Origin of the sequence: Sphingobium agrisoli (assembly GCF_041877245.1) — a bacterium.
Taxonomy (GTDB): domain Bacteria; phylum Pseudomonadota; class Alphaproteobacteria; order Sphingomonadales; family Sphingomonadaceae; genus Sphingobium.
Genome location: NZ_JBHDJI010000007.1, coordinates 57672 through 252638, shown reverse-complemented (window position 1 = coordinate 252638; position 194967 = coordinate 57672). Strand labels below are relative to the sequence as shown.

Sequence of the window (194967 nt, the reverse complement as noted above, 5' to 3'; positions counted from 1 at the left end):
GATACCTTCAGTCCCGCCGAATGCCGCAATTATCTCACCAACTCGGGGTACGGATCAATCTAATGTCATCCGACTCTAGCCCGGAAACAGCCCCACCAGCCTTGCCAGCGCGGTGCGCACCGCGCGGCGCTGGTCCTTGCCCGGCGACATGCCGATCCGCACCACGGTCAGCCGCTGCGATGGGGAAACAAGGATATATTGCCCGTTATGCCCGACGCAGCCGAACAGGCTGGCGGGCGCCTGCCCCGGCATCAGCGCGCTCTCGCTGCTCTCTCGGTTGAGCCACAGGTGCAGCCCATAGGCCGGGTTGCGGGCCGACGGCGTGGTCATGAGGTCGATCCACTTTTCCGGCAATATCTGGTGCCCGCCGGGGCCCTTGCCGCGCCGGCGCAGCAGCTCGCCAAAGCGGCCATAATCGCGCGCGGTCATGTGCAGGATGCTGCCGCCGATCATCGTGCCGGCGGCGTCATATTCCGGCGTCAGGCTGGGGAGCCGGCCGGGCGCTTTCAGCCTGCCGTCGATGAACATCTGCATCGCCCGCCGCCGCGCATCGGGATCGGCGCTGTTGGTCAGCATGCGGGTCATGAGATCGGTCAGGATCAGCGTGCTGCCGGTCGAATAGGAAAAGCGGTCGCCCGGCGGGTGCGCCAGCGGCTTGGCCTCGGCAAAGCCTGCCATGTCCCGCGCGCCATCCAGGAACAGCATCCGCACCGTGTCGCCATCGGTCACCGGCTCGCCATCCTCGACATGGCCGAGCCCCGAACTCATCGTCAGCAATTGCCGCAGCGTGATCCGACCGCGCGGGTCGCCCGGCTGGCTCCACGCCGGCACCGGCAGCGGCGAATCGAGCGCCAGCCGCCCGTCTGCGACCATCAGCCCGACCAGCACCGCCGTCACGCTCTTCGCCATCGACCAGGACAGCAATTTCGTGTCCGGCCCGAAGCCCGGCGCATAGCGCTCGGCCACGATCCTGCCGTCGCGCATTACCAGCAGCGCGCGGGTCTGGCCCATCAAATCGTCGTCGAACAAAGGGTCGATCGCGCCGCGCAGCGCGCTCTCCCCCACCGCCGCATCGGCCGCCACCTGATAGAGCGGTGCGGGCTGCTGCTCCGCCCGCACCGCCAGCCCTGCGACGGCGAGAAGCGCGACGATCCCGGCGCCTGCGCCAAGGCGCTTTACGATTCGGCTGTCGATCTGCATAAGCCGGCGCCCTTAGCGAAAGGGATCGAAAAGGACCATGGGTGTTCGCCGGAGATGGTGGATCATAGCCGCGCTGTTCGTTCTGGCGCTGCTTGGCCTGATCGCGTGGCAAGGCGCGACCCTCGCCGCCCGCGCGCGGCTCGGCGCGGCCTATGGCGCGCGGCTCGGCTGCTCCTGCCGCTATGTCGAAGGACGCGCCATGGGCAGCTGCGCCGACGACAAGGAACCTGGCATGGCGCTGGTCCGGCTGGAGGATGTGCCCGACGAAAAGGCGGTGAGGGCGCGCGTCCCCCTGCTCGCCACCCGCACCGCCCGGTTCAAGCCGGGTTGGGGCTGCCTGCTCGACCCGGCGGGTTGATAAAGGGACATTCGGTTTCGACGAACAGGCGGTGAGCAGAACGCGGGCCGACTACGACCCGCCGGGGGCGACATCGGGCGGGCGCGTCGCCGGGCGGCACCATGGCGGCCCCGCGCTCCCGGATATGGCGGCTTCTCAAGGCCCTGGAAAGAGCATAGCATCTCCGCGATCATCCCGGATGGCCGATCATCTGTCGGGCCGGGACAGCTCACAAGGGAGCGCCTGCCATGGTGAACCGGTACGGCACCGACAACAACGACACGCTCGTCGGCACGAGCCGCAGCGATCGGCTGGAGGGGCGCGGCGGGGCGGACGTTCTTTTCGGGCGAGGCGGCCGCGATATATTGCTGGGCGGCGCGGGCGACGATTATCTCCATTTGGGCATCGACGGACAATATTCTGACATATCGGGCAGCCAGCTCGATGGCGGCGACGGTTTCGACTGGGCCTATATCTCCCTGTTCGGCGTGACCCAGAATATACGGATCGGTTCGGATCTCGGCCGGATCACCGCGAATGACGGCGACGGCTCGGTCACGCGAACCTTGGTGACGATGGATGGAATAGAACGGCTCACCGCCTATCTCGGATCGGGCGACGACTATGTCCATGTGCAAAGCAATGCAGCCTCCATCTGGGCAGCGGATGGTCGGGACCGGCTGGTAGGCGGCGACCTGATCGACCTTTTCCATGGCGAGGGCGATGACGATGTCCTTTTCGGCAATGGCGGGGACGACACGCTGAACGGCGGCGCGGGCGACGATCGCATCTATGGCGGCGCGGGCATCGACGCTGTCGATGGCGGAGAGGGCCAGGACTATCTCTACGGCGGCGATGGTAACGACAGCATATCCGGCGGGCTTGGTCAGGATCGCATCCACGGCGATGCGGGTGACGATATGCTGTCCGGCTGGGTGGATGACGACGTCATCTTCGGGGATGCAGGCAATGATGTCATAACCGGCGAGTGGGGCGCAGACAGGCTTTACGGCGGCGTCGGCGATGATCGGCTGGACGGCGGGGACGACCGCGACATGCTCGACGGCGGCGATGGCAGCGATATAGTGCGGGGCGGCAACGGCAACGACCGGATTTACGGCGGGTTGGGCGCGGACCAGCTCTATGGCGGCGCCGGCAGGGACCGGTTCGTGTGGCGCAGCCTGGCCGAAGGCGGGGACACCGTGCAGGATTTCGATCGAGGGCAGGATCGGCTCGTCATCGCTGGCGATGCGGTCGGCGGCATCGCCAGCGTGGACGCGACCAACTTCGTGAGCAACGCCAATGGCGTGGCAGAGGATGCCGGCGACCGTTTCCTCTTTGCGCGCGGCACCCATCAGCTGTTTTTCGATCCCGACGGCACCGGCTCTGCCGCACCCAGCCTGATCGCGACCATCGTCTTCAACAGCGGTACGCAGATAACGGCAAGCGACATATTGATCGGGTGACAGGCGGCGGATCGGCGCAACAGGTGCGCGTCCCCTCTGCCCTGATCGATGCCCTCTATTCGTCCTTCGGTGGCGACATCTTCTCCACCGTCACAGGCGAATCCGGCGCTGGGGCGACCGCGCCCTTGACCAGCGCATCCAGACTCGAGCCGTCGAGGCCGAGTTCCTTCATCAGGCCATCGATTACCGGAGCCTGGGCGCGGTAGCGCAGGGCCGCGGAGACGGCGGCGTTGGCGAGGTTCTGGTCGCTGCCCGCGCTCGCCACGCCGTCGCTGCCCGCGCCGCCAGCCGTAAGGCCGTCGACCTGCACGATCCTGATCGAATCGATCGCTTCCATGGGTTTCGCGGCTTCGCGCACCAGGTCGGGCAGCACCTTGAGCAACGCCAGCTTGGTCTGGAGCGACACCTGATCCGACGAGAGCAGGTTGGCCGCCCCGTTGACGGCGCGCTGGCCGGCGGCCTCCACCTCGAAGCGGACGCGGTCGGCTTCGGCGCGCAGCTTGGCGGCTTCGGCCTCACCCTCGGCGGCGAGGCGCATGGCTTCGGCGCGGTCGGCCGCCGCCTGCTTCTCGGCCTCCGCCTCGACCCGGACCTGGATCGCGGCGCGCTCCGCCTCGCGCGCGGCGTCGATCAGCTCGATCCGCTTGGCGCGCTCGGCTACCTCGGTCGCGCGGCTGGTCTGCACTTGTTCCTCGGCCGCGACCGCCTTGGCGCGCGCCTCGTCGGCCTGCGCCTTGGCCTGGCTTTCCTCGCGGCTCTTGTTCTGCACCGCGATCTGCTGTTCCTGCCGCGCGAGTTCGAGCGCCTGCTCCTGCTCGATGCGCGCCTGCTTGACGGCGCGGTCGGCCTCGATCTGCTGGCTGTCGACCAGCTTCTTCGCCTCGATCTTGGCCTGTTCGGCCTCCTGGCTGCGCAGCGACTGTTCGCGCGCGACTTCGGCCATCTGCGCGGCGCATCTCCACCTCGCGCTGCTGCTCCAGCCGGGCGAATTCGGCGTCGCGCTGGATCAGCAGCGACTGGCGGTCGGCCTCCAGATTCTTGGTTTCGATCTGGACGCGGGTTTCCTGCTCGATGTCGTTGCGGCTCTTCTTGCGCAGTTCGATCTGCTCGGTCAGCTTGGTCAAACCCTCGGCGTCGAAGGCGTTGTTGGCATTGAAATGCTCGATCGAGGTCTGGTCGAGCCCGGTCAGCGAGACGCTTTCCAGTTCCAGCCCGTTCATTGCGAGATCGACCGAAGAAACCTGCTGCACCTTCTGCACGAAGTCGCTGCGCTGTTCGTGCAACTGGTTCATCGTCATGCCGGCCGCGACCGATCGGAGCGCGTCGACGAACTTGCCCTCGACCAGTTCCTTCAGCGCTTCGGGGTTCATGGTCCGCATGCCCAGCGTCTGCGCGGCGGTCGCGATCGACTGGGCGTCGGGCTTCACGCGGACGTAGAATTCGGCCTTCACGTCGATCCGCAGCCGGTCGAGCGTGATCAGCGCGTCGCTATTCTTGCGCTCGACCGCGAGGCGCACGGTGTTCATGTTGACCGGCATCGTTTCGTGGAAGATCGGCAGCACCAGCGCGCCGCCGTTCATCACGACCTTTTCGCCGCCAAAGCCCGTGCGAACGAAGCCGATCTCCTTGGACGCGCGCTTGTAAAGCCGGGCAATGACGATGCCGAGCACGATCAGGACCAGCAGGCCGCTACCGGCGATCATCGCATAGGGCAGGATGGAAAAGCTCTCCTGCACGGCGGGAAGGTTCATGTCTCTCTCCTAAAGGCGCGGCAGATAATGGTCGCCATGCGATATGGCGCGAAAGCCGTGATTGTCCTGACGAACGAGCAGGATCGTCTCGCCCTCCTCCAGAACGGCGCCGTCATTGTCGGGTTCGACCATGACATAATGGACCTGGCCGTGATGATCCTGCACCTGCGCGCGGGCGGGCGATCCGGTGGACGCGCGCCCGGTGACGATCCGGGCCTGACTGCCGACGAGATGGGCAAGCGGGATGGCGGTCGTATGATCCTGCGGCAGGAGCGGGCCGACAATCCGCGCGGCAAGGCCGGTCAAGGGCAGGGCGGCCACCGCAGCGGCCGGGACGGCGATCCACGGCGAGAGCATCGCACCGATCAGGTCGTGCGCGAGTTGCTGCCCCAGCAGGCCGATGATGGCGAAGAGAGTCAGAAACAGCGCCAGCAGCGCGAGCAAGGGCATCCGCCCAAAGCCGAGCCAGCCGAGCAGATCGCTGTCCACGTCGAGATCGGCATCGCCGGCAAAGCCCAGCGCCTGCACCCCGCCGATCAGCAGCATCAGCAGCAGCGCCGAGACGAAAACGATGTTTTCCGGCGCGAAAAGAAAGGCCGACACCCCATAACCCCCTGATTCGGGGGCGATGCTAACTCAGCTTCACATTCCCGGACAGCAAAACCGGATGCGTCGTTCAGCGACTCACCAGATCGCGGCTCATATAGATGTCGGCAAGGCTGCCGTCGGCCTTCATCGCGCAGGTGAAGCGGCGCGTCGCCCCGGTCGCGCGATAGGAAGGGCGCGCTTCGACCTGCCCGTCGATATTATAGCCGTTGTTGGTGGCGACGGGCGCGTCCATCTGCCGCACTTCGGCATAGCCGCCCTCGCGCTGCGCTTCGTCACGGGCGGCGAGCGCGCAGGCGTCCGCCATGGCGTCCTCGCGCGCGGCGATGTCGGAAAAGTCGGCGCCGTCGCGGGGCGGCGCGTCCTGGCGCACATCCTCGCCATAGTCGGTGCCGGTGCGGGGCGGCGGCGCGTCGGCGTCGCGATCGTCGCGGCCGGCTTGCGCCTTCCGGTCCTTGGACATGGAGGACGCGACGATAGCGACCGCGCCGACCAGCGCCGCGACGCCGATCGCGTCGCCCACGCCAAAGCCGTTGCCGCGATGATGGCGATGCCAGCCGCGGTCGTAGCCGCGGTCCCAGCGGGGGCGCGCTTCCGCCGGGCTGATGCTGCCGACCAGCAATCCGGCGCTGACCAGCGCGCCCGTCATCCAGCCTGTCTTGGTTCCGATCATGCCCATGCGCCTCCTGCGATGGAAAGAGCCATAGAAGCGGCCGGCTGTCGAGGGGATGAACGGCGCATCATCGCGGCTTCGCGCTGATGGGAAGGCCGGTGAAGCGGGCGGCGAAGCTGTAGCTGTCGGCAAATTCGTCGATCAGCTTGTCGATCGGCTTGCCCGATCCATGGCCGGCGCGGCTTTCGACGCGGAGCAAGCGGGGGCGCTCGCCCAGGTCCGCCGCCTGGAGCGCGGCGGCATATTTGAAGCTGTGCGCCGGCACCACCCGGTCGTCGGTGTCGGCGGTCGTAACGAGGATGGCGGGATAGGCGCGCCCGCCGATGATATTGTGATAGGGCGAATAGCCGTAGAGCAGCGGAAAATCCTTCGCCTTGTCGGGCGACCCATAATCGTCCACCCAGTATCGCCCTGCGGTGAAGCGGTCGAAGCGCAGCATGTCCATGACCCCCACGGCGGGCAGAGCGGCGGCGAACAGGTCGGGCCGCTGGTTCACCACCGCGCCGACCAGCAGCCCGCCATTGGAGCGCCCCTCGATTGCCAGGCCATCGGCGGGGGTGAAGCCGTTGGCCTTCAGCCACTCGGCCGCCGCGATGAAATCGTCGAACACATTCTGCTTGTTCGCGCCGCGTCCGGCCTCGTGCCATGCCTTGCCGAATTCGCCGCCGCCGCGCAGATTGGCGATCGCATAGACGCCGCCCTGCTCCAGCCAGGCCATGCGAACCGCCGAATAGCCGGGCGTCAGCGATATGTTGAAGCCGCCATAGCCATAGAGGATGGTCGGCGCGGCGATCGCGCGATCGGCCAGCGCCTTCTTGCGGATGATGGTGAGCGGGATCAGCGTGCCGTCCTTGGACGGATAGGTCCGCTGCTCGACACCATAGTCAGCGGGGTCGAAGGGGAGATCGGGCTTGGCGAAGGGCTGATATTGCAGCGTTGTCGTGTCGAAGCGGTAGATGCTGGCCGGCGTCACGAAGCCCGAAAAGCTGAAGAAGGTTTCCGGGTCGCCATCGCGCCCGCTGAAGCCAGCAGCCGTGCCGATGCCGGGAAGCGGCACGTCGGCGACCTTGCGCCCGTCCAGCTCGACCAGCTCGGCGACCGACTGGGCGTCGCTCGAATAGGCGAGGATCAGCCGATTGCCGATGAGCGATCCGCCCACCAGAATCTCGCGCCGCTCCTTCACCAGTTCCTTCGCCCGGCGTCGGGGATGGTCGGCGTCGAGCGTGACGAGGCGCAGATGCGGGGCGCCATCGTCGGTGACGAAATAAAGCGTCGGCCCCCGGCTGCCGATCAGTCGCCAGTCGTTGGTCGGGCCGCGCACCAGCAGGCGCGGCTTGATCGGCCCGCCGGTCAGCGCCGCGACATGGATTTCGCGGCGCGGATCGATCCCTTCGAACGAGCTGATGACCAGCCAGCTGCCATCGCTCGTCACCTGCGCCTGATGGCTGAGCGCCGGCCGGTCGGGCGTGGCGTAGATCAGCTGGTCCTGATCCTGGCTCGTGCCGATGCGGTGATAGTAAAGCTGCTGGTCGCGATTGGCGGATCGGAACGCCTCGCTCGCCTCCGGCGCGGCGAAACGCGAGTAGAAGAAGCCCTCGCCCCGGCCGTCCCAGGCGATCTGCGAGAATTTGACCCATTCGACCCGGTCGGGCAGCGGCTTGCCCGTCGCGACATCGATCAGATTGAGCGTGCGCCAGTCGCTGCCGGCCTCCTGCGTGGCGTAGGCGAGATAGCGGCCGTCGGGGGAGGGCGCCCATTCGGCGAGCGCGGTGGCGCCGTCCTTCGCCCAGTCATTGGGGTCGAGCAGCAGCCGCTGCGCGCCGGTCAACCCGTCGCGGACATAAAGCGGCGTCTGGTTCTGGAGCCCCTTGTTAAACCCGTAAAAATAGCGCCCGCCCGCCTTGCGCGGCACGGTGTAGCGGCCATGGGCGAAGAGCGCCTGCATCCGGCTTTTCAGCGCCTCGCGGCCCGGCAGAGCGTCGATATAGGACCGCGTGAAGGCGTTTTCCCGCGCCACCCAGTCGGCGACGGCGGGGTCGGCGCGCAGGTCGTTTTCCAGCCAGCGATAGGGATCGGGCACCTTTACGCCGAAATGCTCCTCGACCAGATCCTGGCGCGGCGCGATCGGATAGCGCAGGCCCGCGGCCTCGCGCGCGCTGCTGACCGAGATCGCCGCCTCGTCGAGCGGCGCGGGGGCAGGCTCGGAGGCCGCCGCCAGCAGCGGCAGCAGGATCAGGGCAGCGACGCGCATCCTCTCAGGGCTTTTTCTTGTCCAAAAGCAACAGGCCGCGACTCTATTGAGTCGCGGCCTGCGGGTAAAGTGCCAGTCCTGCAGGACAGGCCGTAAAAGGGATCAGGCCGCTTCCAGCTCGTCCGCATCCTCGCCCTGGACCGGGCCGCTGTCTTGGCCCTTGGCGTCCACGTCGCGGTCGACCAGCTCGATGATCGCGATCGGCGCGGCGTCCGACGCGCGGAAACCGGCCTTGATGATGCGGGTGTAGCCGCCGTTGCGGTCCTTGTAGCGCTCGGCCAGAACCTCGAACAGCTTGGTCAGCTGCGTATCGTCCTGAAGCCGCGAATGGGCCAGGCGACGGTTCGACAGGCCGCCCTTCTTGGCGAGGGTGATGAGCTTCTCGACATAGGGGCGAAGCTCCTTCGCCTTGGCCGACCCGGTCAGGATCTGCTCATGCTTGATGAGCGAGGCCGCGAGGTTGCGGAGCAGGGCGGTGCGGTGCCCCGCGCTGCGCTGAAGCTTACGATGACCAACCTTGTGACGCATGTTCGTTTCCTTCGTTCGTTAAGGGCCCGTATGAGGTAGCCCAGACCAGGCGACTGTTAGAGGTCATCGCCCATTCACCTTTTTCCCGTCACCCCAGCGAAAGCTGGGATTTCGTGCCCCAAGGTCGCCCGTGGCGGCCTGAGACCCCAGCTTTCGCTGGGGTGACGGGGGATGGATCAGCCCAGCAGCTCCTGTTCGAGCTTCTTGGCCATTTCCTCGATATTCTCCGGCGGCCAGCCGGGGATGTCCATGCCCAGGCGCAGGCCCATGGACGACAACACTTCCTTGATCTCGTTCAAGGACTTGCGGCCGAAATTCGGGGTCCGCAGCATCTCGGCCTCGGTCTTCTGGACCAGATCGCCGATATAGATGATGTTGTCGTTCTTGAGGCAGTTGGCCGACCGCACCGACAGTTCCAGCTCGTCCACCTTCTTGAGCAGGTAGCGGTTGATCGTGTTGGTGTCGCTCTCGCCTTCCGACGCGGTCGCGGCGGCGGCGTGGCTGGTCGACGGGCCGGCGGTCGGCAGCGCGTCCTCGAAATGGACGAACAGCTGGAGCTGGTCCTGGAGGATGCGGGCGGCATAGGCCACCGCGTCTTCCGGGGTCACCGTGCCGTCGGTCTCGACCGTCAGCGACAGCTTGTCATAGTCCAGTTCCTGGCCGACGCGGGTATTGTCCACCTTGTAGGCGACCTGACGGACCGGCGAATAGAGCGCGTCGATCGGGATGAGGCCGATCGGCGCGTCGGCCGGGCGGTTGGCGACGGCGGGAACATAGCCCTTGCCGATGTCGGCGGTCAGTTCCATGTTGAGCGTCGCGCCCTGATCCAGGTGGCAGATCACCAGATCGGGGTTCATCACCTCGATATCGCCCACGACGCTGATGTCGCCGGCCTTCACCACGGCGGGGCCGGTGGCGGACAGCTGGAGCCGCTTGGGGCCTTCGCCTTCCATCTTCAGCGCGACCTGCTTGATGTTGAGGACGATGTCGGTCACGTCCTCGCGCACGCCGGCGAGCGACGAGAATTCATGCAGGACATTCTCGATCTTGATCGAGGTGACCGCCGCGCCCTGGAGCGAGGAGAGAAGAACCCGGCGCAGCGCGTTGCCGAGCGTCAGGCCAAAGCCGCGCTCCAGCGGTTCGGCGACGAAGGTCGCCTTGCGCTTGCCGTCGCCCGAAGCCTTGATCTCAAGGCCGTTGGGCTTCTTCAATTCCTGCCAGTTCTTCATGTTGACAGTCATGTATTTCCCCTGGGGATGAGCCGGAACGCATAAAATCCTGAACCCGACAGGACGTTACCGGCGATGCAAACGGGCAAAGGGGCGACGCGTCCGCCGCCCCCCATGAACGCAGGGCCGGTGGTCAGACGCGGCGGCGCTTGGACGGACGGACGCCGTTGTGCGGGATCGGCGTCACGTCGCGGATCGAGGTGATGTGGAAGCCGACCGCCTGAAGCGCGCGCAGCGCGCTCTCGCGGCCCGAGCCGGGGCCCTTCACTTCGACTTCCAGCGTCCGCACGCCATGTTCGGCGGCCTTGCGACCCGCGTCCTCCGCGCACACCTGCGCGGCATAGGGGGTCGACTTGCGGCTGCCCTTGAAGCCCATCATGCCGGCCGAGGACCAGCTGATCGCATTGCCCTGGGCGTCGGTGATGGTCACCATGGTGTTGTTGAAGCTGGCGTTCACATGCGCGACGCCGGCCGAGATATTCTTGCGCTCGCGCCGCTTGATGCGCTGGGGTTCGCGTGCCATTTTGCTCTATCCTACTGAAATCGTTTGATCCGGGAGGCGTCTCGCGTGGGGAGAGCTGCCTCCGGCGGAGTAATCCGTCCCCCGGACGGATTACTTCTTCTTGCCAGCGATCGGCTTCGCCTTGCCCTTGCGGGTGCGCGCATTGGTGTGCGTGCGCTGGCCGCGGACCGGCAGGCCCTTGCGGTGGCGCAGGCCGCGATAGCAGGCAAGGTCCATCAGACGCTTGATGTTCATCGCGGTCTCGCGGCGCAGGTCGCCCTCGACCGTCAGGTCGGCGTCGATCGTCTCGCGGATCTGGAGCACTTCGGCGTCCGAAAGATCCTGGACGCGGCGGCTGTGGTCGATGCCCAGCTTGTCGGCGATGTCGACGGCGGTCTTGCGGCCGATGCCGTGGATGTAGGTGAGCGCGATGATCACGCGCTTGTTGGTCGGGATGTTGACACCCGCAATACGTGCCATGGTAAGTAAGTCTCCTGCTCCACAGGGCAGCCGGGGCGGCCCTATCTCAAAGCGTCCGGCCGACGATCCCTGGCGAGGAAAATCGGCCCATTACAAAGCCCCGCGACGCAAAAAAGACGGCCAGTGCAGGTTTGCACCGCCGCTCTCCAGCCTGTTGGGGAGGATGGCCCTTACCGATTCGGGGGCAGGCTGTCAATTGCCGCGCGGCCGGGCGCGCAAGCCCGGCGGCCTGCCCCTTTTCGGGTTGAGCGGCGCGGAACGCTTGGGCATGAGGGGGCAATGCGCCCGTCCCTGTCCCTTGCCGCCACCGCAACCCTGCTGATGCTGGGGTCATGCGTCGGGCCGCCCGCGCCGCGCGCCGTGGCCCCCGCGCCAGCGCGCCCGGTTCCGGCGGCCGCGCGGCCCGCGCCAGCGCCGGTTCAGCCGGTCGCGCCGCCCGCGCCGATCGAGTGGCAGCATCGGCCGCTCAGCCCCGGCAACTGGAGCTATCGCGCGGAAGCCGGGGGATCGGTGGCGCAGTTCGGCAGCGACGGCGCGTCGGCCACGCTGCGCTGCGACCGGGCGAGCCGACGGATCAGCCTGGCGCGTGCCGGGGCGGGGCAGGGCGACATGATCGTCCGCACCAGCTATGGCGCGACGACATGGCCCGCGACCGCTTCGGCGGGCGCTGCCCCGCAACTGGTCGCCCTGCGCGCCGCGTCCGATACGGCGTTCGACCAGATCGCCTATAGCCGGGGCAAATGGGCGGTCGAGACGACGGGGCAGCTGCCGCTGATCCTCCCCGCCTGGGCGGAGGTGGCGCGGGTGATCGAGGATTGCCGGGGGTGATGCTGCGGTCGCGCCGGATCGGCGCGGACGGAGAAGTATGATTCCAAAAAAGAATAATACAAGCCTTGAAGATTGACCGGCGTTGATTCACATTCATTCCGTGGCCCGACAAAGGCTTGCAAAGCCGGCGCGGTCCACGCGGGCTTCAACATAGCGAAAGGAGGTGATCCGATGTCTCATGGTTCAGCAATGGGGTCGGTTCAGTCCATTCGGGAAACGCGCCGCTGAGCGACGCCTTTTAGCGTCGATCACCCCTCATCAGAGCATTTGAGCGCCGACACACAGGCCATGTCTCTGGACGGGCGATAGCGCGACCAACCGTTTTCCACTGGGCGGCACTTCCGGCCGCTGACCATGTCAATGATGGGCCGTCGGGGCGTTCACGCGCACCCGGCGGCCCCTCTCATTTTTCAGGAACGCGCGACCCTGTCGCTATGCCCGGTCGCCGGAGTGGCTCGACGCTTGCAGCCGCAGCGCCATCTTCACCGTCGGCTCGGTGATCGGCAGCTCGAAATGGACGCCGAACCGCTTGCCGCGCATCCACACCACCCGGCCCGACACGGTCAGCAACTCCCCCACGATCGTCACATGCGCGCCGGCCGCCGGGGGGCGTTCGGCATGGAGCAACGCGCCCGAGACCGACAGGTCGAGCATATGGGCGCGCAGCGGTACGCCGTCCTGCCGCAGCAGGACAGGCTCGAACAGCTTGTGCCGCGCCGCTGCGCGCGGCCTCATGCCGCCGCCATATGCTCGATCGGTCAACGTGACAGCCTCCGCGGGCCGGAGGCATAGGCCGCGTCTGCTGCCACCGTCTCAACAAGCAGGGTCAGGCGCTCGTTAACCGTCCGGTGATTGATAGGCGCAGGGGCGGATGGCGGCTGGGTCCGGGCGCGCGGCGATGCGGCGGAACCGCGCGAGATAGCCGCCAGCGGTCGGCTTGGGGATCAGCTCCTCCAGCCGGAAGCCCATCGCCGCCAGCTCGCACGCCAGCAGGCGCGGCGGCGTGCCGTGCTGCTGCGTCGGGCGGTCGGCATCGACGACGATCAGGTCGCCATCCTTCTTGAGCGCGGGGCCCAGGTTCCAGAGAAAGGCATAGGGCTCGGCAATCTCATGATACATGTGGATCATGAGGATGCGGTCGAAGCTGTTTTCGGGCAGCTTGGGGTCTTCGGGCGCGCCGAGCTTCAGGCCGACATTGTCCCATTTCTCGCGCGTGATGCGGCGTGAGAGCGCTTCGATCACCTCGGGCATGATATCCTCGGCCAGCACCTTGCCGGTCGGGCCGACGCGTTTGGCGAGGCGAACGGTATAATAGCCCTCGCCCGCGCCAATGTCCGCGACGGTCATGCCGGGGCGGATGCCGGCGCGGTCCATGATGTCCTCCGCCTCATTGACCCGGTCGCGCGCTTCCTCGCTCGACCAGCGGGTGGAAACAATCGGCGCGACGGGGCGGTCGGCGCGGGGAAAGTCGCGCGCGGCGGCGGCGCGGTTCGCCTCGGCGCTGCCGGTCAGCGAATCGCAGGCGGCGAGCAGGACGATCGCGCCCGCCAGTGCCGCCGCGACGCGCATCAGTCGACATCCTCCACATCGACCTTCTCGCCCGTCACCTTCTGCGACAGGGCGGCGGCCATGAAGGGATCGAGCGCACCGTCCAGCACGTCGTCGGGCGAGGTGGAGGTGACGCCGGTGCGCAAATCCTTCACCAGCTGATAGGGTTGCAGCACATAGGATCGAATCTGGTGCCCCCAGCCGATTTCGGTCTTGGCCTGATAGTCGCTCGACGCCGCTTCCTCGCGCTTGCGCAGTTCCGCTTCGTAGAGCCGGGCTTTCAGCATATTCATCGCCGTCGCGCGATTCTTGTGCTGGGAGCGGTCGTTCTGCGACGCCACGATGATGCCGCTGGGCACGTGCGTGATACGGACAGCGGAGTCGGTCGTATTGACGTGCTGCCCGCCCGCGCCCGACGCGCGATAGGTGTCGATCTTGAGGTCGCTTTCCTTGATCTCGATGTCGATATCGTCGTCGATCACCGGATAGACCCAGACCGACGAGAAGCTGGTGTGCCGCCGCGCGCTGCTGTCATAGGGGCTGATGCGAACGAGGCGATGCACGCCGCTCTCGGTCTTGGCATAGCCATAGGCATTCTCGCCCTTGAACAGGAAGGTCGCGGACTTGATCCCCGCCTGATCGCCGGCCTGATAATCGACCAGTTCGACCTTGTAGCCGCGTCGTTCCGCCCAGCGCCGATACATGCGGCTCAGCATCTCGGCCCAGTCCTGGCTTTCGGTGCCGCCCGCGCCCGCATGGATTTCGAGGTACGTGTCGTAGCTGTCCGCCTCGCCCGCCAGCAGCGCCTTGATCTTGTCCTCGTCGGCGCGCTCGGCCAGCGCTTTGAGCGCCGCGACCGCCTCGTCCACCATGGCTTCATCGCCCTCGGCCTCGGCCATTTCGATGAGTTCGGCGGTGTCGGTCTTCTCCGCGTCGATCGCCCTGGTCGCGCCGATCGCGCTGTCCAGTCGGGTGCGCTCGCGCATCACCTCCTGCGCGGCCTTCGCATTGTCCCACAGCGTCGGGTCTTCGACGCGCGCGTTCAGCTCGTCCAGCCGCCGCAGCGCCCGGTCCCAGTCGAGCGACTGGCGCAGCAGCGCCAGCGCGGCGTCGATACGGTCGATATATTGCTGCGCTTCGGCGCGCATCTCTTGTCTCCGAAAAACTGCTCTGCGCGTCTCAACGCCTCAAGCGCCCGCCCCTATCCCGGATCGGGGGGATTGGAAAGGGGCAGGGGCGGGGAGGGGGGATACACTTTCCGCCCGATATCGCTATGAGGCGCGACGAACCGATTGTCCGCCCAGGGGTTTGACGCCATGACCACCATCCCGCCCGGCCTGCTGCCCGAAGGGCTGTCCGACCGGCTGCCGCCGCAGGCCGAAGCCTCCGCGCGCCTCACCCGCCGCGTGCTCGATACGGTGGCGAGCCATGGTTACGAGCGCGTCATGCCCCCGCTCGCGGAGTTTGAGGATACGCTGACCCAGCGCCTGAAATCCATGCGCGCGCAGGATCTGGTCCGCGCCGTCGATCCGGTGTCGCAACGCAGCCTGGCCTTCCGCCCGGACATGACGGCGCAGGTCGGCCGCATCGCCGCCACGCGCCTCAGCGCCGCGCCGCGCCCGCTGCGCCTCTCCTATGCCGGCCCGGTGATCCGGCAGAAGGCAAGCCAACTCCGCCCCGAGCGCGAGAAGCTGCAATTGGGCGCCGAGCTGATCGGCAGCGACAGCGCCGCCGCGGCGGTCGAGATCGTCAATGTCGCGATCGAGGCGTTGCAGGCCGCCGGCGTCACCGGCATCACCATCGACTTCACCCTGCCCGACCTCATCGACATGCTCGCCGCCGGGCCTTTGCCGCTTGGGCCGAGCCAGATCGAGGCGGTGCGCGCCGAACTGGACGCGAAGGACGCCGGCGCGCTGGTGGCGATCGGGCCGCAAGCGGCCGCCTATCTGCCGCTGATCGAAGCGACCGGGCCGTTCCACGCGGCGATGACCCGGCTGGAGGCGTTCAGCGCGCGGCTGGGCGGCGCGATCGACAGCCGCATCGCCGGCCTGCGCGCCATCGCTAAGCCGATCGGCTGGGACATCACCCTGACGCTCGACCCCACCGAACGCCACGGCTTCGAGTTCCAGAACTGGTTCGGCTTCTCGATCTTCGCGGAGGGCTTCATCGGAGAAATCGGCCGCGGCGGCAGCTACGCCATCGCCCGCGCGGACGGGGCGGACGAGCCGGCGATGGGCTTCTCCCTCTACCCCGACCCGCTGATCGATGCCGGCTTCGGTGGCGAAAGCCCCAAGCGGCTTTTCCTGCCGCTAGGGGCCGACGCGGCGCGCGCGGCGGAATTGCGGGCGGAGGGATGGCACACGGTCGCGGCGCTCAGCGAGGGCGAGGACGGCGCGGCGCAGCGCTGCTCGCATTGGCTGGATGGGGCGGACGTGCGGGCGTATTAATCGGAGAAGCCACGCTCCGGGCCACGCCACCAGAGGTTTGACGGCGGAGATTGGGTGGGAAGCGGACTGTCAGCTATCGATAGGGAAGTGAAGAAAGCAGGCATCGCCTCACCCTGCCTCACAATACATGCCTTATCAGGATGAAGCAGAGCGCTGCATTCAATGCCAGCAGCAACAGGCACCCCGGCGCGAACCAATTGCGCGGACCTGTCCATGGGAAACCAATGTAGGCTATTAGCCCTTCAACAGTCGTCGGTATCAAACCAGCTTCTTCATAAGTGCTTAGGACGACCCGGCCTTTTTGCGCAACCCGGACCCGCGCATCAACTATGCTCTGGGCGAGAAAGGTAAGCCATTTCAAAACGATTTTAGAGCCATCTGGGCATCCTTCCCGACGAGCTATGATGACCTGCCCTGCCTCGCTAACACCTAAAACGAGCCTTTTTCCAGCCGCATTAAAAGCGAAAATGTGCGAATGCTCGACCGCCCATGGCTCCAATTCGCGAAGCGCATCACCTTCGCTTCGGTATATTGAAACATCCCCCGGAATGCTCTCGTCTATGTCGCTACCATTGCTGTCATTAAGGATGACGACTTCTTCAAGCCAGTTTGGGGGCGCAGACATGATCCTTTTCTAGCATTGCATTGCATGTCTGCAATCGGGAATGAAATGAAGGGTTTGGATCGTCCCAAAATGGTCGTTTAGAGATATTCCCCTCCCGCCTGCGGGAGGGGGAGCGAGACTTGCGCGCGTAGCGCGTTAGTCGCAGCGGGGTGGGCTGTTGCAACGCTGCGCCGGCCCACCCCCTAGCCCCCTCCCGCTTGCGGGAGGGGGAACAAGCTGGCTCATAGTCGCCCCCAAGCCTCCCCGCCGTCATGCCGGGCTTGACCCGGCATCCCGCTTCTCTTCGACCCACGCCTGCCATCACGTCGCCCGCCTACTCGCCATCCCTTCCAAAGTAGGATTTTCTCTGATCTACCCCGCGAGATGAAGCCATCGCCGTCCCACCCCGCCACCCCCGCGCGCCGGCCCTCGGCACTAACATGCAACCGGCGCGTCACCGTGACCCTGATGTAAGGGGACAGAAGGATTTAGAATGACTTGGCGCTGCCCAAAAATGGGTTTTGCGTGGGATTATCCTTCAAAATCGGAGCCTATGTGGGACAGAAGTGGCGGGAAACCGCGCTTGCTTGGGGGTGCTGCAAAAAATCGGGCGATCGGGAAGCGCGGGGCGCTGTGTCTAGAGTGGCCCCCGAAATATACAGCGCCGGGACCAGAGCGTTTGGAGTGGGCGTTTTCTGAGAGGGTTTGAGAGGCGGCGCGAGAGAGGGCGCTTAAATGGCTCTCACCCGCCACTTTGGGGCTTCTCAGAGACGCGAAAGAGGGTCTCGGGCGGGCGCTGTGCCATGAATGGGGCAAAAAGAACTGGGACCATGGAGGTCCCAGTTCGCGCGGACGGTCCCACTTCCAAAAATCGGCGAAAATGCGCGGCTTGTCAGGCCCGTCGCGCCGGACCGCGGCCGAAGTGGGCTAATTGAACTGGGCCGAATTTTCCGGCGCTCAATCGCCCACTAGCGGAAGGGCCAGGCCGACAATGAAGGCGGCGATCGCGAGGCCGACGAACGCGACCAGCATGACGCGGCAACCAGGCCGGCCGGGCGGGTCGGGTTCGCGGTCGGACCATTCGTTTAGCATCGTCAGACTTCTGCCAGCAGCGTGGGATCGGGCAGCGAGGCTATGACATCGGCGGGCTGGACGCCACATGCGGCGGCGAGGCCGTCGAGCTCGGCACGGGTAATGGCAGCGCCGCGCCGCAGCGCCTCTGCGCGATCGGGGGCGATCCCCGCCATCTTCCTCAAACGTGCGCCATAGAGCGCATATTGGAACGCCCAGGCGTCGAACCAGTGCGTGCCACTCGCCATCGCGCGCGCGACCCCATGGCGGGGGCCATAGGGTTCATAGAGAAAGTCGCGCGGTATGTGCGGGCGGTTCCTCCGCTGGATCATCGGCGGCGTCCTTCGCGGCGGGCGATGATGCGATCGATGCGGCTGAGACCGGCATAGGCGTCATCTTCCCGCTGCTTGGGCCGGGCGGGCGGGCTGACCTCGCGCGGAAGCGCCGGCACCAGGTCATGCGTCGTCCAGATTTCCGCCAGCGGATCGAGGTAAATCTTGCCGACCTTGCCGGCCGGCACCGGATGCTCGCACCACCAGCCATAGCCGGCATCGACCGCGTCGGCCTCCGCCTGCAACAGTGTCGGCCGCCAGGGGGCCTTGGCTATGCCGAGGATACCGAAGCAATAGGCCGCGTCCCTGCGCCGCTGGATCATAGCGCCAGCCAGTCGGTTTCCGCCTCCTCCAGCGCGGCATGCATCTCGGGCGGCGCGGATACGGCGTTGAGCCGCTTGGACACGGCCTTGAAATCGCCCTCGATCGGAAATGCGGGATCGCGAAAGGCGTCCTTCGCGAGCTGTCCGATATCATCGTCCCGCTTGCGCTGGGCGAGCAGCCAGGTGCCGAAGGGTTGCCGCCGCGTGGTGAACTCCGATGCGTCGATCTGCTTCATGATGTTCCTCCTTCCGCCGACTCGGGCCGGCGAACTAATGAGAACATAATAGGAACAAAGGAGTCAATCAGGACGACGGCAGGAGCCTGTTCATCTGCTCGACCGACGTGATGATGGTGGCTTCGCAGCTCTTGTGATCGACGGCGGCTGCGACCTCTTCAATGTTCATGCCGCCGAAGCCATTTTCCGCGCGGTATTTCATTCGGATAGGATGATAGCCAGTGCTGGTCGCCGGGCCGATCAGAGTGTCGGCATGTTCAAAGGAACTGGGGTTGCGCAGGTTTTCCTTCATCTGCTCGACCAGCGATCGATTGGAACCGTCCCAAGTGCTAAGGCAATGAAAGCCCTTCGCTTCGCTATCTGCCGTCTCCGGTGCAGCCGTTTGACCAGCCTCCGTATCGTCCGCGCTATTCAAGCTGGCCGCTGTGGCTTCTGTCGGTGAATCGCGCGTGGTCGAAGCTTGGTCGGCTTGGCCGCCACCGTTTGCGATAGCGATGATTAATAGGACTGCCAACACAGCCACCACTCCATAGAATTGACGGTCGGTCAGCTTCATCGTGCCCCTCACACCCTCTGGATATATTTGCCATAAATACGGCAGATTGGTACGAACTGATCCTCGCCTACATCTTCTGGCGCAATGACATCTTCCTCCACCCGTTCGCGCGGACGCAGCGAATAGCGGGCGACTTTTAAACCGCCCTCTCGCCTCCAAATGACGACGTGGCCATCCTGCAGCTCCACCGGAGTGATTTCCCGCACAAAGACGAGGTCATCTTCGGCGAGATCGCGATCGCCGCGTCGGCTTGCATAATCGCCGGGCAGCTTCACCAGGTAGAGGTCAAACGAAGTCCCAAGCGCCCGATTGAGCCAGTCTTTTCGGAAGGGCGTCCAAGACAGTGGCTCGCCCTTCCCCGTGTCCGTCACATTGCGCAGATCGAAGAAGGGTATCTCTTCCCACTCCGCATCCTCGATCGACACCAACGACCTGGGCGTTTCGGCTCCACTAACCAGCCATCGAGCATCGCATTTGAGATAGTCCGATAGCGGGAACAAATGTTCCGCTTTCGGGACACCTTCGCCCTTGCGATAACGGGAGAGCGATGACGTAGGAATGCCCGTACCTCTAGACACTTGGGCATCAGTCAGCCCCAACGCCTCCATACGCGCAACATAGCGGGCGGCAAAGCCGCCAATCCCACTTTGCCCTTGCAAATCCCGTTTTCGGGAATTATCGTCCCATTTTGAAGCGAAGTCACCGAGGGATTGGGACATGTCAGTTGAAGCTCCTCATCGAGAGGACATCAAGTCGGAGCTGAGGAAGCGCCACCGCTCCATGGCGGCGTTCGAGGCGGCGAAGGGCCTTCCGGCGCAATCGACGCGCGACGTGCTGCGAGGACGCGCCGTGGCGCGCACCGCGCAGGCCATTGCGGAGGAACTCAACACGACGGTCGAGCAGCTGTTTCCAGGCCGGTTCAAATCCCATATTCGGGACAATATATCTGAAACTGCGGAAACGCACCGTATAAATGCTGGAGGCCGATAAACATGGCTTCCGCCCCCAAAGTCGACCCGGTCGCGGTCGTCCTGCAGATCAGCCCTAACGACATCCTAGTCGGCGATCGCATCGGCATCATCTGGCCCGATAAGGCTGCCGCGCTCGGCAAGCTGATGGTCGCTAACGGCCAGCGCACCCCCATCAACGTCCGGCGTAGCGGCCCGAACGCGGCCAAGCCGTGGACGCTGGTGTCCGGTTGGCACCGGCTGGAGGGCGCGAAGCTGGAGCAGCTGCGCGCGATCGACGCGATCGAGGTCTATGGCGAATATCGCGAGATCGAGGCGGAGGAGAACCTTCACCGGCGCAGCCTGGCCCCGATTGAGCGCGCATGCTTCGTTCGCGCCATCGCTGATGCGGCAGAGGCGCGGCTCGCTGGCCAGCATGAGGGTTTGAGCCAGCAGCAGATCGCGGTCCGCGCCCGCTGGGACGCGTTGAAAGCCAAGGCTCCAGGCGTCGAGCGCGACGACAATCTTAACGATGCCGAAGCTGAACATACGGCGGCAAACTTTGCCACCGTATATGGATGGCAAGATGCAACTGCCGAAGCTCTGGGCTTGTCCAAGCGCACGGTGCGCGATGACCTCGCCCTCCACCGCGCCATCATCGCGCCGTTTCCCGACCTCTACGAAGCGCTCGCCCGGCATCCGATCGTTGGCGAAAACGCCTCGGCGCTGCGCGAGATCGCGTCGTTCGGGCTGGAGAGCCGCCGCGACCTGATCGAGGCGCTGATCGACGCGCCGGACATGACGCTGGCGCAGGCGAAGGAAGGGCTCGGCCTTTCTACTCCATCGGCGCCGGCCGCGACGGGCGCGACCAAATATATGAACAACGCCGCCAGCAACATCGCACGGCTGTCGGCCTCTCAGCAACGCGACTTCGTGCCGGCGCTGCTCCAGGCGCTCAAGCCGTCCGTGCTGGACACCATCGTCGCCGAGATCGCCGCGATGAAGGCGAAAGGCGGTGCGGAATGAGCGGTGCGCGGCATCATACCGTCTGCTCGGCCGAGGGCTGCACTGCGACCATCTCGCGCGGCTGGTTCTGCGAGGGCCATTGGTTTGCCATCCCAGAGGATCTGCGCCGGGCGGTGCTTGCTGCCTTCAAGGCCGCGACCGCCGCGCATTGCCGCGCTCCGCGCGACGAGCAGGAGGCGCTCAACCGCGCCTACGGGAGCGCCTTCCGCGACTGCCAGGACCATCTGCGCCGGGTCGGCCGCACCACGACGGCCGAGGCCATGACCACCGTGGCGATCGCCGCCGATGGGCAGCGCGTCACCTATGCCAATGGGAGGATGCTGTGACGCGCACCGAACGAGCGCTTTCCATGCACGCCGAGGGCCGCAGCAATCGCGAGATCGCGCAGGCTTTGGGTGTCTCCGTCAGCTGCGCCAGCGCGCTCCTTTCGAGCGGTCACCGGGCGAAGAAGCGGGGCGGGAATGGGACACCCACTGGTCGCGGGCGCTACGGCATTTCCACGTCCGAGCTCGAAACGACCATCATGGACCTCTATGAGGCCGACGTCAGCCGCTCCGCGATCGCTGAGCAGCTGGGCATCCGCCGCGAAACCGTCGACAAGATCATCGGCTACATGCAGGTGGGCCATTCCGAGCTGGTCAACGGCCCCTCGGCGATCGCCCGCGCGTCGGCAATGCTTCTCGATGCGATCCGCCGCCACCATCCCGAAAGGTGCGGGGCATGAGCGATCTCGCCGAACTGCGTGCCTTGGTCGCCGACATCCGCATGAGCCTCGACAGCGGGGAGTCGCCGCGAAAGATCGTGGATGCTCTAGTCCGCGACCGCGGTGCGCGCCGACGCTACAATTGCGGTGCCGATCATCTGCGGCTTGCCGGCGTCGCGGCCAGCTGCACCAGCGAAAATCACCTGTTGGGTGCTTGGGTTCGAGCGGCCGAACGCCGCATCGGGAAGGAGGCGGCGCAATGACCGCCAACCGCTCCACCGCAGTTATGCAGCGTCGCCGCGTCGCGCCGGAAGCGCTCGACTATTTTCCAACGCCGCCCTTTGCCACCCGCGCCCTGTGCGAGTTCCTGGAGGCGAATGTCACCGGATGTCTGAAGCGCCGCAGTGTGTGGGAGCCGGCTTGCGGCGAGTTGCACATGGCCCGTCCTCTCGCCGAATATTTTGGCACGGTGCGCGCCAGCGACGTACATCCGTATGGCGGCCACGAAGTAACGGATTTTCTGTTTTTTGGTCATGGTGAACCGCAGACCGATTGGGTCATCACAAATCCGCCATTCCGCTTAGCGGAAGCATTTGTCGACACTGCGCGCAAGGTCGCGCGCGGGGGTGTCGCCATGCTGCTGCGGAGCGCCTGGCTGGAAGGCGAGGAACGTCTTGCCAACCTATTCAGCAAGACGCCCCCCGATTATGTTCTTCAATTCGCGGAGCGTGTCGTCATGCTCGAAGGGCGGCTGATCCGTAAGGGCGCTGCCGATCCTTTCGCCGAAAAGCCAGGCACACGGGCATCTTCGGCAACAAGCTACGTCTGGGTCATATGGCTTGCCGAGGGCGGCCGAGCCGACACCCGCCTTCGGTGGATCGCTCCATGTTTCGAGCGGCTCGAGCGCGTTGGGGACTACCCCAGCTATGGCGTCGCTACCGTCGACGGCCCTGATAGCGATCTCTTTGATGGAGGGTCCGCGCAATGACCGAGCCATCCGCCCAGGCTGAGCGCTTCCACCGCGCGCGCACCGAGTTCGAGGAGGCAATGGCGGCCGGCTGCTCCATCCTGGAGCTGCGCCGCCGCAAGCTCGCGATCCGCGCCGCCTTGCGCGAACGCGCCTGCGCGCAAGTCGCCGAGCGCACCGCCGACATGATGGACGATGGCGCAGCCATCCGGGGCGATTTCCGCGCCTGGGACTGCCGCCACATGATGAGGGACTGAGGATGTCGAACCTCAAGCCAGCCCCGATCGAATTCACCCCCGAGCGGGTCGAGCAGCTGCTCGACTGGGCCGATGGGCAGGCAGCACGCCATTCGCGTCGCAACATTCTCCACATGGGGATGGACCTTTCTGACGGGCCGGATGTCAGTTGCGAAATCGAGATGATCGATGGGCGGATCGCGTCGATCCGGGACGGCCTCTAATGGTCGCCTACTCATTCAAGGCGCAGTTCGCCGGCCCGATCGTGGCGCTTGAGAAAAGGCAGACGGTGCGCGGCAATCGCGTCCGGCATGCGCGGCCCGGCGAACCGATCCAGCTCTACGTCGCGATGCGCACCAAGCATTGCCGCAAGCTGCTCGACCGCGATCCTGTTTGTCGTGACGTGCGGCCCATCCAGATTGTCGTAGATCGGAGCTGGCCTTTCCTCATTAGCTCGATCGAGATTGCGGGGGTATCGCTTCGCCTTGGCGAAATGGAGGCGTTCGCCCATCAGGACGGGTTTCGAGGCGCGAGCGAAGGCGAGTGCGCGTTGGACGCGATGGGGGCCTTCTGGCTGGCGGAGCATGGCGAGGGCCGCTTTGACGGCGTCGTCATACGGTGGGAGCCGATCGTTGGCTAAGACGCGCGCCTCCGCCGATCAGATCGCCTTCGTCTTCGATGCGCCGCAGCCGGCGACGTCGCCGGCCGCGCTGGCGGGGTCGGACGTGCAGACGGCGCGGATGGTGGCGGAGGCGCTCAAGGGGGAGGATCGCGTCAAGATCGCCGCGAAGATGACGCTGCTGATGGACGAGGACATCAGCAAGGGGATGCTGGACGCCTATGCCAGCCCCGCGCGGGACGGCCACAATATCAGCTTTCACCGGATGCTGGCGCTGATCGCGGTGACCAACCGCTTCGACCTGCTGGACAATGCGCTGCGCGCGATCGGCGCGGCGGTCCTGGTCGGCGACGAAATCTACACCGCCGAAATCGGCCACATCGACAGCGAAATTTCCAAGCTTCAGCAGCGCCGCAAGGATCTGTCGCGGCTCCACCCAACCATAACGAGGAATCGCCGCAAATGATCGCAACGGGGGGGAAGAGCTGGTTCACGGCGGCGGAGATCGCGGACCTCGCGCTGCCGGGCCTACCAAGGACGAAGCGCAAGGTGAACGAACGGGCCGACAGCGAGAATTGGGCGCTCAGCGTCGATAGCGCCGGCATGGCGCGCGCCCGCCCGCGCAAGGGCCGCGGCGGCGGGCTGGAATATCATCTGACCTGCCTGCCCGCCGCCGCCCAGGCCGCGCTGGTCAAGCGCGGAATCGCATGGCTGCCCGCCAATGACGAGGACGCGGTCTCGATCGCGCGGCAGGCGCATGGCTGGGCCTGGTTCGAACTGCAATCGGACAAGGTGAAGGCCGAGGCGCTGCGCAGGGCCGGCATCATCGACATGGTTGAGACTTTCGTCGCGGCCGGCATGAAGAAGACGGCGGCGGTCGACGCGGCGGCGCGGTCGGTGAAGGACAGCGCCGGCACCATCTACAACTATCTCGCCCTGGTGAAGGGCGTCGCGCCGGCCGACCGGCTGCCCGCGCTGGCCCCGCGCCGCAAGGGCGGCGGCAAGGAGGCCGAGGTCGATGCCGGCGCATGGGAGCAGCTGCTCGGCGACTATCTGCGGCCGGAAGAGCCGACCTTCAGCAGCTGCTATTGGCGCACGCTGCACCTCTACGCGATCCCGCGCGGCATCACACTGCCCATCGAGAAGACGCTGTATCGGAAGCTGGTGCGGGACGTTGACCCTCGCCTGATCATTGCCCGTCGCAAGGGCAAGGATGCGGTAAAGGCGATGGTCCCTGCGCAGCAGCGCAGCGTCGCGCATCTGCACGCGATGCACAGCGTCAATGTCGACGGCCACAAGTTCGATGTGTTCGTGCGATTCCCCGACGGGCGGATCGAGCGGCCGATCCTGGTCGGCATACAGGATCTTTACAGCCGCATGATGCTGGCATGGCGGCTGGGCGATACCGAAAGCGCGCTGCTGACCCGGCTGGCCTTCGCCGACCTGTTCCGCCGCCACGGCATTCCCGGCCACTGCTACATGGACAATGGCCGCGCCTTCGCGTCCAAATGGATCAGCGGCGGCATATCGAACCGCTTCCGCTTCCGCGTCCGCGAGGAAGAACCGCTCGGCCTGCTGCCCGCACTCGGCATCACGGTTCACTGGACGCTGCCCTATTCGGGCCAGTCCAAGCCGATCGAGCGCGCCTGGCGCGATGTCGCTGACATGATCGCCAAAGACCCGCGCTGCGCGGGAGCCTGGTCGGGCAATCATGTCGACAACAAGCCGGAAAATTATCGCGAGACGGCGGTGCCGCTCGACCATTTCCTGACCATCGTCGAAAAGGGGATGCACATCCACAATGAGCGCATCGGCCGGCGCACCGAGACCGCCAACCGGCGCAGCTTCGCGCAGACCTTCGCCGAGAGCTACGCCCAGTCGCCCGTCGGCCGCGCGACCGAGGAGCATTTGCGCCTGGCGCTGCTGACCGGCGAGCAGATCAAGGGCGACCGCAAAAACGGGTCGGTCATGCTGACATCGGGCGATCGCTACTGGACGCCGGAATTGAGCTTGCATGCCGGCCAGCTGCTGACCGTGCGCTTCGATCCCGACGATCTCAGCCTGCCGGTCCATGTCTATGACAATGGCGGGCGCTTCCTCTGCACCGCCGATCGCTGGGACGCCTCGCGCTTCGACGACATGGGCGCGGCCAAGCGCCACGCCAAGCTGCGCGGCGACATGCGCAAGGCGGTGCGGAGAGCCGGCGAGATCGAGCGCGTCATCGGAGCCGAGGAAGTCGCGGCGCGGATGCGGGTGGAGACGGTGGAAACGCCCCTGCCGCAGCCCGCCGTGCTGCGCCCGACCCGCCATCGCGGCCAGTCAGCCGCCGCTCTCAAGCCCGTATCAGAAGGCGCTCAACAGCCTCTTATCGATGATTTCATGGGCCAGTTCGGGACCGCCCTGGGGCGGTTGCGGCTGGTCGATTGAATGACCGTGGCGGGCGCGTTGGGAGCCTCCCGCCACGGTCCAAACGCCGCGAAGCGAAAGGACGATTACCATGAATAACGTGAACGAAATAGAGGAGACGGACGACTTCATCGCCGACCAGCGCGCATGGCTGCTGGAGCATAAGTCGGTCACCGGCCAGAGCTGGACGCAGATCGCACAGCCGATCGGGCGCAAGAGCGGCACGCTGTCGGTCTTTGCGGGCGGCAAATATAATGGCGGCCCCTATGCGGGCGGCAACGGCGAGATTGCCAAGCTGATCTATCGCTACCGCCAGACGCTCAACCGCCAGAGCGAGCTGTCGATGGAAGCGCCGGACATTCCCGGCTTTTTCGAGACCCGCACGGCGCTCGACATCATGAACCTGCTCAGCTGGGCGCAGACGCGCGGGCGCATCTGTGTGTGGGCGGGCGGCGCTGGCACGGGCAAGACGGAAGCTTCCAAGGAATATGCCGCCCGCGCCAGCAACGTCTGGCACGTCGAATTCGACAAGTCGGTCAATTCCATTTCGGCGCTGTGCATCGCGGTGCTGATGGCGATGCGCGATTTCACCCCGCCGATCGGCGCGCAGAAGCTGTCCGCCTATGTCGCGAACAAGCTGCGCGACAGCCAGGGCCTGCTGATCCTGGACGAGGCCCAGCATCTCGACATCGAGCAGATCGAGGTGGTGCGCAGCTGGTATGACCGCACTGGCGTCGGCATCGCGCTGCTCGGCAACGAGAGCGTCATTTCCCGCATGAACGGCGGCGTGCGCAAGGCCGAGTTCGCCCAGCTGTCGAGCCGCGTGGGCCTGAGCGACTATCGCGCACAGCCGCTGCGCGACGATGTCGAGGCGTTCGCCGCCGCCTGGAACGTCCAGTCGGAGGACATCCTCAAATTCCTGCACCAGATCGCGCTTAAGCCAGGCGCGCTCCGCAGCGCCACCTACACGATGGAAATCGCGGTGATGCTGGCGCGGGGCGAGAATAGCGAACTGATGCTGAAGCATGTCCAGGCCGCGCATATGCAGCGCGCGAAAGGCGCGGTGGCGGCATGATCCCCTCGGCCGAGATCGACGCGCTGAAGGCGCAAATGGGTGTGCGGACGGACGTAGGGCTTGCCGAGGCGCTGAAGGTCAACAAAAGCGCCATCCAGAACTGGCGGCGGCGCGGGCGGGTGTCAGACTATGGCCGCCACCGCGCGCAGATGCTGATTGAGCATGGCCTGATCGGCAAGGCCGACAGCATGGAAAAGCTGGCCGCCGAGCTCAATGCGCTCAACCAGCGGCTTGCCAACTTTCTTTATGGTCCCGATCGGCTCGCCGCCGACCTGGATAAGCTCGCCGCCCGCGCACGGGCGATCGGCGGTGCGGCATGACCCGCCCGATCGAAAAGGCGCTGCGCGCGCTGCTGACCGATCCGGTGACCGGCGCTCGGCTCTCGGCCGTGGAATGCATGTCGCTGGCCTATGGCCTGGTCGTAGCGATCGCCGTCGTCCTGGCGATGATCGCCCTGGCGCTCGGGCTGGGAGGCGGGCAGTGAGCGCGCTCGATCCCGCCACCCGCACCGCGCTCAACCTGATGGTCGCGCAGCTCGTCATTCCCCCGGTGCCGCAGGGCCAGGCGATCGCCAATGTGGTCGACCTGGTCGGATGGTATATGGGGGTATCTCCCCGCGACATTTGCGGGCCTGGCCGCGCACGCGCTTTCTTCCGCCCCCGCGCCGCCGTCTGCTGGCTGGCGATCGAACTGAAGCTCGGCAGCACCACGGTCATCGGCCAGGTTCTCGGCCGACGCGATCATTCGACCATCATCAACGCACGCCGCCAGGCCGAGCAGTTCCGCGCGACCGATCCCGCCTTCAGGCGGCTGACCGACCGGCTGCGCGACCATTTCCGCGACCTTCAGGAGGATTGATCCGATGAACGCCCTCGCCAAACCCGCAACCTTCGCGCCCGACGCCCGCCGCCGCAGGCTGATCGCGCTGGCGCATGTCGCCAAAAAGGATCTGTTCGGCGATGATGACGACAGCTATCGCGCCGTGCTGCGGCGCGCGACCGGGCGTCTGTCGACGAAGGATTGCACAGCGCAGGAGCTGGAGCGGCTGGCGGCGGAGTTTCGCCGCCTGGGCTTTTCCAGCCAGGCCAAGCCCCGCAAGCCCGGCACGCCCGTCCGCGCGGATCATGCCGTCGCGCGCAAGGCGCGGGTGCTGTGGATCAGCCTCGCCCATCTCTGCGCGATCGACATCGATCCGCAGGCGGCGATTCGCGACGACAAGGCGCTGGAGCATTTCGCCACGCGCCAGCTCAAGTGCCAGCGTCTGCAATGGGCCAGGCAGAGCGAGGCCGACAAGCTGATCGAGGCGCTGAAGGCGATGGCCGAACGCCATGGCTGGAGCCAGTCGGACAGCCTGACCCCCGGCCGGAAGATGAGCAAGGATCAATATGTCCACGCGCTGAAGGTCGGGCTGTGCCAAGCGATCCTGGTCAAGCTGAAGCGGGCGGGAATCGCCGCTGAAGGCTGGTCGCTGGCGGAGGCCGCGTTCCGGCTTTGCGGGATCGAAGCCGATGACCTGCGCTTCACGACGCAGGAATATGAGCATGTCGCCGCCGCGCTGGGACGGCATCTGCGCGCCCATGGCGGGCGCGGCGCTTTCGATCCCGTCAATGCGCCGGTGAAGCCATGACCAGTCGCGTTCATTGCCGTTCCGTCGCTCGCCAGCATCTGGCTTGGGAATCGCAGCCTCTGGTCGCGCCCGCGCCGCGCCCGCGCCGCTATGGACGGCGCGCCCTGATCCTCGCCTTCGTCGCCGGTGTGGTGCTGGGGCTGCTATTCTGAGCCATGGCGAAGCCGCGCGTCACCGATCCCCGCAACGGACGGCAGTTCGCCGATGTCGCCGAGGTCATCGGCGAGGCGGCGACGATGACGCTGTGCGAGCATTTCGGCGGCGTGCGCTTCTACGTTCCGCGCCATATCGCGTCGAACAACCGAATAGCGCTGGCGATTGGACGCGCCGCCGCCGACCGGCTCGCGGAGTTCTTCCACGGCACTGAAATCGACCTGCCCAAAGCCTATCTTGGCCGGCAGCGCGTGATCGACATGAAGAGCGAGGGCTATAACGCCCGCGAAATAGCCCTTGCCACCGGCTACACCGATCGGCACGTTCGCCACATCCTGGCCGACGCCCGCGAGGATGACGACCAGCTTTCGCTCCCCGGCTTCTGAGAGGGTAACATCAGCGGAGATATCTCCGCTGATGAGATATCTCCGCCTAACCCATAGCTTCGATTATGATCGGGGCGGACTCCAACATCGTCGTCGAGGGCTGGTCGCCCCGTTATGCCGCCGCCGTTGCGCGTTTGCGCCGGGTCGAGGGCGGCTATGTCAATGATCCCGTCGATCGCGGCGGCGAGACGAGCTTCGGCATTTCGCTGCGCTTCCTGGTCGCCGAGGGCAGGATGGACCTCGACGGCAATGGCTTCTTCGATTTCGACCTGGACATGGACGGCGACATCGACGGCGCGGACATCCGCCGCCTGACCTGGGGCGATGCCCGCTACCTCTATCATCGCTGTTTCTGGCTGCGGCTAGACGCCGACAGTTTCGCGCGGCCGGTCGGGGAGATGCTGTTCGACCAGGCGGTCAATGGCGGCCTCATGGCCGCGCGCAAGCTGCTGCAGCGCGCGATCAACACCTGCCTCGCCCGCTATCCGATCGAGATGAAGCCGCTGAAGGTCGATGGCGACCTGGGCGAGAAGAGCCGCGCCGCGCTGGACGCCGTCATCCGCCTGCCCGCCGCCCGTATGCCGGCGATCATCATCGCCTATCGCGCCGCCGCCAAGGATCGCTACCGCGCGATCGCCGCCGCCAACCCGTCGCAGAAGCGCTTCCTCGGGGGCTGGCTCAAGCGCGCCGACGAACTGGGCCGGGACTGATGGGCTGGCTGGTCGCCCTCCTTGCCCGCTCGGGCCTCCCCCAACGGCACGCGCGCGTCATCGCAATCGGCGTGCTGGTGGCGACGCTGATGCTGGCGCTTTGGCTCGCCCTGGCGATCCGCGACCGCCGCGTCATCGCCCGCCACGAAGCCGGCGCTGCGGTCGCCCAGGCGCGCGCCGATCGCGCGGCCGACGCCCAGGCCGCGACCCGCCGCCGATCCGACGATGCCCGGCTGGAGGCCGAGGCCGACGCCCTAGAAAAGGTCACCGACAATGCGATTGACGATCCGCGTGGCGCTCGCCGCGCTTATTATGAGTGCCTCCGCGTGCAGCAGCAGGCCCGCCGCGCCGGCCATCTCACACCCGCCTGCTGAGGACCTGACCTGCCTGGCCGAGCCTGACGCCCCCGCGCTGATCGCCGGGCCGGTCGGAGAAATCGACTGGAGCGCCTTCGACGCCGCCGGCCTCGCCTTCGATCGCGCCGTGCTGATCGCGGGGCGCAGCTGCCGCGACGCGCTGGCACGCGTCTGCGCCTGGCACAGGTCTCGCGGGATGGAGGGCGGCTGCTGATGTTCGCCGAGCCAGCCCAGGATGGCAGCGTTCCGGGGCGCGTCGCCCAGCTGGAAGAGCAGGTTTCCGATCTGCTGATCCTGATCACCGCCCAACGGTCCGACCTTGACGCGGCGATCGCCTCGATCGGCGACGAGCGCGCGCTGGGCGACAACGCGATGGCGGAGGCGCTGGGCAACGAAAGCGACGGGCGGGCGCGTGCGGTTCGCGCGTTGCAGGACCTGGTCGGGGCCGAGCTGATCCGCCGTTCCACCGTCGCCGAACAGGCGGAGGCGAAGGCCAGCGCCGCCGCGACGCAGGCGGGCCTGCTGCTCGCCGCGACCCAGGCGCTGGCGCTGGGCCTCTTCACCTCGACGGCGGCGGGTTTGGCGGCGGTGCAGGACGGCGCGCCGTTCTTCGTGCAGGGGTCGGGGACGACACTCGCCACCCTCTATCGCCGCCAGGGCACGGTGGCTGTCGCGCAGGGCCTTTCCATCCCCTCGACCGCGCTGCTCGATACCATCACCACGATGGTCAACACCGACGATCGCTTCGACGGGCATCGCCTGGTCACCGAGAGCGGGTCGGTGCTGGCCGAGTTCGGCACCGATGGCGTATTCAAGATCGCGGCCGGGCGGCTGATCCGCACCGAGGCCGGCCAGGAATGGCGATCGGCCAAGGGCTCGGTCATCATCGGCCACCAGGATGCCAGCGAGGCGATCGATCTGGGCGGGCTCAGCATCCTGCCGACCAACCGATATCTGTTCGCGCTGACCACCGAACATGGCGGGGTGGCGTTCGGCATCCGCCCCGACCTGTCGATCGTCGGCAATTTCAGCGTCGATGTCGAGCAACCCGAACCCGATCCGCCGATCGATGCGGGGCTGCTGCATGGCGGCTTCCTGTTCCAGCACGCCGGCTATCCCGCCGCCCTCTACCCGCGCCAGATCGCGGCGAAGCGGACCGACGCGGCCGCGCTGCTGGTCAGCGTCAGCGCCGATCGCGGCGACGGCCTGCCGCCCGTGCTCGCCATCGGGCGCGAGCAGATCGACCTGCCGACCCTGCCGGCTTCGGCCACCCTGATGGCGCGCCCGGCCGACGCGCCGGGCGTCCGCACGTCGATCGGCCTGACGGTGGTCGGGCCGCGCGCCTCGGCGCGGGGCGCGGTGCGGCTTTACATGGAGGGGGACAGCATCAGCAACCGCCAGCTGATCCCCTTCGTCGGGCAGGCGATGACCGCGATGGGCTGGACGCCGACCCACATCGGCACGATCGCCAGCACCCTGTCCGGTTCGCCCTCAAGCCCTACCGGGCCACTGGGCGAAGCGCGCGAGACGCGCAGCTACGCCGATTTCGCCGGCTTCGATACCGACGGGCAGATGGCTCCGCTCGCGGCCGGGCAGGAGGCCGCCTATCTCGCTTCGACCAAGGACCAGCAGGTACAGACGAACCCGTTCCTGCGCTTGGCGGTGGCGCAGGACTATATCGACCGGCCGACCCACATCGTCACCATCGGCGGCCAGGACTGGATTTACGACTTTGCCTGGTATCTGACCCGTTTCGGGCTGCAGACGCCACAGCTCATCATCCGGGGCCTCGGCCGCAACGACCAGCGGCAGGCAGGCAGCGCCAGCGCCGCCGCCGACCGGGTCGAGCGCGCGCTGCGCATCATGCACGCATCGCAGCGCGCCGCGATCGGGCCGAGCGCGCCCGTCATCCTCTGGTATCCGCCCGAGGCGCGCAGCGTGGACGGGGACACCGCCTGGGCGAGCGACCAGGTCATCATCGCGCGCAAGATCGCGGTGGTGAACGAACTGCGCCAGGCGGACCCCAAGCTCTATCTGGTTTCGACCTGGGCGGGCCTCTCGATCGAGGCGGGATTCCCGATCGCCAACAACGCCGTGTCCGACGCCATCCACCCTGCGACCGTCGGCCGCCGCCAGCTGGCGGCGATGCTGGCGGTCGCCGCCGACTGCACCTTGTGAGGACCTGATGGGCAGCATCTACACCGCCGCCGGAACGCCCGGCTTCTACCCCGAGCTGGATGAGATCGTCCTGCCCGGCAGTCTCAACGACGGGCTTGTCGCCCTGCATATCGGCTTTGCCGGCGCGACGGCGGCGGCGAAGAACCGCGCCGATCCGTCGAAGCCGGCGACGATCATCGGTACGCCGGTCACCGGGCCGGGCTATCTCGATCTCAAGTCCGCGACCAACTATCTGACCCTCGGCATCGGCTGCCCCCTCAATGCCACGCTGGCGGTCGTAGGCGCTGGGACCGACACAGGCGTCGACATCACGCACAGGGCGCTGCTGCTCAGCAACTATAATGGCAGCGGCGCGCAGGTCGGCGCGAGCATCCAGATGAGCAGTCCCGACGATCTGCGCGCGATCGGCGGTTATGGCAACGGCGCGGGAAGCTACACATTCGTTAGTTCCGGCTTCGATCCGACCGGGGAGACGGCGAAGCTGCGCAGCCTGATCGCGACCTTCAACAATGCGGCGACGGCGCTGTTCAACATGACCGACCAGCAGCAGGCGAGCGTGGCGCCTTCGGCCGGCTATAGCCGATCCGACAACGGACAGCTGCTGCGCTGGGGCAGCGGGGCCGCGCCCAATTATCAGGGCACGTCCCGCCAGGCGATGGCGCTGGTGTGGACCCGCGTGCTGGACGCTGACGAACGGGCGCTGCTCTATCTGTGGCAGAAGGCGTTCTGCGCGACGGTCGGGGTGCTGATCTGATGCGCCTGGCTATCCCGCCCTCCATCTTCCTTCCGGGCTGGTCCGGCGCGGCGCTCGCTGCAGGGGTTGGCGATACGCATGCGCCGGCCCAGGCGATCGTACGGCTCGCCTGGCTCGGCCTCGACGTGCCGATCGCCTCGGCGCTGTTCGTGGTGCTGGGCGTCGTGCTGGCGCGGCCGATCGCGCCCAAGGGGCCAGCGCCGCTCAGCCTCTGGCAGACGCTGTGCGTCTATGCGCTGACCGCGCTGCTCTTGCTCGCCTGGGTCATCGAGAGCCGGCCCGGCATCCTCTTCGCCTTCGTGATGTCGATCGGCCTCAGCTTCTCGATCCTCTCCGTCCTGGAGGCGATCGGAGACCAGGCGCGGGACTTCTTCACGCGCCTGGGCGGCGCTGTCTTCAAATCCAAGGGAGGCAGCGATGCCTAGCATGTTCGAGTGGATCATCATCGCCACGATCATCTGCGGAATAGCCTATGTCGGCGTCGTGCAGGCGCGGCGGTCAGGCCAGGCCAACCCGGTTTCGACCGGCAAGCTCGAAAAGCAGGTGCAGGCGCTGTCGACCAAGGTCACCGCGATCGGCGGCGACGTCGCCGACCTCAAGGGCGAGATGCGGGCGCTGGGCGCGAAGGTCGATCAGGTGGAGCGCGAGAGCGTGACGGCGGCCGACATCGCGGCGCTCAAGGAGCTGATCGAGGCAAAGCATGATGCGCGATTCGCGATGATGCAAAGCGTCTCGACCGACATCGACATCATCAAGCGCTACTTGCTTGAGAAGGGTCTGGGAGGCCGCTGATGACCGCATTTGGAGCCTTTTACGACGAACATATTCGCATCGCCATCCTGCGCCTGCTGGACAGCCAGGCGGGCTATTGCGCCAATGACAGTGTGCTGACCACCGCCGTCCAGGCGCTGGGCCTCAGCTGCACCCGCGACCAGATGCGCGCGCAGCTGTCCTGGCTGAAGGATGTCGGCACGGTGACGCTGCTGCACCCCATGGACGGGGTCATCGTCGCGACGCTGACCGAGCGCGGCGGGGACATCGCGCATGGTCGCTCGACCATTCCGGGCATTCAGCGCCCCGCCCCGAAGGGGTAAGCCATGGGCACCCAGCGCAACCGCCCGTCGACCGTCGACAAGCTGCCGCCCGAAGTAAGGGAGGAGATCAACCGTCTCCGCCTGGAGCGCGGCTGGTCCATAGACGAGCTGATCGCGCGGCTGCGCGAGATCGGTCATGACGACATCTCGCGCTCGGCGATGGGCCGGCATGTGCGCGCGCTCTCCGAAGTCGCGGACAAGATGCGACGCAGCCGGGAAATCACCGAGGCGCTGGCCCGAATGAGCGACCGCGCGGACAACAAGATGCTGCGCGGCACGATCGAGCTGGTGAACTCGATCCTGCTGGAGGTCAGCCTCGCTGAAGAGGAGGGCGAGGACGGCTCCATCAACCGGGTCAGCTTCAATCCATTGGAGGTCAAGGCGCTGGCGCAAACGGTGGAGTCGCTGGCCCGCGCCGAGAAGGTGGACCAGGACCGGCTTGAAAAGGCCGAGAAGAGGGCGGCGGCCAAGGCGACAGCCGAGGCAGCCAAGAATGCGGCAGCGGCGGCTCGCGCGCAGGGATTGTCCAAGGATGGCGTCGCGGCGATTCGCCACGCGGTGCTGGGCGCATGAAACTGACGCCCGACGAGATCGCCCGACGCGAGCGCGCCTCCGATCGCGCGGCGGCCGAGGCGGCGATCGTTCGCCTGCCCAAGGGCGACCTTCTGCTGGGCTACCAGGCGCGCACGGTCGACCTGCTCTATACCGGCACGGCGCTTGTCGTCATCGAGAAGAGCCGGCGTATCGGCCTGACCTGGGGACTGGCGTCCTATGCGACGCTGCGCGCCGCCGCTTCGATGTCGGCGGGCGGCCAGAATGTCTGGTACATGGGTTATGACAAGGACATGACCCTGGAATTTATCGAGGTGTGCGCCATGTGGGCCCGCGCCTTCGATTGCGCGGTCGAGGAAATGGGCGAGATCATCCTGGATGACGGCCCGAACGAAGGCATTAAGGCATTCTCGATCCGCTTTGCCAGCGGCTTCCGCGTCACCGCGCTGGCGAGCGTCCCGCGCGCGCTGCGCGGCAAGCAGGGCATCGTCATCATCGACGAAGCGGCGTTCCACAAGAATGTGGACGAGGTGCTCAAGTCCGCGATGGCGCTGCTGATCTGGGGCGGCCAGGTCATTGTCGTCAGCACCCATGACGGCGTCGGCAATGCGTTCAACAAGTTGATAGGCGACGTCCAGGCGGGCACTCGGCGCGGCAAGGTGGTGACCATCACCTTCGCCCAGGCGATGGCGGACGGCCTCTACGAGCGCGTCGCCCTGGTCGCCAAGACCAAGGGCAGCGAGATCGAGCCGAAGGAAGAATGGGAGGCCAATATCCGGGCTTCCTATGGCGACGACGCGGCCGAGGAGCTGGACTGCATTCCCAAGGTCGGATCGGGGTCACTGATCTCGATCGAGGACATCATCCGCGCCGAACATGCCGAGGCAGGCGACGGCCAATTCTACATGGGCGGCCTCTACGGCATCGGCCGGGACGTTGCGCGGCGGCGCGACGGGCAAATCCAGTGGGGCGGCGAGCTGGTCGGCGACGTCGCCTGGGTGCGCGATGTCTATGACGAGGTCGGCCAGACCTTCGCCCATCAGGACGCCTGGTTCAACGCCCGCTTCCTCGATCGCCGCGTCCTGCGTGCCTGTATCGACCAGACCGGCATGGGCGAGAAGGTGGTCGAAGACTTGCAGCTGACGCACGGGGAGTACCGGATCGAAGGCGTGCTGCTAACCGGCCCCAACCGGCTGGACCTAGCGCTGGGCCTCGCCACCGCTTTCCAGATCGGCCGCATTCGCATCCCTGCCGGCGATCCCCGGCTGCGGGCCGACCTCATGGCGATCAAAAAGGTCGGCAGCGAGCAGTCCGGTTCGGTTCGCATCGTCAACGACGGGACGATCCACGCCGACCGCTTCTGGGCGGCGGCGCTGATGTGGCGCGCGCTCGGCGTCGAAGCGCAGATGATCGCCTATCGCAGCGTGCCAAAGATAGGCTGGGACGATGCGCGCGGCGATGGCGATACGCCGCGCGGCATGGCCGAGCGCGCGCGCGCGGCGACGCGTGGACGGTTCGGCGTTGGCGCATGGTGATGATTGCGGAGATCCATTGATGGCAAATGACCTTGTCCCCTTTCAGGCGCCGCCGCCGCCCGTGCTGATCGACAGCAGCGGCCGGCCGCTGCGCCAGGCGGTCGCGACACTGACCAGCGAGATCGCGCGGCCGACGCTGTCGGGTGTGCGCAACATCTGGTCGGACCATCCGGCTCAGGGTCTCAACCCCGCCAAACTTGGCCGCATCATGCGCGATGCGGAACAGGGCAACGCCATCGCCTATTTCGAGCTGGCCGAAGAGATGGAGGAGAAATATCCCCATTATAACGGGCTGCTGGGCGTGCGGAAGCGCGCCGTGGCGCAGCTGCCGATCCGCGTCGAGGCGGCGGGCGACAGCGAGGAAGAGCAAGGCGACGCCGCGACCCTGCGCGACTGGATCAAGCGCCCGACGCTTCAGTCCGAGCTGATCGAGATACAGGACGCGCTGGGCAAGGGCGTCAGCGCCACCGAAATCGTCTGGGAAATGTCCGACGGCTGGTTTCCCTGCGCGCTCAAGCGCCGCGACCCCCGCTTCTTCGAATATGACCGGGTCACGGGCGAGACGCTGCTGCTGCGCGGCGGGGAAGACGGCCATAGCGCGGTCGCGACCGAACTGCCGCCCTACAAGTTCATCGTGCATGAGGCGAAGGCGAAGTCGGGCCTGCCGATCCGGGGCGGCCTCGCCCGCATCGTCGCCTGGTATTATCTGTTCGCGAATTTTACGCTCAAGGACTGGATGACCTTCCTGGAGGTTTACGGCCTGCCGCTGCGCGTCGGCAGATATCAGAACGGAACCAGCGAGGACGATATCCGCCTGCTCGCCCAGGCGGTCGCGCAGATCGGTTCGGACGCCGGCTGCGTCATCCCCCAGTCAATGATGATGGAGTTCATCACGACACAGGGCGGCGCGGCCAACCCCGAGATGTTCCACAATTTGCTGACCTATGTCGATGACGCGGTGAGCAAGGTGGTCCTAGGCCAGACAAGCTCGTCCGACGCGAAGGCCGGCGGGCTGGGATCGGGCCAGGCAAACCTGCATGCCGAAGTGCGCGACGATATCGCCGACGCCGATGCGGCAGAGCTGTCCGCGACCCTGACCCGCGACCTCGGCATTCCGATGATCCTGTTCAACCGGGGACCGCGCAAGCGATACCCCCGGATCATCGTCGGCCGGCCCGATAGCGTCGACGTGAAGGAATTTCTCGACGCGGCCGATCGCGGCGTGAAACTGGGCGTTCCGATCGCGCGATCGACCTTCTACGAACGCACCGGCATTCCCGAGCCAAAGGCCGGAGAGGAACTGCTTTACGCGTCGGCCGCGCAGGGGCCGCAGGAGGGCCAGGAAGGGCAAGATGGCCCACTGGGTCGCAAAAGTCCCCCGACCGACCTCTCAGTGCCGCTAAAATCGCCCCTGAGCGGTCGTCAGGGCGACAGGGTCGCGGCAGCGGCGCAGGATGGGACGCCCGATGCGATCGACATGCTGGTCGACGACATGCTGGGCGGATGGGAGAAGATGGTCGATCCCATGATCGCGCCGATCGAGGACCTGATCGCGGCGGCCGCATCGCTGGAGGAAGTGCGCGAGCTGCTCGCCGTCCGTGCGGGCGACACCATCATGGACATGGACGACGCCGCGATCGTGGAGTTGGGCGAGCGCGCCGGCTTCGCCGCCAAGATCGCCGGCCTGATCGAGAAGCCGGGCCGGTGAGCGCGGAGATACTTCCGGTCAGTGAAGGTGAATGGCGGCGCTACCTCGAAGGTCGCCACGATTGGCAGGACGACGAATGGCAGGATCATTGCGGGATGGCAGATTGCCCATATTGCGACGGGCTGATCCCGGATCGCAACGAGCGTCTGGCGCGCGAGCGCGCCGAAGCTCTACTCGCCCAAAGTAGCACTTTGGGCGAAGCCCGTTGACCGGCCCCGAGGAACTCCCCGCCGCCGGCTTGCCGCCCGAGGAGGCAATCGCCTTCTTCCGCGCCAAGGGCTTCCGCATCGGCTTCAACTGGCAGGACGTGTTCAAGATCGAGCATGTCCGCTGGTTCACCGTGGCGAAGGCGATGCACCGCGACCTGCTGGAGGATATTCGCGCGGCGGTCGACGCGGCGATCGCCGAGGGATCGACGCTGGAGACCTTCAAGAAGCAGCTGCGCCCGATCCTGGAAGCCAAGGGTTGGTGGGGCAAAAAGCAGATGCTCGATCCCGCCACCGGCCAGCATGAGCTGGTCCAGCTCGGGTCGCCGCGCCGGCTCAAGACGATCTTCGACACCAATGTCCGCACCGCCTACCAGGCGGGCAAATGGGAACGGATCGAGCGAACCAAGGCTGCGTTCCCTTTCCTTGAATATTCGAGCGTCATGGACGGTCGCGAGCGGCCCGAGCATCATGACTGGGACGGCGTCATCCTGCCCGCCGACCATCCCTGGTGGGACACCCATTATGGCCCGTGCGACTGGAACTGCCGGTGCACCGCGATCCAGCGGTCGCAGCGGATGCTCGATCGGCAGGGCAAGACGGTCGATGCCGCCCCGCCGCCGTCCAACGAGTTGGTGCCGTGGACGAACACCCGCACAGGCGAGACCGGCCTGATCGAGAAGGGCGTGGGCAAGGGCTGGGATTACAACGTTGGCAAGGAATATCTGCGCGGCCTCGCGCCGACGCCTTTGCCCGAAAGTTTTGCCAAGGACTTCGGGGGTGATGAAGTCGGCGCGGCGGCCCAGCTCACCGGCGCTCAGAAGGCTTTGATCGACCGCTTCCTCAAGCATTTCGACATTGCGCCAGGCGGCGAGGCGATCTGGACGGACAAGGATGGCTGGCCGCTTTCGATCGGGCGCGGTTGGTTCGTAGCACCGGGCGGCGCGGTACGCTTGCCCAGGGGCGCGGCCGGCGTCGCTATCGACCGGATTGGGGAGGCCATAACTCGGCCGGAGCGAACGGCGTGGGTGTGGATCGGCGCGAATGACGGACGCGCGCTGCTGATGCGCCGCTATGTTCGCGTGGACGCGGGCCGGATGACGATCGTCGATGTCGGCCGGGAAGGCTGGCGCTGGACGATGCGACGCGGCGGTGACCTGGACGAGGTCGCCGCCGCCTATGACCCGCGCCAGGCGCGCGACCGCAACGGGCGCTGGTCCCGGTCGCGCGGGCTCAGTTCACCCGTGACCGAGCTGGTCGCGCCGCTGTCCGGCGGCGAGGAACACGCCGTCCAGCGATATACGGGATCGGGGTATCAGGCGATCAATGGCAGCCTGCGCGGTGTCGATTTCGACGACGACGGCGAGGACGACGACATTGACCAGCTCGTCCATGATCTGGACCGTGCGATCGCCAAGGGGCGGCTGAAGCACGATATCCGATTGTACCGGGGCATCGGCGGTGACGGGGTGGATGACATCGATGCGTTGGGGCTGCGCAGGGGAACTGTTTTCGCCGACGCCGGGTTCACCAGCACCAGCAAGGATTGGATCACAGCCGACCGCTTTGCCCAGCGCCCGGCGGATCGAGGGGTGCTTTTGATTGTTCATGCAAAAGCTGGTATGACGGCGTTGGACGTCACGCGCGCCAGCTCTGTAGGCACCGGCGAATATGAAGTGCTTTTTCCGCGCGACCGTCTTTGGAAGGTGAGACATATTGACCAAGAACGTGGCCTTATCGAAGTCGAAGCGGAAGACGGCAGCTGATGCCGGCTTCAACCCGCGCGTCTTTGAGAGCCATGCGAAGGGCATGCGCGTCGTTGATCGATCCGGCGAAGCTGGGCCTGCCTTCACCTCTTTCGACAAGAATTGATTTCCTCCACCGGGTCGCTTAGCCCGGTGGCTAGACCCTTGCCGAGACTAGGCGGAGATATCTCCGCCTAGGGCATGCTCCGGCCCGTGCCATCAGCATGGCCATGAAGCGGGGCATTTCCAAACATGACCTGGTCGCGGCGGCTGCGACCGAAATCACGCTGGTCGATGGCGAAGCGCCGCGCCGCGTGATGCTGCTGCCGATCGGGCCGATCGCGCTGCGCGACGGTCGCGGCCCCTATCGCATCCGTGACCGCGCCCACGCCGAAGAGGTCGTCGCCGCGACCCGCGCTTATCTAGGCACCGTCGATTTCAATTTCGACTATGGTCACGGGCAGCAGCACGACCAGGCCGCGATCGCGTCGGGTTGGACCAAGCTGGACAATCTTCAGGTCGAGGATGACGGCATCTATGCCGATGTCGACTGGACGCCCGCCGCCGCGCAGCGCATCCGCGACCGCGAATATCGCTACATCTCGCCCTTTTTCTTCGCCGACAAGCCGGCGAAGGGCGGCGACGTGCTTGGGCTGAAGAACGCCGCCCTGGTGAACATTCCCGCCATCAACATGCCGGCGATCGCTGCCGGAACCTCGGAGGAAGAAGACGATATGAGTTTGACCGCCATCGCGGTGGCGTGCGGCCTTGCGGCCAACGCCACCGAAGACGCGATCCTTGCGAAGGTCGGCGAGATGGTCGCCGCATCCTCGAAGATCGCGATCGCCGCCGGCCTCGCCGGCACTGCGGGCGTCGACGAGGTGACCGCCGCCGTCACCTCGTTCCGCAAGGACTATGTGCCCAGCTCGATCGTGGAGCCGATGCGTGTCGAGCTGGCGCGTATCAAGGGCGAGCGCCTCGACAAGATCGTCGATGACCTGGTCGCCGCCGGCGTCGTGATCCCGTCCAAAAAGAAGGACACGCGCGACTGGTTCGAGAAGGACGAAGTCGCCGCCGCAGCCTTCTTCAAGGACCTGCCGCCCACGCTCAAGCCCGGCGAGCTGCCGGCCGAGCAGCGCGCCACCAACGACGACGGCCTGACCGCCGACGAGGTCGCCGCCTGCACCGCGCTCGGCGTCACGCCCGAAGCCTTCCTCGCCGTCCGCAAGAGCCAGGAGAAAGCCGCATGACCGCGATCGCCACCGACCGCCCGACCAAGCGTCGCGCCAAGGGCCAGCCTGTCCGCAAGATGGCGGCGGTCAAGGTCTATGCGGGCACGATCGTCGCCCTCAACGCCTCTGGCTATCTGACCAATGGCGTGGTCGCCACGACGCTGGTCGATCCCTGCGTCGCGCAGGAAACGGTCGACAATAGCGGCGGCGCGGCCGGCGACCTGAGCTGTCGAACCGAAAAGGGCGTCTGGCAGTTCGCCAACAGCAGCTCCACCGACACGATCGGCATCACCGAGATCGGCAAGAGCTGCTACATCGTCGACAACCAGACGGTCGCCAAGACCGATGGCGGCGGCACCCGATCCATCGCCGGCAAGGTCTATGACGTGGACGCCCAGGGCGTCTGGGTCGACTTCGGCTGATCCCCCCAAGCTGACATCCGACAAAGGACGCACCGCACATGCTTGTGAACAAGACCAATCTGCAGACGCTGGGGACCGGCTTCCAGGCGCGCTTCCAGGGCGCGCTGGGGCAGGCGCCGGGCCAGCACATGGAAGTGGCGACCGTCGTCACCTCTACCACCGGCAAGGAAGAATATGGCTGGCTGGGCAAGGTCCCCGGCATGCGCGAGTGGCTTGGCGACCGCGTCGTCAACTCGATCGGCCAGGGCAGCTATGCGATCAAGAACAAGGACTGGGAAAACACCGTCGAGGTCGACCGCAACGACATCGAAGACGACAATCTCGGCATCTATGGTCCGCTGTTCGACGAAATGGGCCGCGCCACCGCCGCGCACCCGAGCGAGCTGGTTTTCGCGCTGCTCAAGGCCGGCTTCAGCACCAACTGCTATGATGGGCAGTATTTCTTCGACACTGACCATCCGGTCCTCGACGCCAACGGCGTGGCCCAGTCGGTCGCGAACACCGATGGGGGCGCCGGCGCACCCTGGTTCCTGATCGACACCAGCCGCGCGCTCAAGCCGATCATCTTCCAGGAACGGAAGAAGCCGCAATTCGTCCCCAAGGACAATGTGAACGACGACAGCGTCTTCTGGCGCAAGAAGTTCACCTACGGCGTCGATGCCCGCTACAATGTCGGCTACGGCTTTTGGCAGTTTGCCTGGGGCAGCAAGCAGACGTTGAACCGCGATAATTACGCCGCTGCGCGCGCCGCGCTGATGGGCATGAAGGGCGACTATGGCCGCCCGCTCGGCCTGCTCACCGGGGCCAAGCCGCTGCTGCTGGTGCCACCCAGCCTGGAAAGCGCCGCCAACAAGATCGTCAACAGCGAATATGCGACCGGCGGCGAGACCAACGAGTGGAAGGACACCGCGCGCGTGCTCGCGTCGGCGTGGCTCGCCTGATGCGCGGCGCTGTCTCGCTCCAGTCCGCCCGCGCGCCCTATCGGCGCGGGGGCGTGGCCTTCACCGGCACCACCGCCGTCATCCTCGCCATCGCGGCGCTGGACGGGGCCGGCCTGCTCCGGTTGCTCGACGATCCGGTCATCACCGTATTGTTCGGGCAGGACGACGGCAGCTTCGCAGCTCACCCGGAACTGGGCGAGCTCTCGATCGAAGAGCTGCAGGCATTCATCGACATGGCCCCGCTGGTCGATGTGAGCGCCGTCGGCGAGATCGCCGAGGTGGACATCGACGCCACCCTGCGCGGGCTTGTGCTGGCGCAGCCGCAGCTGGTCGACCGGCTCGACCGCCTGTTCGCGACGCAGGATGCCTGGGAAGACGCCCAGCGCCAGATCGCCGACCAGGGCTTCCCGTCGCTCGACGCGCTGACCAGCGCCTGGGCGGAAGATCGCAAGGTGCTGACCCAACTGCAGGCCGACGGGATCGAGCAGGGCAAGGCACTGGCCGATGCACAGGCGCGAATCGCCGAGCTGGAGAAAGCCGCCGAACCGGCCGCAAAGACCAAAGCCAAGGCCAAGCCGGCCGACAGCGCGGGCGACTGACCCGTCTCGCCGCCCCTGCACGGGCGGCGGACACCGGGCGGGGCCGAATATCGGGGGGACGCGATCGGCGGCCCCGCCAGGACCATTTCAGGAGTTTCTTGTGTTCGCCACCGCCGAGGACATGCGCGCCCGCTTCACCGACCTGGTCGAACTGACCGACCAGGCCGAGTGGAACGCGCAGGCGATCGCGGCGGTCGACATGAAGCTGCGCCTGGCGACCTCGATCGCCGAGGGCTATGTCGCCAAATATCATGACCCGGCCCCCTGCCGCGCCATCCCGCCGCTGCTGACCGACATCGTCTGCGACATCGCCTATGCGCGGCTGCATCGCTCCCCGTCCGACAGCGTGAAGGACCGCGAGGCCGCCGCGATGCGGCTGCTGCGCGACATTTCCAACGGCCTCGTGAAGATCGACCAGGGGAAGCAGGACATTCCCGCCCGGTCGGGTGCGCTGATCGTGCCGGACGTGCCGCGCACCTTCAGCCGCGACACGCTGGGGGGCTTCTGATGTCCGACAGCTTCACGCTTCGGGTCGAGGGGCAGGACCAGGTCGAGCGCGCGCTGTTCGCGCTGATTGGCAAGGTCGCGGACATGACCCCGCTGATGGACATCATCGGCACCTATCTCGAAAGCGACGTGGCCGACAATTTCACCGGCGAGCATAGCCCGGCCGGCGTCCCCTGGCCGAAGTCCCGCCGCGCGAAGGAAACCGGCGGCAAGACGCTTCAGGATACGCGCCGCCTCTTCCAGTCCATCACGCATCGGGCCGATGCCCGGTCGGTCGAGATCGGGACCAATGTCGTCTATGCGCGCCGCCATAATCAGGGGTGGAACGGCACCGAGCAGGTGAAAGCGCATAATCGCGTGCTGCGGCAGGTGTTCGGCGTGAAGCTGAAGGAAGCGCGCACGGTCACGGTGAAGGCGCACAGCCGGAAGGCGAACACGCCCAAGCGCGAGTTTCTCGGCATGTCGCCGGGCGTCCAGCAGGACATCCTCGGCGAGATCGCCGACTATCTGGGCGCGGCGCAATGATCGGCCTCGGCATCATCCTGCTTGTCTGGTTCGTCGGCAGCGCCCTGCTCTGGCTGCTCCAGTCCGACGCGCGGCGCAGCGGGATCATTGATGTCGGCCCGCGCGACCGATTGATCGCACTGTTCTGGCTGCCGCTCGGTCTGTGCTTCGCCATCTGGTCGGCGCTGTCCTGGGCGCATGACGCATCGCCCTGGAAGCCCGTGCCATGATCGCCGCCATCGAGCTTGCCGTGCTGGCGCGGCTGAAGGCACTGGAGGAGCCGCTCGGCTTCGCTTGGCGCAGGCTGCTGACCCTGCCCGACGACTGGGAGAGCTATCTCACCGAGAAGAAGGGCGAGATCGTCGGCCCGATCGCCTGGATCGCCTTCACCGGCTGGAGCGACGCCGAGCGCGTCGATACCGCCGATGGGGCGCAGCTGGAGGTGACCGGCACCTTCGCCTTGCTGGTCGGCAATACCAGCAAGCGGCCAGACGAGGCGGCGAATCGCCATGGCGGTCCCAACCCCGCTATCGAGCCGGGCAGCTATCGCCTGGCGCTGGGCGCGGCGGCGGCGTTGTCCGGCCAGATGCTGGGGCTGGACCTCGTCTCGCCGATCGAGGTCGGCAATTGCCAGCCGCTTCCCCGGTCGAAGGCGATGGCCGACCTGTTCCTGTCTATCCACGGCCTGGTCCTGTCCTGCCGCTTCCCCATCGCGATCGTCGGCGAGGGCGATCCCGAGCAGCTGCTCGCGCTGCACGCCAACTGGGACATCCCGCTGCTGGGCGCGCCCGTGCCGATCGACGCCGACCCCGTCGCGCCGGGCGTGCAGCTGCCCGACGACGACCATGCCGACGCAACCGACCATCTCGACCTGGAGACGCAAGAATGACCGACAGCCTATTCGTGAAGCCCGCGCCGGGCCTCACCGTCCGCGATCCCGCCTCGCCCGGCGCAGCACCGCTGCCGCCCGAAGGCAAGGCGGTGCCGCGCGACAGCTTCTGGCTGCGCCGGCTCGACCAGGGCGATGTCGAGGAAACGACGGCGCAGGCGATCGCCGCCGCCGCGAAGAAGGCTGACGCAGCCGCCAAGAAGGAAGGAACGGACAAGTGAACAGCTTCACCTTCGACGCGATCCCGTCGAACAGCCGCCTGCCGAGCGCGCGCGCGGAAATCTCCAACGCCAATGCGCTGCAGGGCCTGCCGCCCGCGCCGAACAAGGTGCTGCTGATCGGGCAGCGGCTCAACACCGGCAGCGTCGCCTCCGCCCAACTGCGCCGCGTGCTGGAGCCGGGCCAGGGCGTCGCCTGGTTCGGGCGCGGGTCGCAGCTTGCGCGCATGATCGCCGCCGCCTTCGCAGTCGATCCGCTGGTCGAGCTCTGGGCCATCGCGATCGACAATCATGGTTCCGGGGTGGCGGCGACTGGCACGATCACCATCACCGGGCCGGCCACCGCCAATGGCACGCTCGCCTACATGATCGCGGGAACGCACATCCAGGTGGGTGTCGCCAGCGGAGACACAGCCACCGCCGTCGCCACCGCGATCGCGGCCGCGGTCACCGCGCGCCCGGACCTGCCAGTGGTCGCCGCCAGTGCGGCCGGCGTCGTCACCCTGACGGCAGTCAACCGGGGGACCGTCGGCAACGACATCGACGTCCGCCAGAACCACTATGACGGCGAGGTCATACCGGCCGGTCTGACCAGCACGATCGTCGGCATGGCGAGCGGGGCGACCAACGGTGACATCCAGGGGCTGATCGCCAGTCTGGGCGACGAACAGTTCCAGCACTTCGTCCTGGGCCTCAACGACGCGACCAACCTCACCCTGCTGGGCAATGAACTGGCGAACCGATGGAGCCCGACGCGCCAGATCGAGGGGCGCGGATGGGCCGGCCAGTCGGGCAGCTTTTCGACGCTGGCGACCTTTGGGGCGACCCGCAACGACCCGCATGTGACGCTGGTCGGCGGCTACAGGGTGCCAACGCCGCCGGCCGAACTGGCGACCGCCTTTGCGGTCATCGCAGCGCAGGAACTGGCCAAGGACCCGGCCCGGCCGCTGACAGGGGTTGTGGTGCCCGGCGTCGTCGCCCCGCGCATCGAGCATCGCTTCACCGCGACCGAGCGCGAGCTGCTGCTGCGCGACGGCATCTCCACCTTCACCGTCACGCCGTCGAGCGAGGTGGCGATGGAGCGGATGATCTCCACCTATCAGGTCAATGCCTATGGCTTGGACGATCCCAGCTATCTCGACATCACGACGATGGCGACGCTGGCCTATTACCGCTTCAGCTGGCGCGCGCGCATGCTGCAGAAATTCCCGCGCGCCAAGCTGACCGAGGACACCATCACCGCCGTCCGCGCCGAGACGATCGCGCTGGCGCGCGAGTGGGAGGAAGCGGGCCTCATGGAAGATGTCGACGGCTTCATCGCCGGCCTCATCATCGAGCGCGACGCGACCAACCGCACCCAGCTCAACTTCAAGCTCACCCCCGATGTCACCAACGGCCTGCTCCAGTTCGCCGCGCGCATCGAATTCAAGCTCTGAGCCGCATCTCAGCGGCCAATCAGAAGGACCTAAAGCATGGCGAACAAGAACCAGGTCATCGGGCGGGCGAAGATCCGGGTCGATGGGCAGCTGATGGAAACGGCGGGTGACACGACGCTCGATATCGGCGGCGTCACGCGCGAGCCGGTGCCGGGCGATTATGAGGCAGGGGCGTTTCGCGAGTCGAGCGTACGGCCATCAAAGCTGGAGATCAGCGTGCTCGCCAAGGGGAGCTTCAGCGCTTCCGCCTGGGCGGCAATGGTCGATGCGACCATCTCGGTCGAGTTCGACAATGGCCGTACCTATGTGATGCGGAGCGCCTATAGCGAAGGCGCGCCGCCGCTCACGACGAGCGACGGCAAGGCCAAGGCGGTCGCCTATGCCAAGCCGGCCGAGGAGGTGCGCTGATGGACGCGCCCTACAGGCTGAGCAAGCCGGTCACCATCACCTATGACGGCGCGGACGGCCCGACGACGCGCACGATCGAAGTGGTCGAGATGCGCGACCCGACCGGCGAGGACATGCTGCTGGTGGATGAATTCACCGGGATGCGCCTGGTTCTGGAAATGATCGCCGCGCTGAGCGGGCTGACGCTGGCCGAGGTCAAGAAGCTGCCGGCAAGGGATATCGGCCCTTTGGGCGATCGGGCCTTCGCGCATTTGCCCGGTGGCCCGAAAACTGGCGGCGGTGCCTGACCGAGCTTGAGGCCGGCTTCGGCTGGCCTCGCCACCAGCTAATGCGCTTCACTTGGCCCGAGATCGCCCGGTGGCTGCGCGAGCTTGATCGTATCGCCGAGCAGGCGGGGGACGAAGAGTGAAGCTATCGCTGATCCTGGAAGCGGTCGATCGCATGACCCGTCCCGCCCGACAAGCGGCGGCGGGTGTCAAGGAGCTGACCGACAAGGCCAAGCCCGCTGCCAAGGCGGTCGAGGCGACGGCGCGCGCCGTGGACAAGATGACCCGCCCCGCGCGCCAGGCCGCAGCCGGTGTCAAGGACCTGACCGACAGAGCGAAGCAGGCGACCCGTAGCGTCGGCGATGTCGATCGGCAGGTGACGCGCGTCAGCGCCGACTTCATCAAATGGACCCGCGCGGCGCTCCGCACCGCCGACGCGCTCGACCGCGTCGCGGACCGGGGTCGCGCGCTCGGGCGCGCGGGGCTGCTGAGCGCCAAATGGGTGGGCCTGAAGTCGATCGAGATAGGTGCGATCGGCGCGGGCAAGGGGCTGCGATTCGCGGCAACCAAGGCGAAGGAGCTGGCTTTGTGGTCGGTCCGATGGGGGGCCGCTGGCATTGCCGCCGGCAGCGCCGCGGCGCTGGCGTGGCTTGTAACCGGCACCATTCGCACCGGCTCGCAATTTGAACAATTTCAGGCGCAGTTAGAAGGCACTGAGGGGTCCGTCGAAAAGGCGAAGAAGGCGCTTGCTTGGGTAGCCAAATTTGCGCGGGACACCCCCTATGAACTGGAGGAAGTGACCGACGCCTTTGCTCGGGCGCGCGGGGTGGGCATCGACCCGATGAGCGGCGCGATGAAGAATATGGGTGACGCAGCGTCGGGCGCTCGAAAAGACCTAATGTCCGCGATTGAGGCTGTGGCGGATGCTCAGACCGGCGAATTCGAGCGGCTGAAAGAGTTCAACATCACCACGTCAGTCAAGGGGGACAAAGTCACCTTCGCCTACATCAACAAGGCAGGGAAGGACGCAGAGCGAACCGTTGGCAAGAGCATGGCGAGCATCCGGCAAGCCGTCCTCAGTATCTTCGACGAAAAATATGGCGGCTCAATGATCCGCCGGTCGAAGACGTTCGAAGGCATCTGGAGCAACATCAAAGACAAGCTGAGCGGCATCCAGCTCCGCATCGCCAACGCTGGCTTCTTCGACAAGATCAAGGGAAAGCTGCAAGACCTCCTCGACTGGCTAGACAAGATGGAGGCCAACGGGTCACTGGAGCGCTGGGCCAAGCAGATTTCTGACCAACTCGGAGAGATGGTCGATACGGCTGTTGAGTTTGCGAAGAGCGTCCCATGGCGGGATGTGGCGGACGGGATGATGGCTGTCGCGACCGCAGCAACGGAAGCGGCAGCGTTCATCGGACGTGCCGCGCGAGCCTATAGCGAATGGCGCTACACTGTCGCGCGGGAGAACCTGACGCGCCGGCTCGACGGCTGGTTTGTCGGCGATGAGGAGCGTGGGCGCATTCGTCAGCAGATCGACCAGCTCGACCGCGAATACGGCGGTAAGAAGGACAAGCCCTACAACGGACCTCAACTGCGAGGTGGTCTAAGGGGCGAGCGGACCGGCCGTCCCGATAACAGCACATGGATGCGAGGTCTCAATGAGCGCCCCCGGCTTGCTCCAGCCGTGCCGCGTCCGAGCGCGGGCACCCGCGCCCCTCTGAAACCCGCCGCCCCAGCTGCCAAGGGTGAAATCAAGCTGCACGTCACCACCGACAAGGGCGTGTCGGTGCGCCCGACCAAGGTTGCCGCCACCAATCTCGACCTTGAGGTCAACACCGGCCGTGCCATGGGAGGCTTCGCATGAGTGCGCAAAAGTCAGTCGTCACCAAAGCGGATTTGGCCTCTGCCCGCGCCGAGATCGAGGCCGCCATCAGCCTTGCCATGTCGCGGCGGCGAGGCGCCGGATTTTGGCGAGCATGTCGCTGCTGGTTCGCTCGCGCCATGGGAGGCTTCGCATGAGCGCGCCCGACGGCTGGCAGAAGGGCAGCTTTCGCGGTGTGCCGTTCCGCACCGAGGACCATGAGACCTCGGGCGGGCGGCGCGGCGTCAATCATGAATTCCCCCAGGCGGAAAAGCCCGTCTGGGAGGATCTGGGTCGCGGCGCGCGCAGCTACCGCATCGAATGCCATGTCGTCGGCGCGGACTATCCCGCCGGGGCGAACGCGCTGGCCGACGCGCTCGACCAGCCAGGCGCGGGGACGCTGGTGCATCCCTGGCTGGGCGCGATGCAGGTTGCGGTGCCCGAACAGGGTTGGTCGCGACGGGACAGCGCCACCGACGATGGCGGCATCGCGCGCTTTTCGATCGAGTTCGTCGAGAGCGGCCTGCCAGTGCCGGCGACCGCGACCAGCGACACCCAGGCGCAGGCGACCGCGGCGGCCGACGAGGCGGCGGCGGCGGCTCCGATCGCGGCGGCGCGAGGGATCAACGTCGCCAGCGCCATCGGCTTCGTCCAGCAGGCGGCGGACGACGTCGTCAAATATGCAGCTCTCGCGGTCCAGGCGCAGGCGGCGCTGAGCGGCGGGATCGGCCCGACGCTAAGCTTCCTCACATCGAACCTTGGCCTGCTGGGCGATGCCGGGGCGCTGCTGCGCGAGCCCCTGGAGCTGGGCCTCACCGTCGTCCGCACGGTGCAGACGCTGACCGCGATCGCCGGGGGCGGATCGGGCGGCGCGCGGGCGGCACGGGCGCTGATGGACTTTGGCGGCGACCTGGACGTCGTCGCGCCGCTCACCCCCGCGCGCGCGCAGCAGGCCGAGAACCAGGCGGCGATCGTGCAGCTGGTCAACCTCGCCGCCTCGGCCGAGCTGGTCCGCTGCCTCGCCGGCATCGACTTCGCCTCCTATGACGACGCCGTCGCCGCGCGCGACGGTGCGGTCGAGCGGCTCGATGCGCTGGCGCTGCGCCAGGCGGACGCGCATGACGACGCTGGCGCAGCGCAATATGACGCGCTGGCGCGGGCGGTGACGGTCGACCTGACCGCGCGGGGGGCGTCGTTGGAACGGCTCCGCAGCTTCACCCCGGCCGCGACCGAGCCGGTGCTGGTCATCGCCCAGCGGCTCTATGGCGACCCGGCCAATGTCGAGGCGCAGGCCAGCGACATCGTGGCGCGCAACCGCATCCGCCATCCCGGTTTCGTGCCGGGCGGGCGGACGCTGCAGCTGCTGGGGGCGGAGGCGCGCTATGGCTAGTTCGCCCGACCTTACCGAAAACGTCGAGCTGGCGATCGGCGGCACGCGCTTTGGCGGATGGACCGGCGTGTCGGTCGTCCTGGCGCTGGACGCCATCAGCGGCGCGTTTCGCCTCAGCCTGTCGACCAAGGATGATGCGGCGGGCGCGACCATCGCGATCGCGCCAGACGATCGCTGCCAGCTGAAGATCGGCGGCGAGACGGTCATCGACGGCTGGGTCGATGCGGTCTCGCAAGCGATCAACGCGCAGGAACATGGGATCGAGGTGGATGGGCGCGACCGCACGGGCGACCTGGCCGATTGTTCCGCGATCCACAAGCCGGGCAGCTGGACGCGCGCCAGGCTGGAGCAGATCGCGGCCGACCTGGTCGCTCCGTTCGGGCTGAAGGTGACGGTCGAGGCCGCGACCGGCGCGCCGATCGCCAAGTTCGCGCTGCAGCAGGGCGAGACGGTGCAGGCGGCGATCGAGCGGCTGCTGCGCTTCCGGGGGCTGATCGCGATCCCCTCGCCAACCGGCGACCTGGTCATCACCACGCCTACCAAGGCCGCGCCGGTCGCGGTGCTGGAGCTGGGCGTCAACATCAAGGATGCGCGGGGCCGGTTCGATCATCGCGAGCGCTTCTCCGACTATATCGTCAAGGGCCAGGCGCAGGGCGACGACGATCGCAACGGCAAGACGGTGAGCCAGATCAGGGGCGAGGCGAAGGATGCCGGCGTGCGCCGATATCGGCCGCTGCTGCTGGTCGCCGAGGATCAGAGCGACGGGGCCAGCGCGCAGACGCGGGCGAAATATGAGGCGGGCGTGCGCGCCGGCCGGTCGAAGGGCGTGGAGATCGTCGTCGCGGGCTGGCGGGTGGCACCCGGCGGGCAGCTCTGGCGGCCGAACCTGCGCGTGCGGGTCAAATGCGCGGCGGCGGGATTCGCGGACGATGTGCTGCTCATCACCGCCGTCACGCTCACCAAGGATGAAGGCGGCACCGTCGCCACCCTGAGCTGCGCGCCGCCCGAGGCGATGGCGCAGCTGGCCGAGAAGGAAAAGGCATGAGCAACGATCCCCGCGCCGTTCTGCGCTGCGCCACCTGCCTGTTCTTCAGCCCGCCGCATGTCCAGCGCGGCTTCGACGGCCGCCCCGCGCGCGGCCAGTGCCGCCGCCATGCCCCGCTGCTCGACCAGAGCGACGCCCATTTCCGCACCATCTGGCCGCTGGTCTATGCCGACAATTATTGCGGCGAGCATGCGACCTGGGAGGGCGACGCATGAGCAACCCCGGCATGATGGCGGCGCTGGCCGCGCAGGCGGGGCGCATCCGCATGCTGGTCGGCCGCGCGCTGCTGTCGCGGGTCGATGACAGCAAGACGATGCAGACGATCCAAATCGAGCTGCTCGATGAGGAAGCGCAGGACGGCGTCGAGCATTTCCAGCCCTATGGCTATGCCGCGCACCCCAGGCCTGGCGCTGAAGCGGTGGCGCTGGCGGTCGGTGGCACGCGCAGCCATTCGGTGGTGCTGTGCGTCGCGGATCGGCGCTATCGCCTCAAGGGGCTGCAGGAGGGCGAAGTCGCGCTCTACGATGATCAGGCCCAGCAGGTGCTGGTCGGCCGCGACGGCATCCGCATCCTCAGCCCGCTTGGCGTGTCGATCGAGACCGAGGGCAACTTCAACGTCGATGCCGGCGGCGATGTGGCGATCCGGGGCGGTGGCGAGACGCTGATCGATGGCGGCAGCATTCTGATCGGCGAAGGCGCGAGCCTGGACGCCGCCCGCAAGACGGACACGGTCAGCGCTAGCGCCATCACCGGCGGTTCATCCAAGGTGAAGATCGCATGAGGGCCGCGTCTCCCCAGCGGCGCGGAAACCGCGCCTGGCAGAAGGTGGCCGTGTCGGCCGAAAATATGGCGATGGTCGCGGACCAGCTGCGCGCGTGCGGCCAGCTGGCGGGCGATGGCGACCCTATCGAAGCCTTCGCCCATTTCGATAACGGGCGACGGCTGCGGCGCATCCATGCGCGCTACGCCAATGGCTGGCGCGCGACGCTGGTCATCCGCGTCGATGGCAGCTGGTCGCTCAGCCAAGCGATCAAGCTCGTGTCGCACAAGCCGGGGGTGCCGGCATGACCGATATCGCGCTCGCCTTCGCCGACGATGCGCTGGTCGCGGACATCGCCCTGATCGGCGGCGACCTCGCCACCGACGACGGGCTGCGGACCGCCGTCATCATCTCGCTCTTCACCGACGCGCAGGCGGCGGCCGACGATACGCTGCCCCAGGAGGGCGGCGATCGGCGCGGCTGGTGGGGTGATGTCGGCAACGAGCCGAACGACCGGACAGGGTCGCGGCTCTGGCTGCTCGAGCGCGCCAAGGCGACCGATGCCGTCGCGATTCGCGCGCGCGAATATGCGCGGGAGGCGCTGGCCTGGATGATCGCCGACGGCATCGCCGCCTCGATCGCGGTCACCGCCACCGTCTATCGCCCGACCGCCGTCGCGCCGCAGGGCGCTCTGCTCCTCGCGGTCACCATCGCCCGGCCGACCGGCGTGCGCGTGGCGATCGAGTTGCTGTGGGACGCCGAGGCCAATCGCCTTCTTTCGACCAGGACCGTTTCATGAGCTTCGCCCGCCCGACCCTGACCCAGCTGATCGACCGCATCCAGGCGGACATCACCGCGCGCCTGCCCGGCAGCGACAGCCGCCTGCGCCGCAGCGTGCTCAACGTGCTGGCGCGGGTGTTCGCGGGGGCGATGTTCGGCCTCTATGGGCTGCTCGACAGCATCTCGCGCTTCCTGCCTGACCAGGCCGAAGGCGACCTGCTGCTGCGCTGGGGATCGATGTTCGGCAAGCCCCGCCTGGCGGCGACCTTCGCCACCGGGCCGGTGACGCTGGCCGGGACCAACGGCGTCGTCGTGGTTGCCGGCACGATCCTCGCCCGCGCCGATGGCGCGCGCTACGCCACCGCCGCCGACGTGACGATCACGGGCGGCACCGCCACCCCGACGGTGACGGCGCAGGATGCGGGCGCGGCCGGCAACATGGAGGCCGGCCAGGCCTTGACCTTCGTATCGCCAGTCGCGGGGGTGAGCGCGAACGCGGTTGTCGCGGCCGGGGGAATCGCGGGGGGCGTCGACGAGGAAAGCGAGGAGCGGCACCGCGCGCGCATCCTGGAGCGGATGCGGAACCAGCCGGCCGGCGGCAAGCGCACGGACTATATCGACTGGGCCAAGGAAGTCGCGGGCGTGACGCGCGCCTGGGTCTATCCGAACTGGGACGGGCTCGGCACGGTGAAGCTGCTCTTCGTGATGGACGATCGCGAGGACATCATTCCCGGGGCTGGCGACGTGACGGCGGTTGCCACGCACATCGAAGCGTTGCGGCCGGTTGGCGCGGACGTGACCGTCGCCGGCCCGGTCGCCGATCCGCTCGACCTCACCATCGAGCTGATGCCCGACACGCCGGCCGTGCGCGCGGCGGTGGCGGCCGAGCTGGATGACCTGATCGCGCGGGAGGCGGAGCCGGGCGGCACCTTGCTCATCAGCCATGTCCGCGAGGCGATATCGGTGGCGGCGGGCGAGACGGACCATGTGCTGACCAGCCCGACGACCAACCAGGTCGCGGCGGCTGGCGAAATCTTCACGCTGGGGGCCATCACATGGGCGTGATGGCGGCAGCGGCCTATCTGGCGCAGATGCAGGCGCTGCTGCCGCGCGGCGCAGCCTGGGCGCGCGAGACCGGGTCGATGCTCTCGGCGCTGCTCTCCGCCTTCGCCCAGGAATGCGCGCGCCTGGACGCGCGCGCCCATGCGCTGCTGGAGGAGGTCGATCCCCGCACCGCGAGCGAGATGCTGGGCGACTGGGAGGCTGTGCTGGGCTTGCCCGACACCTGCACGGCGGCGGAGACCCAGATCGACGCGCGGCGTCGGGCCGCGTGGCGCAAGCTCGCCTATCAGGCGGGCCAGACGCCGGCCTTCTTCGTCAGCCTGGCCGCGACGATGGGGTATCAGATCGTCATCCACGAATTCGATCCCGACGTGGACGATTACGCCCCCTCGCTCGCGGCCGAGGTCGCGGCCGGGCGCTGGCGCTTCGTCTGGCGGGTCGAGGTGGTCAACGTGACGCCCTTCATCCTCTTCCGCGCCGGCTCGCGCGCGGGCGAGCGGCTGCTCGAAGGCGGCGCTGCTTCCTCGCTCGAGTGCGTATTCCAGGCGGCGAAGCCCGCCCACACCCACGTCATCTTCACCTATCCGACCGAATAGCAGGAGGCCCGTTTGTTCAGGATCGACAGCGAGGGAGCCACGCCCGAAAATGGCTTCAAATCATCGCCACCCCCGGCCACCATCGTCACCGGCCAGTGGCTGACCGCCACCCAGGAAGAGATTTGCAACGTCATCGAGTTGCTCGGCACAAATCCGCTCAACCCCCTCGACAGCGCGCAGATGGCGCAGGCGATCAACCAGTTCGTGAATGCGACCATCGCGTCCGCCCTGAGCGACATGGTCAGTTACAGCGAAGACGCCACCGGACAGCTGCAGATCGGGCCGGTCATCCTCAAATGGGGCGGCGGCAGCGAGGGCGGCAACGTCTTCGCCGAGCCGTTTCCCACCGCCTGCTGGCGGGTCGTCTTCGCGCTCACCAACAATCCAGACGACGGCGACGAGAGCGACGAGGTCGTCCGCATCATCTCCAAGGATCAATACGGCTTCAACGTCGCCACGTCGGGCGACCACCTCCCCGCCACCTTCGACTGGTTCGCCATCGGTCACTGAAAGGAACATCCATGAAGCGCATCATTTCCTGTTTCTGCCTGATCGCCGGCTTGGCAATCGCCGCGCCGGCCGTGGCGCAGTCCGTCACCCTCCCAACCGCCACCGACCGCTTCGGCAATGTCGTGGGCGCTTCGGGTACGGTGCTGCTCAACCAGGACGGCACCGCTGCCACCACGACGGCGGTGACCCAGTCCGGGCCATGGTCCGTCAACATCGGCACGGGCGGCATCTTCAACACCACGCCGCCCACGCTGGCCAACGGGACCAGGGGCGATCTTCAGCTCGACAGCGCGGGCAGCCTCAATGCCCGGCTACGCACTTCGGTCTCGACGGGCACCGACGGCTTCGTCAACACCCGGATCGGCACCATATTGGGCGACGCGGCGGGGACCACCACCGGCCTGATCCTCGGGTCCGCGCCCTTCGTGTTCAACGGGACCAGCTGGGATCGCACGCGGGGCGATACCACCGGCCTCTACGTAGTGGGCAAAGGCACCGGCACGATTGCCACCGGGCAGGTCAGCGTGGGCACGTCCAGCACGCTCGTCGCGGCGTCGCGGTCGGGCCGGGGCAAGATCATGCTTTCGGTCGGGGCGGCCAACACCTGCGCCTTCGGCAACACGGGCGTCACGACATCAACCGGCTTTCCGTTGCCGGCGACCGTGGGGGCTTCGCTGACCCTCGACACCGGCGCGGCGATCTATGCCGCCTGTTCCGCGACGACGACGGTGAGCTTCATCGAACAATATTGAACGGGTTTTCCCCGCCCGATCAGGCGGGGGGCAAGGGGCGCGCCAACGCCCCTCAACCGCAGGAAGAGACCCTGCATCTCAGCGCTGATCAGGCGCAGTCGATCCCCGCCACCGGGCACCCCGGCAGCTGGGTTTTTGGGATGCAAAGTGTGAAGGAAGAGTTCAGATGTCCGGGTTGCCGGGCCTTATTGTTTAAAGCCGCCCCAGCCGCTATCGCTGCTGATATCGAAATCAAATGTCGGCGATGCCGGCGATACACGATCACGAGGCCAGTGAGCCCCCAAACGACCGCAGCCGGAGCGGCATCAGGGGAATGAAATTGTGGCTTCATGTGCCGAAAATGCCGAAGTTCGGGGCATCTCACTATGCGCAGGCTACGGAGGGCTCGATCTCGGGCTTCACATTGCCGAACCCGGATATAGGACTGTGTGTTATGTCGAGCGGGAAGCCCATGCAGCGGCCACTCTCGTGGCGCGGATGGAAGACGCGTCCTTGGCGCCGGCTCCTGTCTGGGACGACCTGCGAACCTTCGACGGCCGACCTTGGTGTGGGAAGGTTCATATCGTCTCTGCCGGCTACCCGTGCCAGCCGTTCAGCACTGCCGGCAATCGCAAAGGAGCAGACGACCCGCGTCACCTCTGGCCTCACGTCGCCCGCATCGCCGGCGAAGTCGAAGCCCCTTGGGTGTTCTGCGAAAATGTCGAAGGGCACCTCTCTCTGGGATTGTCCGACGTCGTCAGAGACCTTCAACGCATGGGCTACAGCGTTAAGGCGGGACTGTTCACGGCGCGAGAAGTTGGCGCAGGCCACCGGCGACGCCGCCTCTTCCTCCTGGCCCACGCCGACGGCGTCGGACGCGGGCTATGTGCCCGATCTGATCGTATGCGGCGGATCCGTTCAGCCGGTAGCTCCGAAGGAGATATCAGAAGGCAGCAGCGGCCAAATCTCGCTGGAGAATGCGACCCGGGCATGGACACAACTTTGGCTGATCCTCCGGGCGCTCGGTGTTTCGATATCAGCGACCTCCCCTTGTTCGCACCAGGTCCGGGTGAGCTTTACGCATGGGAGCAAGTCCTCTCTCGCTGGCCTCACCTGCAACCCGCTGTTCTACGAACTGATGATGGGATGGCCGATCGGCTGGACCGGACCAGGGGAGCCGGTAACGGGGTTTGCAGCCTGGCTGCAGCGCTCGCGTGGCGAGCTCTCAAGGATGCTTTCGGACCCGCTTAGAGGCTTCTGAGGGAAGAGCGAAGTGCTACAAAATCTCTTGTCCGACACTCAAAAAGCTTTTGTCGCGCTTCACCTGATGACGCGCAGCCCTACCCCAGGTGACGCCTCAGTGACGCGTCGGCGGCGCGTCGCGAGCGCGTCGCGGGCGCTTCCCGTCAAAAAGCCCGACAACAGTGTGAACTTCGCCCTGTCACGTCACGCGCACGCGCCCGCCGCCCCTCCACCGCCAGCCTTGACGCGCCCCGCCCACCCGTCTAACCCGCGCCCCGCATTCGGACGCCCCCGCGTCCCTCATCCCACCGGCATGTCGAGTCCCGTCGAAGGGCATGGCCGGTCACCGTGGCGGGCGGAAGGATTGTATCCATGGCAAATGTGACCGTGATCGGCGCCCAATGGGGTGACGAGGGCAAGGGCAAGATCGTCGACTGGCTGTCGGAGCGCGCCGACGTCGTCGCCCGCTTCCAGGGCGGGCACAATGCCGGCCACACGCTGGTCGTGGGGGAGAAGGTCTATAAGCTCTCGCTGCTCCCCTCGGGCATCGTGCGCGGCACGCTCAGCGTCATCGGCAATGGCGTGGTGCTCGACCCCTGGCATTTCCGCGATGAAGTGGCGAAGCTGAAGGGGCAGGGGGTGGAGATCACGCCCGACAATCTCCAGATCGCCGAAACCTGCCCGCTGATCCTGCCCTTCCACCGCGACCTCGACGGGCTGCGCGAGGATGCGTCCGGCGCCGGCAAGATCGGCACCACCCGCCGCGGCATCGGCCCGGCTTACGAGGACAAAGTCGGCCGCCGCGCGATCCGCGTGTGCGATCTTGCCCATCTCGACGATCTCGGCCCGCAGATCGACCGGCTGACCGCGCATCATGACGCGCTGCGCGCCGGCTTCAACGAAGCGCCGATCGACCGCGCCGCGCTGATCGCGGACTTGACCGAAATCGCGTCCTTCATCCTGCCCTTCGTGAAGCCCGTCTGGCTGACGCTCAACCAGGCGAAGGCGGCGGGCAAGCGCATCCTGTTCGAGGGCGCGCAGGGCACGTTGCTCGACATCGACCATGGCACCTATCCCTTCGTCACCTCGTCGAACACGGTGGCCGGCACGGCGGCGAGCGGCACGGGCCTTGGCCCCGGCGGCGCGGGCTTCGTGCTCGGCATCGTCAAGGCCTACACCACCCGCGTCGGCTCCGGCCCCTTCCCGACCGAGCAGGAAAATGACGTCGGCCAGCGGCTGGGCGAGCGCGGCCATGAATTCGGCACCGTCACCGGGCGCAAGCGCCGCTGCGGCTGGTTCGACGCGGTGCTGGTGCGCCAGTCGGTCGCGGTGTCGGGCGTCACCGGCATAGCGCTTACCAAGCTCGACGTGCTTGACGGGTTCGAGACGCTCAAGATTTGCGTCGGCTATCGCATCGGCGATCGGACCTTCGACTATCTGCCCGCCCACGCGCAGGATCAGGCGCGCGCCGAGCCGATCTACGAGGATATCGAAGGCTGGCAGGACACCACCGCCGGCGCGCGCAGCTGGGCGGACCTCCCCGCACAGGCGATCAAATATATCCGCCGGATCGAGGAGCTGATCGGCTGCCCGGTCACGCTCGTCTCCACCAGCCCCGAGCGCGAGGACACGATCCTGGTGCGCGATCCCTTCGCGGATTGATCCCCATGGCCGGAGATCGCTTCGAGCGCCACAAGCAGCCCTGGACCCAGGACGAAATCCAGAAGCTGCACACGCTGGCGAAGAAGGGGATGGCGCTGAAAGCCATCGCCAAGGCGCTGCCCCGCAGCGAGGAGTCGGTGAAGGCGCGGGCCAAACAGGACGGGCTGTCGATTGCGAAACTGCGATAGGGCCGCCCGTCCGTAACTTTTCGTTGCGGCGCGGGAATGGCGGAGCATCTTGACGAATGCTGCGTTGCGGCATTTCTCTTTTCGGAAAGACCCGCATGATCGTCGATCCCATCCCCAGTTTCCGCCGCATCGCATCCGAAGTGTGGCAGCCGCTCACCGCACTGTTCGTCTGGGACTGCGCGGTCACGATCACTTACTATCTGCTCCCCTTCAAGGCGCCCGAACTGCCGCTCACCATCTTCGGGTCGGCGCTGGCGCTGTTCCTGGGGTTCCGTTCGAACAGCGCTTATCAACGCTGGTGGGAAGCGCGCACGCTTTGGGGCGCGATGATCAACGCCTCGCGCAGCCTGGCGCGCGCGACCCGCAACTTCATGCCGGACCCCGATGCCCGCGACGTGAAGCGCGAGATCGTCAAGCGCCAGATCGCCTATGTGAACGCGCTGCGGTGCCAGCTGCGCCGCCAGCCGATCGGCGAGGAGGTCACCAAATTTCTGACCGAGGAGGACAAGGGCAAGGCGCTCGCGCGGACCAACCCCGCCAACGGTCTGCTCGACAGCACCGGGCGACGGATCGACATCGCCCGGCGCAACGGCTGGATCGACACCATCCAGCAGACCCAGATGGAGGCTCTGCTGGTCGACATTTCCAACGCCCAAGGCGGGATGGAGCGGATCAAGAACACGCCGCTGCCGGTGCAGTATCGCTATCTGCCGACCATCTTCACCCACATCTTCTGCATCGCGCTGCCGATCGGGCTGGTCGAATCGCTGGGCTTCGCGACGCCGCTGGGCTCCACCGTGGCGGGCCTCATGTTCATGGCCGTGCTGCGGATCGGCGACGATCTGGTCGATCCCTTCGCCAACACGGTGCACGACAATCCGCTGACCGCCATGTGCCGCACCATCGAGATCGACCTGCTCCAGTCGATCGGCGACCCCGCGCCCGAGCCGGCCACGCCGGTAAGGGGGGTGTTATGGTGAGGCGCGCTTAGAAACTCGCCTTGAGCCCGTCGATCACGAACTGCGCGGCCAGCGCCGCCAGCAGCACGCCCAGCAACCGCGTGATGACCGCCTCGATCTTCGCGCCCAACAGCGCCATGATCGGCCCCGCCGCGAGCAACGACCCCAGCATCAGCGCCAGCGTCAGCACGACAGCGCTCAGCACCACGCCGCGCTCGATCAGCCCGTCCGCGCGCGACATCAGCAGCATGACCGTAGCGATCGACCCTGGCCCGGCGATCATCGGCATCGCCATGGGAAAGACGGAGACATCCTCCACCTCCGGCGTCTCCACGATCTTCTGCGCGCGATCCTCGCGGCGCTGGGTGCGTTTCTCGAACACCATGTCCATGGCGATGATGAACAGCATGATGCCGCCCGCGATCCGGAAACTGTCGAGCTGGATGCCGAGCACGCCCAGCAGCTGCTTGCCCCAGAGCGCGAACACCAGCAGGATCGCCGCCGCGATGCCCGTGGCGCGGATCGCCATCGCGCGCCGCTGCGCCGCGCTCGCGCCGGTCGTCAGGCTTGCATAGATGGGCGCGCAGCCCGGCGGGTCGATGACGACGAACAGCGTCACGAAGGCGGAGAGGAAGAGCGCGATCATGACGCCGCGACCCTGTCGTCGATCACCATATCATAAGCCTCGCCGGTCCACATCTTCACGGTCACGCGGCGGCTGTTGTCGGGGGCGACGTCTGCGGTCCAGAGCAGGCTCTCGTCGGGCGGAGGCGCGGGGCGCTCGCCCTTGGCGGGCATGGCCGGCGGCCCTTCCGGGCGTTGCCCGCGCTTGCAGGTCGCGACCTTGCCGGTCAGGAACTCCGGCGCGGGGCGCGGCGCGGTCAGCCGGTCGCCATGGTCCAGCACCCATTTCCACGCGCCCTTCTTGTCGCGCCGCCAGATGGTCGTGAAATAACCGACCGACCCGTCGGGCCGGGTCCAGTTGCCCGTGCTCGCCGCGACATTGCCGTCGCACGCGACATAGACGATCGAGGGCGCCCAACTGACGGATTTGGGCGGATCGGCCTGCTTCTTGAGCCATTCCTTCGCCGCCACCTTCTGCGGCACGAACAGCACCGCGTCGTCGGCGGCGGTCTCGCGGAACGCGGTCCATTGTCCCTTTTCCTGCGCCAGCCGGTTGAAGGCGATCTCCGCCGCGATCACGCTGCTGGGATCGGGCTGGAAACGCATCGGCGGCTTCGCCCCGATCAGCGCGCCCGCCGCCAGCGCGATCAGCGCGGCCCTCCTCACAGCCCCTCCGGCTTGGCGAGGCCCGCCCGCGCGTGCGCCGCGACCAGCGTATTGCGCAGCAGCACCGCGATCGTCATCGGCCCGACCCCGCCGGGGACCGGCGTGATCGCGCGAACATGGGCCAGCGCCTCGGCCGTGGCGACATCGCCCACCAGCCGGGTCTTGCCCGCGTCCTCATCGTCCGCCACGCGGTTGATGCCGACGTCGATGACCGTCGCGCCGGGCTTGATCCATTCGCCCTTCACCATTTCGGGCCGGCCCACCGCCGCCACGACGATATCCGCGCGATGGACGACGCTGGCAAGGTCGCGGGTGCGGCTGTGGGCGATGGTGACGGTCGCGCTCTCCGCCAGCAGCAACTGCGCCATCGGCTTGCCCACGATGTTGGAGCGGCCGATCACCACTGCCTCAAGGCCCGACAGGTCGCCCAGCTCGTCCTTCAGCAGCATGATGCAGCCCATCGGCGTGCAGGGCACCAGCGCGTCTTGGCCCGTCGCCAGCCGCCCGGCATTGACGACATGGAATCCGTCGACATCCTTGGCCGGATCGATCGCCCCGATCACCGCCGCTTCATCGATATGAGCGGGCAGGGGAAGCTGCACCAAGATGCCGTCCACCCGATCGTCGTGGTTCAGCTCCTCGATCAGGTCGAGCAAATCCTCCTCGCCGATGCTGTCGGGCCGCTTGAACTCGAAACTCTCCATGCCGACCGCGACGGTCATCTTGCCCTTGGAGCGGACATAGACGCTGCTCGCCGGGTCTTCGCCCACCAGCACGACGGCAAGGCCCGGCTTGCGCCCCGCTTGGCTCACAAACGCGGCGACGCCGTCGGCCACCCGGTCGCGCAGGCCGGCCGCGAAAGCCTTGCCGTCGATGATCTTGCCGATGGTCATGATGGGTGCGTCCCTATTATGTGTCGAGGAGGGCGGCCAGACGCGCCTCTGCGCCGCCACCGCCGATGATCCGCACACGCTTTAGCCGGTTGGTGTCGCCCGACTCCAGCAAAATCGCGCTGCGGGGCCGATCGAGCGACCGCGCCAGCAGCGCGATCAGCGCGGCGTTGGCCTTGCCCTTCTCCGGCACGGCGCGCACCCGCGCCGACAGCCAGCTTTGGCCCTTTTCATCGGTCCATACGCCCCCGACTGCATCGGTCGCCGCGCCGGGCGTCAACCGGACGCGCAGCAGCAGGTCGTCGCCCGCAATGCTCCAGGCGCTCACACCATCCCGAATAAGGGCGGCAAGATAGCCTGCCGGATGATGAGGATGGCGAGCAGCACGACCATCGGCGACAGGTCGAGCGCGCCCAGATTGGGCAACACCCGCCGGATCGGGTTGTAGATCGGCGCGGTCATGCGGTCGAGCGCCACCATCGCGGTGCGGACGAAATCATTGCCCGTGTTGACGACGTTGAAGGCGATCAGCCAGCTCATGATCGCCTGGATGATGATGATCCACCACAGGACGTCCAGAAGAATGACGATGATCTGATAGAGCGCGTAGGCCACAGGGGTCTCCGTTGGATGCGTCGCGCCGCTCTAGCCGAGCGGGCGGGGCGGGGACAAGCGCCGTTCCACCAACGACGGGAGCGGGTCGGCGCGCAGGGTCTATTTCCTGACCAACGTTCCCGCGCCGCGATCGGTGAACACTTCCAGCAGCATGGCGTGGGGCACCCGCCCGTCGAGGATGACGGCGGCGTCCACTCCGCCCTCGACCGCGCGCACGCAGGTTTCCAGCTTCGGGATCATGCCCCCGCTGATCGTGCCGTCTGCCTCCAGCCCGTGGATCGCCTCCGGGTCGAGATCGGTCAGCAACTGCCCCTGCTTGTCGAGCACGCCCGGCACGTCGGTCAGCAGGAAGAAGCGCGACGCCTTCACTTCCGCCGCGATCGCGCCCGCCATCGTGTCGGCGTTGACATTATAGGTATTCCCGTCCGCGCCGATGCCGACCGGGGCGACCACGGGGATGATGCCGCTGTGGCTCAACGTATCGAGGATCGAGCGGTCGACCGAGACCGGATCGCCGACGAAGCCCAGGTCGACATTGCGCTCGATCCCGCTGTTCGGGTCCGCCTCGCGCTTGCCCAGCACCTTTTCGCACACGACCAGGCCGCCGTCCTTGCCCGAAATGCCGACCGCCCGGCCGCCCGCGCCCGCGATCCAGCCGACGATTTCCTTGTTGATCGATCCCGCCAGCACCATCTCGGCGATCTTGGCGGTTTCCGCATCGGTCACGCGCAGGCCGCCGACGAACTGCGATTCGACGCCCAGCTTCTTCAGCATCGCGCCGATCTGCGGCCCGCCGCCATGGACGACGATGACGTTGATGCCCACCGCCTTCATCAGCACCACGTCCTCGGCGAAGTCGCGCGCGGCTTCGGGGTCGCCCATCGCATGGCCGCCATATTTGACGACGAAGGTCTTGCCGGCATAGCGCTGCATATAGGGCAGCGCCTCGACAAGGACTTCCGCCTTGGCGAGCAGCGCGGGATCGGGGGCGTTCTTGCTGGTCATGCGCGGGCGCATAGGGCGAAAGGGCGGGAGGGGCAAGTTTCGCCGCCGCCCCGCCCGTGACGCGGCATCAATCGACGTAGATCGCCTGGAAAATGATCTTGTCGTTCCGCACGATGAAGGCGTCCTTGCCCGACACCTGGCTTGGCTGGCCCTTGTTCTGGACCCAGTGCAGGATCACGCTGTCGGGGCCAGACGGCTCGATCACCGTTTCCATCGCCTTGATGCCGGGGTGGTGATCCTTGTCTGTCAGCGTCGCGAAGACGCGCTGCGCCTGCGCCTGCCCCGAAAAGATGCCCGGCCCCTTGGCAGGCATCTGGTCGGCGACCAGCCCCTGCGGCGTCACCACCACCGTGTCGGCGGCATAATCGTCCAAGATCGGCTGGAGCGTGCCGACCTTCATGCTCTCGACATGGCGGGCGACCACTTGCGCCGGCGTGGCGGCCATCGCCGATCCGGCGACGCCGATGCAGAGCAGGGTCAGGGCAAGGCGGAGGGTCATGTCGATAGTCCTTTCTAGATGTCAGCCTTCGTAGGGGATGCCGGCTTCGGAATCGCGGATGATCTGGTCGACCGCGTCGGGCCTGACCGGCAGTTTGGTGCGATTGGCCCGGAGCCAGGCGAAGAAGTCCGCCTCGATCGCGTCGGTCCATTTCGTATCGATCTGCCCGGCGGTATATCTGCCCTCGCGCAGCCGCATATGACCGAACATATCGCGCAGCCGGGTGTTTTCGGAGAGCTTCACGACCTTCTCGGCGAGCTGCGGCGGGATGAACAGCACGCCGCCGTCGCGGCCCAGCACAATGTCGCCGGGCATCGCCGTCGCCTTGCCGATGCGGACCGGCCCGTTGATGCCGACCATGGTCGAATTGAGCCGCGCGCCCGTCGCCATCGCGCCGAAATGGTGCGACGGATCGTAGGATCGGACGAAGGACACGAAATTGGGCAGCTCTTTCAGGCCATTAATGTCGCGGATCGCGCCGTCATAGACGATGCCGTTGCCGCTGCGGGCGTAGATGGCGTTGCCGACATTGTCGCCGATCGACGGGCCATCCTGCTTCAACCCGAAATGGTCGCTGACATAGACGTCGCCCTTTTGCAGCATGTCCACCGGCCAGGCGTTCATCGCGCCCTTGCGCTTGTCCGCCACGCCCTGCTTTTCCAGTACCGTCTGGATGTCGGGCCGGCCGGGCAGCCATTGCGAGGTCAGCGCGCGGCCAACAAGCACCTTGTCGGGGAAGATGGAGAGCCACCCATCCTCATATTGATGATTATACCCCGCGCTCCGCAGCGTCGCCCAGGCTTCCTCCAGCGTCACGTCGCGCATCCGTTCCAGGATCGCGTCGGGCACCCTGGGCCGCCCGTCGGGGAAGCGCTCGCCGGTCCATTCGGGCGTATGGCGGATCACCTGATCGCGCGAGAAGAAGCCATCCTCGGCCAATGCCGCCTGCGGCAGCAGCAGCGCGGCGACGGCGAAAGCGGCGGCCTTCAGTGTCATGGTCTTGCCCATCCTCAATATTCCGGCGGCATCTGGTCGTTCGCGCCGCCGCGCGGCACGTCGACCCCGGCCGCCCACAATATGCCGTTGACCAGAAAGCGGCGCTGCTGCGGGAAGAGGTGCATATTGTCATGAAAATCGTTGCCGCCCCACACCATCGACCGCCCGCCACCGGGCCGCTGATAGGCCCAGGCGACCGGCCCGCCGCTCCCGTTCGCCGCGCTCGCGGGCTTGCCCGTCAACAGCAAAGTGCGGCCCGGATTGTCGGGCAGGAAATAGCGGGCATACATCTCCTCGCGCGGGGTCCAGGGCTTCACGCCATTGAGGATCGGATGCTTCGCCCCGCTCGGTCGGATCGCCCATGTATCGACCGGATTGTGGGACACATAGGGTATCCACGATCCGCCCAGCCAGTTGCTGAGCCAGATGCGCCCGGCGCGATTATCCACGAACATCGTGTAGTGATAGACGACGAGGCCCGTCTGGCGCCGTTTCAGCAGCGAGTCGAATTCCGTAAGCGCCGCCGTCGTGGGGCCATCATAATTCAGGCCGTCCGTCTCGGCATATTGGGGGAAGAGCGCGCCGGTCTCGCGTTTCAGCCAGTCGCCATTGCCGTCGATGACGATCGCGTCCGCCTGCTCCAGCAGCGCCATGTCGCGCGGCTTTTCGCCAACGATCACCTGCGCCTGCACCGCCCGGCTCGCGCCGCTATGCTCCAGCAGCCAGGCAATCTCGCGCAGATCCTTCTCATATTCGTGCCGGCCTGGCGGCCCATGCTGCTTGGGTCCGGCGAACAGCAGGATGCGCGCCGGCGGCAAGGGCGCGGTGCCGGCGGGCAGGGGCAGCGCCGCCAGCAGCATCGCCGCGCCGGCCCATGTCCGCCTGATCCGTTTCACCCCATCCTCCCCGGACGCGCTGCGCCTCATTTGCTATCATATATGATCTGGCACAAAGCGCAGCCGGCTCCAACCCCTTATTTTGAGGGCACAGCGACGATGGAGGGGTGTGTCACCCCGGCAGGGCGATCATCGATATCTGCCGGCCATAGTCCGCCTCGCCCCGATGACAGGCGCGGCGGTAGCTGAAGAAGCGATCAGGCTGGCTGTAAGTATCCTCGTCCAGCATCGCGATCCGCTCAACGCCGGCATTGGCGAGCCGCGCGGCGACATAGGCGGCGATGTCGAACTGATAATGGCCCGGCCGACCGGCCGTGAAGAAGCGCTCATTGGCCGCATCCTCGCCCTCGAACCGCGCGGCGAATTCGTCGCTCACCTCATAGGAGGCGCGACCGATGCATGGCCCGATCGCGCAGGCGATTCGCTCGACCCGCGCGCCCAGCGCCGCCATCGCCGCGATCGTGGCATCGGTGACGCCCCTTATCGCCCCCTTCCACCCCGCATGGGCCGCGCCGACGACACCGGCGGCCGGATCGGCGAACAGCACCGGCACGCAATCGGCAGTCAATATGCCCAGCACCAGCCCCGGCCGATCGGTCACGAGTCCGTCGGCGGGCGGCCGGTCCTCTTCGGCGATGGGGCCGGTCACCGTCACGGCATCGGCCGAATGCACCTGCCGCACCGTCACCAGAGCAGCGCCCGGCAGCAGCGCGTCGCGCGCCAGATCGCGGTTACGAAGCACCGCGTCGCGGTCGTCCGCCGACCCCAACCCGACGTTCAGCCCGCCATGCACCCCGTCCGACACCCCGCCGCGCCGCCCGGCAAAGCCATGAAGCATATCTGCCAGCAACGGCGCGCGCAGTAATTCGATCATGGGCATGGCTCCTGTCTGTCAATCGCCCCATGGACCAGCATGTCACGCCCGCGCAATATACTTGCGCGGCACGGATTAGGCGATAGTCTCCGCTCCCATAAGCAGGAGAGACAAGCCGCGCCCCCGCGGCGCGTCGCGCAAAAGGGATAGAGCTGCATGATATTCGGGCGGGTAAAGCCTTTGGACGCCATTTTGGCGACAGCGGAAAAGAAATCGCTGCACCGGTCGCTGGGGGCGTTTCAGCTCACCATGCTCGGCATCGGTGCGGTCATCGGCACCGGCATCTTCGTGCTGACGGCGGAAGCCGCGCAGAAGGCCGGGCCGGGCATGATGCTCTCCTTCGTCATCGCCGGCTTCGTGTGCGCCGTCGCCGCGCTCTGCTATGCCGAAATGGCGGCAATGGTGCCGGTGTCCGGCTCCGCCTATACCTATAGTTACGCCGTGATGGGCGAACTTATCGCCTGGATGGTCGGGTGGGCGCTGATCCTCGAATATGCGGTCGCGGCCGGCGCGGTGTCGGTCGGCTGGTCGGGCTATGTCGTGGGCCTTATCGAACATACCGCCGGGATCGACATACCCGATCTGCTAACGCGCGGGCCGTTCGACGGCGGCATGGTGAACCTGCCCGCGATGCTGATCGCTTCGCTCGTCACCTGGCTGCTGGTCATCGGCACGAAGGAGAGTGCGACTGTCAACGCGGTGCTGGTTGCGATCAAGGTGGCGGCGCTGTCGCTCTTCATCGTCCTGTCCGTCCCGGTCATGAACATGGACGGCTTCACCCCCTTCGCCCCGCTCGGCTTCTCGGGCATTTCGGCGGCCGCCGCCTCGATCTTCTTCGCCTATGTCGGCTTCGACGCCGTCTCGACCGCAGCGGAGGAAACCAAGAACCCGCAACGCAACATGCCGATCGGCCTCATTGGCTCGCTCGGCATCTGCACCATCTTCTACATGCTGGTCGCGGCCGGCGTGATCGGCACGGTCGGCGCGCAGCCCGTCTATGGCCCCGGCGGCGAGGCACTCGCGCCCGGCTCTGCCGCCCTGTCGCAGCAATGCGCCGCGCTTGCCGCCGCCGGCACCGAAGCCGTCACCTGCTCGAAGGAGGCGCTGGCCTGGACGCTGCGCGAAATCGGCTGGCCGCAGATCGGCAACCTGCTCGGCCTCGCCGCAGGTCTTGCCCTTCCTTCCGTCATCCTGATGATGATGTTCGGCCAGACCCGCATCTTCTTCGTCATGAGCCGCGACGGCCTGCTCCCGGCCATGTTCTCGAAGGTCCACCCGACCTACAAGACGCCGCACGTCATCACTATCCTGACCGGCATCTTCGTCGCGCTCTTTGCCGCCTTCTTCCCGGTCGGCATCCTGGCGGACATCTCCAACTCGGGCACGCTGTTCGCCTTCGCCGCCGTGTCGATCGCGGTCATGGTGCTGCGCCGGACCGATGCGAACCGCGCGCGTCCGTTCCGCACCCCGGCGATCAACATCACCGCGCCGATCGCGATCATCGGCTGCCTCTACCTCTTCATCAGCCTCGGCACCGAAACGAAGCTGATGTTCGTGGGCTGGGCGGCGGTCGGCCTGCTGGTCTATTTCGCCTACAGCCGCAGCCGCAGCCATGTCGGGCGCGGCGTGGTGGATGTGCCGGAGGATGACGCCGGCATCCCGCCCCAGCCGGTGCCGCCGCTCCCCGGCGCGCCGACGCCGGGCGGGCAGGACGCGTAAGACACGACAAACGGGGCGGGAAACCGCCCCGTTTCTTTTTGCCCTCAGTGAAACTCGATCTCCGCCTCGCGCAGATCATCATGGCGGGGCCGGGTGAACAGCTTGCCCCGCTCGGCCCAGGCGACGATCGCCAGCGCCAGCGCGCCATAGCCCAGCAGCCCCAAGGTGAAGGGCAGCGGCGTGCCGTTGAACGCCTGCCCGACGATGCTGCCGAGCACGCTCGACACCGCCGTCACCAGAAACGCCTGGAAGGAGGACGCCGCGCCCGCCCCGCGATGGAAGGGCTCCATCGAGATCGCGCTGAAATTCGATCCGGCAAAGGCGATGGTCAGCATGGAAAGCGCCTGCAACGCCATGAAGATCGCCAGCGTCTCGCGCCCGGCCAATATCACCGCCACATGGACCGCCGCGATCAGGATGAAGAGGATCAGCGCGCTCTGGCTCATCCGCCGCGCGCCGAAGCGTGAGACCAGCCGGCTGTTGACCAGGCTGCCCACTCCCATGCAGCCCGCGATCAGCGCGAAGCCGATCGGAAAGAAATGCCCCGCATCGAACGCGTCGAAGAAAATCTGCTGGATCGACAGGAGGAAGCCGATCAGCGCCCCCGCCATCGCCCCGCTCGCCATCATATAGCCGATCGAGGCGCGCGTGCGGAAAATGACACCGACGGTGTGGAGCAGTGCGCCGGGCGTGATTCGCACCCGATTGTTAGGATGCAGCGTCTCGGGCAACCGCACCAGCATCCATATCAGCACCGATGCGGCGATGATGCCCAGTGCCCAGAAGATCCAGCGCCACGGCGCCACCCACAATATCGCCTGGCCGAAACTCGGCGCGACTACCGGGATTAGCATGAACACCGCGAAGATCAGCGACATGACCCGCGCCATCGCGTCGCCGTGAAAGCGGTCGCGCACGATGCCGATGGTGACGACCCGGCTCGCCCCGGCGAAGAAACCGGCGCTCATCCGCGCGATCAGCAGCATGGCAAAGCTTTGCGCGACGGCGCAGGCGATGGTCGCGACGATGAAGCAGGCCATCGCCCCGCCCAGCACCCGCTTGCGCCCATATCGGTCGGACAGCACGCCGAACAGCAGCGATCCGACGCCCAAACCCAGAAAATACAGGCTGATAATGAGTTGCCGGTCGTTGGGCCTGGGGATCGCCAGATCGGCGCTGATGGCGGGCATCGCCGGCAGCATCGGATCGGTCGATAGCGCATTCATCGCCATCAGGCACGCACACAATATCACAAATTCGCGAAACGGAATGTCGCGCCGGGGCGCGGCAGCGGGAGGGGGCATCGCTCGCATCCGCCCGCCTATGGGCGCAAAGCAACGCCGTTGCCAGTCCTAATCCGCTACGGATTGGGGCGAAGCCGCCGGTGCCCCAACCCCTCATGAAAATGGGAAATGCGACGTTAACCACTTTTTATCGCTTCCCGGTCCAACCTGCATTCCGTGGAAAAGGGGGTCCAGATCCATTGCTTTAGGGAACAGGGGAACATGTCATGGGCAACAGCATCAAGAGCGCGCAATTTCTGATGGAGGCCCGCCTGTCGCGGGCGGCATATGGGTCTGCGGAAGACTGTTTCGACCTGGGAGTCGCCTTCAGCTGCGGCACCGGCGGTCTGCCGATCGATCTCGTCGAAGCGCATAAATGGTTCAACCTCGCCGCGTCGCGCGGCAGCGAAGCAGGTCAGACCATGCGCGCCGAGATCGCCGAGGAAATGACCGCCCGCGAGATCGCCGAAGCCCAGCGCCAGGCCCGCGCCGTCATCGCCTCCACCCAGATGCGCGCCGCTTGATCTCAGACCACTGAAGCTTCCCTCCGTCTCCCGGACCTGATCCGGGATTTCGCTCTCTTGGCGGAGGCAGACGAAGCGGGATTCCGGGTCGAGCCCGGGATGACGATATAGTGAGCTTGCCCTAACCGCCCTTCCTGAAGGGCGTCCGCTCCTTCAGCCACAGCCGGTCCTGCTGCACGCCCGCGCGCTCGCGCTCCAGAAATTCGGCGACGGCATTACGGAAACTCGGGTGCGGAATATAATGCGCCGACCAGGTCGGCTCGGGCGCATAGCCGCGCGCCAGCTTGTGCCCGCCCTGCGCCCCGGCCTCGACACGGGCCAGCCTGCGCGCGATGGCGACGTCGATCGCCTGATAATAGCATAGCTCGAAATGCAGGTTGGGCACGTCCTCGACACACCCCCAGTAGCGGCCGTAGAGCGCGTCGCCGCCGATCAGGTTCAGCGCCCCCGCGATCGCCCGCCCGTCGCGCAGCGCCAGCATCAGCAGCACCTTGTCCGCCATCATCTCGCCGAGCAGCGAGAAGAAGGCGCGGGTCAGATAAGGCCGCCCCCATTTGCGCGCGCCGGTATCCTGATAGAATTCCCAGAATATGTCCCAATGCGCTTCGGTCAGGTCGCCGCCGGTCAGATGGACGATCTCCAGCCCCTCGACCGCGCGCCGCCGTTCCTTGCGGATATTCTTGCGCTTCTCGCTCGACAGGTCGCCCAGGAAATCCTCGAAGCTGCCATAGCCGCGATTGGTCCAGTGGAACTGGCTGTCCTCGCGAATCAGCCAGCCCGCCGCCTCGAACAAGGGCACCTGTTCGGGCGCGATGAAGGTCGCGTGCGCGGACGACAGCCCGTTGCGCTCGACCAGCGTCTCGATCCCCGCGATCAGCGCGGGGGCTTGGGCCGGATCGCGCAGCAGCAGGCGGGGGCCGGGCACCGGGGATAAAGGCGCGGCGACCTGGATCTTGGGATAATATCGCCCGCCGGCCCGCGCCCAGGCGTCGGCCCAGCCATGGTCGAACACATATTCGCCCTGGCTGTGGCTCTTGCCATAGGCGGGCGCGGCGGCGGCGATGCGGCCGTCCGGCCCGTCGATGACGATGGGCAGGGGCTGCCAGCCGCTATCGCCGCCGACACTGCCCGATCGCTCCAGCGCGACAAGAAAGTCCCATGAAATGAATGGGTTAGATGTTCCGGCGCAGGCGTCCCATTCCGCCTTCGGCAGGTCCGCCACCCCTTGCCCGATCCGCGCCACCACGTCAGCCATGGGGCATCTCGTGGATGATCTGGTCGGCATGGGCGGCCGCCCGCGCCCGCTCCGCCTCGCTCCGCACCGTCCATGTCAGCACGGGCATGCCCCTCCGACGAGCGCGGGCGGACAGGCGGGATGGCAGGTCGCATATGTCACAGGCCAGAAAATCGGGTCTCGCGATCCAAAGCGCAAGCCTTCTCTCGATCGCCCCGCGCAACCACCCCTTGCCGCGGCGGGATAGAATTACGCCAAACAACTGTCCAACTCGCTGTACAGATCCGTGCCTCACGGCCCACGGATTGAACGACATGACCGCGATCGGCGCGCCGTCCCACCCCGCCAGATCGGCCGCCACCGCACGGCACAACGGCCCGACATTCGTCCCCCGCGCCTTCATCTCTATGAGCAGCGGCACCCGCCCATCGCACAGCGCCAGCAGCGCCGACAGCCGAGGGATCGGACCGCCATCGGGCAATCGGATGCCATCCAGCACCGCCGCATCCAGCGCCTCGACCGCCCCCTCCCGGCCGGTCATCCGGCCAAGGTCCGCGTCATGAAACACGAAGGCGACCCCGTCCCGGCTCGCCCGCACATCGCATTCGATGCCCTGGCCCGCCGCGATCGCCGCCGCGAACGCCGCCATGCCGTTTTCGCTGACGCCCGCCCCATGCAGCCCTCGATGGGCGAAGGGCCGCGCGGTCAGCCAGTCCGCCTCAGGCTTTGGGGCGGACAAGCACCACCGCATCGATCTCGACCACCGCGCCCAGCGGCAGCGCGGGCACGCCCACCGCGCTGCGGGCGTGGCGGCCGGCCTCGCCGAAGACCTCGACCATCAACTCGGACGCGCCATTGGCGACCTTGGGCTGGTCGGTAAAGCCCGGCGCGCTGGTGACGAAGGCGCCCAGCTTCACGATCCGCTCGACCCGGTCGAGGCTGCCCAGCGCGGCCTTCATCTGCGCGATCAGATTGAGCCCGCACACCCGCGCGGCGGCGACCCCGTAATCGAGGTCGCGATCCTCGCCCAGCCGCCCGGTCATCAGGCCGTCGGGCGCAAGCGCGATCTGCCCGCTGATGTGCAGCAGGCCGTTGACCTCGACCGTCGGCACATAGGCGGCGACGGGCGCGGCGGGCTGGGGCAGGGTGATGCCGAGTTCGGCGAGGCGGGCGTCTATGCTCATGCGATGGCTCCATCGGTTGCAGGCATGTCGTCGGGGGCCGGCCCTTGTGCCAGCCGGTCCATGATCCACTGCTCCGCCGCCGCCCAATTGTCGATGCGGGCATGGGCGAAGGGCGCGGGCGAGGTGTGGGCGGCGATCTCGGGCTCGCCCACCAGATGCAGCCGCCATACGCCCGGCGCATGGGTGGCGACGCTGTGGTGATGCTCGGCGAGGTCGTCGATGAAGAGCGCGACGCTCGGGGCACGCTCCGCCACGATGGCGGCGAGCGGCCGGCCCTTGCCGCCCTGGTTCCAGTGGACGGGCAGGGTCAGGCCATGCGATGCGAGCTGCCGGGCGCGGGGCTCCCGGTGCCGCTCGGTGATGTTGGTCAGCACCTCAATATCGGCGACTGCCGAAAGGCGATGCAGCGCCTCGATTGCGCCGGCGATCGGCGTCTGGCGGTGCATTTCCGTCTCGAAAAAGCCGAGCAGCAATTCCCACACCAGCGCGCGTTCCACCGGTATCCCACTGTCCTTGTGGCGCAGCGCCTCGGCAAAGCCGCGCTCGCGCATGTCGAAATGCACGTCATGCGCCTCGTCCAGCCATTGGCGGAACGGCACGACCATGTGCAGCAGCACCTCGTCGCAATCGGTGATGATGAGGGGACGGGTCAACGGCTCAGCCTTTCCTGCGCGGCGATCAGCGCTGCCGGCGTCGTGCCGATCGCCTCGGCGCAGGCAATCAGGTCCGGCTCATGATCGGCCAGGAAGGCGAGAACGGCGGCCAGGATCGCGGGATTGCCCACCCCCGCCCGCAGCGCGTCGGCGTCCAGCCCCGTCAGCGCCAGCAGCCGGTCGGCCCGCGCCCCATCGCTCAGCGTCCAGCCCAGCGCCATCAGCGCCAGCGTCATGCCATCGTCGTCGCCATCCGGCTTGCCATTCGGGGTCTCGGGGCGCATGATCGGGTCTCGGGGCAGGGGCGGCCGGACGGCGCGCCGATGGTTTCTTCTGGTGCGGGTGACTGGTGGCAAAGCGCGTGCTCGTTGTCGAGGACAACGAACTCAACCTCAAACTTTTTTGCGACCTGCTGCGCGCCCACGGCCATGAGGTGCTGGCCTGTCGCGACGGGCGCGACGTGCTGGGCCAGGCGCGGGAGTTCCTGCCCGATCTCGTCATCACCGACATCCACCTGCCCCATGTGAGCGGCCTCGACCTCATCGTCTCGCTGAAGGCCGACGAACGGCTGCGCACGGTCCCGATCATGGCGGTCACCGCCTATGCGGGCCAAGGCGACGAGGAACGCATACGCGCCGCCGGGGCGCAGGCCTATGTGTCGAAGCCCATCTCCGTCCTCCGCTTCGTCGAGCAGGTGAACGCGCTGCTTTGACCGGCTTTCCGGCGAACGGCAAAAGGCCCGCTCCCTCATCGGGCGCGGGCCTTTTGCATGGCGGCGATCGATCAGACGCGCGGGCGGTTAGCCCGCATCGGCTTACTTGATCTTGGCTTCCTTAAATTCGACATGCTTGCGCGCGACCGGGTCATATTTCCGGAAGCTCAGCTTCTCGGTCTTGGTGCGCGGATTCTTCTTGGTGACGTAGAAGAAGCCAGTGTCAGCCGAGCTGACGAGACGGATCTTGACGGTTGCCGGCTTGGCCATGGCCCTATTCCCTGGTCTTTGAACTGCGAAAAAAGAAGAGCGGCCCAACCCGGACCGCCCCGTTTCAGCCGCCGCCCATGGGCCAGATTCGCCGCGCTGTCAAGGCGAAGCGCGCCACCGGGCAGGCTTTACGCGCCCTTAACCCTCGCCGGCCTACGATCGGGGCTTCCGGGGATGGAGGCTTTCCCATGCGACATGACCCAAGGCTGGCGATATTGGCGGACCTGCTGCGCCGCGTCGACGGGCTTGCCGGGGAGCGGGGCCATGTCTCCGTAGTGCGCCTCCATGACGAGGTCGACCAGATCCGGCACATCGCCCGCGCCTTCCGGCTGGACGATGTCGAGGGGCTGGCCGGCACGCTCGAATCGGCGCTGTCGCTCTACGGCCTGGGCGCGGTCGTCCTCTCTTATCTCGATCGGATGCGCGACGCGATCGCCGCCGACATGCCCGCCGCCTCGATCCTGCCCATGGTCCCGCGTTCGGCTCCGGTCGCTTCGCTGCGCGCCTGATCGGGCGCAGCCGTGGACGCTCTGCTGATCGCGCTGCTGGGCTGCCTGCTGGGCGAGGTCGGCGACAAAAGCCAGCTTCTCGTGATGGCCCTTGCCGCCCGCTATCAGCGCGACGGCGCGATCATTGCCGGGATCATCGTCGCCGCCCTGGCCAACGCGGCCATCTCCGCCGTCGCCGGCGCCTGGATCGGGCCTATGATGGGGTCGGACGCGCGGCTGCTGTTCATGGCGCTTTCCATCCTGTTTCTGGGCGCGGGCCTGCTCTGGCGCGTCTCTCCGCCCGACACGCTCGACGGCTGGCCGACCGGCGCGTTCCTTACCACCGCGCTCGGCCTCTTCATCCTGGGCTTTGGCGACGGGCCGCAATTTTTGATCCTGGGTATCGCCACCCGCACCGCCGATCCGATGCTGGCGGGCATAGGCGGCGCGATCGGCGTCATCGTCGCGCTGGTGCCCGTCGTGCTGCTGCGGCAGCAAATGCTCGCCACGCTGCCGATCCGCGCGATCCGCTGGGGCAGCGGCACCCTCATGCTGCTCGCGGGCGCCATCATGGCGCTCAGCGCGACCGGGCTGGTCTGATCGATAGTCTGCATCAGCCTGATCGCTAAATCGCGGCAAAAAATCCGGCACCTATTGCGGCCAGGATCGTTATATGTGCGAAACCAGTTTGCGCAAACCGGAGGACAGTATGACCGCGCCCGATCTCAAGACGCCTACCGACCTCAAGAGCAACCAGACCAGGACTGTAGCCGAGGCGCTGAATGGCGCGCTGGCCGACAGCTATGCGCTGTATCTCAAGACCAAGAATTTCCACTGGCACGTTTCCGGCCCTCATTTCCGCGACTATCACCTGATGTTCGACGAGCAGGCGGCTGAAATCCTCGCCACCACCGACCTCATCGCCGAACGCGTCCGCAAGACCGGCAACACCACGTTGCGCTCGATCGGCGACATTGCCCGGCATCAGACCGTCAAGGACAACGACGCCGATTTCGTCAGCCCCGCCGACATGCTGAAGGAACTGCGCGACGACAATCTCGCGCTGGTCGAAACCTTCCGCGCGGTGAAGGCCGCCGCCACCGAAGCCGGCGACAATGCGACCGAAGGCATCGTCGACGACTGGACCGACCAGGCCGAACAGCGCGCCTGGTTCCTGTTCGAAGCCGCGCGCGGGGCCTGACGCAGCACCTCCGTTCGGTTCGAGCCTGTCGAGAACGGCTCTCGACCGACCCGAACCGAACGAGGCCGGTCAGTCTTCCTTGATTAGGGCAATCCCGACGATCTCGACCGCCTCGACCTTCCCGCCAAAATCGACCCGCTCGCCGACTTCCGCATCCATTATCGCGCGAGCGAGCGGCGAGGTGAAGCTGATCCGCCCTTCATTGGGGTCTGCCTCGTCGTCGCCGACGAGAGTCACGGCCTTCTGCTTCCCGTTCAGCTGGTAGGTTACCCGCGTCCCGAAGGCGACCGCCTCACCATCCGGTGTGGGCCGCAATTCCGCCGTGGCCAGCCGCGTCCGCCAGTATCGCAGCAGCCGCCTGTGCTTCTTCGCGGCCTCGTCGTCCATGACAGGTGTGTCGATCGCCTCCAGCGTCTCAACCGTCTCCCGCGTCAGCCGCAAACCCCGCGCCGTCACCCAGTTGGGACCGGGCGGGATCGGCAACTCAAACTTGGGCTCCATATGCTCATCGTCGCTCTCGCGACGAAAGGCGACGCTCATTTCACATCCTCATCGAACAGCCCGGCCAGCTGCTCGACCATCGTGCCGCCCAGTTGCTCCGCATCCATGATGGTGACGGCGCGACGATAATAGCGGGTCACGTCATGACCGATGCCGATCGCGACGAGCTGCACCGGGGATCGGTTCTCGATCCACTCGATCACCTGCCGCAGATGCCGCTCCAGATAGGTGCCGCTGTTGACCGAGAGCGTCGAGTCGTCCACCGGCGCGCCGTCCGAGATGACCATCAGGATTCGCCGCTCCTCCGGCCGCGCGATCAGTCGGGCGTGCGCCCACAGCAGCGCCTCGCCGTCGATATTCTCCTTGAGCAGCCCCTCGCGCATCATGAGGCCGAGATTCTTGCGCGCCCGCCGCCACGGATCATCCGCCTTCTTGTAGATGATATGGCGCAGGTCGTTCAGCCGTCCCGGCATCGGCGGTCGTCCGGCGGCAAGCCATTCCTCGCGCGCTTGACCGCCCTTCCACGCGCGCGTGGTAAAGCCCAATATCTCGGTCTTGACCCCGCAGCGCTCCAGCGTGCGCGCCATGATGTCGGCGCTGATCGCCGCGATGCTGATCGGCCGCCCGCGCATCGAGCCCGAATTGTCGATCAGCAGCGTGACGACCGTATCGCGGAACTCGGTGTCCCGCTCGATCTTGTAAGACAGCGATCGCGTCGGGTCGATCACGATCCGCGCCAGCCGCGCGGCATCGAGCAGCCCTTCCTCCTGATCGAAGTCCCAGGATCGCGACTGCTGCGCCATCAACCGGCGCTGAAGGCGGTTGGCGAGCTTTGTCACCGCGCCCTGGAGGCTGACGAGTTGCTGGTCGAGGAAACCGCGCAGCCGCGCCAGCTCATCTTCGTCGCACAGTTCCTCGGGGCTCACGACCTCGTCGAACTTGGTCGTATAAGCCTTGTAATCGAAACCGGGCGGCAGGTCGGACATGGGGCGATTGGGGCGGACCGGCATCATGCCCTCCTCGCCCATATCGTCCGCGCCCTCTTCGCTGTCGGTGTCGAACTCGTCGCTATAGTCGGTTTCGCCGTCCTCGGTGTCGCCGCCCTTATCCTCGGCGCGCGCCTCGGCGTTCATGTCGCTGTCGCCGGCCTCCTCTTGACCGGACTCGCCTTCCTCCTGCTGCTCCTCCTGATCCTCGCCCTCGTCCTCGCTCTCCGGCTCCTCGGTGTCGGGCGGGACATCGGCGTCGATCAGCGCCAAATGCTCCAGCATCGCGGTGGTCAGCTTCTGGAAGGCGCGCTGGTCGTCGATGGCGAGCATCAGCGAGTCGAGATCGCCGCCCGCCTTGTCCTCGATCCACTGATCGACCATCGCGACCCCGGCCGCCGCCTCCTTGGGGATCGCCTGCCCCGTCAGCCGCTCACGGACCTTCAATGCCAGCGCCGTAGATAGAGGCACCTCGTCGGCGGCGCGCGCGCGCCGGATCGCGTCGGACTTCAACCGCAGGTCGAGCGCGTGGTTGAGGTTCGCGCGCACCCCCGCCATGGACCGTGACCCGATCGCCTCCACCCGCGCCTGCTCGACCGCGTCGAACACCGCGCGCGCCACCGCCACTCCCGGCGCGGACGCGGCATGGACCTTGGCATTATGATGCCGCAGCTTCAGCGCCGAAGCATCGGCGAACCCTCGCGCCAGCGCCACCTGATCGGCGGGCAGGGCGCGGCCCGGCGTCGGCACCTTGATCGCCTTGCCGGCGGCGTGCGGCGTGTCGGCGGTGAAGCCCACTTCCACCTCCGCGTCGCGCGTCATCGCGCGCGCCGCACCGGACAGCACATCCTTGAAAGCATCGAGGGGCGAGCGTTCGGTCACCGCCCCTCCGGGTCCGCGACGCGCGGCACGGCGATCGTCTCGATCTGCGTCTCCACCTCGCTCATCAGCTTGTGCACCGGGCATTTGGCGGCGACGGCGATCAGCTTGTCGTGCTGCTCGTCGGTCAGCGGCCCGCCGATCGCGATGCGGGTGGTAAGGCGATAGATGCCCTTGCGCTCCTCGCTGGCGTCGCGGATCACGCCGACATGGATGTCCTCGACCGGAATGCCGTTGCGCTGCGCATACCAGAGCATCGTCATAGCCTTGCACGCACCCAGCGCGGAATCGTAGAGATCGTGCGGGTCCGCCCCGGCGTCTCCGCCATCGGGCGCGGACATGTCCGCCACGATCTCGTGCCCCCGGATGCTGATCCGGTGCGCCGTCCCGCCTGCCGGGTCAATGCGCTCGACGACGATCATCAGTTCGCCCGGCTCGCCACGCTTTCCGGCAAGTCCTTTCCGAACACGCGCTGGTAATATTCCGCGACCAGCGCGCGCTCCGCCTCGTCGCACTTGTTGAGGAAGGACAGGCGGAAGGCGAAGCCGACATTCTTGAAGATCAGCGCATTCTGCGCCCAGCTGATGACGGTGCGGGGCGACATGACGGTAGAAATGTCGCCATTGACGAAGCCCTGCCGCGTCAGCTCGGCGACCTTGATCATGTTCTCGACTTCCTTGCGGCCGCCCTCATGGTCGTACTCGCCAGACTTCGCCAGCACCACCTGCGCCTCGGTCGCGGCGGGGAGATAGTTCAGGGCGACGACGAGGTTCCAGCGGTCCATCTGGCCCTGGTTGATCTGCTGCGTACCGTGATAAAGGCCGGTCGTGTCGCCCAGGCCCACCGTGTTGGCGGTGGCGAACAGGCGGAAATGCGGATTGGGGCGGATCACCCGGTTCTGGTCGAGCAGCGTCATCTTGCCGTCGGTTTCCAGCACGCGCTGGATCACGAACATGACGTCGGGTCGGCCGGCGTCATATTCGTCGAAGACGAGGGCAACCGGGCGCTGGAGCGACCAGGGCAGAAGCCCTTCGCGGAACTCGGTCACCTGCTGCCCGTCCTTGAGCACGATGGCGTCGCGGCCGACCAGATCGATGCGGCTGATATGCGCGTCCAGGTTGATGCGGATGCACGGCCATTTCAGGCGGGCAGCGACCTGCTCGATATGGCTCGACTTGCCGGTGCCGTGATAGCCCTGCACCATCACGCGCCGGTTGAACGCAAAGCCGGCCAGAATGGCGAGCGTGGTGTCGGGATCGAACACATAGGCGGGGTCGAGGTCCGGCACCCGCTCATCGGCCTGGGAAAAGGCCGGGATCTTCATGTCGACGTCGACGCCGAACACCTCGCGCGCGTCCACCTCGCGGTCGGGCGCGTCGAGCAGCGTGTCGGCGCGGGCGTCGGGCTGGACGTTGGAAATGTCGGTCATCGGCACATCATCTTTCTGCGATTTTCATGGCCCCTAACCCAAAGATTCGGGCCATGTCGATAGAGTGGAGCCTGACACGCACGGGATCAAGCCGCCCGTTGGGACGAAGTGGCCTGCCGTTCAGGCGAAGGCCGCCGCCTTGCGGAGGTGACCATAAGCCTCGATCACATCCTGCAACGCGCCCTCATGGCTGCGGTCGCCGCCATTATGATCGGGGTGATAGCGGCGCAGCAGTTCGGTATAGCGGGTCCGCAGCGCCTTGCGGTCGGCATCGATGGTAAGGCCCATGACGGCGAGTTGCTTGCGGTCCTCGCCCGACAGGAACTTCCCGTCCTGCCGCATCTGGTTCGCCTCGCGCGCCTTCGCCACCCGCTCGCGGAACTTGGCGCCAATGGCGTCGAGGGGGTCTTGGAAGTCGGACCATTTAGGCGGCGGGCTCGTGGCGTTGGAGGAGAAGGCGCGCGTCTCCCGTTCCCACCCGGCATAGGGGCGCTGGGCGGCGGCGATCTCGTCGGGGCTCATCCCGGTGAAGAAATTATAGCCCTGGTTGAATTCGCGCACATGATCCAGGCAGAGCCAGCGCCAGCGCGGTCCTTCCTGATGGGAAGGGCCGCCTTCCAGCGGCGGGGCGCGGAATTCGCCCGGCTCGGGGCAGCCCTCCACCGCGCAGGGGCGGTCGCTTTCCACGCGGCCATGGAAACGGTTGAAGCGACGGGTCGAAAAAGGGTCAGTGGACAAGACGGGCCTGATGCAAGGGACGGTACAGCGCCTATATAGGGGACATGAGCACCGACCTCAAAGGCCCCGTGGCCACCGAAATCGAAGCGCGCCTGCGCGCCGCCCTGTCGCCCGACCAGCTCGCCGTCATCAACGACAGCGAAAGGCATCGCGGCCATGCCGGCCATGACGGATCGGGCGAAAGCCACTTCACCGTGGATATCGTCTCCAGCCATTTCATCGGCCAGAGCCGCGTCGCGCGGCAACGGATGGTGAATGGCGCGCTCGCCGACCTGCTGCGCGAGCAGGTCCACGCCCTCGCCATCAAGGCGCGGGCGCCCGGCGAGGGGTGAAGGCTTGCGGCCCGACACGAATTGCAGAACGATCTGACCAGCGACCGGCGGCTGCCCGTCGCCCAACAGACATGATCCCGAACTGGACGCGCCATGACCCTCGACGACCTCATTCTTCAGACCGTCACGCCCACCAGCCACAATCTCGGCGATTTCCGGGTGCATCGATCGCTTCCGGTGAAGGGCCGCACCATGGTCGGCCCCTTCATCTTCTTCGATCAGGCAGGGCCAGCGCAGATCGGGCCGGGGCAGGGGATCGACGTGCGCCCGCACCCGCATATCAACCTCGCCACCGTCACCTATATGTATGAAGGCGCGTTCGTGCACCGGGACTCGCTCGGCACGCAGCAGCTGATCGAGCCGGGCGCGGTCAATCTGATGACCGCCGGCAAAGGCATCGTCCATTCGGAACGCTCGCCCGACGAAGACCGGGTGAAGGCGTCCAAGCTCTCGGCGATCCAGACGTGGCTCGCCCTGCCCGACGCCATCGAGGAGATGGACCCTGCCTTCGAGCATGTCGCGGCCGACGCGCTGCCGGTGATCGACGATGGCGGCGCGCGCGCGCGGGTCATCATGGGGTCGCTCTGGGGCGAGGCATCGCCGGTCACGACCTATGCCCATACCATCTACGCCGATATCCAACTGGCTCCCGGTGGCCGCATCGCCATCGACGCCTCGGCGGACGAGCGCGCGCTCTACGTATCGGGCGGCGACGCCATGCTGGACGGGCTGATGCTGACCCCGCAGACGCTCTACGTCCTGCGCCCCGGCACGTCGGCGACGCTGTCGAGCCTGGACGGCGGGCGGATCGTGCTGTGCGGCGGCGAAGCCTTCGCCTCGCCTCGCCATGTCTGGTGGAACTTCGTCTCCTCCCGCCCCGACCGGCTGATGCAGGCGCGCGAGGATTGGGATGCGCTGCGCTTTCCCCTGATTCCCGGCGACGATCAGGAATTTATCCCGATCCCGCAGGGCCGGCCCAAGACCGTCAGCTACCCCTGACGCCTACTGGACAAAGGTCAGCGAGAGATTTTCGGCGTTTCGGGGAATGTCGATACGGCTCTCGTTGATCGACGCTTCCTCGCCCGGCTTAAGACGATTCTTGTCGGCCTTCGTCGTCCAGCTGAACACCAGCCGGTTCTGCCGGTCGCGCAGCTGCACAAGCACCGGGGGCACCGACAGAGCCTGCGATCCGCTATTCACGATGCGCGCACCGAAGGCGAAATATTCCTCGCCCGTCGGCAGCTTGCGGCGTTCGGCCGGCTTGGAAAGGTAGAAGAGCAGGTCGGGATCGCCCTCTTCCGGCACGATCCCCATCGCCACCATCCAGTTCGGCGCCCCGAAATAATAAAGCGCGCCGCCCGTCGCCGCGACGATCAGGCAGAAGGCCGCCGCCGCATAGGTCCATAGCTTGAGCGGATTGCGGCGCGGCTTCGTGGCTGGAGGCGGGGCATAATCGCTCTCTTCTACCTCGCTCGCAGGCGCACCGGCATAGATGTCGTCGAACCGGTTGTGGCCCGAAGCGGCGGCAGGCGGCGCTTCCGGTTCGGCAACTGGCGCGGTTGCAGGCGGTTCGACGGTGGGCGCGCTGATCGGCGCAGGAGCCGTGGCGACAGGCTCGACCGGTTGGGGAGGCGGCGGCGCAACCGGCTGTTCGGCGGTGATAGTCGCAATTGCCGGCGCGGCAGCGACCTCGCGCGGCGGCAGGATTGCCGGTTCCTGGAACCAACTGTGCCGACAGGCGGCGCAGCGCACCTGGCGACCATGTTGGCCTACGGCGCTGTCCGGGACGACATAGCGCGTCGCGCAGTTTGGGCACACCAGGATCATGACGCTTCATAGGCACGGCATGGACTCGCGCGCAAGCGGCAACAATCGTCCCTGCGACCGCCTGCGACTCGCGGGATCGCGCCGCTTGGGCTTTACGGCGGCACGCCGCCTGTGCCATGGCTGGAGGATCGGGGATGCAGGGAGCGCGGAGGCGCCATTTTCCAACCTATGTCGGCCATCGTCCAGTTCGAAAATGTCGGCCTGCGCTATGGTCTGGACAGCGAGACTCTCTCGGACGTCAGCTTCTCGCTGGCGGGCGGCGGCTTTTATTTCCTGACCGGCGCGTCGGGCGCGGGCAAGACCTCGCTGCTGAAGCTCCTCTATCTCGCCCAGCGCCCAAGCCGGGGCGTGATCCGTCTGTTCGGCGAGGATGTCGTTACGCTCCCCCGCAAACGGCTTCCGGGCTTCCGCCGCCGTATCGGCGTCGTGTTCCAGGATTTCCGGTTGGTGCCGCACCTGTCCGCCTATGACAATATCGCACTGCCGCTGCGGGTCGCAGGCATACAGGAGGGCGAGATCGACGCGCCGGTCGCCGAAATGCTCGACTGGGTGGGGCTGGGCGACCGTGGCCAGGCGCGCCCCGCGACCCTGTCGGGCGGGGAGCAGCAGCGGGTCGCCATCGCCCGCGCGGTTATCGGCCGTCCCGAGATACTTGTGGCTGACGAACCGACCGGCAACGTCGACGCTGACATGGCAAAGCGCCTTATGACCCTGTTCGAGGCGCTCAATCGTCTGGGCACCACCATCGTCGTCGCCACCCATGACCTGCCGCTGATCGGCCAGGTCAAGGGCGCGCAGATGATGCGGCTGGACAAGGGCCGGCTCGCCGATCCCACCGGATCGCTGCGCTTCCCGCCACGACCGCAGGAACGGTCCTGATGGCCGACCGCATCGATCGCAAGGCGGCGGGCGCAGCGCGCAACCGGCTGCTGCCGGGCGGGCGCTTCGCCGGGCCGATGCCATGGATCATCGCGATCATGATGTTCCTGACGGTGCTGGCGGCGGCAGCGGGGCTGGGCCTGGGCGCGGCGGTCCGGTCGATGAGCGCCGACCTGGCGGGGCGGGCAAGCGTGCAGGTGGTGGAGGCAGATGCGGAGGCGCGGGCGCGGCTGGCGGCCGAGGCTCTGACGCTGCTGCGCCGGACGGATGGCGTGAGCGCGGCGGTGCCGGTCGATCCCGCCGCGCTCGCGGAGCAGTTGCGCCCGTGGCTGGGCGACGCCGCGACCAATGGCGACCTGCCAGTTCCGGTGCTGATCGACGTGGCGCTGACGCCCGGTGAAACCGACGCGAAGCTTGCACGCATCGGGGTTGCGTTCGCGCGTCTTTCGCCCAGGCTGCGGGTCGAACCGCATGCGGCCTTCCTCCTGCCGCTCGCCGGATTGCTGACGGCGCTCGGCTGGCTCGCTGCGGCAGTGGTGGCGATGATGGCGCTGGCGACCGGCGCGGTGGTAGTGCTGGCGGCGCGCGGCGCGCATGACAGCCATCGCGGCACGATCGAGGTGCTGCACCTGATGGGATCGACCGACGTGCAGATCGCCCGGTTGTTCCAGCGCCGCATCGGCCTCGATGCGCTCGCGGGGGCAGCGCTGGGCTTCGCCTTTGCGGTGCTGGTCATCCTGCTTATCGGGCTGCGGCTCTCGGCCGCCGGATCGGATATGCTGGGCGCTGTCAGCCTCGACGGGCGCGGCTGGGCGCTGCTGGCTCTGCTGCCGGTGCTGGGCGTGCTGCTCGCCACGCTGACGGCGCGCTGGACGGTGCTGCGGGCGTTGGGACGGGCGCTGTGATCGTCCGCCTTGCCGCCGTGACGATGCTCGCCTGGCTGGCGGGCTTCGTCTGGTTTGCGGTGTTCCTGCCGCAGCCGCTCGAGGGGCGGCCGACCGATGCCATCGTCGTGCTGACCGGCGGGGCGGGGCGGATCGACCGGGGCATCGCGCTGCTGGAGCAGGGCGCGGCCAAGCGAATGCTGATATCCGGGGTCGATCGCTCGGTCCGGCCGGTTGAGCTGGCGGCGCAATATAAGGCACCGGAGCGGCTGTTCGCCTGCTGCATCACCCTGGGGCGGGAAGCGATCGACACCCGGTCCAATGCGCTGGAGACGACACGCTGGCTGGAGCGGCGGGACTATAAGACCGTGCGCCTCATCACCACCGACTGGCACATGCGCCGCGCCGCGCTGGAATTGCAACAGGCGCTGCCGGGGCGGGTGAGCATCGTCTATGACGCGGTGCCCAGCCGGCCCAGCCTGACGATGCTGTTGCGGGAATATAATAAATATCTGCTGCGGCGGATCGCGGCGCTGATCGGGGTTTAAGCCTTGGTGACGGCCCTTCGATCTTTGCTCTTCATGCTCGTCTTCTACAGCGCCAGCCTGTTGTTCGTGCTGTGGGCGCTGGTAGTAGCCTGGGTCGTCCCGAGCGCCGTCCAGGATGTGGCGATGGGCTGGAGCCGGTTTCATCGCGCCTGCGCGCATATCATCCTGAGCCAGCGGGTGGTGGTGGAGGGGGAACTGCCGCAGGGCCCCTATCTCTACATCCTCAAGCATGAATCGATGTTCGAGACGATCGACCTGCTCTGCCTGCTCGACCGGCCGGCGATCGGGGCGAAGCGGGAATTGCTCGACATTCCGCTCTGGGGCCGGATCGCCCGGCTCTACGGCCTTATCCCCATCGAGCGCAGCGCCGGGGCGTCGGCGCTGCGGGCGCTCAGGGCAGCGGCCAGGGCGGCGACGGCGCAGGGGCGGCCCGTCTGCCTTTTTCCCGAAGGCACTCGCGTGCCCCATGGCGAATGCCCGCCGCTCAAGTCCGGGTTCGCCGGGCTCTATGGCCTGCTCGGCCTGCCGGTCGTACCCGTGGCAGTCGACAGCGGGCGGGTCTCGCCGCGCGGCCGGTTCCTGAAGCGCGCCGGCACCATCACCTACAAGGTCGGCGAGACGATCCCGCCGGGCCTCGACCGCAAACTCGCCGAGACGAAGGTCCATGCTGCGATCAACGCGCTGAACCGCTCCTCAATGTGACCTGCCGAAGTCGGGCTTCGCGTCGTCCTGCCCCTGTTCGATGATCGAGCGGCGGATGGCGCGGGTGCGGGTGAAGAGCGAGAAGAGCGCGTCGCCGTCATTCCAGCGGATCGCCCGCTGGAGCGCCGACAAATCTTCCGAAAAGCGCTGGAGCATGTCGAGCACCGCGTCCTTGTTCGCCAGGAACACGTCGCGCCACATGGTCGGGTCGGACGCGGCGATGCGGGTGAAGTCGCGAAAGCCGCCGGCCGAATATTTGATGACCTCGGACTGGGTGACGTTTTCCAAGTCGCTCGCCGTGCCGACGATCGTATAGGCGATGAGATGGGGCAGGTGGCTGGTTACTGCCAGCACCAGGTCGTGATGCGCGGGGTCCATCATGTCGACCTGCGCGCCCAGGCGGCGCCACAGTTCGGCGATGCGCTCCACGGCGGCGGGGTCCGCGCCTTCGGGCGGGGTCACGATCGACCAGCGGCCCTTGAACAGCGAGGCGAAGCCGGCTTCCGGCCCGCTATTCTCCGTACCCGCAACCGGATGCGCGGGGATGATCGTGCGACCGGGCAGCGCGGCGTTCAGCTGCGCCAGCACGTCCACCTTGCAGGAACCGACATCACTGACGATCGCGTCGGCCGGCAGGTCGTCGGCGATCTCCGCTGCCGCCGCGCCCATGGCGCGGACGGGGACGCACAGGATGACGAGGTCGGCGTCGGTGACAGATGCGCCGGCTGTGTCGGTAATGTCGTCGCAAAGGTCGATGCGACGCGCCGTTTCCCGCACCGCCGGGTCGGCGTCATGCCCTGTAACGCGCACGGTCGGCATCTCCGCCCGGATGGCGCGGCAGAGCGAGGAGCCGATGAGGCCGAGGCCGATGATGGTGATGCGGGCGAAGGGCAGCATCGCGTTCAGGCCGCCTCCGCCATGGCGCGCAGCTTGGCGGCGACGGCGCGGGTCTGTTCTTCGGTGCCGATGGTGATGCGAAGGCCGTTGGGCAGCCCCTGGCCCGGCAGCCAGCGGGTGGCGAAACCTTCGTCCCAGAGGCCTTTCATAGCGGCTTCGGCGGTCAGGCTGCCATCGAACAGGATCAGCAGGAAGTTGGTACGGCTGGGCACGGCGCGCAGGCCGTGATTGGAAAGGGACGCGACTTCGCCCGCCAGCCATTCGCGCCACTGGGCATTGTGGCTGCGGCTTTGGTCGACCCAATCGGTGTCGGCGATGGCGGCGATCGCCGCCGCCTGGCCCGCCGTCGTCACATTGAAGGGCGCGCGGATGCGGTGGAGAATGTCGATCACGTCGGCCGATGCATAGCCCCAGCCGATCCGTTCGGCGGCAAGGCCGTAGATTTTCGAGAAGGTGCGGGTGACAAAGACGTTGGGGGCGTTTTTGGCGAGGTCGAGCCCGCCGTCATCCTCGTCCGCGTCCAGATATTCGGCGTAGGCCTGGTCGAGGACGAACAGGATGTCGGGACGCAGGCCCGCATGCAGCCGGGCGATCTCCTCCCGGCTGGACATGGTGCCGGTGGGGTTGTTCGGGTTTGCGAGGAAGACGACCTTGGTGCGCTCCGTCACGGCGGCCAGAAGCGCGTCCACGTCCGTCGCATAGTCGCGGTCGGGCGCGATCACCGGCGTCGCGCCCACGCGCCGGGCAGCGATGTCGTACACCGAAAAGCCATAGCGGACGTAGAGGACTTCATCGCCCGGCCCGGCATAGGCGCTGGCGGCAAGGTGCAGCAGTTCGTCCGATCCGGCGCCGTAGATGATCCGTGCCGGATCGAGCCCGTAATGCGCGCCGACCGCCTCGCGCAGCTTCGTGGCGGACGGATCGGGATAGGTCGCCATGTCGGCGGTCGCCGCGAGGAAGGCGGCGCGCGCCGCTTCGCCGGTGCCGAGCGGATTTTCATTGGCGCTGAGCTTGATGAGCGGACGGCCGTCATCGGCGGCGGACTTGCCCGGCACATAGGCGTGGATGCCGAGAATCCAGTCCTTGGGCAATGGTTTTGCGAGCGTTTCTGTCATGGCGCGGGCTTTAGCGGGTTCGGACGGAAAGGCAAAGCCAGGGCGAGCGGGCGATCTCCTACGAAGTTCACACCGTAGCGGGGCTTTTTGGGCCGAAAGCGCCTGCGACGCGCTTGCGACGCGTCTGCTAAGCGTCACGGGCCCGGGGCGAGGCAAAAAGGAGATGCTGGTTCATGGGGGAGGATAGGCCAGAGGAAATCCAATTAGGAAAGGGTTTTCTGGCGCGTTTGATAGTTCGCGCAGAGGCGCAGAGATTGCTCACGCGGAGGCGCGGAGGCGCGGAGAAGAAAATGAATGGGAGGAGCCGCCTTTGGCGGCAATATGTTCTCTCTGCGCCCTTTGCGCCTCTGCGCGAACAAGCAAGGCTGACCGCGGCCGGGCGGCGCTTCTCTCCACGTCTCCGCGCCTCCGCGTGAACAAACAGAAGCGGGATGCCGGCTCATGGGCCAGCATGACGGTAGGGGCCCTTGCCCTACACCACCGGGGTCAGCAGCGGCTTGTCGGCGAACCAGGCGTCGAGGTTGGCGAGGACGAGGTCGGCCATGGCTTTGCGCGTGTGGCGGGTGGCGCTGCCCTGGTGGGGCTGGAGGACGACATGGTCCATGGCGAGCAGGGCTTGCGGCACATGGGGCTCGTTGGCGAACACGTCGAGGCCCGCGCCGGCGATGCGTCCCTCGCCCAACGCCGCGACCAGCGCACCCTCGTCAATGACACTGCCCCGACTGATGTTGACGATCACCCCTTCCGGCCCGAGCGCGTCGAGCATGGCGGCGTCGACCAGTTGCGCCGCTTCCGGCCCGCCCGAGGTCGCAACCATAAGGACGTCGCACTGGCGCGCGAAGTCGAGGCGGTCGGGGACATAGCGGTAGGGCGCGTCGGCGGCTTCGCGGCGGTTGTGGTAGAGGATTTCGCCGGCGACCGGCTCCAGCCGCCTGGCGATCGCGCGGCCGATGCGGCCCAAGCCCAATATGCCGATCCGCGCGCCGGTGACACGGCCGGAAAGGGCGGGGGACTGGCCCTGCGCCCAGGCGCCCGACCGCACCATCCGGTCGTTCGCCGCGATGTTGCGGACGGTCGCGTAGAGCAGTCCGACGGCGAGGTCAGCGGTGTCGTCGGTCAGCACGTCGGGGGTATTGGTGAGGCGGATGCCCTTCGCGCGGGCATGATCGATATCGACCCTGTCATAGCCGACCGAGAAGAGCGCGATGAGTTGCAACGCGGGGAGCGCGTCCATGATGGCGGCCGACGCGCCGACCGATCCGAAGCTGACGAGCGCGCGCGACCGCCGGGCCTCCTCGCAGAGTGTGGCGGGGTCCGCATCGGCGGGCAGGCGGTGCAGGGTGAAGCGGCGGGCAAGCTCCGCTTCCAGATAAAGGTTGAGATGGCCGTAGGCGAGGACGGGGGGCGGAGGCGTGGAGGTCATGGGCCGGCTGTAGCCGCTTGTCCGCCGCTGGGCCAGATTGGGAGCCGGGCAGATTGACAGGGGGGCAGATTGACAGGCGGGCGCGCCGGTCCTAGCCCCGCGCGATCATGGCGAGCCTCCCATCCAGCGACGACAGCCGCTTCGGCCTGCGCCGGCAGGCGCGCCTTACCGGGCCGATCGCGCTTTCGAGCGGGGCGAGCCTCGGCCCCGTGGACATCGCCTATGAAACCTATGGCGCGATGAATGCGGACGGCTCCAACGCCATCCTGATCTGCCATGCGCTGACCGGCGATCAATATGTCGCATCCGATCATCCGGTGACCGGCAAGCCCGGCTGGTGGTGGCGGATGGTGGGGGAGGGCAAGCCGGTCGATCCGGCGCGGCACTTCATCATCTGCGCCAACGTCATCGGCAGCTGCATGGGATCGTCGGGCCCTGCGAGCATCGATCCTGCGACCGGCGAGCCGTTCGCGATGCGCTTTCCCGTGCTGACCATCGCCGACATGGTGCGGGCGCAGGCGGCTTTGCTCGATCATCTGGGGGTGAGCGGCCTTGCGGCGGTGATCGGCGGATCGATGGGGGGGATGCAGGCGCTGACCTGGCCGACGCTGTTCCCCGATCGCGTCGAGCGATGCGTCGTGATCGCTTCGACCGCGCGGCACAGCGCGCAGAATATCGCTTTCCACGAAGTCGGGCGGCAGGCGATCATGGCCGATCCGCTGTGGCGCGGCGGGGATTATTATGCCGACGGGCAGGCGCCGGTCGCGGGCCTGGCGGTCGCGCGGATGGCGGCGCACATCACCTATCTGTCGGAAGCCGGCCTCACCGAGAAATTCGGGCGGCGGTTGCAGGGGCGCGAGGCCAAGACCTTCGGCTTCGATGCGGATTTCCAGGTCGAGAGCTATCTGCGGCATCAGGGGCTGAGCTTCACCGACCGGTTCGATGCGAACTCCTATCTCTATATCACCCGGGCGATGGACTATTATGACATCGCCGAGGATCATGGCGGGAGCCTCGCAAGTGCTTTTGCCGGAACGAAAGCGCGCTTCTGCCTGGTGAGCTTCGATACCGACTGGCTCTATCCCACGGCGGAGTCGCGGATCATCGTCCATGCGCTCAATGCCAGCGGGGCGCAGGCGAGCTTCGTCGAACTGTCGAGCCCGTTCGGGCATGACGCCTTCCTGCTGGAATCGCCGGAGCTCAATCGGGTAGTGGACGGCTTCCTGCGCGGCGGGCGGGCGTGAGGGAGGCGTTGCGCCCCGACCTGGCGCTGATCGCGCGGACGGTGCGGCCGGGTGCGCGGGTGCTGGATGTCGGGTGCGGCGACGGGGCGCTGATGGCGGCGCTGCGGGACAATGCGGGCGCTGATGCACGGGGCCTTGAGATCGACGGGTCGAACGTTGCCGCCGCCGTGGCGCGGGGGCTGTCGGTGGTGCAGGGCGACGCCGACACCGACCTTGGCTATTATCCCGACGCCAGCTTCGACTATGCGATCCTGAGCCAGACGCTTCAAACGACGCGGCGGCCCGATCTGGTGGTGGAGGAATTGCTGCGAATCGGCCGTCAGGCGTTCGTGTCCTTTCCCAATTTCGCGCACTGGCGCGGGCGGCTGTCGCTGCTGTGGGGCGGGCGGATGCCGGTGACGCGGCTGCTGCCTGACACATGGTATGACACGCTCAACATCCATCATGTGACGGTCGATGATTTCCGCGCGCTGGTGAAGGAGCGCGGGTGGCATATCGACGGGCAGTGGTTCCTTAAAGGGGACCGCGAAACCACCCATGCGAACGCCAACCTGTTCGCCGAACATGCGGTGTTCCTGCTGCGGAAATAACGGGCCCGACGGCGGCGATGCCCATTGGCGGTGCGGACGATCCGCATTGGCAATCAGGATGGTGCGGTCAGGACGCGCGATATCGTCTCCAATTTCCTTTACGACATATCGAATCGCGGCGGGGTCGATGGGCCGCATCCTGGCTTGGCTCAATCCCGGAAAGATTATCGCGATAATTATGTTGACATGCGCTGCTCGGCTGAATAGAAACACTTATCGCAATAAACGTTACCGCAAAAACCAAGGAGTATGTCATGAGCATCCATCGTTCCGTCATCGCCGTCGCCGCAGCAGCCGCCGCCACCATTTCCGTTCCCGCTTCCGCGCAGCAGGAAGCCGTCAAGAACATCGTGCTCGTCCACGGCGCGTTCGCCGACGGATCGGGTTGGAAAGGGGTTTATGACGAACTCACGTCGCGCGGCTACAAGGTCAGCATCGTACAGAACCCGCTCACGTCCTTCGAGGACGACGTGGCAGCGACCAATCGGGTTCTTGCGCGGCAGAACGGCCCCGCGATCCTTGTCGGGCATAGCTATGGCGGCAGCGTGATCACGCAGGCCGGCAGCAACGACAAGGTGGTCGGCCTCGTCTATGTGGCCGCCTTCGCTCCCGAAGTTGGCAAGTCGACTCTGGACCAATATGCCGAGGTCGCGCCGCCGCCTAACTTCGTGCCCGAAGAGTCGGCTGACGGCTTTGCCACGCTCAACAAGGAAAAATTCAAGGCAGGCTTCGCCGGCGACACCAGCGACGAGGTCGCCGCTTTCCTGCGGGACAGCCAAGTGCCGGTGGCGATGGCGGCTCTGAGCGCCAAGGTCACTTTTGCCGCGTGGAAGTCGAAGCCGAGCTGGGCGGTCGTAGCGACCGAGGACGGAGCGATCGATCCGAAACTTCTGCGCAGCACGGCACGCCGCATCGGCGCCGCCACGACCGAAGTTCGCGGCAGCCATGTGGTCTTCCTTACCCAGCCCAAGGCGGTGGCCGACGTCATCGAGCAGGCGGCCAAGGGCGCGAGCGCAGCCGCAAAGAAATAATCCTCGTCGCTGACTGACTGGTGACCCCGCCCGGCCGCTCTGGTCGGGCGGGGTTAGTCATTGGCGCGATGCAGCACACGGGGCGTGCAATGCCCTAAAGATCATGCCTCGCTGCGCCTGTCACGCTTCGTGCGGCTTCTGCCGGTGTGCAGGCGCCAAATCCAGCGGCACGAGAGGCATCTGACGCTTCCCATCGTGGAAGCCATTACTGCAACCGGTAAAGCCGAGCGTCGTCCCCATGGGCGTGATCGCTGAGCCGAAGCGCCGTCAGCGCGCTGCGCCGTTTGTCGGCAGCCTTAGCGCACACCTAGCGCCGCAGCAGGCTGTCGCGCAATTTGGCAACCGAACGGTTGAGCGTGTCCAGTTCGGCGCTGGTGAGCCCGGTCGCCTCCAGCACTTCGCCCGGCACGCAATCAAGCGCTTTCCCCGCGATGTCCCGTCCCGCGACGGTGAGACTGAGACGTACCACCCTTTCGTCGCGGCTGTCGCGTCGACGCTCGATCAGTCCCGCTGCTTCCAGGCGTTTGAGGAGAGGCGTGAGCGTGTTGGACTCAAGCTGCAATCTCTCACCCAGATCGCTCACGGGACGATCGTCGCGGGCATGCAGCGCGACCAGGACCAGATACTGGGGATAGGTGATGCCGAACGGCTCCAGAAGCGGCTTGTATATGCGGTTCATGGCCAGGCCGGCTCCGTAGAGCGAAAAGCACAGGAAATCGTCGAGCGGATCGACGGGGCGAGCGGATGCGGGGGGTGTCTTTGTCATGGCGCAAATATATATCGTGTACGATTAAATCGCAAGCGTTGACACCAGCGCGCGAATCGCTTAGATAGATCGTACACGATCAAATCGTGGTCGATTTAAATGGAGGTTGTCATGATCAAGAATTCCCTGCGTATCGCCCTGGCCGGATCGGCCGCTCTCTTCCTCAGCGCTTCGGCTATGGCTGCCGAACTCCAGCCCGAAGCGAAAGCGTTCGCCGCGGCAGCGGACAAGGCGACCCCGATCTACACATTGCCGTACGATGGCGCCCGCAAGGTGCTGGCGACGGTGCAGGCCGACAAGCTCGCGTCTCCGGCGGTGACGACCGAAGACGCCGTGTGGAAGGTTGGTCCGACGGGATCGGTCAACATCCGCATCGTCCGGCCGCAGAACGCACAGGCTCCGCTGCCGGTGGTCGTCTATCTTCATGGGGGCGGCTGGGTGATGGGCGACCGCAACACGCATGATCACCTGATCCGTCAGCTTTCGGCCCAGTCGGGCGCGGCGGTGGTCTTCGTCGAATATGGCAATGCCCCCGAGGTCCGCTATCCCGTGAACAACGAGCAGGCCTACGCCGCGCTCGACTATGTCGCCGCCCATGCAGCGCAGCTTGGCCTTGATGGGTCGCGTATCGCGGTCGCGGGTGACAGTGCCGGCGGCAATATGGCAATTGCCCTCACGATGATGGCCAAGGAACGCAAGGGCCCCAAGATCGTCCACCAGGTGCTCTTCTACCCGGTAACCGACAATGTCTCCGACGATGCCTCTTATCGCGAGTTCGGCAACGGACCCTTCCTGACCCGCAAGGCGATGGATTATTTCATCGAGGCGAATTATCCGCGCGATCGGCAGAACGAGATCCTCGCGTTCCCGCTCAAGGCGTCCGTCGACCAACTGAAGGGACTGCCATCGGCAACGGTGATCACCGCCGAGAATGACCTTCTGCGTGACGAAGGCGAAGCCTATGGCCGCAAGCTTCTGGCTGCCGGCGTGCCGGTCAGCTCGACCCGCTACAATGGCACCATCCATGACTTTGTGATGTTGAATGCGCTTGCGGACAGCATCGCTGCCAAGGCGGCTATCACGCAGGCGGCAACCGAATTGCGGACCGCATTCGCGCGCCGATAATGGCGTGCGCCGCTCGCGCGAAACCATGATCCGTCAGGCGGGGGGCTGCCTCCTGCTCCCCGCAGAACCCGCGCGCTTTCCCTGAAGCGCGCGGGTTCAAGGGTTGTATGGCAGGCCTCGTCATCACGGTCCGACCATCAACAGGGATCGCGTTTCGGGGGCTGCGTTTGATGAAGGCGCGAAACCCCAAATGCACTGCGGATGGCAAAAATCCGTCCGCGCCGATGACCGCATCGCGCGACCTGTCTGGTTCGCCTTATGCTGCGTTTGACACCAGTTTGTTTCGAACTGAAGCCGCCCCGAAGCCGCGCCGCTTTCATACGCCCGATCCAGCGATGACGGTATGGAGGCGCAGATGGATTCCTGGGAGCAGATGGAGCGCTTGAGCGCGCAGGAGCGGCAGGCGATATTCCGCAACTGCCGCGGATATTGGCTCGGCTATGGATATGCCGATCGCATCGATGAGAGGATGACGCTGTATCGTTCCGGCGTGCGAGACCCGCAGATGAACGGTGTCTTCTGGACGGCCGATGCCGCCGCGGACATCGGGGTGGCGAGGCAGCGGCTTGGCGATTTGCCCTGGTACTGGTGGGTCGGACCCGACAGTCATCCCGACGCGGCCGAAATTCTGCTCGCGAACGGGGCGCGGCTGGTCGGTTCGGCGCCGGTAATGGCGGCAGAGGTCGATAAGCTGGAGCAGCCGCCCGTACCCGAAGGTTACACGGTCGAGCGCCTGGACGAGAGCGCCGACCTTTCGCAATGGGTCGCCTCTTACGCGCCGTCGATGGGGATTGCCTCGACCGAGCTTCCCGCGCTCAGTGTGGTGGAGAAGGGGCGACGCGATCCACCCGGTGCCCTCACACGCTTTGCAGCGCGGCAGGGCGACAAGATCGTCGCGGTCAGCGAGTTGTTCTTGAGCGACAATGTGGCGGGGATCTATCTCGTGGCAACCGATGCTGGGCATCGTCGTCGCGGTTTGGGAGCGGCCGTGACCGCGGCAGCCATCGAGCACGGACGCTCGAAGGGCGCGCGCATCGCCACGTTGCAGGCGTCGCCCCTGGGCTTACCTCTTTACCGGCGGCTCGGCTTCGTCGTCGTCGCAGAGTATCGGATTTTTTCGCTTCCCGGCGTCGGTGGCATGGATGACCGCGACCGTATCGGTGAGTGATCGACGGTCGGTGCGGCGGGCGCTGCACTCGACCACTGCGGCGGTCTTGGTGAGCGTCACCGCAGGCGGCGAGGGCATCATGGCGATTTACGGGAATGGGTGGCGGCAGCATAGGGTCGAGGGGTTCCCTCACTAGCTGCTCTGTCCCCAGACCTCCCGTTCAGCCGCACCCCTCGACATAGGCGAGTACGGGCATTTGCCCGACGTGGACCCGGGACACCTTGCCCGCAGAATTGATCTCGAACCGCCATCCCGACTGGCCGGGCGTTACGTCGGGAGAGCCGATATATTTCGCAGGTGCGGCCTCATATTTGTGCGGCTCGTCGCGGAAGGAGGGGAAGGCGGCTTTGACGCTGAATTCCTCCGAACCCACGCCGATACCCTGCGCAAGAGCGACCTTGGACCCTTCGCCGATGGTGATGCGACGCACCTTGCCGTCTTCGACGATGGCATAGAGACCCGGATAGTCCTTCGACCGTGCGGTGGCGCAGCCGTCGCCGCCGACCTCCCATCCGCTTTGCGCCGGAACCTGTTGGCCGATCCTCAGTCGGTCGAGACCGTCGATCGTGAGCGCAGTCCCTGTCGAAGCGACCGGGTTAGCGGTGGCGGAACCGTCGGCCGCCGGGGGTGCCGTGCGGTCCGGATCCGGCGAACAACCGCTGCTTGCGAGGCAACTGGCAGCGGCCAGAATTAGGACGATCTGTTTCATGAGTGGAACCCTTCCTGTCCGGGGATCTGCTGAACCGTCGGTCCGTCCTGCTACTGCTCGTGCCGCAGTCGATGCGGGCGGCATGATGGTAAGGTCGCTCGGCGACGTTATTGATCCGATGCCAGCGTGTGGCTTGGCTGAACATGTTTAAGAGATGCCAGTCCGAGACGGCGGATCGGGCTAGTGGCGCGCCGAAGGGTGCCCGCATCGCCTCGACCCGCGACCTCGAACTGGACTCCTGCGGTGCGGGATTCTTTTGTCCCGATACCGCGATGATGGTAACGGGCGCGCGCTACCGGCCGGTGACGCTGAACGCGCCGCGGGCTACAAATGTCACGGCCCGGTCAACTGACGCGTGCGAGGAAGCGGGCCAGAAGATCCGTGACGATCGCCGGCTGCTCGAGTGTCGCGCTGTGCCCGCAATCGTCGATGATATGGGCCGTGACGCCAAGGCGGTCGGCCATGATGATGCTTTCCGTCGCGGGCCGTGATCGATCGTCGCGGCCGGCGACAATCAAGGCGGGCAGCGTAAGCTTGTCGAGGAGGTCGATGGCATCCTCCCGCCCGAAGATGATTCTGCCGAGCGGCGCGATGGACCGGCGCAGCCGTTCGGCATCATAGCTCGCGACCTGATCGCGCAGCCGCGCCTCCAGCGCTTGCGGGGCCTTGTTGGCGGTGCTGGCGAAGAAGAGCGGAGCGATGGTGGCAATGATGGCGTCGTTAACGAGGCCCTCATGCTCGACGGCGTCGAGCATCGCATAATATGCCGCTCGATTGTGAGCCGGCTCGTCTCCCAGATAGGTGTTCATCAAGGCCAGACCGGCGATGCGGTCGGGCGCGAGGGCCGCAAGGTGGGCGCCCCACATGCCGCCCATGGAAGATCCCGCGACGATCGCCCGATCGATCTCCAGCCGGTCGAGCAAGGACAGCATCTGCGCTGCGATGTCCGCATGGCTTGTCGTGCCCTCCGGCAGCGGACCGGATTGGCCATGACCCCACATCTCTGGAACGATCAGACGGTATCGATTTTTCAGCGCCTCGATCTGAGGCTCCCACATGCGCCAGTCCCAGAGATAGCCGTGACCCAGCAGCACCGCCGGTCCTTCGCCTTCGTCGATGACGGATAGCGTGCTGCCGGCAATTTCGACCATGTGGCGGCGCGGTGAAGAATTATCCATGTCCATATTTTCCTTGTGGTGGTGCAGAGCGAGGCCGCTCGCCGAAATTTGCGCGATCCCGCACCGGGCCGCCTCGCTCCGCTCGGGCGGAGCCGGCGGGGCGCCGAGGGGGCGCCGAGGGGACCGCGGCGTCCTGGTCCCCTCGGCAACAGCCCGGTCGTCAGATTCCGTGCTTGGCGCGAATCCTGGCGGCGGCTTGCTCGCCGATGATGGCGCAGGGTGCCTGGGTATTGCCGCGCGTTACACTCGGCATGATCGAGCCGTCCGCTACGCGAAGCCCCTCGATCCCGAACACCGACAGCGAGGCATCGACGACGGACATGTCGTCGCGGCCCATCTTGGCGGTTCCGCATTGATGCCAGTAGGTGACCGCCGCGTCCCGAATGAACGCGTCGCGCTGAACCATGTCGGTCGCGCCTGGCATGACCTCGCGCTTTACGTACGGCGCGAACGCCGAGGCATTGCCGAGATCGCGGCACAGCTGGACGCACGCCCGGGCGGTTTCGCGGTCCTCCGGGTTCGAGAGCATATTGGCGTCGATCACGAGCGCCGAACCAGGATTAGCATCGCGCAAGGTCACGCGTCCGCGGCTCTTGGGAGATGCGAGCCCGGCGAACATCGTCCATCCGTGGTCGGGCACACCGAGCGCTGCGGTGCGTTCGCTCGGCACGGGAAATTCGACCTGGCAAAAAAGCAGATCGGGCGCGTCGAGCTCGGGACGGCTCTTCCAGTAGAGGGTCGCCTCGCTGCCGCTGTTCTTCGGAGCCATCGGCTCCGACAATTCCCACATGCACCCGAAAGACACATGATCCTGAAAATTGCGGCCGACGCCCGGCAGGTGCTGGATAACCGGGATCGAGTGGCGTTCGAGTTCGGATCGTTCGCCGATGCCCGAAAGCATCAGGAGCTTTGGCGTGTTGATCGCTCCGGCCGAGAGGATGACTTCGCCCCGCGTGCCGACCGAGAAAATCCGACCGCCGCGCTCAAGCTCGACCCCGATCGCGCGCCGCTGGTCGAACAGGATGCGCCTGGCGTGAGCTCCGGTCAGGATGGTGAGGTTGGGGCGATCCGCAAAGGGCCTGACATAAGAGCGGTACAGTGACCGGCGACGGCCGCCCCGCACGAGCATGTCGGTGATCGCTGCTCCGCCCGAACCTTCCATCATCAGGCCGTTCGGATTGTCGAACGTTGGGATGCCATGCTCGCGCGCGGCGCCCAGCAGTGCATGGGCGAGGGGGTTGGGATCCTGCGCGGGCTGAATCCAAATCTCGCCGGCCGTTCCGCGGTGCGGGTCGGGCTTTCCCTGCCAGTTCTCGATGCGTTTGTAGATGTCGAGCACCGCATCATAGCCCCAGGCCTGGTCGCCGCTTTCGGCCGCGAAATGGTCCCAGTCGGCGCGGTGTCCGCGCGCCCAGACCATGACGTTCACGCTGGAGCCGCCGCCAAGCCCCTTGCCCATCGACATCGAAAGCGAGCGGCCGCCCAGATGCGGATTGGGTTCGGCCTGGAACCCCCAGTCGCGCTCGGTGCCCAGGTTGGTGGGCCACAGCGCGGGGTTCAGAACGCTCTCGACCTCGTCATCCTCGCCGGCTTCGATCAGAAGCACGTCGATGTCCGCATTTTCAGCGAGGCGTCGCGCGATAACCGACCCCGACGAGCCGGCGCCGCAGACGATGAAATCATAAACATCCTTGAGATTGGCACCGAGGCGCGCCTGATTTTCGCGCGCGCGACGTCCGAAATCCTGTTCCTCATCGAGGGAATTCTTGCCTGACATCATTTGCCCTTTCTTGGCGAGGAGGTGGCACTGCGCGGGAACGCGGCGGCGTCGAGGAGAAGCCGTGCTGGCAGCAGGGTTGGGGTAACTATCGAATCTATCAAATATATCAATAATATTATTTTGTCGAAGCGGGCATGCAACGGCGCGCCGCAGCGCCGCCTAAGGCGCGCGAGCCGAAGTCAGGCCGATAAAAGCCGGATGAAGCAGGCGGGATATCGCATCCCACCTGCTTCGCGCTCCGTCCAGAGAGGGAAGGTGGACGGCGCCAGCGGCTGCTGCGCTTTGAGCCAGCCGTGTCGTTGGATCGGGGAACGGGTCAGGCGGCGAGCGCCAGCCGCACGTCCAGGCCGCTGCGGGTGGCATGCGAGTACGGGCACACGATATGAGCCTGATCGACGAGATCCTGGCCGATGGCGGCGTCGACTCCAGGCAATGCAACCGTGAGGGCCACGTCGAGGCCGAACCCCTGACCGTCGGCGCGCGGTCCGATACCGACGGCCGCAGTGACGCTTGCTTCGTCAGACAGCTTCACCTTCCGCTGTGCGGCCACATATTTCAGCGCGCCCAGAAAACAGGCGGCGTAGCCCGCGGCGAACAGCTGTTCGGGGTTGTTTCCTTCGCCGCCGGGGCCGCCGAGTTCCTTGGGCGTCGACAGGGCGACATTGAACGAGCCATCGCGCGTCGAGGCGTTGCCCGTGCGTCCACCGGTTGCGGTCGCTTCGGTGCGGTACAAGATGTTCATGGCAATTCCTTTCTTTTCCGCGATAACAGTTATCGCGATAAGTTTGCATTTAAGGCGATTCGTCCGCGCTGTCCAGAAATATTTATCGCGATATTTATTTTTGCGGATGGCAGGCTATATAGGCGAAAAGGAGCCCATCATGACCGCCAAAGACTCGACCCCCGTGCCTCTCGACGACCAGCTATGCTATGCCATCTATTCGGCAGGGATCGCGATCCAGCGAGCCTATAAACCCCTGCTGGACGGTCTCGGCCTTACCTATCCCCAATATCTGGTGCTGAATATCCTGTGGCGCGATGACGGACAGGCAGTCGGGCAGATCGCGGACCAGCTCGCGCTGGAGTCGAGCACCTTGACCCCGCTGCTGAAACGCCTCGAGGCCGCAGGCTTCGTCAAGCGAACCCGCAATCCGGCGAACGAGAGGCAGGTGGTCGTCGCGCTGACCGACACGGGGCGCGCGCTGCGATCGCGGGCGGGATGCCTAGGAGAGGCGCTGGTTCGGGCCTCTCAACAGACGATCGGAGAGCTTGGCGATCTCAATGCCGATGTCCGCCGCCTTCGCGACGCCATCTACCGGGATATCGGAGGATGGAACATTGGCGGCGATGCTCCTGCACAAAGCGATGCGACCGCATCCTGAAGCGGCGTTTGCAGCGTCGTCAGCTCACATGTCTGGCACGCTCGCGCGCGAGCGCAACGAACGCCGCGTGCGCGGCCGATGGGTTCCGGCGGCTCGGATAATATAGGCTCAGCCCGGGAACCGGCGGGGTCCAGTCTTCAAGAACGCGGACGAGCCGTCCTTCGTCGAGGTCGCGTTGCACCGTCGGTTCCATGAAGAAGCCGATGCCGATCCCTTCGAGCGCCGCGCGTCGTGCGAGTTCCGGTTCGTCGAGCGTGATCTGACCGTTGACATCCAGCTGGATCGCTTGGGCGTCTCTTTGGAACGCCCAGCGATAGAGGGCGCCGCTGGGCAACCGGACCCGGATGCAGCTATGATTGCCAAGGTCGGTCGGGACGCGCGGCGCCTCCTTTCCGGCGAGATAGCTTGGCGCGGCGACCAAGACGCGCCGAAGCGGCTCGCCGAGCGAGACGGCAATCATGTCGTTCGGCACGAGGTCCGACGATCGCACGCCGAGATCGAACCCGTCGGCCACGATATCGACGAGCCGTTCCTCGGTGACGATATCGACATGCACCTGCGGGTATCGCCGGAGGAATTCAAGAACCAGCGGCAAAATCTGCTGGGCTGCGACGGCAAAACTGTTGATGCGTAAAGTCCCCGAAGGAACGACCTGCTGCGATCGCACGGCTTCGATCGCGCCATGGATGTCCTGCAAGGGCACGCCGATCTTGTCGACGAACAGGCGTCCCGCGTCCGTGAGCGATACGCTGCGCGTGGTGCGGTTGAACAACCTGACCCCGAGGTCACTTTCGAGCTTGGCGATCGTGCTGCTGAGCGCGGTGGTCGACATCCCGAGATCGATCGCGGCGGCGCGGAAGGAACCCCGCCTGGCGATAGCCATGACAGCGTCGAGATCGTTCAGGGCTGGTCGATGCATAATCCTGTTTTCCCGCATTCTGCATCCCGAAATATCCCGCTTATCGGGCCGCATGTCCAGCCGTACATCGGCTGCTCTAGCAGGCGCTGTGCCGCAGCTGAGATGGCGCGCGGCGACAGGCATTTTGAAAGGACGACCGGAATGAAATCGGGAATTGCAAATGGACGGGCAGATGGCCTGTCGAAGTGCTCTGCGGCAAAGGGAGTCGCGCGATGAGCGGCTTTATCTCCTTTGCGGGCAAGCGTGTCCTCGTCACCTCCGGCACGCGGGGCGCGGGCGCGGCGACAGCCGACCTGTTCCGCGAGCTCGGCGCGAAGGTGATCACCTCTGCGCGTACCCGCCCCGAAACCCTGCCCGACGACCTGTTCGTTGCCGCCGACCTGACAACGGCTGCCGGCTGCGCGGATCTCGCCACCGCCATTCGGGAACGGCTGGGAGGCGTCGATATTGCGGTGCACATGCTCGGCGGCTCGTCGGCGCCGGGCGGCGGCTACGCCGCGCTCGACGATGGAGAGTGGCAGAAGGAAATCGACCTGAACCTGATGGCGGCGGTGCGGCTCGACCGGGAACTCGTGCCTGGCATGGTCGCGCAAGGCCATGGCGTGGTCGTTCATGTCACGTCGATCCAGAACCGACTTCCGCTGCCCGAGGCGACGACCGGATATGCCGCGGCCAAGGCGGCGCTTTCGGTCTATAGCAAGAGCCTGTCGAAGGAAGTGTCACCCAAGGGCGTCCGCGTCGTGCGCGTATCGCCGGGCTGGATCAACACCGAGTCCTCGGTGCATCTGACCGAGCGCGTGGCCAAAGAGCAGGGGATAAGCGTCGATGAGGCGCGAGGGCTGATCATGGCCTCCCTTGGCGGAATCCCGCTCGGTCGCCCCTGCGAACCGAAGGAAGTCGCCGATCTCGTCGCGTTCGTGGCATCCGACCGGGCGGCGAGCATCACCGGCACCGAGTTTGTCATCGACGGCGGAACAATCCCGGTCGCTTGACCTGGCCCCCTGGCATGGAGTTCCGGTGGCACGTGGCTGATGTCGCTGGCCGCCGGACTCATCCTGACCGGAGTGAGAGGGGGAGCGGTGCGGCGGGGATCGAACTCGCGAACGACCCGATATGCCCTGCAATGGACGCGGTGACGTTACAGGCTGTGTTTCGTGACCGCCGCTGTGCCTATCGGTTTGAAGCGGGTCGCCCTTGGCGCGGATCGATGATCGCCGCGAGACGCGGCTCCACGAGCAAAAGCCCGGTCCACGCGGCGATGCCTATGGCGAGGCAGACGATCTGCGGCGGCGCGCCGAACCCGCTTGCAGGAACGTGGACCGCGATCGCGCCGCCGAGAAAGCCGGTCATGAGCACCGCACCGGCGACGCTTGTTGCTGGTAGCGCAAGCAAAAGCGCGCAGCTGAAGGTCAGCAGCGAAAGGGTCGGCCCGAAGTCCGGCGGATAGCCGATATGCTCCATCGCGGCCATCATCGACGGCGCCGATTGTAGCTGCATGCCGGCATCGTAGAACAGCGCTGCCGACGCGATGAGAAGGAGCGTCCGGCCAAGACGGGGAGCGAGGGAGGTCATCAATGATCCTTTCGAAGGCGCTACCCTATCGGGGGTGCAGGTTGCCGGGCGCCTTCGAGATGGCGCGTAGCGCGCTGCATTTGCAACAAGGAGCGGCGACCCGGCTCGCCGGTCATGCGCGTGCGCTGGACCTCAGCGCTCCGACGGCCCTCTCTTTCAGGTCGCCGGGGCGAGATGGTCCCGGTGAAAGTCAGGGCTGCGCGGCGTTCCATTCCAGCAAGGCGTCGAGCGCGGGGCAGAGCGCCTGCCCCCATTCGCTCAGGCCATATTCGACCCGCGGGGGCGCTTCGGGATGGACGATCCGCCGGACCAGCCCGTCGCGCTCCATCTGCCGGAGTTGCTGGATCAGCATCTTCTGCGAGACCGATGGGATCGCACGCTCAAGTTCGGAAAAGCGCAAAACGCGGCCGCCGAACAGGCAAAAGAGAATTTCGAGCTTCCATCGGCCGTCGAGAAGCGCGAGCGCGGCCGCCACGCCTTCGGCAGCAGTTTCGCGCGTATGGGTAGATAGCTTACCTTGAGGTGCGTGCCTTACCTTCTCGTGCGTTCTTGCCATTTCCCGTGCCTATTCCGAAATGCTGCATCTCTCAACCCGCTGGCCTTGACCAGCGTCAGCCAAGGACAATCGCACATGATCGAGCTACCCTCTGCCATTGCCGCCTATTTCGGGGCCGACAAGGGTGATCCCGATGCCGTGGCCGCCTGCTTCACCGACGACGCGCTGGTGACCGACGAGAAGAAAGAGCATCGCGGCAAGGACGCGATCCGTGCCTGGAAAGCGGAAAGTACGTCGGCCTATACCTACACGACCGAGCCTTTCGACATCGCTGTCGCCGATGGCAAGACGATCGTAACGAGCCATCTTGTCGGCAATTTCCCGGGAAGTCCGATCGACTTGCGCTATTTCTTCCGTCTGGAAGGCGACAAGATCGCCGAGCTTGAAATCAAGGTCTGACTCGATGCCGCCGCGCTACCCCGGCCGGGAGCCGGCTCCGCGCGGCGGCGCTTTACCTGCCCGCTGGGCGTAGCGCGAGCGGCAGTTCCTTGCGCAGCCGGTCGATTAGCAGACGCACCTTGGGAAGGAGATGGCGCCGCTGCGGATAGACGGCCCAGACGGGATTCTCGGCCGGCGCGTGATGTTCGAGCAGCGGCACAAGCGCCCCGCTCAGCAGATGGGGCGCGACGTAGAAATCGGGAAGCTGACAAACGCCATGGCCCGAGAGCGCGGCTTCGGTGACCGCCGTGCCGCTGTTGCACCGCCACCGCGCGGCAGGTCGATAATTGATATCCTTGCCGTCAACGGAGAAATGCCAGGTGTCAGCGGTCCCAAGCAGACATTCATGCGCGGCAAGATCGTCGATCGCGACGGGGAGCGGACGCTTGGCAAGATAGGCGGGCGCCGCGCAGAGATGCATGGTGCGCGAGGCGATGCGTGTGGCGACGAGCGCTGGATCCCTGACCGGTCCTGTGCGAACGGCGAGGTCGAAGCCCTCGGCCAGCAGGTCGACGACGCGGTTCGTAAGCTCGATCGTCACGGTCACCTCGGGATAGGCAAAGGCGTAATCGCGCGCGATTTGCGCGACGAAGCGCTCACCCATCGCGATCGAGCAGGTTACGCGCACTTCGCCACGCGGGGCGCGGCTATCGCTTACTGCCAGGATCGCGTCGTCGCGTTCGGCGATGAGCCTTCGAAACTGCTCGATCAGCGCGCGCCCGGCAGGGGTAGCGACGACGCGCCGCGTCGAGCGAATGAAAATCTGGGTTCCGATCCGGCGCTCAAGGTCGGATATTGCCCGGCTCATATGCGAAGTGGAAGTACCGAGCTGCGCCGCGGCGCGAACGAAACTGCCGCATTCGGCGATGGCAACAACCTCCTCGATGCCATTCCACCGACTCATTGTCCCTCGAATGACATAATAAGTTGCGATATCGCGTCTTTATCCCGCGCAACTGCTGTGTAAAGGCGCTTGTTGCAGATGCCCTGAAAGGACCGCCCATGAAAACCCGCGCCGCCGTTGCGTTCGAAGCGAAGAAGCCGCTGGAAATCGTCGAGCTCGACCTTGAAGGCCCCAAGGCGGGCGAGGTGCTGGTCGAGATCATGGCGACGGGCATTTGCCACACGGACGCCTATACGCTCGACGGCTTCGACAGCGAGGGCATCTTCCCGAGCGTGCTGGGGCATGAAGGTGCCGGAATCGTGCGCGAGGCCGGTCCGGGCGTTACCAGCGTGAAGCCCGGCGACCATGTGATCCCGCTCTATACCCCCGAATGCCGCCAGTGCAAAAGCTGCCTCAGTGGCAAGACCAACCTGTGCACCGCGATCCGCGCGACGCAGGGCAAGGGGCTGATGCCCGACGGCACGACGCGCTTTTCGTACAAGGGCCAGCCGATCTATCATTATATGGGCTGCTCGACCTTCTCGAACTTTACCGTGCTGCCCGAAATCGCGGTCGCGAAAATTCGCGAGGACGCGCCGTTCAAGACCAGCTGCTATATCGGCTGCGGCGTGACGACGGGCGTCGGCGCGGTGATCAACACGGCAAAAGTGCAGGTCGGCGACAATGTCGTCGTCTTTGGCCTCGGCGGCATCGGGCTCAACGTGATCCAGGGCGCGCGGCTTGCGGGTGCCGGCAAGATCATCGGCGTCGATATCAACCCGGATCGTGAGGAATGGGGCCGCAAGTTCGGCATGACCGACTTCCTCAATTCAAAGGGCATGAGCCGCGAGGATGTCGTCGCGGCGATCGTCCAGATGACCGATGGCGGCGCCGATTACACCTTCGACGCGACCGGCAACACCGAAGTCATGCGGATCGCATTGGAAGCCTGCCACCGCGGCTGGGGCACCTCGATCATCATCGGCGTCGCCGAGGCAGGCAAGGAAATCGCGACGCGGCCGTTCCAGCTCGTCACCGGGCGGAACTGGCGCGGCACCGCGTTCGGCGGCGCCAAGGGTCGCACCGATGTGCCCAAGATCGTCGACATGTACATGACCGGCAAGATCGAGATCGACCCGATGATTACCCATGTGATGGGGCTGGAAGAGATCAATAAGGGCTTCGACCTGATGCATGCGGGAACAAGCATCCGTTCGGTCGTCGTCTTTTGAGCGCCGGCGGCATGGAAACCGTGACGCAGGCGCTTTCCCATGGCGGCGTCCAGGGCGTCTATAAACATGCTTCCCGCGAAACGGGGACGGAGATGACCTTTTCCGTCTTTGTGCCGCCGCACGCGCCGGGCGCGAAGCTTCCGGTCGTCTGGTATCTTTCCGGCCTGACCTGCACCCACGCCAATGTCACCGAAAAAGGTGAGTTTCGGCGCAGATGCTCCGAGCTGGGGCTGATTTTCGTCGCGCCGGACACCAGTCCTCGCGGAGAGGGTGTCGCGGACGATGCCGGCGGAGCCTATGATTTCGGCCTCGGCGCGGGATTCTATGTCGATGCAACCCAAGACCCGTTCGCGAAACATTACAGAATGTGGAGCTATGTGACGGAGGAACTGCCTCAGTTAGTCGGCGCCCATTTCCCCGCCGATATGGGTCGCCAGGCGGTGATGGGACATTCCATGGGCGGTCATGGGGCGCTGACGATCGCACTTACCTATCCCGAGCGGTTCCGATCGGTATCCGCCTTTGCTCCGATCGTCGCGCCGGCGCAGGTGCCGTGGGGCGTGAAAGCGCTAACGGGCTATCTCGGCGCCGACCCGCAGGCTTGGCGCAAGCACGATGCCGTCGCACTCATCGAGGATGGAGCTTCCGTTCCGGCCATTCTCGTCGACCAGGGAGAGGCCGACAATTTCCTGGCCGATCAGCTTCGTCCCGACCTTTTGAAGGAGGCCTGCGCCAAGGCGAATATCGACCTGACGCTGCGGCTCCAACCAGGCTATGACCACAGCTATTATTTCATCTCGACGTTCATGGACGAGCATCTCGCCTGGCATGCCGAACGCCTTGATGCCGGGGTCTGAGGGACGGTCGGATAGATAACCACAAGGGCGATATCGGCTGCCGCTATCGGAGCGGAAAATGCAGCCCTCTGGCGGCCCAGCCGCCGCGGCACGAACGTGGCGGCGACGAGCGCGATCCAGGGCGCGGTCTGCGCGCGCGAATGCGCTGAATTAGCGCGAAACCCGCGCGACAGCCGGACGTCCCATATCGTCTGTGCCGCCGCCGAGGTGATTGTCGGGCGCGCCGCCGGTCAGTGCGGCCGCTCCAGCAGCGTGACGACGCACGCAGCCTCTTCGAGACCATGGAAGCCGCCGCCATTCTCCGCGAGGGCGAAGCGTGCCCCCTCGACCTGACGCTCGCCCGCCTCGCCGCGCAGCTGGGTAACGAGCTCGACGATCTGGATGGCGCCCGTGGCGCCGATCGGATGACCTTTCGACAGGAGGCCTCCCGAGACATTGATCGGGAGCCGGCCGCCGAGCGTGGTTGCACCGCTTTCCACGAGCGCGCCTCCGTCGCCATAGGCGCAGAAGCCGACATTTTCGCTGTGCAGTATCTCGGCGATCGCGGAGGCGTCATGAAGCTCGGCAACGTTGATGTCCTCGGGCCCGACGCCGGCCATCGCGTAGCAGCGCTCCGCCGCGATACGGGTTAGATGACGGTCATATTGATCGGCCGTCCGGTTCGTACTGCTGCTGACGCCCATTCCGCGAACCCTGACCGCGCGCGGGGCAAGGCCGAGGCGGGCGACCGCGGCGTCGGATGCGACGACCAGCGCGGCGGCGCCGTCGCTCATCGGCGCACACATGGCGCGGGTGACGGGCCAGATGATCTGCCTGTCGGCGAGCACCTCCTCGACGGTCATCGGGAAGCGGTACTGGGCGACCGGGTTCTTGACCGAATGCGTGTGGTTCTTGGCGGCGACGGCCGCGATCTGGCGCTGCGTGGTGCCGAAGCGCGCCATGTGCGCGCGGGCCTGCGCCGCATAGATATCCATGAACACCGATCGCTCGGCGCTCGGCTCGCCCGCCTCGGGGGGCAGGGGCAACGCCTCGCCGGTCGCGAGAAGCCGCGCGATATGATCGTCTGCCAGTTCGCGATCCCAGCTGCCCTTGAAGGCTTCGAACATCTCCTTGCGCTTTTCGGGATAGTTCATCTTTTCGGCGCCGACGACGATCGCGATCTCGTGAAGCCCGGACTTCACCGCTGCAAACGCTTGATACAGCCCCGAGCTGGAGCTTGCGCAAGCATTGTCGGTATTGAAGATCGGAATGCCCTCGAACCCGTAGGCGCGCAGCGACGCCTGGCCGCGAACCCCATGCTGTCCCTCAAGGGCGCCTTGGCGCGTGTTGCAAAACCAGGCCGCCTCCACGGCGTCCTCCCCGATGCCGGCATCGGCCAGCGCCGCGTCGACGGCCGCGGCCGTCAGCTGCTTTACCGATTTGTCGAGATGCTTGCCGAGGGGGGTCATGCCCGCGCCGATGATATGGACGTTGCTCATGTCAGTTTCCTTGAAGACCCAAAGGGTCAGGGCATCGCAAATCCGCCATTGACGCTAACGACCTGCCCGGTAACCCAGGAGGCCCGGTCGCTGGCAACGTAGGCGATCATCGAGGCGATATCATCGGGAACGCCGATGCGGCGGAGGGGGTACATCTTCAGCACCTTCTGCTCGCGCTTGGCGTAATTTTCAGGCCCCATCTGAGCGAGCAGGCTTTCTTCACGCGCCTGGCGGAGCGAGGTGTTGGTCGCGCCGGGAGACACGACATTGACAGTCACCGACGATGGCCCGAGTTCCTGCGCAACCGACTTGCAGAGCGCGATGACCCCAGCCTTCGCCGCGGCGTAATAGGAGAGGCGCGCCTGACCAAGTCGCGCCGAATCCGATGCGAGACAGATGATGCGGCCATATTTCCGTTCGACCATCGCGGGCGCGAATTGCCTGATGAGGTTCATCGGCCCGTAGAGGCAAATTTCGGTCATGCGCGTCCAGTCGGCGAAGTCGGATTCAAGGAAGAGCTTGTCCGAAACGATTGCCGCGCAATTGATCAGGATTTCGGGCGATCCCATTTCGGAGCGAACCGCATCGGCCATCGCCGCGACGCTCTCCGGATCGGCGATGTCGGCAGTGTATCCGCGCACCTCCAGGCCGGTTTCGTCCGCCAGTTTCTTCGCGGTGGCCGCGATCGCGGAGGCGTTGATGTCGACGAGGGCAAGCCGCGCGCCTTCGGCTGCAAGCCGCTCAGCCACGCGGAACCCGATGCCGCCCTCCACGGCACCGGTGACAAGGGCAAGGCGCGGAGTGTCGAGAAGATCCATGATGCTCTCCCTCAAGCCGCCTTGGGCGGGCGCTGCGAGAAGCGCCGCTCGAAAACTTCCTCGGCGATGCGGTTTTTCATCATTTCGATGGAGCCGCCCGCGATCATCCAGCCGCGAGTGCGGCGGAAGCAATATTCGACAAGCGATTCCTTCGAATAGCCCATGCCGCCCATGATCTGGATCGATTCGTTGGCAGCGTTGAACCCGGCCTGGTTGCAGAAGGCCTTGGCGATTGCGGTCTCCGACGCACTGGGCAGGCCGCGGTCGGCGTTGACCGAGGCCCGGTAGAGAAGGAGGCGCGCCGCATCCAGCTGCATGCGCATGTCGGCGAATTTCCATTGAAGACCCTGGAATTCGCAGAGCGGGCGGCCGAACTGCTTGCGGTCGAGCGCATATTCACGGGCGGTGCGAAAGGCATATTCGCCGAGCGCCAGTGCGCGCGAGGTATTGCCGAGCCGCTCGATATTGAAGGCCGAGATCTGCTTCTTGAAGCCGCCGGCGCCAAGCAGCACATTCTCCTTGGGAATATAGACATTGTCGAAGAAGAATGTCGTCCACTCCTCGTCCGACATGAATTCCGAACCCTGGCCAAAGCGCATGCCCTCGGCGTTGCGCTCGACAAGAACCGAACCGATGCCGTCGAGTCCGGGACCGAAGCGGACATAGACGAGGAAGAGGTGGGCGTGCATGCCGTGCGTCGTGAAAATCTTGGATCCGTTGATCCGGTAGCCGTCGCCGTCGGGGGTGGCGGTCGTCGTCAGTTCGGTCGCGGCTGAACCCGCGCCGGGCTCGGTCATGCAAACCGACATGATCGTGTCGCCGCTGAGTATCCCCGGCAGATGACGCTCGAGCAGAGCATCGCTCGCGAACTCGGCAAAGACCCGCACCGCGCCGAAATTGCCGGCCTGGATGACATCGGCCGATCGGGGGCAGGCGAGGGCGATCTGTTCGATAGCGAGCACCGCGTCAAAGAGGCTGCCGCCCTGACCGCCCTTTTCCTCGGGGATCGTGATCCCGAGCAGGCCTTGCTGGGCCAGCTTCCTGGCGGCATCATAGGGATAATCGGTCGAATGGGCACGGGCGTGCGCGCCGGGCTTGAGTTCGCGCTCGGCGAACGCCCGCACCGAATCCTGGAACATCTGCTGTTCGCTGGTCAGGTTGAAATCCATCGTTATTTTCCTTGTTGCAGCCGAGCCGCCGCGCGATGCGTCGGCCCCGTTTCTTCATTTTCCCTTGAACGATGCAGGCCGTTTTTCGAGGAACGCCGAAATGCCTTCCTGCTTGTCCTCGGTTCCGTAGATCGTCGTCACGAGGAAGGTCTCGAATTCGAGGCTCGATGCCAGATCGAGATCCATGCCGCGGTAGACCGCGCGTTTGGAGAGGGCGAGGCTGAGGGGCGCGCGGGTGGCATAGAGCGCGGCGAGTTTCTTGGCCTCGGCCAGCGCCGATCCATCGTCCACCAGGCGGTTGACGAGGCCGATGCGGTACGCATGTTCGGCGTCGATCGGCTCGGCCGCGAAAAGGATTTCGAGGGCATGGGCGCGACCGACGATCCGGGGCAGCCGCTGCGTTCCGCCCGCGCCGGCGACTGTGCCGATCCGCGCGCTGGTGATGCACCAGGTCGACGAGCGGCTCGCAATCCTGAGGTCGCAGGCAAGCGCGAGCTCGAAGCCCGCCGTGTAGCAATAGCCTTCGACCGCTGCGATCACCGGCTTGGCGCTGTGTTCGAGCGCCTCACAGAATTTGTGCCATTTCCCGAAGAATGTCATCCCGTCCTGAGCGGATTTGACCTTGATCGCTTCGGTGAGATCGGCGCCCGCCGCAAAGCCCTTCTCGCCGCCTGTCAGGATGATCGCGCTGACAGAAGCGTCGCTATCGGCCGCAGCGACAGCGTCCATGACCTCGTCGACGAGTTGCAGACTGAGCGCGTTGCGCTGCTTTGGTCTGTCGAACTGCACGACCAGCGCCGGTCCATCCTGTTCGACCTTGATTGTCTGGTAGGTCATGACCGTGAATCCTCCGTCAGGAACGACATCAGCGCCGCGTTGAACGCCTCGGGACGTTCATATTGAATCCAGTGGCCGCCTCCCTCGATGAGATCGATGCGGGCGGCGGGCTTGGCGATACGCATGCGCTTCGCGCGGTCTGACGGAGACGGTGTCGCCATCCGGTCGCCGAGCCCCCAGATGAACTGGATCGGGCAGTCCAGCGTCGCAAGGTCGGTCTCGATCCGGTCCTGCCAGCTGATACGCCGTGATGGAAACCGCGCACGACGCACATTGTCGATCTGGAGATCGATGGTCGCGTCGTCGGCCGACGCAATGTCGGCGAACATGATCTGACCAAGGTTGTGACGCGCATTGGCGCGCTCGTCGATCTCGAGGTCGTCGCGCGGGCGCATGGGCTTTACCGTGACATCGCGCGGCGCTGGCTTGCCGAAGCTTCCCGGCGCCACGAGACTGAGGGCGGTGAGGCGATCTTCGAGCAGCGGCGCCACCGCGGCGGCGACGCTGCCCCCGAACGAGAAGCCGACGAGTTGCAGCGTGCCATCGCACGTCGCGAGGATCGCGTCGGCGACCCAGGCGATATAATCGTCGTCCGACCAGCTGGAAGGAAAGTCCGGCGAGTCGCCGCAACCGGGGAGGTCGAAGGCGTGAACCCTGAACTGAGACCGCAGCGCCGAGATGTTGCGGGTCCAGTGCGTCCACGATCCCGTACCGCCGTGCAGAAGCACGACGTTCGGACCCTCGCCCAGGATCTTGCAGGCGAGCGGCGGATAGGTCTCACGCGCCGGCTCGATCATCCCCGGTTGCACGCTTGTCATTTCACGAGCAGCCTGGCGATGTCCGCCATGTCGGGCGCATCGACCACCGACCGGAGTGCCGCAATGATGGCATCGGCCCGATCGCGGCCCATGACATCGACGACCATCGAGCGGAACTTCTCATCGACTTCGTCGGATGTCAGTCGCTTCGCCGGGGAGCCCTTCGCATCGATGACGAGATCGTCATGCTTCGCCCCGGATTTGGTGGTCACCGTCACCCGCGCCGGCATGTGGCCGACGAAGAGCTCGTCTAGCTCCTTCTCGTTCGTCAGCGTTACGCGGGCCGCCATCGCGCGCATGGCGGGGTCGGCAATCGCTTCCATGGTGTAGGCAGCGGGAGTATTCTTGCCGGTGAGCACCGTGGACGCCAGCGAGAAGGCGGTGCTGAACTGCATGCCCAGAATGTCTTTCGGGTCGGTGATCGCCGCGTGGTGATGCGAACCCTTGGGATAGCCGACTTCGATCGCCTCGATATCGTCGGGCTTGATGTCATGCGCGGTCATCACGTTCCGGATGGCGTCGATCGCCGGATGAACGATCGCGCAACAGCAATAGGGTTTGAAGAGGACGTGCTGGAGCGTCCAGAAATCTCCAAGATCGCTGGTCAGCGGACCGGGCGTATATTCGTCGGGATAGATTTTGAGGAGGCCGCGCGCGCCCTCGAGAATTTCCTCGGGGCCGGTGATCCCGGCCTTGGCCAGCATCGCCGCCTGGAGGCCACCCACCGCCGCGACAGCGGTAAACATGCGCTTAACCGATCCGCCGCCCTGGTCATACTGCATCAGACCGCCCGAAAAAGTCCCGGCGACGGCAAGGGCATTGTGGAGGCCTTCGGCGCCATATCCCAGCAGCTTGCTGACCGCCGCTGCGGTGCCGAAAGGGCCGCAGGTCGTCGAATATTGCGGGCCGCCGCGTTCAAGCATCGTCGGCGAGACGGCCCAGCCGACGCGACCGCGCACTTCATAGCCGGTGATAAGCGCGGTCAGGAAGTCACGACCGGACAGATGATCGCGTTCGCTGAGCGCGAGCAGGGGGGGGATCAACTCACCGCCGATGTGGCCGTGGATGAGCGGATTGGCGTCGTCATATTCGAAGCTGTGTCCGAATACCGAGTTGATGAACGTCGCGTTGAAGACGGGGAGCTTGTCGCCATAGACGATGGTCGATGCTTCCCCCGCGCCGCCCGATGCCTTGTAGGCGTCGCGAACGCCTTTTGCCCAGGGCAGGTGCGCGCAGCCGATCTGGATGCCGATCTGATCGACAAGCAGGTCGATCGCGATGCCGCGCATTTCGTCGGGCACCTGGTCCAGCGTCAGTCCATCGGCCCAATTGGCGAGCGTCCGTGTTTCTCCAGTCATACGATCATTCCTTCATGGTCCCGGCTGGTGCCGGATATCGGGGGTCAGGCGGGGCGGCGGCGCATCAGACGGACCTTGTCCATGACGAGGACATCCTCGCCGGTCTGCTTGCGCACGGTGTGCCGGAAATTGACGATCCCGCGGTCGGCCTTCGAGGCGGATTCGCGTTTCGACAGCACCTCGAGCACGACATGCACGGTGTCGTTGCAGAAGGTGGGAGCAGGCCAGCGCATATTGTCGATGCCGAGCAGCGCCATGCCCGTATGGTGGATGAGCCCGAGCTGGATCGCGAGCCCCTCGGCGATGATGAAGGTCAGCGGTCCGGGCGAGACGCGCTGGCCGAACATGCTGTGTTCCTTTATATATTCGGTGCTCATGTGCAGCTCTTCGAACACGCCGGAGAGCCCCATGAAATTGACGATGTCGGCTTCGGTGATGGTGCGCGACATGGTCTTTGCCGTGTCTCCGACCTCCAGATCCTCGAAGAAAAGGCCGGTCGGCCCTTTAAGTTCGCGCCCCATTTTCAAACTCCCGCTAAATCGTCGGCGCGCTGCGCCAGGATGATCTTGTCGGCGGCCAGCGCCGTGATCTCTTCCACGCCCATGGCCAGCCATTCACGGAGAACGTCATCGCCGTCCGCGCCGAGCATGGGGGCCGGGCCCGCGAGCCTTGGAGGGGTGCGTGACAGCTTCGCCGGGTTGCCGAGCAGCCGGAGCCTCTCGCCCCCTGTGGCCTCGATCTCGACGATCATCGCGCGCTCGGCGACCAGTGGATCGTCGACAAGAGCGCCGAGACCGCGAACGACGGAGGCGGCGATGCCCGCAGCCTGGCACCGGCTCGCGATGGTCCCGGCGTCCTGCGAGCGGGCCCAATCGGAAACAGCAACATGGATCTGGTCGATGTCGGCGGCGCGCGCGGCGCTCATGCTAAGGCCCGGGTCCAGGAGCGCGTCGTCGCCGACAAGCGCTGCGAACGCGCGCCATTGGGCATCGTCGAGCACGGCGATCGCGACATACTGGCCGTCGGCGGCTTCGAAAATATCGTGCGGCGCCGCGTTGGCGATACGGTTGCCGAGCCGGATCGGGTGCGTGCCCTCGCAGATCAGCTGCGGCCAGGCGGCCTGAGTCATCCAGACGCCGACGTCGGCCATGGCAAGATCGATGCGCAGTCCCGAACCTGTTCGGTCGCGTTGGCGCAGACCGGCGAGGATCGCGGCATAGGCGGCTGTCGCCGTCGTCAGGTCGACGGCCGAAATGCCGAGCTTGACGGCCTTATGATCGGGATAGCCGGTCATGTGCATAAGGCCCGCGGCCGCCTGCACGACGGTGTCGAGCGCCCGCTTGCCGCCATAGGCCGAGCGGGCCCCGAAGCCGCTTACCGAGCAATAGACGAGCCCGGGATTGACCGCGTGCATGGCCTCTGCCCCGAGGCCCATCTTCTCGACGCTACCAGGCGCGAGATTCTCCACGAACACATCGGCCTCGGCGGCCAGTTTGAGGATGAGATCGCGGCCTGCGCTAGTCGTGGGGTCGATCATCACGCTGCGCTTGCCGGCGTTGTTGATATGGAAGAGATAGCTCGATCCGGCGATCTGCTGGCCCGCGCCGCGCAGGGCATCGCCCTTGACCGGCTCGATCTTCACGACATCGGCGCCGAAGTCGCGCATGAGGCGGCCTGCGAGCGGAACGCTGGTACGCGATGCGAATTCGAGGATGCGGATACCGGCGAGGGGGGGCTCGCCCGGCCTTGCGGGGCTGCGCCGCCGCGCGCCGACGCTTGCGGCTTTCGGGGAGTCCCAGCTCCCGACCTTGAGCGGGTTGCCAGCCGCAGGCGGCGCGGGCCCGCCCTGGTCGATCACCATCTCTCGCAGATCGCGGAAATGCGGGTCGTCGAGCACCATTTCGATCGTGCTGATCTCTCCGGCGGGAATGGCGCGCGCGTTCATCTGCTCGACGATATCCTTCATCGTCCGCTCGCTCGTCCATGCCGCCATGATGGCGTCGACTTCCTCGACGTTTCGAACGCGGTCCGCCTCGGTCGCATAGCGTGGGTCGTCGATGAGCTCGGGCCGGTCGATCACCGCCATGACTTTCGCCCACCAGCCGGTTCCCCCGGTCCCGGTGCAGATGACCACGGCGCCGTCGCTCGCGGGATAGAGGTTCCAGGGCGCCGCGATGGTGTGCCGGTTGCCGATCCGCTTCGGCTCCTTGCCACTCAGGAAATAGCTCGGAAGGAAATTGCCGAGGATCGCCGTTACGCAGTCGACGAGGGACAGATCGATCGACTGGCCGCGCCCCGAACCTTCGCGCTCCCTGAGCGCGGTCATCACCGCGCCGAATGCGAACAGCGCGCTCGTATGCAGCGCATAGGGCAGCCCGCTCGCGACCGGCGGCCGCTCGGGATAGCCGTTGCACGCCATCAGGGCGCTCGCGGCCTCGGTCACCAGCTCGTTGCCCATCCAGTCCGAGCGCTCATTGCCGGCGCCGTAGAGACTGATCGCGCAGAGGATCTTTCCCGGCCACCGGGCCTCGAACGCGGCGGCGTCGAGCAGCACGGCGGGAAGCGATTTGATCGAGCGATCGATGATCACGATATCGGCGGATTCGATCGCTGCATCGAGCGAAGGGTCAGCCGGCTGCGTTTTGCCGCGATGCAGAAGCGAATGCAGATAGAGCTCGCTCTCGCGGTCGGCCGCCGGCGCATGGTCGAAAAGCTCGACCGTCGCACCGAGGCCCGCAAAGAGCTGACCGGTGAACGCCGCCGCGCCGAGACCTTGACTCGCCTCGACAATCCGGAGGCCCGCGCACGCCTCCATCAGATCACCCCTTCGCTGCGCAGCGCCGCGATCTCTTCGGGCGAATAGCCCGCCGATTGGAGCACCGTATCGCTATGCTCGCCCTTCCATGGGGCAAAGCCGCGAACACCGCCCGGTGTATCGGACAGCTTGATCGCTGTGCCGACCTGTCTGACCGGGCCCAGTTCCGGGTGGTCGACCTCGCTCACCATGCCGCGGTGGCGCAGCTGCGGGTCGTCGAAAATCTCGGCTATCGTATAAACCTTGCCCACGCAGACATTGGCAGCGCTGAGCAGATCGAACCAGTCATCGCGCGGGCGGGAGCGGAAAATCTGCTCGAGTTCGGTGCCGACCGCGCGCTGGCGTGCGCTCGGCTTGCCCGTGAAATCCTCGGGACGCGGGCCGCCATCGGCAAGATCATCGCGCCCGAGCGCGGTGCAGAGATTGGCCCATAGCCAGGGCTCGACGCAGCCGATGCTGAGCCAGCCGCCTCCGGCAGTCTCATAGAGACGGTAGTAGGCGAAGCTGCCGCCGAGCGCCCCGGTGCCGCGCTCGGCAACCCGTCCCTTGCTGACGAAGTCGCGTACCGGGCGGGTCGATGAGAGCAGCGAAAGGGCGCAGTCGAGATAGGCGATGTCGACATGCTGGCCGCGGCCGGTGCGCTCGCGCGCGTAGAGCGCCATGCTGATCCCGGAGACCGCGTGCATTGCGGCCCCGCCAAAGTCGGCAATGAGATTGGGCGGCACGATCGGCGGACCGCCCTCGGCGCCGACGAGATCCTGAATCCCGGCAAAGCCGATGAAATTATTGTCGTGACCGGGAAGGTCGCGATAGGGACCGTCCTGTCCGTAGCCGCTCAGCGAACAATATACGAGCCGTGGATTGAGGGCGGCAAGAATGTCATAGTCCGCTCCAAGGCGCGCGGTGACGCCGGGGCGGAAGCCTTCGACCAGCACGTCGGCGCTCTCGGCGAGGCGCGCCAGCGCCGCGCGACCCTTTTCCTGCTTCAGGTCGAGGACGATGCTCCGCTTGCCCCGGTTGCCGATATTGGCAACCTGCTGGGCCGGATCGCCCTTCTTCGCCGAACCGCCCGAGCCCGATTCCTTGGCGCGCGAGGGCGTTTCCACCTTGATGACGTCGGCACCCATGTCGGCGAGCATCATCGTCACAAATGCGCCCGGCCCCTTCTGGATGAGTTCGAGCACGGTGACACCGGAGAGGGGGCCGCTCATCAATGCGCCTCCCCGGTCATCGGTTCGTCACGCCCGACCACCAGCGCATCGGCGATCGCGATGCCCTCGCCCCGTGGATAGACGAAAACCGGGTTGAGATCGATTTCGCGAACCGCGTCGCCCGATCCTTCGACCAGCAACGACAATTGCTCCATCGCGTGGGTGAGGGCGTCGACGTCGAGCGGCGCGCGGCCCCGCGCGCCGTCGAGCACCGGCCAGGCCTGGAGGCGGCGAAGCATCGCGAGCGCGGTATCGCGGCGCACCGGCAGCGGCTCGATCGTCACATCCTTGAGCACCTCGATATAGACGCCGCCCAGCCCCGCCATCATCATCGGTCCGAAGTCGGGATCGCGCACGATGCCGAGCGCGAACTCGGTGCCCGGCTTGAGCATCTTCTGGACGAGAATTCCGTCGAGGACCGCGTCGGGCCGCTTCGCGGTGACCGAGGCGATCATCTGCTCGAAGCTGGCGCGGACCGCCGCCTCGCCCTCGAGCCCCAAGGCGACGCCGCCGACCTCGGTCTTGTGCTGTATCGCGTCGGACTGGATCTTGAGCGCCACGGGCGCGGCAATGGCTTTCGCTGCCTCCACCGCCTCGTCCGCCGAGCGTGCCAGCACATCATCGCCGCCGGGCAGGCCTTGGCGGGCGAGCAGGGCCTTGGCTTTATATTCGGAGAGTCCGCCGGCGAGTGCAGCGACGTCGGCGGGTGCGAGCGCCGGGGCAGGAAGCGGATCGGCAGCCGCCAATGCGCCGCGCGCCTCCGCGTAGCGCACCATCGCGCCAAGCGTCCGGGCAACGCGCCGCGTGCTCGCGAACACGCTGAGCCCGATTTCCTGTGCAAGTTCCAGGCTCTTCGGCGAGGCCGGGGCGTGCGAGTAGAGGAAAACGGGCTTGCGAAGGCGCGCGGCCAGCGCGGAGAGCCCCGCCTTCTCGCGCGCCAGCACATTGCCGTCGGACATATTGGCGATCAGGATGACCGCATCGATCGCTTCGCCGTCGTGAAGCGCCGCGAGCGAGGCAACGAGCGGGCTCTCCCCGGCGTCGCCCAGCGGGTTGACGGTCACCTGGGCGGTGAGATCGACCGGATTGTGAGTCGCTCCGTAGCTTGGGACATATTTGGCAAGCTCGCCCTGCGTCGCATCGTCGAGGATCGGAACAGCCAGTCCCGCGGCTTCGCACGCGTCGGCCATCCAGACCCCCGCGCCGCCCGAAGTCGTCATGATCGCGACCCGATTGCCATGCGGCAGCGGGAAGAGCGAAAAGGCAGCGGCGAGGTCCGCCATCTCATTCTCGTCGTCGCTCGAAATCAGCCCGTAGCGCGCGAAGGCGGCGTCATAGGCATCGCTCGAACCGGTGAGGCGCCCAGCATGCGAATTGATCGCGCGGCTGCCCGCCTCGGTGCGGCCGAACTTGCTGACGATGATCGGCTTGCCCGCGGCGCGCGCGCGCGCTGCGATGGCCGGCAGCCGATGGGTGTCCTTCAGGGCTTCGACAAGCAGCAGGATCGCCTTGGTGCCTGCGTCGTCCACGATATGATCGACGAAATCGAGCGTGCCAAGATCGGCCTCATTGCCCGTGCTGATCACGAAATTGACGCCGAGCCCGTGTTCGGCCCGGCAACGATCGCTCATCGCATAGCCGAGGCCCCCGCTTTGGGCGACCACGGTTACGGTGCCCGGACCCTCGCGCCCGCTGGCGATGGGCGCGCGGCTGCCGTCGACATTGCGGGCGAATGTCGCGGGGATCGCGTCACGCACATTGAAGAAGCCAGCCGTGTTGGGGCCGCAGACACGCAGGCCGCTGCCGGCCGCGATCTCGCCGAGCCGGCGCTGCGCCGCTTCGCCTTCCTCTCCGGCTTCGGCAAAGCCCGAGCTGAAGCAGATCGCGAAGCGCGCGCCGATGCGGGCGCATTCCTCGACGATTGAGAGAGTGACGTCGGCGCGGGTTGCGATCAGGACGAGGTCGATCGGCTCTGCGATATCCGAGAGGCTCGGGTAGGTCTTCCGGCCGCGGATCTCGGCCTGGCTCGGGCTGACGAGGTAAAGCGTCCCGCCATAATCCCGCTGAATGAGGTAATCGAGCAGCCGCCCCCGGATGGTCCCGGCGTCGGCGCTGGCGCCCACGATCGCGATCGAGCGCGGTTTGAGCATGTCGGCGAGCGCTGCGCGGGCCGCTTCGGTTCTGCCCGCCGCCCCGTTCGCCGTCTCTTCGACTGTCAGCGCCAATCCGGCCATGTCCGCTCCCGTTACGATTCTGGATTGGCTTCCACCTAGCCGCGACATTTGTCTCATGTCAATATATCGAAATAGAATTTCGTTCTGCAAAACTTATTTGTCGCCGCTGCCTTTTGAGCTCCGGCTTGCCAGGCGGACCTTAAGTTACTCAATCCAAATGATTTATATTGCAGGGGTGCGAAGCGGCGCCTGCGCTCGACCCGATCTGGTTCAGCGCGAAATCTTGGCGACCGATTGGAGTGGCAAGTCAGTCGAGCGGTCGGCCGATGGCGGCGGCGACATGGCGATGGAAGTGCTGTAGCGACACTTCATTCTTCCCGAACCGGAGGCGCTGCCCCGCCGGGCCGCTTTCGAGCCCGCGCTGCGCCGTCTCGGCCATCGGATAATCCTCGCCGCCGACCACTTCGACCTGGAAATCATGCGCGTCGATCCATGGCTGTATCGCGTCGTCGCTTGACGTCCCGCTCCGATAGGATTCGAGCCAGGTCAGCGACTCGCCGGGATGCTCGCCGGGGAAGATGCGGTAGATGATGTGGTTGCGTCCGCCGCCGAGCGGCGTCGATTGGATCAGCGTATTGGGGAAAAGAAGGTAGATGACCCTGAGTTCGGCGTCCGGCCATTGCGCCTCGGCTTCGGAGGCGTATTCCAGCATCGCCTTGTTGGCAAAGCTCATGCGGTGATGCGGGCCGGCCCCGTCGTACGTCACCGTGTCGGAGACGACGAAGCGGCCGACCGTGGCGGGATGGAGTATGCGGACATGGTAGCCCTCGCCGAACGTATCGAGCACATATTTCCAGTTGGCCCGCGCGGCGAGCCGCGACCGCTTCACCGGCTGCGCGCCGGCAAGGCCCAGCCCGGCGATCTCTGGTGCGAAGCCATCCAGATGGCGCGCGACGTCGATCGGCGCGCCGCCCCCGGGGCGCACGAAAATGAGGCCTTCCCATTCGGCGACGGGCAACGGGACGAGGGCAAGCTCGCCCCCGTCGATAGTGTCGAAGGCGGCGGCGCGCGGCTGGCCGACGAGCTGCCCCTCAAGGTCGAAAGTCCAGCCATGAAAGGGACAGGTCAGCCGTGTGCCCCTGGTACATTCGACGACCAGCTTTGCGGCGCGGTGAGGACAGATATTGAGATAGGCGCGGACCTGTCCCTTGCGGTCACGCACGATCAGGATGGGCGGCCCGGCGTCCTCGAACAAGATGCGGTCCCCCGGTTCGGGCAGGTCGGCCGACAGCGCAGCGAGGAGCGGCATTGCGCCAAAAAGGGCTTTCTTCTCGGCCGCCAGCCAGCCGGCATCTGTATAAGCGGCGGCATCGATGGCGAGCGCCGCGTCCCCGCTGTCGGTGGTCCCCTGGCCTACATGTGCGACCAACCGGCGCTGGAGATCGCGCGCGAGCCCTTGCGGATCGAATGACGGCGCGGGATCCACATGGCCACCCATTATCGGGCGAGTTCGCGCCCGATGACGGCGGCGAGGCGGAAATAATGCGCAGCGCCCCAGAAATAGAGAAGCGAGGCGACGATGAAGGCATCGCGCAGCCCTTTCGCTGCCGCTTCGCCGCATTGCGTGGTCGTGGCAGCGAGCCGAGCCGACGCCCCCTGGCAGGTCGCAAGATAATCGCCCGCGAAATTCCACGCCGCGAGTTGGTCGCTGATCCCGCCGATCAGGATCGGTCCCAGGCCTGAAGCCAGGAGCGTCACCACCATCAGCAGGATCGCATTGGTCGTCGCGCGCATTCGCGGCTCGACCAGATTGTTGGTGACGGCGTAGCTGGCGCCGATGTTGAAAACGTACATCGTCGCCGGAAACACCATGATGGCGGTCATCGCCCAAAGGCTCTCGCGCGTCAGCGCGGCGATCAGCAGAAAGGGGAGGCACAGAAAGGTGAGCGCCGGGAAATAGCCATAGGCGCGGACGTCGCGCTTGCCGAAAAAGTCGGCGAGGCGCCCGCCGTAGAACATTCCGATGGCCCCCGTGATACCGGCGAAGAGGCCATAGGCGAGCCCCGCATCGAGCTGAGCCATGCCGTGAACGCGCACGAGATAGACGATGAAGAAAATCTGGATTCCTGTGCCGGGTATTCCCGCGGCGGCGTAGCCCATCGCCGTGTGCCGGAAGCTTGGGCTGCGCCACAGGGTGCGCACGACGTCGGGGAACGAGGGCGCCGCTGCATCGACATAGCCGCCCGGCTCGCATCCGCCGCGCACGGGTTCGCGCACGGTGAGGAAGAACAGCAGCGCGAGCAGGAGACCGGGGATCGCCGCGATCACGAAAGCGCCCCGCCAACCGACCAGATCCGCTGCCAAGGCTCCGCCCATTCCGCCGATCATGATCCCGATCGGCACCCCGACCGCGTAGGTCGACAGCGCGGTCGCCCTTTTTTCGGGCGGGTAGAGATCGCAGATGATCGATTGGGCGCAAGGGGTGCAGGCGCCTTCGCCGATGCCGACGCCGAGGCGCGCCGCGAAAAGGTGCCAGAATTTCGTGGCGGCGCCCGACAACGCCGTCATCAGCGACCAGAGCGCCAAGGCACCCGTCATCATCGCAACCCGCGACCGCCGTTCGGCTATACGCGCGATGGGAAGCGACGCCGTTGCGTAAAAAAGTGCAAAGGCAAGCCCGCTGAGCAGCCCCAACTGCGTATCGCTCAGTTGCAGGTCCGCCTGGATGCTAGGGGCCACGACATAGAGGATGTTGCGGTCGATGAAGCTCACGGCATAGATGGCAACGAGCATCGCGAGCGTATAGCCCGGCTTGCGTAACTTTCTGACATCGGGAGCCGGCGGAGTGACCGCGGCGGGGCCGGGGGCCAAAACAGCAGGTTCTGGGCTGATCATCGGCAAATCCTGTCTTGCGGCGCCGGGTAAGCCGCCGGCGGTTGGCCGGCCTGCCGCGGGCGAAGGCGCGCCGCAGCCAGGCCGGTTCCGATCGATCAGGCGCTGGCCCGTTCTGCGGGTTCGGGGGTCCGCGTCGAATAGGGGGTCGATGCTTCTACGATCGGCGTAATCTTGCTCAGGTTGCGCCCGTTCGGCGGCAGCAGCAGGAGCTGGGTGATTTTTTCGTCGCGCACGATGAAATAGAAGGCGAGACTGGGTGTCGGCAGGTCCGACTTGTCATAATCGCCGTCGATCGCTGCGGTCGCGATCACGTCGCCATAGTGGGTGACGATATGGTAGGGATCCATAGTGACATGATCGCCCGTTATCTCAAGATCGGCCCAATGGCGGATGGCGTCCTTGCCCCAGAATTGGCGATGACGGTCATTGACGAGCGCATCGTCGGCGAACGGCTTCATGAATCCATCGAGATCGAAGCGGTTCATCGCGTCGATCATGTCCTGTACGCACTGTGGAATTTGCGTCATTTCAGCATCTCCTCATCTCGCGCTCGACCATGCGGCGCGTGTCTTTTCTCGCGGCGACGATAACGAGGTTGTAGGGGTCGCACAATCGCTTTGCGAACTTTATTTTCGACTAGCGATACATTTTAAGGTGCTTCAGAACATTATGCGCGTCGATCGGGCAACGCGGGAAGGCAGGAGAATGGCAATGAAACGGTGCGAATGGGCGGAAAGCGACCCTCTGATGCAGGCCTATCACGACAGCGAATGGGGCGTGCCGCAGCGTGACGGGCGGATGCTCTGGGAAATGCTCATGCTCGAAGGCTTTCAGGCGGGTCTCGCCTGGATCATCGTTTTGCGAAAGCGCGAGGCCTTCCGGGCTGCCTTTGCCGAATTCGATCCGGGCAAGGTCGCGCTATTCGGAACCGCCGATGTCGAGCGGCTGATGGGGGACGGGGGCATCATACGCGCGCGGGCGAAGATCGAAGCGACGATCAAGGGCGCGCAGATCTTTCTCGACATGGCTGCCAAGGGAGAGGATTTCGCCGACTATTGCTGGTCGTTCGTCGGCGGTGAGCCGATCGTCGGCAACGGCCGGGAATGGATTGCCTCCTCCGATCTTTCGGCCCGTATTTCGAAGGATATGAAACGACGCGGCTTCAAGTTCGTCGGCCCGACCATCGTCTATGCGTGGATGCAGGCGGTCGGACTGGTCAACGACCATGCCCATGATTGTTTCCGGCGGCAGCAGCTGCTTCCCGCCTAGGCGTGCGAGGGGAGGGGGCCGACCCGCGGCAGCGCCTTATGACGCCGCTTTCCCTCGCGTCGCCCATGAGGGTCTGTGCGCCCGCCGCTCCGGGCTCACAGACCGCCCTGTTCCGGCTGCAACGATGAGTTAGGCCGCTTTGGCGACCTCGGCATCGGCGAACATCTTGCCGATTTCCCCGGCCGCTTTCACCAGGCGCGGTCCCACCTCTTCGATCATGCGGTCTCTTGCCATCAGGGTGGCGGGCGCGCCACAATTCAGCACGAGTATGTCGGCAAACGGCGTCCCGGGGATGGGGGCGGCGATGCCGTTGACGTCCTCGAACCATTTGCCGATCGAGGTACAGAAACCGTTGCTTGCATATTCTTCCCGCGCCGAGGCAACGACCTCCTCGACCATCGCTGTCTCACCCGCATGCCGATGGAGGAAGCGTGCCACGAGCGGCTCGCGGTCCTCCGAGGCGATGCCGGCAAGATAGGCGCGGCCCATCGCCGTCTGAAGCATGGGAGCTTTCGAGCCGGTTTCGAAACGCAGCCCGATGCCCGAAGGCGCCTTTGCCACCGCGAGATAAAGCATGGCGAGCCGATCGCGCGTTCCGATACCTACATTCGCATTGCTGAATTCGGCAAGCGCCGACATCGTCGGTCGGGCCTCCTCCAGTGCATCGAAACTTGCCTTGGCGACGTGACCGAGGGTCAGCATCGCGCCTCCCAGTTCGTAGCAGCCGAAGCCTTCGTGATAGCTTAGATATCCAAGCTCGGTCAGCGTGTGGGTAATCCGCGAGATCGTCGGCCGCGGCAGATTGCATCGCTTGGCGAGTTCCTGATTGCTGAGCGGGGGATCGCCAACGCGGAACGCCCCCAGAACGTCGAGGCCGCGGGCAAGCGCCGTGATGAACTGGCGGCCGGCAAAGCTGTCGTCATCGAGCGCGTTGTCGCTCGCGCGTTCCGTGGTGTCCGATATTGCCCGTCTGGCCAATTGGCGTCTCCTGCCGACCGGCGAGTGTCCGCACCCGCCCATGATTGCCTAGCTTATGGCATTGCAAGAGCGGCAAAGAAAGGGGGCGATCGAAGCAAGCGCCGAGGATCATATTTCGCTTTGCGAACGCCAATTTCATATTTATGGATTTTGCAGGATGCAGGGCGGCGTCAACCGTCCGGACGAGTGGAAGGATAGCCTCATGCAGGACCGTGATTTCGAAGCATTGGAACCCTTCTTTCAAGCTATCCTGCGGATGACCGCAGATGTCGTCGATGGCGATGACTTTTTCGCCTGCCTGGCCGATGACTGCGTCTGGGAATATGGCTTCGTGTTTGCCGGAACCATCGGCCGCGTCGAGGGACGCGATGCGATCCGCGAACATTTCCGGGGCTATCACCATATCCTCTGGCTCGACGCGGTCCATCACGACATCGTGCATCCGACGCCCGACGGGTTGGTGCTTGAATATCGCTCGCGCGGCCGGGGCACCCAGACGGGGAAGCCCTATAATAACCAATATGTGTCGATTCTGACCGTTCGCGACCGCAAGATCGTCAACTGGCGCGATTACAGCAACAAGTTGGCCGTTCTGGAAACGGTCGGCGAGATATCTGCGGTCGCGACCGCCATGGGCAGCGCGGTTTGATGCCACGCTGCCCATTGCGGGTTTACTTGACGGGGACGGGCTGCGACACGTCCGCGAAAGATTCCAGCTCTTCCGCAAAGGTTGGCCAATGAGCCAGAAAGCCGCCATCTAGCACGATGTCGATGCCGGTCAGGTAAGACCCTTCATCCGCGATCAGAAACGCTGCGAGATTGCCGACATCTTCGGGCTTACCGGGGCGGTTCACCAGCGCGTGCCGCATCAGACGGTCGACCTGCCCTTGCGTGATCGCCTTGGCGATCGAGGGGGTCATGATCAGGCCGGGCGAAATGGAGACCGCGCGGACGCCTTCCTTGCCATATTGTGCCGCGATGCTGCGCGAGAGGCCGATGAGGCCGGCCTTCGACGATCCATACACCGCCCGGACGATCTCGCCGCGGACCCCCGCTATGGACGCGGTGTTGATGATCGCGCCACCGCCGGCCGCGATGATGTGCGGGATGGCGTGCTTCGCCGCGAGCGCGGCACCGACCATGTTCACGTCGAGGCATTGACGATATATGTCGGCGTCAAGCTCGGTCAGCCGCACGTCGCGGCCTACCACTTCGCGGGCGAGGAGCGCGACATTATTGTGCAGAGCGTCGAGCTTGCCGAATTTCGCGATCGCGCCGTCGACCATCGCGGCGATCATATCCTCGCTGGCCATATCGACCCCGATCGCCTCCGCGTGCAGCCTCTTGGCGCGCAATGCCGCCGCTGCGGTCTCGGCGCCGTCGACATTGATATCGGCAAGCAGCACCGACGCGCCGTTCGCCGCCAGCACCGTGGCGCTGCCAAGGCCGATGCCTGACGCGGCCCCGGTGACGATCACGGCCTTGCCGCGAAGGCTGGAAAGAAAGGGTGGTGGCAACTCCATGGCATCCTCCTCGATTATCTTGCATTCCCGCGCCGGGCGGCTCGCAGTTCCATCGACGCGCTCAGGCGGCGACGCAAGCCTCCCGGGCGGGGGGCGCTACGCTTTGGCGGACGGCGCCCGGGACATGAACGCCGCGGACGATGTCCACCAGATAGGCAGGATCGCGGGGCAAGCTGTCGCTGCGCCACGCGACCTGGCCGTCGGGCCGCACGAGAACCAGCGCGCGCTCATATGCCGCCAGCACGGCGTCCTCGCGAAGGTCGATCAGGCTGAGCGGCATGCCGGCCGACGCGGCGGCCGCGAGCAGCGGGGCGGGGTCTTCGGCGTCGTCCCGCAGGCGCAGGAGAACGAACCCCTTGCCGAACAGGTCGAGCGTCGAACGGCCGTCCGCGAGCCATACGTGCGGGGCGCGGTGTCCCGGACGCGCGGTCTGGATATATTCTGACGGATTGTCCGGCGTGGGGAGTGACCCGTCGGGCACGATGATCGGCGAATTCTCATATCGATAGCCAAGCTCGACACCCAGCGTGTACCATTCTTCCTGCAAGGAGGATTGGAGGCGCTCGCCCAACCGGCGCCGACATGCGTCGCCTTCGGGACCGTCCAGCAGCACGTCCGCACAGCCCGAACGATCGACCCAGTTGCCGTAATTGCGTGCCGCACTGGCCGAATTGCGAACGCCGACCGGCCGTCGTTCGATATCGTAGGCGGTAAGCAGGCCGTCGCTGCCCCAGCCGGACTGGATCGCATCGAGCATCCAGGCGAGATCGACCGCATCGGCGACCCCCGTGTTCATGCCATGGCCGCCGGTTGGCGAGGTGGTGTGCGCGGAATCGCCGGCGAGCAGGACGCGACCCTTGCGATAGGACGCTGCGACGCATTGGCTGCGCCGCCAGGGCATGATGCGCAGAATGTCGAACTTCACGTCGGCGCCGAATGCGCGGCGAATTTCGGGTTCGATATCGAAATGGGCGGGATCGATCTTTTCCTGGCTGCCGACCATCGAGAAACGCCAGATTTGGTCGCCATCGACCCACACCATGCTACCCCACGCGCCTTCCGGTCCAAAGAGGATGTACCGTTCGCCATCGGGAATGGGGTTGATGGCGGCAAGGTCGTGAACGCGGATCATGGCGCTGACGGAAAAGTCGAGCATGCGTCCTTCGAAGGGAATCCCGAGCTGCCGCCGCGCAAGACTGCCGGCGCCGTCGCAGGCGACCAGATAGTCGCAGCGGATTGTTGTGATCGCACCGCTATCGACCGCTTTCAGGCGCACATCGACCCCGTCATCGTCCTCGGTGAAGTCGATGAATTCGTGGCCGTACCGCATATCGGTGAGGCCGAGCCGCACAACCTCTTCAGCGAGGATCGGGTCGAACTCATATTGGGGACAGCGCTGGCGCTTGACGGGGGTCTGTTCGGGCTGCGGCCGTTCCAGCGTCGACTGGATGATGCTGCGGCCGAGCAGATGCCCGGTGAGCGAGGTACAGTAAACGCTGTCGCCCGGCAGATCCTGCGGGAAGCCCCGTTCGACGACCTTGTCGAATATCCCCCAGCGCCGGCAAGTCTCGATCGTTCGTTCGTGGAGGCCATTGGCCTTTGCGAGCATGACCGGTGCGGTTTTCGGATCGCGCTCGACGAGCATGCTCGGCTGCCCGCGCCAGGCGAGGTCGAGGGCAAGCCCCAGTCCGACGGGGCCGCCGCCGATGATCAATATTCCCGTTTTCTGATCGGCCATTCCTCAAATCCTATCATTCTGCGTCTGCGTCACGCTTGCGATGAGGGCCATAATAGACAATATCTGTAGTTTCGCAATGCAAAATATAATTTTGCATTTACGGTTATCCACGCAATCCGCCGGCCACGGTCACCGTTTCCCCGGTGATCCAGCCCGCGCCGCGCGAGGCGAGCAGCAGCACCGCAGACGCGACTTCGGACGGATCTCCGGGGCGATGCGCGAGCGGCGTTGCGGCGAGAAGACGGGCCTCCTGTTCGGAGCCCCTGATGCCGAACGCACGGGCACCCTCGGTATCGACATATCCTGGCATTATGCCGTTGACGCGGATCCTGGCCTCGGCGAGCTCGAGCGCGAGAACTCGGGTGATGGCGTTGACCGCCGCCTTCGACGCGGCATAGACGGCGCGGCCCGGCGCATTGCCCGTCGCCGAGAGCGAACTGATGTTGATGACGCTTCCGCCTTCGGGGTCGAAATGCGCGACGGCTGCCTTTGTCGTCAACAGGAGTCCCAGCACATTGACATCGAAGATCTCGCGAAAATGTTCTTCGGTCGTGTCGGCGAGGCGGCGGTAGGCGAATGCCCCGGCGTTGTTCACCAGCACGTGGATCGGTCCCAGTTCGCGCGCGGCGGTGGCGACCATGGCATCGATGCTGGCGCCCGCGCCCAGATCGGCCTGCACGATGATCGCCTTGCCGCCGGCTCGGCCGATGTCTGCCGCGACGCGGGTCGCGCCCTTGGCATCCTCCTTATAGCCGACCGCGACATGGGCGCCGGCCTCGCCAAACAGGCGCGCGGTTGCCGCGCCGATCCCCTTGGAGCCTCCGGTCACCAGGATGGTCTTGCCCTCGAATTCGTCGGTCATGTCATTCTCCAGCTGGGGCTGCCGGTTCGGAGCGCTGCGGCGCGTTACCAGGGAAGGTCGCCGCCAGGGCCGAAGAACCGTCCGGTCGGTCCGTCGGCGGGAAGAAGGGCGTAGCGGGCGACCAGTTCGGCGCCTTCGGCGGGCGGGGCAAAGCCCGGGCGACCGCGTAGGGCATCGGCGCCTTCACCGTTGAGATCGGTGGCGATGATGCCAGGCGTCACCGCATTGACCTTCACGCCCGTATCGCGAAGTTCGTGGGCGATCAGGACGGTCGCCATATTCAGGGCCGCTTTCGAACTCGAATAGCCAAGTTTGCCCACGGCACTACCAGGCCATTGCGGATCGGTCTGATGGCCGAACGATCCAAGACGGCTGGAAACATTGACGATCCGGGGCTGAGGCGAGCGGAGCAGCAGTGGCAGAAATGTCCGGATGACCCGCAGCGTCCCCAGGAAGTTGGTGGCCATGGTCCGCTCCAGCGCGTCGAGCGGCGTGCGACCGGGCCGACCGGCCGGATCACCGGCGGCATGCCCTTCGTCCATGATCGCGGCATTGTTGACCAGGATGTCGAGTCCAGTGGCGTCGGCAATGCGCTGCGCCGCCGCCTCGACAGAGGCCCCATCGGTGATGTCGAGCGCGACCGCCTCCGCGCGGCCGCCGGCCGCCCGAAGTTCGGCCGCCGCGGCGCTTCCTGCGTCAACGCAGCGACTGCCGAGCCAGACGTGGCAACCGCGCGCGCTGAGCAGCCGCGCGGTGGCAAGGCCGAGCCCCTTGTTCGCTCCCGATATCAGGGCCGCCGGCATGCCGGCGGTCAGCGGCGATATTGGCGAAAATTTGTCGGACGCTTTTCGAGAAAGGCGGTGATGCCTTCCATATTTTCCTCATTGCCATAGGCTCCGGCAAGCAACTCGGCATTCGGGAAAAAGGAGGAATAAAAGTCCTGGTCCGAGCCTGCATTGAGGGCAAGTTTTGCGATGCGGATGCTCTGCGGACTTTTCTCCAGCACCTCGTTGCACCATTTCGCGACTTCGGAGTCGAGGTCTTCGGGTTCCACGACAGCGTTGATCAATCCCATTTCGAGCGCTTCTTCGGCACTGTAGAGCTTGCACGTGTAGAGCATCTCGCGCGCCTTGCGTTCGCCGACGTAGCGCGCCAGCAGCTGACATGCCCCCCAGATCGGCACGCTGCCGACCTTGGGGCCGACCTGTCCGAAGCGCGAGTCCCGGCTCGCGATCGTCATGTCCGAGAAAAGATTGATTTCGTTGCCGCCGCCCACGCAGAAACCGCGAACCTTGGCGATGATCGGCTTGTCCATCATCCGCATGACCGAAGACAGCGCGAACAGGCGGCGCATATGGGTTCGCCCGACCGAGGGGTTGCGCTCCGACTGGTCGCGAACATCGCCGCCCGCGCAGAACGCTTTATCTCCCGCGCCGGTCAAGACAACCACGCCGATCGTCGGGTCGTCGGCAGCCCGGTGCATCGCATGCGCAAGCTCTTCGTAGGTACGCGGGCGAACCGCATTGCGAACCTCCGGCCGATTGATGGTCACGGTCGCGATGCCTTCGGCCGCCTCGTAGAGGACGTCTTCGTAGGTCATGGGCTACTCCTGCGGATGGTTGCTTGCGTGGGGGTGAGGAGAGGGGGTCAGCCGCCCCAGTCGACGAGCGTGCTCGCGATTTCCTCGACGAGTTCGGGCTTCGCCTGCGGATAATGAGCCGCGCCGCGCACCGTGTATTCGGTGCAGCGATCCCCGGCCGCCTTCTTCCATTCGGCGACATTGGCCGGAAACACGGCCTGGTCGGCGGCATAGCCCATGTTCAAGATCGGGATCGTGGTGTCGGCGAGGCACCGCGGGCCATGTGCGCGGGTGAGGCGAAGGCTCCACTGGCTAAGGAAGGATCGCGCCGTGCAGAAGCGGCCAAGGCCGTTCGCTTCGCGGTTGACGTTGCGCGCGTCGCCCCAGATAGCCCCGGCTCCCCGATCGCTGGGATCGATCGACAGATCGAGCGTGCGCGGGTCGGCTTTCGTCCGATAGACGATGAAGGCGTCGTCGCCCGCCGGAGCATTGGCCACGAGCTTGAGCGCATGCTGCGTCAGGCGTTCGTTTCGCGCCTTCTGCTCTTGCCGATAGACCGCAAGCCAGTCGCGATCATAGGGCGGGCGGTTCTCGGGCGCATACATGTCGATCGCGGCGTTGGTCCGGTCGGGGTCGCGCTCGTCGATCACCGCGGGATCAAGGCTGTCGGTCAGCGTGGCTGCGCGTCCGCAATGCGCCGCCAGGATCGCGAGCCGATCGACGGGCGGAAGATCTTCGGGCTTGAGATCGATCGGCTGTCCGTCAGGGGTGTCGCTGATGGTCAGCTTCTCGGCCTGCTGCTGGTAGAAGGCCGTGAGCGAACCGCCGCCTGAATTGCCGACGAGGACGATTTTCCGGAAGCCCTCCTCGCGCAGGTAACGGATGCCGGCACCAAGATCCTGGATTGCCCGTTCCATGATCAGCATCGAGTCCGAACCCGAGTAGCGTGTGTTCATCGCCAGTATCGCGCGGCCGCGCTGAGCGAGCGGCTCGACGAGATAATGGTTCATGAAATTGTTGGTCGGGTGCACGAGCACATAGGCAATGTCGCGCGTGCCGTCTGGGTCGACAAACCGGCCATAGACGCGCGGATCGCTGTTCTGGATGCCGCTCAGTGTTTCGAGCGGCGCGCCCTTGGCGACCTTCAGCATCACCAGTTTCGACTGCATCATTCTATCTCCCTCGAGCGTCCGCCCGGCGACCCGCGCCTGCAGCGGGCCGCCTGCTCGTCACGGTTTGCCAGAGCTCAGGCGTTTTCGGTGCGGGGAGTGAAGTCGCCGCGCGCTTTGCGGTCCCGCCACTTTTCGAGCACCTCGGCGGCGTGACGTTCGCGCTCGGCGAAGTCGATTTCGGCCGAAGGCAGGTTGAATTCGAGACGGATGCCGTTGGGGTCGAAGAAATAGATCGACTTCTGCCCCTTGTCGTGGTGGCCCACGGGGCCGAGATATTCGATGTTCGCATCGACCAGACGCTGGCGATAGCTTTCAAGCTCCTCCTCCGAATGAACATGGAAGGCGACATGTTCGACCCAGGGCGGGGTGTTGGTATCTTCGATCGCATCGGGCCGCGTCGGCACCTCGAAGAAAGCGAGCGAGCTGCCGTCGCCAAGCTCGAAGAAGAGATGGATGTGGGGATCATATTCCTTGGTCGAGCCGACGATGTCTGCCGTCACGGCATGGGAATATTTCATCCCGAGCACGCGCGTATAGAAGTCGACTGTCTCGGCCGCATCATTGCAGCGGAATGCGACATGATGGAAACTGCTGAGCATGGTGTTTCTCCTGCTGCCGGCTCCGCGATGCGTGATGCGGACCGGCGCGGTTAACGGATTGACGAGCGGCGCCGTGTCACGCCGCGCGCGCGCCGCGAAGATTGCGCAGGACAGCGCGCCACTGCATCACCGTCCCGTCGTTCCGCAGATTGACGATGGGCCTCCCCTCGACGAAACGCTGGTTTTGCTGAATGGCCTCGAGAACGCCGACATCCTCTTCGAGGATCTCGTGCGCCTTTTCCCCGGTGATAGTTTCGACATCGACGTTGAGCCGGGCACCGCCGTGGAAATAGTGGGTCGTCGTCTCGGTTTCCGGGACGATGCCATGGAAGGAGCGGTTCTGAAGCGGAGCCTCGCCGCCTTCGTCCCAGGGCGTGGCGCTCGCCGGGCGGACACGTGTGTGATTTTGGTAGAGGCCCGGGATCATCCAGCTTTCGGTCCACTGGTCGATCCGGTCGTCGACAAGCGCCGATGCGCTGAACAGACGCGGCGTCGGAATGTCAGAAATGCGTACCCGGCGGCACACCCCGTTATCGAGCGCAGTGACGGTCGTCTCCGACGCCGCGATACGGTCAGGGTCGCTGCCCATGCTGGTCTTGTGGACATAGGCCAGGTGACTGATGTCGAGAAGATTTTCCGTCAGCAGCTGATGGTGGCAGCGCAGGTAGATCGAGCCGTCGATCCACGCCGTCCAGGCCGGGTCGGTCATCCATTCAAGGTCGGGAACCGGGCTTGTCGCGGCATCGGCCGGGTCGCCGGTGTAAATCCAGACTATTCCGCCGCGCTCTGTGACCGGGTAGGCGCGAAGCTTGGCGGCCGACGGCGCGCGATCCTGACCGGGGGCGTAGACGCACTGGCCGCCCGGCCCGAACGTCAGGCCGTGGTATCCGCACTGGATATTGTCGCCGACCAGATCGCCGCGCGACAAGGGATAATTGCGATGGGGGCATCGGTCCTCCATCGCCGCGACGCTTCCATCCTCGCAGCGATAGAATACGATGGGATCGTTCATGATCACGCGCCGCATCGGCTTGCGCGTCACCTCCGATGCCCAGGCTCCCATGTACCAGAAGTCGCGGAGGAACCCATTCGCCTCGTCGCTGCTCTCGCGCATTACCTGCTCCCGACCTGTCGTTGCGGAGCCGCCCTCGCGGGCCAGCTTCCGTCTGTTGGAGCAGCTATAAATGTCCGCATTGCAAAAGTCAATTCTGCTTATCGGTCTTGTCCGAGTGCTGTCTCTTCGCATATCGACGCCTGGAAGATGAGCAACAGGTGCCGATTTTGGTGGCGTTCGTGCCGCCCGACCCTGTTATTCGACAGGATGGGGAGCGATGCGAATGGCCAAGAGGCGGAGCTGGGCTGCGACGCTCATGATCTTATGCATCGCCGAACTGGCCGGGTCGCTCGAAACCACGCTGGTCTTTGCAGCCTTGCCTGGCGCGATCAGGCAATTTGGCAATCCCGTTTCGGTGGCATGGCTGGTCACTGGCTATTTCCTCGTCGCCGGCGCGTCGGCGGCGCTTTGCGGCCGACTCGGAGATATCATCGGGCGCTCGAAGATGCTCGCCGCCGTTCTCCTCGTCGCCGGTGCGGGGTCGGTGGTCAGCGCCATGGCGTCCGACCTGGTCTGGATTATCGTCGGCCGCTCGATCCAAGGGGTTGCCGGCGCCGTATTGCCGCTCTGCTACGGACTTGTCCGCGAGCATCTGCCCAGCGAGAAGCTCTCATTCGGTCTCGCCGCGATCACTGCGATCGCAAGCCTTGGGGCAGCCGGCGGCTTTCTGATCGGCGGCGTGATTTCCGACCAGTGGCACTGGCAACATATCTTCAGTGCGAGTGCCCTGCTTGCTCTGGGCGCTCTCCTGCTTTGCCTGCTCGCACTTCCCCGCTCGCTGGCCGCCGACTCGGTCGGACCCGGCGCGGATCTGATTGGCGGCGTCCTGTTCGCACCGGCAGTCGGCCTCGTCCTGTTTGCGATCAGCCAGTCATCGACGGCAGGCTTGGCGATGCGTCCTATGCTGACCCTCGCGGCGGGTCTCGCGCTGCTGTCGGCTTGGATCTGGCACGAATTGCGGCAGCCGGACCCGCTTATCGACATTCGGCTGCTTGCCCGCAAGCCGGTGGCGCTTGCCAATATCAGCGCGCTCCTGGTGTCGATGGGCGCTTTCCAGGTCATGCAGATTTTCCCGATCCTCATCCAGCAGCCTGTCTGGACCGGCATCGGCTTTGGACTGACCGCGACCGTGACCGGACTGCTCAAGCTTCCCTCCAACGTCGCTAGCGCCCTGGGGGCAGTCTGGGCGGGAAAGCTCGCGGGCAGCAACGGCGGGAAAGGGGCCATTTTGGTAGGCACGCTGCTCTGCCTTGTGGCCTGGACAGGCCTTTATTTCGGCCATGGCGAGCTGTGGCTGGTTGTCTTGCTGGTATGCCTGTCGTCGGCGGGCGTGGTTATCTCGTTGACCGGGACCGTTGCCGTCGTCGTGCAGCATGTTCCCGTCGAGCGGACAAGCGAGGCTACGGGCGTCACTATGGTGCTGCGCATGACCTTTCAGGGCATCGGGGCGCAGATCGTCGCAGCGCTCTTCGTCGCGGGGCGCACCGCCGCGCCGGGCTCGGGAGAAACTCACCTTGCCCCCGAAGCCGTCCTTGCCAGCATCGGCTATGTCGCGCTCGTCAGTCTCGTCGCCGTTGCGAATGCGGTCTGGCTGCGCAGGGCGGTGCGCGCATAGCCAGACCGAATTTCAGCGCGGAGGGGGGTCAGATGGGATCCCAGCTGAAAACATCCGCCGACATGTCGAGCGGGTAGAAATCGGGCCGGAAGGCGGGAAGCATGCGTTCCGCGATAAGCTGCGGGGTCCAGCCATCGTCGCGCTGGACCGAGCGGAGGGGGCGGGGCTGGCTCATCAGGAAGAGCTCGTTCCGGCGTGCCGCGAAAATCTGTCCAGTCACGTCGGCGGCGAGGTCACCGCAAAGGAAGGCCACCAGTGGCGCGATCTTTTCAGGGCCCATGCTTTTGAAGCGGGCGACGCGCTGACGCTGCTCATCGGTTTCCTCGGGCAGCGTTCCGATCAGCCGGCTCCACGCGAAGGGAACGATACAGTTCGAGCGGACGCCAAAGCGGCGCATGTCGAGCGCGATCGATTTGGAAAGGCCGACCACCCCCATTTTCGCCGCCGCATAATTGGCTTGTGCGAGGTTGCCGATGACGCCCGATGCCGACGTGAAATGGACGAAGCTGCCATGCCCTTGCGCCTTGAAGTGCGGGGCTGTGGCGCGCGAGACATGATAGGTGCCGAACAGATGGACGCGCACGACGCGCTCGAACTCCTCGTCGCTCATCTTGTGGAAGATGACGTCGCGCAGGATGCCGGCGTTGTTCACGACCGCGTCCACGCGGCCGAAGCTGTCGAGCGCGGCCTCGACGATACGCGCCGCGCTCTGCGATGTGGACACATCGTCGCCATTTGCGATGGCGGTCCCGCCCTGCGCGCGGATTTCTTCGACCACCTCATTGGCGGGCGCTGCTTCGGCGCCGCTTCCATCGGGAGCGGCGCCGAGATCGTTCACGACGACATTGGCGCCTTCGGCCGCAGCGAGAAGGGCGATCTCGCGACCGATCCCGCGGCCAGCCCCGGTAACGACGACGGTCTTCCCGTCGAGACTTTTTGCGTTGGTCATGATCCCTCTCCCCTGGTTTGCGAGATGCAGCTGATAGCGAAAAACATGTTTTGATGTTAAATAACGAAAAATAATTTTGCAATGCGGAATTGAGTGTGGGTTGTTGCGATGATATTGGAGGGCGACCGGCGAGGCTCGCCGCACAGCAATCAGCAAGAAGAGACATGGGATGCCGAGGATCACATTCATTTCGCACGAAGGCGCGGCGCGGACGATCGAGGCCGAGTCGGGGCTGTCGCTGATGGAAGGCGCGATCCGCGCGGGAATCGACGGCATCGATGCCGACTGCGGCGGAGCCTGCGCCTGTGGAACCTGCCGCGTGGTGATCGCTCCTGATTGGCGAGACCGCGTCGGAGAGTCCGGGGATGTCGAGGCGATGATGCTGGAACTCGCGCCTCTGCCGCTTGAGGGGGCACGCCTATCCTGTCAGATTTCCGTATCCGACGCGCTGGATGGTCTGACGGTCACGGTCCCCGAAGAACAGTTCCGCTGATCCTGGGCTAGGCCCCCGAGAAGAGGGGCGGCCGCTTTTCGAAAAAGGCGCTCACGCCCTCACGGCAATCGCTCGTGCCGAAGCAGATGGCCTGCGCGGCGAACTCGGCATCGAGAAAGGCATCGAGCGGCATCTCGTGCGCCGAGTGAAGAAGCTTCTTCGTCAAGCCGAGCGCCTGCGTCGGCCCATTCGCCAGTTTCTGGCCGAGTTCGATCGCGGCATCGAGCAATGCGTCGGCGGAATGGACGGCGCTTATCATGCCCATCGCCGCCGCTTCGGACGCGTCGACCGTTCGGTCGCTGAGCAGGATGTGGCGTGCGCGCACGCTGCCGACTGCGCGTGACAAGGTGAGGGCAAGGCCCACGTCGGCCGCGACCCCGACGGCGGGGAAGGCGGGCCGGAACTTCGCCCGCTCCGAAGCGAGGATGATGTCGCCGAGCAGGGCCAGGCCGAAACCGCCGCCAGCCGCGGCACCGTTGACCGCGGTTATCACCGGCTTTTCTCCCAGCATCAGCAGGCGGATGAGGGCGTAGGTGCTGGCAAGCCGTGCCCGCGTCGTTGGAGCATCCTGTCCATCACGCAGTGTGGCAAGGTCGCCGCCGGCGCAGAAGAAGCGGTCGGTTCCCGTCAGGATCAGGCAGCGCTGCTCCCGGTCGCCGAAAAAGTCGGCAAGACTGGCGATCATCTGCTCTTTCATCGCGAGGGTCAGCGCATTCGCGTGCTCAGGGTCAGCGAGCCGAAGCAGGGTGAGCGCGCCTTGCCGCTCGCGGATGATCAAGGGCTTTTCCACTTTTATCGCTCCGATTTCGTAATGCAGAATTGACTTTCGTATAGCGATATATGAAAGGCAGAAGCAAGGTCTTGGCTGCAGGATCATGACGGGAAGAGGAGGCAAGGCGCGATGGCGATCGATCCCGCGAGGCTGCTGGGCTGGGAATTTCCCGAGCTCGTTCACCGGATCGAGCCGCGCGACGTCATGCTTTACGCGCTCGCAGTCGGACTTGGGTGCCCCCCTACCGACCGCCGGCAGCTGCCATTCGTTTATGAGGAGGGATTGAAGGCGCTCCCGATGATGGCGAATGTCATGGGGTATCGGGGCTTCTGGCTGAAAGATCCGGCGACGGGCGTCGATTGGCGCAAGGTCCTCCACGTCCAGCAGCGTATCGTCCTGCATGCCGGCCTGCCGGTCAATGGCACTATCCGCAGCCGCCAGCAGGTCTGCGCCCTTGTCGACAAGGGTGCCGACAAGGGGGCCTTCATCGTGACGCGCCGCGAGATATGCGACGCCGGTTCGGGACAACTACTCGCCGAGGTCGAGCAGACCAATATGCTGCGCGGCGACGGTGGATTCGGAACGAGCAACGGCACTTTACGAACGCTTGCGCGCGTCCCCGATCGGGCGCTGGACCATGTCGTCGACCTTCCCGTCCTTGAGCAGGCGGCGCTGCTCTATCGCCTGTGCGGTGATTACAATCCGCTTCATGCCGATCCCGAGGTCGCCCGTGCGGCAGGGTTCGAACGGCCGATCCTCCACGGCTTGTGCACATTCGCCATGGTCGGGCATGCCATATTGGCCTGTTCGGCAGATTATGACGCCAGTCTGCTCACCATGCTCGAAGGACGGTTTTCCGCGCCGCTCTATCCCGGCGAGACGCTGCGCACGGAAATCTGGGACGACCGGGGCGGCGAGCTTTTCGTGCGTGCCCGCGCCGCCGAGCGCGATGTCGTGGTGTTCGATTCGGGGCGCGCGACGCTCGGGGCCGCGCCGCACCCCCCTGTATCCTGATCAGCAAAGAGAGGGTCTTGTCATGAACCTTGCCGAAACTGTTGCCCCTGTTCCGGCGCGCGAAACGCCGACGGCTTCCCTGTTGCGTTTTATTGCCGACTGCCGGTGGGACACCGTTCCCGGCGAGGTGCGTCACGCCGCGCTTCGTCAGCTGATCGATACGATCGGGGTGATGATCGCCGGTGCACAAAGTGAGCTGACCGATCAGGCAGAGCGGATGCTGGCGTCGGTTCGCGCCGTGGGATCGGTCGCGGTTCCGGGCAGAAGGCGGCGCGCCGATGCGCTCGACGCGGCTTTCCTGTCGGGTACGGCCGGACATGGCATCGAGCTCGATGACGGCCATCGCCAGGGCTCCGTGCATCCTGCGGTCTGCGTGATCCCGGCGGCGCTTTATGCGGCGTATGGCCGCCCCACATCGGGCAGGCAGATCCTCAACGCGATCGTCTGCGGCTATGAGGCGATGATCGGCGTCGCCATCGTCTCGCACCCGCACCTGCGGCGCCGCGGCTTCCACCCCACGAGCACCGCCGGGGTATTCGGCGCGGCCGTTGCCGCTGGGGTCGTTCTGGAACTCGATGCACAGCAGATGGCGGATGCGCTTGGTATTGCGGCGAGCGGGGCGGCTGGGTTGTTCGCCTTTATCGGCGGCGGCACCGACGTGAAGCGACTTCACGCCGGTCATGCCGCGCGGGAAGGTCTCCAGGCCGCGCTGCTGGCCCGCGAAGGTGTCTCCGGACCGCCGAACGTGATTGAGGGGCGGGACGGCTTTTTTCAGGCCTTCCCCGGCCTCTCGGCCGAAGAGATGAACGGCTTTGCGCTGCCGCCGTCAAAGGATTGGGAACTGCTTGATTGCTACATCAAGCCCTATGCCTGCTGTCGCCATCTGCAGACGGCGCTCGAGGTCCTGGTCGGCATAGTTGAAGACGAGGCGATCGCCGAGACCGAGATCGCCAGGGTCTCGGTCGATACCTATCGCATATCGGCGGCGCATGCCGACACCGGTTGGTCGGAATTCGCAAGCGCCCAGCTGAGCTTCCCCTACATTCTTGCGCTCGGCATGCGGTATCGCAAGGTCCGTGTGGAACATTTCGGCGCCGATGTTCGCGAGGATCCGGCGATTGCGCGCCTGTGCGGCCTCGTCGAGGTCCGTGCCGACGACGAGCTGGACAAGCTGTATCCCGAATGGCGGCCGTCGCGCGTGACGGTGGAGACGATCGACGGGCGGCGTTTTACCCGCGAGGGCATGGAATCGCTGGGGTCAAAGCAATTCCCGATCGATGACGAACGCCTTGGCGAAAAATTCATCGACCTCTCTGGCCCCACGCTTGGGGAAGAGGCTGCCGCGGCCTTGCTTGGGCGGCTTTGGCGGATCGAGGAGGTCAGCGACGTAACCTCGCTGATCGACGCGGCGGGAGGCTAGCTGGTGAGCGCCCCTTTTGTTTCGAGCGAGACTGGGGCCGGCTTGGCTGGGTCCGCCGCCAAAGACAGACCGGCGGGCGCTTCATTGCCGCGAGGAAGGCAGGCAGATGCTTCGCCTCGTGACGCAGAACCAAGTTCCGGATTGCAGCGGGCACAGCGGTTTTTATTCCGTCAGGGAAAGTAGGCGAGGGGGGCGAGATGGAAGGACAGGCAAGCGATGAGCGTACAGCGCGGCTGCGCGAGGAAAACCGCCACGCCCTGATAGAGATGATCAGGCTGATGGGGCGCATAGACCGCAGCCGGGCGAGCGCCGCGGACGGCGGCTATGCCGAGGGCCGATATCCCGACTTTTATTGCCCGGACGGGCGGCTGGACATTCCGTTCATGCCCGAGGGGTTGAAGAATTACCGCGAGGGCTCTGCCGAGCATTCGGCCGACGCGGAACTCCGCTTCCGGCTTTTTTCAGAATTTGAGTGGGTGGGCGAATTTGAGGTCCACGACTGTCTCGATCCGGCCTCGTTCATCGTCTTCGCAAAGAGCCGCGCGACGACATGCCGCGGCCTGCCCTATGAAAATAGTTACGTGTTCTTTGCGACGATGCGCGACGGAAAGATCGCTGCTCTTCGCGAATATGCCGACACGTCGCGACTGGGCGTTCTTCAGGACGACCTCGCCGCGGCCGGTTCGTTCGACTGATCCAGGACCGAGCGGCGGACCGCGCGGCCTGATCGGCGGCGCGGTCGGCTCCACAATGCCTCAGAAGCGCGCCTTCAGGCGGAGACCATAGGTGATGGGAGGCGCGATCAATTCGGCGACCCCGAACCCGCCGACGGCGATAGTGCTGTAATAATTCTTGTTGGTCAGATTATCGACATAGAAGCCGATCTCATACGCGCCGCTATCGGGCCCGACCCCGCCCGACAGATTGACGATCGTGTAACCTGCCTGCTGATCGGACCTGAGGTCGCCTCCGGCTCCAGGCTGGAAGAGATAGCTCGACGTGAAATGCGCCACGCTGTTCAGACGCGCAACCCAGTTCCCCCCGAGCGGGGCTTCGAGGTTTGCCGACACGAAGCCCGACCATTTTGGCGAGCGCGGCATTCGCGTGCCCGACAGATTTTCTTGGCCGGTTGCCACGCCCACGATGTTTCCGCTGCCGTCGCGCGCATATTTGAAGACGGCCGCATTGGGATAGTCGCGATATCGCGCGTCGAGATAGGAGAGCCCCCCCGAAAGGGTCAGAAAATCGCCGACCCGCTGCGACCCGTCGAGTTCGAACCCCTTGCCGCGAGCGCTCGCGGCATTGAGGATGATCTGGCTCGCCCCCGTTTGATCGATGATCGAAACCTGGGCGTCGCTGTAATCGTACCGGAATGCGGACAGATTGATGCGCGTTCGCCTGTCGTCGCTGACGAACTTTGCGCCGAGTTCATAACTGTCGACCGTTTCCGGATTGATGGGATCAAGCTGCGGCGCAAACGATGGAACGTTGAATCCGCCCGACTTGAATCCCTGCGTGTAGCTGCCGTAGAGGTTGACCGTCCCGAGATCATAGGCAACGACCACGCGCGGAGTGAATTTGCTCCAGCTGTCGCGCTGCTGAAAGCTGCTCGTCCCCGCCGGGTTGAAGATCGCCTGCGCAATCGGATTGAGTACCGTGCTGATCCGGCGGCTATCCTTGGAGTATCGGCCGCCGAGCGAGATTGTGAGCCGGTCGACCGGCCTGATATAGAGCTCGGCGAACGCGGCATAGCTGTGGGTGGTTACATCCTGCTGGCCCTGGATGCGGTTGGCGGGGGCAAGGCTCTGTTTGCGCGTTGTCCCGGTGGAGTCGTAGGGAAGGCCGAAGGCGAGACCGTAGATAAGGCTTCGCTGATAGGCCTTGTCGTTGATATACTGGGCGCCGACGAGGAAATCGATCGGGTCGCTGAACGATCCCGATAGCTGTAGATCCTGCGAAAAGGTCTTGCCGCCGTAAAGCGCGTCATAGGCAAATAGCGGGATCGACGTGCGATCGCTGTCATCGCTGATATAGCCGTAAAGATCGCGATAGTTGGTCACCGCCTCGGCCGCGAAATCCCCGAACTCGTATCGCAGTTTCAGATTTCCGTTCAGCGAGCGCGCTATGTCCTCGCGTTTGAAATCCTCGGTGGCCTCATAGGGGCCCGCAACCTCGGGCGTTGCGCCCAGGAGGCAGCCGACGCAAAATGGTAGTCCCGCGCCCTGACCGCCGGCGGCGTTGGCCGTCCCCTTTTCCCAATGATAATCGAACGCAGCGGTAGCCGTGAAGGCGCTCGCGGGCTCCCATTTGAGCTTGACGCGAGCGTCGGTCGACTCCTTGCCCCGCACATCCTGCCCGGTCGTGATGTTTTTGAGAAATCCGCCATCATCGCGGTAGCGACCGGCGACACGTACGCTCAGGGTGTCGGACACGGGGACATTTACCATTGCATCGATCATCACATGGTCGAAGCGGCCATATTCGCCGGTCAGGCTGCCTTCGAAACCTGCCGTGGGGTCGGCGCTGCGAATGAGGATCGCACCCCCGCTGGCATTATGTCCATAGAGCGTACCCTGCGGCCCTTTCAGAACTTCGATGGAGCCGACATCGACAAGGTCGAAGATCGTGCCGGTGCCGCGCGGCATATAGGCGCCGTCGATATAGATGGCGACGGGCGCCTCGAGGCCAACGCCGGGGGCATTCGATACGCCGATGCCGCGGATGTAGGTTTGGACGAAGCTGTAGCCCGTGTCGTAGATGAGGCCCGTCGTCACCGTCGCGATCTTGTCGACGTTGCGGATGTTGAGATTCTGGATGGTCTCTCCGGAGACGGCCGTCACGGCAATCGGGACTTTTCGAACGTCCTGCGACTGACGCTGCGCCGTTACGACGATATCGCCATTGCTGGCGGCACTGGACGCCGGCTGCGGCGTCTTGGCCGCTTCGGTCGCCCCGCCGTCCTGTGCCATCGCGGCGGCGGGCAGACCCGCGGCCAGCAAACAGGCCGCGAGCGATGAGCTGCAGCGCAAGGCAAGGTTCGTGTGCATGTCTTTCTCCCACCCGGTCATTATTTATTCGTTGGCTGCTGGTCGCATCTTGCGGCCGCGGCCGCGTCGCGTTCGTCGGCGAAGGTCGGCCAGTGGGCGACAAGCCCCCCGTCGACGGGGATATCGATCCCGGTTATGTAGGATCCGGCATCGGAGATGAGGAATGCGGCGAGCTCTCCAATGTCGGCGGGGCGGCCTGGCCGCGTCAGCAACATGTGCCTCACGAGTCGCTCAACCTCCTGCGGAGGAATATTGGCCTCAAGTGCCGGCGTCATGACGAGGCCCGGCGATATCGAGATGCAGCGCACGCCATCCTTGCCGAACTGCACGGCGATGTTGCGGCTGAGACCGATAACGCCTGCCTTCGACGAACCGTACATGGCGCGGACATGCTCGCCCGATAGGCCGGTCACCGACCCGGTGTTGATGATCGCGCCGCCGCCGCGCCGGATGATGTGCGGCACGGCATGTTTCGCGCCCAGCGCGTAGCCGACGAGGTTGACGCGCAGAACGCGCGCATAGAGATCGGGATCAAGATCGAGCAGGCTGCCGTCGCCGCAGAGGACATCCGGGTCCATGAGCGCGGCATTGTTGTGGAGCGCATCGAGCCCACCGAATTCGGAGACGGCGGTATCGATCATCGCCCTGACCTGGTCTTCGTCCGCGACATCGGCGCCGACCGCGATGGCGATGCCGCCTGCGGCGCGAATGTCGGCCGCGCCGGCTTCAGACTTTTCGGCGAAGCGATCGGCGAGGACAACCGATGCGCCCTGCCGGGCGATGATGTGCGCCGCCGCGAGCCCGATGCCCGATCCGGCACCGGTGACCACGACGACTTTTCCTTGGAGCTTTGTCACGGTCAAATCGCCTGCTGTTATCGAAATCAGTGGATGCGCGGCGCGGCGTCAGACGGCCGGCCTGATGGGCGATCGAGACCGTAGAGGCTGATCGCGGTGCCCCCGAGGATCATTCGCGCCTCGTCCGGCGAAACGGCGTCGAGAACCTGGCGGATCGTCTCTCCGACATAGCCGTGGCAGCCCTCGTTGTGCGGGTAGTCGGTCGACCACATCACCCGGTCGGCGCCGATATAGTCGAGCAGCTTCAGCCCGACCTCGTCCGCCATGAAGGTCGCATAGCAATGCTTGGCCCAATATTCGGTAGGTCGGTTCGCGATCTTCGGTCGGAGGAGCTTGCCCCAACCATCGGCGGCCATTTCTGCGTCTTGCAGCGCGCCGGGTATCCAGTTGATCCCGGCTTCGGAGAATACGACCCGAAGACTGGGGTGCCGATCGAAGATGCCGCCGAATATCAGCTGGCCCAGCGAACGCCGGAACGGCGTGAAGGTCTCCATGACCGTGACGCCAACGCCGCCTGGACCTTCGAGATTGGTGGCGGACTCGCCGACGTGGAAATTGACCGGCAGTCCGGCCTCTTCAGCCGCATCCCATAGCGGTCGCATCGCGGCGTCGGCATAAACGACCTGGTTGCCGTCGGCATCCTCACCGGGATTGATGGGCAGAATATAAGTACGCAGCCCAAGATCGCGGATGTGCTGGATCGACGCGCGCGCGGCGCTTGCATCCCAATAATTGGGGATGCCGACCCCGAACAGGCGTCCCCCGGACCGCTCGCACAGCTCGGCCAGATAGTCGTTATATATGCGAAAGATCCACTCGCGCGCTTCGAGATCGGGCTGATGAAGATAATACATCAGCCACTGCGGAAACAGGATCTCCATCTCGACGCCGTCGCTGTCGAGATCGGCCAGTCGCGCATCAAGGTCGTGGGCGCCGGGTCGGTCGAGGCTGTGCAGGATAGGATCGAATATCCCCGTCAGGAACTTCCGAAACCCGACCCCGATGTAAGAAAACCCGTTCTCGTCGTCCGTCCAGATGCGCGGCATCCGATCCTTCAGCCGATCCGGTGCCCGGGCATGAAAAATATCATCGTAGAGGAACCAGTGGCTGTCCGACGACACCAGCGTCGTCTGGTGGGGCAGAGGGGTTAGCCGGCCGGTCAGAAGGCGGTCGCGCGACAGCCCCACATGCTCAATGGCAGGAATCCGCGTGGACCTGATCATCATGCATCCTCTCATGATCGCGCCGGGATTTTTCCCGGTCACGCAGGCATCGCTAGCTCCAAACGAACGAGGACGTCAATATGATTTCGTATAACGGTCTATAATTTCGCAATGCGGACAAACTTCCGATCGTTCCTGCTTTGTATCGAGCGTCGCACTGTTCGCTGTCCATAATTTCGTTTTGACTAGCAAAATTACTTGGCAGGCCTTATGGTGTCGCGGGCCGCCGGTGCACATTTCCGGTGAAGTGGCTCCGACGAACAGATAATCGGGGGGAAGCGATGACCAACAAGGCGCAGATGTCAGGAGCCGTTGCCGGACCGGTAACGGCGTTGGTCGTAGGACTGTCAATGTATGCCGCCGGCCTGATACCGCCGGTTTCACCCGTCACAGATCAGGCTGAGATCATCCGTTTCTACACCGACAACGCCAGCGCCGTCCGGGTGGTCGCGATTGCCATGCTGTTCCTGATGTCAGGGCTGATGCTGCTTTACACAGCGCTCGGAGACCAGTTGGAACAAATCGGCGGGGCGCGAGCCAGAAGCTGGGCGCGCGTGCAACTCACGCTCGGCGGGATCAGCCTGGTGCCGCTTTACGGCACGTCGGTGGCTTGGGCTCTCGCCACCTATCGGCCGGAACGCATGCCCGACACGACGCAATTGCTCAGCGACCTCGGCTGGTTCGCTTTCGTTTTTCCAGTGGCGCCGGCGTTGTTCCAGATGTGGGCGATCGGTTTCGCGGTCCTGTCGGATCGCGGCGAAAGGCCGGTCTTTCCCCGCTGGTACGGCTATATCTGCTTCTGGGTCGGACTATTGTTGATGATGGGTCTTTTCGTGCCATTTTTCAAATCGGGGCCCTTTGCCTGGAATGGCCTTCTGGCATTCTGGGTCGCCGCAGTTACCCTGGGACTGTGGATCAACCTGACAGGAGCGCTTGTTGCCGGCGTCGCCAGACGACCGGCTAACGCAAGCGCGACTCCTGCCGCCTGACCAGGCCGCAAACTGCCGCTTCAGTTCCGCATCTGCACGAGGCAGGCGCGTCGGTCCGGTAGCTCCATGCCCGGACGGGTCCAGCAATAGGCCGACAGAGCGCTGGGCGCGTCAGAATTGCTGGGCCGGCATCCGGAGCACGAGCCCGTCCAATTCATCGGTCATGATGATCTGACAGGCGAGGCGGCTATTGTCCTCGGCGCCCTCCGCAAGTTCCAGCATCGGCCGCTCGGTTACGGGTTCGGCGGTTCCCGTCTTCGCGAGCCAGCCGCTGTCGACAAATACGTGACAAGTGGCGCAGGCCGCCTGGCCGCCGCAATCCCCGTCGATGCCGGGAACGCTGTTCTGCACCGCTCCCTCCATCGCGGAAACGCCAAGCGCCACCTCGACCTCATGCTCGGTGCCGTCGGCCTCGACGAATAGGATTTTGGGCATGACTATCTCTTTCCAATTGGTTCAGGCGTGGATGCGAACGGGCAGGGTGTTGATGCCGCGCAGCGTGTTGGAGTAGCCGTAGATGGGCGTGCCGGTGACCTCGATCCGCTGCCATCCCCGCGCCAGTATCTCCTCCCACAAAATGCGTAGCTGCATTTCGGCGAGCCGGTTGCCGAGGCAGCGATGAATTCCAAAGCCGAAGGACAGGTGCTGGCGCGGCCGTTCGCGGTCGACGAAGAAACGATCCGGCTCTTCGATGACCTCGCCATCGCGATTGCCCGAAATGTACCACATGGCGACCTTGTCGCCCTTGCGGATGAGCTTGCCGCCGAATTCGACATCCTCCGTGGCGCGCCGCGATTGATACATGACCGGTGACTGCCAGCGGATCGCTTCGGGCACCATAGAGGTGATGAGCGCCGGATCGTTTTGCAGTTTCTTCCACTCAGCCGGGAAGTCGTGAAGCGCAAGGACACTGCCCGACATCGTGTTGCGGGTGGTTTCGTTGCCACCGACGATCAGCAGGGTCACATTGGCGACAAATTCGACCGGGTCCATGTCTTGCCGTTCAGCGGAATGCGCCAGGATCGATATCGCGTCGTTGGTCGGCGCCGCCTTCGTGCGTTCTGCTTTCAGCTTCAAGAACGTCTCCGCCAGTTCGCGCATCTCGCGATTGCGTTGATCCCAGGATTCAACGATTCCGTCGCCCGGGAAGCCGACGATGACGTCCGACCAGCGCTTGAGCTTGCCGCGTTCTTCCAGCGGAAAATCGATGAGCGTGGCCAGCATCAATATGGTGAGTTCAACCGATACCGCTTCAACCCAGTCGAATTCCGTCCCGATCGGCAGCGAGTCGAGCACGTTTCGCGACCGTTGGCGGATCGTGTCTTCGAGAAGGACGAGATTTGCAGGAGCGACCGCAGGGCTCACCGCTTTACGCTGCTGATCGTGCTTTGGCGGATCCATCTGGAGGAAGGAGGGGATGGGCACCGAGCCGTCGCCTTCGCCGACGATGCGGGCGTCGTCCAGCGCGGTGGCATTATGCGAGGAAAACAGGCGGTGGTTCGTATCCACGGCCATGATGTCGTTGTAGCGGGTGATCGACCAAAATGGCCCATATTCGCTTTTGGCGCAATAATGGACGGGATCTTCTGCACGCAGCCTCTCGAACATCACCGGCCAGTGAGTGTCCTGCTGGTAGAGAGCGGGGTTCGAGACGTCGATTTGGTCGAGCGGGATCGTGCGAGGGTCGAATGAAAGCGCTTCGCTAGCCATGGCATCCTCTTATGTTTCGTATTGCGAAATCAAATTCCATCTTACGGCTAAAACTGATCTTGCTCAATACTGGAAATGGCATGGTCGCGCGTCGGTGCGCGTACCTTGGCGTGGCCTTTCCGCTGGCACGAGGGACCGACGGCGGATTGGTCCTTTGGCCCGAACAGGGGCGGTCTCAAGCGACTCCGCCCTTGGTCGTCGACACGGCCGTTGCGCGGCTGTCCGATACGGCCGGGTCGTCATCGACGCGTCTCGACCATGGAAGATTTTAAGCGGGGATTGCGTAGACGAGGATCAGCACCAGCACGATGCCGGTCCACGCTTCGAACAGGGCCCGCAGGAGGCGCGGCGCGTTGCGAATTTCCATGTAGTCTAGTCCGATAATCCGGACCTTGATGAAGGCGATGACGATGACCGCAGCCGCGGCGACCTGGCGATTCCCGCCGACGATACCCGGAAAAAGCTCAAGGCTCACGATTGTCAGCGCCACGAGCACCAGCCAGAGCACGGCTTTGCGTGTCGCAAAAAGGTTTACCAAGCCATTCATCGCATCAGGTAGAAGAGTGCGAAAAGGACGATCCACAATATGTCGACCAAGTGCCAGAAGGACGCGCCTCCCTCGATCGTGCTGATGTCGCCCGGGGTCAAAGCGTCGCGTCTCGACACGGCGAAAAGGTAGCAGAGCACGCCCACGCCGAGCACGACATGCAGGAGGTGGGTGCCGGTGAACATATAGTAGAAGGTGTAGAATTCGTTCGTGTTCAGCGTGATGCCCGCGCGGACCTTTTCGCTATATTCGAATATCTTCACCAAGATGAAGCTTATGCCGAGGCCGATCGAAATGCCTATCAGGGCGGAGGCGCCGGACGATTTCTGGCGCAGGCGATCGGCCGCTGTCGCCAGTGTCGAGCTGCTCGTCAGCAGGATCAGGGTGTTCGCGATCCCCAACGCCTGGTTCATCTCGCGCTGCGACGTCGCGTACAGATCGGGAGACCATGAGCGGTAAACGACGAAGGTGACGAAGAATAGGCCGAACACGATCAGGTCGCCCAGAATGAACAGCCAGACGCCTTCTTCTCCGGGAAGATGCCTGCCCTCTCGCGGCTTGAAGATTTCAGGAGGGGCCGACCGTACGCTGGTCATGTGCTCGTGCACTGGAAGTGCGCCCCCATCCGCAGTTGGATGCCCACCCTCTCGCGCTACAGACATTCAGGTCAAGCCTGAGCAACGACGGTTGCGCGGGGGGCGCGCGCCGGTGCCGAGGACCAAAGCAACGGATCGGCCGAACCGTACGCCCAATGATTTCCGTGTCCTACCACCAAGCCGCATCCTGCCGGATGACCATAATGTCGGATTTCGCCGGCATGCTCATTCGCGCCGGCCAAGCGTCATTGAACCGCCTCCGCTCCAAAGGAGCAGGGCGGCCGGATGACGTTGGCCGGCGCTTAGCCATTCAGGCGAGCGGTTCGACGAGTTTGCAAGGCACGTCGTCGGCATCGGTCTCGCCGCGCGGGACGATTTCCGAAAAGGTCAGCTCCATCACGAATTCGGGCGGGAATGCCTCGACCTTGACTTCGCGGAAGGAGCTGAACCGGCGGAGCCAGGGATATTTTGGATCGAAGCGCCATTCGCGCGTCTCGATGCCCATATCATTGGCGCGGGCCGACGCCGCATCGATATCATCCACGCCAAAGACGAGGACCGTGCATCCTTCGCCAAAGCGCTGCAACCGGTCCCAATAGCGTCCCTCTTCACGAAGCGGCGCGACGATCTCTAGGCCGGAATCCCAGGAGAGGGCGGCGCGGACGCCAGCATCTTCAGCGTAGATGGAGTCATCGAAGCTGACGCCGAGTAGCTTGCTGAACTTCTCCACATAGGCATCGAGATTTTCCGGCCTGACGATGATGGCCAGATGATCGATACGTTGTTTGGCTTGCTGAAGCATCTTACTCTCTCTTGCGGTTGACGGATCCTCTGCAGACCCGCGAAGTTGAGCGATCAGTACCGCCTATTTCTGAAACATGGTTTCGCTATGCAGAATAAATCATTGTGTTTCCAATGTCATCCCCTCAGCCGAAATTTGTTCCGCCGTTCACATAGAGCGTCTGGCCGGTGGTGAACCCGGCGCCAGGGCCGGCGAAATAGGCGACGGCCTCGGCAATATCTTCGGGCTGACCCGCTCGCGCGATCGGCTGGCTGGCAACGACCGCTGCAACGGTCGCTTCGCCGTGGGTCGACACCGCCGCCTCGGTCGCGATCAGGCCGGGGGCTATGCAGTTCACGGTGATCCCGCTAGGCCCCGCTTCGCCCGCAAGTGCGCGCGTGAAGGCGATTACCGCGCCCTTTGACGCCGCATAATGGGCGTAACCCCGGCCACCCGAGAGGAAGATCGTCGAGGCGATGTTGACGATCCGGCCATCGCGGGCGGCCGCCATGTCACGCATCGCGCGGCGGCAGACAAGAAAGGTCCCGCGCGTGTTGACGTCTAGAATTCTCTGCCACTCGGCAACGTCCATTGTCTCGACGAGAGAGTGGGCCCAGATAGCCGCCGAATGGACGAGGATAGCGGTCGGCCCGAGCGACTGGCGCACAGCGTCGAAAACGCTGTCGACACTCTTCTCGTCGGCGACATCCAGCCCAAGACCGATGGCACGTCCTCCGTTGGCCTGAAGCTGTTCCGCCGCGGCAGCGGCCCGGTCGCCATCGAGGTCGCCAATGGCCACTGCTGCGCCCTCGCTGGCCAGGCGGCGGGCAACAGCGAGCCCGATTCCGCCACCGCCGCCTGTCACCACCGCGACCTTGTTCTCCAAACGCATGTTCGTCTCTCCTGGCGCGGTGGCCTCGTGCATTAAAAGTCGGCAGTCAGCTTGATACCGTAGGTGCGCGGCCGGCCCACCGTGTCCCACAGGAAGAAGTTGTTGCCGGATTCGCCAATGACCTTGTAATATTTGTTGGTCAGATTCTGGCCGAACAGCGAAACCGAGAAATGGTCGTCGGGAGCCGTGAAGGTGATTGAGCCGTTCAGCAGCGCATATTTGTCCTGAATGGCGATCGGGGTCGGGTTGGGATTGGTCGCAAAGCGGCTTTTGTAGCTGAGATCGCCCGCGAACTGGATCGAACCTTTCCCGCCGAGGTCGACCGTATAGTCGGCGCCGAGCGAGGCCGTCCATTTCGGGACATTGTCCTTCTCGACATTGCGAAGATTAACAGGGCCGGCGCCGAGGTTCACGATCTGGTTGGGATAGCGCGCATCGATATAGCCGACGGTTCCGCGAATGTTGAAATTGTCGGTCGGCAGCACATTGAGTTCCAGTTCCGCGCCGCGGATGCGCGTCGTGTCCGCGTTGATCACCCGGTTGATGTTGCCCGCCACCGAGCCGGTAAGGGTGACGATCTGGAGGTCGCGATAGGCATATTGGAAGACGGACGTGTTCAGCGTCAGGCGCCGGTCGAGCCATTGGGTCTTGACGCCCAGCTCGTAGGAATCGACGCGCTCGGGTTCATAGACGTTGATCGTCGGGAAGGCGCCACCTTCGTTGAATCCCCCCGAGCGATAGCCTTGCGAGAAGCGGAAATAGACCAGCTTGTCGCCATCGAGGCGATATTCGGTCCCCGCCTCGACCGAGAGGTTCTTGAATGTGGTCCGGAATTCTTGCGAGGGCCCCGGCACTCTCGGAGTGGCGACGAGCCGTTTGCTGTCCCACGTCTGGCGAAGGCCGCCCGACAGGCTCCAGCTGTCGGTGAGTTTGTAACTCGCCTGGCCGAACAGCGCAAAGCTGCGCGTGCGTTCCTGGGAGGCGCGGACGCTGCTGAAGGACGTTCCTGCAGGGAGGCCACCCAGCGGCCCGCCCAGTTCGAGCGCCTGCACGAACTTATATTTATAATTCAGGAAATAGGCGCCCACCACATAGGTGAGCGGTCCGCTCGAGTCCGAGGCGAGCCGAAGCTCTTGGCTGAACTGCCGGACCCGCTGGGGCTTGTCGACAAAATGCAGCGCCGTCACCGGAAGCGCATCAGCATCGAGGCGAAGATTGTCCTTCACATCGCGGTAGCCGGTGACCGAGGACAGCTCCACGCCCCCCAAGTCCCAATCGACGTTGAGGCTCGCACCGAAATTCTTGAGGCTCGAAGGTGTGACCAGGTTCGAGCCTGTCTCATATTTCCCATATTCGGTGCAGAAGCCGAATACGGTGCAGACGACCGGGGAGGGTTCGAACGATCCGTCGGCAGGCGTTCCAAGCGACCCGGCATGCGGGCGGGGCCGGTTCGGCGGTTGCTCGGAGCGGTCCTTCATATAATCGAGCGTGAGATAGGCGGTCAGGTCGGGCGTCGGCGTCAGCAGGATGCCGAGCCGGCCGCCATAATTATTGAGCGCGCCGCCATTCTTCGTGCCGGTCGTCAGGTTGTTCATGAAGGCGCCGCCATGGTTGTAGAAGCCGGAAAGCTTCACCGCCACGACATCGTCGACGAGCGGGGCCTCAACGGCGCCGCGCACCTGCAACTGATCGAAGCGCGCATAGCTCACCTGCCAACGCATGCCGAGGTCGCCCGAGGGGCGGCGCGTGGTGACGTTAACGGCACCGCCCGGCGCGTTGCGGCCCTGCAATGTACCCTGCGGCCCGCGAAGAACCTCGATCTGCGCTACGTCGAACACATCGACAAGCGAACCCGAAACCGTCGAATAATAAACCCCGTCGACGCTGACCGCGATCGGCGCGCTTTGCGAGGCATTGCCCGAGCGGTTCCCGATGCCGCGGATATAGGCGGTGAACATCGTCGGCAAGACGCCGCCCTGGGCGAGGTTGACGTTGGGCGTCAGTGCTCCGACCTGGTCGATCTTCACGATATTCTGGCGCTCGATCATCTTGGCATTGAGCGCGGTCACCGAGATGGGCACGTCTTGGAGCGATTCGGCGCGCTTGCGAGCGGTGACGATGATCTCCGACGCCGCAGGATCATCTTTGGCGACCGTGTCGGGTGCCTGCGCGGCGGCGCTCGTGTGGCTAACAAGGGCCGCCGAGGCGACACCGACAAGGAATATCGTACGCATCATTTTGATCTCTCCCATGACCGGATGTGGAGCGCGTAGTCCGCGCCTCTCGCTGATCCGGTACACCGGGGCCTCCGTCTTTGCAAGGAAAATGAAAATATATTTCGTAATGCGAAACCAATTGAGCAAGTGGAGGCGTGGCTGCGAACGACCTGTCGAGCCTGGCGATCGCGTAATGGCGGCTATGACTTTGGAAACATAGGTTAAGAAACGGTGCGTGCGCGCGCGGCCGCCTCTGTGAGCGGCAGGCGCCCACAGAGCGATTCGGGAGGCTCTGCACTGCCTATGGCGATCCATTGATGATCGGCCAGGCGTCATGGCATCGGCGCTCGACCGTGCGCGATTCGCCGGCCGACAGGAGGGCTTGGGGCGAGCCGTTGTTGCCTGGTTTCGCTTTACCGGCGTCCCGGCGAGAAAGTGCGCAGACCGACGGCTTCCCTCAGCTCATCGGCGGCACGAAGGAGTAACGGACCGGTCTCCTCCATGAGCGTTTTTTCGGGCAGGGCGTAGGCGGGGCCGCCGGCGCTCAGCACATAGACCCCGTCGAGCTTCGAGGCCGAGACGGGGACGGTGACGCCATGGATTTCGGGGCGCCACTTTCCGACCGAAAGACAAAATCCATATTTCCGCAGCTGATCGCAGGCCTCGTCGAGCCGGGGCAGGAACTCGCCCATGTCGGTTACGCCGTCGCGTTTCATCTGACGCACGATCGCCGAGCGCTCGCGTTCTTCCAGTCCGGCGAGATAGGCAAGGCCGATGGCGCTCTGGGTCAGCGAGATGGTGTCGCCGACGCGCAATTGCAGCCCAACGAGCGATGCGCCTTCAACAGCTTCGACGTAGATCATGTTGAGACGCTCGCGCGTGCTGAGTCCGATGTTCGTGCCGGTCGCCTGAGCGTAGCGCTGCATGATCGGCCGGATGGCGCCGATCGGATCGAAATTCTCGTCGGCAATATGGCCCAGGACATAGGCGGCTCCGCCGATGCCGTAACTGCGCGTCTTTGGATAGTAGCGCAGATAGCCAAGATCGCGGAGCGTATACATGATCCTCGAGATGGTCGGGCGGGGTAGGCCAGTGCGCCGTGCGATTTCCTGATTGCTGAGCGGCGGCTCACCGCGCCGAAAGCAGCGAACGACGTCGAGCCCACGCGCCAGAGCGGTGATGAACTGGCGGTTGCCGGTCTCGTCGACCAGCCCGTCGTCGGAATCGCCCACGGTCATCTCGGCTTTTACACGGCGTCGCATCGATCGAAATCCCCTGCGGCGAAGTGCCCGACACCTCTCCGCTCACTGAAAGAGTTATTCACTAGTCGAGATTGCCGGGCAAGGCCAGTACTCAAGGCCTTAGCCAAACATGGAGGGCTGCATCCGTGGCAGACGGGTTTTCGGCCAATTCTGATCATAGCCATAACCGTATGATAAGGAATTATAAAATCTCGCGCACCGCCTCTATTGCGGCCGGAAATGGCTGCAATAAATTTTGCAGAATGAAAGTATCGTTTGCATATCGGACGTATTTCCGACTACGCAGTCATCAAGAAGGCAGTCATGCCTCGATCAGCAATTGGAGGGATCAGGATGCGCAAGGGTTATTCACGCACGATGCTGTCGGCTGCCGCGCTGGCCGTTTCGCTGGCAATGGCCGGTGAAGCGGCGGCGCAAGCGGTATCGACCGGCAGCACGGCCGCGGCGGCAGATGATGCCTCGGAGACCAAGGCCGCGGCCCCGTCCCCCGGAAGCGATGGCATGCAGGACATCGTGGTAACCGCGCAGCGGCAGAGCCAGAGCCTTCAAAAAGTGCCGATCAGCATCACGGCGGTCTCCGCTGCCGCGATCGAGAATTTGAACATCCGCAATATCGACAAGATCGCGACGGTCACACCAGGGCTGATTTACGATACCGGATACAGCTTCGTTCAGGTCTTCGTTCGCGGCGTGGGCGACCAGACGCCGGGCGTCGGGCTTGAAACCCCCGTCGCGACCTATGTCGATGGCGCCTATCTCGCGCGCGGGACCGGGACGATCTTCGACCTCGTCGACCTTGCCTCGGTCGAAGTCCTGAAGGGCCCGCAGGGAACGCTTTACGGCCGCAACGCGACCGGCGGCGCAATCCTTATCCGCACCGCCGACCCAACCGACGACTTCGAGCTTAAGGGCATGGTCGAGGTGGGTCGGTTCGGCCACAGCCAGATCGACGGCGTACTGAACGTGCCCCTTGGCGATCAGGCTGCGGTGCGCTTCGCCGGGCGATATCGCAACGACGGCGGGTTTCTGGACAATATCACGACCGGGGACAAGGTGCGCGGCAAGGAAACCTATGACGCGCGTGTCAAACTCAGGGTCGAGCCCTCGGACGACTTCAGCGCGGTTCTGGGTTTCGATTATCACCGGGAGAATGGCAACGCCAATGCGGCGGGTCGCAATGACAGCCGCCCGCCCTTCTGCCCTGCCTGTGTCACCGCCCAGCCGGTCTATACCGGCTTCTATCAGACCGCCGATGATTTCCGCCGCCACGACAAGGGCCGCAGCTACAACCTGAACGTGGCGCTACAATATGACATCGGCGCGATCACGCTCAAGAGTCTGACCGCCTATCGCGACCTGGAATCTGGCATCACGCAGGATGTCGACGGGACTGCTGCAAAGCTCTTCGTTTTCGACGCTATCTATGGCGGGAAAACGTTCCAGCAGGATCTTCAGGTCGGGAGCAACTTCGGCGGTGCCTTCGATTTCCTCGCCGGGGTCAGCTACATCCACGATGATGCCTTCCAGCGTTCGCTGCTCTACGGGACATTGTTCGGCCTGCCCTATGATGGCATCAATCGCCCGGCTCAGCGTTCGGAAGGGCGCCAGTTCCAGATCACCAAATCCTATTCGGCCTTTGCCGAACTTTATGTCCGCCCGATCGACCGGCTCACGCTGACGCTCGGCGGGCGCTACACCAAGGACAAGCGCGACCTCGATACGTACAACAACCAGCTTGCCGTGAATTTCAACAATCCCGGCGGCCCGCTGCAGTTCGAGCAGAAGGCGTCCTATCAGAAGTTCACGCCGAGGATCGTCGTCGCTTATGATGCTGACGAGCTCAACCTCTATGCAAGCTACACGCAAGGCTTCCGGGCAGGGGGGTTCAACACGCCCTCCTATGCCCCGCGCGATCCCACCGACCCGATCCGTCCGGAAACGATGACAAGCTATGAGGTCGGCGCCAAATATGTCAGCCCCGACCGGCGGACGCGCGCAAGCCTTGCCCTTTTCCGCTATGACTATGAGGATGTGATCGTGTCCATTCTCAATGGGCCGACGCGGGTGGTGCGAAACTCCCCGAGTGCGCGCGGCAAGGGCGTCGAGCTCGACGTGACGCACCGGTTCAGCGACTGGCTGACCGTATCGACCGGCGGCCAGTATCTCGACGCGAAGTATCGCCGCTATACCAATGGCGCGACCTATGACTATCGGCGGAACGCCGCGGGCGCCATTACCGGCATCGTGCTCGTGACGCGCGACCTCTCGGGCGTTTCGCTGCCGCGCGCACCGAAATGGACCGGCTATGTCTCGGCAAATGTCGAGGCACCGATCAGCGACGACTGGATCATGAAGCTCAACGGCGTAGCGCGTTATACCTCGGAATATGATTTCGTCGTGGCACGCAGCGGCGTCTTTGGCGCCGACTATCAGAAAAAGCTGACGCTCGTGAACGTTTCGGGCGGCATCGGGCCATCTTCCGGCGCCTATGAGATCGGCTTCTACGTCGACAATCTCACCGACCGGAAATATTATTCGAACCGGATCACCGGGACACAGGGCATCGTATCGCTTCAGGCCATGCCGCGGACCTACGGACTGCGGCTCAAGTTCGAATATTGACAGGCATGGGCCGGAGGGGGGCTCCCTCCGGCACCGGCTTTCCATGATGTGCTGCGAGCCACGCTGGGCATTTGCAAGTGGCGATGCGCTGCCGATCTGCGGTGCCACGCACCGGCAGGATATGCCGGCGATGATCGAGCGTTTCGCAACTGGCGTGAGCGGCAATTTGCCGCGAGCCCAGCTACGCTCGACTATGCCTTCAAGCCAACGGGCGACCTGATCGCAAGGCTCGAGATCGCCTGACGGCGCGACCACTACCCGTCGCGCTGTCAGGCGATGGCGGCCGGTGGCGGAGGCCGCCGGCCGCCTTTCGTTTCAGATCGTCGGAATGGTGCCGCCGTCGACGACGATCTCGGTCCCGAGGATCGAGGCGACGGTATTGGCGAGGAGGAAGGCGACGACTTCGGCAATCTCGCGCGGCTGCGCGAAGCGTCCCAGCGGAACGCCGCCAAGCGAGGCGAACAGACTCTGCATCGCGGCCTCGCGGTCACCCCCGAAATTGGCCGATAGCCGATCGACCAGCCGCTCCATCGCGGCAGTCTGGATGCCGCCCGGTGCTACGCTGACCACCCGAACGCCCTTGGGCGCGAGCTCTTTCGAGAGGCCTTTGCTGTAGGTGGTCAGCGCGGCCTTGGCGGCGGCATAGGCGAGCGTCGCCTCGTGCAGCGGAAGGGTGCGCTGGATCGAGGAGATATGGACGATAACCCCCGAACCGCGAGCGATCATGGTCGGAGCTATTTCGCGGTCGAGGCGGACGGCGGAATAAAGATTCTGCGCGATATCTTTCTCCCAGTTTTCGTCGGCGAGGGCAGCAAATCCGCCCGGAGGCGCGCTCGATCCGCCGACGACGTTGACGAGACCGTCGATATGACCAAGCTTTTCGAGGGCAGCCCTTGCGATCGTCTTCGCGCCCTCGGCCTGCGACACGTCCGCCGCGATGAAATGGTCAGGTAGTTCGAGGTCGTCCGGTGCGGATCGCGCACTTGTAAAAACCTTGGCACCCGCCTCGCGCAGGTATCGCACGACCTCGGCCCCGACGCCCTTGGTCCCGCCGGTCACCAGGTAATTCTTATCGCGAAGTTCGTCAAAAATCATAGCTTTGTCTTTCCGTCTCAAGATGGAATGCCCTTGTGTCAATGTGTGGGCGGCAGAGGCAGCGGGGCTGCCGGTTTGACGCGGGCACTATAGCAGGCAATATCGCATAGCGAAATAAATTTCCGCAATATTGACGACGCGGCGTGCGTGCTTCAGCGTGCCAAAGCTGCCGTCCGCAGAGGCGGCATTGCTGGAGAAAACCATGCCCGCCTATCTCGTCTATATCTGTCAGAGCATCGAGGACCGCGAAGAACTGGAAACATACTGGCGCGAAGCGCCTCCCAGTTTCGCCGGCTACGATTTCAAGCCGCTCAGCGTCTACGCGCCATTCGAATTGCTGGAAGGCGGCGGCCCCGTCAAAGGTGTCGTTATCGCCGAGTTCGGCTCTATGGAAGAAGCCAGGCGCTGGTACTACAGTCCCGAATATAGCGCCGCACGCAAGCATCGCGAACGCGGGGCGCGTTATATCGGACTGCTGATCGACGGTGGAGTGATCGCCGATCCGAAACAACGCATGTCCGGCGACGCGTGATTTCCGCATGTTGGGAGGCCGACCTTCGGTTGGCGGCGGTGCGCCTGGCGGCCTCGATGCGGCTATCCCAGACCTGACCCGCTGAGCCAACCGCCGTCAACGACGACCGTCTCGCCCGTCACATAAGCTGCCGCGGGCGAGGCAAGAAACAGGGCAGCGCCCACCAGATCATTTACCTCGCCCCATCGTCCCAGCGCCGTGCGCCCGACGACGCGCTCTGAACTTTCCGGATCCGACCACACGGGCGCTGACATGTCGGTTTTGTGAAACCCCGGCGCGATCGCGTTCACGCGAATACCCTCGCGCCCGAAACGGTGCGCCAGCGTATGCGTCAAGCCCTTCAACGCCGACTTGCTCGCGGTATAGGCAACCATGACCGGGCTGCCGGTAAAGCAGATCATCGACACGATATTGATGATCGAGCCGCGCGACTGCGCCAGCAGCGGCCTTCCGGCGAGCGCCACGCGCAATGCGCCGTGCAGGTTCACATCGAGTACGTTGAGATAGGCGGCCTCGTCGAACGGCTCGTCGATCGACATGATGCCGGCTGCATTCACGATCACGTCGAGGCGAGCGAGCTTCGACATTCGGTCGGTGACGGCTGCGCCGTCGCGCACGTCCAGATGAATGAACTCCACGCCGCGATTGACGCTTTCGTCGCGGTTCGCCTGAATCTTCTGCTCCGAGGTGCCCGTCGCGATCACATTGCCGCCGAGCGCTGCAAATCCGCGAGCAAGCGCCAGCCCGACGCCGCTCGATCCGCCCGACACGAGAATTGTTTTGTTCGCGAAAAGATCACCGCGAAAACTGCCGACTATCGATTCCATTTGGATAATCCTCGAGACGAGCGTGCGTGCATCCGCTGCCGCATCAGCGGCCGGTGCAGTGTCACGCTCCGTATTCAGCTTCTCGTCCGCACCAACGCAGTGCCGATGTGGCGCGCCTCGCTTACGCGCGGATGACGCACCTGGCCCGGTCCGTTACAATTGCAGCATGGTCCGCATGTCGGCCTGCGGCTCGTCCGCGTGGTATCGCAGGAAGGGCACCGCCAAATGGAGGCGGCCTGATCGAACGCTGGATCGGGCGTTCGGGAGGGAACACGCCGACTTCGCGTCAACTCGCCGTCTCATCGCTGTGGCCGACAAGGTGTTGGCTCGGTCACAATCCCTGCGTTGGTGGAGGAAGGCGGTCTGCGTGCATCGCCCTGAAGCCGAACGGATTTTGAAAGCCCTGCGCGACGGGCGCATCGCTGGCGCCATCAAACGGCTTTGCGCCCGTAGAACGGGGCAATCCGTCTGGCCGCGACCAGACGTCTGGGCTGGACGAGCCGTGCCGGCCCGCCGCTGACTCCGTAGCGGGCGGTTCAGTCCTGGCTGGCGGCCATGCCCTGAGCATATTCAGGATTCGGCCAAAGGGCGCAGAATTTATTGCCTTCCGGATCGCGAATATAGGCGACGTAATTGCGGAAGGGCGAGCCTGGCCGCACCCCCGGAGGCCCCTCGCAGGTGCCGCCATTCGCCATTCCGCCCGCGTAAAAGGCATCCACCGCCTCGGGACTGGCTACCCGCAGACCGATGGTGACGCCGTTTCCGAACGTTGCGGCGTTACCGTTGCTTGGCGTGAGGACGACCAGCACTTTGCCGTCGCCGGTATAGCGGAGTCGGTTCGCCGCAGGCGTGCACACCATGCCCAAGGGGCTGAGCGCTGCGTCGAAGAAAGCGCGTGACTTTTCGAGGTCGTTCGATCCCACGGTGACATGATTGAACATCGATCATTTCCTTGAAACGAGGCCGAGGGGGCGGATCGCCATTTTCCTCGGCGTTGCGGGAGATATGCACATTGTCCTTGAGCCGCGCTCAGCGCGTGAGGACGATTTTTCCGCGCATCTCGCCCGTCCACATCTGGCGGAAGGCCTCATCGGCTTCGGTCATCGGAAGCACCGCGCCGACCGAGGGGGTGATCCCCGCGGTGCCGATGAAATTGATCAGACTGGCCATATCTTCGCGGGTGCCCATGACAGAACCTAGTATCGAGAATTGATGGCTGATGACCTTGAGCAGCGGGAGCGTGACCTCAAAGCCGGTCGTTCCCCCGACGACGACGATCGTGCCGTTGCGCACGACCGAGGCCAGGCTGTGCTCCCAGGTCGCCCGGCCGACATTGTCCACCACGATATCGGCCTTGCCAGGAAGCTGCTCGCCGGAATGAAAGGTGCGGGCGGCACCCAGGCTCTCGGCGAATTCGCGGCCTTCCTCGTCGCGGCAGGTGACCCACACCTCGGCGCCGGCGGCCTTGCCGAGCTGGATCAGGGCGGTGGCCATGCCGCCTCGCGCGCCTTGGACGAGCAGGCGCTGGCCCGGCAGAATGCCCGCACGCACGAAGAGCGAACGATAGGCCGTCAACCAGGCCGTGCCTAGCAGCGAAGCCACCTCGAGCGAGAGGCCGGGTGGCAAGGGCAGGGCATTGCGTTTCGGTACAGCGATATAATCGGCGAAGGTGCCCGGGAGCAGTTCGCTGAAGATATGCCAATGCGGGTCGAGTGTCTCGTTGCCGCGCCAATCGTCGCTGCCCACCACCGGGTAGATCGCAACCGCCGTGCCGTCGTCGAGATAGCCGGCGCCGTCGTTGCCGAGGATGAGCGGGAATTTGAGCGGTTCGGCATGATGCGTCACGCCTTGCAGCGTGAAAATATCATGGCGATTGAGGCTGGCGTGGCTGATCTTGATGCGCACCCAGCCGTCGTGAACCGCCGGCTCCGGCTGCTCGCCGATGTGCAGAGCGCTCAGCGGGTCTTCGCGATTGGGGTTGTCGGCGTAAACGGCGAACATCTCTGGGTGATCCTTGCATGATGTCGAACGGGGCGGCTTTGGCCGTTCAGAGGGCGACCTCGGGGAAGCGCTCGGCGAGCGGGCGCGAGCCGCCGTCGATGAGAACACCGGTATAGCTGTTGCGGATGCGGTGACCCCGAACACGCGCATATTCCGCGCTGTCGTACCATTTCTTGGCGATCTCGTATGACGGAAATTCGATAAGAACGGCGCCTTTTACCGGCTCATGCCCTTCGAGCACCTCATAGTCGGTATAGGCCGCGAGCACCTTATATTCGATGTCCTTTACCGTATCCGGAAAGGCCGCAGCATAGTCGGGATGCCCCTTCTTGTCGCGAAACTCATGGCAGAAATAAATGACGTAAGCGGGCATGGTCGCCTCCGTGATGCGCTCAGGCGACGGCGCTGCGGCGGGGTTTGAGCATCCGCGCTTCGATCGGCGTCGGCGTCCCGTCGCAAAGGAGCCCGATATAGTCCGCGCCCTTGTTCCGGTGGGCGCGCGCGATGGTGTAGGGCTCGTCATCGAACCAGCCGCGCGCCGAGGCCATCGATTCAAGCCCTTCGATATCGGGAAATTCGGAAATCACGATTCCTTCGGCCGGCATCTCGCCATCGAGGACTTCCATTTTCTGGTAGGCCGAGAGGACGCGGTGCTTGAGATGGTCATAGGTTCCCGTTTGGGCGTTCCAGTAATTCTCGAGTTCCTCGCGTTCCCAGACGTCGCGGCAAACATAGACAAGATAGGCAGGCATCAGATCGTCTCCGACATAGGGCAGGGGACCGGGCGGGGCTCAGGCGGCCTTGCGCGTGCGTCCGATCGTGTGAGGCATACGGTCCTTCGAATCGGTCCAGCGGCCGCCGTCGAGAGCGGCGCTGAAGAAGCGGGCCCCCTTTTGCAGGAGCGGGCGGATCGCCTGGAATTCGGCGCTTTGATAAAAGCTCCTTGCCGCATCGAACGAGGGGAAGCGCAGCAGATGGACGGCCTCGATGTCGCCCGTGCCTTCAAGCCGGTCGATCCGTCCGTAGCTGATGACGTCTTCGCTATCCTGGCCCTCGAGCGCCTTTTCAAGGCCGTTCCAATATTCGACCAGCGCGTCGCGATCGAGAATCTCGTGATAGATGAAGAGGAGATATCCGTTCATGATTCCGATCCCTCCTTATGCCGAAGCGGCGCCGACGGTGCGCAGTTCGGGCGTGGGCACGGCCTCGTCATAGAGTTTGTAGAAGGTCGCAATGTCGTAATGCTCCTGCCAATACGTGACGAGGCCCGTTGTTTCATCGAACTTGAGCACGATCGAGAAGGGCATGGTGAACTCGTTGGTGCCGATCACGAAGGTATTGCGCATGTCGAGCAGCACCGTCGTCCCGTTTTCAGCGACGTGCTTGATGTCGAAGGTGAGGCTGGTGACGCCCTCTTCCTCCTTCTCGTCATGATATTTCTGATAGAGTGCCTCGAGGGTCGCCTTGCCGCGAACATCGTCCTTGCCAAGCCCGACATAATGGACATCGTCGTGCAGCAGTTTGAAAAATTCGACGCGGTCCTCAGCCGTGATCCTTGGCAGGCTGTAAAATTTCCGGGCAAGTTCGATATAGCGCATAGTCATCCTCTCATTGTTGATCGGTCGCGGCTAGCAACACTGCCATGGGGGCGCATGGACCCGATACAGCGAACCTATCATGACATGACCGATATGCAAAACATAATTTCGACTAGCGGCATTGCGTGGAGGTATCGAATTTGTCGGATGCGCCTTTTTCCAGAGAGCGACGGTGATTCCTCGCCGTCTCACTCAAGCGCCCCTGTGGCTTGCGCGAAGCGACGGGCATCCCAATAATGCGCAACGGCGATCTGCCGCCTGGCGAAAAATAATTTCGCAAAACGCCAATTTCGATTTAGCGTAATGTGAACCAGATGAGGCGAGTCGGAAAAGTGGCGGCCATCGTTCAGGAGAGAAGAATGACCGACGTGACAGCGGATTATGTCATTGCGGGCGGCGGCACGGCCGGCTGCGTGCTGGCGAACAGGCTGAGCGAGGACCCGCAAGTGACGGTGATCCTTCTTGAGGCCGGCGGTGAGGCCACCTCCTTTGTCGCGCAGATTCCGGCCGGCTATGCGCGCCTTGTCGGCAATCCGCGGTTCGACTGGCTTTACGAAGCCGATGCCGATCCTACCACCGGGGGCCGCGTCCAATATTGGTCGGGAGGCCGTATTCTGGGCGGCGGCAGCTCGATCAACGGCCAGGTCTATATTCGCGGCACCGCGGCCGACTTCGATCATTGGCGTGATTCCGGGGCGCCGGGATGGGGATATGAGGACATACTTCCCTATTACAGGCGGATGGAAAGCTGGTCGGGGCGACCCGATCCGGCGCGCGGCGAGGCGGGGCCGCTGTCGGCCACCCCGATGCGAGATCCGCACCCTCTGAACCATCTCTTTCTAGAGGCATGCCGCCAGCGAGGACTCGTGACGATCGCGGACTATAATGCCGGGCAGATGGAAGGGGCCTATCTCACGCAGGTATCGCAGCGGCGCGGCTGGCGGTGCAGTGCCGAGAAGGCCTATCTGCGGCCGGCCCGCCGACGCGCCAATCTGCGGGTGATGACGGAGACCCGGGTCGACCGCATCGAAATCGCCGAGGGCCGTGCCGTGGCTGTCATCGGCAAGCGGGAGGGCGACGATGTTCGCATCACGGCCCGGCGCGAGATCATCGTGAGTGGCGGCGCCTTCGGCAGCCCCGCCATGTTGTTGCGGTCGGGGATCGGACCTGCGGAGGCGATGCGCGACGCCGGGGTTGCGCCGATCCACGAACTGCGCGGAGTCGGCCGCAATTTTCAGGAACATCCGACGGTCGGGGTGCACAAGCTGATCAATGTGCCAAGCCTCAACAGTGCGACAGGGCCGCTCGACGCGCTTCGCTACGCCTGGCAGTTCGCGTCGCGGCGCGGTGGCCCGCTGACGTCCTCGATCGTCCAGGCGATGGGTCTTGCCCGCACGCGTGGTGGCCTTGCCGAACCCGATATCCAGTTGCATTTCGTCCCGCTGAGCTTCGATATGCATCCCGATGGCCGCATCCTGATGCCCAAGGAGCCGGCGATGAATATTACCGCGTCGATCTGCCATCCCAAAAGCCGCGGTGAGGTTCAGCTCAAGCCCGACGGGAGTCCCCGGATCAGGCACAATTTCTACGGTGACCCGGCCGACCTCCAGACCCTTGTCGAGGCCGGCCGATTCATCGAGCAACTCTTCGCCGCTCCCGCTTTCTCGAAGATCGTCACCGGCGCGCGCATTCCGGCAACCACGCCGCAGACCGACGCGGAATGGGAAGGCTATATCCGGGAGACCTCGGGGATCGCCTATCATCCCGTCGGAACCTGCAGAATGGGAAGCGATGACGCAGCGGTGGTCGATCCCGCGCTCAGGGTCCGGGGGATTGCCGGTCTGCGCGTAGTTGATGCCTCGATCATGCCGCGCGTGACGAGTGCGAATACCAATGCGACGACGATCATGATCGCCGAAAAGGCTGCGGATTTGATAAAGGCTGCGTGATTTCGTTTCGCATAACGGAATTTAATTCCGCATATTGACCGGACCGCACAACTATGCGACCTTGGCCAGGTCTGGTGAAGCATGCGGCGGGCTTGTGCCCGCCCGGTGCTCCGGGCCAAGATGCCGCGCCTCGCGGCGTGATGGAGAGATGTTCGATGGTAACCCACGCCGATTTTGCCGATGTGCTCAAATATCCTGACCGCTTCTTTATCGACGGCGAATGGGTGAAACCCTCGAGCGACGCCCGGATCGACGTCATCTCGCCATCGACCGAGGAGCTCTTTTTCCGCGTCGGCGAAGCCGCGCCCGCAGATATGGAGCGCGCGATCGCAGCGGCGCGCAAGGCGTTCGACGAGGGGCCATGGCCGCGAATGAGCCATGCCGAGCGCGCCGGCTATCTCAAGAAGCTCGGCCAGGAACTGCGGGCACGGGCGAACGATGTCGGCGGCATTTGGACCAGCGAAATGGGCTCGCTCCATGGCGCCAACAAGCGAATGGTCCCGCTGTTTGCAGACGTCTATGATTTTCACGCCGCGATGGCGGACAGCTTTCCTTTTATCGAGGCGCATCGGCCGGCGCAGGGTGGCGCTGGGTATCTCGTCCGGGAGCCGGTCGGCGTCGTCGCCGCGATCGTCCCGTGGAATGGGCCGCTGATGCTCGCGAGCTGGAAGACGGCGCCGGCGTTGCTCGCCGGCTGTACGGTAATCCTTAAAGCGTCGCCGGAGGCGCCCGGAACGCTGCTGGCGCTTGCCGAGGCGGCCGAGGCAGCGGGTATTCCAAAGGGCGTTCTCAATGTCCTGACCGCCGACCGTGACGTGTCCGAGCTGCTCGTACGCGACCCGCGAGTCGACAAGGTGAGCTTCACCGGCTCGACCGCCGCGGGACGCCGCATCGGCTCGATTTGCGGCGAGCGCATTGCGCGCTGCACGCTCGAGCTTGGCGGCAAATCGCCGGCCATTCTTCTGGACGACTATGACATTGGCACCTTCGCCGCATCGATCGCCGCCTCGACGACCATTCTGACCGGGCAGGTCTGCGCGGCGCTGACCCGGATCATTGTCACCCGTGCGCGACACGACGAACTTGCCGAGGCGCTCAAGGCACGGCTCGACGATGTCAAGGTCGGAGACCCCTTCGCTGCGGAAACCCAGATGGGGCCGCTTGCCATGGCGCGCCAGCGCGACAAGGTCGAACATTATATCGGCAAGGGCGAGGCGGAAGGGGCGCGGCTGATAACGGGCGGCCGGCGCCCCGCGCATCTCGACCGGGGCTTCTACATCGAACCCACCTTGTTCGCGAATGTCGACAATGACGCAACGATCGCGCGCGAAGAAATATTCGGACCGGTGCTGGCCCTCATTCCCGCCGCCGACGAGCGCGATGCGGTGCGGATCGCGAACGAGAGCGATTTCGGGTTGAACGCCTCAGTGTTTACCAGCGACCCCGAGCGGGCGTTTGCGGTGGCGCGCGAGATTCGCTCGGGCACGGTGGCGCACAATGCGTTCCGCAACGATTTTTCGATCGCTTTCGGCGGCTTCAAGCAGTCGGGCATTGGCCGTGAGGGCGGCACCGAGGGGCTGCGACACTATCTCGAGACGAAAACCGTCCTGCTCGACGCGCCGGCGGCCTCGGCCGATGCGCTCGTCGCCTAGTCGAGACGGCAAGCGGGGCAGGGCGTCGGATGCGCGATTTCATCATTATCGGCGCGGGCAGCGCGGGCAGTGTTCTTGCGAACAAATTGTCGGTGGATCCTAGCCACCGCGTCCTGCTGCTCGAAGCGGGCGGCGATGCCGACCAGCTGCGTTTCAAGATCCCGGCGCTGGGGCCGCTGTCGGCAATCGGGCATGCCGACGCGGACTGGATGCTCTTGACCGAACCCGATCCCACTCGCGGCGGCCGGGTTGACCGGATGCCGCGCGGCAAGGTGATGGGCGGCTCTTCGGCGATCAACGGCACGATCTATGTCCGCGGCAATCGCGGGGACTATGATCATTGGGCGCAGCTTGGTTGCACCGGCTGGGACTATGATTCGCTGCTTCATTATTTCCGTGCCATCGAAGGCGCGCCGTCGAGCGTCGCCCCTGCCTATGGCACCGATGGTCCCCTGCCGATTTCGCGCACGCGCGGCGCGCATCCGCTTGCCGGGGTCTTCATCGACGCCATGCGCGAACTCGGCGTGGCGGCCAATGGCAACTATAATGGCGAGCAGCAGGAAGGCGCCGCGATCACCCATGTCAACCAGCGTCGCGGCTGGCGCTGGAGCGCGGCGCGGGCTTTCGTCGATCCGATCCGAAGTCGTCCCAACCTCGAAATCATGACCGGCTGTCTCGTCCGCCGCATCTTGATCGAGGATGGCCGCGCCGTGGGCGTGGAGTTCGAACGCGGCGGCACGATCAGCCGCGAACTGTGCTGCGGCGAGGTCATCGTGAGTGCGAGCGCCTATAATTCGCCAAAGCTGCTGATGCTCTCGGGCGTGGGTGATCCCGGGCAGCTTGCATCGCACGGCATCGAGGTCAAGGCTGCGCTACCTGGCGTCGGGCGCAATTTGCAGGAGCATCCTAATTGCGCGATCAAGGCCTATGTTTCGATCCCGACACATAATATGGAGCTGGGCCGGATTGCGAAATTGCGCCACGGTCTGCGCTTCGGGCTGACCGGAGCAGGCCCCGCGACTTACATCTTTCCGGCCATCTCCTTTGTCCGCCTGCGCCCCGAATCCGAATATCCCGATCTGCAATTTCATTTCGGTGCGTTTGCCGCAGACCCTTCGCCGCAGGGGCCCAAGATGCTCGAGCGGCCGGCCATCACGATCCAGCCCAACGTCAACCGGAGCCAGAGCCGGGGCTATGTTGAACTGCGTTCTGCCGACCCCGGTGCGCCTCCGGTCATCCAGCACAATATGCTGGAGAGCCGATACGACGTCGACACGCTCGTCGAGGGCGTGCGCTTTGGCCGCAAGCTCCTGCGAACGGCGGCGTTCGCGCCCTATTTCGAAGGCGAACACGCGCCAGGAGCGACGGTCGGCGACGACGCCGATTTGGAAGCCTATGTCCGCGCCAACACGAACCCCTGCTACCATGCCAGCGGCTCGCTCAAGATGGGCATCGATTCCATGGCGGTCGTCGATCCGCGGCTCCGCGTGCGGGGGGTCGCAGGCCTGCGCGTTGTCGATTCCTCGATCATCCCGCAGGTTCCTTCAGGCAATATCAACGCGATTTCGATGGTGATCGGGGCAAAGGGCGCCGCCATGATCCTCGCCGACAACCAGCGCTAGGGCCTGTCGCCGTCCATGCGCGGCGCTCGCCCATGGACGGTGGCCGCGGGTCAGTCCTGGCGCCGCGACCGGGAAAGCGGAGCGGCGGGCTTGCGCTGCTCTGCCGGGCGTCGCGCTTGGCGTTTGGCATATTGCAGCTGCCGCTTCGCATCGCGGAGCCGGATTTCGGCGCCGCCCAGCTCGGCCAGTTCGGCAAGCATTTTGCTTTGCCGCGCATCGAGACGCCTGGCGGCAAAGTCGATCACGCATAGGGAGCCGATCGCATAGCCGCCTTCGTCGCGGATCGGTGCGCCGGCGTAGAAACGGAACCCTTCATCCCCGGCGACCGCGGGATTGTCGGCGAAGCGCGCATCCCGACTGAGATCCTCGACGCTGAAGACGTCCTTCTGCAGGATCGTATAGTTGCAAAATGCCCAGCTGCGTGGCGTGTCGATCATGTCGAGACCGACGCGCGCCTTGAAGAACTGCCGCGTCGGCGTCAGCAGCGTGACGAGCGCGATCGGTGCCTCAAGCGTGTTCGCGGCTAGCCATACCAGCCGGTCGAAGGCATCCTCCGGGGCGCTGTCGATCAGGCCGGAACGCTCGAGCGCGACCAGACGCTGCTGCTCGTTGAGCGCGACAGGGTAGGGAAGATCCTTGCTATCCAAACGGGATAGCGGCGGATCGGACAGAAGGTCGCGCATCGCCGACGCGGCCTCGGAGGCTGAGAAGACGGTCCGCACCCCTTCGAGGCGAATATCTGAAAGCGAGGCGCCTGGAGCGACGAGAATGATGTGATCGGGGCCGATGTTTGTCGATGCGGTGATAGATGCGACGAACGCCGCAGCCTCGTCCGGGTCGCTCCCATCGATGATCAGGGCGGCGGGCCTGGTTTCGCCGATCGCGAGCAATGCCGCGCTCCGCCCATTGGCGATATCCAGCGTAAACTCCGGGGTCGAAGCCGCTGCTAACTCCAGCTCGCTGCGCAATTGTCCCGACGCGAGCGCAACGACGTGCGCGGAAGGGCGATCCGCGTCGGCAGGTGCGTCGGCGATGATCGCTTCTACATCGCGGCGATAGACCCGGCGATGGCCGCCCGGCGTCTTCCACGACGGCAACGACCCGCCTTCGATGAGCAACTGCGCGGTGCGCACCGAAACGCCGAGCAGCTTCGCGGTCTGCGCCGTCGTCATAATGTCGTCGTTCATCGCACCCCACAATCGTCCCGCCGCAGCGGCCCCCCACAAGCCGCTTGTAACAGTGCCGCGAGAAATCGGCAAACAAACATTCTTGATAGAAATGATAGATTTGATATTAAAGCTGACGCTTCGGTGATCCTGGCGCGCGCCCGCCAGGCTCAGGCGAGGCTTCGGTAAATAATCGGAGGGCTATTTCGCCGGCCCCGGTGTGCAAGGAAAATGATGACAGTCGCAGACACTCCCCACGCCATAGGATTTCGACCCCTGGCGACGTCCTGCGCTTTCCGGTTCGGCGATGTCGACGCTTTTGCGGGTCTTGCGTCTCCTCGTCCGATCGACCTCTCGGCTGTTCGGTCGCAGGCGGGAATAGTGACGGTGCGATGCAAATGAGCCTGGCACGTGATCAGGCAGGCGCGCTGGCGTGGGAAAAATCGATCGGATTGACGACGTGCCTCGGGCGCGTGCTCGTCGTCAGCAATGATCGGCACCTGCGATCGACCCTAGCGCAATTTCTCGAGCGCCATCGCTGCCAGACGGTCGAAACGTCGGGGGAAGACCTGCTTCGGCAGTTGGAGAGCGGCCGCTATGCGCTCGTCGTCGTCGACTTTGAAGCACTTGGTGCTGCGGGCTACGCGATCCTCGGCCGGATCCGGCTACAGAGCTGCGTTCCCCTGATCCTTATCGCGGACGCCGAGCGCGCCGATATCGATTATGTCCTGGGCCTTGAGCTTGGCGCCGACGATGTCCTGATGCGCCCCGTCCGGCCCAACGAACTTCTCGCCCGCGCGCGCGCCATATTGCGGCGTCAGGAAATCGGCCGCAACGTGGCAGGGTCCATGGCGATAAGGGGGTTTCGCTTCGATGGCTGGGAATTCGAGCACAGACGGCGACTGCTTCGTGACGCCGAAGGCGCTTTCCTCGAGCTCACGAAACGGGAGTTCACCCTGCTATCGGCGTTTCTCGAGGCCCCGCGCCGGGCCCTGAGCCGCGTCCATCTGATGCACGCGACGAGGACGCACGAGGATATCTACGATCGGAGCATCGACGTTCAGGTCCTGCGGCTGCGCCGGCGTCTCGAAAGCCGCCCGACCTCGCAAGGCTGGATCCAGACCGTTCGCGGCGTGGGCTATCGCTTCGATGCGAGCGTCGAGACTCTGTTCTGAGCGCGCCATTCGTTTCGGCGGGTTTCCAGACGATGGCGGGGGCTGTCCCCTCCGAGGAAGAGAGAAGGGATCGGCTGAACGCGTCTGCGGCCGTTCAACAGCGTGCGAATGTGCTGAGGCTTCCCCGGATTTGCGCGAGGCTTAGGAGATGGGCCGTTTCGGCGAAGGCCACTCGCCGATTTCTGTCAGAAGGGTGGGTTAAAACGTGGCCCCGACTGAGGTCGGCCTTTTTAATAAATCCAACGCTTCATGCGAAGGGTTGGTGCGGTCAAGAAGACTCGAACTTCCACGGCCTTTCGGCCACAACGACCTCAACGTTGCGCGTCTACCAATTCCGCCATGACCGCACATCAAACTGGAAACCGGCGGGGCCGGTGCCTTGGTAGGAGGCGGCCCTTAGCAAAGGCTTTTGGGTCATGCAACAACCGATCGCGATCGGTGTTATGATTAGCATTGCAGGTGACGCTGGCGGTGCGACGAGGCGCGGAGCCGGCGCGGGAGACGATGCGATATGCCGATGCCATTATGGATGTCGGGGGGCGTGACGGTGGCCGCTGCGGCGGTCATGGGGATGGGCCTGGGCAGCTACGCGACCAGTCCGCAGGGCTATTCGCCTGCCGACGAGCCGGCAATGGCCACGGCCGCCAATGATGACGCACCATCCTTCGTGGATGGCGGCGGCAGTGGGCAGGATGCGCCGGCCTTCATTCACTGCACCGGCTGCGGTCCGACGCTTGCCGAGCGGCGGTGGCAGGCGGACATGGCCGGTTATCAGCCCGACGACATTATCCGGGGGACCAGCGATCCGATAGTGGACGATTATCAATCGCGCGATGTGGTGGAGGAGGTCGCGCCGTCGCCCATCCATCAGCTGCCGCCCAACATCGTGCGTTTCGCCGCCGGGCCAACGCCATCGCCCGCCGTGGCGCAGCCGGCGATGGAGCCGCCGGCCGTCACCGCCACGGTGCAGCCGATCAGCGTCACGCCGTAACCCGCGTCACTCCGCCGCGACAACCTCTGCCGGATTGTCGCTGAGCGGCTGGGCGAGGCGGTTCACCATCTCCTTGGGGCAGACCTGCCAGATATAGCGCCGCCAGCGGTCCCAATCGTCGAGCACGGTGTTCGACCAGCGGCTGTCGGTGGCGACCGCATGTTCGGCGATCAGCGCCTTGACCTGCGCCTCCCAATAGGCGCTATCGAGCCGTTGCCACACGATGCTTTCGGGATTGGCCTGGGTCGGGAAGCTGCCATCCTCGTCGAGGATGAATGCCATGCCGCCGGTCATGCCCGCACCGAAATTCGCGCCGGTCTTGCCCAGAATAACCGCAGTACCGCCCGTCATATATTCGCAGCCGTTCGCGCCGCAGCCTTCGACCACAACCTGCGCGCCCGAATTGCGGACAGCGAAGCGCTCGCCGGCCTGGCCCGCAGCGAACAGCTTGCCGCTGGTCGCGCCATAGAGGACGGTGTTGCCGATGATCGTGTTATCCTTCGACGACAGCGGCGAGGAAACGGTGGTGCGGACCGCGATGATGCCGCCCGAAAGCCCCTTGCCGACATAGTCGTTGGCGTCACCGAATATTTCGAGCTTGATCCCCTTGCACAGAAAGGCGCCGAGCGACTGGCCGGCGGACCCGCGCAGACGGACGGTCAGATGGCCGTCGGCCAGCGTCGACATGCCGAACTTTTCCGTCACGGCCGCGGAAAGGCGCGTGCCCACGGCGCGGTGCGTGTTCCGCACCGTGTAGGTGAGCTGCATCTTCTCGCCGCGCTCGAACACGGCGCGAGCGTCCTTCATCATCTGCGCGTCGAGGCTGTCGGGCACCTCGTTACGCCATTCCTTCAACGAGAAGCGGCGCTGATCGTCGGGCGCATCGACCTTGGCGAGGATCGGATTGAGGTCGAGATCGTCGAGATGCTCGGCGCCGCGATTGACTTGCTTCAGCAATTCGGTGCGACCGATCACCTCATCCAGACTGCGGAAGCCCAGGCGGGCGAGGATTTCGCGCACTTCCTCGGCGATGAAGGTCATGAGGTTGATGACCTTCTCCGGCGTGCCGGTGAACTTCTGGCGCAGCTTCTCGTCCTGCACGCACACGCCGACCGGGCAGGTGTTGCTGTGGCACTGGCGCACCATGATGCAGCCCATGGCGACCAGGGACAACGTGCCGATGCCATATTCCTCCGCGCCCAGGATCGCGGCGATGACGATGTCGCGCCCGGTCTTGAGCCCGCCGTCGGTGCGGAGCTTCACCCGGTGGCGCAGCCCGTTGAGGGTGAGCACCTGGTTGGCTTCGGACAGGCCCATTTCCCAGGGCGTGCCCGCATATTTGATGCTGGTCTGGGGCGACGCGCCGGTGCCGCCGACATGACCGGCGACGAGGATGACGTCGGCATGCGCCTTTGCCACACCCGCCGCGACGGTGCCGATCCCGGCCTGGCTCACCAGCTTGACGCAGACGCGCGCGCGCGGGTTGATCATCTTGCAGTCGTAGATCAGCTGCGCGAGATCCTCGATCGAGTAGATGTCGTGGTGCGGCGGCGGCGAGATGAGCGTCACCCCCGGCGTCGAATGGCGCAGTTTCGCGATGAATTCGGTTACCTTGAAGCCGGGCAGCTGGCCGCCCTCGCCAGGCTTGGCGCCCTGCGCGACCTTGATCTCTATCTCCTCGGCGGAGCCCAGATATTCGGCATGGACGCCGAAGCGCCCCGACGCGATCTGCTTGATGACGGAGTTGGCGTTGTCGCCATTGTCATAGGGTTTGAAGCGGTTGGCATCCTCGCCGCCTTCTCCCGATACCGCCTTCGCGCCGATGCGGTTCATCGCGATGGCGAGCGTCTCGTGCGCCTCCGGAGAGAGCGCGCCGAGACTCATGCCCGGCGTCACGAAGCGCTTGCGGATTTCGGTGGTCGCCTCGACCTCGTCGATCGGGATCGCCTCGCGGGCGAAGTTGAACTCCATGAGGTCGCGCAGATAGACCGGCGGCAGGTCGCGCACGCCGCGCGAGAATTGTAGATAGGTCGAAAAGCTGTCGGTCGCGACTGCCGTCTGGAGCAGGTGCATGAGCTGCGCCGAATAGGCGTGGCTCTCCCCGCCCTGCCGCTGGCGATAGAAACCGCCGACCGGCAGACGCACGACCGCGGTGTCGAAGGCCGCTTCGTGGCGGAGCGTGGCGCTGTGGTGGAGCGAGGCATAGCCTTCGCCCGAAATCTTCGCTGGCATGCCGGGGAAGAGATCGTTCACCAGCGCACGGGACAGGCCCACCGCCTCGAAATTATAGCCGCCGCGATAGGAACTGATGACTGCGATGCCCATTTTGGACATGATCTTCAGCAGCCCTTCGTTGATCGCCGTGCGATAGCGTTCGACGCACTGGTCGAACGACAGGTCGCCGAACAGACCGCGCGAATGGCGATCGGCAATGCTGGCTTCGGCGAGATAGGCGTTCACTGTGGTCGCGCCGACGCCGATCAGCACCGCGAAATAGTGGGTGTCGAGCGCTTCGGCGCTGCGGACGTTGATCGAGGCGTAACTCCGCAGCCCCTTGCGGACCAGATGGGTGTGAACGGCGGCGGCCGCGAGCACGCCCTGGATGGCGACGCGATCGGTGCTGACGCCCTCGTCGCTCAGGAAGATTTCGGTGCGGCCTTCGCGCACCGCCTGCTCCGCCTCTTCACGGATGCGGCGGATCGCGGCGCGCAACTGCTCCTGCCCGCCGGTCGCGGGGAAGGTGCAGTCGATTTCCGCCACGGCCGGGCCGAAATAGGCCTTCAGCCGCGCCCATTCGACGCTGGTGACTACCGGCGAGTCGAGCACCAGCACATGGCTGTTCTGCGCCCCTTCCTCCAATATGTTGTGGAGGTTGGAGAAGCGGGTCTTGAGGCTCATGACATGCCGTTCGCGCAAGGAGTCGATCGGCGGGTTGGTGACTTGGCTGAAATTCTGGCGGAAGAAATGACTGATGGTGCGCGGCTTGTCCGAAATAACGGCGAGCGGCGTGTCGTCGCCCATCGAGCCGACCGCTTCCTTCGCATCCTCGACCATCGGACTGAGGATCAGCTCCATATCCTCCAGCGTCAGGTTGGCGGCGACCTGACGGCGGGTCAGTTCGGTCTTGTCCCATGCGGGCAGGGCGCTGGGCGCGTCGGCAAGATCGGCGACGGTCAGGAAGTCCTTGATGAGGTCGCCATAGGGGCGCTCTCCTGCAATCCGGTCCTTGATCGCGCGATCGTCGTATATTTCGCCCTCGTGCAGATCGACAGCGATCATCTGGCCGGGGCCCATGCGGCCCTTCTTGACCACGGTAGTTTCGGGGACCACAACCATGCCGGTTTCCGAGCCGACAATCAGTAGATTGTCGCCCGTGAGCGTATAGCGCAGCGGGCGCAGCGCGTTGCGATCGACGCCGGCAACGACCCAGCGGCCGTCGGTCATGGCGAGCGCGGCGGGGCCGTCCCACGGCTCCATGACGGAGGCGAGATAGTCGTACATGTCGACATGCGCCTTGGGCAGGTCGGCGCTGGCCGCCTGATAGGCTTCGGGCACGAGCATCAGCTTGGCCGTGGGCGCGTCGCGGCCCGAGCGGCAGATCGCCTCGAACACGGCGTCGAGGGCTGCGGTATCGGATGCGCCCGCCGGGATGACGGGCTTGATGTCCTCCGACTGTTCGCCGAAGGCGAGCGCCGCCATCTTGATCTCGTGGCTCTTCATCCAGTTCTTGTTGCCGCGGATCGTGTTGATCTCGCCATTATGGGCAAGCGTGCGGAACGGCTGGGCCAGCCACCATTGGGGGAAGGTGTTGGTGGAATAGCGCTGGTGGAAGATGGCGACGCGGCTCTCGAACCGATCGTCCTGAAGGTCCGGGTAGAAGACCGACAGGCTTTCGGCGAGGAACAGCCCCTTGTAGATGATCGAGCGGCAGCTGAGCGAGCAAACGTAGAAGTCGTTGATCTGCGCCGCGATCACCTTTTTCTCGATGCGGCGGCGGATCAGGTAGAGATCCTTCTCGAACTCGGCGACGTCGCGTTCTTCCGGCATCGGGCCGGCGATCATGATCTGCTCGATTTCGGGACGGGTGCGCTGCGCCTTCTCGCCGATGACGGACACGTCGACCGGCACCTGCCGCCAGCCATAGATGGTGTAGCCCGCGTCGATGATCTCGGACTCGACGATCGTGCGGCAGGTTTCCTGCGCGCTAAGGTCCGTGCGCGGCAGGAAGATCATGCCAACGGCGAGGCGGTTGGGGAGCGGCTTGTGGCCGGAGTCCGCGATGGCGTCGTCGAAGAATCGGACGGGCAGGTCGACATGGATGCCCGCGCCGTCGCCGGTCTTGCCATCCGCATCGACCGCGCCGCGATGCCACACGGCCTTCAGCGCATCGATCGCGCTGGCGACCACGCGGCGGGAGGGGCGGCCGTCGGTGGCTGCGACGAGGCCGACACCGCAGGCGTCGCCTTCCATCTCCGGGTGATACATGCCCTCAGCGGCGATCCGTGCGCGCTCTTCGGGAGTGGCCATGAAATTGGTGTCGGTCATGATGACTTACCCTTGCATGTCGCCGTCCCGACTTTTGGGCTCGGCTGCTTTCATTGCATTTGCTCGCCGGCATGCCGACGCTTTTTTCAGTTAGCCTTCTTGGCGTTGGCGCCGATCAACGTGGTAAGACGCTCGCGTTCGGCCTTTGTCAGATCGTTATAGGTCCGCGGCTTAGGCAGCTTTGCCAGTTCCTCAGCCGATGCTTTCATAATTTCCGGCATGGCCTGCATCATTTCAGGCATGATCTTCTGCATTCGACCGAGGTAATGCGGATCTGCGGCCAACTCCATGAAGCCCGCACCGAATTTGGCACCAACGGGTGTCTTAAGAAATGCAATGATCTGATCGAGTTCACCTGCGCTGTACCGAAAGGCGAAAGCCTCCGCCATACCTTCCCGCATGTCGGGTTCGTAGCGTCCCATGAAACGACCCATCGCCGGCATCATGGTGTTGACGATCACGTCCATACGCTTGCGGAAATTCGGGTCAATGATCGCCATCATTTCTTCGATTGTACCCTGACCAAGACTTTCCGCCTCGTCCGGATTTAAGCTTGCGACTTTCAGGAACTCGCGGATCGGCATCTTGGTCATGCCATCCATCATTGGCCCCATCATCTTCTGCATCATCGGCCCCATCATCTTTTCCATGGTGCCGTTGGGCAGGATGATGGCGGAGATCGGCCGAGCCTTGGAGAGCAGAGCGGGGTCGACAGGCTGGACAGCAGCCGAAACCGGAGACTGCGCCTGAGCGGCAGCCGGGGTCGCCAGCAAGAGGAAGAAGGCGGTGCGCATCATGCCGCAACCCTCTCACCGACCTTCGCCTTCGCGCCCAAATAACGATGCATATGCTCCGTCACGTCCCGCCCGTCGCGGATCGCCCAGACGACTAAGCTCGCGCCGCGCACGATGTCGCCGGCGGCGAAGACGCCGTCCAGCGATGTCATCATCGTCTTGTGATCGACGCGCAGCGTGCCCCACCGGGTGACGGAGAGGTCTTCCGCGCCGAACAGTTTGGGTAGTTCTTCGGGGTCATAGCCCAGCGCCTTGATGACCAGATCGGCGTCGAGCACATGCTCGCTGCCAGGGTCCGGCTCGGGCGCGCGGCGGCCGGAGGCGTCGGGCTGGCCCAGGCGCATCTTCGTCACTTTGACGCCGGTGACATGATCGACGCCCTCGAACGCGATCGGGGCGGTGAGCCAGACGAATTCGACGCCTTCCTCCTCCGCATTGGCGACTTCGCGCTGCGATCCCGGCATATTGTCGCGGTCGCGGCGGTAGAGGCATTTGACCGAGGTCGCGCCTTGGCGGATGGCGGTGCGCACGCAGTCCATCGCGGTATCGCCGCCGCCGATGACGACGACCTTCTTGCCCGTGGCGAGCAAGGTGCCGTCCTCATGCTCCGGGACCGCGTCACCGAAGCCGGCCTTGTTGGAGGCGGTCAAATAATCGAGCGCCTTCACCACGCCGGCCGCGCCGACGCCGGGCGCCTTGATGTCGCGGGGCTTGTAGACGCCGGTGGCGATCAGGATCGCGTCATGCTTCTGGCGCAATTGCTCGAGGGTCGCGTCGCGGCCGACCTCAAAACTCTCATGGAAGACGATGCCGCCGTCCTTCAGCCGCTGGATGCGGCGCATGACGACGTCCTTTTCCAGCTTGAAGCCGGGGATGCCGTAGGTCAGCAGGCCGCCCGCGCGGTCGTGCCGGTCATAGACATGCACCTCATGTCCCGCCGCGCGCAGATATTCGGCGGTGGTGAGGCCGGCGGGGCCTGCGCCGATGACGCCGACCGACTGGCCGGTGGGGCTGCCGGGGACGAGCGGCTCGACCCAACCTTCCTTCCAGGCGGTGTCGGTGATGAACTTTTCGACCGAGCCGATGGTGACGGCGCCATGGCCCGAAAATTCGATCACGCAGTTGCCTTCGCACAGCCGATCCTGCGGACAGATGCGACCGCAGATTTCCGGCATGGTGCTGGTCAGGTTGCTGAGTTCATACGCTTCGCGCAGCCGCCCCTCGGCGGTGAGGCGAAGCCAGTCGGGAATGTGGTTATGCAGCGGGCAGTGGGTCGCGCAATAGGGCACACCGCATTGCGAGCAGCGCGACGCCTGCTCCTCCGCCTTTTCGACCAAAAAGCTGCGGCTGATTTCGAGAAAATCGTCGGCCCGGTCATCGGCGGCGCGCTTGTCGGGATAGGCTTGGCCCAAGCCCACGAATTTCAGCATCGGATTGTCAGCCATGCAGCGTCCCCAAATATCGGTACGCCGATGGCATAGCAGAAAAACCCCCGGAGTCACGCGGATTCTCGCATATGTGTCATCATAGCTTACCTATTATCAGGCGCTAGCGAGTAAGTAAGCCAAATTCCTGTAATAATCTTTCAACTTATAAGTCCGATACGGCCCTATCTCGTCATAAGCCAGGTCAAGGCCGCCCCCCCGGCGATGACTCGATACCAGGCAAAGAGGCCGAAGCCGTGTCGTGATACGAAGCCGACAAAGCCCTTGATGACCGCGATCGCGACGAAGAAGGACACGGTGAAGCCAAGCGCGATGTCGCCCCATCCCACAGCGGCGCTGGTCAGTTGATCGCCCTTCTTGAGGAGTTCGAGCGTGGTCGCCCCAAGCATCGTCGGAATAGCGAGGAAGAAGCTGAACTCGGCAGCGGTGCGGCGTTCGACCCCCAGGGTCAGCGCGCCCATGATCGTCGCGCCGGATCGGCTGACGCCGGGAATCATGGAAATGCATTGGATGAAGCCGATGCCGAGCACACGCGCGACGGGGATGTCGGCGATGCCGTGGAAGCGCTGCTCCTTCACCGCCCTCTCGATGAGCAGGATGGCGATGCCGCCGGCGATCAGCGCCCAGGCGACCACCTGCGGCTCCCCCAATAGCTGCTCGATATGGTCATGGAGCGCGAGGCCGATCACGGCGGAGGGAAGGAAGGCGATCAGGAGGTTCCGCAGGAAACGCCAGCTGACAGGCTCGCGCCGTAGCAGCCCCATGCCGACTGCCCAGAAGGTGCGCCAGTAGAGCACCACCACCGCGAGGATCGCGCCAAGCTGGATAACGACGTTGAACGAAGCCCAGGTGGCGGCGTCATAGCCGAGCAGTTCGCTGGCGAGGATCAGATGGCCCGTCGAGGAGACGGGTAAGAATTCGGTCAGCCCCTCGACAATGCCCAGCAGGATGACGGTGAGGATATGATCCATGGGTGAGCGGGTTCCCAAATGGTGAGGTGTGCCGCTGTCCGGACAGGCTGGCACCCCTCCGTCTGGCCTGCGGCCAGCCGCCTCCCCTTTCAGGGGAGGACGTGGTGCTTCAGGCGCTGACGCGGCCGGCGAATCGGCCGTGCTTGCGGTAGCGGACCATCCAGCGGTCGGCGACTGCGCCCATCGGCGTCGGTGCGACGCCGAGCGCTTCGAGGCCCAGTGCGTTCGGCGCAACGACATTGTCGCGACCGAGCATGGCGAGTTGGTCGCGGGTGATGGGGCCGCCGGGCAGCAGGGCGAGCAGCGACGCGACGCCGGCCGGCACCTCGATCAGCGGCTTGGTCCGTCCGATCGCACCGGCGATCCAGCCATTGATCTCCTTCATCGACAAGGTCTGCGGCCCGCCGAGCTCAAAGGTCTTGCCGCCATGCTGGCCGGGATCGGCCGCGGCGTTGGCGATCGCTTCGGCGACATCGCTGACGAACACCGGCTGGAACCGGGTCGCGCCGCTGATTACCGGGATGACGGGGAACAGGCTGATGAGGTCGGCGAAGCGGTTGAGAAACTGATCCTCCGGCCCGAAGATGATCGACGGGCGGATGATCGTGGCGGTGGGGAAGGCGGCCTTGACCGCCGCTTCGCCCGCCGCCTTCGACCGGCCATAGGCGGACGGGCTTTCCGCGTCCGCGCCGATGGCCGAGACATGGACAAGCGCCCTTGCGCCCGCATCGGCCGCCGCCTTCGCGACGTTGGCCGCGCCCTGACGGTGGAAGGCGTCGAAATCGCCGGCGAGGATGCCGACCAGATTGACGACGATGTCGCTGCCCTGCACCGCATGGGCGACGCTGGCGGGCTTGCGGATGTCCGCCGCGACGAACTGGGTCTGGCCAAGGGCACCGAGCGGCTTGACCCTAAGCGCGGTCGATAGATCGCGCTGGGCGATGCGGACCCGGCCGCCGCGCGCCATCACTGCCTGCGCAACCTGCCGGCCGAGAAAGCCGCCGCCGCCGAAGATGGTAACCAGACTGTCCTTCATCACGCGCGTCCCATGTCGTTCAAGCTCCGGGGAATGACTCCGTGCCTCCCCCTTGCAACAGCCGCCGCGCGCTGACAACCGTCCCACGGGGATCGCATCGCCATTTCAGCCAAGCAGGCCGACAAGGTCGGCCAGCATCCAGAGGCCGAGCGCGAGGAACAGCAGCGCCGCGCCGACCTGAAGCGCGCGCATCGGCACCCGCTTCGCCAGCGCTTCGCCGAAAAGCACGGCGGGCACGTTGGCGACCATCATGCCGAGCGTCGTACCCATGGTGACGGCGATCAGATTGTCGAACCGCGCGCCGAGCGCGACGGTCGCCACCTGGGTCTTGTCGCCCATCTCGACCAGGAAGAAGGCGATCAGCGTGGTGACGAACACGCCAGCCTTCGATGGAGCGCGGAGCGGCGCGTCCTCGTCGATCTTGTCGGGGATGAGGGTCCAGCCCGCCATGGCGATGAAGGAAAGGGCGACAGCGTAGCGGAACCAGGGCTGGGTCAGCACGCCGGCGATCGAGTGGCCGACCAGCGCGGCGAGGAAATGATTGGCGATCGTGGCGGCAAAGATGCCGAGGATGATGGGCAGCGGCTTACGAAAGCGTGTTGCGAGCAGCATCGCCAGCAATTGCGTCTTGTCGCCCATTTCGGCGAGCGCCACCAAAGCGGCGGAGGTGAGAAGAGCGTCCATAGGCGTACCGGGGCCGGGCGGAATGCTAGACACAATGCCATCGTCGCTTTCCACCCGGCCGGACAGAAGCGTCGATGCCATTGGTCTCGCCCGATGCGGCCTTCGTGCCGCATCCCATATGCCATGGCCTCTCGGCCAAATATGTTGACATATGGCCCGTCCGCACGCGCGAACGGCTGGCTACTCCCCAGATGACGCGCTATCCCCTAGTCGAGCGGCAGGGAGATGGCAAGCCATGGGGCAGGCGAACAAGACGGTCGAGACCGATACGGGGGTCGAGGATTTCCTGGCGGGCGTCGCGCCCGAGGAACGGCAGGCGGACGGGCGCGCGGTCGCCACGCTGATGGCGCAGCTTTCGGGCGAGCCGGCGCGGATGTGGGGACCGAGCATCATCGGCTTCGGCCGCTACCACTATCGCTATGAAAGCGGGCGGGAAGGGGAAAGTTGCCGCATCGGCTTTTCGCCGCGCAAGGCGGAACTGGTTTTCTACATGCATGGGCTGGAGGACGCCGACTTCGAGACGCTGGGCAAATATCGGCGGGGGAAGGGGTGCCTCTATGTGAAGCGCCTCTCCGGGATCGACATGGCGGTCCTGGAGCGGCTGATCGTCAAGAGCCTTGACCATATGGACCGGACCTATCCCCGATGAAGATGCCGTTCGCGATCGCCGCTGCCCTGCTGTTCGCGCCGGCGGCGCAGGCGGGGATAGAGGACCAGGGCATAGCGTCGCTCTCCGCGGACCTCGCAAGCGGGCGCACCAGCAGCGAGAAGGTGGTGCGCGCTTACCTCAAGCGGATCGCGGCGATGGACCGGCAGGGGCCACGGCTCAACAGCGTCCTCGCCATCAATCCCGATGCGATGGCGCAGGCGCGGACACTGGATGCGGAGCGGCGGGCGGGAACGCTGCGCGGGCCGCTGCATGGCGTGCCTATCCTGCTCAAGGACAATATCGAGGCGGCGGGGATGCCGACCACGGCGGGATCGCTGGCGCTGGCGCGGAGCGATCCCGGCCGCGACTCGCCGGTCGCGGTGGCGCTCAAGGCGAAGGGCGCGATCATCCTCGGCAAGACGAACCTGTCCGAATGGGCCAATTTCCGGTCGGAACGGTCGATGAGCGGGTGGAGCGCGGTGGGGGGCCTAACGCGCAATCCTTATGCGCTCGACCGCACCACCTGCGGATCGTCGAGCGGATCGGGCGCGGCGGTGGCGGCGGGATTTGCGCCGGCCGCGATCGGCAGCGAGACCAACGGGTCGATCATCTGCCCTTCATCGATGATGGGGCTGGTGGGGTTGAAGCCCACGATCGGGCTGGTTCCGCGCACCCATATCGTCCCGATCAGCCATAGCCAGGATACCGCCGGGCCGATGGCGCGCAGCGTGCGCGACGTGGCGATCCTGTTCTCCGCGCTGATCGCAAGCGATCCGGGCGACCCGACCACTGTCGACGCGATGGCCCATGCGGGCGACTATGCCGCCGCGATCGACCCAATGAAGATCAGGGGGATGCGGATCGGGGTGCTGCGCGGCGGCGCGCAGCCGGAACTGCTGGCCCGGTACGAGGCCGCCCTGGCGGTGCTGAAGGGGCTGGGCGCGACCTTGGTGGAGGTCAAGAAGCCGGCGATGGAGGGCATGTCGGACGCGAGCTACGAGGTGCTGAAATATGAGTTCAAGGCCGACGTGAACGCCTATCTCGCCTCCACCCGGCCCGATCAGGTCGCGAGCCGGACGCTGGCCGACCTCATCGCCTTTGATACCGCGCAGGCTGACAAGGAAATGCCGCTGTTCGGACAGGACATATTCGTCGCGTCGCAGGCCAAGGCCGGGCTTGACGATGCGGCCTACAAAGCGGCGCGGGAGAAGTCGCTACTGCTCGCGGGGCGTGAGGGGATCGACGCCATGCTGGCGGGCAACCATGTCGATCTGCTGGTGACGATCAGCTACGGGCCGGCATGGCCGTCGGACACGGTGTGGGGCGACCAATATGAGGGGCCGGGCGGATCGACCGGGCCGGCGGCGATCGCGGGATATCCGCATCTGACGGTGCCGATGGGGCTGGTACGCGGATTGCCGGTGGGGTTGAGCTTCATCGCCGGGGCCTATGCCGAGCAAAGGCTCCTGGATGCGGGCTATGCCTATGAGCAGGCGGCGGGGCTGCGGTTGCGTCCCGATTTCCGCGCGACGGTGGATGAAGGCGCGGCGCTGGAGGGGGCGCGGTAGGGCATTGTGCCTACCCCGTGAACCGCTCGCCCTGAGCCTGTCGAAGGGCTGCACTTTGTTCTGAAGAAGAGTGCTTCGACAGGCTCAGCCCGAACGGAAATGAGTGTAATCCCGACTTAAGCGCGATGCTCCAACTCACGGTTCGCCGCGGCTTTCCTGCATTCTCCGTTCGGCGAACCATTGTTCCAGCATCTTGGCGGTGCAGCCGGTGAAGCCGTTGCTGCCGATCACCGAACAGCTGTTGGGCAGCGTCTGGCGCTGGACCTGCTCCATCGTCGCGACCTGGCTGCCCCAGCCCGGGCCGCCGGCGACGGCGGGCTTTTCGCGCAGCTTCTTGGGGATGCGGTAGCGTTCGGATTCGGGGCGGCGGGCGCAGACGACGATTTCGTCGCCCTCACCCTGCGGACAGGGATCGTCGCCATAGACGGTGAGGTTCTGGATGCGCTGGGGCGGGGGCGCGGGCTGCGCGACAGCCGGGGTCGTCAGCGCGAGCAGGGGAAGAAGCAACAGGGGCCGCATCGGATCGCCTTTCTTCATGCCCCGTTTCGAGCGGCGCGCCCCCGCGCCATGTCCATCCGCATGACGGCGCGAGGCGCGCCCTTCCGTCACTGCTGGGGCGCGGGCGCAGATTGGGCGGCGGCCTTTTCCTCGGCCTTCACCCGCGCTTCGATCGCTTCGCTGTCGGCGTCGATGGTGGAGAGGCGACGGGCGCGCTCGGCTTCGACCAGATCCTTCCAGCTGGCGTCGTTTGCCGCCTGCCGCTCCGCCTTGGCGAGGCGGGCGAGCTGCGCGAAGCAGCCGGTCGCGCCGCCGCCGCCGACCGGCGAGCAGCTTTCGGTGCCGGAACGGCCGATATATTCCATCGACCGGACGCGCTCGCCCCACGCCTGGTTGCTGGGGTTGTTGGGATCGCCGCGCAGCGGTTCGGGGATGCGGTAGCGTTCCTCCTCGCCCTTGCGCGCGCACACGACGATCTCGCTGCCCTGGCTTTGCGGGCAGGCGTCGTCGCCATAGACGATGACGAGATTGACCTTCTCGTTACCATTGTCGGTCACAGCGGTGGGCACGGTCGCCTGCTGCGCGACCGCGGGCGCGGACCCGGCCATCAGGGCGAGCGCGGCGATCATCAGGGGCTTGCTCATCATCTCGTCCTTCTCAGATGCGCTTCGACAGCGCGATGGCGGCGCGGCAGCCGAGGCGAATCGCGCCCGACAGCAGCGGATAGGCGGGGGCCTGCTCGGCGCCATGGGTGATGGCGGCGTCGCGATGCTCGACCTCCTCCGCCTGGAAATCCGCAATGGCGTGGGCGAGTTCCGGGTCTTCGTCGCCCAGTTGCTCCAGCTGCTCGGCATAATGGCGGTCGATCTCGGTCTCGATCGCGGCGGTGCAGGCCATGGCGGCCTGAGGCCCGATCGCGGCAGTGACTGCGCCCAGCGCGAAGCCGGCGACATCCCACACGGGCTTCAGGAGGGTGGGGCGAACCCCGCGCCGCGCGATCATCGCGTCGAACGCCTGGCGGTGGCGTTCTTCCTGGCTCGCCATCCCGGCGATGATCCGCGCAAAGGGGTGGCGGTCGCCCATGACGGCGAGCTGGCCGGCATAGATGCGGGTCGCGCCATATTCGCCCGCCTGATCGACCCGCAGCATGGCGGCGCGATCGGCTTCGCTCAGCCTCGTGCCCGGCCGGGGAAAGGGCCTGGTCTCGCTCATGGCTTCCTCCATCGCAGCAGCAGGGCCAAGATGGCGAGCGCGGCCGCGCCGGACAAGAGGCCGTTATAGCCGGCGATCGAAATGCCGAAGAGCGACCAGGGGGCAGCGTCGCAGCGGGTGAGCGGGCTCGCCATGATCTGGTTCAATATGTCGGCGCCCGAGCCGCCGCCGCTGGTCGAACAGGCGGTCAGCCCCTGCCACCAATGATATTCGACGCCGGCGTGGAACAGGCCGATGAGCCCGCTGATGCCGATGGCGAGGCCCGCAAGGCCGGCGAACAGCGCGCTCCAGCAGGGGCGGCCCTTCAGCGCATAGGCGATGAGCGCCAGGGGCACGGCGGCGAAATGGGGGTAACGCTGCCACCAGCACATCTCACAGGGGGGGAGGCCGCCGATATACTGGAAGGCATAACCGCCGCCGAGCAGCGCCAGCGGCGTCAGCAGGGCGAGGGCGCGGGCGAGGGGGAGGCTCTTCATGGCACTCGCTTAAAGCCTAAGGCGGCTTTCGTCATGCTGAACTTGTGCATGAACGCAGACCCCGTTCGCCCCGAGCGAAGTCGAAGGGCGCGCGTGCCCTTCGACTTCGCTCGGGGCGAACGGAGGTTGGTGTAGAGCTACTTGGTCGCCGGCTTGCGCGCGGCCGTCTGCGCCTGCGCGATCGTCGCGCCGGGGGTGCTGGCGAGGCGGGCGATGGTTTTCAGCGCATAGTCGAGCTGGAAATCCTCGACGCCCTTCTTCTTAAGCTCGTCGGCGCTCATGGCGAAGCGGGGATCGTCCTTGCTGTCCTCCTCCAGCGCGGCGTCGTCGGTCTTGATCTCGTTGATGAGGTGACGGCGCAGGTCGCTTTCGCGGAATTTGGGGCGGTTCTTGTAGTCGGGGTCGGACAGCTGCGGCACGCGGATGTCGGGCTGGATGCCGCCTTCCTGCACGCTGCGGCCCGAGGGCGTGTAGTAGCGCGCGGTGGTCAGCTTGAGCGCGGTGGTGTTGCTCAAGGGCAGCATGGTCTGGACCGAGCCCTTGCCGAAGCTGCGTTCGCCCATCACGAGCCCGCGATGCTGGTCCTGAAGCGCGCCGGCGACGATTTCCGACGCGGACGCCGACCCAGCATCGACCAGCACGATGACCGGCAGCCCCTTGGCGTCGTCACCGGGCTTGGCATAGTAACGCTCGACATCGCCCTTCGCCCGTCCACGCTGCGACACGATTTCACCGCGTTCCAGGAAGGCGTCGCTGACGCTCACCGCCTCGTCCAGCAGACCGCCCGGGTTGGAGCGCAGGTCTAGGATATAGCCGGTGGGCTTGTGGCCCAGGCTCTTGTCGATGCTGCGGATCGCCGAGCGCACGTCCGCCCCGGTATTGGCCGAGAAGCTGACGATGTTGATGACGCCGATATTGTTCTTCACTTCCCATTTGACGGGCTTCAGCTGAATGATCTCGCGCGTCAGGGTGAGGTCAATCGGCTTGTCGCGGCCGGCGCGCACGATGGTGAGCTTGAGGCTGGTGCCGGGCGCGCCGCGCATCTTGTCGACCGCTTCGTCCAGCGTGCCGCCATAGATGAGCTGCCCGTCGATATGGGTGATATAGTCGCCCGCCTTGATCCCCGCGCGCCAGGCGGGGGTGTCCTGCGTGGGCGCAATCACCTTGACCGCGCCATCCTCCTGCGTGACCGAGAGGCCAAGGCCGCCATAGCTGCCTTCCGTCTGGGTACGGAGATTCTGGAAGTCGCGGGCGTCGAGGAAGCTGCTGTGCGGATCGAGGCTGGCGAGCATCCCGTCGATCGCGCCCTTGATCAGCTTTTCATCGTCGACCTTCTCGACATAGTCGGAGCGGACCTTCTGGAACACATCCATGAATTCATCGAGCGCCTTGTAGCTCGACGCCTCCCCATCGGCGAGCGCGGCGGTGGTGGCGGGGATGAGCGCGAGCGCCCCGAGCGCAATCGCGCCCTGGAGGAAGGTGGATTTCATGGGGGTTCCTGGAGTCCGCATCGAAGCCTTCAATATAGGGCGATTCGCACCGCAACGCAAAAGCGCGCTTCGACCGGGTGTCGCCGATCAACGATGAGCGTCGGGTTAATGGGGGCCGATTATCCCAGCCCCACCAGCGGCACGATGTCCACGGGGCGGCCGTTGCGGCGGAGTTCCACGGTGATGTTGGGGCGTTCCGCGCCGGTGATGCCGACGGGATCGCCCTGCCGCACCATGTCGCCGACCTGGGCGGTGACGCGGTGGAGGCCGGTGATGAGGGTGGTCCAGCCCTGCCCATGGTCGATGATGAGGATCTGGCCATAATCGCGATAGGGGCCGGCGAAGGCGATGCGGCCGGCGGTGGGAGCAATCGCCTGCGCGCCGGGTTGCGTGACAAGAGTGAGCCCGCGCGAGCGGACGCCGCCGTCATTGACTTCGCCCATGCCGGTGACGAGCTGGCCGATGACGGGGAGGCGGTAGGCGGGCGGGCCGCTGGCGCGGCGTTCGCGTTCGGGGGCCGGCGCGGCGGCGTCGCTGGGGCGGGCGGGGCGGAGCAGGGGGCCGGAGAGGGCGGCAAGCCGGTCGCGCAGGTCGCCGGCTTGCTCCAGCCGGTCCATGAGGTCGACGATGTCGCGCGCCTTTTCGCCCAGCGCCAGCGCCCGTTCGCTTTCGAGGCCGGCATTGGCGCGATAGTCGCGGGCGGCGATGCGCTTTTGCGCCTCCAGCGCGGCGAGCGCGTCCTGCCGCTGCTGACGGTCGCTTTGCGCGCGGGCGAGCGAGTCGGCGGCCTGCTGAGCGGTGGCGCGAAGGGCGCGGCTCCTGTCCAGTTCCTGCCGAAGGCCGGCGGTGCGCTGTTCGATCACCGGGAGCACCTGTCCCAGCACGGCGCGCATATGGACGGCGTCGGCGACCGATCCGGGCTGAACCAGCGCGAGCGCGAGGGGGCGGCGGGCCATCATCTGGAGCGCGGCGGTGAGGCGAACCACCGGCTCCTGCCTGGCGGCGAGGCGGGCGGCCTGGGCGCGCTGCTGGCGGGCGATGATGGCGATGCGGGCGCGAGCGGCGGCGATGTCCGCCTCCGCCTGCTGGATGCGGGCGGCGAGCGCGGCGGCGCGGCGGCGGGCCTGCTCGGCCTCGTCGCGGGCAAGGGTCGCCTGCTGCTCCAGCCGGGCGGAACGGTCGCGCGCCTCGTCCGACTGACGGCGCGCGTCCCTGAGCGCCTGCTGCTCCTGCGCCAGGGTGGTGCCGGCGGTGCCGGGGAGGATGATCGCGCTGTCGGGCGCGGCGGGCAGGCGCGTGGCGGCGAAGGCCGCAAGGCCCGCCAGTCCGCTCGCGATGAGGAAAGCCCGCTTCACTTCACGTCCCCGATTTCCGCCTGAGTAGGGGGAAAGGGAGGATGTGGCTAGCCTTCGCGGTGATAGGGGTGGCCCGAGAGGATCGAGCAGGCGCGCCAGAGCTGTTCGGCCAGCATCGCGCGGGCCATCATGTGCGGCCAGGTCATCGCGCCGAAGGCGATGAGCAGGTCGGCGTTCTGGCGATCGGCATCATCGAAGCCGTCGGCCGCGCCGATCAGGAAGCGGCATTCGCGCGTGCCTGCGTCGCGCCAGCCCTCGATCCGGCGGGCGAAGTCGAGGGAGGTAAGCTGCCTGCCCTTTTCGTCCAGCATCACCGTGACGGTGCCGGGCGGCGCGGGGGGCAGCTTGCCGCCCCGGTCGGGGATTTCGGTGATGCGGTGGGGCATGGTCAGCCGCTTCATATAGCGATCGACCAGATCGGCCTCCGGCGAGCGGCCAATTTTCCCGCGGGCGATGATGTGGAGGAGCATCTAGGACTTACCCGTTCGTTTCGAGCACAGGTTCGAGCCTGTCGAGACCGACGTCGAGAAGGCTGTTCTCGATACGGCTTCTCGGCTTCGCTCGAAACCTATTCGAACCGAACGGTCATAGGGCCGCTCAGGCGCTGCCTGCGACCGGCGCGTCGACGAAGCCCCACATGCGTTCCAGATTGTAGAAGCTGCGGACTTCGGGCTTGAACAGGTGCACGATCACGTCGCCCGCGTCGATCAGCACCCAGTCGGCGACCGGGAGCCCTTCGACCCGCGCGGAGCGGCCCGTTTCCTTCTTGATCCGCTCGGCGAGATGCTGGGCCATCGCCGCGACCTGACGCGACGAACGACCGCTCGCGATCACCATATGATCGGCGATGCTGCTCTTGCCTTCCAGGGGGATGGAGATGGTTTCCTGCGCCTGGTCGTCGTCGAGCGATTGCATGACAAGGGCGTGCAGGGCGGCCACGGATTCGGCGCTGGCGGCCGTATCGTTGGCGGGGGCGAGATTAGTCAAATATACTCCAATCTAGACGATATACCGGCGCGTGAGCGGATCGCGCACACACGTTGCTTCATATTCGCGATGCCAGAGGGGGTCCGCCTGCCGCAGCAGGGTCGCCGATCTTGGATCAGGGCGGAAGCGCAATAGCACGAGCGCCGGCACTCTCCAATTCGTCCAGTCTGCACTCTGGCGCGCGGGCCGGACGAAGCGCCGCAGCCAGCTCATGGCCGCAGAGCCACGGGCTGCACCATCATAACCCGGTCGGGCGATCACGGCAATGGGCAAAAGCCGGGCTATGCCGCGCCAGTCCCTCCACTGGCCGAACTGGGCGAGATTGTCCCCGCCCATCAGCCAGATGAAGTCGTGGCGGGGGTAACGGCGGGAGAGGGCTTTGAGCGTGTCGATGGTGTAGCGGGTGCCGAGGTGCCGCTCGATCGCGGTGGCGCGAATGGGGGCGCGGCGGGCGACCCGCTGTGCGCGGGCCAGGCGGGCGGGGAGCGGGGCCATGCCCTTTGCCGCTTTTAGCGGATTGCCAGGCGAGACGAGCCACCAGACTTCGTCCAGCCCGAGCGCCCGCGCCGCGAACAGCGATATGGCGCGGTGGCCGCCATGCGCGGGATTGAAGGAGCCGCCGAGCAGGCCGATGCGTGTCATGCTGGCGTTATGGAGGTTCGGGAATATCGGAGCAAGGCTGCGTCGGATTGTCCATCTCGTGCCCTTCAAGAGCCATATCCAGTCGAGCGATCTGGCCAGCCAGCGCTGACATTCGGAGCGAAACAGGTTATTGCGTTGCGGCAACGATATTGTTGATGGGGGTGATCCGATGACGGACTATTCGACTATCTCGCTTGCCGAAGCGAGACGGGAGTATCTCGCGACCAGCACCATCGCCATGCCGATCGGCGGCCTGCTGGCATGGGCGGCTTTGGCGATCGCCGCCTATGTCCTTGGCGACCGGCTGCCCCCCATCGCGATATTCATCACGGCAGCGATACCGGTCCCGCTCGCCCTGTTGATCGATGCGGCGCGCGGCCAGTTGCGATACTGGTCGCAAGCCAGGCGCAATCCCATAACCCAGCTGTTCCTGCGCTTCATAACCGTCATTGCCCTTATGATCCCGTTCGTGGTGATCGCGGTGCGCGCCGCCAAGGATCTCGATCTGTTGATCCTCGGTCTCGCCATCCTTGCCGGCATGATCTGGGTGCCGCACGGATGGGGCGCGGACGACCGGGCGGGGTTTGTGCATTTCGTGATGCGGGCGCTGTTATGCTATGCCGCGTATCTGCTGTTGCCGGATGACGTGCGTGGCGCGGGCATCGCCGCGGCGGCGGCATTGACCTATGTCTATGCCATCATCGCAATGAAAAAGCCGTCTTCCGTCCGTTAAGGCCAATCAGCCGCATGGTGTGACACATGTGCTGCCGACTTTGCGATGCGGTTCCCGTGCGATAACGGACAGATTCCGATGCCTGGTCGCGAGACGTGTCTGTGCCGTCATTCGGCAGCCGGCAACGCGCGCGCTTCGTCCGATTGCGCGTCCCGTATCAGCAGTTCCAGCGGTTCCACCGCGTCGATCTCCTTCCCGCCGGTTTCGACGTTGAGATCGCGGAAGCGGCGGCCGGCGGGCAGGACGCTGCGGTCGAAGCTGCCGACGAACTTGTTGTAATTGTCGACCGCGCTGGTGAGGCCGGAGCCGAGGCGCTTCAGGTGCGTGGCGGCGGTGGCGAGGCGTTCGTAGAGCTGCTTGCCGAGTTCCGCGACCTCGCGGGCCTGGTCCTGCATCTTGGCCTGACGCCAGTGGCCGGCAAGGGTGCGGGCCAGCGGCAGGAAGGTCGCGGGGCCGCAGATGATGACCCGGTTGCGGGCGGCGCGTTCCCACAGGTCCATATCGGCTTCGAGGGCGGCAGTGACGAAATTGTCTCCGGGGACGTACATGATGACGAAGTCCGGCGCCTTGGCGAACTGTTCCCAATAGGCCTTGCGCCCCAGCGCGTCGGCATGGGTACGCACGGCGCGGGCGTGGTCGGCGAGGTGGCGGTCGCGCAAGGTCGGATCGACCTGATCGACCGCGTTCAGATAGGCTTCGAGCGAGCATTTGACGTCGACCACCAGCTGCTGGTCGCCAGGCAGGCGGATGATGAAGTCGGGGCGCAGCCGGCCTTCCTCCACGGTTACAGAGACTTCCTCCTGAAAGTCCACGAAGGGGGATAGGCCGGCGGTTTCGATGAGGTTCTTGAACTGCTGTTCGCCCCAGCGGCCGCGCGTCTTGGGCGCGGCGCGCAGCGCGTTGACGAGCTTGGCGGTTTCCTCGGTGACGCGGCCCTGGCCCTGCTGCACCTGGACGATCGCCTCGCGCAATTCGGCATAGCTGCCGACGCGCTCCTTTTCGACGCGGGCCAGCCCTTCCTCATAGCGTTTGAGGGTGGTTTCCACGGGATTGAGGAGGGTCTTCAACTGCGCCTCGCTCTTCTCGTTCGCCTGGGCGAAGCGCTGGTCGGCGCGGGTGAGGAACTGGGTCTGGGCGCTTTCGAGCAGGCGGCCGCCGATTTCGCTGAACTGGGCGGAAAGCTGTTCCTTCGCGTCGCGCAGCGCCACGATCTGCGCCTCGAAGGCTTGCGCGCGGGCCTGGGCATCGGAGCGCAGGGCGGCGAGATCGCGCAGGGCGGCCTCGCGCTCGGAGCGAAGCGTGTCGATCTGGCGGGCGGCGTCGGCCTGTGCCGATTCGAGGCGGGCCGTCTGGGCGGCGGCCTGGGCGACGCGCTCCTGCCCGACCGCCAGTTCGGCGATGGCGGCATTGCGCTGGGCGGTCGCGGTGTCGAGGCGGGCGGCGAGGTCGGCCTTTTCAGCGGCGAGCGGCGCGAGAGCGCGGCCGCGCAGCAGCCAGCCGGCGAGAAGGCCCGCCAGCAACGCAACGACGATCGAAAAGGCGGCGAGGCTGTCCATATGCTTCCCTGACAAGAACGAAAGGCGAACTTAGCGGAGGGGGGCGGCGGGGGCAAGTTGGACAGCGAGTTGGACAGCTGTACGCGGTGTAAAATATCATTAGGTAGCTAACGAACTATCCGCCGTCACGCCGCCTGCGCCATGAGAGCGGGGGCTGGTGCTGGTCGCCGTGCCGGCCCTGGGCGCGCCCCAAGCGTCAGAGGAGCGAGGCGCGGAAGGCCGCGAGGCGTTCGATCGCCTGATCGAGGGTCGCGTCGCTCTTGCAGAAGCAGAGCCGCACGAGATGGGCGACGGGATCGTGGGGGTAGAAGGCGGAAATGGGGATCGCCGCCACGCCGGCATCCGCGATGATCCGTTCGCAGAAGGCGACATCGTCGAGCGGGATGCCGGAGGCGGGGAGGTCGATCGTCAGGAACCAGGTCGCGCCGCTGGGCTGCACGGCATAGCCGGCGGCGGTCAGCCCCGCCGCCAGCCGGTCGCGCGACGCCTGGTTGGCGGCGCGCTGATCGTCGAACCAGGCATCGGGCCAGGCCAGCGCCTCCGCCACCGCCCATTGCAGATTGGGCGGGGTGGTGAAGGTCAGGAACTGGTGCGCGCGGGCGAGCAGGGTGGCGATGGGCGGGGCGGCGCACATCCAGCCGACCTTCCAGCCGGTAACGGCAAGGATCTTGCCCGCCGACCCGATCTTGACCGTGCGGTCGCGCATACCGGGGAACGCCATCAGCGGGCGATGGCGGCGGCCGTCATAGGTGAGCTGTTCCCACACTTCGTCGCAGATGGCGATGAGGTCGTGTTCCACGCAGATTTCCGCCAGCAAGGCCAGTTCTTCGTCGCGCAGGACGATGCCGGTCGGGTTGACCGGGTTGTTGAGCAGCAGCAGCCGGGTGCGGGGGGTGATCGCTTCGGCCAGCGCCTCGCGCGTGATGCGCCAGTCAGGTGGGGCGAGGGTGAGGACGCGGGCTACGCCTCCGGCGCGCTCCACCAGCGGGAGATAGGCGTCGTAGAGCGGTGCGAGCAGAAGCACTTCGTCACCGGGCCGCACCAGCGCGAGCAGGGTGGCGGCGATCGCCTCGGTCGCGCCGGAGGTGACGATGACTTCCGGCGGCGTGAGGTCGAGATGCTGGTGGCGGGCATAATGGTCCGCCACGGCGGCGCGGAGTTCGGGAAGGCCGGGTGCGGGCGGATATTGGCTGGAGCGGGTGAGCAGCGCGTTGGCCGCCGCCTCCAGCACCGCGCGGGGGCCGGGGCCTTCGGGAAAGCCCTGCCCCAGGTTGATCGCCCCGGTTTCCCGCGCGCGCGCCGACATATGTTCGAAGATGGTGGCGGGCATGGCGCGATAGACCGGGTGGCCGATCGGCGCGCGGGCGGGGGTGTCGATCATTGTCGCCGGTCTGCCGCGACCGGCGGACGGACGCAAGGGGGGCGGCGGGGGGATATTGGCGATCCAGGAGCAAGTAAAAGCGTCCATGGGGCGGCAGTCGGTCAATATTTGGTAATATAAATGCGGCCGGGGCCGTAATGAAACATACATAAGGGAAATTTAACCACTGCATCCGCAAGGCGATTCGATTCGCGAGCGGGGCCTGGGGTGGAATAGCGTGCGGCATGATTGCCGCGCGACCAGTAGACTTGTCCCGATCCCGGCTCGATTGCTTCCGGCATATTCTGGGGCGGTGCGTGAAGCCATGAGGGCTGCGTGCCGGGGATTGGGAGCGTTGACATGGCTATGGATCTGGGCGGCGTCGCATTTGGCGGCGATGAATCGAACCTGCTGACCGGCGGAAGCGATACGATGACGGGGCCGGTCGGCCCGATCGCCAAGGCGAACGGCGGAACTGGCGCGCCCGCCCAGAATGGCAATGCGAGCGGCTATGGCAATATCAGCGACTATGGCGCCCTGCTGGCCAGCAGCTTCACTCCCGCGCCTGTGGATGCGCCCGCCGCGACCTTCGCCGACGCGCCGCCGCCGCCGGGCATCGACATCGACCTGTCGACCTATGTCATGATCGGCCGCTACGACCTGCCCGAACCCACGCGCACGGTCGCGCCTGTCGGCAATCTGCTGGGGCAGGAATCATCCGGCGTCACCTATAATTGGGACAGCAACACCCTCTTCATCATCGGCGACGGCGGCACCGCCATCACCGAAGTCAGCCTGACCGGCGAGCTGGTCAGCACGATGACGCTGGCGGCCGGTTCCAGCCCGCAGGGCACGACATTCTACGATACCGAGACGATCACCTATATCGGCAACGGCCAGTTCGTGTTCGCCGAGGAACGCTGGCGTCAGGCGGTGAAGTTCACCTATGTGGCGGGCGGCACGCTGACCCGCGACGCGGCGCAGACGGTGGACCTGGGCACCGACATCGGCAATGTCGGGCTGGAAGGGCTGACCTGGGATCCGCTGACCGGCGGCTTCATCTTCGTGAAGGAAAAAGACCCACTCGGCATCTTTCAGACGATGATCGACTTCGACAACGGCACGGCGAGCAACGGGTCGTCGACCACGGTCAACGGCACAAACCTGTTCGATCCGACCTTGCTGGGCCTGTCCGACCTGTCGGATGTCTATGCCTTTTCGAGCAATTCCGCCTTCGTGGGGACATCGCAGGAAGGCACGCTGCTGATCCTGAGCCAGGAAGCGGGCAAGGTGGTCGAGATCGACCGCGCCGGCAATATCCTGAGCACGCTGGTGCTGACCGCGCCCTTCACCCAAAGCGGCCTTTCGCTTCAGGCGATGACGGTCGAGGGCATTACCATGGACGCGCAGGGCCGCATCTACATCGTGAGCGAGGAAGGCGGCGGCGATTTCGACCATCCGCAGCTCTGGGTGTTCGATTCGGCCACTGGCCAGAACGAAGCGCCGACCGCGCTCGACCTGTCCAACGCGCTGACCGCCATCCTGGAAAACACCAATACGGCGAGCCGCGTGAAGGTCGCCGATCTGGTGCTGACCGACGATGGCCTGGGCAACAATCAATATAGCGTGACCGGCGCGGACGCCCAATATTTCGAGGTGGACAGCAGCGGCCTCTACATCAAGGCCGGCGTGACGCTCGATTACGAGACCAAGACCAGCTACAGCGTCACGGTCGAGGTGGACGATACGAGCGTCGGCAATACGCCCGACGCAAGCGTCGCCTACACCCTGGCCGTCACCAATGTGGTGAACGAGAGCGCGGCCGGGACGGTGGTCGTGTCCGAAGTCGCGCCCTGGGCGAGCGGCAATTCGACGCTGGGC

The 194967-nt window shown here is 65.4% G+C and carries 217 protein-coding genes, 1 tRNA gene, 2 pseudogenes and 1 riboswitch (1 of these 221 cut by a window edge); of the genes and pseudogenes, 104 read left to right on the top strand and 116 right to left on the bottom strand.

The window, feature by feature from the left end; translation table 11 throughout:
* Positions 1-75 precede the first annotated feature (75 nt).
* On the bottom strand, positions 76-1200 hold the full coding sequence (locus ACETPF_RS13635) for a serine hydrolase domain-containing protein (RefSeq protein ID WP_373935052.1): 1125 nt from the start codon (positions 1198-1200) through the stop codon (positions 76-78).
* A 37-nt stretch (positions 1201-1237) separates the two neighbouring features.
* Here ACETPF_RS13635 and ACETPF_RS13630 point away from each other — a divergent pair, with 37 nt between their 5' ends.
* Together ACETPF_RS13630 and ACETPF_RS13625 are read left to right on the top strand one after the other, a co-directional pair.
* Complete coding sequence (locus ACETPF_RS13630; RefSeq protein ID WP_373935050.1) at positions 1238-1558, top strand: hypothetical protein; 321 nt, start codon at positions 1238-1240, stop codon at positions 1556-1558.
* A gap of 227 nt (positions 1559-1785) precedes the next feature.
* Positions 1786-3003, top strand: a complete 1218-nt coding sequence (locus tag ACETPF_RS13625) for a calcium-binding protein (RefSeq protein WP_373935048.1) — start codon at positions 1786-1788, stop codon at positions 3001-3003.
* Positions 3004-3058: 55 nt separating this feature from the next.
* On the opposite strand, the pseudogene ACETPF_RS13620 reads toward ACETPF_RS13625, so the two are convergent.
* The 8 genes and pseudogenes from ACETPF_RS13620 to rpsM all read right to left on the bottom strand — a co-directional run bounded on the left by ACETPF_RS13620 (position 3059) and on the right by rpsM (position 11023).
* Positions 3059-4754, bottom strand: a pseudogene (locus tag ACETPF_RS13620) (flotillin family protein).
* A 9-nt stretch (positions 4755-4763) separates the two neighbouring features.
* On the bottom strand, positions 4764-5300 hold the full coding sequence (locus ACETPF_RS13615) for an OB-fold-containig protein (RefSeq protein WP_373935061.1): 537 nt from the start codon (positions 5298-5300) through the stop codon (positions 4764-4766).
* 130 nt (positions 5301-5430) lie between these two features.
* A complete protein-coding gene (locus ACETPF_RS13610; RefSeq protein WP_373935047.1) occupies positions 5431-6039 on the bottom strand; it encodes a hypothetical protein in 609 nt (202 codons plus the stop codon).
* Positions 6040-6100: 61 nt separating this feature from the next.
* Complete coding sequence (locus tag ACETPF_RS13605; protein WP_373935046.1) at positions 6101-8284, bottom strand: prolyl oligopeptidase family serine peptidase; 2184 nt, start codon at positions 8282-8284, stop codon at positions 6101-6103.
* A gap of 102 nt (positions 8285-8386) precedes the next feature.
* Entirely contained in the window at positions 8387-8812 is a 426-nt protein-coding gene (gene rplQ, locus ACETPF_RS13600; RefSeq protein WP_373935045.1) for a 50S ribosomal protein L17, read from the bottom strand.
* 176 nt (positions 8813-8988) lie between these two features.
* Entirely contained in the window at positions 8989-10053 is a 1065-nt protein-coding gene (locus ACETPF_RS13595; RefSeq protein ID WP_373935044.1) for a DNA-directed RNA polymerase subunit alpha, read from the bottom strand.
* A gap of 121 nt (positions 10054-10174) precedes the next feature.
* Complete coding sequence (rpsK, locus tag ACETPF_RS13590; RefSeq protein WP_004208752.1) at positions 10175-10564, bottom strand: 30S ribosomal protein S11; 390 nt, start codon at positions 10562-10564, stop codon at positions 10175-10177.
* A gap of 90 nt (positions 10565-10654) precedes the next feature.
* Entirely contained in the window at positions 10655-11023 is a 369-nt protein-coding gene (gene rpsM / locus ACETPF_RS13585; RefSeq protein WP_007686665.1) for a 30S ribosomal protein S13, read from the bottom strand.
* Between the two features lie 279 nt (positions 11024-11302).
* Here rpsM and ACETPF_RS13580 point away from each other — a divergent pair, with 279 nt between their 5' ends.
* Positions 11303-11851 carry a hypothetical protein gene (locus tag ACETPF_RS13580; protein WP_373935043.1) on the top strand — a complete coding sequence of 183 codons (549 nt, stop codon included), beginning with the start codon at positions 11303-11305 and terminating at the stop codon, positions 11849-11851.
* A 432-nt stretch (positions 11852-12283) separates the two neighbouring features.
* On the opposite strand, the gene ACETPF_RS13575 is transcribed toward ACETPF_RS13580, so the two are convergent.
* The 3 genes from ACETPF_RS13575 to prfB all read right to left on the bottom strand — a co-directional run bounded on the left by ACETPF_RS13575 (position 12284) and on the right by prfB (position 14547).
* Positions 12284-12586, bottom strand: a complete 303-nt coding sequence (locus ACETPF_RS13575) for a PilZ domain-containing protein (protein WP_373935042.1) — start codon at positions 12584-12586, stop codon at positions 12284-12286.
* A gap of 102 nt (positions 12587-12688) precedes the next feature.
* A complete protein-coding gene (locus ACETPF_RS13570; RefSeq protein ID WP_373935041.1) occupies positions 12689-13420 on the bottom strand; it encodes a class I SAM-dependent methyltransferase in 732 nt (243 codons plus the stop codon).
* Positions 13420-14547, bottom strand: a complete 1128-nt coding sequence (gene prfB, locus ACETPF_RS13565) for a peptide chain release factor 2 (protein WP_373935040.1) — start codon at positions 14545-14547, stop codon at positions 13420-13422. Before prfB ends, ACETPF_RS13570 begins: the two co-directional genes overlap by 1 nt.
* 168 nt (positions 14548-14715) lie before the next feature.
* On the opposite strand from prfB, the gene ACETPF_RS13560 reads away from it, so the two are divergent.
* Entirely contained in the window at positions 14716-15846 is a 1131-nt protein-coding gene (locus tag ACETPF_RS13560; RefSeq protein ID WP_373935039.1) for an ATP phosphoribosyltransferase regulatory subunit, read from the top strand.
* Between the two features lie 118 nt (positions 15847-15964).
* Here the strand turns inward: ACETPF_RS13560 and ACETPF_RS13555 are convergent, their stop codons facing one another.
* From ACETPF_RS13555 to ACETPF_RS13525, 7 genes are all read right to left on the bottom strand, one after another.
* Entirely contained in the window at positions 15965-16471 is a 507-nt protein-coding gene (locus ACETPF_RS13555) for a hypothetical protein (RefSeq protein WP_373935038.1), read from the bottom strand.
* 936 nt (positions 16472-17407) lie between these two features.
* Positions 17408-17542: a hypothetical protein gene (locus ACETPF_RS13550; RefSeq protein WP_373935037.1), complete on the bottom strand. Its 135-nt coding sequence runs from the start codon at positions 17540-17542 to the stop codon at positions 17408-17410.
* A gap of 2 nt (positions 17543-17544) precedes the next feature.
* Entirely contained in the window at positions 17545-17853 is a 309-nt protein-coding gene (locus ACETPF_RS13545; RefSeq protein ID WP_373935036.1) for a helix-turn-helix domain-containing protein, read from the bottom strand.
* Positions 17850-18176: a hypothetical protein gene (locus ACETPF_RS13540; RefSeq protein WP_373935035.1), complete on the bottom strand. Its 327-nt coding sequence runs from the start codon at positions 18174-18176 to the stop codon at positions 17850-17852. Before ACETPF_RS13540 ends, ACETPF_RS13545 begins: the two co-directional genes overlap by 4 nt.
* Positions 18173-18412 (bottom strand): YozE family protein, encoded by a 240-nt coding sequence (locus ACETPF_RS13535; RefSeq protein ID WP_373935034.1) that lies wholly within the window; start codon positions 18410-18412, stop codon positions 18173-18175. Before ACETPF_RS13535 ends, ACETPF_RS13540 begins: the two co-directional genes overlap by 4 nt.
* Positions 18413-18479: 67 nt before the next feature.
* Positions 18480-18968 (bottom strand): hypothetical protein, encoded by a 489-nt coding sequence (locus tag ACETPF_RS13530; protein WP_373935033.1) that lies wholly within the window; start codon positions 18966-18968, stop codon positions 18480-18482.
* An 8-nt stretch (positions 18969-18976) separates the two neighbouring features.
* Positions 18977-19687 carry a helix-turn-helix domain-containing protein gene (locus ACETPF_RS13525; protein WP_373935031.1) on the bottom strand — a complete coding sequence of 237 codons (711 nt, stop codon included), beginning with the start codon at positions 19685-19687 and terminating at the stop codon, positions 18977-18979.
* Between ACETPF_RS13525 and ACETPF_RS13520 the strand changes: the two genes are divergently transcribed.
* The 59 genes and pseudogenes from ACETPF_RS13520 to ACETPF_RS13230 all read left to right on the top strand — a co-directional run bounded on the left by ACETPF_RS13520 (position 19686) and on the right by ACETPF_RS13230 (position 60183).
* The gene (locus ACETPF_RS13520) at positions 19686-19958 is read left to right on the top strand and encodes a helix-turn-helix domain-containing protein (protein WP_373935030.1); all 273 of its coding nucleotides are present in this window, start codon (positions 19686-19688) and stop codon (positions 19956-19958) included. The two genes, ACETPF_RS13525 and ACETPF_RS13520, sit on opposite strands and share 2 nt — an antisense overlap.
* Positions 19959-19960: 2 nt before the next feature.
* Positions 19961-20941: a hypothetical protein gene (locus ACETPF_RS13515; protein WP_373935029.1), complete on the top strand. Its 981-nt coding sequence runs from the start codon at positions 19961-19963 to the stop codon at positions 20939-20941.
* The gene (locus tag ACETPF_RS13510) at positions 20938-21267 is read left to right on the top strand and encodes a hypothetical protein (RefSeq protein ID WP_373935028.1); all 330 of its coding nucleotides are present in this window, start codon (positions 20938-20940) and stop codon (positions 21265-21267) included. Before ACETPF_RS13515 ends, ACETPF_RS13510 begins: the two co-directional genes overlap by 4 nt.
* Entirely contained in the window at positions 21264-21665 is a 402-nt protein-coding gene (locus ACETPF_RS13505; RefSeq protein ID WP_373935027.1) for a hypothetical protein, read from the top strand. The genes ACETPF_RS13510 and ACETPF_RS13505 overlap by 4 nt, the downstream gene beginning before the upstream one ends.
* Positions 21662-21907, top strand: a complete 246-nt coding sequence (locus tag ACETPF_RS13500; protein WP_373935026.1) for a hypothetical protein — start codon at positions 21662-21664, stop codon at positions 21905-21907. The genes ACETPF_RS13505 and ACETPF_RS13500 overlap by 4 nt, the downstream gene beginning before the upstream one ends.
* Positions 21904-22632, top strand: coding sequence for a hypothetical protein (locus ACETPF_RS13495; RefSeq protein ID WP_373935025.1), 729 nt, complete (start codon positions 21904-21906; stop codon positions 22630-22632). The genes ACETPF_RS13500 and ACETPF_RS13495 overlap by 4 nt, the downstream gene beginning before the upstream one ends.
* A complete protein-coding gene (locus tag ACETPF_RS13490) occupies positions 22629-22868 on the top strand; it encodes a hypothetical protein (RefSeq protein WP_373935024.1) in 240 nt (79 codons plus the stop codon). Before ACETPF_RS13495 ends, ACETPF_RS13490 begins: the two co-directional genes overlap by 4 nt.
* A 2-nt stretch (positions 22869-22870) precedes the next feature.
* A complete protein-coding gene (locus tag ACETPF_RS13485) occupies positions 22871-23071 on the top strand; it encodes a hypothetical protein (protein WP_373935023.1) in 201 nt (66 codons plus the stop codon).
* Positions 23071-23487, top strand: a complete 417-nt coding sequence (locus ACETPF_RS13480) for a hypothetical protein (protein WP_373935022.1) — start codon at positions 23071-23073, stop codon at positions 23485-23487. Before ACETPF_RS13485 ends, ACETPF_RS13480 begins: the two co-directional genes overlap by 1 nt.
* A complete protein-coding gene (locus ACETPF_RS13475; protein WP_373935021.1) occupies positions 23480-23932 on the top strand; it encodes a hypothetical protein in 453 nt (150 codons plus the stop codon). Before ACETPF_RS13480 ends, ACETPF_RS13475 begins: the two co-directional genes overlap by 8 nt.
* The gene (locus tag ACETPF_RS13470) at positions 23929-25893 is read left to right on the top strand and encodes a transposase domain-containing protein (RefSeq protein ID WP_373935020.1); all 1965 of its coding nucleotides are present in this window, start codon (positions 23929-23931) and stop codon (positions 25891-25893) included. Before ACETPF_RS13475 ends, ACETPF_RS13470 begins: the two co-directional genes overlap by 4 nt.
* 70 nt (positions 25894-25963) lie before the next feature.
* Entirely contained in the window at positions 25964-26947 is a 984-nt protein-coding gene (locus ACETPF_RS13465) for an AAA family ATPase (protein WP_373935019.1), read from the top strand.
* Positions 26944-27267 (top strand): hypothetical protein, encoded by a 324-nt coding sequence (locus ACETPF_RS13460; protein WP_373935018.1) that lies wholly within the window; start codon positions 26944-26946, stop codon positions 27265-27267. The genes ACETPF_RS13465 and ACETPF_RS13460 overlap by 4 nt, the downstream gene beginning before the upstream one ends.
* Positions 27264-27431 carry a hypothetical protein gene (locus ACETPF_RS13455; protein WP_373935016.1) on the top strand — a complete coding sequence of 56 codons (168 nt, stop codon included), beginning with the start codon at positions 27264-27266 and terminating at the stop codon, positions 27429-27431. The genes ACETPF_RS13460 and ACETPF_RS13455 overlap by 4 nt, the downstream gene beginning before the upstream one ends.
* The gene (locus tag ACETPF_RS13450) at positions 27428-27805 is read left to right on the top strand and encodes a helix-turn-helix domain-containing protein (RefSeq protein WP_373935015.1); all 378 of its coding nucleotides are present in this window, start codon (positions 27428-27430) and stop codon (positions 27803-27805) included. The genes ACETPF_RS13455 and ACETPF_RS13450 overlap by 4 nt, the downstream gene beginning before the upstream one ends.
* Before the next feature lie 4 nt (positions 27806-27809).
* Complete coding sequence (locus ACETPF_RS13445; RefSeq protein WP_373935014.1) at positions 27810-28574, top strand: phage protein GemA/Gp16 family protein; 765 nt, start codon at positions 27810-27812, stop codon at positions 28572-28574.
* On the top strand, positions 28571-28726 hold the full coding sequence (locus ACETPF_RS13440) for a hypothetical protein (RefSeq protein ID WP_373935013.1): 156 nt from the start codon (positions 28571-28573) through the stop codon (positions 28724-28726). The genes ACETPF_RS13445 and ACETPF_RS13440 overlap by 4 nt, the downstream gene beginning before the upstream one ends.
* A 3-nt stretch (positions 28727-28729) precedes the next feature.
* Positions 28730-29113, top strand: a complete 384-nt coding sequence (locus ACETPF_RS13435) for a hypothetical protein (protein WP_373935012.1) — start codon at positions 28730-28732, stop codon at positions 29111-29113.
* Positions 29114-29178: 65 nt separating this feature from the next.
* Positions 29179-29823, top strand: coding sequence for a glycoside hydrolase family 108 protein (locus tag ACETPF_RS13430; RefSeq protein WP_373935011.1), 645 nt, complete (start codon positions 29179-29181; stop codon positions 29821-29823).
* Positions 29823-30197, top strand: a complete 375-nt coding sequence (locus ACETPF_RS13425; RefSeq protein WP_373935010.1) for a hypothetical protein — start codon at positions 29823-29825, stop codon at positions 30195-30197. The genes ACETPF_RS13430 and ACETPF_RS13425 overlap by 1 nt, the downstream gene beginning before the upstream one ends.
* Complete coding sequence (locus ACETPF_RS13420; protein ID WP_373935009.1) at positions 30136-30393, top strand: hypothetical protein; 258 nt, start codon at positions 30136-30138, stop codon at positions 30391-30393. The genes ACETPF_RS13425 and ACETPF_RS13420 overlap by 62 nt, the downstream gene beginning before the upstream one ends.
* Positions 30393-32357 carry a hypothetical protein gene (locus tag ACETPF_RS13415; protein WP_373935008.1) on the top strand — a complete coding sequence of 655 codons (1965 nt, stop codon included), beginning with the start codon at positions 30393-30395 and terminating at the stop codon, positions 32355-32357. The genes ACETPF_RS13420 and ACETPF_RS13415 overlap by 1 nt, the downstream gene beginning before the upstream one ends.
* A gap of 7 nt (positions 32358-32364) precedes the next feature.
* The gene (locus ACETPF_RS13410) at positions 32365-33111 is read left to right on the top strand and encodes a hypothetical protein (RefSeq protein WP_373935007.1); all 747 of its coding nucleotides are present in this window, start codon (positions 32365-32367) and stop codon (positions 33109-33111) included.
* Complete coding sequence (locus tag ACETPF_RS13405) at positions 33111-33536, top strand: hypothetical protein (RefSeq protein ID WP_373935006.1); 426 nt, start codon at positions 33111-33113, stop codon at positions 33534-33536. The genes ACETPF_RS13410 and ACETPF_RS13405 overlap by 1 nt, the downstream gene beginning before the upstream one ends.
* A complete protein-coding gene (locus ACETPF_RS13400) occupies positions 33529-33903 on the top strand; it encodes a hypothetical protein (RefSeq protein ID WP_373935005.1) in 375 nt (124 codons plus the stop codon). The genes ACETPF_RS13405 and ACETPF_RS13400 overlap by 8 nt, the downstream gene beginning before the upstream one ends.
* Entirely contained in the window at positions 33903-34205 is a 303-nt protein-coding gene (locus tag ACETPF_RS13395; RefSeq protein WP_373935004.1) for a VpaChn25_0724 family phage protein, read from the top strand. The genes ACETPF_RS13400 and ACETPF_RS13395 overlap by 1 nt, the downstream gene beginning before the upstream one ends.
* A gap of 3 nt (positions 34206-34208) precedes the next feature.
* Positions 34209-34778 carry a phage protein Gp27 family protein gene (locus ACETPF_RS13390; protein ID WP_373935003.1) on the top strand — a complete coding sequence of 190 codons (570 nt, stop codon included), beginning with the start codon at positions 34209-34211 and terminating at the stop codon, positions 34776-34778.
* Positions 34775-36292 (top strand): phage terminase large subunit family protein, encoded by a 1518-nt coding sequence (locus ACETPF_RS13385; RefSeq protein ID WP_373935002.1) that lies wholly within the window; start codon positions 34775-34777, stop codon positions 36290-36292. Before ACETPF_RS13390 ends, ACETPF_RS13385 begins: the two co-directional genes overlap by 4 nt.
* A gap of 19 nt (positions 36293-36311) precedes the next feature.
* A complete protein-coding gene (locus tag ACETPF_RS13380; RefSeq protein WP_373935001.1) occupies positions 36312-38000 on the top strand; it encodes a DUF935 domain-containing protein in 1689 nt (562 codons plus the stop codon).
* Positions 37997-38209 (top strand): hypothetical protein, encoded by a 213-nt coding sequence (locus ACETPF_RS13375; RefSeq protein ID WP_373935000.1) that lies wholly within the window; start codon positions 37997-37999, stop codon positions 38207-38209. The genes ACETPF_RS13380 and ACETPF_RS13375 overlap by 4 nt, the downstream gene beginning before the upstream one ends.
* Positions 38206-39972, top strand: a complete 1767-nt coding sequence (locus ACETPF_RS13370; protein WP_373934999.1) for a phage minor head protein — start codon at positions 38206-38208, stop codon at positions 39970-39972. The genes ACETPF_RS13375 and ACETPF_RS13370 overlap by 4 nt, the downstream gene beginning before the upstream one ends.
* A 203-nt stretch (positions 39973-40175) precedes the next feature.
* On the top strand, positions 40176-41201 hold the full coding sequence (locus tag ACETPF_RS13365) for a phage protease (RefSeq protein ID WP_373934998.1): 1026 nt from the start codon (positions 40176-40178) through the stop codon (positions 41199-41201).
* On the top strand, positions 41198-41605 hold the full coding sequence (locus ACETPF_RS13360; RefSeq protein ID WP_373934997.1) for a hypothetical protein: 408 nt from the start codon (positions 41198-41200) through the stop codon (positions 41603-41605). The genes ACETPF_RS13365 and ACETPF_RS13360 overlap by 4 nt, the downstream gene beginning before the upstream one ends.
* 38 nt (positions 41606-41643) lie before the next feature.
* On the top strand, positions 41644-42546 hold the full coding sequence (locus ACETPF_RS13355; protein WP_373934996.1) for a Mu-like prophage major head subunit gpT family protein: 903 nt from the start codon (positions 41644-41646) through the stop codon (positions 42544-42546).
* Complete coding sequence (locus ACETPF_RS13350; RefSeq protein WP_373934995.1) at positions 42546-43145, top strand: hypothetical protein; 600 nt, start codon at positions 42546-42548, stop codon at positions 43143-43145. The genes ACETPF_RS13355 and ACETPF_RS13350 overlap by 1 nt, the downstream gene beginning before the upstream one ends.
* Positions 43146-43245: 100 nt before the next feature.
* Positions 43246-43653, top strand: a complete 408-nt coding sequence (locus ACETPF_RS13345; RefSeq protein WP_373934994.1) for a phage protein Gp36 family protein — start codon at positions 43246-43248, stop codon at positions 43651-43653.
* Positions 43653-44177 (top strand): phage virion morphogenesis protein, encoded by a 525-nt coding sequence (locus ACETPF_RS13340; protein ID WP_373934993.1) that lies wholly within the window; start codon positions 43653-43655, stop codon positions 44175-44177. The genes ACETPF_RS13345 and ACETPF_RS13340 overlap by 1 nt, the downstream gene beginning before the upstream one ends.
* On the top strand, positions 44174-44386 hold the full coding sequence (locus tag ACETPF_RS13335; RefSeq protein WP_373934992.1) for a hypothetical protein: 213 nt from the start codon (positions 44174-44176) through the stop codon (positions 44384-44386). Before ACETPF_RS13340 ends, ACETPF_RS13335 begins: the two co-directional genes overlap by 4 nt.
* Positions 44383-45045, top strand: coding sequence for a phage protein Gp37 (locus ACETPF_RS13330; protein ID WP_373934991.1), 663 nt, complete (start codon positions 44383-44385; stop codon positions 45043-45045). Before ACETPF_RS13335 ends, ACETPF_RS13330 begins: the two co-directional genes overlap by 4 nt.
* Positions 45042-45266 (top strand): DUF2635 domain-containing protein, encoded by a 225-nt coding sequence (locus ACETPF_RS13325; protein ID WP_373934990.1) that lies wholly within the window; start codon positions 45042-45044, stop codon positions 45264-45266. Before ACETPF_RS13330 ends, ACETPF_RS13325 begins: the two co-directional genes overlap by 4 nt.
* Positions 45263-46699 carry a phage tail sheath subtilisin-like domain-containing protein gene (locus tag ACETPF_RS13320; protein ID WP_373934988.1) on the top strand — a complete coding sequence of 479 codons (1437 nt, stop codon included), beginning with the start codon at positions 45263-45265 and terminating at the stop codon, positions 46697-46699. Before ACETPF_RS13325 ends, ACETPF_RS13320 begins: the two co-directional genes overlap by 4 nt.
* Positions 46700-46735: 36 nt before the next feature.
* Positions 46736-47107, top strand: a complete 372-nt coding sequence (locus ACETPF_RS13315) for a phage tail tube protein (RefSeq protein ID WP_373934986.1) — start codon at positions 46736-46738, stop codon at positions 47105-47107.
* A complete protein-coding gene (locus ACETPF_RS13310) occupies positions 47107-47394 on the top strand; it encodes a phage tail assembly protein (RefSeq protein WP_373934985.1) in 288 nt (95 codons plus the stop codon). The genes ACETPF_RS13315 and ACETPF_RS13310 overlap by 1 nt, the downstream gene beginning before the upstream one ends.
* 118 nt (positions 47395-47512) lie before the next feature.
* Positions 47513-49240, top strand: a complete 1728-nt coding sequence (locus tag ACETPF_RS13305; RefSeq protein WP_373934984.1) for a tape measure protein — start codon at positions 47513-47515, stop codon at positions 49238-49240.
* 151 nt (positions 49241-49391) lie between these two features.
* On the top strand, positions 49392-50627 hold the full coding sequence (locus ACETPF_RS13300) for a DNA circularization protein (protein WP_373934982.1): 1236 nt from the start codon (positions 49392-49394) through the stop codon (positions 50625-50627).
* Positions 50620-51672 (top strand): phage baseplate assembly protein, encoded by a 1053-nt coding sequence (locus tag ACETPF_RS13295; RefSeq protein WP_373934981.1) that lies wholly within the window; start codon positions 50620-50622, stop codon positions 51670-51672. The genes ACETPF_RS13300 and ACETPF_RS13295 overlap by 8 nt, the downstream gene beginning before the upstream one ends.
* Complete coding sequence (locus ACETPF_RS13290; RefSeq protein ID WP_373934980.1) at positions 51669-51887, top strand: hypothetical protein; 219 nt, start codon at positions 51669-51671, stop codon at positions 51885-51887. The genes ACETPF_RS13295 and ACETPF_RS13290 overlap by 4 nt, the downstream gene beginning before the upstream one ends.
* On the top strand, positions 51884-52453 hold the full coding sequence (locus ACETPF_RS13285; RefSeq protein ID WP_373934979.1) for a phage baseplate assembly protein V: 570 nt from the start codon (positions 51884-51886) through the stop codon (positions 52451-52453). The genes ACETPF_RS13290 and ACETPF_RS13285 overlap by 4 nt, the downstream gene beginning before the upstream one ends.
* Positions 52450-52740, top strand: a complete 291-nt coding sequence (locus ACETPF_RS13280; RefSeq protein WP_373934978.1) for a hypothetical protein — start codon at positions 52450-52452, stop codon at positions 52738-52740. Before ACETPF_RS13285 ends, ACETPF_RS13280 begins: the two co-directional genes overlap by 4 nt.
* Positions 52737-53231, top strand: a complete 495-nt coding sequence (locus tag ACETPF_RS13275; protein WP_373934977.1) for a phage GP46 family protein — start codon at positions 52737-52739, stop codon at positions 53229-53231. The genes ACETPF_RS13280 and ACETPF_RS13275 overlap by 4 nt, the downstream gene beginning before the upstream one ends.
* Positions 53228-54277: a baseplate J/gp47 family protein gene (locus ACETPF_RS13270; RefSeq protein ID WP_373934976.1), complete on the top strand. Its 1050-nt coding sequence runs from the start codon at positions 53228-53230 to the stop codon at positions 54275-54277. The genes ACETPF_RS13275 and ACETPF_RS13270 overlap by 4 nt, the downstream gene beginning before the upstream one ends.
* Positions 54277-54870: a YmfQ family protein gene (locus tag ACETPF_RS13265; protein ID WP_373935060.1), complete on the top strand. Its 594-nt coding sequence runs from the start codon at positions 54277-54279 to the stop codon at positions 54868-54870. Before ACETPF_RS13270 ends, ACETPF_RS13265 begins: the two co-directional genes overlap by 1 nt.
* Positions 54871-54882: 12 nt before the next feature.
* Positions 54883-55380 carry a gp53-like domain-containing protein gene (locus ACETPF_RS13260; protein ID WP_373934975.1) on the top strand — a complete coding sequence of 166 codons (498 nt, stop codon included), beginning with the start codon at positions 54883-54885 and terminating at the stop codon, positions 55378-55380.
* An 11-nt stretch (positions 55381-55391) separates the two neighbouring features.
* Positions 55392-56132, top strand: coding sequence for a hypothetical protein (locus tag ACETPF_RS13255; RefSeq protein ID WP_373934974.1), 741 nt, complete (start codon positions 55392-55394; stop codon positions 56130-56132).
* Positions 56133-56453: 321 nt separating this feature from the next.
* Positions 56454-56915, top strand: a pseudogene (locus ACETPF_RS13250) (DNA cytosine methyltransferase); the annotation flags it as partial.
* Between the two features lie 13 nt (positions 56916-56928).
* On the top strand, positions 56929-57372 hold the full coding sequence (locus ACETPF_RS13245) for a hypothetical protein (RefSeq protein WP_373935062.1): 444 nt from the start codon (positions 56929-56931) through the stop codon (positions 57370-57372).
* Positions 57373-57725: 353 nt separating this feature from the next.
* Positions 57726-59015 (top strand): adenylosuccinate synthase, encoded by a 1290-nt coding sequence (locus tag ACETPF_RS13240; RefSeq protein WP_373934973.1) that lies wholly within the window; start codon positions 57726-57728, stop codon positions 59013-59015.
* Between the two features lie 5 nt (positions 59016-59020).
* Positions 59021-59203 carry a hypothetical protein gene (locus tag ACETPF_RS13235; protein WP_373934972.1) on the top strand — a complete coding sequence of 61 codons (183 nt, stop codon included), beginning with the start codon at positions 59021-59023 and terminating at the stop codon, positions 59201-59203.
* A 95-nt stretch (positions 59204-59298) separates the two neighbouring features.
* On the top strand, positions 59299-60183 hold the full coding sequence (locus ACETPF_RS13230; RefSeq protein ID WP_373934971.1) for a bestrophin family protein: 885 nt from the start codon (positions 59299-59301) through the stop codon (positions 60181-60183).
* A 7-nt stretch (positions 60184-60190) separates the two neighbouring features.
* Here ACETPF_RS13230 and ACETPF_RS13225 read toward each other — a convergent pair whose 3' ends face one another.
* From ACETPF_RS13225 to pgeF, 10 genes are all read right to left on the bottom strand, one after another.
* Positions 60191-60808 carry a MarC family protein gene (locus ACETPF_RS13225; protein ID WP_373934970.1) on the bottom strand — a complete coding sequence of 206 codons (618 nt, stop codon included), beginning with the start codon at positions 60806-60808 and terminating at the stop codon, positions 60191-60193.
* Positions 60805-61392, bottom strand: a complete 588-nt coding sequence (locus ACETPF_RS13220) for a YybH family protein (protein ID WP_373935059.1) — start codon at positions 61390-61392, stop codon at positions 60805-60807. Before ACETPF_RS13220 ends, ACETPF_RS13225 begins: the two co-directional genes overlap by 4 nt.
* Before the next feature lie 56 nt (positions 61393-61448).
* Positions 61449-62345 (bottom strand): bifunctional methylenetetrahydrofolate dehydrogenase/methenyltetrahydrofolate cyclohydrolase FolD, encoded by an 897-nt coding sequence (gene folD / locus ACETPF_RS13215; RefSeq protein WP_373934969.1) that lies wholly within the window; start codon positions 62343-62345, stop codon positions 61449-61451.
* Between the two features lie 16 nt (positions 62346-62361).
* Positions 62362-62670 carry a DUF167 family protein gene (locus tag ACETPF_RS13210; protein ID WP_373934968.1) on the bottom strand — a complete coding sequence of 103 codons (309 nt, stop codon included), beginning with the start codon at positions 62668-62670 and terminating at the stop codon, positions 62362-62364.
* The gene (locus tag ACETPF_RS13205; RefSeq protein ID WP_373934967.1) at positions 62667-62957 is read right to left on the bottom strand and encodes a YggT family protein; all 291 of its coding nucleotides are present in this window, start codon (positions 62955-62957) and stop codon (positions 62667-62669) included. The genes ACETPF_RS13210 and ACETPF_RS13205 overlap by 4 nt, the downstream gene beginning before the upstream one ends.
* A gap of 99 nt (positions 62958-63056) precedes the next feature.
* Positions 63057-63974: an acetylglutamate kinase gene (gene argB, locus ACETPF_RS13200; protein WP_373934966.1), complete on the bottom strand. Its 918-nt coding sequence runs from the start codon at positions 63972-63974 to the stop codon at positions 63057-63059.
* Between the two features lie 55 nt (positions 63975-64029).
* The gene (locus ACETPF_RS13195; protein WP_373934965.1) at positions 64030-64461 is read right to left on the bottom strand and encodes a nuclear transport factor 2-like protein; all 432 of its coding nucleotides are present in this window, start codon (positions 64459-64461) and stop codon (positions 64030-64032) included.
* A gap of 21 nt (positions 64462-64482) precedes the next feature.
* Positions 64483-65457 carry an RraA family protein gene (locus tag ACETPF_RS13190; RefSeq protein WP_373934964.1) on the bottom strand — a complete coding sequence of 325 codons (975 nt, stop codon included), beginning with the start codon at positions 65455-65457 and terminating at the stop codon, positions 64483-64485.
* Positions 65458-65471: 14 nt separating this feature from the next.
* Positions 65472-66353 (bottom strand): ThuA domain-containing protein, encoded by an 882-nt coding sequence (locus ACETPF_RS13185; protein ID WP_373934963.1) that lies wholly within the window; start codon positions 66351-66353, stop codon positions 65472-65474.
* A 112-nt stretch (positions 66354-66465) separates the two neighbouring features.
* A complete protein-coding gene (gene pgeF / locus ACETPF_RS13180; protein ID WP_373934962.1) occupies positions 66466-67227 on the bottom strand; it encodes a peptidoglycan editing factor PgeF in 762 nt (253 codons plus the stop codon).
* A 156-nt stretch (positions 67228-67383) separates the two neighbouring features.
* On the opposite strand from pgeF, the gene ACETPF_RS13175 reads away from it, so the two are divergent.
* Positions 67384-68946, top strand: a complete 1563-nt coding sequence (locus ACETPF_RS13175) for an amino acid permease (protein WP_373934961.1) — start codon at positions 67384-67386, stop codon at positions 68944-68946.
* 44 nt (positions 68947-68990) lie between these two features.
* On the opposite strand, the gene ACETPF_RS13170 is transcribed toward ACETPF_RS13175, so the two are convergent.
* On the bottom strand, positions 68991-70250 hold the full coding sequence (locus ACETPF_RS13170) for a multidrug effflux MFS transporter (protein ID WP_373934960.1): 1260 nt from the start codon (positions 70248-70250) through the stop codon (positions 68991-68993).
* 206 nt (positions 70251-70456) lie between these two features.
* On the opposite strand from ACETPF_RS13170, the gene ACETPF_RS13165 reads away from it, so the two are divergent.
* Positions 70457-70753, top strand: coding sequence for a hypothetical protein (locus ACETPF_RS13165; protein ID WP_373934958.1), 297 nt, complete (start codon positions 70457-70459; stop codon positions 70751-70753).
* 121 nt (positions 70754-70874) lie between these two features.
* Here ACETPF_RS13165 and ACETPF_RS13160 read toward each other — a convergent pair whose 3' ends face one another.
* Genes ACETPF_RS13160 through ACETPF_RS13140 form a run of 5 tightly spaced genes read right to left on the bottom strand, consistent with a single transcriptional unit; the run spans position 70875 to position 74108 of the window.
* On the bottom strand, positions 70875-72008 hold the full coding sequence (locus tag ACETPF_RS13160; protein WP_373934957.1) for a GNAT family N-acetyltransferase: 1134 nt from the start codon (positions 72006-72008) through the stop codon (positions 70875-70877).
* Positions 72001-72726, bottom strand: coding sequence for a glycerophosphodiester phosphodiesterase family protein (locus tag ACETPF_RS13155; RefSeq protein WP_373934956.1), 726 nt, complete (start codon positions 72724-72726; stop codon positions 72001-72003). The genes ACETPF_RS13160 and ACETPF_RS13155 overlap by 8 nt, the downstream gene beginning before the upstream one ends.
* Positions 72707-73171, bottom strand: coding sequence for a RidA family protein (locus ACETPF_RS13150; protein ID WP_373934955.1), 465 nt, complete (start codon positions 73169-73171; stop codon positions 72707-72709). Before ACETPF_RS13150 ends, ACETPF_RS13155 begins: the two co-directional genes overlap by 20 nt.
* On the bottom strand, positions 73168-73824 hold the full coding sequence (locus ACETPF_RS13145) for an HAD family hydrolase (protein WP_373934954.1): 657 nt from the start codon (positions 73822-73824) through the stop codon (positions 73168-73170). Before ACETPF_RS13145 ends, ACETPF_RS13150 begins: the two co-directional genes overlap by 4 nt.
* On the bottom strand, positions 73821-74108 hold the full coding sequence (locus ACETPF_RS13140; RefSeq protein WP_373934953.1) for a DUF3572 domain-containing protein: 288 nt from the start codon (positions 74106-74108) through the stop codon (positions 73821-73823). Before ACETPF_RS13140 ends, ACETPF_RS13145 begins: the two co-directional genes overlap by 4 nt.
* Positions 74109-74173: 65 nt before the next feature.
* Here ACETPF_RS13140 and ACETPF_RS13135 point away from each other — a divergent pair, with 65 nt between their 5' ends.
* Entirely contained in the window at positions 74174-74536 is a 363-nt protein-coding gene (locus tag ACETPF_RS13135; RefSeq protein ID WP_373934952.1) for a response regulator, read from the top strand.
* Between the two features lie 102 nt (positions 74537-74638).
* Here the strand turns inward: ACETPF_RS13135 and rpmG are convergent, their stop codons facing one another.
* Complete coding sequence (gene rpmG / locus ACETPF_RS13130) at positions 74639-74806, bottom strand: 50S ribosomal protein L33 (protein WP_021226203.1); 168 nt, start codon at positions 74804-74806, stop codon at positions 74639-74641.
* Between the two features lie 188 nt (positions 74807-74994).
* Between rpmG and ACETPF_RS13125 the strand changes: the two genes are divergently transcribed.
* The 3 genes from ACETPF_RS13125 (at position 74995) to ACETPF_RS13115 (ending at position 76495) form a co-directional block, all read left to right on the top strand.
* On the top strand, positions 74995-75315 hold the full coding sequence (locus ACETPF_RS13125; RefSeq protein ID WP_373934951.1) for a hypothetical protein: 321 nt from the start codon (positions 74995-74997) through the stop codon (positions 75313-75315).
* Positions 75316-75327: 12 nt separating this feature from the next.
* The gene (locus tag ACETPF_RS13120; protein WP_373934950.1) at positions 75328-75894 is read left to right on the top strand and encodes a TMEM165/GDT1 family protein; all 567 of its coding nucleotides are present in this window, start codon (positions 75328-75330) and stop codon (positions 75892-75894) included.
* 109 nt (positions 75895-76003) lie between these two features.
* A complete protein-coding gene (locus tag ACETPF_RS13115) occupies positions 76004-76495 on the top strand; it encodes a Dps family protein (protein WP_373934949.1) in 492 nt (163 codons plus the stop codon).
* A gap of 69 nt (positions 76496-76564) precedes the next feature.
* Here the strand turns inward: ACETPF_RS13115 and ACETPF_RS13110 are convergent, their stop codons facing one another.
* From ACETPF_RS13110 to ACETPF_RS13090, 5 genes are all read right to left on the bottom strand, one after another.
* Entirely contained in the window at positions 76565-77035 is a 471-nt protein-coding gene (locus ACETPF_RS13110) for a GreA/GreB family elongation factor (RefSeq protein ID WP_373934948.1), read from the bottom strand.
* On the bottom strand, positions 77032-78864 hold the full coding sequence (gene cobT, locus ACETPF_RS13105) for a cobaltochelatase subunit CobT (RefSeq protein WP_373934947.1): 1833 nt from the start codon (positions 78862-78864) through the stop codon (positions 77032-77034). Before cobT ends, ACETPF_RS13110 begins: the two co-directional genes overlap by 4 nt.
* On the bottom strand, positions 78861-79283 hold the full coding sequence (locus ACETPF_RS13100; protein ID WP_373934945.1) for an OsmC family protein: 423 nt from the start codon (positions 79281-79283) through the stop codon (positions 78861-78863). The genes cobT and ACETPF_RS13100 overlap by 4 nt, the downstream gene beginning before the upstream one ends.
* Entirely contained in the window at positions 79283-80290 is a 1008-nt protein-coding gene (gene cobS / locus ACETPF_RS13095) for a cobaltochelatase subunit CobS (protein WP_373934944.1), read from the bottom strand. The genes ACETPF_RS13100 and cobS overlap by 1 nt, the downstream gene beginning before the upstream one ends.
* A 120-nt stretch (positions 80291-80410) precedes the next feature.
* Positions 80411-81028: a DnaJ domain-containing protein gene (locus tag ACETPF_RS13090; RefSeq protein ID WP_373934943.1), complete on the bottom strand. Its 618-nt coding sequence runs from the start codon at positions 81026-81028 to the stop codon at positions 80411-80413.
* 44 nt (positions 81029-81072) lie between these two features.
* Between ACETPF_RS13090 and ACETPF_RS13085 the strand changes: the two genes are divergently transcribed.
* Entirely contained in the window at positions 81073-81360 is a 288-nt protein-coding gene (locus ACETPF_RS13085; protein WP_373934942.1) for a BolA family protein, read from the top strand.
* Between the two features lie 93 nt (positions 81361-81453).
* A complete protein-coding gene (locus ACETPF_RS13080) occupies positions 81454-82359 on the top strand; it encodes a pirin family protein (RefSeq protein WP_373934941.1) in 906 nt (301 codons plus the stop codon).
* A 3-nt stretch (positions 82360-82362) separates the two neighbouring features.
* Here the strand turns inward: ACETPF_RS13080 and ACETPF_RS13075 are convergent, their stop codons facing one another.
* Positions 82363-83187 carry a zinc-ribbon domain-containing protein gene (locus ACETPF_RS13075; protein ID WP_373934940.1) on the bottom strand — a complete coding sequence of 275 codons (825 nt, stop codon included), beginning with the start codon at positions 83185-83187 and terminating at the stop codon, positions 82363-82365.
* Positions 83188-83355: 168 nt separating this feature from the next.
* Between ACETPF_RS13075 and ftsE the strand changes: the two genes are divergently transcribed.
* From ftsE to ACETPF_RS13055, 4 genes are read left to right on the top strand one after another with little or no spacing between them, the layout of a single operon-like run.
* The gene (ftsE, locus tag ACETPF_RS13070) at positions 83356-84066 is read left to right on the top strand and encodes a cell division ATP-binding protein FtsE (RefSeq protein ID WP_373934939.1); all 711 of its coding nucleotides are present in this window, start codon (positions 83356-83358) and stop codon (positions 84064-84066) included.
* On the top strand, positions 84066-84971 hold the full coding sequence (locus ACETPF_RS13065) for a cell division protein FtsX (protein ID WP_373934938.1): 906 nt from the start codon (positions 84066-84068) through the stop codon (positions 84969-84971). Before ftsE ends, ACETPF_RS13065 begins: the two co-directional genes overlap by 1 nt.
* Complete coding sequence (locus ACETPF_RS13060; protein ID WP_373934937.1) at positions 84968-85498, top strand: YdcF family protein; 531 nt, start codon at positions 84968-84970, stop codon at positions 85496-85498. Before ACETPF_RS13065 ends, ACETPF_RS13060 begins: the two co-directional genes overlap by 4 nt.
* Before the next feature lie 3 nt (positions 85499-85501).
* Positions 85502-86200, top strand: coding sequence for a lysophospholipid acyltransferase family protein (locus tag ACETPF_RS13055; RefSeq protein ID WP_373934936.1), 699 nt, complete (start codon positions 85502-85504; stop codon positions 86198-86200).
* Here the strand turns inward: ACETPF_RS13055 and ACETPF_RS13050 are convergent.
* The 3 genes from ACETPF_RS13050 to ACETPF_RS13040 form a co-directional block, all read right to left on the bottom strand.
* Entirely contained in the window at positions 86192-87097 is a 906-nt protein-coding gene (locus ACETPF_RS13050) for a prephenate/arogenate dehydrogenase family protein (RefSeq protein ID WP_373934935.1), read from the bottom strand. The genes ACETPF_RS13055 and ACETPF_RS13050 overlap by 9 nt on opposite strands.
* A 5-nt stretch (positions 87098-87102) precedes the next feature.
* Positions 87103-88212, bottom strand: a complete 1110-nt coding sequence (gene hisC, locus ACETPF_RS13045) for a histidinol-phosphate transaminase (protein WP_373934934.1) — start codon at positions 88210-88212, stop codon at positions 87103-87105.
* 472 nt (positions 88213-88684) lie between these two features.
* Entirely contained in the window at positions 88685-89635 is a 951-nt protein-coding gene (locus ACETPF_RS13040) for a 2-hydroxyacid dehydrogenase (RefSeq protein WP_373934933.1), read from the bottom strand.
* 107 nt (positions 89636-89742) lie between these two features.
* Here ACETPF_RS13040 and metX point away from each other — a divergent pair, with 107 nt between their 5' ends.
* The 3 genes from metX to ACETPF_RS13025 all read left to right on the top strand — a co-directional run bounded on the left by metX (position 89743) and on the right by ACETPF_RS13025 (position 92500).
* Positions 89743-90879 carry a homoserine O-acetyltransferase MetX gene (metX, locus tag ACETPF_RS13035; RefSeq protein WP_373934932.1) on the top strand — a complete coding sequence of 379 codons (1137 nt, stop codon included), beginning with the start codon at positions 89743-89745 and terminating at the stop codon, positions 90877-90879.
* Entirely contained in the window at positions 90876-91469 is a 594-nt protein-coding gene (gene metW, locus ACETPF_RS13030) for a methionine biosynthesis protein MetW (RefSeq protein ID WP_373934931.1), read from the top strand. Before metX ends, metW begins: the two co-directional genes overlap by 4 nt.
* 254 nt (positions 91470-91723) lie before the next feature.
* Entirely contained in the window at positions 91724-92500 is a 777-nt protein-coding gene (locus tag ACETPF_RS13025) for an alpha/beta fold hydrolase (RefSeq protein ID WP_373934930.1), read from the top strand.
* Positions 92501-92807: 307 nt separating this feature from the next.
* Here the strand turns inward: ACETPF_RS13025 and ACETPF_RS13020 are convergent, their stop codons facing one another.
* Entirely contained in the window at positions 92808-93266 is a 459-nt protein-coding gene (locus tag ACETPF_RS13020) for a MarR family winged helix-turn-helix transcriptional regulator (RefSeq protein WP_373934929.1), read from the bottom strand.
* A gap of 111 nt (positions 93267-93377) precedes the next feature.
* Here ACETPF_RS13020 and ACETPF_RS13015 point away from each other — a divergent pair, with 111 nt between their 5' ends.
* Together ACETPF_RS13015 and ACETPF_RS13010 are read left to right on the top strand one after the other, a co-directional pair.
* The gene (locus ACETPF_RS13015) at positions 93378-94391 is read left to right on the top strand and encodes an alpha/beta hydrolase (protein ID WP_373934928.1); all 1014 of its coding nucleotides are present in this window, start codon (positions 93378-93380) and stop codon (positions 94389-94391) included.
* Positions 94392-94746: 355 nt separating this feature from the next.
* On the top strand, positions 94747-95559 hold the full coding sequence (locus tag ACETPF_RS13010) for a GNAT family N-acetyltransferase (protein WP_373934927.1): 813 nt from the start codon (positions 94747-94749) through the stop codon (positions 95557-95559).
* Between the two features lie 160 nt (positions 95560-95719).
* Here ACETPF_RS13010 and ACETPF_RS13005 read toward each other — a convergent pair whose 3' ends face one another.
* The 4 genes from ACETPF_RS13005 to ACETPF_RS12990 form a co-directional block, all read right to left on the bottom strand.
* Positions 95720-96268, bottom strand: coding sequence for a hypothetical protein (locus ACETPF_RS13005; RefSeq protein WP_373934926.1), 549 nt, complete (start codon positions 96266-96268; stop codon positions 95720-95722).
* Between the two features lie 344 nt (positions 96269-96612).
* On the bottom strand, positions 96613-97446 hold the full coding sequence (locus tag ACETPF_RS13000) for an alpha/beta fold hydrolase (protein ID WP_373934925.1): 834 nt from the start codon (positions 97444-97446) through the stop codon (positions 96613-96615).
* Between the two features lie 160 nt (positions 97447-97606).
* The gene (locus ACETPF_RS12995; RefSeq protein ID WP_373934924.1) at positions 97607-99226 is read right to left on the bottom strand and encodes a GMC family oxidoreductase; all 1620 of its coding nucleotides are present in this window, start codon (positions 99224-99226) and stop codon (positions 97607-97609) included.
* Positions 99227-99542: 316 nt separating this feature from the next.
* Entirely contained in the window at positions 99543-99974 is a 432-nt protein-coding gene (locus tag ACETPF_RS12990; protein WP_373935058.1) for an organic hydroperoxide resistance protein, read from the bottom strand.
* Between the two features lie 133 nt (positions 99975-100107).
* Between ACETPF_RS12990 and ACETPF_RS12985 the strand changes: the two genes are divergently transcribed.
* On the top strand, positions 100108-100608 hold the full coding sequence (locus ACETPF_RS12985; RefSeq protein ID WP_373934923.1) for a MarR family winged helix-turn-helix transcriptional regulator: 501 nt from the start codon (positions 100108-100110) through the stop codon (positions 100606-100608).
* Between the two features lie 19 nt (positions 100609-100627).
* Here the strand turns inward: ACETPF_RS12985 and ACETPF_RS12980 are convergent, their stop codons facing one another.
* Positions 100628-101527 carry a LysR family transcriptional regulator gene (locus tag ACETPF_RS12980; RefSeq protein ID WP_373934922.1) on the bottom strand — a complete coding sequence of 300 codons (900 nt, stop codon included), beginning with the start codon at positions 101525-101527 and terminating at the stop codon, positions 100628-100630.
* A 212-nt stretch (positions 101528-101739) separates the two neighbouring features.
* On the opposite strand from ACETPF_RS12980, the gene ACETPF_RS12975 reads away from it, so the two are divergent.
* On the top strand, positions 101740-102519 hold the full coding sequence (locus tag ACETPF_RS12975; RefSeq protein WP_373934921.1) for an SDR family oxidoreductase: 780 nt from the start codon (positions 101740-101742) through the stop codon (positions 102517-102519).
* 178 nt (positions 102520-102697) lie between these two features.
* Here ACETPF_RS12975 and ACETPF_RS12970 read toward each other — a convergent pair whose 3' ends face one another.
* Entirely contained in the window at positions 102698-103099 is a 402-nt protein-coding gene (locus tag ACETPF_RS12970; RefSeq protein WP_373934920.1) for a DoxX family protein, read from the bottom strand.
* A 190-nt stretch (positions 103100-103289) separates the two neighbouring features.
* Positions 103290-103655 (bottom strand): winged helix-turn-helix transcriptional regulator, encoded by a 366-nt coding sequence (locus tag ACETPF_RS12965; RefSeq protein WP_373934919.1) that lies wholly within the window; start codon positions 103653-103655, stop codon positions 103290-103292.
* 75 nt (positions 103656-103730) lie between these two features.
* On the opposite strand from ACETPF_RS12965, the gene ACETPF_RS12960 reads away from it, so the two are divergent.
* Positions 103731-104054 (top strand): nuclear transport factor 2 family protein, encoded by a 324-nt coding sequence (locus tag ACETPF_RS12960; RefSeq protein ID WP_373934918.1) that lies wholly within the window; start codon positions 103731-103733, stop codon positions 104052-104054.
* A 52-nt stretch (positions 104055-104106) separates the two neighbouring features.
* Here the strand turns inward: ACETPF_RS12960 and ACETPF_RS12955 are convergent, their stop codons facing one another.
* Positions 104107-104997: a LysR family transcriptional regulator gene (locus tag ACETPF_RS12955; protein ID WP_373934917.1), complete on the bottom strand. Its 891-nt coding sequence runs from the start codon at positions 104995-104997 to the stop codon at positions 104107-104109.
* 98 nt (positions 104998-105095) lie between these two features.
* On the opposite strand from ACETPF_RS12955, the gene ACETPF_RS12950 reads away from it, so the two are divergent.
* Positions 105096-106208 carry an S-(hydroxymethyl)glutathione dehydrogenase/class III alcohol dehydrogenase gene (locus ACETPF_RS12950; RefSeq protein WP_373934916.1) on the top strand — a complete coding sequence of 371 codons (1113 nt, stop codon included), beginning with the start codon at positions 105096-105098 and terminating at the stop codon, positions 106206-106208.
* Positions 106209-106219: 11 nt separating this feature from the next.
* On the top strand, positions 106220-107065 hold the full coding sequence (gene fghA, locus ACETPF_RS12945; RefSeq protein ID WP_373934915.1) for an S-formylglutathione hydrolase: 846 nt from the start codon (positions 106220-106222) through the stop codon (positions 107063-107065).
* Between the two features lie 230 nt (positions 107066-107295).
* Here fghA and ACETPF_RS12940 read toward each other — a convergent pair whose 3' ends face one another.
* The 13 genes from ACETPF_RS12940 to ACETPF_RS12880 form a co-directional block, all read right to left on the bottom strand.
* Positions 107296-108543 (bottom strand): thiolase family protein, encoded by a 1248-nt coding sequence (locus ACETPF_RS12940; protein ID WP_373934914.1) that lies wholly within the window; start codon positions 108541-108543, stop codon positions 107296-107298.
* 26 nt (positions 108544-108569) lie between these two features.
* The gene (locus ACETPF_RS12935) at positions 108570-109361 is read right to left on the bottom strand and encodes an SDR family NAD(P)-dependent oxidoreductase (RefSeq protein WP_373934913.1); all 792 of its coding nucleotides are present in this window, start codon (positions 109359-109361) and stop codon (positions 108570-108572) included.
* Between the two features lie 11 nt (positions 109362-109372).
* Positions 109373-110530, bottom strand: a complete 1158-nt coding sequence (locus ACETPF_RS12930; RefSeq protein ID WP_373934912.1) for an acyl-CoA dehydrogenase family protein — start codon at positions 110528-110530, stop codon at positions 109373-109375.
* Positions 110531-110584: 54 nt separating this feature from the next.
* Positions 110585-111367 carry an enoyl-CoA hydratase/isomerase family protein gene (locus ACETPF_RS12925; protein ID WP_373934911.1) on the bottom strand — a complete coding sequence of 261 codons (783 nt, stop codon included), beginning with the start codon at positions 111365-111367 and terminating at the stop codon, positions 110585-110587.
* Positions 111364-112185 (bottom strand): alpha/beta fold hydrolase, encoded by an 822-nt coding sequence (locus tag ACETPF_RS12920; RefSeq protein ID WP_373934910.1) that lies wholly within the window; start codon positions 112183-112185, stop codon positions 111364-111366. Before ACETPF_RS12920 ends, ACETPF_RS12925 begins: the two co-directional genes overlap by 4 nt.
* The gene (locus ACETPF_RS12915; RefSeq protein WP_373934909.1) at positions 112182-113543 is read right to left on the bottom strand and encodes an MmgE/PrpD family protein; all 1362 of its coding nucleotides are present in this window, start codon (positions 113541-113543) and stop codon (positions 112182-112184) included. Before ACETPF_RS12915 ends, ACETPF_RS12920 begins: the two co-directional genes overlap by 4 nt.
* Positions 113544-113587: 44 nt before the next feature.
* Positions 113588-114064, bottom strand: a complete 477-nt coding sequence (locus tag ACETPF_RS12910) for a MaoC/PaaZ C-terminal domain-containing protein (protein WP_373934907.1) — start codon at positions 114062-114064, stop codon at positions 113588-113590.
* Positions 114065-114066: 2 nt separating this feature from the next.
* A complete protein-coding gene (locus ACETPF_RS12905; RefSeq protein WP_373934905.1) occupies positions 114067-116358 on the bottom strand; it encodes a CaiB/BaiF CoA transferase family protein in 2292 nt (763 codons plus the stop codon).
* Entirely contained in the window at positions 116358-117569 is a 1212-nt protein-coding gene (locus ACETPF_RS12900; protein WP_373934904.1) for a CaiB/BaiF CoA transferase family protein, read from the bottom strand. The genes ACETPF_RS12905 and ACETPF_RS12900 overlap by 1 nt, the downstream gene beginning before the upstream one ends.
* Positions 117569-119803, bottom strand: coding sequence for an acetate--CoA ligase family protein (locus tag ACETPF_RS12895; protein WP_373934903.1), 2235 nt, complete (start codon positions 119801-119803; stop codon positions 117569-117571). The genes ACETPF_RS12900 and ACETPF_RS12895 overlap by 1 nt, the downstream gene beginning before the upstream one ends.
* Positions 119804-120050: 247 nt before the next feature.
* Entirely contained in the window at positions 120051-121241 is a 1191-nt protein-coding gene (locus ACETPF_RS12890; protein WP_373934902.1) for an aromatic ring-hydroxylating oxygenase subunit alpha, read from the bottom strand.
* Positions 121241-122638 carry a spinster family MFS transporter gene (locus ACETPF_RS12885; RefSeq protein ID WP_373934901.1) on the bottom strand — a complete coding sequence of 466 codons (1398 nt, stop codon included), beginning with the start codon at positions 122636-122638 and terminating at the stop codon, positions 121241-121243. The genes ACETPF_RS12890 and ACETPF_RS12885 overlap by 1 nt, the downstream gene beginning before the upstream one ends.
* 95 nt (positions 122639-122733) lie before the next feature.
* Positions 122734-123165, bottom strand: a complete 432-nt coding sequence (locus tag ACETPF_RS12880; protein ID WP_373934900.1) for a nuclear transport factor 2 family protein — start codon at positions 123163-123165, stop codon at positions 122734-122736.
* A 178-nt stretch (positions 123166-123343) separates the two neighbouring features.
* Between ACETPF_RS12880 and ACETPF_RS12875 the strand changes: the two genes are divergently transcribed.
* Positions 123344-123907 carry a DNA-3-methyladenine glycosylase I gene (locus tag ACETPF_RS12875; protein WP_373934899.1) on the top strand — a complete coding sequence of 188 codons (564 nt, stop codon included), beginning with the start codon at positions 123344-123346 and terminating at the stop codon, positions 123905-123907.
* A gap of 129 nt (positions 123908-124036) precedes the next feature.
* Here the strand turns inward: ACETPF_RS12875 and ACETPF_RS12870 are convergent, their stop codons facing one another.
* The gene (locus ACETPF_RS12870; protein WP_373934898.1) at positions 124037-124885 is read right to left on the bottom strand and encodes an IclR family transcriptional regulator; all 849 of its coding nucleotides are present in this window, start codon (positions 124883-124885) and stop codon (positions 124037-124039) included.
* A 202-nt stretch (positions 124886-125087) separates the two neighbouring features.
* On the opposite strand from ACETPF_RS12870, the gene ACETPF_RS12865 reads away from it, so the two are divergent.
* Positions 125088-125534 carry a nuclear transport factor 2 family protein gene (locus ACETPF_RS12865; protein WP_373934897.1) on the top strand — a complete coding sequence of 149 codons (447 nt, stop codon included), beginning with the start codon at positions 125088-125090 and terminating at the stop codon, positions 125532-125534.
* Positions 125535-125556: 22 nt separating this feature from the next.
* Here the strand turns inward: ACETPF_RS12865 and ACETPF_RS12860 are convergent, their stop codons facing one another.
* The 8 genes from ACETPF_RS12860 to ACETPF_RS12825 form a co-directional block, all read right to left on the bottom strand.
* Positions 125557-126408, bottom strand: a complete 852-nt coding sequence (locus tag ACETPF_RS12860; RefSeq protein ID WP_373934896.1) for an SDR family NAD(P)-dependent oxidoreductase — start codon at positions 126406-126408, stop codon at positions 125557-125559.
* 61 nt (positions 126409-126469) lie between these two features.
* Positions 126470-128146: an FAD-dependent monooxygenase gene (locus ACETPF_RS12855; RefSeq protein WP_373934895.1), complete on the bottom strand. Its 1677-nt coding sequence runs from the start codon at positions 128144-128146 to the stop codon at positions 126470-126472.
* 103 nt (positions 128147-128249) lie between these two features.
* The gene (locus ACETPF_RS12850) at positions 128250-129008 is read right to left on the bottom strand and encodes an SDR family NAD(P)-dependent oxidoreductase (RefSeq protein WP_373934894.1); all 759 of its coding nucleotides are present in this window, start codon (positions 129006-129008) and stop codon (positions 128250-128252) included.
* A 44-nt stretch (positions 129009-129052) separates the two neighbouring features.
* Entirely contained in the window at positions 129053-129811 is a 759-nt protein-coding gene (locus tag ACETPF_RS12845; RefSeq protein WP_373934893.1) for an SDR family NAD(P)-dependent oxidoreductase, read from the bottom strand.
* A gap of 8 nt (positions 129812-129819) precedes the next feature.
* Positions 129820-130608, bottom strand: a complete 789-nt coding sequence (locus tag ACETPF_RS12840; RefSeq protein WP_373934891.1) for an enoyl-CoA hydratase-related protein — start codon at positions 130606-130608, stop codon at positions 129820-129822.
* 47 nt (positions 130609-130655) lie between these two features.
* Entirely contained in the window at positions 130656-131759 is a 1104-nt protein-coding gene (locus ACETPF_RS12835) for an alpha/beta hydrolase family protein (protein WP_373934890.1), read from the bottom strand.
* Positions 131760-131833: 74 nt separating this feature from the next.
* A complete protein-coding gene (locus ACETPF_RS12830) occupies positions 131834-132358 on the bottom strand; it encodes a VOC family protein (protein ID WP_373934889.1) in 525 nt (174 codons plus the stop codon).
* A gap of 76 nt (positions 132359-132434) precedes the next feature.
* Positions 132435-133472 (bottom strand): Rieske 2Fe-2S domain-containing protein, encoded by a 1038-nt coding sequence (locus ACETPF_RS12825; protein WP_373934888.1) that lies wholly within the window; start codon positions 133470-133472, stop codon positions 132435-132437.
* A gap of 223 nt (positions 133473-133695) precedes the next feature.
* Here ACETPF_RS12825 and ACETPF_RS12820 point away from each other — a divergent pair, with 223 nt between their 5' ends.
* A complete protein-coding gene (locus ACETPF_RS12820) occupies positions 133696-135087 on the top strand; it encodes an MFS transporter (protein ID WP_373934887.1) in 1392 nt (463 codons plus the stop codon).
* Between the two features lie 28 nt (positions 135088-135115).
* Here the strand turns inward: ACETPF_RS12820 and ACETPF_RS12815 are convergent, their stop codons facing one another.
* Positions 135116-136036, bottom strand: a complete 921-nt coding sequence (locus ACETPF_RS12815) for an SDR family NAD(P)-dependent oxidoreductase (RefSeq protein WP_373934886.1) — start codon at positions 136034-136036, stop codon at positions 135116-135118.
* Between the two features lie 169 nt (positions 136037-136205).
* Here ACETPF_RS12815 and ACETPF_RS12810 point away from each other — a divergent pair, with 169 nt between their 5' ends.
* Positions 136206-136529 carry a 2Fe-2S iron-sulfur cluster-binding protein gene (locus ACETPF_RS12810; RefSeq protein ID WP_373934885.1) on the top strand — a complete coding sequence of 108 codons (324 nt, stop codon included), beginning with the start codon at positions 136206-136208 and terminating at the stop codon, positions 136527-136529.
* 7 nt (positions 136530-136536) lie between these two features.
* On the opposite strand, the gene ACETPF_RS12805 is transcribed toward ACETPF_RS12810, so the two are convergent.
* Entirely contained in the window at positions 136537-137307 is a 771-nt protein-coding gene (locus ACETPF_RS12805) for an enoyl-CoA hydratase/isomerase family protein (protein ID WP_373934884.1), read from the bottom strand.
* A gap of 123 nt (positions 137308-137430) precedes the next feature.
* On the opposite strand from ACETPF_RS12805, the gene ACETPF_RS12800 reads away from it, so the two are divergent.
* From ACETPF_RS12800 to ACETPF_RS12790, 3 genes are all read left to right on the top strand, one after another.
* Positions 137431-138315, top strand: a complete 885-nt coding sequence (locus ACETPF_RS12800; RefSeq protein ID WP_373934883.1) for a MaoC/PaaZ C-terminal domain-containing protein — start codon at positions 137431-137433, stop codon at positions 138313-138315.
* 22 nt (positions 138316-138337) lie between these two features.
* Entirely contained in the window at positions 138338-139735 is a 1398-nt protein-coding gene (locus ACETPF_RS12795; protein WP_373934882.1) for an MmgE/PrpD family protein, read from the top strand.
* Between the two features lie 197 nt (positions 139736-139932).
* Complete coding sequence (locus ACETPF_RS12790) at positions 139933-140430, top strand: nuclear transport factor 2 family protein (RefSeq protein ID WP_373934881.1); 498 nt, start codon at positions 139933-139935, stop codon at positions 140428-140430.
* Between the two features lie 60 nt (positions 140431-140490).
* Here ACETPF_RS12790 and ACETPF_RS12785 read toward each other — a convergent pair whose 3' ends face one another.
* The 3 genes from ACETPF_RS12785 to ACETPF_RS12775 all read right to left on the bottom strand — a co-directional run bounded on the left by ACETPF_RS12785 (position 140491) and on the right by ACETPF_RS12775 (position 144862).
* Positions 140491-142734, bottom strand: coding sequence for a TonB-dependent receptor (locus ACETPF_RS12785; RefSeq protein WP_373934880.1), 2244 nt, complete (start codon positions 142732-142734; stop codon positions 140491-140493).
* 68 nt (positions 142735-142802) lie between these two features.
* Entirely contained in the window at positions 142803-143639 is an 837-nt protein-coding gene (locus ACETPF_RS12780; RefSeq protein ID WP_373934879.1) for an SDR family NAD(P)-dependent oxidoreductase, read from the bottom strand.
* A gap of 26 nt (positions 143640-143665) precedes the next feature.
* Entirely contained in the window at positions 143666-144862 is a 1197-nt protein-coding gene (locus tag ACETPF_RS12775) for an amidohydrolase family protein (RefSeq protein WP_373934878.1), read from the bottom strand.
* 281 nt (positions 144863-145143) lie between these two features.
* Here ACETPF_RS12775 and ACETPF_RS12770 point away from each other — a divergent pair, with 281 nt between their 5' ends.
* Complete coding sequence (locus tag ACETPF_RS12770; protein ID WP_373934877.1) at positions 145144-145851, top strand: hypothetical protein; 708 nt, start codon at positions 145144-145146, stop codon at positions 145849-145851.
* Between the two features lie 111 nt (positions 145852-145962).
* Here ACETPF_RS12770 and ACETPF_RS12765 read toward each other — a convergent pair whose 3' ends face one another.
* The 8 genes from ACETPF_RS12765 to ACETPF_RS12730 form a co-directional block, all read right to left on the bottom strand.
* The gene (locus ACETPF_RS12765; RefSeq protein WP_373934876.1) at positions 145963-146286 is read right to left on the bottom strand and encodes a 2Fe-2S iron-sulfur cluster-binding protein; all 324 of its coding nucleotides are present in this window, start codon (positions 146284-146286) and stop codon (positions 145963-145965) included.
* A gap of 21 nt (positions 146287-146307) precedes the next feature.
* Positions 146308-147561, bottom strand: coding sequence for a cytochrome P450 (locus ACETPF_RS12760; RefSeq protein WP_373934875.1), 1254 nt, complete (start codon positions 147559-147561; stop codon positions 146308-146310).
* Between the two features lie 268 nt (positions 147562-147829).
* The gene (locus tag ACETPF_RS12755; RefSeq protein WP_373934874.1) at positions 147830-148108 is read right to left on the bottom strand and encodes a cytochrome C oxidase subunit IV family protein; all 279 of its coding nucleotides are present in this window, start codon (positions 148106-148108) and stop codon (positions 147830-147832) included.
* Positions 148105-148704 carry a cytochrome c oxidase subunit 3 gene (locus ACETPF_RS12750; protein WP_373934873.1) on the bottom strand — a complete coding sequence of 200 codons (600 nt, stop codon included), beginning with the start codon at positions 148702-148704 and terminating at the stop codon, positions 148105-148107. Before ACETPF_RS12750 ends, ACETPF_RS12755 begins: the two co-directional genes overlap by 4 nt.
* 310 nt (positions 148705-149014) lie before the next feature.
* A complete protein-coding gene (locus ACETPF_RS12745; RefSeq protein WP_373934872.1) occupies positions 149015-149506 on the bottom strand; it encodes a VOC family protein in 492 nt (163 codons plus the stop codon).
* A gap of 124 nt (positions 149507-149630) precedes the next feature.
* Positions 149631-150377: an SDR family oxidoreductase gene (locus ACETPF_RS12740; RefSeq protein WP_373934871.1), complete on the bottom strand. Its 747-nt coding sequence runs from the start codon at positions 150375-150377 to the stop codon at positions 149631-149633.
* 32 nt (positions 150378-150409) lie between these two features.
* A complete protein-coding gene (locus ACETPF_RS12735) occupies positions 150410-152614 on the bottom strand; it encodes a TonB-dependent receptor (protein ID WP_373934870.1) in 2205 nt (734 codons plus the stop codon).
* A 392-nt stretch (positions 152615-153006) separates the two neighbouring features.
* On the bottom strand, positions 153007-153855 hold the full coding sequence (locus tag ACETPF_RS12730) for an IclR family transcriptional regulator (protein ID WP_373934869.1): 849 nt from the start codon (positions 153853-153855) through the stop codon (positions 153007-153009).
* A 333-nt stretch (positions 153856-154188) separates the two neighbouring features.
* On the opposite strand from ACETPF_RS12730, the gene ACETPF_RS12725 reads away from it, so the two are divergent.
* Entirely contained in the window at positions 154189-156477 is a 2289-nt protein-coding gene (locus tag ACETPF_RS12725) for a TonB-dependent receptor (protein ID WP_373934868.1), read from the top strand.
* A 315-nt stretch (positions 156478-156792) separates the two neighbouring features.
* Here ACETPF_RS12725 and ACETPF_RS12720 read toward each other — a convergent pair whose 3' ends face one another.
* Positions 156793-157572: an SDR family oxidoreductase gene (locus ACETPF_RS12720; RefSeq protein WP_373934867.1), complete on the bottom strand. Its 780-nt coding sequence runs from the start codon at positions 157570-157572 to the stop codon at positions 156793-156795.
* 157 nt (positions 157573-157729) lie between these two features.
* Here ACETPF_RS12720 and ACETPF_RS12715 point away from each other — a divergent pair, with 157 nt between their 5' ends.
* A complete protein-coding gene (locus tag ACETPF_RS12715; protein ID WP_373934866.1) occupies positions 157730-158104 on the top strand; it encodes a DUF1330 domain-containing protein in 375 nt (124 codons plus the stop codon).
* Between the two features lie 62 nt (positions 158105-158166).
* Here ACETPF_RS12715 and ACETPF_RS12710 read toward each other — a convergent pair whose 3' ends face one another.
* From ACETPF_RS12710 to ACETPF_RS12680, 7 genes are all read right to left on the bottom strand, one after another.
* The gene (locus tag ACETPF_RS12710) at positions 158167-158931 is read right to left on the bottom strand and encodes an SDR family NAD(P)-dependent oxidoreductase (protein ID WP_373934865.1); all 765 of its coding nucleotides are present in this window, start codon (positions 158929-158931) and stop codon (positions 158167-158169) included.
* Positions 158932-159467: 536 nt separating this feature from the next.
* A complete protein-coding gene (locus ACETPF_RS12705; RefSeq protein WP_373934864.1) occupies positions 159468-159872 on the bottom strand; it encodes a VOC family protein in 405 nt (134 codons plus the stop codon).
* An 88-nt stretch (positions 159873-159960) separates the two neighbouring features.
* Positions 159961-160932 (bottom strand): zinc-binding dehydrogenase, encoded by a 972-nt coding sequence (locus ACETPF_RS12700; RefSeq protein ID WP_373934863.1) that lies wholly within the window; start codon positions 160930-160932, stop codon positions 159961-159963.
* A 46-nt stretch (positions 160933-160978) separates the two neighbouring features.
* A complete protein-coding gene (locus tag ACETPF_RS12695; RefSeq protein ID WP_373934862.1) occupies positions 160979-161305 on the bottom strand; it encodes a DUF1330 domain-containing protein in 327 nt (108 codons plus the stop codon).
* A 19-nt stretch (positions 161306-161324) separates the two neighbouring features.
* The gene (locus tag ACETPF_RS12690; protein ID WP_373934861.1) at positions 161325-161684 is read right to left on the bottom strand and encodes a DUF1330 domain-containing protein; all 360 of its coding nucleotides are present in this window, start codon (positions 161682-161684) and stop codon (positions 161325-161327) included.
* A 39-nt stretch (positions 161685-161723) separates the two neighbouring features.
* The gene (locus tag ACETPF_RS12685) at positions 161724-162074 is read right to left on the bottom strand and encodes a DUF1330 domain-containing protein (protein ID WP_373934860.1); all 351 of its coding nucleotides are present in this window, start codon (positions 162072-162074) and stop codon (positions 161724-161726) included.
* A 15-nt stretch (positions 162075-162089) separates the two neighbouring features.
* Entirely contained in the window at positions 162090-162536 is a 447-nt protein-coding gene (locus tag ACETPF_RS12680) for a nuclear transport factor 2 family protein (protein WP_373934859.1), read from the bottom strand.
* Positions 162537-162889: 353 nt separating this feature from the next.
* Between ACETPF_RS12680 and ACETPF_RS12675 the strand changes: the two genes are divergently transcribed.
* From ACETPF_RS12675 to ACETPF_RS12665, 3 genes are all read left to right on the top strand, one after another.
* Positions 162890-164479 (top strand): GMC family oxidoreductase, encoded by a 1590-nt coding sequence (locus tag ACETPF_RS12675; RefSeq protein ID WP_373934858.1) that lies wholly within the window; start codon positions 162890-162892, stop codon positions 164477-164479.
* A gap of 155 nt (positions 164480-164634) precedes the next feature.
* Positions 164635-166131: an aldehyde dehydrogenase gene (locus ACETPF_RS12670; RefSeq protein ID WP_373934857.1), complete on the top strand. Its 1497-nt coding sequence runs from the start codon at positions 164635-164637 to the stop codon at positions 166129-166131.
* A gap of 29 nt (positions 166132-166160) precedes the next feature.
* Positions 166161-167753 carry a GMC family oxidoreductase gene (locus ACETPF_RS12665; RefSeq protein ID WP_373934856.1) on the top strand — a complete coding sequence of 531 codons (1593 nt, stop codon included), beginning with the start codon at positions 166161-166163 and terminating at the stop codon, positions 167751-167753.
* Between the two features lie 50 nt (positions 167754-167803).
* On the opposite strand, the gene ACETPF_RS12660 is transcribed toward ACETPF_RS12665, so the two are convergent.
* The gene (locus ACETPF_RS12660; RefSeq protein ID WP_373934855.1) at positions 167804-168940 is read right to left on the bottom strand and encodes a GAF domain-containing protein; all 1137 of its coding nucleotides are present in this window, start codon (positions 168938-168940) and stop codon (positions 167804-167806) included.
* Between the two features lie 377 nt (positions 168941-169317).
* On the opposite strand from ACETPF_RS12660, the gene ACETPF_RS12655 reads away from it, so the two are divergent.
* Positions 169318-170094: a winged helix-turn-helix domain-containing protein gene (locus tag ACETPF_RS12655; protein WP_373934854.1), complete on the top strand. Its 777-nt coding sequence runs from the start codon at positions 169318-169320 to the stop codon at positions 170092-170094.
* Positions 170095-170354: 260 nt separating this feature from the next.
* On the opposite strand, the gene ACETPF_RS12650 is transcribed toward ACETPF_RS12655, so the two are convergent.
* A tRNA-Leu gene (locus ACETPF_RS12650) sits at positions 170355-170441 on the bottom strand.
* A 164-nt stretch (positions 170442-170605) separates the two neighbouring features.
* Here ACETPF_RS12650 and ACETPF_RS12645 point away from each other — a divergent pair.
* A complete protein-coding gene (locus ACETPF_RS12645; protein ID WP_373934853.1) occupies positions 170606-171085 on the top strand; it encodes a hypothetical protein in 480 nt (159 codons plus the stop codon).
* 6 nt (positions 171086-171091) lie between these two features.
* Here the strand turns inward: ACETPF_RS12645 and gltB are convergent, their stop codons facing one another.
* The 6 genes from gltB to ACETPF_RS12615 form a co-directional block, all read right to left on the bottom strand.
* Positions 171092-175630 carry a glutamate synthase large subunit gene (gltB, locus tag ACETPF_RS12640; protein WP_373934852.1) on the bottom strand — a complete coding sequence of 1513 codons (4539 nt, stop codon included), beginning with the start codon at positions 175628-175630 and terminating at the stop codon, positions 171092-171094.
* An 86-nt stretch (positions 175631-175716) separates the two neighbouring features.
* Complete coding sequence (locus ACETPF_RS12635) at positions 175717-176424, bottom strand: DUF2059 domain-containing protein (RefSeq protein WP_373935057.1); 708 nt, start codon at positions 176422-176424, stop codon at positions 175717-175719.
* Complete coding sequence (locus tag ACETPF_RS12630) at positions 176424-177869, bottom strand: NAD(P)-dependent oxidoreductase (protein WP_373934851.1); 1446 nt, start codon at positions 177867-177869, stop codon at positions 176424-176426. Before ACETPF_RS12630 ends, ACETPF_RS12635 begins: the two co-directional genes overlap by 1 nt.
* Before the next feature lie 164 nt (positions 177870-178033).
* On the bottom strand, positions 178034-178840 hold the full coding sequence (locus ACETPF_RS12625; RefSeq protein WP_373934850.1) for an undecaprenyl-diphosphate phosphatase: 807 nt from the start codon (positions 178838-178840) through the stop codon (positions 178034-178036).
* A gap of 109 nt (positions 178841-178949) precedes the next feature.
* Entirely contained in the window at positions 178950-179876 is a 927-nt protein-coding gene (locus ACETPF_RS12620) for a complex I NDUFA9 subunit family protein (protein ID WP_373934849.1), read from the bottom strand.
* Positions 179877-179981: 105 nt separating this feature from the next.
* Positions 179982-180560: a TMEM165/GDT1 family protein gene (locus ACETPF_RS12615; protein ID WP_373935056.1), complete on the bottom strand. Its 579-nt coding sequence runs from the start codon at positions 180558-180560 to the stop codon at positions 179982-179984.
* Between the two features lie 92 nt (positions 180561-180652).
* Positions 180653-180762, bottom strand: a riboswitch (yybP-ykoY riboswitch).
* Between the two features lie 33 nt (positions 180763-180795).
* Here ACETPF_RS12615 and ACETPF_RS12610 point away from each other — a divergent pair.
* Together ACETPF_RS12610 and ACETPF_RS12605 are read left to right on the top strand one after the other, a co-directional pair.
* On the top strand, positions 180796-181209 hold the full coding sequence (locus tag ACETPF_RS12610; protein ID WP_373934848.1) for a DUF1801 domain-containing protein: 414 nt from the start codon (positions 180796-180798) through the stop codon (positions 181207-181209).
* Positions 181206-182777, top strand: coding sequence for an amidase (locus tag ACETPF_RS12605; RefSeq protein ID WP_373934847.1), 1572 nt, complete (start codon positions 181206-181208; stop codon positions 182775-182777). Before ACETPF_RS12610 ends, ACETPF_RS12605 begins: the two co-directional genes overlap by 4 nt.
* 135 nt (positions 182778-182912) lie before the next feature.
* Here the strand turns inward: ACETPF_RS12605 and ACETPF_RS12600 are convergent, their stop codons facing one another.
* From ACETPF_RS12600 to ACETPF_RS12560, 9 genes are all read right to left on the bottom strand, one after another.
* Positions 182913-183314 (bottom strand): hypothetical protein, encoded by a 402-nt coding sequence (locus tag ACETPF_RS12600; RefSeq protein ID WP_373934846.1) that lies wholly within the window; start codon positions 183312-183314, stop codon positions 182913-182915.
* Between the two features lie 68 nt (positions 183315-183382).
* A complete protein-coding gene (locus ACETPF_RS12595) occupies positions 183383-183919 on the bottom strand; it encodes a hypothetical protein (protein WP_373934845.1) in 537 nt (178 codons plus the stop codon).
* Between the two features lie 13 nt (positions 183920-183932).
* A complete protein-coding gene (locus tag ACETPF_RS12590; RefSeq protein ID WP_373934844.1) occupies positions 183933-184487 on the bottom strand; it encodes a demethoxyubiquinone hydroxylase family protein in 555 nt (184 codons plus the stop codon).
* Positions 184484-184963 (bottom strand): disulfide bond formation protein B, encoded by a 480-nt coding sequence (locus ACETPF_RS12585; RefSeq protein ID WP_373934843.1) that lies wholly within the window; start codon positions 184961-184963, stop codon positions 184484-184486. Before ACETPF_RS12585 ends, ACETPF_RS12590 begins: the two co-directional genes overlap by 4 nt.
* A 137-nt stretch (positions 184964-185100) precedes the next feature.
* Positions 185101-186453 carry a S41 family peptidase gene (locus tag ACETPF_RS12580; RefSeq protein ID WP_373934841.1) on the bottom strand — a complete coding sequence of 451 codons (1353 nt, stop codon included), beginning with the start codon at positions 186451-186453 and terminating at the stop codon, positions 185101-185103.
* A 119-nt stretch (positions 186454-186572) separates the two neighbouring features.
* Positions 186573-187808, bottom strand: coding sequence for a murein hydrolase activator EnvC family protein (locus ACETPF_RS12575; RefSeq protein WP_373934840.1), 1236 nt, complete (start codon positions 187806-187808; stop codon positions 186573-186575).
* Between the two features lie 47 nt (positions 187809-187855).
* Positions 187856-188278: a 23S rRNA (pseudouridine(1915)-N(3))-methyltransferase RlmH gene (locus tag ACETPF_RS12570; RefSeq protein WP_373934838.1), complete on the bottom strand. Its 423-nt coding sequence runs from the start codon at positions 188276-188278 to the stop codon at positions 187856-187858.
* 127 nt (positions 188279-188405) lie between these two features.
* Positions 188406-188795: a ribosome silencing factor gene (gene rsfS, locus ACETPF_RS12565; RefSeq protein WP_373934837.1), complete on the bottom strand. Its 390-nt coding sequence runs from the start codon at positions 188793-188795 to the stop codon at positions 188406-188408.
* 12 nt (positions 188796-188807) lie between these two features.
* Positions 188808-189437 carry a nicotinate-nucleotide adenylyltransferase gene (locus ACETPF_RS12560; RefSeq protein WP_373934836.1) on the bottom strand — a complete coding sequence of 210 codons (630 nt, stop codon included), beginning with the start codon at positions 189435-189437 and terminating at the stop codon, positions 188808-188810.
* Between the two features lie 169 nt (positions 189438-189606).
* On the opposite strand from ACETPF_RS12560, the gene ACETPF_RS12555 reads away from it, so the two are divergent.
* Positions 189607-190170, top strand: coding sequence for a DUF7010 family protein (locus tag ACETPF_RS12555; protein WP_373934835.1), 564 nt, complete (start codon positions 189607-189609; stop codon positions 190168-190170).
* A 107-nt stretch (positions 190171-190277) separates the two neighbouring features.
* On the opposite strand, the gene ACETPF_RS12550 is transcribed toward ACETPF_RS12555, so the two are convergent.
* Both ACETPF_RS12550 and ACETPF_RS12545 read right to left on the bottom strand, forming a co-directional pair.
* Positions 190278-191726: a DNA recombination protein RmuC gene (locus tag ACETPF_RS12550; protein WP_373934834.1), complete on the bottom strand. Its 1449-nt coding sequence runs from the start codon at positions 191724-191726 to the stop codon at positions 190278-190280.
* 196 nt (positions 191727-191922) lie between these two features.
* On the bottom strand, positions 191923-193107 hold the full coding sequence (locus ACETPF_RS12545; RefSeq protein ID WP_373934833.1) for an aminotransferase: 1185 nt from the start codon (positions 193105-193107) through the stop codon (positions 191923-191925).
* 339 nt (positions 193108-193446) lie between these two features.
* Between ACETPF_RS12545 and ACETPF_RS12540 the strand changes: the two genes are divergently transcribed.
* Positions 193447-194967 carry the 5' portion of an SdiA-regulated domain-containing protein gene (locus ACETPF_RS12540; protein ID WP_373934832.1) on the top strand. Its footprint extends 4596 nt past the window's final position, so the window shows 1521 of its 6117 coding nt (coding positions 1-1521); its start codon is at positions 193447-193449; its stop codon lies beyond the right edge, outside the window.

Coding starts and splice junctions, on each gene's coding strand:
- ACETPF_RS13635 (WP_373935052.1), bottom strand. CDS start 1,200: ATGCAGATCGACAGCCGAATCGTAAAGCGCCTTGGCGCAGGCGCCGGG.
- ACETPF_RS13630 (WP_373935050.1), top strand. CDS start 1,238: ATGGGTGTTCGCCGGAGATGGTGGATCATAGCCGCGCTGTTCGTTCTG.
- ACETPF_RS13625 (WP_373935048.1), top strand. CDS start 1,786: ATGGTGAACCGGTACGGCACCGACAACAACGACACGCTCGTCGGCACG.
- ACETPF_RS13615 (WP_373935061.1), bottom strand. CDS start 5,300: ATGCTGCTGATCGGCGGGGTGCAGGCGCTGGGCTTTGCCGGCGATGCC.
- ACETPF_RS13610 (WP_373935047.1), bottom strand. CDS start 6,039: ATGGGCATGATCGGAACCAAGACAGGCTGGATGACGGGCGCGCTGGTC.
- ACETPF_RS13605 (WP_373935046.1), bottom strand. CDS start 8,284: ATGCGCGTCGCTGCCCTGATCCTGCTGCCGCTGCTGGCGGCGGCCTCC.
- rplQ (WP_373935045.1), bottom strand. CDS start 8,812: ATGCGTCACAAGGTTGGTCATCGTAAGCTTCAGCGCAGCGCGGGGCAC.
- ACETPF_RS13595 (WP_373935044.1), bottom strand. CDS start 10,053: ATGACTGTCAACATGAAGAACTGGCAGGAATTGAAGAAGCCCAACGGC.
- rpsK (WP_004208752.1), bottom strand. CDS start 10,564: ATGGCACGCGAACCCCAGCGCATCAAGCGGCGCGAGCGCAAGAATATC.
- rpsM (WP_007686665.1), bottom strand. CDS start 11,023: ATGGCACGTATTGCGGGTGTCAACATCCCGACCAACAAGCGCGTGATC.
- ACETPF_RS13580 (WP_373935043.1), top strand. CDS start 11,303: ATGCGCCCGTCCCTGTCCCTTGCCGCCACCGCAACCCTGCTGATGCTG.
- ACETPF_RS13575 (WP_373935042.1), bottom strand. CDS start 12,586: ATGAGGCCGCGCGCAGCGGCGCGGCACAAGCTGTTCGAGCCTGTCCTG.
- ACETPF_RS13570 (WP_373935041.1), bottom strand. CDS start 13,420: ATGCGCGTCGCGGCGGCACTGGCGGGCGCGATCGTCCTGCTCGCCGCC.
- prfB (WP_373935040.1), bottom strand. CDS start 14,547: ATGCGCGCCGAAGCGCAGCAATATATCGACCGTATCGACGCCGCGCTG.
- ACETPF_RS13560 (WP_373935039.1), top strand. CDS start 14,716: ATGACCACCATCCCGCCCGGCCTGCTGCCCGAAGGGCTGTCCGACCGG.
- ACETPF_RS13555 (WP_373935038.1), bottom strand. CDS start 16,471: ATGTCTGCGCCCCCAAACTGGCTTGAAGAAGTCGTCATCCTTAATGAC.
- ACETPF_RS13550 (WP_373935037.1), bottom strand. CDS start 17,542: ATGCTAAACGAATGGTCCGACCGCGAACCCGACCCGCCCGGCCGGCCT.
- ACETPF_RS13545 (WP_373935036.1), bottom strand. CDS start 17,853: ATGATCCAGCGGAGGAACCGCCCGCACATACCGCGCGACTTTCTCTAT.
- ACETPF_RS13540 (WP_373935035.1), bottom strand. CDS start 18,176: ATGATCCAGCGGCGCAGGGACGCGGCCTATTGCTTCGGTATCCTCGGC.
- ACETPF_RS13535 (WP_373935034.1), bottom strand. CDS start 18,412: ATGAAGCAGATCGACGCATCGGAGTTCACCACGCGGCGGCAACCCTTC.
- ACETPF_RS13530 (WP_373935033.1), bottom strand. CDS start 18,968: ATGAAGCTGACCGACCGTCAATTCTATGGAGTGGTGGCTGTGTTGGCA.
- ACETPF_RS13520 (WP_373935030.1), top strand. CDS start 19,686: ATGTCAGTTGAAGCTCCTCATCGAGAGGACATCAAGTCGGAGCTGAGG.
- ACETPF_RS13525 (WP_373935031.1), bottom strand. CDS start 19,687: ATGTCCCAATCCCTCGGTGACTTCGCTTCAAAATGGGACGATAATTCC.
- ACETPF_RS13515 (WP_373935029.1), top strand. CDS start 19,961: ATGGCTTCCGCCCCCAAAGTCGACCCGGTCGCGGTCGTCCTGCAGATC.
- ACETPF_RS13510 (WP_373935028.1), top strand. CDS start 20,938: ATGAGCGGTGCGCGGCATCATACCGTCTGCTCGGCCGAGGGCTGCACT.
- ACETPF_RS13500 (WP_373935026.1), top strand. CDS start 21,662: ATGAGCGATCTCGCCGAACTGCGTGCCTTGGTCGCCGACATCCGCATG.
- ACETPF_RS13495 (WP_373935025.1), top strand. CDS start 21,904: ATGACCGCCAACCGCTCCACCGCAGTTATGCAGCGTCGCCGCGTCGCG.
- ACETPF_RS13490 (WP_373935024.1), top strand. CDS start 22,629: ATGACCGAGCCATCCGCCCAGGCTGAGCGCTTCCACCGCGCGCGCACC.
- ACETPF_RS13485 (WP_373935023.1), top strand. CDS start 22,871: ATGTCGAACCTCAAGCCAGCCCCGATCGAATTCACCCCCGAGCGGGTC.
- ACETPF_RS13480 (WP_373935022.1), top strand. CDS start 23,071: ATGGTCGCCTACTCATTCAAGGCGCAGTTCGCCGGCCCGATCGTGGCG.
- ACETPF_RS13470 (WP_373935020.1), top strand. CDS start 23,929: ATGATCGCAACGGGGGGGAAGAGCTGGTTCACGGCGGCGGAGATCGCG.
- ACETPF_RS13465 (WP_373935019.1), top strand. CDS start 25,964: ATGAATAACGTGAACGAAATAGAGGAGACGGACGACTTCATCGCCGAC.
- ACETPF_RS13460 (WP_373935018.1), top strand. CDS start 26,944: ATGATCCCCTCGGCCGAGATCGACGCGCTGAAGGCGCAAATGGGTGTG.
- ACETPF_RS13455 (WP_373935016.1), top strand. CDS start 27,264: ATGACCCGCCCGATCGAAAAGGCGCTGCGCGCGCTGCTGACCGATCCG.
- ACETPF_RS13445 (WP_373935014.1), top strand. CDS start 27,810: ATGAACGCCCTCGCCAAACCCGCAACCTTCGCGCCCGACGCCCGCCGC.
- ACETPF_RS13440 (WP_373935013.1), top strand. CDS start 28,571: ATGACCAGTCGCGTTCATTGCCGTTCCGTCGCTCGCCAGCATCTGGCT.
- ACETPF_RS13435 (WP_373935012.1), top strand. CDS start 28,730: ATGGCGAAGCCGCGCGTCACCGATCCCCGCAACGGACGGCAGTTCGCC.
- ACETPF_RS13430 (WP_373935011.1), top strand. CDS start 29,179: ATGATCGGGGCGGACTCCAACATCGTCGTCGAGGGCTGGTCGCCCCGT.
- ACETPF_RS13425 (WP_373935010.1), top strand. CDS start 29,823: ATGGGCTGGCTGGTCGCCCTCCTTGCCCGCTCGGGCCTCCCCCAACGG.
- ACETPF_RS13420 (WP_373935009.1), top strand. CDS start 30,136: ATGAGTGCCTCCGCGTGCAGCAGCAGGCCCGCCGCGCCGGCCATCTCA.
- ACETPF_RS13415 (WP_373935008.1), top strand. CDS start 30,393: ATGTTCGCCGAGCCAGCCCAGGATGGCAGCGTTCCGGGGCGCGTCGCC.
- ACETPF_RS13410 (WP_373935007.1), top strand. CDS start 32,365: ATGGGCAGCATCTACACCGCCGCCGGAACGCCCGGCTTCTACCCCGAG.
- ACETPF_RS13405 (WP_373935006.1), top strand. CDS start 33,111: ATGCGCCTGGCTATCCCGCCCTCCATCTTCCTTCCGGGCTGGTCCGGC.
- ACETPF_RS13400 (WP_373935005.1), top strand. CDS start 33,529: ATGCCTAGCATGTTCGAGTGGATCATCATCGCCACGATCATCTGCGGA.
- ACETPF_RS13395 (WP_373935004.1), top strand. CDS start 33,903: ATGACCGCATTTGGAGCCTTTTACGACGAACATATTCGCATCGCCATC.
- ACETPF_RS13390 (WP_373935003.1), top strand. CDS start 34,209: ATGGGCACCCAGCGCAACCGCCCGTCGACCGTCGACAAGCTGCCGCCC.
- ACETPF_RS13385 (WP_373935002.1), top strand. CDS start 34,775: ATGAAACTGACGCCCGACGAGATCGCCCGACGCGAGCGCGCCTCCGAT.
- ACETPF_RS13380 (WP_373935001.1), top strand. CDS start 36,312: ATGGCAAATGACCTTGTCCCCTTTCAGGCGCCGCCGCCGCCCGTGCTG.
- ACETPF_RS13365 (WP_373934998.1), top strand. CDS start 40,176: ATGGCCATGAAGCGGGGCATTTCCAAACATGACCTGGTCGCGGCGGCT.
- ACETPF_RS13360 (WP_373934997.1), top strand. CDS start 41,198: ATGACCGCGATCGCCACCGACCGCCCGACCAAGCGTCGCGCCAAGGGC.
- ACETPF_RS13355 (WP_373934996.1), top strand. CDS start 41,644: ATGCTTGTGAACAAGACCAATCTGCAGACGCTGGGGACCGGCTTCCAG.
- ACETPF_RS13350 (WP_373934995.1), top strand. CDS start 42,546: ATGCGCGGCGCTGTCTCGCTCCAGTCCGCCCGCGCGCCCTATCGGCGC.
- ACETPF_RS13340 (WP_373934993.1), top strand. CDS start 43,653: ATGTCCGACAGCTTCACGCTTCGGGTCGAGGGGCAGGACCAGGTCGAG.
- ACETPF_RS13335 (WP_373934992.1), top strand. CDS start 44,174: ATGATCGGCCTCGGCATCATCCTGCTTGTCTGGTTCGTCGGCAGCGCC.
- ACETPF_RS13330 (WP_373934991.1), top strand. CDS start 44,383: ATGATCGCCGCCATCGAGCTTGCCGTGCTGGCGCGGCTGAAGGCACTG.
- ACETPF_RS13325 (WP_373934990.1), top strand. CDS start 45,042: ATGACCGACAGCCTATTCGTGAAGCCCGCGCCGGGCCTCACCGTCCGC.
- ACETPF_RS13315 (WP_373934986.1), top strand. CDS start 46,736: ATGGCGAACAAGAACCAGGTCATCGGGCGGGCGAAGATCCGGGTCGAT.
- ACETPF_RS13310 (WP_373934985.1), top strand. CDS start 47,107: ATGGACGCGCCCTACAGGCTGAGCAAGCCGGTCACCATCACCTATGAC.
- ACETPF_RS13300 (WP_373934982.1), top strand. CDS start 49,392: ATGAGCGCGCCCGACGGCTGGCAGAAGGGCAGCTTTCGCGGTGTGCCG.
- ACETPF_RS13295 (WP_373934981.1), top strand. CDS start 50,620: ATGGCTAGTTCGCCCGACCTTACCGAAAACGTCGAGCTGGCGATCGGC.
- ACETPF_RS13290 (WP_373934980.1), top strand. CDS start 51,669: ATGAGCAACGATCCCCGCGCCGTTCTGCGCTGCGCCACCTGCCTGTTC.
- ACETPF_RS13285 (WP_373934979.1), top strand. CDS start 51,884: ATGAGCAACCCCGGCATGATGGCGGCGCTGGCCGCGCAGGCGGGGCGC.
- ACETPF_RS13280 (WP_373934978.1), top strand. CDS start 52,450: ATGAGGGCCGCGTCTCCCCAGCGGCGCGGAAACCGCGCCTGGCAGAAG.
- ACETPF_RS13275 (WP_373934977.1), top strand. CDS start 52,737: ATGACCGATATCGCGCTCGCCTTCGCCGACGATGCGCTGGTCGCGGAC.
- ACETPF_RS13270 (WP_373934976.1), top strand. CDS start 53,228: ATGAGCTTCGCCCGCCCGACCCTGACCCAGCTGATCGACCGCATCCAG.
- ACETPF_RS13265 (WP_373935060.1), top strand. CDS start 54,277: ATGGCGGCAGCGGCCTATCTGGCGCAGATGCAGGCGCTGCTGCCGCGC.
- ACETPF_RS13255 (WP_373934974.1), top strand. CDS start 55,392: ATGAAGCGCATCATTTCCTGTTTCTGCCTGATCGCCGGCTTGGCAATC.
- ACETPF_RS13240 (WP_373934973.1), top strand. CDS start 57,726: ATGGCAAATGTGACCGTGATCGGCGCCCAATGGGGTGACGAGGGCAAG.
- ACETPF_RS13235 (WP_373934972.1), top strand. CDS start 59,021: ATGGCCGGAGATCGCTTCGAGCGCCACAAGCAGCCCTGGACCCAGGAC.
- ACETPF_RS13230 (WP_373934971.1), top strand. CDS start 59,299: ATGATCGTCGATCCCATCCCCAGTTTCCGCCGCATCGCATCCGAAGTG.
- ACETPF_RS13225 (WP_373934970.1), bottom strand. CDS start 60,808: ATGATCGCGCTCTTCCTCTCCGCCTTCGTGACGCTGTTCGTCGTCATC.
- ACETPF_RS13220 (WP_373935059.1), bottom strand. CDS start 61,392: ATGCGTTTCCAGCCCGATCCCAGCAGCGTGATCGCGGCGGAGATCGCC.
- folD (WP_373934969.1), bottom strand. CDS start 62,345: ATGACCATCGGCAAGATCATCGACGGCAAGGCTTTCGCGGCCGGCCTG.
- argB (WP_373934966.1), bottom strand. CDS start 63,974: ATGCGCCCGCGCATGACCAGCAAGAACGCCCCCGATCCCGCGCTGCTC.
- ACETPF_RS13195 (WP_373934965.1), bottom strand. CDS start 64,461: ATGACCCTCCGCCTTGCCCTGACCCTGCTCTGCATCGGCGTCGCCGGA.
- ACETPF_RS13190 (WP_373934964.1), bottom strand. CDS start 65,457: ATGACACTGAAGGCCGCCGCTTTCGCCGTCGCCGCGCTGCTGCTGCCG.
- pgeF (WP_373934962.1), bottom strand. CDS start 67,227: ATGATCGAATTACTGCGCGCGCCGTTGCTGGCAGATATGCTTCATGGC.
- ACETPF_RS13175 (WP_373934961.1), top strand. CDS start 67,384: ATGATATTCGGGCGGGTAAAGCCTTTGGACGCCATTTTGGCGACAGCG.
- ACETPF_RS13170 (WP_373934960.1), bottom strand. CDS start 70,250: ATGCCCCCTCCCGCTGCCGCGCCCCGGCGCGACATTCCGTTTCGCGAA.
- ACETPF_RS13165 (WP_373934958.1), top strand. CDS start 70,457: ATGGGCAACAGCATCAAGAGCGCGCAATTTCTGATGGAGGCCCGCCTG.
- ACETPF_RS13160 (WP_373934957.1), bottom strand. CDS start 72,008: ATGGCTGACGTGGTGGCGCGGATCGGGCAAGGGGTGGCGGACCTGCCG.
- ACETPF_RS13150 (WP_373934955.1), bottom strand. CDS start 73,171: ATGAGCATAGACGCCCGCCTCGCCGAACTCGGCATCACCCTGCCCCAG.
- ACETPF_RS13140 (WP_373934953.1), bottom strand. CDS start 74,108: ATGCGCCCCGAGACCCCGAATGGCAAGCCGGATGGCGACGACGATGGC.
- rpmG (WP_021226203.1), bottom strand. CDS start 74,806: ATGGCCAAGCCGGCAACCGTCAAGATCCGTCTCGTCAGCTCGGCTGAC.
- ACETPF_RS13125 (WP_373934951.1), top strand. CDS start 74,995: ATGCGACATGACCCAAGGCTGGCGATATTGGCGGACCTGCTGCGCCGC.
- ACETPF_RS13115 (WP_373934949.1), top strand. CDS start 76,004: ATGACCGCGCCCGATCTCAAGACGCCTACCGACCTCAAGAGCAACCAG.
- ACETPF_RS13110 (WP_373934948.1), bottom strand. CDS start 77,035: ATGAGCGTCGCCTTTCGTCGCGAGAGCGACGATGAGCATATGGAGCCC.
- ACETPF_RS13100 (WP_373934945.1), bottom strand. CDS start 79,283: ATGATCGTCGTCGAGCGCATTGACCCGGCAGGCGGGACGGCGCACCGG.
- cobS (WP_373934944.1), bottom strand. CDS start 80,290: ATGACCGACATTTCCAACGTCCAGCCCGACGCCCGCGCCGACACGCTG.
- ACETPF_RS13085 (WP_373934942.1), top strand. CDS start 81,073: ATGAGCACCGACCTCAAAGGCCCCGTGGCCACCGAAATCGAAGCGCGC.
- ACETPF_RS13080 (WP_373934941.1), top strand. CDS start 81,454: ATGACCCTCGACGACCTCATTCTTCAGACCGTCACGCCCACCAGCCAC.
- ACETPF_RS13075 (WP_373934940.1), bottom strand. CDS start 83,187: ATGATCCTGGTGTGCCCAAACTGCGCGACGCGCTATGTCGTCCCGGAC.
- ftsE (WP_373934939.1), top strand. CDS start 83,356: ATGTCGGCCATCGTCCAGTTCGAAAATGTCGGCCTGCGCTATGGTCTG.
- ACETPF_RS13065 (WP_373934938.1), top strand. CDS start 84,066: ATGGCCGACCGCATCGATCGCAAGGCGGCGGGCGCAGCGCGCAACCGG.
- ACETPF_RS13050 (WP_373934935.1), bottom strand. CDS start 87,097: ATGCTGCCCTTCGCCCGCATCACCATCATCGGCCTCGGCCTCATCGGC.
- hisC (WP_373934934.1), bottom strand. CDS start 88,212: ATGACAGAAACGCTCGCAAAACCATTGCCCAAGGACTGGATTCTCGGC.
- ACETPF_RS13040 (WP_373934933.1), bottom strand. CDS start 89,635: ATGACCTCCACGCCTCCGCCCCCCGTCCTCGCCTACGGCCATCTCAAC.
- metX (WP_373934932.1), top strand. CDS start 89,743: ATGGCGAGCCTCCCATCCAGCGACGACAGCCGCTTCGGCCTGCGCCGG.
- ACETPF_RS13025 (WP_373934930.1), top strand. CDS start 91,724: ATGAGCATCCATCGTTCCGTCATCGCCGTCGCCGCAGCAGCCGCCGCC.
- ACETPF_RS13020 (WP_373934929.1), bottom strand. CDS start 93,266: ATGACAAAGACACCCCCCGCATCCGCTCGCCCCGTCGATCCGCTCGAC.
- ACETPF_RS13015 (WP_373934928.1), top strand. CDS start 93,378: ATGATCAAGAATTCCCTGCGTATCGCCCTGGCCGGATCGGCCGCTCTC.
- ACETPF_RS13010 (WP_373934927.1), top strand. CDS start 94,747: ATGGATTCCTGGGAGCAGATGGAGCGCTTGAGCGCGCAGGAGCGGCAG.
- ACETPF_RS13005 (WP_373934926.1), bottom strand. CDS start 96,268: ATGAAACAGATCGTCCTAATTCTGGCCGCTGCCAGTTGCCTCGCAAGC.
- ACETPF_RS13000 (WP_373934925.1), bottom strand. CDS start 97,446: ATGGATAATTCTTCACCGCGCCGCCACATGGTCGAAATTGCCGGCAGC.
- ACETPF_RS12995 (WP_373934924.1), bottom strand. CDS start 99,226: ATGATGTCAGGCAAGAATTCCCTCGATGAGGAACAGGATTTCGGACGT.
- ACETPF_RS12985 (WP_373934923.1), top strand. CDS start 100,108: ATGACCGCCAAAGACTCGACCCCCGTGCCTCTCGACGACCAGCTATGC.
- ACETPF_RS12980 (WP_373934922.1), bottom strand. CDS start 101,527: ATGCATCGACCAGCCCTGAACGATCTCGACGCTGTCATGGCTATCGCC.
- ACETPF_RS12975 (WP_373934921.1), top strand. CDS start 101,740: ATGAGCGGCTTTATCTCCTTTGCGGGCAAGCGTGTCCTCGTCACCTCC.
- ACETPF_RS12970 (WP_373934920.1), bottom strand. CDS start 103,099: ATGACCTCCCTCGCTCCCCGTCTTGGCCGGACGCTCCTTCTCATCGCG.
- ACETPF_RS12965 (WP_373934919.1), bottom strand. CDS start 103,655: ATGGCAAGAACGCACGAGAAGGTAAGGCACGCACCTCAAGGTAAGCTA.
- ACETPF_RS12960 (WP_373934918.1), top strand. CDS start 103,731: ATGATCGAGCTACCCTCTGCCATTGCCGCCTATTTCGGGGCCGACAAG.
- ACETPF_RS12955 (WP_373934917.1), bottom strand. CDS start 104,997: ATGAGTCGGTGGAATGGCATCGAGGAGGTTGTTGCCATCGCCGAATGC.
- ACETPF_RS12950 (WP_373934916.1), top strand. CDS start 105,096: ATGAAAACCCGCGCCGCCGTTGCGTTCGAAGCGAAGAAGCCGCTGGAA.
- fghA (WP_373934915.1), top strand. CDS start 106,220: ATGGAAACCGTGACGCAGGCGCTTTCCCATGGCGGCGTCCAGGGCGTC.
- ACETPF_RS12940 (WP_373934914.1), bottom strand. CDS start 108,543: ATGAGCAACGTCCATATCATCGGCGCGGGCATGACCCCCCTCGGCAAG.
- ACETPF_RS12935 (WP_373934913.1), bottom strand. CDS start 109,361: ATGGATCTTCTCGACACTCCGCGCCTTGCCCTTGTCACCGGTGCCGTG.
- ACETPF_RS12930 (WP_373934912.1), bottom strand. CDS start 110,530: ATGGATTTCAACCTGACCAGCGAACAGCAGATGTTCCAGGATTCGGTG.
- ACETPF_RS12925 (WP_373934911.1), bottom strand. CDS start 111,367: ATGACCTACCAGACAATCAAGGTCGAACAGGATGGACCGGCGCTGGTC.
- ACETPF_RS12920 (WP_373934910.1), bottom strand. CDS start 112,185: ATGACAAGCGTGCAACCGGGGATGATCGAGCCGGCGCGTGAGACCTAT.
- ACETPF_RS12915 (WP_373934909.1), bottom strand. CDS start 113,543: ATGACTGGAGAAACACGGACGCTCGCCAATTGGGCCGATGGACTGACG.
- ACETPF_RS12910 (WP_373934907.1), bottom strand. CDS start 114,064: ATGGGGCGCGAACTTAAAGGGCCGACCGGCCTTTTCTTCGAGGATCTG.
- ACETPF_RS12905 (WP_373934905.1), bottom strand. CDS start 116,358: ATGGAGGCGTGCGCGGGCCTCCGGATTGTCGAGGCGAGTCAAGGTCTC.
- ACETPF_RS12900 (WP_373934904.1), bottom strand. CDS start 117,569: ATGAGCGGCCCCCTCTCCGGTGTCACCGTGCTCGAACTCATCCAGAAG.
- ACETPF_RS12895 (WP_373934903.1), bottom strand. CDS start 119,803: ATGGCCGGATTGGCGCTGACAGTCGAAGAGACGGCGAACGGGGCGGCG.
- ACETPF_RS12890 (WP_373934902.1), bottom strand. CDS start 121,241: ATGGGTGGCCATGTGGATCCCGCGCCGTCATTCGATCCGCAAGGGCTC.
- ACETPF_RS12885 (WP_373934901.1), bottom strand. CDS start 122,638: ATGATCAGCCCAGAACCTGCTGTTTTGGCCCCCGGCCCCGCCGCGGTC.
- ACETPF_RS12880 (WP_373934900.1), bottom strand. CDS start 123,165: ATGACGCAAATTCCACAGTGCGTACAGGACATGATCGACGCGATGAAC.
- ACETPF_RS12875 (WP_373934899.1), top strand. CDS start 123,344: ATGGCAATGAAACGGTGCGAATGGGCGGAAAGCGACCCTCTGATGCAG.
- ACETPF_RS12865 (WP_373934897.1), top strand. CDS start 125,088: ATGCAGGACCGTGATTTCGAAGCATTGGAACCCTTCTTTCAAGCTATC.
- ACETPF_RS12860 (WP_373934896.1), bottom strand. CDS start 126,408: ATGGAGTTGCCACCACCCTTTCTTTCCAGCCTTCGCGGCAAGGCCGTG.
- ACETPF_RS12855 (WP_373934895.1), bottom strand. CDS start 128,146: ATGGCCGATCAGAAAACGGGAATATTGATCATCGGCGGCGGCCCCGTC.
- ACETPF_RS12850 (WP_373934894.1), bottom strand. CDS start 129,008: ATGACCGACGAATTCGAGGGCAAGACCATCCTGGTGACCGGAGGCTCC.
- ACETPF_RS12845 (WP_373934893.1), bottom strand. CDS start 129,811: ATGCCGGCGGCCCTGATATCGGGAGCGAACAAGGGGCTCGGCCTTGCC.
- ACETPF_RS12840 (WP_373934891.1), bottom strand. CDS start 130,608: ATGACCTACGAAGACGTCCTCTACGAGGCGGCCGAAGGCATCGCGACC.
- ACETPF_RS12835 (WP_373934890.1), bottom strand. CDS start 131,759: ATGATGCAGTCGAAACTGGTGATGCTGAAGGTCGCCAAGGGCGCGCCG.
- ACETPF_RS12830 (WP_373934889.1), bottom strand. CDS start 132,358: ATGCTCAGCAGTTTCCATCATGTCGCATTCCGCTGCAATGATGCGGCC.
- ACETPF_RS12825 (WP_373934888.1), bottom strand. CDS start 133,472: ATGCGCGAGAGCAGCGACGAGGCGAATGGGTTCCTCCGCGACTTCTGG.
- ACETPF_RS12820 (WP_373934887.1), top strand. CDS start 133,696: ATGGCCAAGAGGCGGAGCTGGGCTGCGACGCTCATGATCTTATGCATC.
- ACETPF_RS12815 (WP_373934886.1), bottom strand. CDS start 136,036: ATGACCAACGCAAAAAGTCTCGACGGGAAGACCGTCGTCGTTACCGGG.
- ACETPF_RS12810 (WP_373934885.1), top strand. CDS start 136,206: ATGCCGAGGATCACATTCATTTCGCACGAAGGCGCGGCGCGGACGATC.
- ACETPF_RS12800 (WP_373934883.1), top strand. CDS start 137,431: ATGGCGATCGATCCCGCGAGGCTGCTGGGCTGGGAATTTCCCGAGCTC.
- ACETPF_RS12795 (WP_373934882.1), top strand. CDS start 138,338: ATGAACCTTGCCGAAACTGTTGCCCCTGTTCCGGCGCGCGAAACGCCG.
- ACETPF_RS12790 (WP_373934881.1), top strand. CDS start 139,933: ATGGAAGGACAGGCAAGCGATGAGCGTACAGCGCGGCTGCGCGAGGAA.
- ACETPF_RS12775 (WP_373934878.1), bottom strand. CDS start 144,862: ATGATCAGGTCCACGCGGATTCCTGCCATTGAGCATGTGGGGCTGTCG.
- ACETPF_RS12770 (WP_373934877.1), top strand. CDS start 145,144: ATGACCAACAAGGCGCAGATGTCAGGAGCCGTTGCCGGACCGGTAACG.
- ACETPF_RS12765 (WP_373934876.1), bottom strand. CDS start 146,286: ATGCCCAAAATCCTATTCGTCGAGGCCGACGGCACCGAGCATGAGGTC.
- ACETPF_RS12760 (WP_373934875.1), bottom strand. CDS start 147,561: ATGGCTAGCGAAGCGCTTTCATTCGACCCTCGCACGATCCCGCTCGAC.
- ACETPF_RS12755 (WP_373934874.1), bottom strand. CDS start 148,108: ATGAATGGCTTGGTAAACCTTTTTGCGACACGCAAAGCCGTGCTCTGG.
- ACETPF_RS12750 (WP_373934873.1), bottom strand. CDS start 148,704: ATGACCAGCGTACGGTCGGCCCCTCCTGAAATCTTCAAGCCGCGAGAG.
- ACETPF_RS12745 (WP_373934872.1), bottom strand. CDS start 149,506: ATGCTTCAGCAAGCCAAACAACGTATCGATCATCTGGCCATCATCGTC.
- ACETPF_RS12740 (WP_373934871.1), bottom strand. CDS start 150,377: ATGCGTTTGGAGAACAAGGTCGCGGTGGTGACAGGCGGCGGTGGCGGA.
- ACETPF_RS12735 (WP_373934870.1), bottom strand. CDS start 152,614: ATGATGCGTACGATATTCCTTGTCGGTGTCGCCTCGGCGGCCCTTGTT.
- ACETPF_RS12730 (WP_373934869.1), bottom strand. CDS start 153,855: ATGCGACGCCGTGTAAAAGCCGAGATGACCGTGGGCGATTCCGACGAC.
- ACETPF_RS12725 (WP_373934868.1), top strand. CDS start 154,189: ATGCGCAAGGGTTATTCACGCACGATGCTGTCGGCTGCCGCGCTGGCC.
- ACETPF_RS12720 (WP_373934867.1), bottom strand. CDS start 157,572: ATGATTTTTGACGAACTTCGCGATAAGAATTACCTGGTGACCGGCGGG.
- ACETPF_RS12710 (WP_373934865.1), bottom strand. CDS start 158,931: ATGGAATCGATAGTCGGCAGTTTTCGCGGTGATCTTTTCGCGAACAAA.
- ACETPF_RS12705 (WP_373934864.1), bottom strand. CDS start 159,872: ATGTTCAATCATGTCACCGTGGGATCGAACGACCTCGAAAAGTCACGC.
- ACETPF_RS12700 (WP_373934863.1), bottom strand. CDS start 160,932: ATGTTCGCCGTTTACGCCGACAACCCCAATCGCGAAGACCCGCTGAGC.
- ACETPF_RS12695 (WP_373934862.1), bottom strand. CDS start 161,305: ATGCCCGCTTACGTCATTTATTTCTGCCATGAGTTTCGCGACAAGAAG.
- ACETPF_RS12690 (WP_373934861.1), bottom strand. CDS start 161,684: ATGCCTGCCTATCTTGTCTATGTTTGCCGCGACGTCTGGGAACGCGAG.
- ACETPF_RS12685 (WP_373934860.1), bottom strand. CDS start 162,074: ATGAACGGATATCTCCTCTTCATCTATCACGAGATTCTCGATCGCGAC.
- ACETPF_RS12680 (WP_373934859.1), bottom strand. CDS start 162,536: ATGACTATGCGCTATATCGAACTTGCCCGGAAATTTTACAGCCTGCCA.
- ACETPF_RS12675 (WP_373934858.1), top strand. CDS start 162,890: ATGACCGACGTGACAGCGGATTATGTCATTGCGGGCGGCGGCACGGCC.
- ACETPF_RS12670 (WP_373934857.1), top strand. CDS start 164,635: ATGGTAACCCACGCCGATTTTGCCGATGTGCTCAAATATCCTGACCGC.
- ACETPF_RS12665 (WP_373934856.1), top strand. CDS start 166,161: ATGCGCGATTTCATCATTATCGGCGCGGGCAGCGCGGGCAGTGTTCTT.
- ACETPF_RS12660 (WP_373934855.1), bottom strand. CDS start 168,940: ATGAACGACGACATTATGACGACGGCGCAGACCGCGAAGCTGCTCGGC.
- ACETPF_RS12655 (WP_373934854.1), top strand. CDS start 169,318: ATGAGCCTGGCACGTGATCAGGCAGGCGCGCTGGCGTGGGAAAAATCG.
- ACETPF_RS12645 (WP_373934853.1), top strand. CDS start 170,606: ATGCCGATGCCATTATGGATGTCGGGGGGCGTGACGGTGGCCGCTGCG.
- gltB (WP_373934852.1), bottom strand. CDS start 175,630: ATGACCGACACCAATTTCATGGCCACTCCCGAAGAGCGCGCACGGATC.
- ACETPF_RS12635 (WP_373935057.1), bottom strand. CDS start 176,424: ATGCGCACCGCCTTCTTCCTCTTGCTGGCGACCCCGGCTGCCGCTCAG.
- ACETPF_RS12630 (WP_373934851.1), bottom strand. CDS start 177,869: ATGGCTGACAATCCGATGCTGAAATTCGTGGGCTTGGGCCAAGCCTAT.
- ACETPF_RS12625 (WP_373934850.1), bottom strand. CDS start 178,840: ATGGATCATATCCTCACCGTCATCCTGCTGGGCATTGTCGAGGGGCTG.
- ACETPF_RS12620 (WP_373934849.1), bottom strand. CDS start 179,876: ATGAAGGACAGTCTGGTTACCATCTTCGGCGGCGGCGGCTTTCTCGGC.
- ACETPF_RS12615 (WP_373935056.1), bottom strand. CDS start 180,560: ATGGACGCTCTTCTCACCTCCGCCGCTTTGGTGGCGCTCGCCGAAATG.
- ACETPF_RS12610 (WP_373934848.1), top strand. CDS start 180,796: ATGGGGCAGGCGAACAAGACGGTCGAGACCGATACGGGGGTCGAGGAT.
- ACETPF_RS12605 (WP_373934847.1), top strand. CDS start 181,206: ATGAAGATGCCGTTCGCGATCGCCGCTGCCCTGCTGTTCGCGCCGGCG.
- ACETPF_RS12600 (WP_373934846.1), bottom strand. CDS start 183,314: ATGAAGAAAGGCGATCCGATGCGGCCCCTGTTGCTTCTTCCCCTGCTC.
- ACETPF_RS12595 (WP_373934845.1), bottom strand. CDS start 183,919: ATGAGCAAGCCCCTGATGATCGCCGCGCTCGCCCTGATGGCCGGGTCC.
- ACETPF_RS12590 (WP_373934844.1), bottom strand. CDS start 184,487: ATGAGCGAGACCAGGCCCTTTCCCCGGCCGGGCACGAGGCTGAGCGAA.
- ACETPF_RS12585 (WP_373934843.1), bottom strand. CDS start 184,963: ATGAAGAGCCTCCCCCTCGCCCGCGCCCTCGCCCTGCTGACGCCGCTG.
- ACETPF_RS12580 (WP_373934841.1), bottom strand. CDS start 186,453: ATGAAATCCACCTTCCTCCAGGGCGCGATTGCGCTCGGGGCGCTCGCG.
- ACETPF_RS12570 (WP_373934838.1), bottom strand. CDS start 188,278: ATGCTCCTCCACATCATCGCCCGCGGGAAAATTGGCCGCTCGCCGGAG.
- ACETPF_RS12560 (WP_373934836.1), bottom strand. CDS start 189,437: ATGACACGCATCGGCCTGCTCGGCGGCTCCTTCAATCCCGCGCATGGC.
- ACETPF_RS12555 (WP_373934835.1), top strand. CDS start 189,607: ATGACGGACTATTCGACTATCTCGCTTGCCGAAGCGAGACGGGAGTAT.
- ACETPF_RS12550 (WP_373934834.1), bottom strand. CDS start 191,726: ATGGACAGCCTCGCCGCCTTTTCGATCGTCGTTGCGTTGCTGGCGGGC.
- ACETPF_RS12545 (WP_373934833.1), bottom strand. CDS start 193,107: ATGATCGACACCCCCGCCCGCGCGCCGATCGGCCACCCGGTCTATCGC.